This window comes from Enterobacter cloacae complex sp. SHL018 (genome assembly GCF_049237905.1).
GTDB classification, from domain to species: Bacteria; Pseudomonadota; Gammaproteobacteria; order Enterobacterales; family Enterobacteriaceae; genus Enterobacter; species Enterobacter hormaechei_C.
The window spans coordinates 454,113-681,517 of the sequence record NZ_JBMKJE010000002.1 but is presented as its reverse complement, the minus strand read 5'-3'; the positions used below and the strand labels follow the sequence as shown (position 1 = coordinate 681,517).

Annotated in this window: 213 protein-coding genes, 3 tRNA genes, 1 other RNA gene and 1 riboswitch (2 of these 218 cut by a window edge); of the genes, 104 read left to right on the top strand and 113 right to left on the bottom strand. The window is 56.1% G+C overall.

Annotated elements, in window-relative coordinates; all coding sequences use genetic code 11:
- Both yhdP and tldD read left to right on the top strand, forming a co-directional pair.
- Window positions 1-3,231 carry the 3' portion of an AsmA2 domain-containing protein YhdP gene (gene yhdP, locus ACOTY5_RS13065; protein WP_045141591.1) on the top strand. 576 nt of this gene lie to the left of the window's left edge, so only the last 3,231 of its 3,807 coding nucleotides appear in the window; its start codon lies beyond the left edge, outside the window; the stop codon is at window positions 3,229-3,231.
- 83 nt (window positions 3,232-3,314) lie between these two features.
- Window positions 3,315-4,760, top strand: coding sequence for a metalloprotease TldD (gene tldD, locus ACOTY5_RS13060; protein ID WP_045141590.1), 1,446 nt, complete (start codon window positions 3,315-3,317; stop codon window positions 4,758-4,760).
- A 45-nt stretch (window positions 4,761-4,805) separates the two neighbouring features.
- On the opposite strand, the gene ACOTY5_RS13055 is transcribed toward tldD, so the two are convergent.
- Window positions 4,806-5,420, bottom strand: coding sequence for a YagU family protein (locus ACOTY5_RS13055; protein WP_017382711.1), 615 nt, complete (start codon window positions 5,418-5,420; stop codon window positions 4,806-4,808).
- A 219-nt stretch (window positions 5,421-5,639) separates the two neighbouring features.
- On the bottom strand, window positions 5,640-6,566 hold the full coding sequence (gene aaeR / locus ACOTY5_RS13050; protein WP_045141589.1) for an HTH-type transcriptional activator AaeR: 927 nt from the start codon (window positions 6,564-6,566) through the stop codon (window positions 5,640-5,642).
- Window positions 6,567-6,745: 179 nt separating this feature from the next.
- Between aaeR and aaeX the strand changes: the two genes are divergently transcribed.
- From aaeX to ACOTY5_RS13025, 5 genes are all read left to right on the top strand, one after another.
- Complete coding sequence (gene aaeX, locus ACOTY5_RS13045; RefSeq protein WP_003860416.1) at window positions 6,746-6,949, top strand: p-hydroxybenzoic acid efflux pump operon protein AaeX; 204 nt, start codon at window positions 6,746-6,748, stop codon at window positions 6,947-6,949.
- 7 nt (window positions 6,950-6,956) lie between these two features.
- On the top strand, window positions 6,957-7,889 hold the full coding sequence (gene aaeA / locus ACOTY5_RS13040; RefSeq protein WP_017382713.1) for a p-hydroxybenzoic acid efflux pump subunit AaeA: 933 nt from the start codon (window positions 6,957-6,959) through the stop codon (window positions 7,887-7,889).
- 5 nt (window positions 7,890-7,894) lie between these two features.
- Window positions 7,895-9,862 carry a p-hydroxybenzoic acid efflux pump subunit AaeB gene (aaeB, locus tag ACOTY5_RS13035; protein ID WP_421631928.1) on the top strand — a complete coding sequence of 656 codons (1,968 nt, stop codon included), beginning with the start codon at window positions 7,895-7,897 and terminating at the stop codon, window positions 9,860-9,862.
- Between the two features lie 86 nt (window positions 9,863-9,948).
- The gene (locus ACOTY5_RS13030; protein WP_017382714.1) at window positions 9,949-11,403 is read left to right on the top strand and encodes an NAD-dependent succinate-semialdehyde dehydrogenase; all 1,455 of its coding nucleotides are present in this window, start codon (window positions 9,949-9,951) and stop codon (window positions 11,401-11,403) included.
- Window positions 11,404-11,448: 45 nt separating this feature from the next.
- Window positions 11,449-11,721, top strand: a complete 273-nt coding sequence (locus tag ACOTY5_RS13025; protein ID WP_003860424.1) for a barstar family protein — start codon at window positions 11,449-11,451, stop codon at window positions 11,719-11,721.
- Window positions 11,722-11,780: 59 nt separating this feature from the next.
- Here ACOTY5_RS13025 and yhcN read toward each other — a convergent pair whose 3' ends face one another.
- Both yhcN and argR read right to left on the bottom strand, forming a co-directional pair.
- The gene (yhcN, locus tag ACOTY5_RS13020) at window positions 11,781-12,044 is read right to left on the bottom strand and encodes a peroxide/acid stress response protein YhcN (RefSeq protein ID WP_006812160.1); all 264 of its coding nucleotides are present in this window, start codon (window positions 12,042-12,044) and stop codon (window positions 11,781-11,783) included.
- A 378-nt stretch (window positions 12,045-12,422) separates the two neighbouring features.
- Window positions 12,423-12,893: a transcriptional regulator ArgR gene (gene argR / locus ACOTY5_RS13015; RefSeq protein ID WP_003860428.1), complete on the bottom strand. Its 471-nt coding sequence runs from the start codon at window positions 12,891-12,893 to the stop codon at window positions 12,423-12,425.
- A 397-nt stretch (window positions 12,894-13,290) separates the two neighbouring features.
- Here argR and mdh point away from each other — a divergent pair, with 397 nt between their 5' ends.
- Window positions 13,291-14,229, top strand: coding sequence for a malate dehydrogenase (mdh, locus tag ACOTY5_RS13010; RefSeq protein ID WP_003860429.1), 939 nt, complete (start codon window positions 13,291-13,293; stop codon window positions 14,227-14,229).
- A gap of 51 nt (window positions 14,230-14,280) precedes the next feature.
- Here mdh and degS read toward each other — a convergent pair whose 3' ends face one another.
- From degS to zapG, 3 genes are all read right to left on the bottom strand, one after another.
- Window positions 14,281-15,348, bottom strand: a complete 1,068-nt coding sequence (gene degS / locus ACOTY5_RS13005) for an outer membrane-stress sensor serine endopeptidase DegS (protein ID WP_003860430.1) — start codon at window positions 15,346-15,348, stop codon at window positions 14,281-14,283.
- Window positions 15,349-15,440: 92 nt separating this feature from the next.
- Window positions 15,441-16,808 (bottom strand): serine endoprotease DegQ, encoded by a 1,368-nt coding sequence (gene degQ / locus ACOTY5_RS13000; protein ID WP_023295506.1) that lies wholly within the window; start codon window positions 16,806-16,808, stop codon window positions 15,441-15,443.
- 170 nt (window positions 16,809-16,978) lie between these two features.
- A complete protein-coding gene (gene zapG / locus ACOTY5_RS12995; protein ID WP_003860432.1) occupies window positions 16,979-17,377 on the bottom strand; it encodes a Z-ring associated protein ZapG in 399 nt (132 codons plus the stop codon).
- A gap of 189 nt (window positions 17,378-17,566) precedes the next feature.
- Here zapG and zapE point away from each other — a divergent pair, with 189 nt between their 5' ends.
- The 10 genes from zapE to nanQ all read left to right on the top strand — a co-directional run bounded on the left by zapE (window position 17,567) and on the right by nanQ (window position 26,148).
- Complete coding sequence (gene zapE, locus ACOTY5_RS12990) at window positions 17,567-18,691, top strand: cell division protein ZapE (protein ID WP_017693899.1); 1,125 nt, start codon at window positions 17,567-17,569, stop codon at window positions 18,689-18,691.
- Between the two features lie 289 nt (window positions 18,692-18,980).
- Window positions 18,981-19,409, top strand: coding sequence for a 50S ribosomal protein L13 (gene rplM / locus ACOTY5_RS12985; RefSeq protein WP_003860434.1), 429 nt, complete (start codon window positions 18,981-18,983; stop codon window positions 19,407-19,409).
- Window positions 19,410-19,424: 15 nt separating this feature from the next.
- Window positions 19,425-19,817, top strand: a complete 393-nt coding sequence (rpsI, locus tag ACOTY5_RS12980; protein WP_003860436.1) for a 30S ribosomal protein S9 — start codon at window positions 19,425-19,427, stop codon at window positions 19,815-19,817.
- Between the two features lie 307 nt (window positions 19,818-20,124).
- Window positions 20,125-20,763 carry a stringent starvation protein SspA gene (gene sspA, locus ACOTY5_RS12975; protein ID WP_003860438.1) on the top strand — a complete coding sequence of 213 codons (639 nt, stop codon included), beginning with the start codon at window positions 20,125-20,127 and terminating at the stop codon, window positions 20,761-20,763.
- A 5-nt stretch (window positions 20,764-20,768) separates the two neighbouring features.
- A complete protein-coding gene (sspB, locus tag ACOTY5_RS12970) occupies window positions 20,769-21,266 on the top strand; it encodes a ClpXP protease specificity-enhancing factor (RefSeq protein WP_026080566.1) in 498 nt (165 codons plus the stop codon).
- Window positions 21,267-21,368: 102 nt separating this feature from the next.
- Window positions 21,369-22,151 carry a transcriptional regulator NanR gene (gene nanR, locus ACOTY5_RS12965; protein ID WP_045141588.1) on the top strand — a complete coding sequence of 261 codons (783 nt, stop codon included), beginning with the start codon at window positions 21,369-21,371 and terminating at the stop codon, window positions 22,149-22,151.
- A gap of 122 nt (window positions 22,152-22,273) precedes the next feature.
- A complete protein-coding gene (nanA, locus tag ACOTY5_RS12960) occupies window positions 22,274-23,167 on the top strand; it encodes an N-acetylneuraminate lyase (protein ID WP_017693901.1) in 894 nt (297 codons plus the stop codon).
- 62 nt (window positions 23,168-23,229) lie between these two features.
- The gene (locus ACOTY5_RS12955; protein ID WP_015572000.1) at window positions 23,230-24,720 is read left to right on the top strand and encodes an MFS transporter; all 1,491 of its coding nucleotides are present in this window, start codon (window positions 23,230-23,232) and stop codon (window positions 24,718-24,720) included.
- An 88-nt stretch (window positions 24,721-24,808) separates the two neighbouring features.
- Window positions 24,809-25,681: an N-acetylmannosamine kinase gene (gene nanK / locus ACOTY5_RS12950; protein ID WP_026094341.1), complete on the top strand. Its 873-nt coding sequence runs from the start codon at window positions 24,809-24,811 to the stop codon at window positions 25,679-25,681.
- Window positions 25,681-26,148 carry an N-acetylneuraminate anomerase gene (gene nanQ / locus ACOTY5_RS12945; protein WP_023295505.1) on the top strand — a complete coding sequence of 156 codons (468 nt, stop codon included), beginning with the start codon at window positions 25,681-25,683 and terminating at the stop codon, window positions 26,146-26,148. The genes nanK and nanQ overlap by 1 nt, the downstream gene beginning before the upstream one ends.
- Before the next feature lie 89 nt (window positions 26,149-26,237).
- On the opposite strand, the gene ACOTY5_RS12940 is transcribed toward nanQ, so the two are convergent.
- From ACOTY5_RS12940 to gltB, 4 genes are all read right to left on the bottom strand, one after another.
- The gene (locus ACOTY5_RS12940) at window positions 26,238-27,530 is read right to left on the bottom strand and encodes a cytosine deaminase (RefSeq protein WP_017693904.1); all 1,293 of its coding nucleotides are present in this window, start codon (window positions 27,528-27,530) and stop codon (window positions 26,238-26,240) included.
- Window positions 27,520-28,770, bottom strand: coding sequence for a cytosine permease (gene codB / locus ACOTY5_RS12935; protein ID WP_017693905.1), 1,251 nt, complete (start codon window positions 28,768-28,770; stop codon window positions 27,520-27,522). The genes ACOTY5_RS12940 and codB overlap by 11 nt, the downstream gene beginning before the upstream one ends.
- A 187-nt stretch (window positions 28,771-28,957) precedes the next feature.
- Window positions 28,958-30,376, bottom strand: a complete 1,419-nt coding sequence (gene gltD, locus ACOTY5_RS12930) for a glutamate synthase subunit GltD (RefSeq protein ID WP_017382721.1) — start codon at window positions 30,374-30,376, stop codon at window positions 28,958-28,960.
- A gap of 9 nt (window positions 30,377-30,385) precedes the next feature.
- Window positions 30,386-34,846 (bottom strand): glutamate synthase large subunit, encoded by a 4,461-nt coding sequence (gene gltB / locus ACOTY5_RS12925; protein ID WP_017382722.1) that lies wholly within the window; start codon window positions 34,844-34,846, stop codon window positions 30,386-30,388.
- A 687-nt stretch (window positions 34,847-35,533) separates the two neighbouring features.
- On the opposite strand from gltB, the gene ACOTY5_RS12920 reads away from it, so the two are divergent.
- A complete protein-coding gene (locus ACOTY5_RS12920) occupies window positions 35,534-36,475 on the top strand; it encodes a TIGR01212 family radical SAM protein (protein ID WP_108720811.1) in 942 nt (313 codons plus the stop codon).
- Here ACOTY5_RS12920 and ACOTY5_RS12915 read toward each other — a convergent pair.
- The gene (locus tag ACOTY5_RS12915) at window positions 36,455-37,957 is read right to left on the bottom strand and encodes a helicase HerA-like C-terminal domain-containing protein (RefSeq protein ID WP_045141586.1); all 1,503 of its coding nucleotides are present in this window, start codon (window positions 37,955-37,957) and stop codon (window positions 36,455-36,457) included. The genes ACOTY5_RS12920 and ACOTY5_RS12915 overlap by 21 nt on opposite strands.
- A gap of 137 nt (window positions 37,958-38,094) precedes the next feature.
- On the opposite strand from ACOTY5_RS12915, the gene ACOTY5_RS12910 reads away from it, so the two are divergent.
- The gene (locus ACOTY5_RS12910) at window positions 38,095-39,741 is read left to right on the top strand and encodes a dihydroxyacetone kinase subunit DhaK (protein ID WP_032655246.1); all 1,647 of its coding nucleotides are present in this window, start codon (window positions 38,095-38,097) and stop codon (window positions 39,739-39,741) included.
- A gap of 92 nt (window positions 39,742-39,833) precedes the next feature.
- Here ACOTY5_RS12910 and ahr read toward each other — a convergent pair whose 3' ends face one another.
- Both ahr and ACOTY5_RS12900 read right to left on the bottom strand, forming a co-directional pair.
- Window positions 39,834-40,853: an NADPH-dependent aldehyde reductase Ahr gene (gene ahr, locus ACOTY5_RS12905; RefSeq protein WP_015571992.1), complete on the bottom strand. Its 1,020-nt coding sequence runs from the start codon at window positions 40,851-40,853 to the stop codon at window positions 39,834-39,836.
- An 83-nt stretch (window positions 40,854-40,936) separates the two neighbouring features.
- Window positions 40,937-41,437 carry a GNAT family N-acetyltransferase gene (locus ACOTY5_RS12900; protein WP_045141585.1) on the bottom strand — a complete coding sequence of 167 codons (501 nt, stop codon included), beginning with the start codon at window positions 41,435-41,437 and terminating at the stop codon, window positions 40,937-40,939.
- A 204-nt stretch (window positions 41,438-41,641) separates the two neighbouring features.
- Between ACOTY5_RS12900 and ACOTY5_RS12895 the strand changes: the two genes are divergently transcribed.
- Both ACOTY5_RS12895 and ACOTY5_RS12890 read left to right on the top strand, forming a co-directional pair.
- Window positions 41,642-42,496 (top strand): DUF3289 family protein, encoded by an 855-nt coding sequence (locus ACOTY5_RS12895; protein WP_045141584.1) that lies wholly within the window; start codon window positions 41,642-41,644, stop codon window positions 42,494-42,496.
- Entirely contained in the window at window positions 42,496-43,020 is a 525-nt protein-coding gene (locus ACOTY5_RS12890) for a DUF943 family protein (RefSeq protein ID WP_045141583.1), read from the top strand. The genes ACOTY5_RS12895 and ACOTY5_RS12890 overlap by 1 nt, the downstream gene beginning before the upstream one ends.
- 39 nt (window positions 43,021-43,059) lie before the next feature.
- On the opposite strand, the gene ACOTY5_RS12885 is transcribed toward ACOTY5_RS12890, so the two are convergent.
- The 3 genes from ACOTY5_RS12885 to pepA all read right to left on the bottom strand — a co-directional run bounded on the left by ACOTY5_RS12885 (window position 43,060) and on the right by pepA (window position 47,987).
- Window positions 43,060-45,915, bottom strand: a complete 2,856-nt coding sequence (locus ACOTY5_RS12885; protein WP_017382726.1) for a valine--tRNA ligase — start codon at window positions 45,913-45,915, stop codon at window positions 43,060-43,062.
- Complete coding sequence (gene holC, locus ACOTY5_RS12880; protein WP_003861884.1) at window positions 45,915-46,358, bottom strand: DNA polymerase III subunit chi; 444 nt, start codon at window positions 46,356-46,358, stop codon at window positions 45,915-45,917. The genes ACOTY5_RS12885 and holC overlap by 1 nt, the downstream gene beginning before the upstream one ends.
- A gap of 117 nt (window positions 46,359-46,475) precedes the next feature.
- A complete protein-coding gene (gene pepA / locus ACOTY5_RS12875) occupies window positions 46,476-47,987 on the bottom strand; it encodes a leucyl aminopeptidase (RefSeq protein WP_003861882.1) in 1,512 nt (503 codons plus the stop codon).
- 265 nt (window positions 47,988-48,252) lie between these two features.
- Between pepA and lptF the strand changes: the two genes are divergently transcribed.
- The 5 genes from lptF (at window position 48,253) to mtgA (ending at window position 54,514) form a co-directional block, all read left to right on the top strand.
- Complete coding sequence (gene lptF / locus ACOTY5_RS12870; protein ID WP_003861881.1) at window positions 48,253-49,353, top strand: LPS export ABC transporter permease LptF; 1,101 nt, start codon at window positions 48,253-48,255, stop codon at window positions 49,351-49,353.
- A complete protein-coding gene (gene lptG, locus ACOTY5_RS12865; RefSeq protein ID WP_001147540.1) occupies window positions 49,353-50,435 on the top strand; it encodes an LPS export ABC transporter permease LptG in 1,083 nt (360 codons plus the stop codon). The genes lptF and lptG overlap by 1 nt, the downstream gene beginning before the upstream one ends.
- Before the next feature lie 137 nt (window positions 50,436-50,572).
- A complete protein-coding gene (arcB, locus tag ACOTY5_RS12860; protein ID WP_017382727.1) occupies window positions 50,573-52,906 on the top strand; it encodes an aerobic respiration two-component sensor histidine kinase ArcB in 2,334 nt (777 codons plus the stop codon).
- A gap of 232 nt (window positions 52,907-53,138) precedes the next feature.
- Window positions 53,139-53,792 (top strand): isoprenoid biosynthesis glyoxalase ElbB, encoded by a 654-nt coding sequence (gene elbB / locus ACOTY5_RS12855; protein ID WP_045141582.1) that lies wholly within the window; start codon window positions 53,139-53,141, stop codon window positions 53,790-53,792.
- Entirely contained in the window at window positions 53,789-54,514 is a 726-nt protein-coding gene (mtgA, locus tag ACOTY5_RS12850; protein WP_045141581.1) for a monofunctional biosynthetic peptidoglycan transglycosylase, read from the top strand. Before elbB ends, mtgA begins: the two co-directional genes overlap by 4 nt.
- Before the next feature lie 39 nt (window positions 54,515-54,553).
- Here mtgA and npr read toward each other — a convergent pair whose 3' ends face one another.
- From npr to ACOTY5_RS12795, 11 genes are all read right to left on the bottom strand, one after another.
- The gene (npr, locus tag ACOTY5_RS12845) at window positions 54,554-54,826 is read right to left on the bottom strand and encodes a PTS phosphocarrier protein NPr (protein WP_003861872.1); all 273 of its coding nucleotides are present in this window, start codon (window positions 54,824-54,826) and stop codon (window positions 54,554-54,556) included.
- A complete protein-coding gene (rapZ, locus tag ACOTY5_RS12840; protein ID WP_003861870.1) occupies window positions 54,823-55,677 on the bottom strand; it encodes an RNase adapter RapZ in 855 nt (284 codons plus the stop codon). The genes npr and rapZ overlap by 4 nt, the downstream gene beginning before the upstream one ends.
- A 45-nt stretch (window positions 55,678-55,722) precedes the next feature.
- Window positions 55,723-56,214: a PTS IIA-like nitrogen regulatory protein PtsN gene (ptsN, locus tag ACOTY5_RS12835; protein ID WP_003861869.1), complete on the bottom strand. Its 492-nt coding sequence runs from the start codon at window positions 56,212-56,214 to the stop codon at window positions 55,723-55,725.
- Window positions 56,215-56,296: 82 nt separating this feature from the next.
- Window positions 56,297-56,584 (bottom strand): ribosome hibernation promoting factor, encoded by a 288-nt coding sequence (gene hpf, locus ACOTY5_RS12830; protein ID WP_003861866.1) that lies wholly within the window; start codon window positions 56,582-56,584, stop codon window positions 56,297-56,299.
- Between the two features lie 22 nt (window positions 56,585-56,606).
- On the bottom strand, window positions 56,607-58,040 hold the full coding sequence (rpoN, locus tag ACOTY5_RS12825) for an RNA polymerase factor sigma-54 (RefSeq protein ID WP_003861864.1): 1,434 nt from the start codon (window positions 58,038-58,040) through the stop codon (window positions 56,607-56,609).
- A 47-nt stretch (window positions 58,041-58,087) separates the two neighbouring features.
- The gene (gene lptB, locus ACOTY5_RS12820; RefSeq protein ID WP_003861862.1) at window positions 58,088-58,813 is read right to left on the bottom strand and encodes an LPS export ABC transporter ATP-binding protein; all 726 of its coding nucleotides are present in this window, start codon (window positions 58,811-58,813) and stop codon (window positions 58,088-58,090) included.
- A gap of 6 nt (window positions 58,814-58,819) precedes the next feature.
- On the bottom strand, window positions 58,820-59,374 hold the full coding sequence (gene lptA, locus ACOTY5_RS12815; protein WP_006812136.1) for a lipopolysaccharide ABC transporter substrate-binding protein LptA: 555 nt from the start codon (window positions 59,372-59,374) through the stop codon (window positions 58,820-58,822).
- Entirely contained in the window at window positions 59,343-59,918 is a 576-nt protein-coding gene (gene lptC, locus ACOTY5_RS12810; RefSeq protein WP_015571983.1) for an LPS export ABC transporter periplasmic protein LptC, read from the bottom strand. The genes lptA and lptC overlap by 32 nt, the downstream gene beginning before the upstream one ends.
- Entirely contained in the window at window positions 59,915-60,481 is a 567-nt protein-coding gene (kdsC, locus tag ACOTY5_RS12805) for a 3-deoxy-manno-octulosonate-8-phosphatase KdsC (RefSeq protein WP_045141580.1), read from the bottom strand. The genes lptC and kdsC overlap by 4 nt, the downstream gene beginning before the upstream one ends.
- A 14-nt stretch (window positions 60,482-60,495) precedes the next feature.
- On the bottom strand, window positions 60,496-61,482 hold the full coding sequence (kdsD, locus tag ACOTY5_RS12800; protein ID WP_045141579.1) for an arabinose-5-phosphate isomerase KdsD: 987 nt from the start codon (window positions 61,480-61,482) through the stop codon (window positions 60,496-60,498).
- A 13-nt stretch (window positions 61,483-61,495) separates the two neighbouring features.
- Complete coding sequence (locus ACOTY5_RS12795; protein WP_003861852.1) at window positions 61,496-62,473, bottom strand: calcium/sodium antiporter; 978 nt, start codon at window positions 62,471-62,473, stop codon at window positions 61,496-61,498.
- A gap of 227 nt (window positions 62,474-62,700) precedes the next feature.
- Here ACOTY5_RS12795 and mlaF point away from each other — a divergent pair, with 227 nt between their 5' ends.
- From mlaF to murA, 7 genes are all read left to right on the top strand, one after another.
- Window positions 62,701-63,513, top strand: a complete 813-nt coding sequence (gene mlaF, locus ACOTY5_RS12790; protein WP_017382730.1) for a phospholipid ABC transporter ATP-binding protein MlaF — start codon at window positions 62,701-62,703, stop codon at window positions 63,511-63,513.
- 7 nt (window positions 63,514-63,520) lie between these two features.
- A complete protein-coding gene (gene mlaE / locus ACOTY5_RS12785; RefSeq protein ID WP_003861848.1) occupies window positions 63,521-64,303 on the top strand; it encodes a lipid asymmetry maintenance ABC transporter permease subunit MlaE in 783 nt (260 codons plus the stop codon).
- 4 nt (window positions 64,304-64,307) lie between these two features.
- On the top strand, window positions 64,308-64,856 hold the full coding sequence (gene mlaD, locus ACOTY5_RS12780; RefSeq protein WP_006812131.1) for an outer membrane lipid asymmetry maintenance protein MlaD: 549 nt from the start codon (window positions 64,308-64,310) through the stop codon (window positions 64,854-64,856).
- Between the two features lie 18 nt (window positions 64,857-64,874).
- A complete protein-coding gene (gene mlaC, locus ACOTY5_RS12775; protein ID WP_006812130.1) occupies window positions 64,875-65,510 on the top strand; it encodes a phospholipid-binding protein MlaC in 636 nt (211 codons plus the stop codon).
- Entirely contained in the window at window positions 65,510-65,803 is a 294-nt protein-coding gene (gene mlaB / locus ACOTY5_RS12770) for a lipid asymmetry maintenance protein MlaB (protein WP_045141578.1), read from the top strand. Before mlaC ends, mlaB begins: the two co-directional genes overlap by 1 nt.
- A gap of 126 nt (window positions 65,804-65,929) precedes the next feature.
- Complete coding sequence (gene ibaG, locus ACOTY5_RS12765) at window positions 65,930-66,184, top strand: BolA family iron metabolism protein IbaG (protein WP_003861840.1); 255 nt, start codon at window positions 65,930-65,932, stop codon at window positions 66,182-66,184.
- A 50-nt stretch (window positions 66,185-66,234) separates the two neighbouring features.
- Window positions 66,235-67,494: a UDP-N-acetylglucosamine 1-carboxyvinyltransferase gene (murA, locus tag ACOTY5_RS12760; RefSeq protein WP_006812128.1), complete on the top strand. Its 1,260-nt coding sequence runs from the start codon at window positions 66,235-66,237 to the stop codon at window positions 67,492-67,494.
- 63 nt (window positions 67,495-67,557) lie between these two features.
- Here the strand turns inward: murA and sfsB are convergent, their stop codons facing one another.
- Both sfsB and ispB read right to left on the bottom strand, forming a co-directional pair.
- Window positions 67,558-67,845: a DNA-binding transcriptional regulator SfsB gene (gene sfsB / locus ACOTY5_RS12755; protein WP_020480545.1), complete on the bottom strand. Its 288-nt coding sequence runs from the start codon at window positions 67,843-67,845 to the stop codon at window positions 67,558-67,560.
- Window positions 67,846-68,074: 229 nt separating this feature from the next.
- Complete coding sequence (ispB, locus tag ACOTY5_RS12750; RefSeq protein ID WP_006812126.1) at window positions 68,075-69,046, bottom strand: octaprenyl diphosphate synthase; 972 nt, start codon at window positions 69,044-69,046, stop codon at window positions 68,075-68,077.
- A 257-nt stretch (window positions 69,047-69,303) separates the two neighbouring features.
- Here ispB and rplU point away from each other — a divergent pair, with 257 nt between their 5' ends.
- From rplU to cgtA, 4 genes are all read left to right on the top strand, one after another.
- Window positions 69,304-69,615: a 50S ribosomal protein L21 gene (gene rplU, locus ACOTY5_RS12745; protein ID WP_003025032.1), complete on the top strand. Its 312-nt coding sequence runs from the start codon at window positions 69,304-69,306 to the stop codon at window positions 69,613-69,615.
- Window positions 69,616-69,634: 19 nt separating this feature from the next.
- The gene (rpmA, locus tag ACOTY5_RS12740) at window positions 69,635-69,892 is read left to right on the top strand and encodes a 50S ribosomal protein L27 (protein ID WP_003861831.1); all 258 of its coding nucleotides are present in this window, start codon (window positions 69,635-69,637) and stop codon (window positions 69,890-69,892) included.
- Window positions 69,893-69,987: 95 nt separating this feature from the next.
- Window positions 69,988-70,953 carry a DMT family transporter gene (locus tag ACOTY5_RS12735; RefSeq protein ID WP_015571979.1) on the top strand — a complete coding sequence of 322 codons (966 nt, stop codon included), beginning with the start codon at window positions 69,988-69,990 and terminating at the stop codon, window positions 70,951-70,953.
- A 15-nt stretch (window positions 70,954-70,968) separates the two neighbouring features.
- Window positions 70,969-72,144 carry an Obg family GTPase CgtA gene (gene cgtA, locus ACOTY5_RS12730; protein WP_006812124.1) on the top strand — a complete coding sequence of 392 codons (1,176 nt, stop codon included), beginning with the start codon at window positions 70,969-70,971 and terminating at the stop codon, window positions 72,142-72,144.
- A gap of 33 nt (window positions 72,145-72,177) precedes the next feature.
- On the opposite strand, the gene pmrB is transcribed toward cgtA, so the two are convergent.
- The 3 genes from pmrB to dacB are packed head-to-tail and all read right to left on the bottom strand — an operon-like array spanning window position 72,178 to window position 75,316.
- Window positions 72,178-73,221, bottom strand: a complete 1,044-nt coding sequence (pmrB, locus tag ACOTY5_RS12725; protein ID WP_045141577.1) for a two-component system sensor histidine kinase PmrB — start codon at window positions 73,219-73,221, stop codon at window positions 72,178-72,180.
- Window positions 73,218-73,880 (bottom strand): two-component system response regulator PmrA, encoded by a 663-nt coding sequence (pmrA, locus tag ACOTY5_RS12720; protein ID WP_015571977.1) that lies wholly within the window; start codon window positions 73,878-73,880, stop codon window positions 73,218-73,220. Before pmrA ends, pmrB begins: the two co-directional genes overlap by 4 nt.
- 2 nt (window positions 73,881-73,882) lie before the next feature.
- A complete protein-coding gene (gene dacB, locus ACOTY5_RS12715) occupies window positions 73,883-75,316 on the bottom strand; it encodes a serine-type D-Ala-D-Ala carboxypeptidase (protein WP_015571976.1) in 1,434 nt (477 codons plus the stop codon).
- A gap of 228 nt (window positions 75,317-75,544) precedes the next feature.
- Between dacB and greA the strand changes: the two genes are divergently transcribed.
- Window positions 75,545-76,021, top strand: a complete 477-nt coding sequence (gene greA, locus ACOTY5_RS12710; RefSeq protein WP_006812122.1) for a transcription elongation factor GreA — start codon at window positions 75,545-75,547, stop codon at window positions 76,019-76,021.
- A gap of 151 nt (window positions 76,022-76,172) precedes the next feature.
- Here greA and yhbY read toward each other — a convergent pair whose 3' ends face one another.
- On the bottom strand, window positions 76,173-76,466 hold the full coding sequence (yhbY, locus tag ACOTY5_RS12705) for a ribosome assembly RNA-binding protein YhbY (RefSeq protein WP_003861814.1): 294 nt from the start codon (window positions 76,464-76,466) through the stop codon (window positions 76,173-76,175).
- A 127-nt stretch (window positions 76,467-76,593) separates the two neighbouring features.
- On the opposite strand from yhbY, the gene rlmE reads away from it, so the two are divergent.
- From rlmE to ACOTY5_RS12675, 6 genes are all read left to right on the top strand, one after another.
- Window positions 76,594-77,220, top strand: a complete 627-nt coding sequence (gene rlmE / locus ACOTY5_RS12700; protein ID WP_003861812.1) for a 23S rRNA (uridine(2552)-2'-O)-methyltransferase RlmE — start codon at window positions 76,594-76,596, stop codon at window positions 77,218-77,220.
- Between the two features lie 102 nt (window positions 77,221-77,322).
- Window positions 77,323-79,257: an ATP-dependent zinc metalloprotease FtsH gene (ftsH, locus tag ACOTY5_RS12695; RefSeq protein WP_003861810.1), complete on the top strand. Its 1,935-nt coding sequence runs from the start codon at window positions 77,323-77,325 to the stop codon at window positions 79,255-79,257.
- Between the two features lie 98 nt (window positions 79,258-79,355).
- Complete coding sequence (gene folP, locus ACOTY5_RS12690; protein WP_003861807.1) at window positions 79,356-80,204, top strand: dihydropteroate synthase; 849 nt, start codon at window positions 79,356-79,358, stop codon at window positions 80,202-80,204.
- Complete coding sequence (gene glmM / locus ACOTY5_RS12685; protein ID WP_017693917.1) at window positions 80,197-81,534, top strand: phosphoglucosamine mutase; 1,338 nt, start codon at window positions 80,197-80,199, stop codon at window positions 81,532-81,534. The genes folP and glmM overlap by 8 nt, the downstream gene beginning before the upstream one ends.
- A gap of 222 nt (window positions 81,535-81,756) precedes the next feature.
- The gene (gene secG / locus ACOTY5_RS12680; RefSeq protein WP_003861803.1) at window positions 81,757-82,089 is read left to right on the top strand and encodes a preprotein translocase subunit SecG; all 333 of its coding nucleotides are present in this window, start codon (window positions 81,757-81,759) and stop codon (window positions 82,087-82,089) included.
- A 9-nt stretch (window positions 82,090-82,098) separates the two neighbouring features.
- Window positions 82,099-82,185: transfer RNA gene (locus tag ACOTY5_RS12675), tRNA-Leu, on the top strand.
- Window positions 82,186-82,372: 187 nt separating this feature from the next.
- Here the strand turns inward: ACOTY5_RS12675 and argG are convergent.
- The gene (argG, locus tag ACOTY5_RS12670; protein ID WP_015571974.1) at window positions 82,373-83,719 is read right to left on the bottom strand and encodes an argininosuccinate synthase; all 1,347 of its coding nucleotides are present in this window, start codon (window positions 83,717-83,719) and stop codon (window positions 82,373-82,375) included.
- A 286-nt stretch (window positions 83,720-84,005) separates the two neighbouring features.
- Here argG and ACOTY5_RS12665 point away from each other — a divergent pair.
- The 12 genes from ACOTY5_RS12665 to mtr all read left to right on the top strand — a co-directional run bounded on the left by ACOTY5_RS12665 (window position 84,006) and on the right by mtr (window position 97,709).
- Window positions 84,006-84,082, top strand: a tRNA-Met gene (locus ACOTY5_RS12665).
- Between the two features lie 207 nt (window positions 84,083-84,289).
- Complete coding sequence (rimP, locus tag ACOTY5_RS12660; protein ID WP_014833432.1) at window positions 84,290-84,742, top strand: ribosome maturation factor RimP; 453 nt, start codon at window positions 84,290-84,292, stop codon at window positions 84,740-84,742.
- A 28-nt stretch (window positions 84,743-84,770) separates the two neighbouring features.
- Window positions 84,771-86,273, top strand: a complete 1,503-nt coding sequence (nusA, locus tag ACOTY5_RS12655) for a transcription termination factor NusA (RefSeq protein WP_003861798.1) — start codon at window positions 84,771-84,773, stop codon at window positions 86,271-86,273.
- A 24-nt stretch (window positions 86,274-86,297) separates the two neighbouring features.
- Window positions 86,298-88,985, top strand: coding sequence for a translation initiation factor IF-2 (gene infB, locus ACOTY5_RS12650; protein WP_006812117.1), 2,688 nt, complete (start codon window positions 86,298-86,300; stop codon window positions 88,983-88,985).
- A gap of 106 nt (window positions 88,986-89,091) precedes the next feature.
- Window positions 89,092-89,496, top strand: coding sequence for a 30S ribosome-binding factor RbfA (rbfA, locus tag ACOTY5_RS12645; protein ID WP_003861793.1), 405 nt, complete (start codon window positions 89,092-89,094; stop codon window positions 89,494-89,496).
- Complete coding sequence (gene truB / locus ACOTY5_RS12640; protein WP_017693918.1) at window positions 89,496-90,446, top strand: tRNA pseudouridine(55) synthase TruB; 951 nt, start codon at window positions 89,496-89,498, stop codon at window positions 90,444-90,446. Before rbfA ends, truB begins: the two co-directional genes overlap by 1 nt.
- 154 nt (window positions 90,447-90,600) lie before the next feature.
- A complete protein-coding gene (rpsO, locus tag ACOTY5_RS12635) occupies window positions 90,601-90,870 on the top strand; it encodes a 30S ribosomal protein S15 (RefSeq protein WP_003861789.1) in 270 nt (89 codons plus the stop codon).
- Between the two features lie 242 nt (window positions 90,871-91,112).
- Window positions 91,113-93,251 (top strand): polyribonucleotide nucleotidyltransferase, encoded by a 2,139-nt coding sequence (gene pnp / locus ACOTY5_RS12630; protein WP_045141576.1) that lies wholly within the window; start codon window positions 91,113-91,115, stop codon window positions 93,249-93,251.
- Between the two features lie 110 nt (window positions 93,252-93,361).
- Window positions 93,362-94,246, top strand: coding sequence for a lipoprotein NlpI (gene nlpI / locus ACOTY5_RS12625; protein ID WP_003861782.1), 885 nt, complete (start codon window positions 93,362-93,364; stop codon window positions 94,244-94,246).
- 107 nt (window positions 94,247-94,353) lie between these two features.
- Complete coding sequence (yrbN, locus tag ACOTY5_RS12620; protein ID WP_097397692.1) at window positions 94,354-94,434, top strand: protein YrbN; 81 nt, start codon at window positions 94,354-94,356, stop codon at window positions 94,432-94,434.
- A complete protein-coding gene (locus ACOTY5_RS12615; protein ID WP_003861780.1) occupies window positions 94,427-96,322 on the top strand; it encodes a DEAD/DEAH family ATP-dependent RNA helicase in 1,896 nt (631 codons plus the stop codon). The genes yrbN and ACOTY5_RS12615 overlap by 8 nt, the downstream gene beginning before the upstream one ends.
- 142 nt (window positions 96,323-96,464) lie before the next feature.
- Window positions 96,465-97,709 carry a tryptophan permease gene (mtr, locus tag ACOTY5_RS12610; protein WP_045141575.1) on the top strand — a complete coding sequence of 415 codons (1,245 nt, stop codon included), beginning with the start codon at window positions 96,465-96,467 and terminating at the stop codon, window positions 97,707-97,709.
- A gap of 100 nt (window positions 97,710-97,809) precedes the next feature.
- Here mtr and ACOTY5_RS12605 read toward each other — a convergent pair whose 3' ends face one another.
- The 3 genes from ACOTY5_RS12605 to ubiU all read right to left on the bottom strand — a co-directional run bounded on the left by ACOTY5_RS12605 (window position 97,810) and on the right by ubiU (window position 100,777).
- On the bottom strand, window positions 97,810-98,817 hold the full coding sequence (locus ACOTY5_RS12605; protein ID WP_045141574.1) for a luciferase-like monooxygenase: 1,008 nt from the start codon (window positions 98,815-98,817) through the stop codon (window positions 97,810-97,812).
- Window positions 98,818-98,895: 78 nt separating this feature from the next.
- A complete protein-coding gene (locus tag ACOTY5_RS12600; protein ID WP_023295495.1) occupies window positions 98,896-99,774 on the bottom strand; it encodes a U32 family peptidase in 879 nt (292 codons plus the stop codon).
- A 7-nt stretch (window positions 99,775-99,781) separates the two neighbouring features.
- Window positions 99,782-100,777: a ubiquinone anaerobic biosynthesis protein UbiU gene (gene ubiU, locus ACOTY5_RS12595; RefSeq protein WP_045141573.1), complete on the bottom strand. Its 996-nt coding sequence runs from the start codon at window positions 100,775-100,777 to the stop codon at window positions 99,782-99,784.
- Window positions 100,778-100,998: 221 nt separating this feature from the next.
- On the opposite strand from ubiU, the gene ubiT reads away from it, so the two are divergent.
- Both ubiT and ACOTY5_RS12585 read left to right on the top strand, forming a co-directional pair.
- Window positions 100,999-101,523, top strand: a complete 525-nt coding sequence (gene ubiT, locus ACOTY5_RS12590; RefSeq protein WP_003861771.1) for a ubiquinone anaerobic biosynthesis accessory factor UbiT — start codon at window positions 100,999-101,001, stop codon at window positions 101,521-101,523.
- Window positions 101,517-102,020 (top strand): GNAT family N-acetyltransferase, encoded by a 504-nt coding sequence (locus ACOTY5_RS12585; protein WP_015571968.1) that lies wholly within the window; start codon window positions 101,517-101,519, stop codon window positions 102,018-102,020. Before ubiT ends, ACOTY5_RS12585 begins: the two co-directional genes overlap by 7 nt.
- On the opposite strand, the gene ACOTY5_RS12580 is transcribed toward ACOTY5_RS12585, so the two are convergent.
- Window positions 102,007-102,336 (bottom strand): GIY-YIG nuclease family protein, encoded by a 330-nt coding sequence (locus tag ACOTY5_RS12580; RefSeq protein WP_003861768.1) that lies wholly within the window; start codon window positions 102,334-102,336, stop codon window positions 102,007-102,009. The genes ACOTY5_RS12585 and ACOTY5_RS12580 overlap by 14 nt on opposite strands.
- A 14-nt stretch (window positions 102,337-102,350) precedes the next feature.
- Between ACOTY5_RS12580 and ACOTY5_RS12575 the strand changes: the two genes are divergently transcribed.
- Window positions 102,351-102,785, top strand: a complete 435-nt coding sequence (locus ACOTY5_RS12575) for a YhbP family protein (RefSeq protein ID WP_045141572.1) — start codon at window positions 102,351-102,353, stop codon at window positions 102,783-102,785.
- Here ACOTY5_RS12575 and ACOTY5_RS12570 read toward each other — a convergent pair.
- On the bottom strand, window positions 102,765-103,283 hold the full coding sequence (locus ACOTY5_RS12570; RefSeq protein ID WP_015571965.1) for a type 1 glutamine amidotransferase domain-containing protein: 519 nt from the start codon (window positions 103,281-103,283) through the stop codon (window positions 102,765-102,767). The two genes, ACOTY5_RS12575 and ACOTY5_RS12570, sit on opposite strands and share 21 nt — an antisense overlap.
- 128 nt (window positions 103,284-103,411) lie before the next feature.
- On the opposite strand from ACOTY5_RS12570, the gene ACOTY5_RS12565 reads away from it, so the two are divergent.
- Together ACOTY5_RS12565 and ACOTY5_RS12560 are read left to right on the top strand one after the other, a co-directional pair.
- Window positions 103,412-104,056, top strand: a complete 645-nt coding sequence (locus ACOTY5_RS12565; RefSeq protein WP_023304489.1) for an NAD(P)H-binding protein — start codon at window positions 103,412-103,414, stop codon at window positions 104,054-104,056.
- A 40-nt stretch (window positions 104,057-104,096) separates the two neighbouring features.
- Entirely contained in the window at window positions 104,097-105,134 is a 1,038-nt protein-coding gene (locus ACOTY5_RS12560) for a permease (RefSeq protein WP_023295492.1), read from the top strand.
- A gap of 50 nt (window positions 105,135-105,184) precedes the next feature.
- Here the strand turns inward: ACOTY5_RS12560 and dolP are convergent, their stop codons facing one another.
- From dolP to ACOTY5_RS12540, 4 genes are read right to left on the bottom strand one after another with little or no spacing between them, the layout of a single operon-like run.
- Window positions 105,185-105,760, bottom strand: a complete 576-nt coding sequence (gene dolP, locus ACOTY5_RS12555) for a division/outer membrane stress-associated lipid-binding lipoprotein (RefSeq protein WP_006812102.1) — start codon at window positions 105,758-105,760, stop codon at window positions 105,185-105,187.
- 9 nt (window positions 105,761-105,769) lie between these two features.
- Window positions 105,770-106,360 carry a DnaA initiator-associating protein DiaA gene (gene diaA, locus ACOTY5_RS12550; RefSeq protein WP_003861754.1) on the bottom strand — a complete coding sequence of 197 codons (591 nt, stop codon included), beginning with the start codon at window positions 106,358-106,360 and terminating at the stop codon, window positions 105,770-105,772.
- A 21-nt stretch (window positions 106,361-106,381) separates the two neighbouring features.
- Window positions 106,382-106,777: a YraN family protein gene (locus ACOTY5_RS12545; protein ID WP_045141571.1), complete on the bottom strand. Its 396-nt coding sequence runs from the start codon at window positions 106,775-106,777 to the stop codon at window positions 106,382-106,384.
- Window positions 106,735-108,873 (bottom strand): penicillin-binding protein activator, encoded by a 2,139-nt coding sequence (locus tag ACOTY5_RS12540; RefSeq protein WP_421631926.1) that lies wholly within the window; start codon window positions 108,871-108,873, stop codon window positions 106,735-106,737. Before ACOTY5_RS12540 ends, ACOTY5_RS12545 begins: the two co-directional genes overlap by 43 nt.
- 61 nt (window positions 108,874-108,934) lie before the next feature.
- Here ACOTY5_RS12540 and rsmI point away from each other — a divergent pair, with 61 nt between their 5' ends.
- Both rsmI and ACOTY5_RS12530 read left to right on the top strand, forming a co-directional pair.
- Window positions 108,935-109,798, top strand: coding sequence for a 16S rRNA (cytidine(1402)-2'-O)-methyltransferase (gene rsmI / locus ACOTY5_RS12535; protein ID WP_000809144.1), 864 nt, complete (start codon window positions 108,935-108,937; stop codon window positions 109,796-109,798).
- Between the two features lie 5 nt (window positions 109,799-109,803).
- Window positions 109,804-110,784 (top strand): Fic family protein, encoded by a 981-nt coding sequence (locus ACOTY5_RS12530; RefSeq protein WP_017693927.1) that lies wholly within the window; start codon window positions 109,804-109,806, stop codon window positions 110,782-110,784.
- 19 nt (window positions 110,785-110,803) lie between these two features.
- Here the strand turns inward: ACOTY5_RS12530 and ACOTY5_RS12525 are convergent, their stop codons facing one another.
- The 11 genes from ACOTY5_RS12525 to kbaZ form a co-directional block, all read right to left on the bottom strand.
- Complete coding sequence (locus tag ACOTY5_RS12525; RefSeq protein WP_015571963.1) at window positions 110,804-112,693, bottom strand: hypothetical protein; 1,890 nt, start codon at window positions 112,691-112,693, stop codon at window positions 110,804-110,806.
- Between the two features lie 16 nt (window positions 112,694-112,709).
- Entirely contained in the window at window positions 112,710-113,882 is a 1,173-nt protein-coding gene (locus ACOTY5_RS12520) for a MalY/PatB family protein (protein ID WP_045141569.1), read from the bottom strand.
- Window positions 113,883-113,894: 12 nt separating this feature from the next.
- Window positions 113,895-115,466 carry a maltose/glucose-specific PTS transporter subunit IIBC gene (malX, locus tag ACOTY5_RS12515; RefSeq protein ID WP_017382443.1) on the bottom strand — a complete coding sequence of 524 codons (1,572 nt, stop codon included), beginning with the start codon at window positions 115,464-115,466 and terminating at the stop codon, window positions 113,895-113,897.
- Between the two features lie 117 nt (window positions 115,467-115,583).
- Entirely contained in the window at window positions 115,584-116,456 is an 873-nt protein-coding gene (gene kbaY / locus ACOTY5_RS12510; RefSeq protein ID WP_032672044.1) for a tagatose-bisphosphate aldolase subunit KbaY, read from the bottom strand.
- Between the two features lie 12 nt (window positions 116,457-116,468).
- Complete coding sequence (locus tag ACOTY5_RS12505; RefSeq protein WP_015571960.1) at window positions 116,469-117,614, bottom strand: SIS domain-containing protein; 1,146 nt, start codon at window positions 117,612-117,614, stop codon at window positions 116,469-116,471.
- A 246-nt stretch (window positions 117,615-117,860) separates the two neighbouring features.
- A complete protein-coding gene (gene nagA, locus ACOTY5_RS12500) occupies window positions 117,861-118,994 on the bottom strand; it encodes an N-acetylglucosamine-6-phosphate deacetylase (protein ID WP_045141567.1) in 1,134 nt (377 codons plus the stop codon).
- Window positions 118,991-119,425: a PTS galactosamine/N-acetylgalactosamine transporter subunit IIA gene (gene agaF, locus ACOTY5_RS12495; RefSeq protein ID WP_017382441.1), complete on the bottom strand. Its 435-nt coding sequence runs from the start codon at window positions 119,423-119,425 to the stop codon at window positions 118,991-118,993. Before agaF ends, nagA begins: the two co-directional genes overlap by 4 nt.
- 17 nt (window positions 119,426-119,442) lie before the next feature.
- On the bottom strand, window positions 119,443-120,321 hold the full coding sequence (agaE, locus tag ACOTY5_RS12490) for a PTS N-acetylgalactosamine transporter subunit IID (protein ID WP_017693933.1): 879 nt from the start codon (window positions 120,319-120,321) through the stop codon (window positions 119,443-119,445).
- The gene (gene agaW / locus ACOTY5_RS12485; RefSeq protein ID WP_045141566.1) at window positions 120,311-121,090 is read right to left on the bottom strand and encodes a PTS N-acetylgalactosamine transporter subunit IIC; all 780 of its coding nucleotides are present in this window, start codon (window positions 121,088-121,090) and stop codon (window positions 120,311-120,313) included. Before agaW ends, agaE begins: the two co-directional genes overlap by 11 nt.
- Before the next feature lie 10 nt (window positions 121,091-121,100).
- Window positions 121,101-121,574 carry a PTS N-acetylgalactosamine transporter subunit IIB gene (agaV, locus tag ACOTY5_RS12480; RefSeq protein WP_045141565.1) on the bottom strand — a complete coding sequence of 158 codons (474 nt, stop codon included), beginning with the start codon at window positions 121,572-121,574 and terminating at the stop codon, window positions 121,101-121,103.
- A 19-nt stretch (window positions 121,575-121,593) separates the two neighbouring features.
- Window positions 121,594-122,901 (bottom strand): tagatose-bisphosphate aldolase subunit KbaZ, encoded by a 1,308-nt coding sequence (kbaZ, locus tag ACOTY5_RS12475; protein ID WP_032649636.1) that lies wholly within the window; start codon window positions 122,899-122,901, stop codon window positions 121,594-121,596.
- A gap of 239 nt (window positions 122,902-123,140) precedes the next feature.
- On the opposite strand from kbaZ, the gene ACOTY5_RS12470 reads away from it, so the two are divergent.
- Window positions 123,141-123,944, top strand: coding sequence for a DeoR family transcriptional regulator (locus tag ACOTY5_RS12470; RefSeq protein ID WP_017693937.1), 804 nt, complete (start codon window positions 123,141-123,143; stop codon window positions 123,942-123,944).
- A gap of 528 nt (window positions 123,945-124,472) precedes the next feature.
- Here ACOTY5_RS12470 and garD read toward each other — a convergent pair.
- Complete coding sequence (gene garD / locus ACOTY5_RS12465; protein ID WP_015571957.1) at window positions 124,473-126,044, bottom strand: galactarate dehydratase; 1,572 nt, start codon at window positions 126,042-126,044, stop codon at window positions 124,473-124,475.
- Window positions 126,045-126,411: 367 nt separating this feature from the next.
- Between garD and garL the strand changes: the two genes are divergently transcribed.
- The 11 genes from garL to ACOTY5_RS12410 all read left to right on the top strand — a co-directional run bounded on the left by garL (window position 126,412) and on the right by ACOTY5_RS12410 (window position 140,206).
- On the top strand, window positions 126,412-127,182 hold the full coding sequence (gene garL / locus ACOTY5_RS12460; protein WP_045141564.1) for a 2-dehydro-3-deoxyglucarate aldolase: 771 nt from the start codon (window positions 126,412-126,414) through the stop codon (window positions 127,180-127,182).
- Between the two features lie 21 nt (window positions 127,183-127,203).
- Window positions 127,204-128,094 carry a 2-hydroxy-3-oxopropionate reductase gene (gene garR, locus ACOTY5_RS12455; protein WP_015571956.1) on the top strand — a complete coding sequence of 297 codons (891 nt, stop codon included), beginning with the start codon at window positions 127,204-127,206 and terminating at the stop codon, window positions 128,092-128,094.
- A 56-nt stretch (window positions 128,095-128,150) separates the two neighbouring features.
- Window positions 128,151-129,296 (top strand): glycerate 2-kinase, encoded by a 1,146-nt coding sequence (gene garK, locus ACOTY5_RS12450; RefSeq protein WP_015571955.1) that lies wholly within the window; start codon window positions 128,151-128,153, stop codon window positions 129,294-129,296.
- Between the two features lie 32 nt (window positions 129,297-129,328).
- Window positions 129,329-129,705, top strand: an RNA gene (rnpB, locus tag ACOTY5_RS12445) — RNase P RNA component class A.
- A 672-nt stretch (window positions 129,706-130,377) separates the two neighbouring features.
- Entirely contained in the window at window positions 130,378-131,298 is a 921-nt protein-coding gene (tdcA, locus tag ACOTY5_RS12440; protein WP_006812085.1) for a transcriptional regulator TdcA, read from the top strand.
- Between the two features lie 96 nt (window positions 131,299-131,394).
- Entirely contained in the window at window positions 131,395-132,384 is a 990-nt protein-coding gene (tdcB, locus tag ACOTY5_RS12435; protein ID WP_023304478.1) for a bifunctional threonine ammonia-lyase/L-serine ammonia-lyase TdcB, read from the top strand.
- Window positions 132,385-132,394: 10 nt separating this feature from the next.
- Window positions 132,395-133,726 carry a threonine/serine transporter TdcC gene (gene tdcC, locus ACOTY5_RS12430; protein WP_006812083.1) on the top strand — a complete coding sequence of 444 codons (1,332 nt, stop codon included), beginning with the start codon at window positions 132,395-132,397 and terminating at the stop codon, window positions 133,724-133,726.
- 30 nt (window positions 133,727-133,756) lie between these two features.
- Entirely contained in the window at window positions 133,757-134,965 is a 1,209-nt protein-coding gene (gene tdcD, locus ACOTY5_RS12425; RefSeq protein ID WP_045141792.1) for a propionate kinase, read from the top strand.
- A gap of 15 nt (window positions 134,966-134,980) precedes the next feature.
- Window positions 134,981-137,275 (top strand): formate C-acetyltransferase, encoded by a 2,295-nt coding sequence (gene pflB / locus ACOTY5_RS12420; RefSeq protein ID WP_017693941.1) that lies wholly within the window; start codon window positions 134,981-134,983, stop codon window positions 137,273-137,275.
- 274 nt (window positions 137,276-137,549) lie between these two features.
- Entirely contained in the window at window positions 137,550-138,881 is a 1,332-nt protein-coding gene (locus ACOTY5_RS12415; RefSeq protein ID WP_017693942.1) for an amino acid permease, read from the top strand.
- Between the two features lie 20 nt (window positions 138,882-138,901).
- Window positions 138,902-140,206 (top strand): serine dehydratase subunit alpha family protein, encoded by a 1,305-nt coding sequence (locus ACOTY5_RS12410; RefSeq protein ID WP_045141793.1) that lies wholly within the window; start codon window positions 138,902-138,904, stop codon window positions 140,204-140,206.
- 80 nt (window positions 140,207-140,286) lie between these two features.
- Here ACOTY5_RS12410 and ACOTY5_RS12405 read toward each other — a convergent pair whose 3' ends face one another.
- Entirely contained in the window at window positions 140,287-140,988 is a 702-nt protein-coding gene (locus tag ACOTY5_RS12405) for a pirin family protein (RefSeq protein ID WP_017382430.1), read from the bottom strand.
- 104 nt (window positions 140,989-141,092) lie between these two features.
- Between ACOTY5_RS12405 and yhaJ the strand changes: the two genes are divergently transcribed.
- Window positions 141,093-141,995 (top strand): DNA-binding transcriptional regulator YhaJ, encoded by a 903-nt coding sequence (yhaJ, locus tag ACOTY5_RS12400; protein ID WP_003862655.1) that lies wholly within the window; start codon window positions 141,093-141,095, stop codon window positions 141,993-141,995.
- Between the two features lie 38 nt (window positions 141,996-142,033).
- On the opposite strand, the gene ACOTY5_RS12395 is transcribed toward yhaJ, so the two are convergent.
- From ACOTY5_RS12395 to ACOTY5_RS12345, 11 genes are all read right to left on the bottom strand, one after another.
- On the bottom strand, window positions 142,034-142,399 hold the full coding sequence (locus ACOTY5_RS12395; protein WP_045141794.1) for a DUF805 domain-containing protein: 366 nt from the start codon (window positions 142,397-142,399) through the stop codon (window positions 142,034-142,036).
- A gap of 106 nt (window positions 142,400-142,505) precedes the next feature.
- Complete coding sequence (locus ACOTY5_RS12390; RefSeq protein ID WP_045141795.1) at window positions 142,506-143,492, bottom strand: glutathione S-transferase family protein; 987 nt, start codon at window positions 143,490-143,492, stop codon at window positions 142,506-142,508.
- Window positions 143,493-143,564: 72 nt separating this feature from the next.
- The gene (locus tag ACOTY5_RS12385) at window positions 143,565-143,957 is read right to left on the bottom strand and encodes a DoxX family protein (RefSeq protein ID WP_045141796.1); all 393 of its coding nucleotides are present in this window, start codon (window positions 143,955-143,957) and stop codon (window positions 143,565-143,567) included.
- Window positions 143,958-144,204: 247 nt separating this feature from the next.
- Window positions 144,205-144,501 (bottom strand): YqjK-like family protein, encoded by a 297-nt coding sequence (locus tag ACOTY5_RS12380; protein ID WP_003862649.1) that lies wholly within the window; start codon window positions 144,499-144,501, stop codon window positions 144,205-144,207.
- Entirely contained in the window at window positions 144,498-144,896 is a 399-nt protein-coding gene (locus tag ACOTY5_RS12375; RefSeq protein WP_003862647.1) for a phage holin family protein, read from the bottom strand. The genes ACOTY5_RS12380 and ACOTY5_RS12375 overlap by 4 nt, the downstream gene beginning before the upstream one ends.
- 2 nt (window positions 144,897-144,898) lie before the next feature.
- Window positions 144,899-145,204: a DUF883 family protein gene (locus tag ACOTY5_RS12370; RefSeq protein ID WP_003862645.1), complete on the bottom strand. Its 306-nt coding sequence runs from the start codon at window positions 145,202-145,204 to the stop codon at window positions 144,899-144,901.
- A 29-nt stretch (window positions 145,205-145,233) separates the two neighbouring features.
- Window positions 145,234-145,602, bottom strand: coding sequence for a DUF1090 domain-containing protein (locus tag ACOTY5_RS12365; RefSeq protein WP_017382428.1), 369 nt, complete (start codon window positions 145,600-145,602; stop codon window positions 145,234-145,236).
- 143 nt (window positions 145,603-145,745) lie between these two features.
- Window positions 145,746-146,129 (bottom strand): EnvZ/OmpR regulon moderator MzrA, encoded by a 384-nt coding sequence (gene mzrA / locus ACOTY5_RS12360; RefSeq protein ID WP_003862640.1) that lies wholly within the window; start codon window positions 146,127-146,129, stop codon window positions 145,746-145,748.
- Window positions 146,130-146,131: 2 nt separating this feature from the next.
- Window positions 146,132-146,794: a DedA family general envelope maintenance protein YqjA gene (gene yqjA / locus ACOTY5_RS12355; protein WP_003862638.1), complete on the bottom strand. Its 663-nt coding sequence runs from the start codon at window positions 146,792-146,794 to the stop codon at window positions 146,132-146,134.
- Between the two features lie 341 nt (window positions 146,795-147,135).
- Complete coding sequence (gene exuR / locus ACOTY5_RS12350; protein ID WP_045141797.1) at window positions 147,136-147,912, bottom strand: transcriptional regulator ExuR; 777 nt, start codon at window positions 147,910-147,912, stop codon at window positions 147,136-147,138.
- A gap of 188 nt (window positions 147,913-148,100) precedes the next feature.
- Complete coding sequence (locus tag ACOTY5_RS12345) at window positions 148,101-149,399, bottom strand: MFS transporter (RefSeq protein WP_015571942.1); 1,299 nt, start codon at window positions 149,397-149,399, stop codon at window positions 148,101-148,103.
- A gap of 475 nt (window positions 149,400-149,874) precedes the next feature.
- On the opposite strand from ACOTY5_RS12345, the gene uxaC reads away from it, so the two are divergent.
- Window positions 149,875-151,287: a glucuronate isomerase gene (gene uxaC / locus ACOTY5_RS12340; RefSeq protein ID WP_045141798.1), complete on the top strand. Its 1,413-nt coding sequence runs from the start codon at window positions 149,875-149,877 to the stop codon at window positions 151,285-151,287.
- Window positions 151,288-151,304: 17 nt separating this feature from the next.
- A complete protein-coding gene (locus tag ACOTY5_RS12335; protein WP_015571940.1) occupies window positions 151,305-152,792 on the top strand; it encodes a UxaA family hydrolase in 1,488 nt (495 codons plus the stop codon).
- A gap of 141 nt (window positions 152,793-152,933) precedes the next feature.
- Here ACOTY5_RS12335 and sstT read toward each other — a convergent pair whose 3' ends face one another.
- From sstT to ACOTY5_RS12315, 4 genes are all read right to left on the bottom strand, one after another.
- Window positions 152,934-154,175 carry a serine/threonine transporter SstT gene (gene sstT / locus ACOTY5_RS12330; protein WP_017382425.1) on the bottom strand — a complete coding sequence of 414 codons (1,242 nt, stop codon included), beginning with the start codon at window positions 154,173-154,175 and terminating at the stop codon, window positions 152,934-152,936.
- A gap of 274 nt (window positions 154,176-154,449) precedes the next feature.
- Complete coding sequence (locus ACOTY5_RS12325; protein ID WP_017382424.1) at window positions 154,450-155,415, bottom strand: TerC family protein; 966 nt, start codon at window positions 155,413-155,415, stop codon at window positions 154,450-154,452.
- A 251-nt stretch (window positions 155,416-155,666) separates the two neighbouring features.
- The gene (locus tag ACOTY5_RS12320; protein ID WP_003862623.1) at window positions 155,667-156,665 is read right to left on the bottom strand and encodes a Gfo/Idh/MocA family protein; all 999 of its coding nucleotides are present in this window, start codon (window positions 156,663-156,665) and stop codon (window positions 155,667-155,669) included.
- A 70-nt stretch (window positions 156,666-156,735) separates the two neighbouring features.
- Window positions 156,736-157,239: a YgjP-like metallopeptidase domain-containing protein gene (locus ACOTY5_RS12315; RefSeq protein ID WP_017694291.1), complete on the bottom strand. Its 504-nt coding sequence runs from the start codon at window positions 157,237-157,239 to the stop codon at window positions 156,736-156,738.
- A gap of 83 nt (window positions 157,240-157,322) precedes the next feature.
- Between ACOTY5_RS12315 and rlmG the strand changes: the two genes are divergently transcribed.
- Entirely contained in the window at window positions 157,323-158,459 is a 1,137-nt protein-coding gene (gene rlmG, locus ACOTY5_RS12310; protein ID WP_015571936.1) for a 23S rRNA (guanine(1835)-N(2))-methyltransferase RlmG, read from the top strand.
- Between the two features lie 139 nt (window positions 158,460-158,598).
- Here the strand turns inward: rlmG and ACOTY5_RS12305 are convergent, their stop codons facing one another.
- From ACOTY5_RS12305 to lsrR, 3 genes are all read right to left on the bottom strand, one after another.
- Window positions 158,599-160,620 carry an NADPH-dependent 2,4-dienoyl-CoA reductase gene (locus tag ACOTY5_RS12305; RefSeq protein ID WP_062934109.1) on the bottom strand — a complete coding sequence of 674 codons (2,022 nt, stop codon included), beginning with the start codon at window positions 160,618-160,620 and terminating at the stop codon, window positions 158,599-158,601.
- 184 nt (window positions 160,621-160,804) lie between these two features.
- The gene (gene lsrK, locus ACOTY5_RS12300; RefSeq protein ID WP_015571934.1) at window positions 160,805-162,385 is read right to left on the bottom strand and encodes an autoinducer-2 kinase; all 1,581 of its coding nucleotides are present in this window, start codon (window positions 162,383-162,385) and stop codon (window positions 160,805-160,807) included.
- A 32-nt stretch (window positions 162,386-162,417) separates the two neighbouring features.
- Complete coding sequence (lsrR, locus tag ACOTY5_RS12295) at window positions 162,418-163,389, bottom strand: transcriptional regulator LsrR (protein ID WP_015571933.1); 972 nt, start codon at window positions 163,387-163,389, stop codon at window positions 162,418-162,420.
- 215 nt (window positions 163,390-163,604) lie between these two features.
- Here lsrR and lsrA point away from each other — a divergent pair, with 215 nt between their 5' ends.
- Genes lsrA through lsrG form a run of 6 tightly spaced genes read left to right on the top strand, consistent with a single transcriptional unit; the run spans window position 163,605 to window position 169,290 of the window.
- Window positions 163,605-165,092, top strand: a complete 1,488-nt coding sequence (lsrA, locus tag ACOTY5_RS12290) for an autoinducer 2 ABC transporter ATP-binding protein LsrA (RefSeq protein WP_032655185.1) — start codon at window positions 163,605-163,607, stop codon at window positions 165,090-165,092.
- Window positions 165,089-166,120 carry an autoinducer 2 ABC transporter permease LsrC gene (gene lsrC / locus ACOTY5_RS12285; RefSeq protein WP_045141800.1) on the top strand — a complete coding sequence of 344 codons (1,032 nt, stop codon included), beginning with the start codon at window positions 165,089-165,091 and terminating at the stop codon, window positions 166,118-166,120. Before lsrA ends, lsrC begins: the two co-directional genes overlap by 4 nt.
- Window positions 166,121-167,098 carry an autoinducer 2 ABC transporter permease LsrD gene (gene lsrD, locus ACOTY5_RS12280; RefSeq protein ID WP_032655179.1) on the top strand — a complete coding sequence of 326 codons (978 nt, stop codon included), beginning with the start codon at window positions 166,121-166,123 and terminating at the stop codon, window positions 167,096-167,098.
- A gap of 1 nt (window position 167,099) precedes the next feature.
- Window positions 167,100-168,101 carry an autoinducer 2 ABC transporter substrate-binding protein LsrB gene (gene lsrB, locus ACOTY5_RS12275; RefSeq protein WP_015571929.1) on the top strand — a complete coding sequence of 334 codons (1,002 nt, stop codon included), beginning with the start codon at window positions 167,100-167,102 and terminating at the stop codon, window positions 168,099-168,101.
- Between the two features lie 11 nt (window positions 168,102-168,112).
- A complete protein-coding gene (gene lsrF, locus ACOTY5_RS12270; RefSeq protein WP_032660401.1) occupies window positions 168,113-169,000 on the top strand; it encodes a 3-hydroxy-5-phosphonooxypentane-2,4-dione thiolase in 888 nt (295 codons plus the stop codon).
- Window positions 168,997-169,290, top strand: coding sequence for a (4S)-4-hydroxy-5-phosphonooxypentane-2,3-dione isomerase (gene lsrG, locus ACOTY5_RS12265; protein ID WP_023295476.1), 294 nt, complete (start codon window positions 168,997-168,999; stop codon window positions 169,288-169,290). Before lsrF ends, lsrG begins: the two co-directional genes overlap by 4 nt.
- A gap of 183 nt (window positions 169,291-169,473) precedes the next feature.
- Here the strand turns inward: lsrG and ACOTY5_RS12260 are convergent, their stop codons facing one another.
- A complete protein-coding gene (locus ACOTY5_RS12260) occupies window positions 169,474-170,163 on the bottom strand; it encodes a B3/4 domain-containing protein (RefSeq protein ID WP_017382414.1) in 690 nt (229 codons plus the stop codon).
- Between the two features lie 42 nt (window positions 170,164-170,205).
- Between ACOTY5_RS12260 and ACOTY5_RS12255 the strand changes: the two genes are divergently transcribed.
- A complete protein-coding gene (locus ACOTY5_RS12255; protein ID WP_045141801.1) occupies window positions 170,206-170,808 on the top strand; it encodes a helix-turn-helix domain-containing protein in 603 nt (200 codons plus the stop codon).
- A gap of 34 nt (window positions 170,809-170,842) precedes the next feature.
- On the opposite strand, the gene ACOTY5_RS12250 is transcribed toward ACOTY5_RS12255, so the two are convergent.
- The 9 genes from ACOTY5_RS12250 to ygjG form a co-directional block, all read right to left on the bottom strand.
- The gene (locus ACOTY5_RS12250; protein ID WP_045141802.1) at window positions 170,843-171,559 is read right to left on the bottom strand and encodes a fimbria/pilus periplasmic chaperone; all 717 of its coding nucleotides are present in this window, start codon (window positions 171,557-171,559) and stop codon (window positions 170,843-170,845) included.
- Complete coding sequence (locus ACOTY5_RS12245) at window positions 171,552-172,073, bottom strand: fimbrial protein (RefSeq protein ID WP_017692635.1); 522 nt, start codon at window positions 172,071-172,073, stop codon at window positions 171,552-171,554. Before ACOTY5_RS12245 ends, ACOTY5_RS12250 begins: the two co-directional genes overlap by 8 nt.
- Window positions 172,074-172,082: 9 nt before the next feature.
- On the bottom strand, window positions 172,083-172,628 hold the full coding sequence (locus ACOTY5_RS12240) for a fimbrial protein (protein WP_015571924.1): 546 nt from the start codon (window positions 172,626-172,628) through the stop codon (window positions 172,083-172,085).
- Between the two features lie 9 nt (window positions 172,629-172,637).
- Entirely contained in the window at window positions 172,638-173,645 is a 1,008-nt protein-coding gene (locus ACOTY5_RS12235; protein ID WP_023295472.1) for a fimbrial protein, read from the bottom strand.
- Complete coding sequence (locus ACOTY5_RS12230) at window positions 173,646-176,270, bottom strand: fimbrial biogenesis usher protein (protein WP_045141803.1); 2,625 nt, start codon at window positions 176,268-176,270, stop codon at window positions 173,646-173,648.
- Window positions 176,271-176,330: 60 nt separating this feature from the next.
- The gene (locus ACOTY5_RS12225) at window positions 176,331-177,041 is read right to left on the bottom strand and encodes a fimbria/pilus periplasmic chaperone (RefSeq protein WP_023295470.1); all 711 of its coding nucleotides are present in this window, start codon (window positions 177,039-177,041) and stop codon (window positions 176,331-176,333) included.
- Window positions 177,042-177,087: 46 nt separating this feature from the next.
- Window positions 177,088-177,621 carry a fimbrial protein gene (locus ACOTY5_RS12220; RefSeq protein WP_017382406.1) on the bottom strand — a complete coding sequence of 178 codons (534 nt, stop codon included), beginning with the start codon at window positions 177,619-177,621 and terminating at the stop codon, window positions 177,088-177,090.
- Between the two features lie 71 nt (window positions 177,622-177,692).
- Window positions 177,693-178,235: a fimbrial protein BcfA gene (locus tag ACOTY5_RS12215; RefSeq protein ID WP_017382405.1), complete on the bottom strand. Its 543-nt coding sequence runs from the start codon at window positions 178,233-178,235 to the stop codon at window positions 177,693-177,695.
- A gap of 602 nt (window positions 178,236-178,837) precedes the next feature.
- Window positions 178,838-180,217 carry a putrescine aminotransferase gene (gene ygjG / locus ACOTY5_RS12210; protein WP_020480128.1) on the bottom strand — a complete coding sequence of 460 codons (1,380 nt, stop codon included), beginning with the start codon at window positions 180,215-180,217 and terminating at the stop codon, window positions 178,838-178,840.
- Window positions 180,218-180,639: 422 nt separating this feature from the next.
- On the opposite strand from ygjG, the gene ACOTY5_RS12205 reads away from it, so the two are divergent.
- The gene (locus tag ACOTY5_RS12205; RefSeq protein WP_032649597.1) at window positions 180,640-182,160 is read left to right on the top strand and encodes a methyl-accepting chemotaxis protein; all 1,521 of its coding nucleotides are present in this window, start codon (window positions 180,640-180,642) and stop codon (window positions 182,158-182,160) included.
- Between the two features lie 239 nt (window positions 182,161-182,399).
- Window positions 182,400-183,959 carry a methyl-accepting chemotaxis protein gene (locus ACOTY5_RS12200; protein WP_045141804.1) on the top strand — a complete coding sequence of 520 codons (1,560 nt, stop codon included), beginning with the start codon at window positions 182,400-182,402 and terminating at the stop codon, window positions 183,957-183,959.
- Here ACOTY5_RS12200 and ACOTY5_RS12195 read toward each other — a convergent pair.
- On the bottom strand, window positions 183,956-184,450 hold the full coding sequence (locus ACOTY5_RS12195; protein WP_015571917.1) for a PadR family transcriptional regulator: 495 nt from the start codon (window positions 184,448-184,450) through the stop codon (window positions 183,956-183,958). The two genes, ACOTY5_RS12200 and ACOTY5_RS12195, sit on opposite strands and share 4 nt — an antisense overlap.
- A 145-nt stretch (window positions 184,451-184,595) precedes the next feature.
- Between ACOTY5_RS12195 and ACOTY5_RS12190 the strand changes: the two genes are divergently transcribed.
- The gene (locus ACOTY5_RS12190) at window positions 184,596-185,360 is read left to right on the top strand and encodes a siderophore-interacting protein (RefSeq protein ID WP_045141805.1); all 765 of its coding nucleotides are present in this window, start codon (window positions 184,596-184,598) and stop codon (window positions 185,358-185,360) included.
- On the opposite strand, the gene ACOTY5_RS12185 is transcribed toward ACOTY5_RS12190, so the two are convergent.
- A complete protein-coding gene (locus ACOTY5_RS12185; RefSeq protein ID WP_015571915.1) occupies window positions 185,361-186,530 on the bottom strand; it encodes a molecular chaperone DnaJ in 1,170 nt (389 codons plus the stop codon). It lies immediately after the preceding gene.
- Between the two features lie 218 nt (window positions 186,531-186,748).
- A tRNA-Ile gene (locus ACOTY5_RS12180) sits at window positions 186,749-186,824 on the bottom strand.
- 124 nt (window positions 186,825-186,948) lie between these two features.
- On the opposite strand from ACOTY5_RS12180, the gene mug reads away from it, so the two are divergent.
- Window positions 186,949-187,455, top strand: coding sequence for a G/U mismatch-specific DNA glycosylase (gene mug, locus ACOTY5_RS12175; RefSeq protein WP_017384024.1), 507 nt, complete (start codon window positions 186,949-186,951; stop codon window positions 187,453-187,455).
- Between the two features lie 100 nt (window positions 187,456-187,555).
- Here mug and rpoD read toward each other — a convergent pair whose 3' ends face one another.
- From rpoD to rpsU, 3 genes are all read right to left on the bottom strand, one after another.
- Window positions 187,556-189,400 (bottom strand): RNA polymerase sigma factor RpoD, encoded by a 1,845-nt coding sequence (gene rpoD / locus ACOTY5_RS12170; protein WP_015571912.1) that lies wholly within the window; start codon window positions 189,398-189,400, stop codon window positions 187,556-187,558.
- A 152-nt stretch (window positions 189,401-189,552) separates the two neighbouring features.
- Window positions 189,553-191,298: a DNA primase gene (gene dnaG / locus ACOTY5_RS12165; RefSeq protein WP_003862574.1), complete on the bottom strand. Its 1,746-nt coding sequence runs from the start codon at window positions 191,296-191,298 to the stop codon at window positions 189,553-189,555.
- Between the two features lie 115 nt (window positions 191,299-191,413).
- Window positions 191,414-191,629, bottom strand: a complete 216-nt coding sequence (gene rpsU, locus ACOTY5_RS12160) for a 30S ribosomal protein S21 (RefSeq protein ID WP_001144069.1) — start codon at window positions 191,627-191,629, stop codon at window positions 191,414-191,416.
- Between the two features lie 236 nt (window positions 191,630-191,865).
- Between rpsU and tsaD the strand changes: the two genes are divergently transcribed.
- Window positions 191,866-192,879 (top strand): tRNA (adenosine(37)-N6)-threonylcarbamoyltransferase complex transferase subunit TsaD, encoded by a 1,014-nt coding sequence (gene tsaD, locus ACOTY5_RS12155; protein WP_015571911.1) that lies wholly within the window; start codon window positions 191,866-191,868, stop codon window positions 192,877-192,879.
- Window positions 192,880-192,951: 72 nt separating this feature from the next.
- On the opposite strand, the gene ureG is transcribed toward tsaD, so the two are convergent.
- From ureG to plsY, 10 genes are all read right to left on the bottom strand, one after another.
- Window positions 192,952-193,569: an urease accessory protein UreG gene (ureG, locus tag ACOTY5_RS12150; RefSeq protein ID WP_014071813.1), complete on the bottom strand. Its 618-nt coding sequence runs from the start codon at window positions 193,567-193,569 to the stop codon at window positions 192,952-192,954.
- Between the two features lie 9 nt (window positions 193,570-193,578).
- Entirely contained in the window at window positions 193,579-194,253 is a 675-nt protein-coding gene (locus ACOTY5_RS12145) for an urease accessory protein UreF (protein WP_017692647.1), read from the bottom strand.
- On the bottom strand, window positions 194,253-194,792 hold the full coding sequence (locus tag ACOTY5_RS12140; protein ID WP_023295464.1) for a HupE/UreJ family protein: 540 nt from the start codon (window positions 194,790-194,792) through the stop codon (window positions 194,253-194,255). The genes ACOTY5_RS12145 and ACOTY5_RS12140 overlap by 1 nt, the downstream gene beginning before the upstream one ends.
- 9 nt (window positions 194,793-194,801) lie before the next feature.
- Entirely contained in the window at window positions 194,802-195,266 is a 465-nt protein-coding gene (ureE, locus tag ACOTY5_RS12135) for an urease accessory protein UreE (protein ID WP_017384028.1), read from the bottom strand.
- A 9-nt stretch (window positions 195,267-195,275) separates the two neighbouring features.
- Entirely contained in the window at window positions 195,276-196,979 is a 1,704-nt protein-coding gene (gene ureC / locus ACOTY5_RS12130) for an urease subunit alpha (RefSeq protein ID WP_015571907.1), read from the bottom strand.
- Window positions 196,972-197,286 (bottom strand): urease subunit beta, encoded by a 315-nt coding sequence (locus tag ACOTY5_RS12125; protein ID WP_015571906.1) that lies wholly within the window; start codon window positions 197,284-197,286, stop codon window positions 196,972-196,974. Before ACOTY5_RS12125 ends, ureC begins: the two co-directional genes overlap by 8 nt.
- A 10-nt stretch (window positions 197,287-197,296) precedes the next feature.
- Window positions 197,297-197,599 (bottom strand): urease subunit gamma, encoded by a 303-nt coding sequence (locus ACOTY5_RS12120; RefSeq protein ID WP_003862556.1) that lies wholly within the window; start codon window positions 197,597-197,599, stop codon window positions 197,297-197,299.
- Between the two features lie 10 nt (window positions 197,600-197,609).
- Window positions 197,610-198,437 carry an urease accessory protein UreD gene (locus ACOTY5_RS12115; protein ID WP_032619000.1) on the bottom strand — a complete coding sequence of 276 codons (828 nt, stop codon included), beginning with the start codon at window positions 198,435-198,437 and terminating at the stop codon, window positions 197,610-197,612.
- A gap of 155 nt (window positions 198,438-198,592) precedes the next feature.
- Window positions 198,593-200,059 carry an MFS transporter gene (locus ACOTY5_RS12110; RefSeq protein WP_032619001.1) on the bottom strand — a complete coding sequence of 489 codons (1,467 nt, stop codon included), beginning with the start codon at window positions 200,057-200,059 and terminating at the stop codon, window positions 198,593-198,595.
- A gap of 92 nt (window positions 200,060-200,151) precedes the next feature.
- Window positions 200,152-200,766, bottom strand: a complete 615-nt coding sequence (plsY, locus tag ACOTY5_RS12105) for a glycerol-3-phosphate 1-O-acyltransferase PlsY (protein WP_017384031.1) — start codon at window positions 200,764-200,766, stop codon at window positions 200,152-200,154.
- A gap of 107 nt (window positions 200,767-200,873) precedes the next feature.
- On the opposite strand from plsY, the gene folB reads away from it, so the two are divergent.
- On the top strand, window positions 200,874-201,242 hold the full coding sequence (gene folB, locus ACOTY5_RS12100) for a bifunctional dihydroneopterin aldolase/7,8-dihydroneopterin epimerase (RefSeq protein ID WP_015571902.1): 369 nt from the start codon (window positions 200,874-200,876) through the stop codon (window positions 201,240-201,242).
- 106 nt (window positions 201,243-201,348) lie between these two features.
- Entirely contained in the window at window positions 201,349-202,170 is an 822-nt protein-coding gene (gene bacA, locus ACOTY5_RS12095; protein WP_003862545.1) for an undecaprenyl-diphosphate phosphatase, read from the top strand.
- A 13-nt stretch (window positions 202,171-202,183) separates the two neighbouring features.
- Here the strand turns inward: bacA and ACOTY5_RS12090 are convergent, their stop codons facing one another.
- Both ACOTY5_RS12090 and ACOTY5_RS12085 read right to left on the bottom strand, forming a co-directional pair.
- Window positions 202,184-203,425, bottom strand: a complete 1,242-nt coding sequence (locus ACOTY5_RS12090; RefSeq protein WP_045141807.1) for a multifunctional CCA addition/repair protein — start codon at window positions 203,423-203,425, stop codon at window positions 202,184-202,186.
- 60 nt (window positions 203,426-203,485) lie between these two features.
- Window positions 203,486-204,106, bottom strand: coding sequence for a TIGR04211 family SH3 domain-containing protein (locus ACOTY5_RS12085; protein ID WP_001303390.1), 621 nt, complete (start codon window positions 204,104-204,106; stop codon window positions 203,486-203,488).
- A gap of 237 nt (window positions 204,107-204,343) precedes the next feature.
- Here ACOTY5_RS12085 and ACOTY5_RS12080 point away from each other — a divergent pair, with 237 nt between their 5' ends.
- Genes ACOTY5_RS12080 through hldE form a run of 3 tightly spaced genes read left to right on the top strand, consistent with a single transcriptional unit; the run spans window position 204,344 to window position 209,993 of the window.
- Window positions 204,344-205,645 (top strand): inorganic triphosphatase, encoded by a 1,302-nt coding sequence (locus tag ACOTY5_RS12080; RefSeq protein ID WP_421631924.1) that lies wholly within the window; start codon window positions 204,344-204,346, stop codon window positions 205,643-205,645.
- Between the two features lie 21 nt (window positions 205,646-205,666).
- Window positions 205,667-208,522: a bifunctional [glutamate--ammonia ligase]-adenylyl-L-tyrosine phosphorylase/[glutamate--ammonia-ligase] adenylyltransferase gene (gene glnE, locus ACOTY5_RS12075; protein WP_040118126.1), complete on the top strand. Its 2,856-nt coding sequence runs from the start codon at window positions 205,667-205,669 to the stop codon at window positions 208,520-208,522.
- Window positions 208,523-208,562: 40 nt separating this feature from the next.
- Window positions 208,563-209,993, top strand: coding sequence for a bifunctional D-glycero-beta-D-manno-heptose-7-phosphate kinase/D-glycero-beta-D-manno-heptose 1-phosphate adenylyltransferase HldE (gene hldE / locus ACOTY5_RS12070; RefSeq protein ID WP_015571898.1), 1,431 nt, complete (start codon window positions 208,563-208,565; stop codon window positions 209,991-209,993).
- Window positions 209,994-210,108: 115 nt separating this feature from the next.
- Here hldE and ubiK read toward each other — a convergent pair whose 3' ends face one another.
- Window positions 210,109-210,405, bottom strand: a complete 297-nt coding sequence (ubiK, locus tag ACOTY5_RS12065) for a ubiquinone biosynthesis accessory factor UbiK (protein ID WP_000566823.1) — start codon at window positions 210,403-210,405, stop codon at window positions 210,109-210,111.
- A gap of 120 nt (window positions 210,406-210,525) precedes the next feature.
- Window positions 210,526-210,676: riboswitch (FMN riboswitch) on the top strand.
- A gap of 105 nt (window positions 210,677-210,781) precedes the next feature.
- Here ubiK and ribB point away from each other — a divergent pair.
- Window positions 210,782-211,435, top strand: coding sequence for a 3,4-dihydroxy-2-butanone-4-phosphate synthase (gene ribB, locus ACOTY5_RS12060; protein WP_015571897.1), 654 nt, complete (start codon window positions 210,782-210,784; stop codon window positions 211,433-211,435).
- 44 nt (window positions 211,436-211,479) lie between these two features.
- Here the strand turns inward: ribB and ACOTY5_RS12055 are convergent, their stop codons facing one another.
- The 5 genes from ACOTY5_RS12055 to zupT all read right to left on the bottom strand — a co-directional run bounded on the left by ACOTY5_RS12055 (window position 211,480) and on the right by zupT (window position 217,417).
- Window positions 211,480-212,541, bottom strand: coding sequence for a fimbrial protein (locus ACOTY5_RS12055; protein WP_045141809.1), 1,062 nt, complete (start codon window positions 212,539-212,541; stop codon window positions 211,480-211,482).
- Window positions 212,525-213,286, bottom strand: coding sequence for a fimbrial biogenesis chaperone (locus ACOTY5_RS12050; protein WP_045141810.1), 762 nt, complete (start codon window positions 213,284-213,286; stop codon window positions 212,525-212,527). Before ACOTY5_RS12050 ends, ACOTY5_RS12055 begins: the two co-directional genes overlap by 17 nt.
- 9 nt (window positions 213,287-213,295) lie before the next feature.
- Entirely contained in the window at window positions 213,296-215,740 is a 2,445-nt protein-coding gene (locus ACOTY5_RS12045; RefSeq protein ID WP_045141811.1) for a fimbria/pilus outer membrane usher protein, read from the bottom strand.
- A gap of 76 nt (window positions 215,741-215,816) precedes the next feature.
- Window positions 215,817-216,377 (bottom strand): fimbrial protein, encoded by a 561-nt coding sequence (locus ACOTY5_RS12040; protein ID WP_015571893.1) that lies wholly within the window; start codon window positions 216,375-216,377, stop codon window positions 215,817-215,819.
- A gap of 266 nt (window positions 216,378-216,643) precedes the next feature.
- Window positions 216,644-217,417: a zinc transporter ZupT gene (zupT, locus tag ACOTY5_RS12035; protein WP_015571892.1), complete on the bottom strand. Its 774-nt coding sequence runs from the start codon at window positions 217,415-217,417 to the stop codon at window positions 216,644-216,646.
- A gap of 130 nt (window positions 217,418-217,547) precedes the next feature.
- On the opposite strand from zupT, the gene ygiD reads away from it, so the two are divergent.
- Window positions 217,548-218,336 (top strand): 4,5-DOPA dioxygenase extradiol, encoded by a 789-nt coding sequence (ygiD, locus tag ACOTY5_RS12030; protein WP_017692656.1) that lies wholly within the window; start codon window positions 217,548-217,550, stop codon window positions 218,334-218,336.
- 82 nt (window positions 218,337-218,418) lie between these two features.
- Here the strand turns inward: ygiD and ACOTY5_RS12025 are convergent, their stop codons facing one another.
- From ACOTY5_RS12025 to tolC, 3 genes are all read right to left on the bottom strand, one after another.
- Complete coding sequence (locus ACOTY5_RS12025) at window positions 218,419-219,579, bottom strand: glutathionylspermidine synthase family protein (RefSeq protein ID WP_017384039.1); 1,161 nt, start codon at window positions 219,577-219,579, stop codon at window positions 218,419-218,421.
- A gap of 2 nt (window positions 219,580-219,581) precedes the next feature.
- The gene (locus tag ACOTY5_RS12020) at window positions 219,582-220,247 is read right to left on the bottom strand and encodes a DUF1190 family protein (protein ID WP_045141812.1); all 666 of its coding nucleotides are present in this window, start codon (window positions 220,245-220,247) and stop codon (window positions 219,582-219,584) included.
- Window positions 220,248-220,441: 194 nt separating this feature from the next.
- Window positions 220,442-221,920, bottom strand: coding sequence for an outer membrane channel protein TolC (tolC, locus tag ACOTY5_RS12015; protein WP_017384041.1), 1,479 nt, complete (start codon window positions 221,918-221,920; stop codon window positions 220,442-220,444).
- 203 nt (window positions 221,921-222,123) lie between these two features.
- On the opposite strand from tolC, the gene nudF reads away from it, so the two are divergent.
- From nudF to parE, 5 genes are read left to right on the top strand one after another with little or no spacing between them, the layout of a single operon-like run.
- The gene (gene nudF / locus ACOTY5_RS12010; RefSeq protein ID WP_045141813.1) at window positions 222,124-222,756 is read left to right on the top strand and encodes an ADP-ribose diphosphatase; all 633 of its coding nucleotides are present in this window, start codon (window positions 222,124-222,126) and stop codon (window positions 222,754-222,756) included.
- On the top strand, window positions 222,753-223,175 hold the full coding sequence (locus ACOTY5_RS12005; protein WP_003862516.1) for a DUF1249 family protein: 423 nt from the start codon (window positions 222,753-222,755) through the stop codon (window positions 223,173-223,175). Before nudF ends, ACOTY5_RS12005 begins: the two co-directional genes overlap by 4 nt.
- A 27-nt stretch (window positions 223,176-223,202) precedes the next feature.
- Window positions 223,203-224,030: a 3',5'-cyclic-AMP phosphodiesterase gene (gene cpdA, locus ACOTY5_RS12000; RefSeq protein ID WP_017384043.1), complete on the top strand. Its 828-nt coding sequence runs from the start codon at window positions 223,203-223,205 to the stop codon at window positions 224,028-224,030.
- Complete coding sequence (gene yqiA / locus ACOTY5_RS11995; protein WP_015571888.1) at window positions 224,030-224,611, top strand: esterase YqiA; 582 nt, start codon at window positions 224,030-224,032, stop codon at window positions 224,609-224,611. Before cpdA ends, yqiA begins: the two co-directional genes overlap by 1 nt.
- A gap of 28 nt (window positions 224,612-224,639) precedes the next feature.
- Window positions 224,640-226,532 (top strand): DNA topoisomerase IV subunit B, encoded by a 1,893-nt coding sequence (gene parE, locus ACOTY5_RS11990; RefSeq protein ID WP_017384044.1) that lies wholly within the window; start codon window positions 224,640-224,642, stop codon window positions 226,530-226,532.
- Between the two features lie 85 nt (window positions 226,533-226,617).
- On the opposite strand, the gene ACOTY5_RS11985 is transcribed toward parE, so the two are convergent.
- A protein-coding gene (locus tag ACOTY5_RS11985) for a TonB-dependent siderophore receptor (RefSeq protein ID WP_421631923.1) crosses the window boundary here: on the bottom strand, window positions 226,618-227,405 show its final stretch. Its footprint extends 1,342 nt past the window's final position; only the last 788 of its 2,130 coding nucleotides appear in the window; the start codon falls outside the window, past its right edge; its stop codon occupies window positions 226,618-226,620.

Below are 227,405 nucleotides of genomic sequence, written 5' to 3'. Positions count from 1 at the left end.
CAGCACGGCGTTATGCAGGTGCGGATGGATCTGCGTGACGACAATGGCCTGCTGAACAACGGCAGGGTGTGGCTACAGGCGGACGACGTGGACGTGAAGCCGTGGCTCGGTGAGTGGTTACAGCAGAACATGCAGCTGGAGACCGCGCGCTTCAGCCTGGAAGGCTGGATGACCCTGACGAACGGGACGTTCGCCAGCGGCGATATCTGGCTTAAGCAGGGGGGCGCGAGCTGGAAAGGGGAAAACCATCAGCATCAACTTTCCGTCGATAACCTCACCGCACACGTGACGCAGGATAAAGGCGGCTGGCAGTTCGCTATACCGGATACGCGCATCTCCATGGATAACAAACCCTGGCCGCGCGGCGCGCTGACGCTGGCGTGGATGCCGGAGCAGGACGTCGGCGGGATAAACGGTAAACGCAGCGACGAGCTGCGTATCCGCGCCAGTAACCTGGATCTGACGGCGATCGAAGGGCTGCGTTCAATGGCCGCAAAACTCTCCCCGGAGCTGGGCGAAATCTGGCTGGCGACGCAGCCGAGCGGGCAAATAAACCGGCTGGCGCTGGATGTTCCGCTCCAGGCTACGGAAAAGACGCGTTTTCAGGCGGTATGGAAAAATCTCGCATGGAAACAGTGGAAACTGCTGCCGGGTGCCGAGCACTTCAGCGGTAAACTGGAAGGAAGCGTGGAAAACGGCAGGCTGACGGCAGAAATGCAGGACGCGAAAATGCCGTACGAAACGGTCTTCCGTGCGCCACTGGAGATCGAAAAGGGAAATGCCATCCTCAACTGGCTGAAGAATGACAAAGGTTTTCAGCTCGATGGCCGCGATATCGATGTGAAAGCCAAAGCGGTACATGCCCGCGGTAATTTCCGTTATCTACAGCCTGAAGGCGATGAGCCGTGGTTGGGTATTCTGGCGGGCATCAGCACGGATGACGGTTCGCAGGCGTGGCGCTACTTCCCGGAAAACCTGATGGGGAAAGCGCTGGTGGACTATCTCAGCGGCGCTATTCAGGGCGGCCAGGCGGATAACGCCACGCTGGTCTACGGCGGCAACCCGCACCTGTTCCCGTATAAGCACAACGAAGGCCAGTTCCAGGTTCTGGTGCCTCTACGCAACGCCACCTATGCCTTCCAGCCGGACTGGCCGGCGCTGAAGAATCTGGATATTGAACTCAACTTCCTGAATGACGGCCTGTGGATGAAGACGGACAGCGTTGCGCTGGGCGGCGTAACGGCAAGCAACCTGACGGCAAACATCCCGGATTACTCCAAAGAGAAACTGCTGATTGATGCGGATATTAAGGGGCCAGGTAAAGCGGTTGGCCCGTACTTTGAAGATACGCCGCTGAAAGACTCCCTGGCAGCCACCCTTCAGCAGTTGCAGTTAGATGGCGATGTGAATGCTCGCTTACATCTGGATATCCCGCTGGACGGTGAAATGACCACCGCCAAAGGCGACGTTAGCCTTAATAACAACAGCCTCTATATCAAGCCGCTGGACAGCACGCTGAAAAAACTCAGCGGTCAGTTCAGCTTTGTTAACGGCACGCTGAAAAGTGAGCCGCTGAAAGCGACCTGGTTCAATCAACCCGTCAATATCGATTTCTCCACCACCGAGGGCGATAAAGCCTACAAGGTGGCGGTCAATATGGACGCGAACTGGCAGCCGTCACGCATGGATGTTCTGCCGAAGCCGATTGAAAATGCGGTGGACGGCGCGGTGTCATGGAATGGCAAGGTCGCCATCGACCTGCCTTATCATGCCGGTGCGCGCTATAACGTCGACATTACGGGCGATCTGAAAAACCTCAGCAGCCAACTTCCCGCGCCGCTGAATAAGAAAAGCGGTGAAGCATTGCCCGTCAATGTTAAGGTTGCGGGCAACCTTAACAGCTTCGATTTAACCGGAAACGCTGGTGGAACAAACCACTTCAACAGCCGCTGGCTGCTTAACCGCAAGCTGACGCTGGACAGAGCGATCTGGACGACGGACAGCCGTACCACGCCGCCGCTGCCGGAGCAGGCGGGCGTTGAACTGAATCTCCCGCCGATGGATGGCGCAGAGTGGCTGGCACTGTTCCAGAAAGGTGTCGGGCAAAACGTCGACCAAACGGCGCAGTTCCCACAGTCCATTACCTTGCGCACGCCTGCGCTGACGCTGGGCGGGCAGCAGTGGAACAACCTGAGTATTGTCTCCCGGCCGACGGTAAACGGCTCAAAGGTCGAGGCGCAGGGGCGTGAGATTAACGGTTCGTTGACCATGCGCGATCACGCGCCATGGCAGGCTGCTATCCGTTACCTCTATTACAATCCGACCTTTACGGCGTCTAAAGCAGAGTCGACAAGCGCTTCTCCTGTCAGTGGCAGTGGGAGGTCGCGCGTGGATTTCAGCGGCTGGCCCGATCTCCAGTTGCGCTGTGCGGAATGCTGGCTGTGGGGGCAAAAATATGGCCGTATCGACGGTGATTTTGCTATTCAGGGCAATACGCTGAGCCTCTCTGGTGGGCTGGTGGATACCGGCTTTGGCCGCATGACTGCCGCTGGCGAATGGGTGAACAAACCGGGTGAACAGCGCACCTCGCTGAAAGGCGATATTAAAGGCAACAAGCTGGACGCCGCAGCTAACTTCTTCGGCATTAGCACGCCGCTTCGCGGATCGTCCTTCGATGTGAATTACGATCTGCACTGGCGCGCAGCGCCATGGACACCCGATGAAGCTTCGCTTAACGGCATCCTGAAAACCCACTTCGGTAAGGGTGAGATTGCCGATGTGAGCACGGGGCGCGCCGGGCAGATCCTGCGTCTGCTGAGTTTTGACGCGTTGCTGCGCAAGCTGCGCTTCGACTTTAGCGACACCTTCAGCGAAGGTTTCTACTACGATTCCATTCGCAGCACGGCGTGGATCAAAGACGGCGTTCTGCACACCGACGACACGCTGGTGGACGGCCTGGAAGCGGATATCGCGATGAAAGGGTCAGTGGATCTCGTGCGCCGCGAGCTGGATATGGAAGCCGTGGTGGCGCCGGAGATTTCCGCAAGCGTGGGCGTTGCAGCAGCCTTTGTGGTCAATCCGATCGTCGGGGCGGCGGTGTTTGCGGCCAGTAAAGTGCTGGGACCGCTCTGGAGCAAAGTCTCGATTCTGCGCTATCGCATTACCGGGCCGGTTGATAAACCACAGATTAATGAGGTGCTGCGCCAGCCGCGCAAAGAAGCACAGCAATGATTTGACGTGGGCAGGTAATTGCCTCACTCTCAATAAATACGATCTTTATACCGCCACGGGCGGCAACGAACGAGTAGCAATAGATGAGTCTGAACCTGGTAAGTGAACATTTGCTCGCAGCGAACGGCCTGAGCCATCAGGACCTGTTCTCCATTCTTGGTCAACTGACCGAACGCCGCCTCGACTACGGCGATCTCTATTTCCAGTCGAGCTATCACGAATCCTGGGTTTTAGAAGACAGCATCATTAAAGATGGCTCTTATAACATTGACCAGGGCGTCGGCGTGCGCGCCGTCAGCGGCGAAAAAACCGGTTTTGCCTATGCAGACCAGATAAGCCTGGCCGCGCTGGAGCAGAGCGCGAAGGCGGCGCGAACCATTGTGCGCGATACAGGCGACGGACGGGTGAAAACGCTGGGTGAAGTGCAGCACGCTGCGCTCTATACCAGCATCGACCCGCTGCAAAGCATGAGCCGCGAAGAGAAGCTGGACATCCTTCGTCGCGTGGACAAAGTGGCTCGCGCGGCGGATAAACGCGTGCAGGAAGTCTCTGCCAGCCTAACCGGTGTTTATGAACTGATCCTGGTGGCGGCGACGGACGGTACCCTGGCGGCGGATGTTCGCCCGCTGGTGCGTCTCTCTATCAGCGTGCAGGTTGAAGACGACGGCAAGCGCGAGCGCGGCTCCAGCGGTGGCGGCGGTCGTTTTGGTTATGACTGGTTCCTGGGTGATGTTGACGGCGAAGCCCGCGCGGATGCATGGGCAAAAGAAGCCGTGCGCATGGCGCTGGTCAACCTGTCTGCCGTGGCTGCACCCGCCGGTACGTTGCCGGTGGTACTGGGCGCAGGCTGGCCGGGAGTGCTGCTGCACGAAGCGGTCGGTCACGGCCTGGAAGGTGATTTCAACCGTCGCGGGACGTCCGTATTCAGCGGTCAGATGGGGCAGCTTGTCTCCTCAGAGCTGTGTACCGTGGTGGATGATGGCACCATGCTCGACCGTCGCGGCTCGATTTCTATCGACGATGAAGGTACGCCGGGTCAGTACAACGTGCTGATCGAAAACGGCGTACTGAAAGGCTACATGCAGGACAAGCTTAACGCGCGCCTGATGGGCGTTGCGCCGACGGGTAACGGCCGTCGTGAATCCTACGCACATCTGCCGATGCCGCGCATGACCAATACTTACATGCTGCCGGGCCAGTCCACGCCGCAGGAGATTATCGAATCCGTTGATTACGGTATCTTCGCGCCAAACTTTGGCGGCGGTCAGGTGGATATCACCTCCGGCAAATTTGTCTTCTCTACCTCAGAGGCGTATCTGATTGAGAAGGGCAAAGTGACCAAAGCGGTGAAGGGCGCAACCCTGATTGGCTCCGGCATTGAGGCCATGCAGCAGATTTCCATGGTCGGTAACGACCTGAAACTGGATAACGGCGTGGGCGTTTGCGGCAAAGAGGGCCAGAGCCTGCCTGTGGGCGTCGGTCAGCCTACGTTGAAAGTGGATAATCTGACGGTGGGCGGCACGGCCTGATCTTAGGATGCTTAAAAAAGGCGCTACAGATGTAGCGCCTTTTTTTTAACGTAAGTTACCCAGCGGTATCTCTGGATCAGGCTCGTGAGTAATGCGGTTACGCAAGTCACGACGAATGATTTCGATCGACCAGAACCAGACCAGATGCCCCACGATCTCTGACACGTGTTCATACCACGGCAACTCAAGCAGCGGTGGCGTCAGACCCATCAGCGGGAAGGAGATCATATGCACAAAAAGCTGGGCTAACGCACCCGCCAGCAAACCCTGCCAGAGTTTAATTTTCGGAAAGACTTCCGCAACAACGCAATACCCAACAGCGAAGACGATTGAGAAAATAATATGGGTCACACCGACCCAGTTAAATATATGTCCGGCAAATGTATAAACGGCTGCGTTAGGATCAGCAACGCCCAGCCAGTCGCGTAAAAATACATAGGGAGGGTTTAAAAAATTGCGGGAGCAGTCAATCTGGCTTGCGGCTCTTATTAATTGCTCAGGTCCGCATGCGCCGGTGAATAAATCGGTGGGACTGCGTGGCGGAAGTGGCACTTCGGCTCCCCATTTGACAAAAGCGGAGACGATCCCTGCAATTAAACCGATGAACGCGGCGAGTCCATAGCGCCTGCGTGAAGGCGGTGTTTGTTCGAATATATTCATCTCTTTTCCTTGTTTAACGTCATCCTGCGAAATACATTTTATTATTCATATTGGTAACAAATATATAACAGTCTGATGTTCAGACTGCTTATAAGGTAAATGGCGGGTGGCGGGAGTGTCAATTAGCCATTCCTGAGAGGAGGGCGGAAATATTCCTGGATGAATGTGAGTGCCATCCGGGGAATATTCATGCCAGATATGATTATAGCGATTACTTTATTACTCCTTTCTTCTGCCGCGCATCCCCTGAAACAGCTCCGCCACTTCGACAAAATACTCGGTCAGATAGTTAATACACACCTGTACTTTGAGAGGCAGTTTGTCCTTCTCGGTATAGAGAGCGTAGACCGGACGTGGATCGGACTGGTAACGCGGGAAGAGGATCTCCAGTACGCCGCTGTTGATCTCATTGATCACCCACATCAGCGGTACGTAGGCGATCCCGGCTCCGGCCACCAGCCAGCGTGAGATCGTCATCGGATCGTTGGTGACGAAGCGGCCTTCAGGCAGCAGTTTAGTGGAAAGCCCTTCCGGCGCGATCAGTTCAAATTCGTTATCTGGCCGAACGCTGTATTCCAGCCACGAGTGGTTGCTCAGGTCGGCAGGTTTTTCCGGCACGCCATACTGTGCCAGATAGCTTTTCGACGCGCAGACCACCATCGGCATGCTGCCCAGTCGACGCGAGAACAGGCTCGAGTCCTGCAACGCGCCAACGCGGATCACCACGTCTAACCCATCGGCAATCAGGTCCGGGGCCGGAATGCCCGTTACCAGATTAACGGTTAAATCGGGATACTCTTTAAGCATTTCCGCCGTCATGGCAGCGAGAACATTTTGTGCCATAGTTGAAGAACAACCGATACGCAGCGTGCCGATAGGCGTGTTGTTAAAGGCATAGAGCTGCTCGTGAACATCCTGCACCTCATGCAGCATTCGACGGCAGCCCTGATAGTAAATTTTACCCGCTTCCGTCAGCCCGATGCTGCGGGTGCTGCGGTTGAGCAGCTTCACCTGGAGCTCATCTTCCAGTTTTGACACTGTCTGGCTAATGGATGAGACGCTCATTTGTAGCTGACGTGCTGCGGCGGTAAAAGAGCCTTGCTCAACCACTTTCGCAAAGACGGACATGCGTTTTAGACGTTCCATTATTCACTCTGGCTTAAAAGTGATTTAGATCACATATGATAGATAACAGCATAACAGTTACGTTAATATATTATTAATTACATAACGGCTGCGCCACTCTCGCCCGGCAATTCTTGCTCTCCTGCGGCGGCGCGAGCTTAAAAATCCAGTAACCTGCACTCTCTTTAATCAAGGTCAACATGAGTCTGTTTCCCGTTATCGTGGTGTTCGGTTTGTCGTTCCCACCGATATTTTTCGAGCTTCTTTTATCACTGGCGATCTTCTGGCTGGTGCGCAAGGTGCTGGTCCCTACCGGGATTTATGATTTCGTCTGGCATCCTGCATTGTTCAATACCGCGCTGTATTGCTGCCTGTTCTATTTAATATCGCGCATGTTTGTCTGAGGTTGATGTGAAAACGCTAACAAGAAAAATCTCCCGCACTGCCATCACTATGGCGCTGGTCATCCTGGCGTTCATCGCTATTTTTCGCGCCTGGGTTTATTACACCGAATCCCCGTGGACGCGCGATGCGCGTTTCAGCGCGGAGGTGGTCGCGATAGCGCCCGATGTCGCCGGTCTCATTACGGCGGTCAACGTCCACGATAACCAACTGGTGAAAAAAGATCAGGTGCTGTTCACCATCGACCAGCCGCGCTATCAAAAAGCGCTGGAAGAAGCGGAAGCCGACGTGGCGTATTACAACGCGCTGGCCGCTGAAAAACGCCGTGAAGCAGGTCGCCGTAACAAGCTGGGCATCCAGGCTATGTCCCGGGAAGAGATTGACCAGTCTAATAACGTGCTGCAAACCGTGCTGCATCAGCTGGCAAAAGCGCAGGCGACGCGCGATCTGGCGAAGCTCGATCTGGAACGTACCGTTATCCGCGCCCCGTCCGATGGCTGGGTGACCAACCTCAACGTCTATGCGGGTGAGTTTATCACGCGCGGCTCAACTGCCGTGGCGCTGGTGAAACAGAACTCCTTCTACGTCCTCGCCTATATGGAAGAGACCAAGCTGGAAGGCGTGCGTCCGGGCTATCGCGCCGAAATCACGCCGCTCGGCAGCAACCGGGTCCTGAAGGGAACCGTGGACAGCGTGGCCGCGGGGGTGACCAACTCCAGCAGTACCAATGATACAAAAGGGATGGCGACCGTCGATTCTAACCTCGAGTGGGTTCGCCTGGCGCAGCGCGTACCGGTACGCATTCGTCTGGATGAGCAGCAGAGCAACCTCTGGCCCGCAGGCACCACCGCGACGGTGGTGATCACGGGTGAAAAAGACCGTGATGCCAGCCAGGATTCTATCTTCCGTCAAATCGCCCATCGCCTGCGCGAGTTTGGTTGATCGCTATGGGCATTTTTTCCATCGCCAGCCAGCACATCCGCTTCGCCGTGAAGCTGGCATGCGCCATTGTGCTGGCGCTGTTTGTTGGCTTCCATTTCCAGCTTGAAACGCCGCGCTGGGCCGTTCTGACCGCCGCGATCGTCGCCGCCGGTCCTGCCTTCGCGGCGGGTGGCGAACCTTACTCCGGGGCAATTCGCTATCGCGGGATGCTGCGTATTATCGGCACCTTTATCGGCTGTATCGCCGCCCTGACCATTATCATCCTGATGATCCGCACGCCGCTGCTGATGCTGATTGTGTGCTGTATCTGGGCAGGTTTTTGCACCTGGGTCTCTTCGCTGGTGAAGGTAGAGAACTCGTACGCCTGGGGTCTGGCGGGGTATACCGCGCTGATTATTATCATCACCATTCAGAGTGAACCGCTGCTTGCTCCGCAGTTCGCCGTGGAACGTTGTAGCGAGATTGTCATTGGTATCGTCTGCGCGATTGTCGCAGATCTGCTCTTCTCTCCGCGATCCATCAAGCAGGAAGTCGATCGTGAGCTGGACGCGCTGATTGTTGCCCAGTACCAGCTCATGCAGCTGTGCATTAAGCACGGCGACAGCGAAGAGGTCGACAAGGCCTGGAGCGCGCTGGTGCGCCGCACGCAGGCGCTGGAAGGGATGCGCAGTAATCTCAACATGGAGTCTTCCCGCTGGGAGCGGGCCAATCGTCGTCTGAAAGCGATCAATACCGTCTCGTTAACGCTGATCACCCAGGCGTGTGAAACCTACCTGATTCAGAACACCCGCCCCGAAGTGGTAACGGATACTTTCCGCGAACTGTTTGATGAGCCCGTGGAGACGGTGCAGGACGTGCATCGACAGCTTAAACGCATGCGTCGTGTGATTGCCTGGACAGGAGAACGGGATACGCCAGTCACCATTTATACCTGGGTTGGCGCCGCAACGCGCTACCTGCTCCTGAAACGCGGCGTGATTAGCAACACCAAAATCAGTGCGGCGGAAGAAGAGGTATTGCAGGGCGAAGTGGTGATCAAACCGGAGTCCGCCGAACGCCACCATGCGATGGTTAATTTCTGGCGTACCACCCTGGCTTGTATACTCGGCACGCTGTTCTGGCTGTGGACCGGCTGGACGTCCGGCAGCGGCGCGATGGTGATGATTGCCGTCGTCACCGCGCTGGCGATGCGTCTGCCCAACCCGCGCATGGTTGCTATCGATTTTCTGTACGGCACCATTGCGGCGTTACCCATTGGTGCGCTCTACTTCCTGGTGATTATTCCCTCGACGCAGCAAAGCATGCTTTTGCTCTGCATCAGCCTGGCGGTGATGGCGTTCTTTATCGGGATTGAGGTACAAAAACGCCGTCTGGGATCGTTGGGTGCGCTGGCGTGCACGATTAACATCATCGTGCTGGATAACCCGATGACCTTCCATTTCAGCCAGTTCCTGGATAGCGCATTAGGTCAGCTGGTGGGCTGTTTCCTGGCGATGATGGTGATCCTGCTGGTGCGGGATAACTCTCAGGCGCGGACAGGGCGTGTGCTGCTGAATCAGTTTGTGTCGGCCGCCGTATCGTCATTGACTACCAACACCGCGCGGCGTAAGGAGAACCACCTGCCGGCGCTCTATCAGCAGCTGTTCCTGTTGTTGAATAAATTCCCGGGCGATGTCGCCCGCTTCCGCCTGGCGTTAACCATGATTATCGCGCACCAGCGTCTGCGGAACGCGCCAGTGCCGATCAACGACGATTTGTCCGCCTACCACCGCCAGCTACGGCGAACGGCGGACCATGTGATATCGGCATCCAGTGATGACAAACGTCGCCGCTACTTTAAGCAACTGCTGGAGGAACTGGATATCTACCAGGAGAAACTGCGGATCTGGGAAGCGCCGCCGCAGGTTACCGAGCCGGTAGAGCGGCTGGTGTTTATGCTGCACCGCTACCAGAATGCGCTGACAGACAGCTAATGAAGAGAAAACCGACGCCAAAAGCGTCGGTTTTTTTGTGGCTATACTTATTCTTGCAGGTTCAAACATTCAGGAAGGGAGGACACATGACAACCCAGGCTCTTCAGGACAGTATTCTTTTTCAGACCGGGTATCTGGTCAACGGTATCTGGAAAACACTCGACACCACGTTTGATGTGCTAAACCCGGCCACGGGTGAGGTGGTCGCGAAAGTGGCGAAAGCAGGGAAAGCCGAAACCGAAGAGGCCATTGCGGCCGCGACGAAGGCCTTTCCCGCATGGCGCGCAAAAACGGCAAAAGAGCGCTCCACGATCCTCTATCGCTGGTATGAACTGATTATCGAGAACAAAAGCTGGCTCGGGCGGCTGATGACTACCGAGCAGGGCAAGCCGCTGAAAGAGGCTGAAGGTGAGGTGGACTACGCTGCCAGCTTCATTCAGTGGTTTGCGGAGCAGGCTAAGCGCGCCAACGGTGAAATCATTCCTCCGGTTAAACCCGGCTCCCGTATTCTGGCCACTCGTGAACCTGTCGGGGTGGTTGCTGCTATCACGCCATGGAATTTCCCGATGGCCATGCTCACCCGTAAGCTCGGCCCGGCGCTGGCAGCAGGATGTACCGGCGTCATCAAGCCTGCAAACAACACGCCGCTGAGCGCCTTTGCGCTGCTGACGCTGGCGAAGCAGGCCGGTGTGCCGGATGGTGTGCTGAATGCGGTCGCGGGGAGCACCTCAGAAATTAGTGACGCCATTATGGCCAGCCATGACGTGCGCAAAATCTCGTTTACCGGATCAACCGCCGTCGGGAAAACACTGGTTCGCAATTCCGCAGAGACCATGAAAAAGGTATCGATGGAGCTGGGCGGTAATGCGCCATATATCGTTTTCGAGGACGCGGATATTGAGGCCGCCGTCAAAGGCGCCATTGCCAATAAGTTCCGTAACGCCGGGCAGGTCTGCGTCAGCGTAAACCGTTTCTATATTCAGGAGACGGTCTATGACAAGTTTGTCAATCAACTTGCCGATGCGGTGAAGGCGCTGAAGGTGGGTAACGGTCTGGACGAGGGCGTCGTTGTCGGCCCGCTGATTGAGCCTTCGGCTGTCGAAAAAGTCCGTGAGCACGTCGAAGATGCGGTAGCGAAGGGCGCCACGGTGCTGGCTGGGGGTAAACCGCACGAACTTGGCGGCAACTTCTGGATGCCAACCGTACTCGGTGACTGCCATGAAGGCATGAAGCTGGCAGAAGAGGAGACCTTTGGTCCCGTTGCCGCTTGCTTCCGCTTCACGTCGGAAGACGAAGTGGTTATGCGCGCTAACAATACGCCTTACGGGCTGGCAGCCTACTTTTATACCCAGAATCTCTCGCGCGTGTTCCGCGTCTCGCAGGCCATTGAGAGCGGCATGATCGGAATTAATGAATGTGCGGTCTCGACCGAGCTGGGTCCGTTTGGGGGCGTAAAAGAGTCCGGGCTGGGCCGCGAAGGGTCCGTGCTGGGGCTGGAGGAGTTTCTGGAAGTCAAAACCCTGCATATCGGGGGATTATAATAGACAGGGCGGCATTTGCCGCCCGCCTGTACCGGGTGGCTGGCAATGAAAATTTATACCTTTGATTTTGACGAAATTGAGAGTCAGGAAGACTTCTATCGCGAGTTTATTCGGGCGTTCGACCTGGAGCGGGGCAGCGTAAGCAATCTTGATATGCTGTGGGATGTGGTTACCGGCGATCGTCTGCCGTTACCGCTGGAAATCGAATTTACCCATCTGCCTGAAAAACTACGCAGACGCTTTGGTGCATTGATTTTATTGTTTGATGAAGCGGAGGAGGAGCTGGAAGGGCAACTGCGTTTCAACGTGCGCCAGTGATAAAAAAGCCCCTGACCGGGAGGTCAGGGGCAAGTCGTATGATGAGATACGACGAGGGTTTATTTGTACAGTTCTGCGGTAGCGTGCCAGTGGTCGCCACTGCGCGCTTCGATGATGCGATAGGATGACGCACCCTGTTCTTCCGCTTTTTTGTTCAGCATTTCGTGCATGTCCATCGGAGACGTACCGATGGCGCCAACAGAAACAGTCCCGATAGCCTGACGGGATTGTGCCTGTTCAGCATTGATGGTGTCGGCTGCAAACGCACCGAATGACAGGACTGACAGTACGCTCAGGGCAGCTACAGTGGTTTTAATTTTCATGATTATTTACCTCGTCAATTATTTTACTGGGGTCTTTGTTCTGTGACCCTCATCACAAAATCAAGTATACACTAATCACGCAAAAAATTAATACCAGACTAATGGTTTCGTCTGTTATTACGCGTTAAAAAATTCATTTTTTATAACGAGAATGCATAAAAAAGGGCGTCACAATGCGAGGTTTGTGGTTTTTTCTTATGTAAATCAAAGGGATAGGACAATTTGATTTTTAGTGCGATTTTGCGGCATATCATTCACTGAATGAATGTTAACAGGCGGTAAAAAGCACTATTTGCAAAAGTAGCAGGCAGAGAAAAGCAGGGTAAAACGAGGCAAGAGCAGAATGATCCCCGCAGCCAGGCGCTACGGGGCAGACAATTACAGCTCCTGTTCGAACAGGACCAGAATCGCTTCGTAGAGGTCTTTCACCGAGAAACCATTTGCCGGGGTGGTAAAAATGGTGTCATCGCCAGCGATAGTTCCGAGGATCCCCTCTGCTTTACCCAGCGAGTCCAGCAGGCGGGCAATCAGCTGGGCTGCGCCCGGGCTGGTGTGGATCACGACCACGGCATCGTTGTAGTCGATGTCCAGAACCAGGTTTTTCAGCGGGCTGGAGGTCGTTGGCACGCCAAGTTCAGCAGGCAGGCAATAAACCATTTCCATTTTGGCGTTGCGCGTACGCACCGCTCCAAACTTGGTTAACATGCGAGAGACCTTCGACTGGTTGATGTTGTCGAAGCCTTGTTCCTGCAACGCCTGAACAATTTCTCCCTGAGAACTGAATTTCTCTTCTTTGAGTAGCGCTTTAAACGCCTTCACTAATTCTTCTTGCTTAGACGAGCTTCGCATAAGTCACCCGGAATATGACGATAGAAACAACATTATTATGCATGTGGATGAATTTTTATGCAAATTATCTACCTGGCACCAGGCTGAAATAATGTTATGAAAGGGAGAGATTTTATCAGATTTCGTTATCGGAAAACATGCCTGGGTCACGCCGCGCAAATAAGCTTAAAAGTAAATTAAATGTTATCAAAATGATGTTGTTTTGGTGGCGTGGCAGGGTGTATTGTAACCCCCTCTTAATTCGTTGTTGCCTACATCCCGATAGTATTCAGGTGAAGGCGAAAGACGTGCGACCTCAAATTCTTTAGCGATGAAAATTGTAATTAATGACGTGCTGAATTATGGTCGCCGCAACGGAGTTACAGATACTTAAGTTAACCATAATAAGGAGTTTAGGATGAAAGTCGCAGTCCTCGGCGCTGCTGGTGGTATCGGCCAGGCGCTTGCCCTACTACTGAAAACCCAACTGCCTTCAGGCTCAGAACTCTCCCTGTACGATATTGCTCCGGTAACCCCAGGTGTGGCGGTTGACCTGAGCCACATCCCGACAGCTGTGAAAATCAAAGGCTTCTCCGGTGAAGATGCGCGTCCTGCGTTGCAGGGTGCCGACGTGGTGCTGATCTCCGCGGGTGTTGCGCGTAAACCGGGTATGGATCGTTCAGACCTGTTCAACGTCAACGCGGGCATCGTGAAAAACCTGGTTCAGCAGATTGCTGAAACCTGCCCGAAAGCGTGCATCGGGATCATCACCAACCCGGTGAACACCACCGTTGCTATCGCAGCAGAAGTGCTGAAGAAAGCGGGCGTTTACGACAAGAACAAACTGTTCGGCGTAACTACGCTGGATATCATCCGCTCCAATACCTTCGTGGCTGAGCTGAAAGGCAAGCAGCCAACGGAAGTGGAAGTGCCGGTTATCGGCGGTCACTCTGGCGTGACCATCCTGCCTCTGCTGTCGCAGATCCCGGGCGTGAGTTTCACCGAGCAGGAAGTGGCTGATCTGACCAAACGTATTCAGAACGCAGGCACCGAAGTGGTGGAAGCGAAGGCGGGTGGCGGTTCTGCAACCCTGTCTATGGGCCAGGCGGCGGCACGTTTCGGCCTGTCTCTGGTTCGCGCGTTGCAGGGCGAAAAAGGCGTTGTTGAATGCGCCTATGTTGAAGGCGACGGTGAACACGCGCGCTTCTTCTCTCAGCCGCTGCTGCTGGGTAAAAACGGTGTTGAAGAGCGTAAGTCTATCGGCACGCTGAGCGCGTTTGAGCAAAACGCGATGGAAGGCATGCTGGATACGCTGAAGAAAGACATTACGCTGGGCGAAGAATTCGTTAACAAGTGATCTTATCCCGGTAAAAAAAACGGAGCGTTAAGCTCCGTTTTTTTATGCCCGTCAGTTAGTGGCCGGGTATTCCTGGATGGTGACCTGAATCGTCAGCTTCTTGTCATTACGCATGACTTCAACAGGGATGATGGAGCCCGGGCGAATCTCAGCCACCTGGTCCATGGTTTCCAGCGCAGAGACCGCTGGCGTACCGTTGACGGAAAGGATAACGTCGTTCACCTGGATACCTGCGTTGGCCGCCGGGCCGCCAGGCGCCACTTCGTTGACCACAATCCCCTGGATCTGATCGATACCACCGCCCTGCGTATGCATCGGCGCGATTTCACGCCCGCCAATACCGATGTAGCCACGGATCACGCGGCCATCGCGGATCAGCTTGTCCATGATCTTGGTCGCCAGCTGGAACGGAATAGCAAAGCCAATCCCTTCCGGCGTTTCGCCGTCGTTGCTCTTGTCGAATGAGAGGGTGTTAATGCCCATCAGTTCGCCGAGAGAGTTCACCAGCGCACCGCCGGAGTTACCGTGGTTGATCGAGGCATCGGTTTGCAGGAAGTTCTGTCGCCCTGACGGGTTCAGGCCGATTCGACCGGTCGCGCTGATGATCCCCTGAGTGATGGTCTGGCCCAGGTTGTACGGGTTACCGATCGCCAGCACCACATCGCCGATGTGCGGGGTGCGTTTGCGATTAATCGGGATTGTCGGCAGACCGCCCGTGGCGTTGATCTTCAGCACCGCCAGGTCGGTAAGGCTGTCCGACCCCACCAGCAGGGCTTCAAACACGCGGCCATCCTGTAAGGCGACGATAATCTGGTCGGCATCGTTAATGACGTGTTTATTGGTGATGATGTAGCCCCGGTCATCCATGATCACACCGGAACCGAGCGTGCGGATCTCCAGCTGGTTATGAGCGGAACTGTTAAGCCCGCGGTTATAGACGTTAACCACGGCGGGGGCAGCACGGCGTACCGCCTGATTGTACGTTGCAGGCGTTTCATCCGTGCTGTCGAACTGAGGAGCCGACAGTTTGTTGAACTGGCGTAAAGATGGCATAGCCACCAGCAGCAGACCGGCAACGATCAAACCAATGACAATTGAACGAAAGAGCTTTAAAAGCATGATGCGTGTGTCGTTAAAAAAGGAACGGTTTGCAGCATAACATGAGTTATCCGGACATCACACGCAGCGGCGATGTCCGGAGTCGCAAATGGTTAACGCAGTAAAATGTAGAGGGTGTCGTTGCCACGGATAATTTGCAGGGCAATGACCGCCGGTTTACTCTCCAGCACCTTACGCATTTCGGCAATAGACTGCACGCGAGTGCGGTTCACGCCCACGATCACGTCGTCCTGATGTAAACCTGCCTGCGCGGCCGGGCTGCTCTTCTCAACGGTAGTGACAGAAATGCCTTTCGTGCCGTTTTTAAGCTGACCGTCGCTCAGCGTAGCGCCCTGTAGAGCCGGGGAGATCTGTTCTGCGCTGGCGGAAGAGGAGGTGCTCTTGTCCAGCGTCACTTCCACGGTCAGCGGTTTGCCCTCGCGGATCAGGCCCAGCTTCACTTTAGCGCCCGGCTCCGTGGTGGCAATACGTGACCGTAATTCAGCGAAGCTGCTCAGCGGTTTATCGTTCAGGCTGACAATAATGTCGCCGGATTTCACGCCCGCTTTCGCAGAGCCTGAGTTGGGCAGCACTTCGCTGACAAACGCCCCGCGCTGGACGTTGAGCTTAAAGGCTTTGGCGATATCGGCGCTCATCTCCATGCCTTTGATGCCCAGCAGACCGCGCTTAACCTCGCCAAACTGAATCAGCTGTTGAGACAGGGTTTTCGCCATGTTACTCGGAATGGCAAAACCAATCCCGATGCTACCGCCGCCTGGCGCGAGGATAGCGGTGTTGATGCCGATCAGCTCACCGTTCAGATTAAGCAGCGCACCGCCGGAGTTGCCCCGGTTGATGGAGGCATCGGTCTGGATGAAGTTTTCCAGCCCTTCGAGATTCAGGCCGCTGCGCCCCAGGGCGGAGACAATCCCGGAGGTGGCGGTCTGGCCTAAACCGAACGGGTTACCGACCGCGACGGCAAAATCACCGACGCGCAGCTTATCGGAATCTGCAATGGCGATCTGGGTCAGGTTGCTGGGGTTTTGCACCTGTAGCAGGGCGATATCACTCTGATCGTCACCGCCGATCAGTTTGGCGTCAAACTCCCGACCATCGTTCAGCTGAACGCTGATTTTATCGGCCTGGCTGATCACGTGGTTATTGGTCAGGATATAGCCCTTAGCCGCGTCGATAATCACCCCTGAGCCCAGGCCTTCAAACGGCTGAGCCTGCTGATCCGGCGCATCTTCGCCAAAATATTTCTTCAGCTCTTCAGGAATACGCTGGCTTTGGCGTGCCGTCCCTTCCACCTGAACGCTGACTACCGCAGGCAGGACTTTTTCAAGCATCGGCGCAAGGCTGGGAATGGCTTCTTGTCCAGGCACCTGCGAAGGCAGTGCCGCACTGGCGGGGAAGGACGCCGAGAGAGATAACCCGACACTTAACGCTAAGGCGCTCAACAGCTGGTTTTTTTTCTTCATTGATGCTGACTCTCGTATCCTGGAATGAAAAAGAACGGCCCCAAAAACATCTTGATGTTATTGAATTTTCAACCGCTGAACAATGAGGTGTTTGACTAAATAATAGCTGGGGACGGGAAGAAAGGACGGGCGCATAAGGTGCGCCCGTAAAATTTATTCAGGTTGTGCGATTAATCGCGTTTTACGCCACCGCGCAGCAGGCCGGACGCGCCGTCTGAATAGTCGCGTGGCATCTGAACCGGAGCCTGATCGTTACCGGCTTCAGAATCAGCCAGACGATTGCGGAAGGGGTTGGTCTCCGCGGTCATTTCCGGCAGCAGGCTGCTGGAGCTTTTCGCCATGTGCTGGTAGAGCTGGCGATAATCTGTCGCCATGTTGTCCAGCAGCTCAGCGCTACGGGCAAAGTGGCTGACCAGCTCTTCGCGATATTCTTCCAGTTCGGCTTTGTTCTTTTCCAGTTCGTATTGCAGTGACTGCTGCTGACGCAATTTGCGGTTACCGAAACGCATGGCCACAGCACCAATGATGATGCCGACGACTAAACCGATTAGCGCATATTCCCAGGTCATGAACTTCTCCCGTTGTCTTGTTGTTCCGTAGGGTGTTGGCTCGGCTCCTGCCTGTGCCTGATTATGCCACTATAACCGCTATTTCCGCAGAAGTGGAATCCTGACGTATCATCGCGTAGTGTAGAACGGCCTTTTTTTCATCAGCCACGCGCGCTGGTGAGGTTTAACTAAAGGAATAACAACAACATCATGCAAAACCTGTCCCCTTCATCGCGTTACCAACTGGCCCTGAGCGAGGGCACACACCAGCCGGATGATGTCCAGCGTGAAGCGGTTAACCGCCTGGACACGATTTATCAGGAACTTCTGGCGAAACCCGCCGATGCGGTGCAGAGCAGTGGGCTGAAGGCGGCATTCGGCCGTTTACTGGGCAAAAAAGAGCCCACGGTAAACGCACCGGTTCGTGGCTTATATATGTGGGGCGGCGTTGGGCGGGGTAAGACCTGGCTAATGGACATGTTCTACCAGAGCCTGCCCGGCACGCGTAAGCAGCGCCTGCACTTTCACCGTTTTATGCTGCGGGTCCATGAAGAGCTGACGGCGCTCCAGGGCGAAACCGACCCGCTGGACATTGTGGCCGATCGCTTTAAGGCGGAAACGGACGTGCTCTGCTTCGACGAGTTCTTTGTTTCCGATATTACGGATGCCATGCTGTTGGGGGGCCTCATGAAAGCGCTGTTTGCGCGTGGGATCACTCTGGTGGCGACCTCCAATATCCCGCCGGATGAGCTTTATCGCAATGGTCTCCAGCGGGCGCGTTTCCTGCCGGCCATTGATGCTATCAAACAGCACTGCGACATCATGAACGTCGATGCCGGCGTCGATTATCGACTGCGCACATTAACGCAGGCACACCTGTGGCTTTCGCCGTTGAACGCCGACACAGCCCGCGAGATGGATAAACTGTGGCTGGCGCTGGCGGGAGCGCCGCGGGATAACGCGCCAGCGCTGGAGATTAATCATCGTCCGTTGCCGACGCTTGGCGTAGAAAACCAGACGCTGGCCGTCTCGTTTGCAACGCTCTGCGTGGACGCCCGCAGCCAGCATGACTACATTGCACTTTCGCGTCTGTTCCATACCGTTATGTTGTGGGATGTGCCCGTTATGACCCCACTCATGGAGAGCGAAGCGCGCCGCTTCATCGCGCTGGTAGATGAGTTTTACGAGCGCCACGTTAAGCTGGTGGTCAGCGCCGAGGTGCCTTTATATGAGGTTTATCAGGGCGAGCGCCTGAAGTTTGAGTTCCAGCGCTGCCTGTCGCGCCTGCAAGAGATGCAGAGCGAAGAGTACCTCAAGCGCGAGCATATGCCATAAATGCTCCCCTCTCCCCGTGGGAGAGGGGCTGGGGGTGAGGGCACCAGACCGCACAATACCTGACCCCGAAAAACCCATTCCAAATCACATTTAAGGGTCGATCTTTGACCTCAACTTCTCTATAATCTTGCGACCCCACGTTACGAGAAGGTTTTTTTCCCGAAACTTTCTATGTGTCGGCATGTGCTATTCGAAGGGGTAGGTTTGCCGGACTTTGTCGTGTGAACCTCAACTGACTAAACGTTTGGGTGTTCACCAACGTGTAACTTATTATTTGGGTAAGCTTTTAATGAAAACTTTTACAGCTAAACCAGAAACCGTACAGCGCGACTGGTATGTTGTTGACGCGACCGGTAAAACTCTGGGCCGTCTGGCTACTGAACTGGCTCGTCGCCTGCGCGGTAAGCATAAAGCGGAATACACTCCGCACGTTGATACCGGTGATTACATCATCGTTCTGAACGCTGACAAAGTTGCTGTTACCGGCAACAAGCGTACTGACAAAATGTACTACCACCACACCGGCCACATCGGTGGTATCAAAGAAGCGACCTTTGAAGAGATGATTGCCCGCCGTCCTGAGCGTGTGATTGAAATCGCGGTTAAAGGCATGCTGCCAAAAGGCCCGCTGGGTCGTGCTATGTTCCGTAAACTGAAAGTTTACGCAGGCAACGAGCACAACCACGCGGCACAGCAACCGCAAGTTCTTGACATCTAATCGGGATTATAGGCAATGGCTGAAAATCAATACTACGGCACTGGTCGCCGCAAAAGTTCCGCAGCTCGCGTTTTCATCAAACCGGGCAGTGGTAAAATCGTAATCAACCAGCGTTCTCTGGAACAATACTTCGGTCGCGAAACTGCCCGCATGGTAGTTCGCCAGCCGCTGGAACTGGTTGATATGGTAGAAAAACTGGATCTGTACATCACCGTTAAAGGTGGTGGTATCTCCGGTCAGGCAGGTGCGATCCGTCACGGTATCACCCGCGCGCTGATGGAGTACGATGAATCCCTGCGTTCTGAACTGCGTAAAGCTGGCTTCGTTACTCGTGACGCTCGTCAGGTTGAACGTAAGAAAGTGGGTCTGCGTAAAGCACGTCGTCGTCCACAGTTCTCCAAACGTTAATCCATTCTGCTTACGCAGAACGATTGGCGAAAAACCCGCTTCGGCGGGTTTTTTTATGGATAATGCGCAGGTTATCCACAGTAACATTTCATATATCTTCTCTTTTTCCACATTTCCGGAATCCCCTCACCACAAAGCCATCAAAATCTGGTAAACTATCATCCAATTTTCTGCCCAAATATCGGTGAATACTCGATTTTTGTTCGATTCTTGAACAATGTGTCTTCTCTGGGATGGGCGATACATCATCTGGCTGGCCCCGTTGGGCTGGTAGCAGTAAAAATTCTGAATATACCTGGAGGTTTTCATGGCTGTCGCTGCCAACAAACGTTCGGTAATGACGCTGTTTTCTGGTCCTACTGACATTTATAGCCATCAGGTTCGTATCGTGCTGGCCGAGAAGGGTGTCAGTTTTGAGATCGAGCATGTGGAAAAGGATAACCCGCCTCAGGATCTGATCGATCTCAACCCGAGCCAAAGCGTACCGACGCTGGTGGATCGCGAGCTGACCCTGTGGGAATCCCGTATCATTATGGAATACCTGGATGAGCGTTTCCCGCATCCGCCGCTGATGCCTGTTTATCCTGTTGCGCGTGGTGAAAGCCGCCTGTACATGCAGCGTATCGAGAAAGACTGGTACTCGCTGATGAACGTTATCGTCAACGGTTCCTCTTCTGAAGCGGATGCTGCACGTAAACAGCTGCGTGAAGAGCTGCTGGCAATCGCGCCAGTCTTTGGTCAAAAGCCTTTCTTCCTGAGCGACGAGTTCAGCCTGGTGGATTGCTACCTGGCTCCGTTGCTGTGGCGTCTGCCAACCCTGGGCGTAGAGTTCAGCGGCCCTGGCGCGAAAGAGCTGAAAGGCTATATGACTCGCGTCTTTGAACGCGACTCTTTCCTGGCATCTTTAACTGAACCGGAACGTGAAATGCGTCTCGGCCGAGGCTAATGACTGTGGAAATGTCACAACTTTCACCACGCCGTCCGTATCTGCTGCGCGCCTTCTATGAATGGCTGCTGGATAACCAGCTCACGCCGCACCTGGTTGTGGATGTGACGTTGCCGGGCGTGCTGGTTCCAATGGAATACGCGCGCGACGGACAGATTGTACTGAATATTGCGCCACGCGCAGTGGGTAACCTGGAGCTGGCGAACGACGAAGTGCGCTTTAATGCGCGCTTCGGCGGCGTGCCGCGTCAGGTTTCCGTGCCGCTGGCAGCTGTGCTGGCTATCTACGCCCGTGAAAACGGTGCGGGCACCATGTTTGAGCCGGAAGCGGCTTATGATGAAGAGGTTGCCAGCCTGAATGATGATGAGGCATCCGATGAACGCGAAAGCGACACGGTAATGTCTGTCATCGATGGCGATAAACCCGATCATAATGACGACACCGATCCGGATGACGAGCCACCACCACGCGGTGGTCGTCCCGCACTGCGCGTTGTGAAATAAACAAACAGGCCCGACGGGCCTGTTTTGCTTTCGGTCCCTTTTCGCCCCCTCTAATTTCCTGTGTTATGATGAACTGTTTTCCTTCAATGGCACCGGACTGCAATGAAACCGACTGATCTTAAAGCTGAAAACTCTGATGAAACCATTGGTCGCAGCCTGCGCCGTCGGCCGCTGGCGCGCAAAAAACTGTCTGATATGGTGGAAGAAGAGCTGGAGCAGATGATCCGTCGGAAGGAATTTGCCCAGGGAGAGCAGTTACCCTCCGAGCGCGAACTGATGGAGTTCTTCAACGTGGGTCGCCCCTCGGTGCGCGAAGCGCTGGCGGCGCTAAAGCGTAAAGGGCTGGTGCAGATTAACAACGGTGAACGTGCCCGCGTAACCATGCCGTCTGCCGATACCATCATCAATGAATTGTCGGGAATGGCGAAAGACTTTCTGACCCAGCCCGGCGGTATTGCCCATTTCGAGCAGCTTCGCCTGTTCTTTGAATCCAGCCTTGTTCGTTATGCCGCAGAATATGCCACTGACGATCAGATTGCGCAGCTCACGAAAGCCCTGGAGATCAACAGCCAGTCCCTGGATGACAACACGCTATTTATTCGTTCCGATGTCGATTTTCACCGCGTGCTGGCGGAGATCCCCGGCAATCCGATCTTCAATGCGATCCACGTTGCGCTGCTTGACTGGTTAATTGCGGCGCGTCCTAAAGTGCCGGACGCAGAGCTTTATCAGCATAATGAAGTCAGCTATCGCCAGCATATCGCAATTGTGGATGCGATCCGCCGCCGCGATCCCGATGAAGCGGATCGGGCGTTGCAAACTCACCTTAACAGCGTCTCCGCCACCTGGCACGCTTTCGGCCAGCATTCAAAAGCCAAAAAATAACGATCCTTTAGTGAAGCAGATCGCAATATAAGCGTTCTGTATTCTACTGCTGCTTAATTGATCTGGTATAACAGGTATAAAGGTATGTCGTTATAACAAACACACGATCGATTGAGGTAACTATGGCAACGCAATTACGCGGCGTAATGGCCGCACTCCTGACCCCGTTTAACTCTGAGCAGATGCTGGATAAAGAAAGCCTGCGCCGTCTGGTGCGGTTCAATATTGAACAGGGTATCGATGGGCTGTACGTCGGCGGTTCAACGGGGGAGGCCTTTGTACAGAGCCTTTCGGAACGAGAGCAGGTGATGGAGATTGTGGCGGAAGAGGCGAAGGGGAAAATCACGCTCATCGCCCATGTTGGCTGCGTCAGCACGGCGGAAAGCCAGCAGTTAGCCATGGCCGCCGCCCGCGTCGGTTTTGACGCTGTGTCCGCCGTCACACCGTTTTACTATCCCTTTAGCTTTGAAGAACATTGCGATCATTACCGTGCAATTATTGACTCCGCGGAGGGGTTGCCGATGGTGGTTTATAACATCCCTGCGCTAAGCGGCGTTAAGTTAACGCTGGATCAGATCAACACGCTGGTAACGCTGCCCGGCGTCGGCGCGCTGAAGCAAACCTCCGGCGATCTCTTCCAGATGGAGCAGATCCGTCGTGAACATCCGGATCTGGTGCTCTACAACGGTTATGACGAGATCTTCGCCTCCGGCCTGCTGGCCGGCGCGGACGGGGGGATCGGCAGCACCTACAACATTATGGGCTGGCGCTACCAGGCGATCGCTAAAGCGGTTCGTGAAGGGGATAACGCCACCGCACAGCGCCTGCAAAGCGAATGCAACACGGTGATCGATCTGCTGATTAAAGCCGGGGTGTTCCGTGGTCTGAAAACGGTTCTGCACTATATGGACGTGGTATCCGTGCCGCTGTGCCGTAAGCCGTTTGCCCCTGTGGATGAAAAATTCGTGCCAGCGCTGAAAGCGCTGGCGGAGCAGTTAATGGCGGAAAAACGCTAACACAGCGCCGGGGGCGCAGCCGCCATCCGGCAAAACGACAGAGAAATCGTCGGGAGAGTGAAATGAGTAAGTCTACCCAAAGCATCCCGTGGTACCGCCATCTTACCCGTCCTCAGTGGCGCGCCTTCTCCGCCGCCTGGCTGGGATATCTGCTTGATGGCTTCGATTTTGTATTGATAGCCTTAGTCCTGACAGAAATAAAAAGCGAGTTTGCCCTGACGACAGTGGAAGCGGCGAGCCTGATTTCGGCGGCCTTTATATCGCGCTGGTTCGGCGGCCTGCTGCTGGGCGCCATGGGCGACCGCTATGGCCGCAAGCTGGCGATGATCACCAGCATCGTGCTCTTTTCCTGCGGTACGCTGGCCTGCGGTTTTGCGCCGGGTTACGTCACCCTGTTTATCGCCCGCATGGTGATAGGCATGGGGATGGCGGGGGAATATGGCTCCAGCGCAACCTATGTGATTGAAAGCTGGCCAAAGCACCTGCGCAACAAGGCGAGTGGTTTTCTGATTTCCGGTTTCTCCGTCGGCGCCGTGGTTGCGGCCCAGGTCTACAGCCTTGTCGTGCCCGTCTGGGGCTGGCGGGCGCTGTTCTTTATCGGCATTCTGCCCATCGTCTTTGCCCTGTGGCTGCGGAAAAATATTCCGGAAGCTGAGGACTGGAAAGCGAAGCACGAAGGCAAAGCCCCGGTGCGCACCATGGTTGATATTCTGTATCGCGGCAAATACCGCGTCATCAATATGGCGATGACGCTGTTTGCCGGTACGGCGCTGTGGTTCTGTTTTGCAGGCGAACTCAACAACGCGGGGCTGGTCGTTATTCTCGGCCTGCTGTGCGCCATCGTCTTTATCAGCTTTATGGTGCAAAGCAGCGGTAAACGCTGGCCGACGGGCGTCACGTTGATGGTTGTCGTGCTCTTCGCCTTTCTCTACTCCTGGCCGATTCAGGCGCTATTACCCACTTATCTGAAAACCGACCTGGCCTATGATCCCTCAACGGTGGCGAAGGTGCTGTTCTTTAGCGGCTTCGGCGCGGCAGTAGGCTGCTGCGTGGGTGGTTTTCTCGGTGACTGGCTTGGCACCCGCAAGGCCTATGTCTGTAGCCTGTTGGCCTCACAGCTCCTGATTGTTCCCGTCTTTGCGATCGGCGGCGCCAATGTCTGGGTGTTGGGCTTGTTACTCTTTTTCCAGCAGATGCTGGGGCAGGGGATCTCCGGGATCTTACCCAAACTCATCGGTGGCTATTTCGATACCGACCAGCGTGCGGCGGGTCTGGGCTTTACCTACAACGTTGGCGCGTTGGGCGGCGCGATTGCCCCGGTGATTGGCGCGCTGCTGTCGCAGGATATGGCGCTGGGCACGGCCCTGGGATCGCTCTCTTTTGGCCTGACGTTTGTGGTGATCTTGCTTATTGGTCTGGATATGCCCTCCCGCGTTCAGCGCTGGATCAGGCCAGAAGCCCTGCGTACGCATGACGCTATTGACGGTAAACCTTTCAGCGGAGCCGTCCCGTTTGGCGGCGATAAAAGCGCTTTAGCGAAAAGCAAAAGTTAATCCGCTTGCCCGGACCTGTACCGGGCACATTCGTAAGGGATGAGGTATGTCACAACGGGATAAAAACATTTCCGAGCGGGGCGGTGCTATGACGACACTGGCGATAGACATAGGTGGAACTAAACTTGCCGCCGCCCTGGTGGATGACGGTTTACAGATCCACGCGCGACGCGAATGCCCTACGCCCGCCAGTAAGACGCCTGACGCGCTGCGTGAGGCGCTGGCTGAGCTGGTCAAGCCGTTACAGACCCAGGCAACGCGTGCGGCCATTGCCTCAACCGGAATCATTCAGGACGGCAATCTGCTGGCGATTAACCCGCAAAATCTCGGAGGATTGCACCATTTTCCGCTGGTGCAGACGCTCGAAGACATTGCTGGTTTGCCGACCCTGGCGATCAATGATGCTCAGGCTGCGGCATGGGCGGAATATCACGTTAGTGCGAAGGAAATTAAAGACATGGTATTCCTGACTGTTTCAACGGGCGTGGGGGGCGGCGTAGTCAGTAACGGGAAACTCGTGACCGGAAGCGGCGGACTGGCAGGGCATCTTGGGCATACGCTCGCCGATCCAAACGGCCCGCAATGCGGCTGTGGTCGCGTGGGGTGCGTGGAAGCCATCGCGTCTGGTCGCGGTATTGCCGCCGCAGCCAGGGGAGAGCTTGCAGGATGCGATGCAAAAACGATTTTTGCGCGCGCGGCAGAGGGAAATAAACAGGCGGCGGAACTGGTCCAACGTTCTGCACAGGTAATGGCGCGGCTTATTGCCGACACGAAAGCGGTGATGGACTGCCAGCGCGTGGTGATTGGCGGCAGCATCGGGCTGGCAGGAGGGTATCTGGCGCGGGTCCGCGCGTATCTTGAGGAGCATCCTTCTGTTTATCACGTTGAATTAACCGCCGCGCACTATCGACACGATGCGGGCTTACTGGGCGCGGCGCTGTTAGCTCAGGGAGAAAGATGATGTTTTTTGGTGAGATTCGGACGCTTCCCTCCACGGGGTTGCATCCCGTTCTTCTGGAGGCGCTAACCCTCGCGCTGGCTGCCCGTCCGCTGGAAAAAGCGGCAGGACGTTATGAGCTTCGCGGTGAGGATATCTTCATGAACGTGATGACGTTTGCCACGCAGTTTCCAGACCAGAAGAAAGCGGAACTGCATGAGCAATATATTGATATCCAGGTGTTATTGACGGGAGAAGAGCGCATCCTCTTTGGCGTGACGGGCTCGGCACGCCAGCGTGAAGATTTTCATCCTGAAGAAGATTATCAGTTGTGCAGTGAGATTGCAGGTGAACAGTGTGTCACCCTCCGGCCGGGGATGTGCGCCGTATTTATGCCGGGAGAGCCACATAAGCCAGGATGCGCAATCCTTGAGCCAGGCGAGATAAAGAAAGTCGTGGTGAAGGTACGCGCCCGCTTGCTGGATACGTAGTTTATAGGCCTGATGGCGCTTCGCTTATCAGGCCTGCGGGCATAACGTAATTTGCAGGCCGGATAAGGCGCAGCCGCCATCCGGCAATGTTATTCGATATTCTGGCGCTTAAACGTCACCGCTTCCGGCTGCGTCAGGTGCAAGGTTGTCTGGCTGGGCACCGTCTCGGCAATCACCTTGCCGTGGCGAACAGAGTATCGTGCCGGCGTCTGGCGACGAACTGCATCAAACCCATTCTCTGCCGGGAGAATCACCAGGTTTGCTGTATTCCCAACGAGCACGCCATAGTCCTGCAAATCGAGCGTTTTCGCGCTGTGGGTAGTGATCAGGTTAAGCCCATCATTTATTTGCCCGTAACCCATCAGTTGGCAAACGTGCAGCCCCATATGCAGAACCTGAAGCATATTCGCGGTTCCCAGCGGATACCACGGATCGAAAACGTCGTCATGACCAAAGCAGACGTTGATCTCCGCTTCCAGCATTTCTTTGACGCGTGTGATGCCTCGGCGTTTGGGATAGGTATCGAAACGGCCCTGCAAATGCGTGTTAACCAGCGGGTTTGCCACGAAGTTAATGCCTGACATTTTTAACAGGCGGAACAGTCGGGACGTATACGCGCCATTATAGGAGTGCATCGCCGTGGTATGGCTGGCGGTCACGCGTGAACCCATTCCGTCACGATGTGCCAGTGCGGCAACGGTTTCAACGAAGCGCGATTGTTCATCATCAATTTCATCACAGTGGACATCGATCAGTCGGTCGTACTTTCTGGCCAGGGAAAACGTTTTATGCAGCGACTCAACGCCATATTCACGCGTAAATTCAAAGTGGGGGATTGCGCCGATGACATCCGCCCCTAAACGCACGGCTTCCTCAAGCAGTTCTTCACCGTTCGGATAAGAAAGAATGCCTTCCTGCGGGAATGCCACAATTTGCATATCGACCCACGGGGCGACTTCCTGCTTCACCTCCAGCATGGCTTTCAGTGCCGTAAGGGTGGGGTCCGAGACGTCAACGTGTGTACGTACGTACTGAATGCCGTTGGCGATTTGCCACTTCAGGGTCTGCATCGCGCGAGTTTTAACGTCTTCGTGGGTAAGCATCGCCTTGCGTTCGGCCCAGCGCTCGATTCCCTCGAAAAGCGTGCCGGACTGGTTCCAGTTCGGTTCACCCGCCGTTTGCGTTGTATCCAGATGGATATGCGGCTCGATGAAAGGAGGGATAACCAGCCCGCATTCGGCGTCCAGCACCTGACCGACTGGCGCAGAGGCGGTTTCCTGAGGATCGATACGGCTGAAGCGTCCGTCCTCAATCGTGATTTGCCATAAACCCTCTTGCCCCTGCAAACGGGCCTGACGGATAGTGAGGGAATTATTCTGCATGGGAAACCTCCGAAGGATTAGCAAGGGTACGTTTGGCGAATGGGTTTAACACCAAATAGCTGAAGACGCCACCCAATACTGCGTTAACGGGGACAATTCCCGGAATGTAGTGCCCGGCAGCAACACCCAGGGCGACCGAGAAAATGGCAATCCAGTTAACGGACACAAATTTTGCGTGGTCGAAGCTGGCATAGCGGCGGCGATTAATCAGGTAGTCGGCGATAATCACCCCGCCAACCGGCGGAATCGCTGCCGACAAAAAGGTCAGCCAGCCAACGAAGTTGTTGTATAGCCACAGCGCGCACAGCGTACCGATAATGCCATTAACCACCGACAGCGTACGGCTGGAAAGGCCAGTAATATTGGCGAAACCCAAACCAGAGGCGTACAACGCGTTGTCATTGGTGGTCCAGATATTCAGGCCAAGAACGACAATGGCCGGCAGCAGCAGTCCCTGGGCGATCATCACGTCAGAAATATCGGCCTGTCCTACGGCGGCAGCGCCTGCCGCACCGAAGATAAACATCAGCGAGTTGCCAAGGAAAAATGCCACCATCGCCACCAGAACGGCACCTTTGGCATTGCGGCCAAAGCGGACGAAGTCGGCGGTCAGCGTGCCTGCGCTGATAAACGAGCCTACAACCAGCGCCAGCGCGCTGGAAAAGTTGAGCGGCGTCTGCGGCACAATGGATTTGAGGTGGTCCAATCCTCCCACGCCGTCCACCGCCAGCCAGACGGAGTAGCTACCCAGGATGACGATAGCGGGTACGGCGATGATGGATAAAATCGTCAGTGCAGAGATGCCAAAAAAAATGGTTAACGTCATCAACAGGCCGGAAACCGCAATCAGGATGTTCACGTCGATGCCCGTGGCTTTACTCACCGGGATGGCAAACATCGCTACGCCGACGCCAAACCATCCTACCTGCGTACCGCCTAAAAGCATGGAGGGAAGCCAGGAACCTTTTATACCGAACGAGTAACGCGCAAGAAGATGGGTTGAGAGGCCGGTTTTTGCGCCAATGTAGCCAAGAAAAGCAGTGTAAATACCGAGGAGGAGATTGCCGAAGAGAACTGCGAGGAAGAAATCATTATAGGAAAGACCGGTACCGAGCGTGCCTCCGGTCCACATACTGGCGGAAAAAAACGTTAACCCTAACATCACAAAAGTGAGTGGAACCACGCCTTTCCGCGCCGCCAGAGGGACGGGGCCCTGGCTATAATTGTTATCTTGCGACACAATGCCTCCTTGAATTTTGGCCAAAAAATCCGCCGCATAATATACATTTTTTTCACGAAAGCAAACGTTTACGTCGGGATTTACGCTGCTTTTTTGCTTAAAAAGGCACCATTAACTTAAGGGTAGGCTACTGAAAACAGGCTCCCCAGCGTTCCGCTTTATGCTTCTGCCGGGGAGTCAGAGGGGCTTACACTTCCAGGAAGTTCATGATCCCGTCAGCCGCTTTACGGCCTTCGGCAATCGCCGTGACCACCAGGTCAGAGCCGCGAACGATGTCGCCACCGGCGAAGATTTTCGGGTTGCTGGTCTGGAACGCGTTATCGCTGCCTTCTGGCGCAATGATGCGGCCCTGAGAGTCCAGCTCTACGCTGTGCTTCGCCAGCCACTCCATGCTGTGAGGACGGAAACCAAACGCCATCACCACGGCGTCAGCCGGGATCACGTGTTCAGAACCGGCCACGATCTCCGCGCGACGACGGCCTTTCGCATCTGGCGCACCCATCTCCGTGCGCGCCATCTTCACGCCGCTCACTTTACCGTTGGCATTCACTTCAATACCCAGAGGCTGGATGTTGAACTGGAACTCGACGCCCTCTTCACGTGCGTTTTTCACTTCGCGCTTAGAGCCCGGCATGTTCTCTTCGTCACGGCGGTAGGCACAGATGACATGCGCCGCATTCTGGCGAATGGAGGTACGCACGCAGTCCATTGCGGTATCACCGCCGCCCAGCACCACCACGCGTTTGCCTTCCATGCTGACGAACGGCTCATCGGCGGTCTCGCCGTAGCCCATTAGCTGTTTGGTATTCGCAATCAGGAACGGCAGCGCGTCGTACACGCCTGGCGCATCTTCGTTCTCCAGACCACCGCGCATGGACTGATAAGTGCCTACGCCCAGGAACACGGCGTCGTAATCTTTCAGCAGGTCGTCGAGCTGCACGTCGCGGCCCACTTCGGTGTTGAGTTTGAACTCAATGCCCATGCCGGTGAAGATTTCGCGGCGGCGGGTCATCACCTCTTTCTCCAGCTTGAAGGCCGGGATACCGAAGGTCAGCAGGCCGCCAATCTCCGGGTGGCGATCAAAGACCACCGCCTTCACGCCGTTACGGGTCAGCACGTCCGCACAGGCCAGGCCTGCCGGGCCCGCGCCGATAATCGCTACGCGCTTGTCGGTTTGACGCACACCGGTCATATCCGGGCGCCAGCCCATCTCGAACGCTTTATCGTTGATATAGCGTTCGATGTTGCCGATGGTTACCGCGCCAAACTCGTCGTTCAGCGTACAGGAGCCTTCACACAGACGATCCTGAGGGCACACGCGGCCGCACACTTCCGGCAGGGTGTTGGTCTGATGAGACAGCTCGGCGGCTTCAAAAATACGCCCTTCGTTGGCCAGCTTCAGCCAGTTCGGGATGTAGTTATGGACCGGACACTTCCATTCGCAGTAAGGGTTACCGCAGGACAGGCAGCGGTCTGCCTGTGCTTTGGCCTGGCCTTCTGAAAACGGCTCATAGATTTCAACAAATTCAATTTTACGGATCTTCAGCGGTTTCTTTGGCGGATCAACACGCTGAAGGTCGATAAACTGGTAAACGTTCTGGCTCATCTGAATTCCTTACTGCGCCTGCACGCGCAGCTCTGCTGCGCTACGACTACGGTGACCCAACAGGGCTTTAACATCGCTGGACTTCGGCTTCACCAGCGCGAATTTCGCAGAGAACGCCGGCCAGTTGGCCAGGATCTCTTCGCCGCGCGAAGAACCGGTATGCTGCACGTGTTCGGTAATTAAACCGCGCAGGTGTTCTTCGTGGATGGCCAGCGTATCAACGTCCAGCACTTCCACCAGCTCCGGGTTCACGCGTTTGCGGAACTCACCGTCTTCATCCAGGACGTAGGCAAAACCGCCCGTCATGCCCGCGCCAAAGTTCACGCCGGTTTTACCCAGGACGCACACAATTCCGCCCGTCATGTATTCACAGCCGTTATCGCCGATGCCTTCCACCACGGTGATGGCGCCGGAGTTACGCACCGCAAAACGTTCGCCCGCACGGCCCGCGGCAAACAGACGACCGCCGGTTGCGCCGTACAGACAGGTATTGCCGATGATGCTCGCTTCATGGCTGCGGAAGGCTGAACCAACCGGAGGACGCACCGCCAGCAGACCGCCCGCCATGCCTTTTCCGACGTAGTCGTTGGCATCGCCGGTCAGGTATAACTCAACTCCGCCTGCGTTCCACACGCCGAAGCTCTGACCCGCGGTACCGCTGAAGTGCGCGGTAATCGGATCCGACGCCAGACCCTGGTCACCGTGCGTTTGCGCGATGTAACCGGAGAGGGACGCACCCACGGAACGGTCGGTGTTGCGGATATCAAACCAGAACGTTTTGCTCTGCTTCTCATCCACATACGGCTTCGCCTGTTGCAGCAGCTGTGCGTTCAGAACGCCGTTGTCGAACGGCGGGTTGTTCTCGGTACAGTAAACCGCTTTGCCAGGATGCGGCTGAGCGGTTTCCAGCAGCTTAGACAGCTCCAGCTTCTGCTGCTTGGCCGTGAAGCCCTCAAGCTCTTTCAACAGGTCGGTACGGCCAATCAGGTCTACCAGACGCTTCACGCCCAGCTGCGCCATCAGCTCGCGGGTTTCACGGGCGATGAAGTCAAAGTAGTTGGTCACTTTGAACGGCAGGCCGTGGTAGTGATTTTTACGCAGCTTTTCGTCCTGGGTAGCAACGCCCGTTGCACAGTTGTTCAGGTGGCAAATACGCAGGTATTTACAGCCGAGCGCAACCATTGGGCCGGTACCAAAGCCGAAGCTTTCCGCTCCCAGAATCGCCGCTTTGATGATGTCGAGGCCGGTTTTCAGTCCGCCGTCCACCTGCAAACGGATCTTGTGACGCAGGCCGTTAGCGACCAGCGCCTGCTGGGTTTCCACCAGGCCAAGCTCCCACGGACAACCCGCGTATTTCACGGAGGAGAGCGGGCTTGCGCCGGTGCCGCCGTCGTAACCGGCGATGGTGATCAGATCCGCATAGGCTTTCGCCACGCCGGTGGCAATGGTGCCAACGCCCGGTTCGGAAACCAGCTTCACGGAGATCATCGCTTTCGGGTTGACCTGTTTCAGGTCGAAAATCAGCTGCGCCAGATCCTCGATAGAGTAGATATCGTGGTGCGGCGGCGGGGAGATCAGCGTCACGCCCGGCACTGAATAGCGAAGCTTAGCGATGTATGGGGTGACTTTATCACCCGGCAGCTGACCGCCTTCACCCGGTTTCGCACCCTGCGCGACTTTAATCTGAATCACGTCGGCGTTAACCAGGTACGCAGGCGTTACGCCAAAGCGACCAGACGCCACCTGCTTAATACGGGACACTTTATTGGTGCCATAGCGGGCCGGATCTTCACCGCCTTCGCCGGAGTTGGAGTTGCCGCCGATGCTGTTCATGGCTTCCGCCAGCGCTTCGTGGGCTTCCGGGCTCAGCGCGCCGATAGACATCGCCGCGGTGTCGAAACGTTTGAACAGCTCAGACGCGGGTTCAACCTCGTCAATGCTGACCGCTTCATCACCTGGATTGAGGGCAATGAGATCGCGCAGCGTCGCTGCCGGACGGTTATTCACCAGCTCTGCATACTGCTGATAATCGCTGTACTCGCCGCTCTGCACCGCCTGTTGCAGCGTGCGCACCACGTCCGGGTTATAAGCGTGATACTCACCCCCGTGGACATATTTCAGCAGGCCGCCCTGTTCCAGCGGCTTACGTGCCAGCCAGGCGCGTTTCGATAGGTTCACCAGATCCTGCTGGAAGTCAGCAAAACCGGCGCCGCCGATACGGCTGATCACGCCCTGGAAGCAGAGGTTGGCGACGTCGTCATGCAGGCCGACCGCTTCAAACAGCTTCGAGCAGCGGTAAGAGGCGATGGTCGAGATGCCCATTTTGGACATGATTTTGTACAGACCTTTGTTGATGCCGTTACGGTAGTTCAGCATCACAGCGCGGTAGTCTTTGTCGATCGCGCGGGTATCTACCAGGCGGGCCAGCGTTTCGTAGGCCAGATACGGGTAGATTGCCGTGGCGCCAAAGCCTAACAGCACCGCAAAGTGGTGCGGGTCGCGCGCGCTCGCGGTTTCAACGATGATGTTGGCATCGCAGCGCAGGCTCTTGTCCACCAGACGCGTCTGGATAGCCCCCACCGCCATGGGTGCAGGCACCGGCAGACGGTTTTTCGCGATGTTGCGGTCAGACAGCACCAGCAGAACGGTGCCGTTACGCACCATCTGCTCGGCTTTATCGCACAGCGCGTTCACCGTCTCTTCGAGGCTCGTTTCGGTCACGTCGAAGGTGATATCGAGCGTGTCGGCGCGATAGTGCTCCTCGGTCATGGTGGTGAGCTGTTTGAAATCGGAGTACAGCAGGATCGGTGATTTAAAGGTCAGACGGTGCGCCTGGCCTTCAGCTTCACAGAAGACGTTCATCTCACGGCCGATGCTGGTGGCCAGCGACATGACGTGGGCTTCGCGCAGCGGATCGATTGGCGGGTTAGTGACCTGCGCAAACTGCTGACGGAAGTAGTCATAAATAATGCGTGGCTGGCTGGAGAGCACGGCAAACGGGGTATCGTCACCCATTGAGCCGACCGCTTCCTGGCCGTTTTCACCGAGCACGCGGATAACCGAGTCCAGCTCTTCCGCGCTGTAGTTAAACTGCTTCTGGAAGCTCGCGAGGGTGTCATCGTCCAGCTCGCGGCTGCCCACTTCTTCGTCCGACAGATCTTCAAACGGCACCAGACGACGCACGTTTTTCTCCATCCACTCTTTGTACGGATGGCGGCTCTTCAGATCGTTGTCGGTTTCGGCGGAATGCAGAATACGCCCACCGCGGGTGTCGATCACCATCAGCTCGCCCGGTCCGACGCGGCCTTTCTCGACCACTTCGTCTGGCTGGTAATCCCAGATCCCGACTTCAGAGGCACAGGTGATGAGCTTGTCTTTGGTAATAACGTAGCGCGCCGGACGCAGACCATTACGGTCCAGGTTACAGGCGGCAAAACGACCGTCGGACATAACGATGCCCGCCGGGCCGTCCCACGGCTCCATGTGCATGGAGTTAAAGTCGAAGAACGCGCGCAGCTCAGGGTCCATATCCGGGTTGTTCTGCCAGGCCGGTGGCACGAGCAGACGCATGGCGCGCACGATGTCCATCCCGCCCGCCAGCAGCAGTTCCAGCATGTTATCCATGGAGCTGGAGTCCGAGCCGGTTTCGTTCACGAACGGCGCGGCATCGTGCAGGTCCGGGATCAGCGGCGTCTGGAATTTATAGGTACGGGCGCGGGCCCACTGGCGGTTGCCGGTGATGGTGTTGATCTCGCCGTTATGCGCCAGGTAGCGGAACGGCTGCGCCAGCGGCCAGCGTGGAACGGTGTTGGTGGAGAAGCGCTGGTGGAACAGGCAAATGGCCGATTCCAGACGCAGGTCCGCCAGGTCCAGGTAGAAGCGCGGCAGGTCAGCCGGCATACACAGACCTTTATAGATGTTCACAAGGTTAGAGAGGCTACAGACGTAGAACTCTTTATCATCCTGAAGACGTTTTTCAATGCGGCGGCGGGCGATAAACAGACGGCGTTCCATATCACGCGGACGCCAGCCCGCAGGCGCATTGACAAAAATCTGTTCAATACGAGGCAGCGAGGAGAGGGCGATTTCACCGAGCACCCCTTCGTTGGTTGGCACATCGCGCCAGCCGACGATCGACAGGGTTTCACGCTGAAGTTCTTCTTCAACGATGCGGCGTGAGGCGGCAGCTTTTTCAGGATCCTGATTCAGGAACAGCATACCGACAGCGTAGTTTTTGGCTAAACGCCAGCCGCGCTCTTCCGCTACGATACGGAAGAAACGATCCGGTTTTTGCAGCAGCAGGCCGCAACCGTCGCCGGTTTTACCATCGGCAAGGATGGCGCCACGGTGCTGCATACGGGCCAGTGCGTGAATAGCAGTACGCACTACCTTGTGGCTTGGTTCGCCTTCTATGTGGGCGATCAGGCCGAAACCACAGTTATCCTTCTCAAGGGATTTATCGTACAACATATCAGTGAACCTCCCCAGGCTCGTCGGGCTTCCCACTGAACTTTACCGTGGCGCACAGGCGCAGAAAGAGCATGGCGACGGGGTTAGCGTTTCATACGCGGACCTCGCATTCGCCCTCTTTTTCATCCTTTCGCGCAGGTAAACAAGTTTGAGGACTTGCTTCAGAGGGAATCTCAATTACTGCATAAATATGATGAGCAGGCCGCTCATCCAGAAAGCTTCCAGCGGATTTCCAACTTATCGGGAATTGGTACACAGGTCAAATGGCAATCTTATTTATACAAAAATGTGCTAAAGCGTAGTTATCTTTTTGTTTTTAATATGTATTTAACTATTTTTACAACCACTTAAAGCACCGGGGAGGTGCAGGGGAGTGTGATCTGACTCACTATATGAAAGCGGTATTATCGATGCAGCGTGCTGAAATGCAGATTTATAGCAGAATATTAATCTGGTGTTGCATTCAAACCCGCATAAAATCACTGTTTTTCAGTCCTGGCGCTATAAATGAAAAAAACCATCAGAACATAAGGAAAAGTAATTACGTACAGGGTGAATGAAATCTCGGTAATCGTGATTATTTATTCAAAAAGATAAAGGCCGTCCAGGGCGATTGATCCAGGTCATCGCCGACAGAGGCTAAAAATGGCAGGCTTGTCCCCTTTCTTCGGGACGGTCTATCAGATTATGCAGTTACAGAAATTAGTCAATATGTTTGGTGGGGATCTTTTGCAGCGCTATGGGCAAAAGGTTCACAAACTGACGCTGCACGGCGGCTTTAGCTGCCCGAATCGCGATGGCACCATCGGGCGTGGTGGCTGCACTTTCTGTAACGTGGCCTCGTTTGCTGACGAGGCCCAGCAGCATAAATCTATCGCTGAACAGCTCGCCCATCAGGCGAGTCTGGTGAATCGCGCGAAGCAGTATCTGGCCTATTTCCAGGCCTACACCAGCACGTGGGCTGAGGTGCAGGTACTGCGCTCGATGTATCAGCAGGCGGTTGCTCAAGCGAACATTGTCGGGCTGTGCGTGGGGACGCGTCCGGACTGCGTGCCGGAGGCCGTGCTGGATTTACTTAGTGAGTACAAAGAGAAGGGCTACGAGATCTGGCTGGAGCTGGGCTTGCAGACCGCGCATGACAAAACCCTGCACCGTATCAATCGCGGGCATGATTTCGCCTGCTACCAGCGCACCACGCGTCTCGCCCGTGAGCGTGGATTAAAAGTCTGCTCGCATCTGATTGTCGGCTTGCCAGGAGAAGGGCAGCAGCACGGGCTGGAAACGCTGGAAAAAGTCGTCGAGACCGGCGTGGATGGCATTAAGCTGCATCCGCTGCATATCGTGAAGGGCAGCATAATGGCGAAAGCCTGGGAAGCGGGGCGGTTAAGTGGTATCGAACTCGACGACTATACGGTGACGGCGGGGGAGATGATTCGCCACACGCCTCCGGAGATTGTTTACCACCGCATCTCGGCCAGCGCCCGCCGTCCAACGCTTCTGGCACCGCTCTGGTGTGAGAACCGCTGGACGGGAATGGTGGAAATTGACCGTTATCTTCAGGAGCACGGCGTACAGGGTTCGGCGCTGGGCCGCCCGTGGGTTACCCCGCTATCGGCGACGGCCGCCTAGCAGACTCCCTAACATGCCGCGCACTATCTGGTTGGTAATCTGACGCGTCGCGCTTTTTGCCATGGTCTGCACCACGCCATCTCGTTTGCCGCCGCGTGGCCCGGTGCTGCCGAACAGAATATCTTTCAGCCCGCCGAGAATACCGTCATCCACGGCAACAGATTGCCCTTTGGCGGCAGGCGCATCCTGCGATTCAGCAGTCGCCTGCACCCCTTTTTGCAGCATCTCGAACGCGGATTCGCGATCCACCTCGTCTTCATACTTCCCGTACACCGGGGAGTGGTTGATCAGGCCGTTGCGTTCATCGTCCGTTACCGGCCCCATGCGCGAGCAGGGCGCAATCACCATCGCACGCTCGACAACTGTCGGGCTGCCTTTTGCATCGAGGAACGAAATCAGCGCTTCACCGGTGCCCAGCGCCTGAATGGCGGTTTCGGTATCAAAGGCCGGATTGGCGCGCATGGTTTGCGCCGCGGCTTTCACCGCTTTCTGACCTCTCGGCGTAAAGGCGCGCAGGGCGTGCTGCACGCGGTTACCCAGCTGCCCCAGTACGTTGTCCGGAATATCCGACGGGTTTTGCGACACAAACCAGACCCCGACACCCTTGGAGCGGATCAGGCGGATAACCTGTTCAATTTTATCCAGCAGCACCTGCGGCGCGTCGTTAAACAACAGGTGCGCTTCGTCAAAGAAGAACACCAGTTTGGGTTTTTCCAGATCGCCTGCTTCCGGCAGTTGTTCGTACAGTTCAGAGAGCATCCACAGCAGGCTGGCGGCGTAAAGCTTCGGCATCTGGTAGAGCTTCTCTGCGCTCAGAATGTTGATGATGCCTTTGCCGCTGCTGTCGGTACGCATCCAGTCTTTGATATCCAGCATTGGCTCGCCGAAGAAGTGTTCGGCACCCTGTTGCTCCAGCGTCAGGAGCCCGCGCTGAATGGCGCCCACCGAGGCGCTGCTGATATTGCCGTACTGATTCTGGAAGGATTTGGCGTTATCGCCAATGTACTGGGTGATGGCGCGCAGATCTTTGAAGTCGAGCAGCAGTAGCCCCTGATCGTCGGCGATACGGAAGATAATGTTCAGTACCCCGGACTGCACGTCGTTGAGGTTAAGCAGACGGGCCAGCAGCAGCGGGCCGAGGTCGGAGACGGTGGCGCGCACCGGATGGCCTTTTTCGCCGAAGATATCCCAGGCCACCACCGGATTACCGTGCGGCGTCCAGTCGGTGATGCCGATATTTTTCAGGCGCTCGAGGAGTTTTTCTGACGCTGCACCTTCCTGAGCCACCCCGGTTAAATCGCCCTTCACGTCAGCCATAAAAACCGGCACGCCAGTCTCTGACAACGACTCAGCCAGCTTTTGCAGGGTGACGGTTTTTCCCGTCCCGGTCGCGCCGGTGATCAGGCCATGACGGTTCGCCATCGCGGGCAGTAAAAACAGCTCTTTTTCCAGCGTCCTGGCGATTAACAATGGTGTACTCATGATGCACGTCCTCTCGTAGTCCTGGGTGGAATATAGGCAACCTGACGGCAAAATGTCTGCGTAAATTCCTCACTTTGCGGCGCATTATCCAGTGCGGACTATGCTTTTGCATACGGTAAACAAAATTTTGGGAAACTATGTCCAGATTCTTTTTTAACGACCGCAAACAGCTTGTCAACGATGCCATTGAAGGCATACTTCTCTCCGCGCCGCACGGTAATCTCGTCAAACTGGATATCGATCCGGCCATCCGCGTGGTGGCACGCGGCGACTGGGATAAAAGCCGCGTGGCGGTGATCTCCGGTGGCGGCTCCGGCCATGAACCGGCACATGCCGGGTTCGTCGGTAAAGGCATGCTTACCGCAGCGGTGTGTGGCGATCTGTTCGCTTCCCCAAGCGTCGATGCGGTCCTCAATGCCATTGTGGCGGTGACGGGCGATCGTGGCTGCCTGCTGATTGTGAAAAACTACACCGGTGACCGGCTTAACTTTGGCCTGGCGGCGGAAAAAGCCAAACGCTACGGCCTGAAGGTCGAGATGGTTATCGTGGCGGATGATATCGCCCTACCGGATAACAAGCAGCCGCGTGGTATCGCGGGAACGGCGCTGGTGCATAAGATTGCGGGATATGCGGCAGAACAGGGGAAATCGCTAAACGACGTGCGGGATATTGCGCAACAGGCCTGCGATAACCTCTGGAGCCTGGGGGTTGCGATGCAAACCTGTAACCTGCCGGGTAGCGATGATGAAGAAGGACGCATCAGGCAAGGCCACGTGGAGCTGGGGCTGGGGATTCACGGCGAGCCGGGGGCATCGGTGGTGGATACGCAGAACAGCAGGGCGATTATCGATACGCTGGTGACGCCGCTAAAAGCCCAGGCGGGTGACGGGCGCTTTGCGGTGCTGATCAACAACCTCGGCGGCGTGTCAGCGCTGGAGATGGCTCTGCTCACCAAAGAGCTGGCGCATTCGGCGTTGAAAGAGAACATTGCGTATCTGATTGGCCCGGCGCCGCTGGTGAGTGCGCTGGATATGAAAGGCTTTTCGCTAACGCTGTTAAAGCTCAACGATTTCTTCGAGAAGGCGATTCACGCCGAGGTCGAGACGCTGGGCTGGCAGAAGCCCGTCGCGTTCGCGCCCCTGCGTACCGTCCCCCATAGCGCCCTTCATGATCGCGTGGAATATACCCCGTCGGACAATCCGCAGGTGAGCGAGGCCGTCGCCTCGGTAACGAAAACATTGATCCAGCTGGAAAATCGCCTTAACGCGCTGGATGCCAAAGTAGGCGATGGCGATACGGGCTCCACCTTTGCGCAAGGGGCGCGGGATATTGCGCAGCGACTTGAGGAGAACAACCTGCCCCTTAACGACGTGCCGACATTCCTCCTGCTGGTTGGCGAGCGGCTGGCAACGGTGATGGGCGGATCGAGTGGGGTGTTGATGTCGATCTTCTTCACTGCGGCAGGACAAAAGCTTCACGATGGACAGCCGCTACCTGAAGCATTGCTGAGCGGACTGGCGCAGATGAAGCAGTATGGCGGTGCAGATCTCGGCGATCGTACGCTGATCGATGCCCTGCAACCGGCGCTGGAGGCGTTACAGAAAGGCAATATTCAGGCGGCAGCGCAGGCCGCGCAGCAAGGGGCTGAAGCAACGGCGAAAATGGCGAAAGCCGGCGCGGGACGCTCGTCGTACGTGAATAAAGAGAATCTGGACGGGGTGATGGATCCGGGAGCGGTCGCGGTGGCGGAAGTGTTTAAGACCATGGTAGATGCAAAACGGTAACAACCGTTACCGTTTTTAGTGTTTGCGCCCTCTCCCTGTGGGAGAGGGTTGGGGTGAGGGCATCAGGCCGCACATTCCCCGGCAATCTCACATCAGAAATCCGCTTTCAACACCACGCGGTAGCGGGCTTTGCCGTCGCGCACGTGCTGGATCGCTTCGTTGATTTTTGACATCGGGTACAGCTCGGTGGTGGGTGCCACTTTTGTGCGTCCGGCAAACTTCATCAGCTTGCGTAACTCATATGGTGTGCCGGTAGCAGAGCCGGATATGCTGCGATCGCCGCCGATCAGGGTAAACGCCGGAACCGGCAGCGGCTTCATCACCGCACCCACGGTGTGGAAGTTACCGCCGTAGGCCAGGGCTTCAAAGTACGGCTGCCAGTCGAGATCGACGTTCACGGTGTTAATGATCAGGTCAAACTGGCCTGCCAGAGCGGTGAGCGCCTGGGGATCGCGACTGTTCACCACTTTATCCGCACCCATCGCCAGCACTTCCTGCTCTTTCGCCGGGTTAGAGCTGAACGCCGTCACTTCACAGCCCATCGCGTGCAGCAGCTTGATGGCGATATGGCCCAGACCGCCAATCCCGATCACGCCCACGCGGCTGGTGGCGGTGACGTGATGCATCAGCAGCGGTTTAAAGACGGTGATACCGCCACACAGCAGCGGACCTGCGGATTCAATATCAATGCTGTCCGGCAGCGGGATAACCCATTGCCAGTCGGCGCGCAGCTTATCGGCGAAACCGCCCTTGTTCAGGATGGTCGGCGTTGCGCCCTCAAGGCAGTTGATCTGATTGCCGCTGATACAGGCGTCGCAGTGGCCGCAGCTGCGTGCCGTCCAGCCGATACCCACGCGCTGGCCCACTTTCAGCCCTTTGTCCTGCGCGGCGCTGCCGAGCGCCACGACGCGGCCAATGACTTCGTGCCCGGCCACCAGCGGATAGCTGGAGAAGCCCCATTCATTGTCGATCATCGAGAGATCTGAGTGGCAGATCCCGCAGTAATCAACCTGTACTTCGACGTCTTCCGCTTTTAGTTCGCCCGCATCGTACTCGTACAGCTCAAGTTCTGCACCCGCCTGCGGTGCGGCGTAGCTTTTTATCTTCGACATCGCATTTCCCCTGTTTTGGTGTGAACTGTGAGTGTAGAGCATTCAGTTTACAGACGCTTAACAGAAGACGGCAGGAACAAAACTTACAGATTTTTCAGCATCCTGACTTCGCAGTCCACGTGGCCCGTGCAGCCCAGTGGCGCATCGATATGCTCAAAGCCGAGATGTTCATACAGGCCAATGGCCTCTTTAAGGAAAGCGGTGGTTTCAAGGTAGCAACGTTTAAAGCCCTGTGAGCGTGCATGTTCCAGGGCGACCAGCGCCAGCTTTTTCGCCAGGCCTTGTCCGCGTATCGTTGGCAGGAAATACATTTTCTGGAGTTCACAGATATCCGGCTCGCTGCAAAGCAGTGGGGCAATGCCGCCGCCGCCCACGACCTGGCCGTCCTGCTCGATGACCCAGTAGGCATGACCCGGCTGGCTGTACAGCTGAAAAAGTTCGTCCAGATTTGGGTCGGCCACGGTGTAGCCTTTGTCGGCGGTCAGGCCATATTCGGCAGAAACCGTGCGGATAACGGCGGCGATAGCCGGGTTGTCGCTGGCGGATATCCGGCGGAGTGTAGGGAGGGACTGCGTGGAGCTCATTTTGTTACTCAATCAATAAAAATTCATCATAGTGATATTTGATACCACCCTCTTTACAATCATGCAAGGCAGAGATAATGACAGGGAAGAATTTTCATCATCCACATGGTGTTTATACCATTTCGCTCATGTTCTCTTTTTCAAAGTTATATTATTTTCTGTTGTTGTGAAGTGCGCTGTTATTATTTATCAGGATGATGAATTATGAATATAGATACGCTTTTATCAATGTCTTTGCCGTGTGAAGTTTTTTCCACGTTCCACCGTTTTGAAAACTATTATGTAGATGATATGCAGTGTGGAGATTTAGTCGATAGGGATTTCCAGTTATTAGGACTTGAGGACATTTCTGCGCGGGTAGACCCGTTCAGGTGTTTGCAATTCAATGCGAATAATTTCTATAGTCCTCGGGTGGCGGACTTCGGCCTACGGAAACCGCAGGGTGTGTCACTTAGCCGTCAGCGCTGCGCTGAGATTATGTTTGATGAGATGATAGAACTCTCGACACAATTTGCTCACGGGCCATACGCCCCGCTTATAGGTGAGTTGATTAATCATTTTCATTACGGTAATGGAGGATCATGGCACAGTGAGCGTCTGAGTAGAGCATATGCAGAAGTGATTAGAGGTACAGAAACAAATCATTTGTTGCATTGCATTCAGACGGAGATAAATGAACGTTTCTATCTGAAACAGCAGATAGGGATTGATTTTAATTTTCTTACGGCTTTAAGCGGACACATCACTAGAAACGTCAGGCTGCCAAAATTTAACCGTTTCATCGATAGGTTTAATGGGTTGGGAATAAGCGTACATGATATTTATGCCCAGAAGGTCAGCCTGGAAAGTTTCCATCGCAATGCTGTATCCTGGGAGGGGGTGCTGTTATTTACCGGACAGGATCATTTTGGTCTTGGGACGGAAGATATTACAAATGACTTCTATAAGAACTTTCGCTTCTTCCGCATTTGGTTTTTTTTGCAACGACATCGCGATTATGCATTTAAACCCTTCATGACAAATTTTAGAGCTTATATTCATATAAACGGTGGCGTTTGATGCTGAATCATCGGAAACGTAAAGCGGCTTTTCTTAGCCTGGTGCTGTTGATAACCTGCTATTTACTCTGGACTCAACGACCAGTGACTATCATCCGCGCCGGTAGCCATGCTGAGTATGATCCCGGATTTGTCCTCAAGGAGTTTGCCAGCAAAGACAGAAAATTTGAGGCCTATGGAATCCTGGTAGACCATCTGGCTTTAACGGAGTGGGGACGTATTCATTGGTATCTGGATCATAAAGAAGAACTGAAAAACCTTTATCACATACCATCATCCGATGGCTATAACATTACCTTTTGGGATATCGGTGATGGCTTTACTGATTTTGCAAGCTCAGGGGATGGCGATATGTATTGCCTGCCTCCGATAAAGGAAACAGAAAAACATTGTGTTGAGAAAAATATGCTTATGAGCGTGGATTATGAGCAAGGTTACTATGAAAAATTCTCCTTCAGCAAGAGTGAGTATTACTGGATAACCATGCCGGACGGGAAGTTGGTGCGAATAAAAAATGCGTTATAAAAGAAAACACCGGAGAGAGTCTCCGGTGTTTTCATGATATTACAGCGCCGCGATAACCGCCTGCTGCTCGATCAGTTTGGTCTTCGCATCGGCGAAGGCAACCAGACGCTCACGCTCTTTGGCGATGACCGCTTCCGGCGCGCGGGCCACAAAGCCCTCGTTCGCCAGTTTGCTTTCGATTTTGCCAATTTCCACGTCGACTTTCGCCACTTCTTTCGCCAGACGCGCCAGCTCCGCATCTTTGTCGATCAGGCCCGCCATCGGGATCAGCAGCTCCGCGCCGTCGATGATTTTGGTCACGGAAACCGGACCTTTGTCATCGGCAGGCAGCACGGTGATGCTTTCCAGACGCGCCATGGTTTTCAGGAAGGTGTTGTTCTCGGTGACGCGACGAACGGCAGCTTCGCTGCAACCGCGCAGCAGCAGCTCCAGTGGTTTACCCGGAGCGATGTTCATTTCCGCGCGGATGTTACGTACCGCAACGATCGCCTGCTTCAGCCACTCGGTATCCGCAGACGCGGCTTCATCCACTTTCGCGGCGTCGAATGCCGGGAACGGCTGGAGCATGATGGTATCGGCATTAATACCGGCAATCACCTTCACGCGCTGCCAGATGGTTTCGGTGATGAATGGAATGATCGGGTGCGCAAGGCGCAGCAGACCTTCCAGAACGGTAATCAGCGTATTACGCGTGCCGCGCAGTTCCGCTTCAGAACCGCCGTTCATGACCGGCTTCGCCAGCTCCAGATACCAGTCACAGAACTGGTTCCAGGTGAATTCGTACAGGATGCCTGCCGCGATGTCGAAGCGGTAGCTGTCCAGCGCGTCGCGGAACGCTTTCACCGTCTGGTTAAATTCCGCCAGGATCCAGCGGTCTGCCAGAGACAGGGTCATTTCGCCGCCGTTAAAGCCGCAATCCTGATCTTCGGTGTTCATCAGCACGAAGCGGCTGGCGTTCCACAGCTTGTTACAGAAGTTACGGTAACCTTCCAGACGCTTCATATCCCAGTTGATGTCACGACCGGTGGAGGCCAGCGCCGCCAGGGTGAAGCGCAGGGCGTCGGTACCGTGAGATTCGATCCCGTTCGGGAACTGCTTCTCGGTACGCTTGCGGATTTTCTCCGCCAGCTGCGGCTGCATCATGTTGCCGGTACGTTTTTCCAGCAGCTCTTCCAGAGAGATACCGTCCACCATATCCAGCGGGTCGATAACGTTACCCTTGGATTTGGACATCTTCTGGCCTTCGTCGTCGCGGATCAGGCCGGTCATGTAGACGGTATGGAACGGAACCTGCGGCTTGCCGTCTTCGTCTTTGATGAAGTGCATGGTCATCATGATCATGCGGGCGATCCAGAAGAAGATGATGTCGAAGCCGGATACCATCACGCTGGTTGGATGGAACTGACGCAGCGCGTCGGTGTTTTCCGGCCAGCCGAGGGTAGAGAAGGTCCACAGTGCGGAGGAGAACCAGGTATCCAGCACGTCTTCGTCCTGGCGCAGGGCAACGTCAGCGCCCAGGTTGTTTTCCTGACGCACTTCCTCTTCGGTGCGGCCAACGTAGACATTGCCTTCGTTGTCGTACCACGCCGGGATACGGTGACCCCACCACAGCTGACGGGAAATACACCAGTCCTGAATATCGCGCATCCAGGAGAAGTACATGTTTTCGTACTGCTTCGGCACGAACTGGATGCTGCCGTTCTCAACCGCTTCAACAGCCGGTTTCGCCAGCACGTCGGCACGCACGTACCACTGGTCGGTCAGCATTGGCTCGATAACCACGCCGCCACGGTCGCCGTACGGCACGGTCAGATCGTGAGGTTTAATCTCTTCCAGCAGGCCGAGTGCGTCAACGGCGGCTACGATGGCTTTACGCGCGGCAAAGCGCTCCAGCTTCTGGAACTCAGCCGGGATGTCGCTGGAATAAACGTCGGATTCGTTGCCTTTGGTGTCATACACTTCTGCGCTTTCGCGGATATCGCCGTCGAAGGTCAGAATGTTGATCATCGGAAGTTGATGACGACGACCGACTTCATAGTCGTTGAAGTCATGCGCCGGGGTGATTTTCACGCAGCCGGTGCCTTTTTCCATGTCGGCGTGTTCGTCGCCCACAATCGGAATACGGCGGTTCACCAGCGGCAGCACCACGAATTTGCCGATCAGATCTTTATAACGCGGATCTTCCGGGTTAACGGCCACGCCGGTATCGCCCAGCAGGGTTTCCGGACGGGTGGTCGCCACCACCAGGTAATCTTTACCGTCGGCGGTTTTTGCGCCGTCGGCCAGCGGATAGCGGATGTGCCACATGGAGCCTTTAGACTCGCGGTTTTCCACTTCCAGGTCAGAGATGGCGGTGCGCAGTTTCGGGTCCCAGTTGACCAGGCGCTTGCCACGATAAATCAGGTCTTCTTTGTACAGGCGCACAAAGACTTCTTTCACGGCGTTGGACAGGCCTTCATCCATGGTGAAGCGCTCGCGCTCCCAGTCTACGGAGTTGCCGAGACGGCGCATCTGACGGGTAATGGTGCCGCCGGATTCTGCCTTCCACTGCCAGATTTTGTCGATGAACGCGTCGCGACCGTAGTCGTGGCGGGTTTTACCCTCTTCAGCGGCAATTTTACGCTCAACCACCATCTGGGTCGCGATACCCGCGTGGTCAGTCCCCGCCTGCCACAGGGTATTTTTGCCCTGCATGCGCTGGTAGCGGATCATGGTATCCATGATGGTCTGCTGGAAAGCATGCCCCATATGCAAACTGCCGGTGACGTTCGGCGGCGGGATCATGATGCAGAAGGACTCTTTGCTTTCGTCGCCGTTAGGCTTGAAATAGCCCTGCTGTTCCCAGTGCTCGTAAAGCGGCTGTTCGATATCGCGTGGGTTATATGTCTTTTCCATTATTTCCAGGTTGCCGTATTCAGGTTAAAACCGGCCAGGCGGTACGCTTTGTAGCGTTCGCGCGCCAGTTGTTTCAAAGATTCTTCGTAAGGGACAAAGTCTACCACTTCTGTGAAAGCGGTGGCAAAATCTGCAAAGTCTGTCCGCAGGCTAATGAGAATGTCGCGCGCGCTGCTGTTGCGTTTTTGCGGCCAGGCAATCTCCACCGGTGCCCCGCCGCGTGGACCTTCGCCCGACAGGTTATGCGGAACAAAACTCTCCGGCGGGCGCGCCCATAGCGCTTCATCCAGGCGAATCGCCTGCTGCTCATCTTCACAGGCAATCAGGACGCGTTTACCTGCGCGCCAACGTTCTGCGGCAATTTCACACACCAGCTGTTCAACGGCGCTGAGGCCATCCTGATGGGTGTCATTGTCCAGAAGGTAGAACGTTGCATTCTTCATATATGGGGCTTCTTGTCGTGGATTTAAATGCAAAGCCGGGTGGCGCTTCGCTTACCCGGCCTACGGTTGAGTGGCGTGTAGGCCGGGTAAGGCGTAGCCGCCACCCGGCGTTTTACATCACTCGTCGCCGTTAAAACCCGCACGATTGAGCAGGAACTGCGACAGCAGCGCCACCGGACGTCCGGTCGCGCCTTTGGCTTTACCGGAGCGCCATGCGGTCCCCGCGATGTCCAGGTGCGCCCAGTTGTACTTGCGGGTAAAGCGCGCCAGGAAGCAGCCCGCGGTAATAGCTCCGCCAGGACGACCGCCGATGTTCGCCATGTCTGCGAAGTTAGACTCCAGCTGTTCCTGGAACTCGTCCCCCAGCGGCAGACGCCACGCGCGGTCGCCGGCCTGCTCGGACGCGCCGATCAGCTCATGCGCCAGCGGGTTGTGGTTCGACATCAGGCCGGTGATGTGATGGCCCAGCGCAATCACGCAGGCGCCGGTCAGCGTAGCCACGTCGATCACCGCTTCAGGTTCGAAGCGCTCAACGTAGGTCAGCACGTCGCACAGCACCAGACGGCCTTCGGCGTCGGTGTTCAGCACCTCAACGGTCTGGCCGGACATGGTGGTCAGCACATCACCCGGACGATAAGCGCGGCCGCCAGGCATGTTTTCGCAGCCCGCCAGCACGCCGATCACGTTGATGGGCAACTGAAGTTCCGCGACCATGCGCATGACGCCGTAAACCGCCGCCGCGCCGCACATGTCGTACTTCATCTCATCCATGCCTTCTGAAGGCTTGATGGAGATACCGCCGGAGTCGAAGGTCAGCCCTTTACCGACGAGCACGATGGGACGCGCATCTTCAGACGGATTACCCTTGTACTCAATGACCGACATCAGGGATTCGTTCTGGGAACCGTTACCGACCGCCAGATAAGAGTGCATCCCCAGCTCTTTCATCTGCTGTTCGCCGATAACGCGGGTGATGACGTTCTTGCTGTACGCGTCAGCCAGCTGGCGCGCCTGAGACGCCAGGTACGCGGCGTTACAGATGTTTGGCGGCATATTGCCAAGATCTTTTGCCGCTTTAATACCGGCGGCAATGGCCAGACCGTGCTGAATGGCGCGCTCGCCGCTGGTCAGCTCGCGACGGGTTGGCACGTTAAAGACCATTTTACGCAGCGGGCGACGCGGCTCGCTTTTGGTGGTTTTCAGCTGATCAAAGCTGTAGAGGCTCTCTTTTGCGGTTTCGACGGCCTGGCGCACTTTCCAGTACGTGTTGCGGCCCTTAACGTGCAGCTCCGTCAGGAAGCAGACGGCTTCCATCGAACCAGTATCATTCAGTGTATTAATGGTTTTCTGAATAACCTGCTTGTACTGGCGCTCATCAAGCTCACGTTCTTTACCACAGCCAATCAGCAGAATACGCTCGGACAGGACGTTCGGAACATGGTGCAGCAACAGGGTCTGCCCTGGTTTGCCTTCCAGTTCGCCACGGCGCAGCAGGGCGCTGATATAGCCGTCGCTGATTTTATCGAGTTGCTCGGCGATCGGGGAGAGTCGGCGTGGTTCAAAGACGCCCACAACGATGCAGGCACTCCGCTGTTTCTCCGGGCTACCGCTTTTTACACTGAACTCCATGCACTACGCTCCTGAATCTTAAAGACAACGGCGGCGGCTACGGATAGAATTGAAACCTTTCGTAACTCATGTCCGCCGTTGTGGTGACTTCGTGTTAATCTTACGTTACTACGGTTTCGACACGTCAATAAATGTCATGAAGCGCGAATCCGCCGGGTTTTTTAATCTTAGCGATGATTTCGACGACTCAAGAGAATAAATGACGTTTAAGCCATGAAACAAGCTAAATTCCTGCATAAGACGAGTTTTAACGGGCGTATTTAAAGTGATAATCATAAGATATCTGGTTCGGGAGACGCTGAAGAGCCAACTGGCGATCCTCTTTATCCTCCTTCTGATCTTTTTCTGTCAGAAGCTGGTCAGGATCCTCGGCGCGGCGGTTGATGGCGAAATCCCAACGAATCTGGTGCTTTCCCTGCTCGGGCTTGGCGTGCCGGAAATGGCGCAGCTTATCCTGCCGTTAAGCCTGTTCCTTGGTCTGCTGATGACCCTGGGTAAGCTCTATACCGAAAGTGAAATCACCGTGATGCATGCCTGCGGCCTCAGTAAAGCCGTACTGGTAAAAGCAGCCATGGTGCTGGCGCTGTTTACGGGCATTGTTGCCGCGGTTAACGTCATGTGGGCGGGGCCGACCTCCTCTCGTCATCAGGATGAGGTGCTGGCGGAAGCAAAAGCTAACCCGGGGCTGGCGGCGCTGGCGCAGGGGCAGTTCCAGCAGGCGACCGACGGTAACTCCGTGCTGTTTATCGAAAGCGTCGATGGCAACCGCTTCAATGACGTGTTTCTTGCTCAACTGCGCCCGAAAGGTAACGCCCGGCCTTCTGTGGTGGTGGCGGACTCCGGTCAGCTGTCTCAGCGTAAAGACGGCTCTCAGGTTGTCACGCTGAACAAAGGAACGCGTTTCGAAGGCACGGCTATGCTGCGCGACTTCCGTATTACCGATTTTCAGAACTACCAGGCCATCATTGGCCATCAGGCCGTCGCGCTCGATCCCACGGATACTGAGCAGATGGATATGCGCACCTTAATGAATACCGATACCGATCGTGCGCGTGCTGAACTGCACTGGCGTATCACGCTGGTATTCACCGTATTTATGATGGCGCTGATGGTGGTTCCGCTGAGCGTGGTAAACCCGCGCCAGGGCCGCGTGCTGTCGATGCTGCCAGCGATGCTGCTGTATCTGGTGTTCTTCCTGCTGCAAACCTCAATCAAGTCTAACGGCGGGAAAGGAAAAATTGACCCGATGATCTGGACCTGGGTCGTGAATGGTTTGTATCTGCTGCTGGCAGTCGGACTCAACTTGTGGGACACGGTGCCTGTGCGTCGTCTTCGTGCCCGGTTTACGCGTAAAGGAGCCATCTAATGCAGGCGTTTGGCGTACTTGACCGCTATATCGGTAAAACGATTTTCACCACCATCATGATGACCCTGTTCATGCTGGTGTCGCTCTCGGGCATTATCAAATTTGTCGACCAGCTGAAAAAAGCCGGGCAGGGGAGTTACGACGCGTTGGGCGCCGGGATGTATACCCTGCTCAGCGTACCAAAAGATGTGCAGATCTTCTTCCCGATGGCGGCCCTGTTGGGGGCGCTGCTGGGTCTGGGGATGCTGGCTCAGCGTAGCGAGCTGGTGGTGATGCAGGCATCGGGTTTTACCCGTATGCAGGTTGCGCTGTCGGTGATGAAAACCGCGATCCCGCTGGTGCTGTTGACCATGGCGATTGGCGAATGGGTCGCGCCGCAGGGCGAACAGATGGCGCGTAACTACCGTGCTCAGGCTATGTACGGCGGTTCACTGCTCTCCACGCAGCAGGGATTATGGGCGAAAGATGGTCAGAACTTTGTCTATATCGAACGCGTGAAAGGGGACGATGAACTGGGCGGCGTGAGTATCTATGCCTTCAATAACGATCGTCGTTTACAGTCGGTGCGTTATGCCGCCTCCGCTAAATTTGATGCGAACAACAAGCTTTGGCGGTTATCCCAGGTTGATGAATCTGACCTGACGAACCCGAAACAGATCACCGGTTCGCAGACCGTTAGCGGTACCTGGAAAACCAACCTGACGCCGGACAAGCTTGGGGTGGTAGCGCTCGATCCCGATGCGCTCTCCATCAGCGGTCTGCATAATTACGTGAAGTATCTGAAATCGAGCGGACAGGATGCGGGGCGTTACCAGCTCAACATGTGGAGCAAAATCTTCCAGCCGCTGTCCGTGGCCGTGATGATGCTGATGGCGCTATCGTTCATCTTTGGACCGCTGCGTAGCGTGCCGATGGGGGTTCGCGTGGTAACCGGTATCAGCTTTGGTTTTGTGTTCTACGTCCTCGATCAGATTTTCGGTCCGCTGACGCTGGTGTATGGCATTCCGCCAATTATCGGCGCACTGTTGCCGAGCGCCAGTTTCTTCCTGATCAGCCTCTGGATGCTGCTAAAACGCTCCTGATAAACCTTCTTCCTCGCTCCCGGTTGCCCGGGGGCGAGGCTAATCTCCTGTTTCACCCCGCACTTTTTCTCACAACCTTCAACGCCTCGCCGTGAATTTGAGTATTATTGAGCGATAAAGTCGTGAAGGGATCCTCTATGAAGCAAATTCGAATGCTGGCCCAGTACTACGTCGACCTGATGATGAAGCTCGGGCTGGTGCGTTTTTCCATGCTGCTGGCGCTGGCGCTGGTCGTTCTGGCCATCGTCGTGCAAATGGCCGTGACCATGGTTCTGCATGGTCAGGTCGAGAGCATCGACGTGATCCGCTCTATTTTCTTTGGCCTGCTGATTACCCCATGGGCGGTCTATTTTCTCTCCGTGGTGGTTGAGCAGCTGGAGGAGTCCCGACAGCGTTTATCGAAACTGGTGGATAAGCTGGAAGAGATGCGCGAGCGCGATCTCAAACTCAACGTCCAGCTCAAGGACAACATTGCCCAGCTGAATCAGGAAATTTCAGACCGTGAGAAGGCGGAAGCCGAGCGTCAGACCACGCTTGAGCAGCTAAAAGTTGAGATGAAAGAGCGTGAAGTGACGCAGATCCAGCTTGAACAGCAATCCTCTTTCCTGCGCTCGTTCCTCGATGCGTCGCCGGATCTGGTGTTCTACCGTAATGAAGATAAAGAGTTCTCCGGCTGTAACCGGGCCATGGAACTGTTGACCGGGAAAAGCGAAAAGCAGCTGATCCACCTGAAACCTCAGGATGTCTATTCCGAAGAGGCGGCAGCAAAAGTGATGGAGACGGATGAAAAGGTCTTCCGCCATAACGTTTCGCTGACCTATGAGCAGTGGCTGGACTATCCTGACGGGCGCAAAGCCTGCTTTGAGATCCGCAAAGTGCCTTATTACGACCGGGTGGGGAAACGTCATGGTCTGATGGGCTTTGGCCGCGATATCACCGAGCGTAAGCGCTATCAGGATGCGCTGGAGCGCGCCAGCCGGGATAAAACCACCTTCATCTCCACCATCAGCCATGAACTGCGCACCCCGCTGAATGGCATTGTGGGGCTGAGCCGCATTCTGCTGGATACCGAGCTGACCAGCGAGCAGGAAAAATACCTGAAAACGATCCACGTCTCGGCGGTCACGCTGGGCAATATCTTCAATGATATTATCGACATGGATAAGATGGAACGCCGTAAAGTTCAGCTCGACAACCAGCCGGTTGATTTTACCGGTTTCCTCGCGGACCTGGAAAACCTGTCAGGTTTACAGGCTCAGCAAAAAGGGTTGAGCTTTGTGATGGAGCCAACGCTGCCATTGCCGCATAAAGTGGTGACGGACGGCACACGTCTGCGGCAGATCCTGTGGAACCTCATCAGCAACGCCGTGAAGTTTACCCAGAAGGGGCAGGTTGCGGTGCGCATTCGCTATGACGAAGGCGACATGCTGCACTTTGAAGTTGAGGACTCGGGTATCGGCATTCCTCAGGAGGAGCAGGATAAGATCTTCGCCATGTATTATCAGGTTAAAGACAGCCACGGCGGTAAACCGGCGACCGGTACGGGCATTGGACTGGCGGTGTCGAAACGTCTGGCGAAAAGTATGGGCGGGGATATCACCGTTGCCAGCCAGCCGGGTAAAGGCTCCACCTTTACGCTTACCGTCCACGCGCCTGCCGTGGCGGAAGAGGTGGAAGATACGTTTGAGAACGACGATATGCCGCTGCCAGCCCTGCACGTCCTGCTGGTGGAAGATATTGAGCTGAACGTCATTGTCGCCCGGTCGGTACTGGAAAAACTCGGTAACAGCGTGGATGTGGCGATGACCGGCAAAGCCGCGCTGGAGATGTTCACGCCGGGCGAGTATGACCTGGTGCTGCTCGATATTCAGCTACCGGACATGACCGGGCTGGATATCTCCCGCGAGCTGACGCGCAAATATGCTCCTGACGAGCTGCCGCCGCTGGTGGCGTTGACCGCAAACGTGTTGAAAGATAAAAAAGAGTATCTCGAGGCCGGTATGGACGATGTGCTCAGCAAGCCGCTGGCGGTACCCGCCCTGACGGCGATGATCAAGAAGTTCTGGGATACCTGTGATGAAGAGGAGAGCACCATGACGTCTGTTGATAGCGCTAAAGCCCAAACGATACTGGATACCGCCATGCTGGAGCAGTATATCGATCTGGTGGGACCAAAACTGATCACCGATGGCCTCGCCGTGTTCGAAAAAATGATGCCGGGCTATCTGAACGTGCTCGAATCCAACCTGACGGCGCGTGACCAGAAGGGCATCGTCGAAGAGGGACATAAAATCAAAGGCGCGGCAGGATCTGTCGGGTTACGCCATCTCCAGCAGCTGGGCCAACAGATTCAGTCGCCTGATTTACCAGCCTGGGAAGATAACGTAGGTGATTGGGTCGAAGAGATGAAACAAGAGTGGCAAAACGATGTGGCAGTGCTGAAAGCGTGGGTGGATGCCAGAAAAAAATGACCCCGGCTATACCGGGGTGCGCGAATACTGCGCCAACACCAGGGAAATCGTGGCTGCGCCTGATTTTTGTGGGTTGTTTTCGCATGGACGCCGCCTGAAAATTGAGGCCGCACGCAGATAAGATAGCAAATCTTAAACAGTTTGTTACATGAATCAGTGAAATGTGTGAAGCATAGCGTTTTAATCAGAATTTTTAATGTGCTTCAGCGAGTTGCATAGAAGGATCGTCAGAATGAAAAAGATTGGTGTCGTGCTGAGCGGATGTGGTGTTTACGATGGTTCAGAGATACATGAAACCGTATTAACGCTGCTGGCATTATCGCGCCAGGGGGCAGACATTATCTGCTTCGCCCCGGATAAAACCCAGGCAGACGTGATTAATCATCTCACCGGCGAGCCAATGGCGGAAAGCCGTAACGTGCTGATTGAAGCGGCGCGTATTGTGCGCGGCGATATTCACCCGCTGGCACAGGCCGATGCCACTGAGCTTGATGCGCTCATCGTGCCGGGCGGTTTTGGCGCGGCGAAAAACCTGAGCACGTTTGCAACGGAAGGCGCGGCGTGTCATGTCGATCCCGATTTGAAAGCGCTATCGCTGGCGATGCATGCGGCAGGTAAGCCGCAGGGCTTTATCTGCATTGCGCCGGCCATGCTGCCGAAAATTTTTGATTTCCCGCTGCGGCTCACGATCGGAACCGACATTGATACCGCTGAGATTGTCGAGGATATGGGCGGCGAACACGTGCTATGTCCGGTAGACGACATTGTGGTGGATGAGGACAACAAGATCATCACCACGCCAGCGTATATGCTGGCGCAGAACATCGCCGAGGCTGCCGCAGGCATTGAAAAGCTGGTGGACAGAGTGCTGGTCCTGACCGAATGAGTCGTAAATTCTCCCCCGGCGGGTGGTTAAAACGGATCCTGCTGCGTATTGTGCTGGTCCTGGCCGTGTTCTGGGGCGGCGGTATTGCGCTGTTCAGCATCCTGCCCGTCCCGTTCTCGGCCGTGATGGCAGAGCGGCAGATTAGCGCCTGGCTCTCTGGGGATTTTGGCTATGTTGCCCATTCTGACTGGGTCAGCATGGATGCAATCTCGCCGTGGATGGGGCTGGCGGTCATTGCGGCAGAAGATCAGAAATTCCCGGAGCACTGGGGTTTTGACGTGGCGGCTATCGAGAAGGCGCTGGATCATAATGAACGTCATGAAAACCGCGTCCGCGGCGCATCGACGCTTTCTCAGCAGACGGTAAAAAACCTGTTCTTATGGGACGGTCGCAGCTGGGTGAGAAAAGGGCTGGAGGCCGGGCTGACGCTGGGCGTCGAGACGGTGTGGAGCAAAAAACGCATTTTAAACGTCTACCTGAATATCGCGGAATTTGGTGACGGCGTATTTGGTGTCGAAGCGGCATCGCAGCGCTATTTTGGCAAGCCCGCCAGCAGGCTGACTATGTCCGAAGCGGCACTGCTTGCCGCCGTGCTGCCGAACCCGCTGCGTTTTAAGGCCAGCGCCCCGTCAGGCTATGTGCGAAGCCGCCAGGCGTGGATTATGCGCCAGATGCGCCAGCTGGGTGGGGAAGGGTTTATGGAGCGAAATAATCTTAGGTAGGGCGGGTAAGCGCAGCGCTACCCGCCGACATGGCGAACGTTAGTCTTCGTCAAACCCGGCGTTGAACAGGGCAATCACTGCCGCCAGCGCTTCTTCTTCCTGCGGGCCGGTGGCTTCAACTTCAATCTGACGGCCTTTGGCAGAATCCAGCATCAGTAGCGCAATCACGCTGTTGGCTTCTGCCTCGGTTCCCTCGTCGTTGCGCAGCAGCACCTCAGCATCAAAACCCTGCATCAGTTCAAACAGCTTCATCGCCGGGCGCGCATGCATGCCCAGCTTGTTGGTGATTTCGACGGTCTGTTTTACGGTCATGTTTTGCGTTTTTCCAGCGTGCGATGACGGGACTGAACGTTCTTCCCGCGTGAGCGGAAGTAATCGGCCAGCTGTTCGGCAATGTAGACCGAACGATGTTTACCGCCGGTACAGCCAATCGCCACCGTCAGGTAGCTGCGATTATTTGTTTCCAGCATAGGTAACCATAGCTCAAGGTAGCTTCGCGTCTGGTAGATAAAATTGTGTACTTCTGTGTGTCGATCGAGGAACGCTGCCACCGGCTTATCCAGACCGGTCATCGGACGCAGTTTCGGATCCCAGTGTGGGTTCGGCAGGAAACGCACATCAAAAACGTAATCCGCATCGATAGGTATGCCGTGCTTAAAGCCGAAGGATTCAAACACCATCGTCAGTTCGCGCTCGCGCTTGCCGAGTAAGCGCGTACGCAGCATTTCCGCCAGCTCGTGGACGGACATTTCGGAAGTGTCGACAATCAGGTCGGCCCGGGAACGCAGTGGCTCAAGCAGATCGCTCTCTTTATCGATGGCGCTTTCCAGCGAAAGATTTTTACTGGAGAGCGGATGCAAACGACGTGTATCGCTGTAGCGACGGATCAGCGTGTTGCGGTCAGCGTCCAGGAACAAGAGCTGAGGCGAGAAGCATTCCGGCAGGCTGTTCATTGCCTGCTCGAAGATTTCCGGCGATTCCGGCATGTTACGCACGTCAATACTGACGGCGGCAGAGATTTGCCTGTCCGCCAGCGTCCGCGCCAGATCGGGTAACAACACTACCGGCAGGTTATCTACACAGTAAAATCCCATGTCTTCCAGCGCGCGCAGGGCCACGGACTTCCCGGACCCCGAACGACCGCTGACGATCATCAGCACCATGTTCCGTTTCTCCTCAGGGCAGCCGTTCTGAAGGCCCTTTCCCGATTATGCCTCATCCTGATTGCCTTCTGCTTCAGTGATAATTTGATAAAGCTCTTCATCACTTTGGGCTGAGCGCAGTCGACGACAAATGGTTTTATCCGCCAGACGTTTGGCAACCAGCGACAGCGTGTGCAGGTGGGTTTTGGTCTGATCGGCAGGAACCAGCAGCGCGAAAAGCAGATCCACAGGCTGGTTATCGATGGCGTCAAAAGCGATAGGCGTTTCCAGTTGCACAAACACCCCCACGGCACGCAGCGTATCTTCTTCCAGCTTGCCATGCGGGATCGCAATGCCATTGCCGATGCCAGTACTGCCCATTTTTTCACGGGTCAGAATGGCTTCAAACACGATCTGCGGCGGCAGACCCAGCTGTTTTGCGGCCAGCTCACTGATGATTTCCAGCGCACGTTTTTTGCTCTGGCAGTGAACGCCACTGCGGGTACAATCCTGGTTAAGGACATTGCTCAGTTGAAGAGCGGAATCGTTGTTTATCATAATTTCACCTAAGCGCTAACTGTACAAATGGCCTGTTGTGTTTCACAACAGGCCGTCCTGCACCCGTTAACTGCCCGGACAATTAGTGTTGTTTCAGTTTATCTTTATGTTTATTGAGCTGTCTCGCAAGCTTATCAATCAAGCCGTCGATAGCCGCGTACATGTCTTGCCCTTCCGCACTGGCATGGAGTTCCCCTCCGTTGACGTGCAGGGTCGCATCCGAGATATGCGTCACTTTCTCCACTTTCAACACAACATAGACCTGGTTGATCCTCTCGAAATACTGCTCGAGTTTCGCAAACTTAGTGTTTACAAAATCGCGTAAAGCCTCAGTAATCTCGACGTTATGTCCGGTGATATTGAGCTGCATAGTGTCTTCCTTATCGGTTGTGTCAAACCAGTTGTTTACGCTGGTTAGACGGCGGAATGGATAAAGACTCTCGATACTTCGCGACAGTACGACGTGCCACCATAATACCCTGATCGGACAGCATGGTGGTTAACTTACTGTCACTGAGTGGCTTCGCGGGGTTCTCCGCGGCGATCAACTTCTTCACCAGTGCGCGAATAGCCGTTGACGAGGCTTCGCCGCCGCCTTCGGTGTTCACGTGGCTGGAGAAGAAATACTTAAGCTCAAAAATACCGCGGGGGCTGTGCAGATATTTCTGCGTGGTCACGCGGGAAATGGTTGATTCATGCATCTCGACGGCCTGGGCGATGTCCGCCAGCACCATCGGTTTCATAAACTCTTCGCCCTGCTCAAAGAACGCCTGCTGCTGTTCGACAATACAGCGGCTGACGCGCAGCAGCGTGTCATTACGGCTCTCCAGGCTCTTGATCAACCAGCGTGCTTCCTGAAGGTTGCTGCGAATGTATTGATTATCAGCGTCGTTACGGGCGCTGGTGCACATGGAGGCGTATTGCTGGTTGATTTGCAGGCGAGGAATGCTGTCGGCGTTCAGTTCAACGACCCACCGGCCATTGTGTTTTCTCACCAGCACATCGGGGATGACATATTCCGGTTCGCTGGTCTGGATCGACTGCCCCGGACGCGGATCGAGCGACTGGATCAGATTCACCGCTTCCTTCAGCACCTCTTCTTTCAGGCGTGTGACGCGCATCAGGGTGCGGAAGTCGTGATTCGCCAGCAGATCCAGATGATCGCTGATGATGAGCCGGGCTTCGTCAATCCACGGTGTCTCTTTGGCAAACTGCGAAAGCTGGATCAGAAGACAGTCGCGCAGATCTTTCGCGGCGACGCCAATCGGGTCGAAACGCTGAACGCGTTTCAGAACGGCTTCGATCTCTTCCAGTTCAATCTCGTCATCGCCGATGCTTTCAAGAATCTCGTCCAGCGTCACGGTCAAATAGCCCGTGTCGTCAACGGCATCGACAATCGAGGTGGCAATGGCGCGATCGGTATCGGAGAAAGGGGTCAGCTCTACCTGCCACATCAGGTAGTCCTGAAGCGACTGGGTGGTTTCGCCCTGGTAGACCGGGAGTTCATCGTCCTGGTAGTCTGCACGTGTCCCGGAAGGGGTACCCGCGGTGTAAATTTCATCCCAGCTGGCATCCAGCGGCAGTTCGTCCGGCATCTCTTTCTGTTCGAGCGCATCTACGGAATCGAGCGTTTCTGTGTCCTGCGTCTGCTGGGCGTCTACCTCGTCATGAAGATCGGTTTGCTCCAGCAGCGGATTGCTGTCCAGCGCCTGCTGGAGCTCCTGCTGGAGTTCTAACGTGGACAGCTGCAACAGACGGATTGCCTGCTGTAGCTGCGGCGTCATGGCCAGTTGCTGGCTGAGCCGTAATTGCAAACCTTGCTTCATGTTCAGAGCGTTTTTCTCCGGTTCGGCGTGACTTAACCTCTACCCTATCAGAGTCTGAAGTCTTCCCCAAGGTACACGCGCTTAACATGCTCATCTTCGAGGATTTGCTGCGGCGTACCGTGGGCAATCAGATGGCCCTGGCTCACTATGTAGGCGCGCTCACACACGGCCAGCGTTTCACGAACGTTGTGGTCCGTGATCAGTACGCCAAGCCCGCTGTCGCGCAGGTGCTCAATGATACGTTTGATATCGATAACGGAGATGGGGTCAACGCCCGCAAACGGTTCATCCAGCAGGATGAATTTTGGGTTTGCTGCCAGCGCGCGCGCAATCTCAACGCGGCGGCGTTCACCACCGGACAGCGCCTGGCCGAGGCTGTCACGCAGATGTTCGATATGAAACTCTTCCATCAGCTCGTTCGCACGGTCAGTGCGCTGCTCGCTGGTCAGATCGTCACGGATCTGGAGCACGGCCATCAGGTTGTCGAACACGCTTAAGCGGCGGAAAATAGACGCTTCCTGCGGCAAATAGCCGATGCCACGACGCGCGCGGGCATGAAGCGGCAGCAGGCTGATATCTTCATCATCGATGATGATGTTGCCGGCGTCACGCGGGACGATGCCCACCACCATGTAGAAGGTCGTGGTTTTACCCGCCCCGTTAGGGCCAAGCAAACCCACGATTTCGCCGGAGTTGACGGTCAGACTGACATCTTCGACGACGCGGCGGCCCTTATACGCTTTCGCGAGGTTTTTTGCAGTTAAAGTTGCCATTACGAATTAGTTACTCTTTTTCTGTGCCGGAGCCTGACCGTTGTTCTTGTCCTGCAACTGCGAAGGCACAAGCACGGTCGTGACGCGTTTGCCTTTTTCGCTGGAGGCCTGCATTTTCTGCTCTTTCACCAGATAGGTGATCTTGTCGCCTTTGATATTGCTGTCCAGCTGTTCCAGGTAAGCATTACCGGTCAGGATGACCAGATCCTTCGCCAGTTCATAGTGCATATGCGAGGCATGGCCTTTCACCGGCTTGCCGTTGTCCTGCATCTGGTAGAAGGTGGCCGGGTTGCCATAACCATCGATAATCTCTTTGCCCTGCTCGCCGCCCGGACGGGTAACGACCACTTTGTCGGCGTTGATTTTAATGGTGCCCTGGGTCATGACGACGTTGCCGGTAAAGGTGACGACGTTACCCTGCATATCCAGAGACTGGGTATCGGATTCAATATGAATCGGCTGTTCGGTGTCGCCAGTCACAGCAAGCGCGGGAAGACTGGCCGCCAGCAGCGCGCTGGCGATAACAACTTTAAGGCTGAGTTTGTTTGTTTTGAATTTCATAGGAGGTTCTAACCTTTTCAATCAGCTCGGCGTTTTTGCTGCGTAAGTTCCCGCGCATTCTTAAACCGCTGGAATTAAATGTTGTGCCATACAGGGTGACTAAATCCTGCGACGTGACATCCTGGGTGACCAGGTTGATCTGGGCGTTATCCGTCGTAATTTTTCGCAGTTGCGCGTCAGCGGTCAGGGCGTTGACTTCAACGTGACCATACAGGTAAAGCATACGGTCATTTGTCAGTTTTGCCCGGTCAGACTTGATAGACCACGTCGGCACTTTGTCCGTATCAAAGGTGGTCATGACCGGTTGGGTAAACCACGAGGTACCGTCATCTGAAAAATATTCTACATGCTGAGCAACGAGGCGATAGTTCAGCGCGCCTTCCGGGCTATAGACCACGGTGTCGCTGTGATCGCTTTTATAGGTCGGGTCGCTCGTGTTAACCACTTCCGCTTGCGTATCATCGCGGTCAGCGAGGTTGACGCCAATCAGTACCAGGGCGACAAGCGCAAGCAGAATGATAACCCAACGTCTGGTTTTACTCATATCGATTGCCCTTTCGCCTCATCAAGCTTGCCCTGCGACAGCAGAAGCAGATCGCAGACTTCACGGACGGCGCCGCGGCCACCGTGAATATGGGTAACGTAATCAGCACGCGGGATCAGCAGCGGGTGCGCGTCAGCCACGGCGATGCTCAGACCCACCTCCGCCATCACTGGCCAGTCGATCAAATCATCCCCGACGTATGCCACATTCTCTGGTGCAATGGCCAGTTTTCCCAGCAGATCCCGGAAAGCTACCATCTTATCAGACTGCCCCTGATAGAGATGGGTAATGCCCAGCGTTTCACACCGATCTTCTACCAGTTTAGCTTTCCGCCCGGTGATGATTGCAACTTCAATTCCGGACGTGAGCGCACAGCGGATACCGTAACCGTCGCGAACGTTAAAGGCTTTCAGCTCTTCGCCGTTATTGCCCATATAAATCAGACCGTCGGAGAGCACACCATCCACATCGATGATCAACAGGCGGATATTTTCCGCCTTTGCCATCATGTGGGCGCTCACCGGGCCATAACAGGTTGCAAGGGATGCACCCGCATTACTCATTGTCTTATCCTTCATTACACTACGCCAGCGCGCAGCAGATCATGCATATGTACCACACCCAGCAGTTGGTCGCCATCGGCAACCATCACTGAGGTAATATGACGGGACTGCATCAGGTTCAGCACATCTACCGCCAGCGTGCCCGGACGGACGCGGATCCCGCCTGGCGTCATCACATCAGCAATGCCCAGCGTTCGGACATCCACACCCATATCGAATACCCGGCGCAGGTCGCCGTCGGTGAAAATGCCCTGAATCTTCATCAGATCGTCGCAGATAACCGTCATGCCCAGGTTTTTACGGGTGATCTCCAGTAACGCGTCGCGCAAAGACGCCTCTTTGCTCACGTGCGGGATCTCATCTCCGGTGTGCATAATATCGTTAACCCGCAGCAGCAGTTTGCGCCCGAGCGCGCCGCCGGGATGAGACAGGGCAAAATCTTCAGGCGTAAAACCGCGGGCTTCCAGCAGCGCAACGGCAAGGGCATCGCCCATCACCAGCGCGGCGGTTGTGCTGGAGGTCGGCGCCAGCCCCAGCGGACAGGCTTCTTTAGGCACTTTCACGCACAGGTGAATATCCGCCGCACGCGCCATGCTGCTTTCCGGTCGGCTGGTCATGCAAATCAGCGGTACGTGCAGACGCTTCAGCACCGGGATCAACGCCAGGATTTCATTCGATTCCCCGGAGTTGGACAGCGCAATAACCACGTCCTGCGGCGTAACCATGCCGAGGTCACCGTGCGCGGCTTCACCGGGATGAACGAAGAATGACGACGTGCCGGTACTGGCAAAGGTCGCCGCCATTTTGCGTCCGATATGGCCGGATTTGCCCATCCCCATCACCACGACTTTGCCGGCACAGTAGAACATCTTCTCACAGGCCAGACTAAAATCCTGATTAATGTACTGATCTAACTGCGCCAGACCTTCACGTTCAATCTCCAGAACGTCTTTGCCTGCTTTCTGAAAGTCAACACCCGGCTGCAATTCTATTTGCGACATAATGCGTTTCCGTTTACCCAGAGAGAAGAGGCGAAAGCCAGTACAGCATCGCCAGCCATACGATAAATCCACCCGTCAGCAGCGCGCCTGCGCCTTTGCCGATCTGCTCTTTTCGCCGCCAGCAGAGCAGGGCGAAAATCACGCTGACCAGCAGCATCACACCGTAATCGCGCGTGAAAACCATAGGGTTAAACGGCCCCGGCGAGATTAGCGCCGGCAGCCCTGTCACGATTGCGATATTGAAAATATTCGAGCCAATGATATTGCCGATGGCGATATCATCTTCCCCTTTACGCGCCCCGGCGATGGCGGTGGCCAGCTCTGGCAGGCTGGTGCCGATGGCGATTACCGTCAGACCGATTGTCAGTTCGCTCATCGCAAACGCGTTCGCCAGCACCGTCGCGTTATCGACCACCATCCGCGTGGCCATTGGCATGATGATCAGCGCGACGCCCAGCCACAGCAGGGCGACGGGTAAGGTCCCTTCCCGGGGCAGCTCGGCGAGATGCTCACGCGTAAGGCTATCGTTACCCTGTTTTTCCGCCAGACGTGCGATCTTCACGCTGTAAAGCAACCAGATCACGGCCAGGGCGAGCAGGAATATACCGTCACCGACGCTCAGCACCCCGTCATAAAGTACGTAGCCTGCCAGCAGACTGACGACTAACATTAACGGCAATTCCCGGCGCAAAACATCAGAATGCACGCGAAATGGATGCAGTAATGCGGCTAAGCCTAAAATCAGTAAGATATTGACGATGTTAGAGCCAATCGCGGTGCCGATAGCGAGGTCGACTTGCCCATGCAGCGAGGCTGAAACAGAAACGATGATTTCAGGAAGCGATGTGCCTACACTGACCACCGTCATGCCGATAATGATGGGCGGCATGCCAATGAGTCGACAGAGAATGGATGCGGCAAAGACCAAACGGTCAGCACTGTAGACCACCAACAGTAAACCAATTATTAACAGTGCTGTTGCTAAAAGCATCAAAAGTCCTTTCTTCAGGTATACTCGCTGGTCCACTGCGCACGAATGTTGGCGCCAGATGAAGTCTGAGACGTAACGAATTCCTAATTTTGACTTTATGCGCCGGAAAAGTAAAACAAATGCCAGCTTTCGCTAACCCCAATAGTGAATATTCTGTAAAAATGCGGGGTTTAGGGCTGATTTACGCTTCATGCCAGCCGTGAAGCAAGGTAAGTAAGGAACCATAAATGAGCCAAACGATGGCGAATATAGTCGATGTCCGGGGCGTCAGTTTTTCTCGCGGCAACCGGTTAATATTTGATGATATTTCGCTGACCGTGCCGCGCGGTAAAATCACCGCCATCATGGGGCCGTCAGGGATCGGTAAAACCACGTTGCTGCGTCTTATCGGCGGGCAAATCCCCCCTGACAGCGGCGAAATTCTCTTCGACGGCGAAAATGTCCCGGCGATGTCTCGCTCGCGCCTCTACACGGTTCGCAAACGGATGAGCATGCTCTTTCAGTCGGGCGCGCTGTTCACGGATATGAACGTTTTTGACAACGTGGCCTATCCGTTGCGTGAGCACACCCATCTTCCTCCTGAGCTGTTGCACAGTACGGTGATGATGAAGCTTGAAGCCGTGGGGCTGCGGGGGGCTGCGAAACTCATGCCGTCCGAACTCTCGGGTGGGATGGCGCGCCGCGCCGCGCTGGCGCGTGCTATTGCCCTGGAACCCGATTTAATCATGTTCGATGAACCGTTCGTCGGGCAGGACCCCATCACCATGGGCGTGCTGGTGAAGTTAATTTCGGAGCTGAACAGCGCCCTTGGCGTCACCTGCGTGGTGGTTTCCCACGACGTGCCGGAAGTGCTGAGTATCGCTGATTACGCCTATATTGTGGCTGACAAAAAGATCGTCGCCCACGGCAGCGCGCAGGCGTTGCAGGAGAATGGCGATCCGCGCGTGCGGCAGTTCCTGGACGGTATCGCAGATGGGCCGGTGCCTTTCCGCTATCCGGCGGGCGACTATCATGACGATTTACTCGGAATAGGGAGTTAAGCCACTCATGCTGTTAAATGCGTTGGCGGGTCTTGGACACCGTGGCCTAAAAACCATCAGTACGTTCGGGCGTGCCGGATTAATGTTGTTCAACGCGCTGGTCGGCAAACCGGAGTTCCGCAAGCATGCGCCGTTACTGGTAAGGCAGCTTTATAACGTCGGCGTGCTGTCGATGCTTATCATCATCGTGTCGGGTCTGTTTATTGGCATGGTGCTGGGGTTGCAGGGGTATCTGGTGCTGACAACCTACAGCGCGGAAACCAGCCTTGGCATGCTGGTGGCGCTCTCGCTGCTGCGTGAACTCGGGCCGGTGGTTGCCGCGCTGCTGTTCGCCGGGCGTGCCGGGTCAGCGTTGACGGCGGAAATTGGCCTGATGCGCGCCACCGAGCAGCTCTCCAGTATGGAGATGATGGCAGTCGATCCGCTGCGCCGGGTAATCTCGCCGCGCTTCTGGGCCGGGGTTATCTCCTTGCCGTTACTGACTATCCTCTTTGTGGCGGTAGGTATCTGGGGAGGCGCGCTGGTTGGCGTTAACTGGAAAGGCATTGATGCCGGATTCTTCTGGTCTGCCATGCAGGACGCCATCGATCTGCGGATGGATCTGGTGAACTGTCTGATCAAGAGCGTGGTTTTCGCTGTGACGGTTACCTGGATTGCGTTGTTTAATGGTTACGATGCCATTCCGACGTCGGCGGGCATTAGCCGTGCAACGACGCGTACTGTCGTACATTCGTCGCTGGCCGTTTTAGGTCTGGATTTTGTGCTCACCGCACTGATGTTTGGGAATTGAGTTCATGCAAACGAGAAAAAATGAAATTTGGGTTGGCGTGTTTCTGCTTCTGGCGCTGCTGGCCGCGCTGTTCATCTGCCTGCGAGCGGCGGACATCACCTCTGTTCGCGCCGAGCCGACGTATCGTGTCTACGCGACTTTCGATAACATCGGCGGCCTGAAAGCGCGCTCACCGGTGCGTATTGGTGGCGTCGTTATCGGACGTGTCGCTGACATTACGCTTGATGAGAAAACCTATCTGCCGCGCGTCGCGATGGATATCGAAGAGCGCTATAACCACATTCCGGACACCAGCTCGCTTTCTATCCGCACCTCTGGCCTGCTGGGGGAGCAATATCTGGCCCTTAACGTTGGTTTTGAAGATCCTGAGCTGGGAACGACTATCCTTAAAGACGGTAGCGTAATCCAGGATACCAAGTCAGCGATGGTGCTGGAAGATATGATTGGTCAGTTCCTTTACAACAGTAAAGGGGATGATAAAAAGTCTGACGATGCCCCTGCGCAGAGTGAAGACCACACCAACGTCGAACCGACGCCAGGCGCGACGAATTAATTTCAGGAGAAGTCATTCATGTTTAAACGACTGTTAATGGTTGCCATGCTGGTCATTGCCCCTCTTACCGCGGCGCACGCTGCGGATCAGAGTAACCCGTACAAACTGATGGATGAGGCCGCGAAGAAAACCTTCGACCGTCTTAAAAACGAACAGCCAAAAATCCGTTCTAACCCTGATTATCTGCGTGATGTGGTGGATCAGGAACTGCTGCCGTATGTGCAGATCAAGTATGCGGGCGCACTGGTGCTGGGCCGTTACTACAAAGACGCGACCCCTGCACAGCGCGAGGCTTACTTTGCGGCGTTCCGTGAATACCTGAAACAGGCTTACGGCCAGGCGCTGGCGATGTACCACGGGCAGACCTATCAGATTGCCCCTGAACAGCCGCTGGGCGATGCCACTATCATTCCTATTCGCGTGACGATTATCGATCCAAACGGTCGTCCACCGGTTCGTCTGGACTTCCAGTGGCGTAAAAACAGCCAGACCGGAAACTGGCAGGCGTACGACATGATCGCTGAAGGCGTCAGCATGATCACCACTAAACAGAACGAGTGGAGCGATCTGCTGCGCACTAAAGGCATCGATGGCCTGACGGCTCAGCTTCAGTCCATCTCTCGTCAGAAAATTACCCTGGACGAGAAGAAGTAATGTCACAGCAGCTTAGCTGGGCGCGTGACGGCGAGACGTTGACGCTGACGGGAGAGCTGGATCAGGATCTGCTTAACCCGCTGTGGGACGCTCGCCATAAAGCGATGCAGGGCGTGACGCTGATTGATCTCCATGGCGTTACGCGGGTAGATACCGCCGGTATCGCCCTGCTGGCGCACCTGGTGGCCACGGGCAAAAAGCAGGGGAGCAGCGTTACCCTGACGGGGGTAAGCGATAACGTGATTACCCTTGCACAGCTTTACAATTTGCCCGAAGACGTATTACCTCGCTAATTTTTTCAGTACGTTACTTCTGAAAGCCCCGACAGTTTACGCGTCGGGGCTTTTTGCTTGTTTAAGACCGCGCCACTTTGCTCTAAGATGTTGAGCTTGTTTTCACTATCAGATGATGTAGACCCCATGGAAAATAATGAAATCCAGACTGTGCTGATGAATGCACTCTCCCTTCAGGAAGCCCACGTCTCTGGCGATGGCAGTCACTTCCAGGTTATTGCTGTGGGTGAGATGTTCGACGGAATGAGTCGCGTGAAGAAACAGCAGGCTGTGTACGCGCCGCTGATGGAATACATTGCGGATAACCGCATCCACGCCCTGTCGATTAAAGCGTTCACCCCACAGGAGTGGGCACGCGATCGCAAACTAAACGGTTTTTGAGCTGAGGGCGAAACGCCCGCAGCACGGTTGAATTTATAAGAGAGCAAACGATGGATAAATTTCGTGTACAGGGACCCACGCGTCTCCAGGGCGAAGTCACAATTTCTGGCGCTAAAAACGCCGCGCTGCCCATTCTTTTCGCTGCGCTGCTCGCAGAAGAGCCGGTAGAGATCCAGAACGTACCGAAGCTGAAAGATATCGACACGACCATGAAGTTGCTCGGCCAGTTGGGCACCAAAGTGGAGCGTAACGGTTCCGTCTGGATCGATGCCAGCAACGTGAACAACTTCTCAGCGCCGTATGAGCTGGTGAAAACCATGCGTGCTTCCATCTGGGCGCTTGGTCCGCTGGTGGCGCGTTTCGGTCAGGGACAGGTTTCACTGCCGGGCGGATGCGCTATCGGCGCGCGTCCCGTTGACCTGCATATCTTCGGCCTGGAAAAACTCGGCGCAGAGATCAAGCTGGAAGAGGGTTACGTTAAAGCGTCCGTCAATGGTCGTCTGAAAGGCGCGCACATTGTCATGGACAAAGTGAGCGTGGGCGCAACGGTCACCATCATGTCGGCTGCTACGCTGGCAGAAGGCACTACCATCATCGAAAACGCCGCCCGTGAGCCGGAGATCGTGGATACCGCGAACTTCCTGGTCGCGCTGGGGGCGAAGATCAGCGGGCAGGGCACAGACCGTATCACCATCGAAGGCGTTGAACGTCTGGGTGGTGGTGTGTATCGCGTACTGCCAGATCGTATCGAAACCGGTACTTTCCTGGTGGCCGCGGCCATTTCTGGCGGTAAGATTGTCTGCCGTAACGCCCAGCCAGATACCCTGGATGCGGTGCTGGCGAAACTGCGCGATGCGGGTGCGGATATCGAAATCGGTGAAGACTGGATCAGCCTCGATATGCACGGGCAGCGTCCTAAAGCCGTTAACGTGCGTACTGCGCCACATCCGGCATTCCCGACGGATATGCAGGCACAGTTCACGCTGTTGAACCTGGTGGCCGAAGGCACGGGCTTCATCACGGAAACTATCTTCGAAAACCGTTTCATGCACGTACCGGAACTGATCCGTATGGGTGCGCATGCTGAGATTGAAAGCAACACGGTAATTTGCCACGGCGTTGAAAAACTGTCCGGTGCGCAGGTGATGGCGACCGATCTGCGCGCGTCTGCGAGCCTCGTATTGGCAGGTTGTATTGCGGAAGGGACTACCGTTGTCGATCGTATCTACCACATCGATCGTGGATACGAGCGTATTGAGGACAAACTGCGCGCGCTGGGTGCAAATATCGAGCGTGTGAAGGGCGAGTAATCGTTCCGGCACCCCCCTGCCATAACAGGCCGGGGGATTGCTGTTCCTGTCAATCCTGGTGCATCAGTCCTGATGTGCTTTCTTCGTTTTGCCCTGGCGCATCATGCGCGTTCTGTCGATAAATTCATGGGTAATAGGATCGTGGTAGCGTGACGGCCATATCACCCACGGATGCGTATCCAGCGCCGTCGCGATAATCAGTTCCCCCTTCGGCCATGGGCGGGTCAGGGCGTTTGCCAGCGTCGACGAGCTTAGCCCATGACGACGTGATTCGGCAGCCAGCGATGTTCCTTTTTTACGCAGTGCCGCAATAATGTCAGCAGAATGCCAGTCGATGAATTTTGTATCCATAATGCTGTCCTTGTGTTCGTTATCGTCCACGTCGTTTCGTGTGAAAAGACAGCATTACTATACTCACTTCGAACATGTGTTCTAAAAAGTTCATGTTACGAGAAGCAATATTCAGAATAAGGCACGGCTTTATACATGCGGCCTGTAACCCGATGGGCTTACGCGGAAATGTAATTTATTGGTGTGTACTGGAATCTCCCTGCGTGGGCGCAGGGAGATGAGGAGGGGATTATCGGTCGCGCTGGACGGCGATGTGCGCGAGGCCGATTAGCGCATCACGCCATGGGCTGTCGGGAATGACCTGAATGGCGGCGATGGCTTTGTCCGCTTCTTCTTCAGCGCGCTGACGCGTCCATTCCAGGGAGCCGCAGATAGCCATTGTTTCCAGTACCGGTTCCAGAAGATGGCGTCCATTTCCCTGCTCGATAGCCTCCCGGATCATTTTCGCCTGCTCTGGTGTGCCATTGCGCATCGCGTGGAGCAGCGGCAGCGTTGGCTTGCCTTCGTTCAGGTCATCGCCGACATTTTTACCGAGCGTTTCGCCATCCGCGCTGTAGTCCAGCAAATCATCAATCAGCTGGAACGCGGTGCCGAGGTAACGGCCATAGTCCTGAAGGCCCTTTTCCTGAGCTTCGCTACAGCCTGCCAGAATGCCGGAGCATTGCGCGGCGGCTTCGAACAGACGTGCGGTCTTGCTGTAAATCACCCGCATATAGTTTTCTTCGGTGATGTCCGGGTCGTTGACGTTCATCAGCTGTAGGACTTCACCTTCAGCGATAACGTTCACGGCTTCTGACATCACTTCCAGCACCTTCAGCGAGCCAAGGCTGGTCATCATCTGGAAGGCGCGGGTATAGATAAAATCGCCTACCAGAACGCTTGCCGCATTACCAAACGCGGCGTTGGCGGTGGCTTTTCCACGACGCATGTCTGATTCATCCACAACATCGTCGTGAAGCAGGGTGGCGGTGTGGATAAATTCGATCAGCGCCGCGATCGTGACGTGGGCATTTCCCTGATAGCCAACCGCGCGTGCGGCCAGAATGGCAATCATCGGACGAATACGTTTACCGCCGCCGCTGACGATGTAATAGCCCAACTGATTGATCAGCTGAACGTCAGAGTTGAGTTGCTCCAGGATTGCTGCATTCACACCCGCCATATCTTGCGCGGTTAACTCATTGATTTTTTCTAAATTCATCGCAAAAGCCGGGCTTTTTATCCTGTTTATCCCACACGAGATGGGTACACAAAGGGTTTCGGTTTATAAATAGTATTGCTGATTGTACTGAAAAAACGGCTCAGATAAACGTTACCGTACGTGTTGTGTTTTTTTTCTTCATGTATTGATGGTAGCACTTGTCAAAGGCTCGCGTTTTGCGTAATATTCGCGCCCTATTGTGAATATTTATAGCGCACTCTGAATCATACGAGGATGTGCGCGGAAGCGGAGTTTATATGTACGCGGTTTTCCAAAGTGGTGGTAAACAACACCGAGTAAGCGAAGGTCAGACCGTTCGCCTGGAAAAGCTGGACATCGCAACTGGCGAATCTGTTGAGTTCGCTGAAGTTCTGATGATCGCAAACGGTGAAGAAGTCAAAATCGGCGTTCCTTTCGTTGATGGCGGCGTTATCAAAGCTGAAGTTGTTGCTCACGGTCGTGGCGAGAAAGTTAAAATCGTTAAGTTTCGTCGTCGTAAACACTATCGTAAGCAGCAGGGCCACCGTCAGTGGTTCACTGATGTGAAAATTACTGGCATCAGCGCCTAAGACCTGAGGAGAGATTTAAATGGCACATAAAAAGGCTGGCGGCTCCACACGTAACGGTCGCGATTCAGAAGCTAAACGCCTGGGCGTTAAGCGTTTCGGTGGCGAATCCGTTCTGGCGGGTAGCATCATCGTTCGTCAGCGTGGCACCAAGTTCCACGCGGGTACCAACGTAGGTTGCGGTCGTGACCACACTCTGTTTGCTAAAGCAGACGGTAAAGTGAAATTTGAAGTTAAAGGCCCGAACAACCGTAAATACATCAGCATCGTTGCTGAGTAAGGTTTTCTCGGTCCGGTAACGGATTAAAGCCCCGCAACGTGTTGCGGGGCTTTTTACATTGGAAACCCGGAAAATTTTCTGTAGGGAAAACGGGCATGAAGCAGCAGGCCGGCATGGGTATTCTTTTGGCGCTCACTACCGCAATGTGCTGGGGTGCGCTGCCAATTGCAATGAAGCAGGTACTGGAAGTCATGGAGCCACCGACGGTGGTGTTTTATCGCTTCCTGATGGCAAGCATAGGCCTGGGCGCCATTCTGGCCGTCAAAGGTAAGCTGCCACCGCTGCGCATCTTCCGAAAACCGCGTTGGCTGGTGTTACTGGCTATCGCGACGGGCGGTCTGTTCGGTAACTTCATTCTGTTCAGCTCTTCCCTGCAATATCTTAGCCCTACAGCGTCGCAGGTGATTGGTCAGCTTTCACCGGTCGGCATGATGGTCGCCAGCGTATTCATCCTCAAGGAGAAGATGCGCGGCACGCAGATCATCGGGGCAAGCATGCTGCTTTGCGGGCTGGTGATGTTCTTTAACACCAGCCTGATTGAGATTTTTACCCGCCTGACGGATTACACCTGGGGTGTCATTTTTGGGGTGGGTGCAGCAACGGTCTGGGTGAGTTATGGCGTCGCGCAAAAGGTGTTATTGCGCCGTCTTGCCTCACAGCAGATCCTCTTTTTGCTGTACACTTTGTGTACACTGGCATTATTGCCTTTAGCGAAGCCGGGTGTAATTACCCAGCTCAGCGACTGGCAACTGGCGTGCCTCATTTTTTGTGGGCTGAATACGCTGGTCGGTTATGGCGCTCTGGCTGAAGCCATGGCGCGCTGGCAGGCAGCACAGGTGAGCGCCTTAATCACGCTTACCCCGCTGTTTACGCTGTTATTTTCAGATTTGTTATCAATGGCCTGGCCCGATGTCTTCGTCAAGCCGATGCTCAACCTGTTGGGTTATCTCGGTGCGTTTGTCGTGGTTGCGGGCGCGATGTATTCCGCCATTGGTCATCGTCTCTGGGGGCGTTGGCGCAAAAATGAAGCGGTTGTAATAGTCCCCCGCTCAGGCGAATGAGTTACGGAGAGTAAAATGAAGTTTGTTGATGAAGCGACGATTTTGGTCGTGGCAGGTGATGGCGGTAACGGTTGTGTAAGCTTCCGCCGTGAAAAATATATTCCTCGTGGCGGTCCTGACGGCGGTGACGGTGGGGACGGTGGCGACGTGTGGCTGGAGGCGGATGAAAACCTCAACACGCTGATCGACTACCGTTTCGAAAAATCTTTCCGCGCCGAGCGTGGCCAGAACGGCCAGAGCCGCGACTGTACCGGTAAACGCGGTAAAGACGTGACGATCAAAGTGCCGGTGGGTACGCGTGTCATCGATCAGGGCACGGGCGAAACCATGGGTGATATGACCAAACACGGTCAGCGCCTGATGGTGGCGAAAGGCGGCTGGCATGGTCTGGGTAACAGCCGTTTCAAATCTTCCGTTAACCGTACCCCGCGTCAGAAAACCATGGGTACCCCGGGTGATAAGCGCGACCTGCAACTGGAACTGATGCTGCTGGCGGATGTGGGGATGCTGGGTATGCCAAACGCCGGTAAATCGACGTTTATCCGTGCGGTCTCTGCGGCGAAACCCAAAGTAGCGGATTATCCGTTTACGACGCTGGTGCCGAGCCTGGGCGTTGTCCGTATGGATAACGAGAAGAGCTTTGTGGTCGCTGACATCCCGGGTCTGATTGAAGGGGCAGCAGAAGGCGCCGGTCTGGGTATTCGCTTCCTGAAGCACCTTGAGCGTTGTCGCGTACTGTTGCACCTCATCGACATCGATCCAATCGACGGTTCCGATCCGGTTGAAAACGCCCGTATTATTATCGGCGAGCTGGAGAAATACAGTGAAAAACTGGCGCAAAAACCGCGCTGGCTGGTATTTAACAAGATCGACCTGATGGATAAAGCGGAAGCTGAAGCGAAAGCTAAAGCGATTGCCGACGCGATGGGTTGGGAAGATAAGTACTATCTGATCTCTGCCGCCAGCCAGGTTGGCGTGAAAGATCTCTGCTGGGATGTGATGACCTTTATCATCGAGAATCCGGTTGTTCAGGCAGAAGAGGCGAAACAGCCTGAAAAAGTCGAATTCATGTGGGATGACTACCACCGCCAGCAGCTCGAAGAGCTGGAAGCGGAAGAAGATGATGAAGACTGGGACGATGACTGGGATGAAGACGACGAAGAAGGCGTCGAGTTCATCTACAAGCATTAACCCCTGTATAAAGCCCCTTAACGGGGCTTTTTTTTATCCTATTTTCGCCGGTAACCAACAGCTGGCGATGAGGCCACCCTCAGCGCCGTTCTCCAGCGTTAAATGGCCATGATGGAGCTGTACGATACGCTGTACGATGCTCAGCCCAAGGCCGCTGCCGCCGTAGCGCTGGTCGAGACGTCGGAAAGGTTCGGTGATCGACTGGCGGTGCGCCTCATCAATACCCGGCCCCTGATCGGTAACGCTCACCCGGGTACCGCCCTCCGTCGCTGTTAATGCCACTTCAATGGTTGTACCTGCCGGGCTGTAGCGGGCGGCATTCTCCAGAAGGTTCCTTAGCATCAGACGTAACAGGACGGCGTCCCCCTGTACCGTCAGCGCGCTGTGGGCCGGCCATATTACCGTATGCTCTTTGGCTTCATGCTCCAGGCTGAGCGGAGCAATGATCGTCTCTGTCCAGTTCACGGTATCGTAATGGCCGCTGGCCATCGCCTGTCCGGCACGCGCCAGCATCAGCAGCTGTTCCACTGTGTGCATCAGCTGATCGATCCGGCTTATCAGTGGCGTGGCCTGCGGGGAACCGGACTGAGCCATCAGTTCCAGATGGAGCCTGATCCCCGCAAGCGGCGTACGTAACTCGTGTGCCGCATCGGCGGTAAACAGGCGTTCCTGTTGAATAGTGTGGTCCAGCCGGGCGAGGAGTTGATTGAGCGACGCGGTCACAGCGCCTATCTCTTCCATATCGGAATACATCGGCAGGGGAGTCAGATTATCCGCCGAGCGGTTCGCAAGGCTGGCGCGAAGTTTGTTGAGTGGTCGGGTGATCCAGGTGACTGCCCAGAATGAGAAGAGCAAGGTAAAACCGACCATCACCAGAGAAGGGACCAGCAGGGAGGCAATGGCTTCGCGGATCTCTTTTTCGACATGGTTGTTGCGCGCTTTGGCGGACAACGTTTCGTTCACCAGAAAACCGATCTGCTCGCGGCTCTCATGCCACAGCCAGACAACGCTAATGAGTTGAAAAAATAGCAGAATAACCGCCAGCAACACCATTAATCGCCGGCGCATACTGTTCATTTCTGGCTCTCCAGACGGTAACCCACGCCGCGTACGGTTTTGATGCGATCTTTACCGAGCTTGCGCCGCAGATTATGAATGTGAACTTCAAGCGTGTTTGATCCTGGATCGTCCTGCCAGGAGTAGATGTCCTGTTGCAGCGTTTCACGGTGCACGGTCTGCCCGCTGCGCATGATCAGGCGCGTCAGCAGAGCGAACTCTTTTGGCGTCACTTCCACAGGCTGAGACTGGCGCAGCACCTGCTGAGTTTGCAGATTGAGGGTGATATCTCCGTCCGTCAGCAGGTTGTCGCTGTGGCCCTGATAGCGGCGGATCAACGCCCGTACGCGAGCCTGTAGCTCGGCAAGGGCGAAGGGTTTTACCAGATAATCGTCAGCGCCAGAATCCAGCCCGTTAATTCTGTCTTCAATGGCATCGCGGGCGGTGAGAATCAAGACGGGATTCTCAACCCCGCGACGACGCCACTGGCAGAGCAGCGTCGCGCCGTCTTTATCCGGCAGCCCTAAATCCAGGATCACGAGGCTGTATTCACCGCTCTGGATCAGGGCATCTGCTTCAGCGGCCGTGGTGGCACAATCCAGGGCGTAGCCTTCATTCCCCAGCGCCAGCGCTAACCCTTCCTGCAATAACAGATCGTCTTCAACTATCAGTAGTTTCATCGCTAGTTATTCTGGTAGATGTCCTTATAGAGCCTGCTTTCGAAACGCACCAGTGGAATACGGCGATTGCGCTGGTCAGCCGGTTCGACGGCATAGCCGGAAAGATACTGCACAAATGCCATGCGTTGTCCGCTGGCGGTAGTGATAAAACCGGCAAGGTTGTAAACGCCTTGCAGGGAACCCGTTTTGGCTGACACTTTGCCATCCACGCCCGCAGCGTGAAGGCCCGCGCGGTACTGAAGAGAGCCGTCGTGTCCGGCAAGCGGCAGCATCGTAATAAAGTTTAGCTCAGCGTCATGCTGAGCAATGTACTGCAACACCTGCATCATGGTGGCCGGCGAGATCAGGTTATGACGCGATAAACCGGAACCATCAACGGCGATCGTATTGCCCAGATCGATACCCGCCTGCTGGCGCAGGATCTGACGTACGGCATCAGAACCGGCCCGCCAGGTGCCCGGCACACCAAATCGCGCGTGCCCAATCATGCGGAACACCGTGTCGGCAATCATGTTATCCGACTTTTTCAGCATAATCTTAAGCAAATCATGCAGTGGCGCGGACTGTTTGCTGGCGATCACCGTGCCTGGCTCATTCACCTGCGTCTGGCGCAGCAGCGTTCCGGTGTAGGTTATGCCCGCCTGCTTCAGTTCATCTTTAAAAATGGCACCGGCATAGCCCGCGCCATCCTGAATGGCGAAGGCCAGCGGGAGGGGATCGGACCGCTGGGTCAGGCAGCCGGTGAGCGTATAGCGATTGAGATCGCCCGGTACCACGTCCAGCTCGCAATACTGCGCCTCCGGGGAGCCTTTCGCCAGCGTCCGCACCTGGCTGAACATCGTGACCGGGTAGTATGAGGCCACGCGGATAAAAGCTAAGTCATTTGGTTTTGGCGCGCTGTAAAGCGATACGGAGAAGCAGTTACGGTCAACGATGGCGGCGGCTGGCGGGGCGCTAAAGCACTGCGTCATGTCGTTCCACGGCCAGCCAGGCGCTTTATCGTGGCTGGCGAAAATGGAGGTGTCGATCAGCACGTTGCCATCAATTTTTGTTACGCCGGATTTTTTCAGTACCGCCACCATATTGCGGACATCCTGGCGCTTAAAGGTGGGATCGCCACCAAAACGGGCGATAAGATCGCCTTTCAGTTCGCCACCCTCAACGTTACCTCTGGTTTCAAGGGTGGTAGTAAAACGGAAGTCAGGCCCGAGCTGGAGCAGGGCGGCGAGGGCAGTGATCACCTTCTGGGTACTGGCAGGCAGCGCCATCTGTTGACTGTGATAGTCAATCTCGGGAGCCTGCGCGCCAACCTTCTGCACCATCAGGGCAAGGTTCGCGCCGGCGGGCAGTTGATTAATGTACTCATCAACATTCGCGGCCTGAACGGTGAACGTTATACTGGTAGTCAATCCGATGATAAAACTGGAAAATCGCATAATCTCGCGCTAACAACCCGAAAACAAACCGTCATACTACGGTGCATGGCACTGTAAAGTAAACGATGACCCATAGTGAACTTCGCGGTAAAATGCGTATCAAATTGAAAAATTGCTGCTGACCTGGGGCGTTGCTCCCGGGTCGGTTTTCTTTTTGCTTCTGGCCTGTTCAGGTGGGCTGGAGCAGGGAACACTGCTCCCAACAGGAATGTTTAAGAGGTATAACAAATGCAAGCTATTCCGATGACCTTACGTGGTGCCGAAAAACTGCGCGAAGAGCTGGATTTTCTCAAATCCGTGCGTCGCCCTGAAATCATCGCCGCTATCGCGGAAGCGCGTGAGCATGGCGACCTGAAAGAGAATGCTGAATACCACGCGGCGCGTGAGCAGCAGGGTTTCTGTGAGGGGCGCATTAAAGATATCGAGGCGAAACTGTCTAACGCGCAGGTTATCGATATCACCAAAATGCCAAATAATGGCCGTGTGATCTTCGGTTCTACCGTCAGCGTCCTGAATCTGGACAACGACGAAGAGCAGACCTATCGCATCGTGGGTGATGATGAAGCGGACTTCAAACAGAACCTGATTTCGGTGAACTCGCCGATTGCTCGTGGCCTGATTGGCAAAGAGCAGGACGATGTGGTCACCATCCGCACCCCTGGTGGTGAAGTGGAATACGAAATTATTAAGGTTGAATACCTGTAATTCGCTTCTCTACTAAGATGTTGATACATTGTAAAGAAAAGAAAAAGGCCGCATAGCGGCCTTTTATCAACTCAAGGAGCATGGCATTTTGCTCGCCTGCTGAAAGAAATCCCTCGTTTCACACAGAAAATGTGTTTGATTCAGGATATCCTTAACGTGGCAGCGAGATTTTGCGCTCTTTAGATGGGCGATAGAGCACCAGCGTTTTACCGATGACCTGTACATTACAGGCGCCGGTTTCGCGCACGATGGCTTCCACGATCAGGTTTTTAGTGTCTCTGTCTTCAGAGGCGATTTTCACCTTGATCAGCTCGTGGTGTTCCAGCGCTTGTTCAATCTCGGCAAGCACCCCTTCGGTCAAACCATTGTTGCCAAGCATCACTACAGGCTTGAGCGGATGTGCCAGACCTTTAAGGTGCTGTTTTTGTTTAGTACTCAGATTCATCGTATATTTTTGCTTACGTTGGGATTGAAAACGGTTCATTCTACCGCCATCTCCCTAATATCGCCAAATAGCTGCGTAGAAATTTACGTCACAGGCAAGCAACGATGAACCAGGACGGAAATGTTAAATGACAGGTAAAAAGCGTTCTGCCAGCTCCAGCCGCTGGCTTCAGGAACACTTTAGCGATAAATATGTTCAACAGGCGCAGAAAAAGGGGTTGCGTTCCCGCGCCTGGTTTAAACTTGATGAAATACAGCAAAGTGACAAACTTTTTAAACCGGGAATGACGGTGGTCGACCTCGGTGCGGCACCTGGCGGATGGTCCCAGTATGCGGTTACGCAGATCGGCGGAACGGGTCGAATCATCGCATGCGATCTTTTACCAATGGATCCCATCGTCGGTGTCGACTTCCTTCAGGGCGACTTTCGTGATGAATTAGTGCTTAAAGCACTACTTGATCGTGTAGGTGACAGTAAGGTCCAGGTTGTCATGTCGGATATGGCGCCAAATATGTGTGGAACACCGGCGGTGGATATTCCCCGCGCCATGTATCTGGTGGAACTAGCGTTAGAAATGTGTCGTGATGTACTAGCGCCTGGTGGTAGTTTTGTTGTGAAGGTGTTTCAGGGCGAAGGTTTCGAGGAGTATCTTAAGGAAATTCGCTCCCTGTTTGCGAAGGTCAAAGTTCGTAAGCCGGACTCTTCCCGGGCCCGTTCCCGTGAAGTGTATATTGTAGCGACCGGGCGAAAATGATAACCGGTAGATTTCAGGCGAAAGTTTGAATGAAACTGGATATAGAGTATCCTGACGCTGTTTTTAACACAGTTGTAATATGAGGTTAATCCCTTGAGTGACATGGCGAAAAACCTAATACTCTGGCTGGTCATTGCCGTTGTGCTGATGTCAGTATTCCAGAGCTTTGGGCCCAGCGAGTCGAATGGCCGCAAGGTGGATTATTCTACCTTCCTGCAAGAGGTCAATCAGGACCAGGTTCGCGAAGCGCGTATCAACGGACGTGAGATCAACGTTACCAAGAAAGATAGTAACCGTTACACGACTTACATCCCGGTGAACGATCCTAAGCTGCTTGATAACCTTCTGACCAAAAACGTCAAAGTGGTAGGCGAGCCGCCGGAAGAACCAAGCCTGCTGGCTTCTATCTTCATTTCCTGGTTCCCGATGCTGCTTCTTATCGGCGTCTGGATCTTCTTTATGCGCCAGATGCAGGGCGGTGGTGGCAAAGGTGCCATGTCGTTCGGTAAGAGCAAGGCGCGTATGCTGACGGAAGACCAGATCAAGACCACGTTTGCTGACGTAGCAGGTTGTGACGAAGCAAAAGAAGAGGTGGGTGAACTGGTTGAATACCTGCGCGAGCCGAGCCGTTTCCAGAAACTGGGCGGTAAGATCCCGAAAGGCGTCCTGATGGTCGGCCCTCCGGGTACCGGTAAAACCCTGCTGGCAAAAGCCATCGCGGGTGAAGCGAAGGTGCCGTTCTTTACTATTTCAGGTTCTGACTTCGTTGAAATGTTCGTGGGTGTCGGTGCATCTCGTGTGCGTGACATGTTCGAGCAGGCTAAGAAGGCAGCACCGTGCATCATCTTCATCGATGAAATCGACGCCGTAGGCCGCCAGCGTGGCGCAGGCCTGGGTGGTGGTCACGATGAACGTGAGCAGACGCTGAACCAGATGCTGGTTGAGATGGACGGCTTCGAAGGTAACGAAGGTATCATCGTTATCGCGGCAACTAACCGTCCGGACGTACTCGACCCTGCGCTGCTGCGTCCAGGCCGTTTTGACCGTCAGGTTGTGGTCGGTCTGCCGGATGTTCGCGGTCGTGAACAGATTCTGAAAGTGCATATGCGACGCGTACCGCTGGCGCCAGATATTGACGCGGCAATCATTGCGCGTGGTACTCCAGGCTTCTCCGGTGCGGATCTGGCTAACCTGGTCAACGAAGCAGCACTGTTTGCCGCTCGCGGTAACAAGCGCGTGGTGTCCATGGTGGAATTCGAGAAAGCGAAAGACAAAATCATGATGGGGGCGGAACGTCGCTCCATGGTGATGACGGAAGCGCAGAAAGAGTCCACGGCATATCACGAAGCGGGCCACGCGATTATCGGTCGTCTGGTGCCGGAACACGATCCCGTACACAAGGTGACGATTATTCCGCGCGGTCGTGCGCTGGGTGTGACCTTCTTCCTGCCTGAAGGCGACGCGATCAGCGCCAGCCGTCAGAAGCTGGAAAGCCAGATTTCAACCCTGTACGGCGGTCGTCTGGCTGAAGAGATTATCTACGGTGCGGAACATGTTTCCACCGGTGCGTCGAACGATATTAAAGTGGCGACAAACCTGGCGCGTAACATGGTGACTCAGTGGGGCTTCTCCGACAAACTCGGTCCGCTGCTGTATGCAGAGGAAGAGGGCGAAGTATTCCTGGGCCGCTCTGTGGCAAAAGCGAAACATATGTCCGATGAAACGGCACGTATCATCGACCAGGAAGTGAAAGCGCTGATTGAACGTAACTACGCTCGCGCCCGTCAGATCCTGAACGACAATATGGACATCCTGCATTCGATGAAAGATGCGCTCATGAAATATGAGACCATCGATGCACCGCAGATTGACGACCTGATGGCGCGCCGCGAAGTGCGTCCGCCGGCAGGCTGGGAAGACCCAGGCGCGTCTAACAATTCTGACAACAATGGCACCCCGCGTGCGCCGCGTCCGGTCGATGAACCGCGTACGCCAAACCCGGGCAACACCATGTCAGAGCAGTTGGGCGACAAGTAAGTCACTGCTGTTGAAGCGTTTGTCTGTATCTCAAACCCTGGAGCTTGCTCCGGGGTTTTTCTTATCTGTTTAACCACATTAATCCCAGGGACTTCACCATGAAACTATTCGCCCAGGACTCGCATCTCGACCTTTCACATCCCCATGTGATGGGGATCCTGAATGTCACGCCTGATTCCTTCTCTGACGGCGGCACGCATAATTCGCTTATCGACGCGGTTAAACACGCGAATTTAATGATTAACGCGGGTGCCACCATCATTGACGTTGGAGGGGAGTCAACGCGGCCTGGCGCGGCGGAGGTTTCGGTGGAAGAAGAGCTGGCGCGCGTGGTGCCGGTGGTGGAGGCTATCGCCCGGCGCTTTGAAGTGTGGATCTCCGTTGATACCTCCAAACCCGAAGTGATCCGTGAAGTGGCGAGAGTGGGCGCTCACATTATCAATGATATCCGCTCGCTGACCGAGCCGGGCGCGATTGAAGCCGCCGCAGAAACCGGGCTACCGGTGTGTCTGATGCATATGCAGGGTCAGCCTAAGACAATGCAGGAGGCGCCAAAATATGAAGATGTGTTTGCCGACGTCACCCGCTTCTTTATTGAGCATATCGAACGCTGTGAACGTGCGGGTATCGCAAAAGAGAAATTGCTGCTCGACCCGGGCTTCGGTTTCGGTAAAAATCTCTCACACAATTACGCGTTGCTTGCGCGCTTATCAGAGTTTCATCAGTTCGGCCTGCCACTGCTGGTGGGAATGTCGAGAAAATCGATGATTGGTCAGTTGTTGAATGTCGGGCCGAGCGAACGTCTGAGCGGCAGTCTGGCCTGCGCGGTGATTGCCGCGATGCAAGGTGCACACATCATTCGCGTCCATGACGTAAAAGAAACAGTAGAAGCCATGCGTGTGGTGGAAGCCACACTGGCAGCGAAGGAAAACAAACGCTATGAGTAATCGTAAATATTTTGGTACCGATGGCATCCGTGGGCGCGTAGGCGATGCGCCAATTACCCCTGACTTTGTCCTGAAGCTGGGCTGGGCAGCGGGGAAAGTGCTGGCGCGTCATGGCTCCCGTAAGATCATTATTGGGAAAGATACCCGTATTTCGGGTTATATGCTGGAGTCCGCGCTGGAAGCCGGGCTGGCGGCGGCGGGGCTTTCAGCTTCCTTTACGGGGCCAATGCCGACCCCTGCTGTTGCCTATCTGACCCGCACCTTCCGTGCGGAAGCGGGCATCGTCATTTCAGCTTCCCATAATCCGTTCTATGACAACGGTATCAAATTCTTCTCCATCGACGGCACCAAACTGCCGGATGACGTGGAAGAGGCGATTGAAGCGGAAATGGAAAAAGAGATCACCTGTGTTGACTCCGCTGAGCTGGGTAAAGCAAACCGTATTGTCGATGCCGCAGGCCGCTACATTGAATTCTGCAAAGGCACTTTCCCGAATGAGCTGAGCCTGGCACACCTCAAAATTGTGGTGGACTGTGCCAACGGTGCGACTTACCACATTGCGCCGAATGTGTTCCGCGAGCTGGGTGCCAAAGTGATCACTATCGGCTGCGAGCCGGATGGTCTGAACATCAACGAAGAAGTCGGCGCGACAGACGTGCGTGCCTTGCAGGCGCGTGTGCTGGCTGAAAAGGCCGATCTGGGTATTGCCCTGGATGGCGATGGTGACCGTGTGATCATGGTTGACCACGAAGGTAACAAGGTCGATGGCGATCAGATCCTCTACATCATTGCCCGTGAAGGCCTGCGTCAGGGGCAGCTGCGCGGTGGCGCGGTCGGTACGCTTATGAGCAACATGGGACTCGAACTGGCGCTGAAACAGCTGGGCATCCCGTTTGTCCGTGCGAAAGTGGGTGACCGCTACGTGCTGGAAAAACTTCAGGAGAAAGGCTGGCGTATTGGCGCGGAAAACTCCGGCCACGTGATCCTGCTTGATAAAACCACCACCGGTGACGGTATTGTGGCGGCGCTTCAGGTTGTTGCCGCGATGGCGCGTAACCATATGAGCCTGCACGATCTGTGCAGCGGCATGAAAATGTTCCCGCAGATTCTGGTTAATGTGCGTTTCACCGCGGGTAAAGGCGACCCGCTGGAAAATGATAACGTGAAAGCGGTGATGGCAGACGTGGAAGCGACTCTTGGCAGCCGTGGGCGCGTCCTGCTGCGTAAGTCGGGTACCGAGCCGCTGATCCGCGTGATGGTGGAAGGCGAAGACGAAGCGCAGGTAACCGAATTTGCGCACCGCATTGCGGATGCAGTCAAAGCTGCATAATCTTTCAGAATAAGTGTTTAAAAAGGCGGCGTTTGCCGCCTTTGTTTTAAGCAATGAATGGCTTTTTGCTGTTTTTTTCCGCAGTTGATACAATGCCTCGAAAATGCCCTTGCGAAGGTGATTCGCTTTGGTTAGTATTCACACCCGCTTCAGTGGGAAACAAAATCCTGCTAATTGGTCGAAGCATTGGTATGCGGCAAATCCGCAAGGAACAGGTTGATTATGTACGAAGCTCTTTTAGTTATTTTCCTTATTGTAGCCATCGCTCTCGTAGCGCTGATTATGCTACAGCAAGGTAAAGGCGCTGATATGGGAGCCTCCTTCGGAGCAGGCGCTTCCGGTACGCTGTTCGGTTCAAGTGGTTCTGCGAACTTCATGACCCGTACGACGGCGATTCTGGCTACGCTGTTCTTCATCATCAGTCTGGTGCTGGGCAATATCAACAGCAACAAGACCAGTAAAGGAAGCGAGTGGGAAAATCTGAGCGCGCCAGCAAAAACTGAGCAAACTCAGCCAGCTGCACCGGCTAAGCCAACCAGCGATATCCCGCAGTAAGTATTCCGTACCGAGGTGGTGGAATTGGTAGACACGCTACCTTGAGGTGGTAGTGCCCTAACGGGCTTGTGGGTTCGAGTCCCATCCTCGGTACCAATATTCCAGAAGAAAGACGTCGCAAGACGTCTTTTTTTTCGTCTGTACATTCTGTGTATCCGATCTTTTGTAGGGCGGGTAAGCGCAGCGCCACCCGCCGTTTTGCCCGGTGGCGCTGCGCTTACCGGGCCTACGAAGACCACAAAAAAGGCGCCCAATGGGCGCCTTTTGCATGACTTGCTGTCGATTATTTCTTATCGCTGTGTTCCAGGTTCTCAACCTGAGGGAGGCCATTACCGGAACTGGCGGAGAGCAGGCCATTCTCAACATAGTTGAACAGCTTCTCACGGGTATCGGTGATGTCCAGGTTACGCATGGTCAGCTGGCCAATACGATCGTCCGGAGAGAACACTGACTCACCTTTCTCCATGGTCAGACGCTCTGCTTTATAGGTCAGGTTGTCAGACACGGTATTGAGGATGGAGTAATCATTGCCGCGACGCAGTTCCAGGGTCACTTCGCCGGTGATTGCGCTTGCCACCCAACGTTGCAGGGCGTCACGCAGCATCAGCGCCTGTGGATCAAACCAGCGACCCTGATACAGCAGTTTGCCCAGCTGACGGCCATGAGAGTGATACTGCTCGATGGTGTCTTCGTTGTGAATACCGGTCAGCAGACGCTCGTAAGCGATGTGTAGCAGCGCCATCCCCGGCGCTTCGTAAATGCCACGGCTTTTCGCTTCGATGATACGGTTTTCGATCTGATCGCTCATACCCAGACCGTGACGACCGCCGATGCGGTTTGCTTCCAGCATCAGTTCAACATCGTCGGAGAAGGTTTTACCGTTCAGGGCAACCGGATGACCACGTTCGAAACGCACGGTCACTTCTTCCGCCGGGATCTTCACGTTCTCATCCCAGAACTTCACGCCCATGATCGGGTTAACAATTTTTACGCTGGAGTTCAGGAATTCCAGGTCTTTCGCTTCGTGCGTCGCACCCAGCATGTTGGAGTCGGTTGAGTAGGCTTTCTCAACGGACATCTTGTAGTCAAAGCCGCAGGCAATCATAAACTCAGACATTTCATGACGGCCACCCAGCTCGTCGATGAAGTCGGTATCCAGCCACGGTTTGTAGATCTGCAACTCGGCGTTGGTCAGCAGGCCATAACGATAGAAACGTTCAATATCGTTGCCTTTATAGGTGCTACCGTCCCCCCAGATGTTCACGCCATCTTCTTTCATGGCGGCGACCAGCATAGTGCCGGTGACGGCACGACCCAGCGGGGTGGTATTGAAATAGGTCAGGCCGCCGGTCGTATTATGGAAAGCACCGCACTGGATCGCGGCAATCCCTTCGGCAACCAGCTGCTTACGGCAGTCGATCAGACGTGCGTTCTCTGCGCCATATTCCATGGCACGACGAGGGATCGCGTCATAATCTTCCTCGTCCGGCTGACCCAGGTTCGCAGTATATGCATAAGGAACCGCTCCCTTCTGGCGCATCCACAGCAGTGCAGCGCTGGTATCCAGGCCGCCAGAAAAAGCGATGCCAATACGTTGTCCTACCGGGAGATGCTTGAGAATCGTCGTCATATAATAAAACCCTGCTTGATTGACTGATTAGAGACCGCTTTCGCTCTCGATGCATTTTTATGCAAAATAAGTGAGTATTCATTTAATCATCTTTTATCGACGACCGAAAGAGACGTGTGCGTTTTTTGTAAAAATTTCCCTTTTATTGCCCTGGCTGAAGTTGGGTTGACAGGTGGGGTCAACTATCAATATACTGAACGCCGATTTTACGTCCCGTCTTCGGTACCAAATCCCAGCATTATTTGCAAATTCTGTCCAAAACGCGTAGAATTTGCCACGTTTCAGGCGCGGGGTGGAGCAGCCTGGTAGCTCGTCGGGCTCATAACCCGAAGGTCGTCGGTTCAAATCCGGCCCCCGCAACCACTTTCCTATAAAGTTCTTTTTCAAATATACTGTGAAGACTTAGAGCCTTCGTAGCTGGATTTGAAAAAATGCTTTCGGAGAGTGCTCCAGGCCACAGTTGTGGCTATAGGGTTCAGTTATCTAAAGCCCCGATTTATCGGGGTTTTTTGTTATCTGACTACAGAATAACTGGGCTTTACGCCCTTTTTTTATGTCTTGGGGGTGGGCTTGTCCACATTAGAGCAAAAATTAACAGAGATGATTACTGCGCCGGTCGAAGCACTGGGCTACGAACTGGTCGGCATCGAATTCGTTCGCGGCCGTACATCCACACTGCGCATCTATATTGATAGTGAAGATGGCATCAATGTTGATGATTGTGCTGATGTCAGCCACCAGGTGAGTGCGGTTCTTGATGTTGAAGATCCGATTACCGTTGCGTACAACCTGGAAGTTTCCTCACCTGGCCTCGATCGTCCGATGTTCACGGCCGAGCACTACGTGCGCTTTACCGGTGAAGAAGTGGCTCTCGTTCTGCGTATGGCCGTACAGAACCGCCGTAAATGGCAGGGAATTATCAAAGCCGTTGATGGTGAAATGATCACGGTGACAGTCGAAGGCAAAGATGAAGTGTTCGCGCTGAGTAATATCCAGAAGGCGAACCTGGTTCCCCACTTTTAACAGTCTGGATTGAGGTGAAAAGCCCGCGATGAACAAAGAAATTTTGGCTGTTGTTGAAGCCGTCTCCAACGAGAAATCACTGCCGCGTGAGAAGATTTTCGAAGCGCTGGAAAGTGCACTGGCTACAGCAACCAAGAAAAAATACGAACAAGAGATCGATGTTCGCGTAGAAATCGATCGTAAAAGCGGTGACTTCGATACATTCCGTCGTTGGGTAATCGTTGAAGAAGTGACCCAACCGACCAAAGAGATCACGCTGGAAGCGGCACGTTTTGAAGACGAAAGTCTGAACGTGGGTGACTACGTTGAAGATCAGATTGAATCTGTTACCTTCGACCGTATCACCACCCAGACCGCGAAGCAGGTTATTGTGCAGAAAGTGCGCGAAGCCGAGCGCGCGCTGGTTGTCGATCAGTTCCGCGATCAGGAAGGCGAAATCATCACTGGCGTGGTGAAGAAAGTGAACCGCGACAACATCTCTCTGGAGATCAAATCCGAAGGGCTGCCGGGTAACGCTGAAGCCGTGATCCTGCGTGAAGACATGCTGCCGCGTGAAAACTTCCGCCCAGGCGACCGTATTCGTGGTGTGCTGTATGCCGTACGTCCTGAAGCGCGTGGTGCACAGCTGTTCGTGACGCGTTCTAAACCAGAAATGCTGGTTGAACTGTTCCGTATCGAAGTGCCGGAAATCGGCGAAGAAGTTATCGAAATCAAAGCGGCGGCCCGCGATCCGGGTTCCCGTGCGAAAATTGCGGTGAAAACCAACGACAAGCGTATCGACCCGGTCGGTGCTTGCGTCGGTATGCGTGGCGCACGTGTTCAGGCGGTTTCTACCGAACTGGGCGGCGAGCGCATTGATATCGTTCTGTGGGACGATAACCCGGCGCAGTTCGTGATCAACGCAATGGCACCGGCTGATGTGGCGTCTATCGTTGTTGACGAAGACAAACACACCATGGATATCGCTGTAGAAGCGGGCAACCTGGCGCAGGCGATTGGCCGTAACGGTCAGAACGTACGTCTGGCGTCACAGCTGAGCGGCTGGGAACTCAACGTGATGACCGTTGATGACCTTCAGGCCAAGCATCAGGCTGAAGCCCACGCGGCGATCGATACCTTCACCAAATACCTGGACATTGACGAAGACTTCGCCACTGTGCTGGTTGAAGAAGGTTTCTCTACGCTGGAAGAACTGGCCTACGTGCCAATGAAAGAGCTGCTGGAAATTGACGGTCTGGATGAACCAACCGTTGAAGCCCTGCGTGAACGCGCTAAAAACGCACTGACCACCCTGGCGCTGGCTCAGGAAGAAAGCCTTGGCGATAAGAAGCCGGCTGATGACCTGCTGAATCTGGAAGGTCTTGATCGTGCGATTGCGTTCAAGCTGGCTGCCCGTGGTGTTTGTACGCTGGAAGATCTCGCTGAGCAAGGCGTTGATGACCTGGCCGATATCGAAGGTTTAACCGACGAGAAAGCCGGCGAACTCATCATGGCCGCACGTAATATTTGCTGGTTCGGCGACGAAGCGTAATAAACTGTAGCAGGAAGGAACAGCATGACTGATGTAACTGTAAAATCGCTGGCTGCTGAGATTCAGACCTCCGTGGACCGCCTGGTACAGCAATTTGCTGATGCAGGGATCCCGAAGTCCGCTGATGACTCGGTGACCGCGCAAGAAAAACAAACCTTGTTAGCGCACCTGAACCGTGAACACGGCTCTACGCCTGACAAGTTAACGCTACAGCGTAAAACGCGTAGCACGTTGAACATCCCTGGTACCGGTGGCAAAAGCAAGTCGGTACAAATTGAAGTCCGCAAGACGCGCACCTTTGTAAAACGTGATCCGCAAGAGGCAGAACGCCTTGCCGCGGAAGAGCAGGCACAGCGTGAAGCGGAAGAACAAGCTCAGCGTGAGGCAGAAGCCACTGCCAAACGTGAAGCAGAATTAAAAGCTGAACGTGAGGCCGCAGAAAAAGCGAAACGCGACGCCGGTGAAAAAGCGAAGCGTGACGCTGCGGAAAAAGACAAAGTGAGCAATCAACAGACCGACGAAATGACCAAAACTGCCCAGGCTGAAAAAGCCCGCCGTGAAAATGAAGCTGCCGAGCTGAAGCGTAAAGCGGAAGAAGAAGCCCGCCGCAAGCTTGAAGAAGAAGCTCGCCGCGTCGCCGAAGAAGCGCGTCGCATGGCAGAAGAAAACGAGAAGAACGGTGTGAATACCGCTGAACCAACTGAAGATACCAGCGATTATCACGTCACCACGTCTCAGCATGCGCGTCAGGCAGAAGACGACAACGACCGCGAAGTTGAAGGTGGTCGTGGCCGTACTCGCAGTGCAAAAGCTGCGCGTCCTGCGAAAAAAGGTAACAAACACGCTGAATCAAAAGCTGACCGTGAAGAAGCGCGTGCAGCGGTTCGCGGCGGTAAAGGCGGCAAGCGTAAAGGTTCCGCTCTCCAGCAGGGCTTCCAGAAGCCTGCTCAGGCCGTTAACCGTGACGTTGTGATCGGCGAAACCATCACCGTTGGCGAACTGGCTAACAAGATGGCGGTGAAAGGCTCTCAGGTCATCAAAGCGATGATGAAACTGGGCGCAATGGCCACCATCAACCAGGTCATCGACCAGGAAACCGCACAGCTGGTTGCCGAAGAGATGGGTCACAAAGTTATCCTGCGTCGTGAAAACGAGCTGGAAGAAGCAGTAATGAGCGACCGTGATACGGGCGCAGCGGCTGAACCGCGCGCACCGGTCGTGACCATCATGGGTCACGTTGACCACGGTAAAACCTCTCTGCTTGACTACATTCGTTCTACTAAGGTTGCCTCCGGCGAAGCGGGTGGTATTACCCAGCACATCGGTGCTTACCACGTAGAAACCGAAAACGGCATGATCACCTTCCTGGATACCCCAGGCCACGCAGCGTTTACCTCAATGCGTGCTCGTGGTGCTCAGGCAACGGATATCGTTGTTCTGGTTGTTGCTGCCGACGATGGCGTGATGCCACAGACCATTGAAGCTATCCAGCACGCGAAAGCGGCGCAGGTGCCTCTGGTTGTCGCAGTTAACAAAATCGATAAGCCAGAAGCCGATATGGATCGCGTGAAGAACGAACTGTCCCAGTACGGCGTTATGCCGGAAGAGTGGGGCGGTGAAGCGCAGTTCATCCCTGTATCAGCAAAAGCAGGTACCGGTATCGACGACCTGCTGAACGCTATCCTGCTTCAGGCTGAAGTTCTGGAGCTGAAAGCGGTTCGTAAAGGTATGGCGAGCGGCGCGGTAATCGAATCCTTCCTGGATAAAGGTCGTGGTCCGGTTGCAACCGTTCTGGTTCGCGAAGGTACTCTGCACAAGGGCGACATCGTTCTGTGTGGTTTCGAATACGGTCGCGTTCGTGCGATGCGTAACGAACTGGGTCAGGAAGTGCTGGAAGCGGGTCCGTCCATTCCAGTGGAAATTCTCGGCCTGTCCGGTGTTCCGGCTGCCGGTGACGAAGTCACCGTGGTACGTGACGAGAAGAAAGCGCGTGAAGTCGCTCTGTATCGTCAGGGTAAATTCCGTGAAGTGAAGCTGGCTCGTCAGCAGAAATCTAAACTCGAGAACATGTTCGCCAACATGACCGAAGGCGAAGTTCACGAAGTGAACATTGTTCTGAAAGCGGACGTTCAGGGTTCTGTGGAAGCGATCTCCGACTCCTTGCTGAAACTGTCTACCGACGAAGTGAAAGTGAAGATCATCGGTTCTGGCGTAGGTGGTATCACCGAAACCGACGCAACCCTGGCAGCAGCGTCCAACGCGATCCTTGTTGGCTTCAACGTTCGTGCTGACGCATCTGCGCGTAAAGTGATTGATGCTGAAAGCCTGGATCTGCGTTACTACTCCGTCATCTATAACCTGATTGACGAAGTGAAAGCAGCGATGAGCGGCATGCTGTCTCCTGAGCTGAAACAGCAGATCATCGGTCTGGCTGAAGTACGTGACGTGTTCAAATCACCGAAATTCGGTGCGATCGCGGGCTGTATGGTTACCGAAGGGACCATCAAGCGTCACAACCCAATCCGCGTACTGCGTGACAACGTGGTTATCTACGAAGGTGAGCTGGAATCCCTGCGCCGCTTCAAAGATGACGTTAACGAAGTCCGTAACGGCATGGAATGTGGTATCGGCGTGAAGAACTACAACGACGTTCGCGTTGGCGATATGATCGAAGTGTTCGAGATCATCGAAATTCAGCGTACCATCGCGTAATCTTCGTCAACTGAAGATTAATTAGCGTAGGCCGGGTAAGCGAAGCGCCACCCGGCAGTAATTTTAAAAAGGGGCTTAAGCCCCTTTTTTGTCTGGAGAATTTATTATGGCGAAAGAATTTGGTCGCCCACAGCGCGTCGCGCAGGAGATGCAGAAAGAGATCGCTCTCATTCTGCAACGTGAAATCAAAGATCCACGCGTGGGTATGATGACCACCGTGTCGGGCGTGGAAATGTCCCGCGACCTGGCGTACGCCAAAGTGTTTGTTACTTTCCTGAATGACCAGGATGAAGACGCCGTGAAGAACGGCATTAAAGCGTTGCAGGAAGCCTCTGGTTTCATCCGCTCTCTGCTTGGCAAAGCAATGCGCCTGCGTATCGTGCCAGAGCTGACCTTCTTCTACGACAACTCGCTGGTTGAAGGTATGCGTATGTCCAACCTGGTGACCAGCGTGGTGAAACATGACGATGAGCGTCGTGTTAACCCGGCGGACGACAGCAAGGAGGACTGATGAGTCGTCCTCGTCGTCGCGGTCGTGACGTGCATGGCGTGCTGTTGCTGGATAAACCACAGGGCGCATCCAGCAACGACGTGCTGCAAAAAGTGAAGCGTATTTATAACGCCAACCGTGCAGGGCACACTGGCGCGCTGGATCCGCTGGCAACCGGCATGCTGCCGATCTGCCTGGGGGAAGCGACAAAGTTTTCCCAGTACCTGCTGGATTCGGATAAGCGCTACCGCGTGATTGCCAAACTGGGCCAGCGCACGGATACCTCTGATGCAGATGGCCTGGTGGTGGAAGAGCGCCCGGTGACCTTCAGCGCGGAGCAACTTGATGCGGCGCTGGACAGCTTCCGTGGTGATACGCTACAGGTGCCGTCGATGTATTCGGCGCTGAAATATCAGGGCAAAAAGCTCTACGAATATGCGCGTCAGGGCATTGAGGTTCCGCGTGAAGCTCGTCCGATTACCGTGTATGAGTTGCTGTTCATTCGCCACGAAGGTGATGAACTCGAGCTGGAAGTACACTGTTCGAAAGGGACCTATATCCGCACCATCATTGATGACCTCGGTGAAAAGCTGGGCTGCGGCGCGCATGTGATTTATCTGCGTCGTCTGGCGGTCAGCAAATATCCGGTCGAACGCATGGTGACGCTTGAGCATCTGCACGCCCTGGTTGAACAGGCGCAAGCGCAGGGCGTTGCGCCAGCCGATCTGCTGGACCCGCTGCTGATGCCAATGGACAGTCCGGCAGTGGACTTCCCGGTTGTTAATCTTCCTTTAACATCGTCCGTTTACTTTAAGAACGGAAACCCGGTTCGCACATCGGGGGCGCCGCTTGAGGGCCTGGTACGCGTGACGGAAGGTGACGAAGGGAAATTCATCGGTATGGGCGAAATGGATGGCGAAGGGCGTGTGGCGCCGCGTCGTCTGGTCGTCGAATATCCGGTCGAAGCGTGACGGTGATAACGCCTCACCTTGCGATAAGCAGGGGAGACGAGTAGAATATCGCCGCTTAACGCCTGGTAAATTGTTTAACAATCTGCGGGGCGTACATGGGATAGCTGAATTAGAGATCGGCATCCTTACATTCTTTATACTTTGGAGTTTGAAAATGTCTCTAAGCGTTGAAGCTAAAGCTAAAATCGTTTCTGAGTTTGGTCGTGGTACTAACGACAGCGGTTCTACCGAAGTTCAGGTTGCACTGCTGACTGCACAGATTAACCACCTGCAAGGTCACTTTGCAGAGCACAAAAAAGATCACCACAGCCGTCGTGGTCTGCTGCGTATGGTTTCTCAGCGTCGTAAACTGCTCGACTACCTGAAGCGTAAAGATGTTGCACGCTACACCGCGCTGATCGAGCGTCTGGGCCTGCGTCGCTAATTCTTGCGAGTTTCAGAAAAGGGGGCCTGATGGCCCCTTTTTTCAACCAGACGGCAGCAATTCAATGGAAACTATTGTATTGTTGCTATAAATGATCTTCATTGCAGAGGTTCGCGCGGCTAATGAGAGGCTTCACCCATGGGGGTGTCGGTTGTCATTAGTCGCGAGGATGCGAAGAAGGTCGGGTTAAATCGTCAGCACACCTGAGGTGTGCTTTCAAACATTTAAGAAAGGACAGAATTTTGCTGAATCCGATCGTTCGTAAATTCCAGTATGGTCAGCATACCGTCACGCTGGAAACCGGCATGATGGCGCGTCAGGCTACTGCTGCCGTTATGGTAAGCATGGATGACACCGCTGTATTCGTTACCGTAGTTGGCCAGAAAAAAGCTAAACCAGGTCAGGACTTCTTCCCACTGACCGTTAACTACCAGGAGCGTACCTACGCTGCCGGTAAAATCCCGGGTGGCTTCTTCCGTCGTGAAGGCCGTCCAAGCGAAGGCGAAACCCTGATCGCGCGTCTGATTGACCGCCCGGTTCGTCCGCTGTTCCCGGAAGGCTTCGTAAACGAAGTTCAGGTTATTGCGACCGTTGTTTCCGTTAACCCACAGGTTAACCCGGACATCGTTGCTATGATCGGCGCATCTGCGGCCCTGTCACTGTCTGGTATTCCATTCAATGGCCCAATCGGTTCCGCGCGCGTTGGCTACATCAATGACCAGTACGTACTGAACCCAACTCAGGAAGAGCTGAAAGAGAGTAAGCTGGACCTGGTTGTTGCCGGTACTGAAGCAGCGGTTCTGATGGTTGAATCCGAAGCTGAACTGCTGAGCGAAGATCAGATGCTGGGCGCTGTGGTATTTGGCCACGAGCAGCAGCAGATCGTTATTCAGAACATCAACGACCTGGTGAAAGAAGCCGGTAAACCACGTTGGGACTGGCAGCCAGAAGCGGTGAACGAGGCGCTGAACGCACGCGTTGCTGCACTGGCAGAATCTCGTCTGAGCGACGCATACCGCATCACCGACAAACAGGAGCGCTATGCTCAGGTTGATGTGATCAAATCTGAAGTGACCGCGACCCTGGTTGCCGAAGACGAAACGCTGGACGCTAACGAGATTGGCGAAATCCTGCACGCCATCGAGAAAAACGTTGTTCGTAGCCGCGTCCTGGCAGGCGAGCCGCGTATCGATGGCCGTGAAAAAGACATGATCCGTGGTCTGGACGTGCGTACTGGCGTACTGCCACGTACTCACGGTTCTGCGCTGTTCACCCGTGGTGAAACGCAGGCGCTGGTAACCGCGACCCTGGGTACCGCACGTGACGCACAGATCATCGACGAACTGATGGGCGAGCGTACTGACAGCTTCCTGTTCCACTACAACTTCCCTCCGTACTCTGTGGGCGAAACCGGTATGGTTGGCTCACCGAAGCGTCGTGAAATTGGTCACGGTCGTCTGGCGAAGCGCGGCGTGCTGGCAGTGATGCCAGAAGCAGACAAATTCCCGTACACCGTACGTGTGGTGTCTGAAATCACCGAATCCAACGGTTCCTCTTCTATGGCTTCCGTGTGTGGTGCCTCTCTGGCGCTGATGGATGCAGGCGTGCCAATTAAAGCCGCCGTTGCGGGTATCGCAATGGGTCTGGTGAAAGAGGGCGACAACTACGTTGTTCTGTCTGACATTCTGGGCGACGAAGACCACCTGGGCGATATGGACTTCAAAGTGGCGGGTTCCCGCGACGGTATCTCTGCCTTGCAGATGGATATCAAAATTGAAGGTATCACCAAAGAGATCATGCAGGTTGCTCTGAACCAGGCTAAAGGTGCGCGTCTGCACATCCTGGGCGTGATGGAACAGGCTATCAACGCGCCACGCGGTGATATCTCTGAATTCGCTCCGCGTATTCACACCATCAAGATCAATCCAGACAAGATCAAAGATGTTATCGGTAAGGGCGGTTCTGTTATCCGTGCACTGACCGAAGAAACGGGCACCACCATCGAAATCGAAGATGACGGTACTGTGAAGATCGCAGCAACCGACGGCGAGAAAGCGAAATACGCTATCCGTCGTATCGAAGAGATCACGGCAGAAATCGAAGTGGGCCGTATCTACAATGGTAAAGTGACCCGTATCGTTGACTTTGGCGCATTCGTTGCCATCGGTGGCGGTAAAGAAGGTCTGGTACACATCTCTCAGATCGCTGACAAGCGCGTTGAGAAAGTGACCGATTACCTGCAAATGGGTCAGGAAGTACCGGTGAAAGTTCTGGAAGTTGACCGCCAGGGCCGTATCCGTCTGAGCATTAAAGAAGCAACCGAGCAGTCTCAGCCTGCTGCGGCGCCGGAAGCTCCGGCTGCTGAACAGCAAGGCGAGTAAGGTTGCCATTTGCCCTCCGCGCAGGCGGAGGGCTTATTATCAGGCAGGACGCCTTGTTAAGCCGCCGGGGGACAGGACGTTCATCCAATAGTTGTCTTCGGGAGTGGGAAATGAAGCCTTTTTTGCGCTGGTGTTTCGTTGCGACAGCTTTAACGCTGGCAGGATGCAGCAACTCTGCCTGGCGTAAGAGCGAAGTCCTCGCAGTGCCATTGCAACCGACTTTGCAGCAGGAAGTCATTCTGGCACGCATGGAACAAATACTTGCCAGTCGGGCTTTAACCGATGACGAACGCGCACAGCTTTTATATGAGCGCGGAGTGTTGTATGATAGTCTCGGTCTGAGGGCACTGGCGCGAAATGATTTTTCACAAGCGCTGGCGATTCGACCTGATATGCCTGAAGTATTCAATTACTTAGGCATTTATTTAACGCAGGCAGGCAATTTTGATGCTGCCTATGAAGCGTTTGATTCTGTACTTGAGCTTGATCCAACTTACAACTACGCGCACTTGAATCGCGGTATCGCATTGTATTACGGCGGTCGTGATAAGTTAGCGCAAGATGATCTGCTGGCGTTTTATCAAGACGATCCTAATGATCCTTTCCGCAGCCTGTGGCTTTACATCGTTGAGCAGAAGCTCGATGAGAAGCAGGCCAAAGAAGCACTGAAACAGCGCTTCGAGAAATCGGACAAGGAACAGTGGGGATGGAACATTGTCGAGTTCTACCTGGGCAACATTAGCGAAGCAACGCTGATGGAACGCCTCAAGGCGGACGCAACGGATAACACCTCGCTCGCTGAGCATCTCAGTGAAACCAACTTCTATTTAGGTAAGTACTACCTAAGTCTGGGGGATATGGACAGCGCTACGGCACTGTTCAAATTAGCGGTTGCTAACAACGTACATAACTTCGTTGAGCACCGTTATGCATTGTTGGAATTATCGCTCTTGGGCCAGGAGCAAGACGACCTGGCAGAATCGGACCAGCAATAGCTGACGACATAAACATCAGCCCGTAATCTTTTGATTGCCATCACCTTCACTGGTGAGGGCGTTGTTGTTCGTCAATACACCTAATTTGAGCCGGTTCACACTTTTCAATGAAAATTGCTAATCATTTTCACGATGAGCTAAGTAGACTGGCCGCCATTAATATCGAGGCACTTGTACTACATGGCTGAATTCGAAACCACTTTTGCAGATCTGGGCCTGAAGGCTCCTATCCTTGAAGCCCTTAACGATCTGGGTTACGAAAAACCATCTCCGATCCAGGCTGAGTGTATCCCACACCTGCTTTCTGGTCGTGACGTGCTGGGCATGGCCCAGACTGGTAGCGGTAAAACCGCAGCATTCTCGCTGCCGCTGCTGAACAACATTGATCCGGACCTGCGCGCGCCGCAGATCCTCGTCCTGGCTCCAACCCGTGAACTGGCTGTTCAGGTTGCTGAAGCTATGACGGAATTCTCTAAACATATGCGCGGCGTAAACGTGGTAGCCCTGTACGGCGGCCAGCGTTATGACGTGCAGTTACGCGCCCTGCGCCAGGGTCCACAGATTGTTGTCGGTACGCCGGGTCGTCTGCTGGATCACCTGAAGCGCGGTACCCTGGACCTCTCTAAACTGAGCGGTCTGGTACTGGACGAAGCCGATGAAATGCTGCGTATGGGCTTCATCGAAGACGTAGAAACCATCATGGCGCAGATCCCGGAAGGTCATCAGACCGCTCTGTTCTCTGCAACCATGCCAGAAGCGATCCGTCGCATTACCCGCCGCTTCATGAAAGAGCCGCAGGAAGTGCGTATTCAGTCCAGCGTGACCACTCGCCCGGACATCAGCCAGAGCTACTGGTCTGTATACGGCATGCGCAAAAACGAAGCGCTGGTACGTTTCCTGGAAGCGGAAGATTTTGATGCGGCGATTATTTTCGTTCGTACCAAAAACGCGACCCTGGAAGTGGCTGAAGCCCTGGAGCGTAGCGGCTACAACAGCGCAGCGCTGAACGGCGACATGAACCAGGCCCTGCGTGAGCAGACTCTGGAGCGTCTGAAAGACGGTCGTCTGGATATCCTGATTGCAACCGACGTGGCAGCACGTGGCCTGGACGTTGAGCGTATCAGCCTGGTTGTAAACTACGATATCCCAATGGACTCCGAGTCTTACGTTCACCGTATCGGCCGTACCGGTCGTGCGGGTCGTGCAGGCCGTGCGCTGCTGTTCGTTGAGAACCGCGAGCGTCGTCTGCTGCGTAACATTGAACGCACCATGAAGCTGACCATTCCAGAAGCCGAGCTGCCAAACGCAGAACTGCTGGGCAAACGCCGTCTGGAAAAATTCGCCGCGAAAGTACAGCAGCAGCTGGAAAGCAGCGATCTGGATCAGTACCGTGCGCTGCTGTCCCAGATCCAGCCTGTCGCTGAAGGCGAAGAGCTGGACATGGAAACCCTGGCCGCAGCACTGCTGAAAATGGCGCAGGGCGAACGTAGCCTGATCGTGCCACCTGATGCGCCGATGCGTCCTAAGCGTGAGTTCCGTGACCGTGACGATCGTTTCGAACGTCGTGGCGACCGTAACGACCGTGGTCCACGCGGTGACCGTCCAGAGCGTGGTGGTGAAGACCGTCCACGTCGCGAGCGTCGTGACGCTGGCGAAATGGAACTGTATCGCATTGAAGTGGGCCGTGATGATGGTGTTGAAGTTCGTCACATCGTTGGCGCGATCGCTAACGAAGGCGACATCAGCAGCCGTTACATCGGTAACATCAAGCTGTTCGGTTCCCACTCCACCATCGAGCTGCCAAAAGGCATGCCGGGCGAAGTACTGCAACACTTTACTCGCACCCGTATCCTGAACAAGCCGATGAACATGCAGCTGCTGGGCGATGCACAGCCACGTCCTGACCGTGGCGGCGAACGTCGTGGCGGTGGTCGCGGTTTCGGTGGCGAGCGTCGTGAAGGCGGTCGCAGCGAAGGTCGCGGTGGTGAAGGCCGTCGTTTCTCCGGTGAGCGCCGCGAAAACCGTGGTCCACGCCGTGAAGAAGGCGCCAGCCGTCGTCGTTTCGGTGACGCGTAAGCCTTTCGCTTCTGACGTAAAGTAAAATATACAGCCCCGATAGTTGCTATCGGGGCTTTTTTTATTCCTTTTGTACTCTTGTACTGGTACAGTGCAACACACTAAAATGCAGAACCACATTTTTCACTGGAGATAAGGCCGCATGGCAACACTAACCACCACCCAAACTTCACCTTCGCTGCTTGGCGGCGTGGTGATCATCGGCGGAACCATCATTGGTGCCGGGATGTTTTCCCTGCCTGTGGTCATGTCCGGTGCGTGGTTCTTCTGGTCGCTGGCGGCGCTGGTTTTCACCTGGTTCTGCATGCTCCATTCCGGGCTGATGATCCTTGAAGCAAACCTGAACTACCGCATTGGCTCCAGCTTCGACACCATCACCCGAGATCTGTTGGGCAAAGGCTGGAACCTGGTGAACGGGCTGTCCATCGCGTTTGTACTCTATATCCTGACCTACGCGTACATTTCAGCGAGCGGGTCGATTCTGCATCACACCTTCTCAGAGATGTCGCTGAACGTTCCGGCGCGTCTGGCGGGTCTCTGCTTCGCGCTGGGCGTGGCGTTTATCGTCTGGATGAGCACCAAAGCGGTCAGCCGCATGACGGCGATCGTGCTGGGCGCAAAGGTCATCACCTTCTTTCTGACCTTCGGCAGCCTGCTGGGGCACGTCACGCCGGCCACGCTGTTTAACGTTGCGGAAGTGAACACCTCCTACACGCCGTACCTGCTGATGACGCTGCCATTCTGTCTGGCGTCGTTCGGCTACCACGGCAACGTACCGAGCCTGATGAAGTACTACGGCAAGGATCCGCGCACCATCGTGAAATGCCTGGTTTACGGCACGTTGCTGGCGCTGGGGCTGTATGTGATCTGGCTGCTGGGGACGATGGGTAACATCCCGCGTCCGGAATTTATCGGCATTGCGCAGAAGGGCGGTAACATTGATGTGCTGGTACAGGCGCTGAGCGGCGTGCTGAACAGCCGCAGTCTGGATCTGCTTCTGGTGGTCTTCTCGAACTTTGCGGTGGCGAGCTCATTCCTCGGCGTGACGCTGGGCCTGTTTGACTACCTGGCGGATCTGTTTGGTTTTGATGACTCTGCGATGGGGCGCTTCAAAACGGCGCTGTTGACCTTCCTGCCACCGATTGTGGGCGGCCTGCTGTGGCCGAACGGTTTCCTGTACGCCATCGGCTATGCAGGACTGGCGGCCACCATCTGGGCGGCGATTGTACCGGCGCTGCTGGCGCGCAAATCACGTAAGCGCTTCGGCAGCCAGAAATTCCGCGTCTGGGGCGGAAAACCGATGATTGCGCTGATTCTGGTATTTGGTATCGGCAACGCGGTGGTCCACGTGCTGTCGAGTTTTAATCTGTTGCCTGTGTATCAGTAAAACGTGCGGTCTGAACCCCTCACCCCGGCCCTCTCCCCATGGGAGAGGGAGAAAAGAATGTAGGCCCGGTAAGCGAAGCGCCACCGGGCAAAGCAAAAAACTACCCCACCAACTCCTCTTTCACCTGCATCGCCAAATCAAACGAATGCAGACGCGCCTGGTGATCGAAAATCTGGCCGTTAACCATAATCTCATCCGCCTGGGTTTCACGCAGCACCGCCTCCAGCCCGTGACGCACTTTCGCCTTATCACCCACCAGCGACATACTCAGAGCCTGCTGCACGCCATACTGCTCGGAGGCCGACCACAGCTGATGCATATTCTCTACCGGCGGCGGCAGCTGGCCCGTCTCGCCGCGACGCAGCTTCACAAACGCCTGCTGCATAGAGGTAAACAGGAATTCCGCGTCGCGGTTGCTGTCGGCGGCAATGATATTGATACACACCATCGCATACGGCTTCTCCAGACGTTCAGACGGTTTGAAGTGCGTACGATAAAGATGCAGTGCCTGAAGCAGCATATCCGGTGCGAAGTGGGAAGCGAACGCGAACGGCAGCCCCAGCTGAGCGGCGAGCTGTGCGCTGTACAGGCTTGAGCCTAACAGCCATACCGGGATCTTTTCCCCGTACCCCGGCACAGGTCGCACGTGTGGGTTCGGATCCCGCGCGTCAAACCAGTCCACCAGCTCGGCCACATCGCGCGGGAAGTTATCGATATCGCCGCTCATATGGCGACGCAGGGCGCGCATGGTCGGCTGGTCGCTGCCCGGCGCGCGGCCAAGCCCTAGATCAATACGGCCCGGATAAAGGGTATTCAGCGTCCCGAACTGCTCGGCAATCACCAGCGGGGCGTGGTTCGGCAGCATCACACCGCCGGAGCCCAGGTGCAGAGTGGTGGTATTCGCCGCCAGATAGCCAATCAGCACCGAGGTGGCGGCGCTGGCGATGCCCACCATATTGTGGTGCTCCGCCAGCCAGTAGCGGTGATAGCCGCGCTTTTCGGCAAGCTGAGCAAGATCGAGAGAGTGCGTGAAGGCTTCTCTGGCCGAGGAGCCTTGTGGAATCGGCGCCAGATCCAGCACCGAAAACGGAATGGTTTTGTCAGTCATAACAGCTCACTTTGTCGACGGTCAATCTTTAATACTGCATTAAAAAATGATAACCGTTGTTAACAAAGTGAGCCTTTTTTACGCCTGCAATTCCAGCCCGGCGAGACGTCGCCAGTAACCGTTGCAGTCGCTGTTTGCCGTCAACGGCAGCGGTGAGGCGCCGTTTTCGTTGGCGCGGAAGGCGTCCAGCATCGCGAAAACGCCGGTATCAAGCGGCGAAAGACGCACCATATCCACCAGCCCGTGCATTGACGCCAGTTCGTTGCCGAGGTTATAGACGTAACCGCTCATGGTCTGAATGCCGTTGAGGACAAACACCTGCTGGTTCTCCTGCGACAGCATACTGCGGCCGTTCGGGTACTTAATGCAGCAGGTTTCGCACTCGTCTTTCGGGCGATCTTCGGAACGTGCGGTGAAGCAGCGGGCAGAGTAGGCCAGCGGCAGATGCCCATAGCTCAGGACTTCCACTTCAAACTTGTTGCGAATGCCCAGCTCTTCGCACTGTGTGAGCAGGTTGGCCAGCCAGTCGCGGGAGAGCTCTACTGGCATGCACCAGCGGGTCATCCCCTGTTTGAGCAACAGGCGCAGGGTCACCGCGTTATAGCAGTTCAGCGCATGTCCGGCGACAAACGGCAGCTTACGCTCGGCACACAGGTTTACCACGCCCAGGTCGCTCGCCTCCAGCAGGAACTCACCGTTTTCGACGTAGCGCTTCAGCTCGCCCAGTTCAGAGGACGCCTGCACCAGCGCCAGCGTCGAGAGCACCACCTGCTTGCCGCTGCCGGCCAGGTTTTTCGCCATATCCAGCCAGTCGCCCACTTTGGTGGCGCGGCGCTTGCTGCACACCGCTTCGCCGAGGTAAATCACATCGGCGCTGCTGTTAGCCGCCTGCTGGTAAAAATCTTCCAGCGTCTCTTTTGGCCAGTAGTAAAGCACCGGCCCTAATGAATATTTCATGATTATCTCACTGCCATTTACGGTGGTACGCGCCGAGCGTAGTTTGGGTGCCTTCAGACATCGCGCCGAGCGTCTCCATCCAGGCCGCTTGCGGGGCGTAGTTTTGCGGGTCCGCCATGCAGCGGTCGATGGCCTGACGCCACACCTTCGCCACCTGGCTCACGTAGGCCGGGCTGCGCTGGCGGCCTTCGATTTTCACCGAGGCAATGTTGGCGGCCAGCAGTTCCGGCAGCAATTCCAGCGTGTTGAGGCTTGTGGGCTCCTCCAGCGCGTGGTAGCGCTCGCCGTCCACCAGATAGCGGCCCTTACACAGTGTCGGATACCCCGCGTTTTCACCGTCCTGATAGCGGTCAATTAACACGTCATTCAGGCGCGACTCCAGTCCCTGCGGCGTTTGCTGCCAGCGAACGAAGCGGGCAGGCGAGCAGGCGCCGACGGTATTTGGCGATTCCCCGGTGAGATAGGAAGAAAGATAGCAGCGGCCTTCGGCCATGATGCACAGGCTGCCGAAGGCAAAAACCTCCAGCGGCACTGGCGTGACGCGCGCCAGTTGCTTAACCTGATGAATAGAAAGCACGCGCGGCAGCACCACGCGGGCTACGTCAAAGTGTCGATGATAAAAACGCACGGCCTCTTCATTGGTGGCCGATGCCTGAACAGAGACGTGGCGCTCAATATGCGGATAACGTTCTGCCGCATACTCAAGCATGGCGAGGTCAGCCAGGATCAGCGCATCTGCGCCCAGCTGGGCCGCCATATCCACGGCGCGCTGCCAGCGGGCATAGCCATCAGGATGGGCAAAGGTATTGATGGCGATGTGCAGTTTGCGCCGGTGCTGGTGAACGAAGTTAACGGCTTCCTGAATCTTTTTCTCCGTAAAGTTAAGACCCGCAAAATGGCGGGCGTTGGTATCATCTTTCAGCCCGATATAGACCGCATCGGCCCCATTTTCGATGGCCGCCTTAAGCGCCGGAAGGTTTCCGGCAGGGCAGAGCAGCTCCATAATTTATCCCGATGTTGTCGATCGCAGGGATCGTAAAAAATGTTAACGAGCTGGGATTTTAATTAACCCATACGCGACAATTTTTGATTTAAGGCAGCTAATGGCGTATTGATGGCACCAATAATGAGGTATACCGGACAACGGTTTGTTGATTTACGCCGCTATCTTCTTGTCGGGATATGGCAAAATAGCAGGACTATAGCTATCAGGGAGTAAAGCTCGTGCTGGATAAACTGCGTTCACGTCTCGTACAATTTGGTCCATCAATGCTGAGCGTGCCGGTAAAACTGGCGCCGTTCGCGCTTAAACGCCAGGTGCTGGAACAGGTACTGAGCTGGCAGTTCCGCCAGGCGCTACAGGACGGTGAGCTGGAGTTTCTGGAAGGCCGCTGGTTAAAGATTGAAGTGCGCGATATCGGGTTGCGCTGGTTTACTTCCGTTGAGAACGATCGGCTGATCGTCCGTGAAACCGCCGAGGCGGATGTCAGCTTTAGCGCGGATGCCAGCGATCTGCTGATGATCGCCGCGCGCAAACAGGATCCGGACACCCTCTTCTTCCAGCGTCGTCTGGTGATTGAAGGCGACACGGAGCTCGGTCTGTACGTCAAAAATTTAATGGATGCCATTGAGCTGGAGCAGATGCCGAAAGCGCTGCGTATGATGTTGATGCAAATGGCAGATTTCGTTGAGGCCGGGCTAAAAACCCCGCCGGACAGTAAACACACTTCAGTAGGTGAGCCATGCTGATTCGAGTCGAAATTGGGATTGATGCGCCGGGTATCGATGCGTTGTTACGCCGCTCTTTTGCAGGCGACGCCGAAGCCCAACTGGTTCACGATCTTCGCGAAGATGGCCTGATTACGCTGGGCCTGGTTGCCACCGACGATGAAGGGCAGGTGGTCGGCTACGTGGCCTTCAGCCCGGTGATTGTGCAGGGTGAAGAGTTACAGTGGGTCGGCATGGCGCCGCTGGCGGTGGATGAAAACTACCGTGGACAGGGCCTGGCGCGCCAGCTGGTCTATGAAGGGCTGGATTCACTGAATGAATTTGGCTATGCCGCTGTCGTCGTTCTGGGCGATCCGGCGTTCTACGAACGTTTAGGTTTTAAGCCAGCGTCCAGATACGATCTGCGCTGCCACTGGCCGGGCACGGAAACATCTTTCCTGGTGCATCCTCTGGCGGATGATGCGCTCGACGGCGTTACCGGTCTGGTGGAGTACCACGATCATTTCAATCGTTTTTAAGCAGGCTTTCGCGTAGCGCCTCGAAAGAGCCGTCCCCGTTGACGAGACGCTCTTTCTGGCGCTTCGTCAGCTGCTTGATGCGGTATTCCAGCCTGAGCGCCAGGGATCTGTCGCCCACGGCGGCTGAAAACGCTAACTGAAGTTCACCTTTCCCCCGCAGCGCCTTCGCCCCTTTCCCCGTTTGATGTTGTAAAAAACGCCGTGCCACATCGGTAGTGATCCCGGTGTAGAGTGCGTTATCAGCGGTTCGGACAAGATAGAGAAACCAGCACACGGTAAACAGATTCAGTATGTTAAGGTGAACGCACCATAGCATGAGAGAGAGCGAAAATGGAAACACTGGCCGCCATTAACCGCTGGCTGGCAAAGCAGCATGTCGTGACCTGGTGCGTCTGTAAAGACGAGGAGATGTGGTGCGCAAATGCCTTTTATTACTACGATCCCGAGCGCGTGGCCTTTTACGTGATGAGCGAAGATAAAACGCGGCATGCGCAGATGACGGGGCAGCGGGCAAAAGTGGCGGGCACGGTAAACGGTCAGCCTAAAACCGTTGCGCTGATCCGCGGGGTCCAGTTTAAAGGCGAAATTCGTCGCCTGGAAGGTGAGGAGAGCGACGCGCAACGTAAACGCTATACGCGCCGCTTCCCGGTGGCCGCGGCGCTAAAAGCCCCGGTGTGGGAAATCCGCCTTGATGAGCTGAAATTTACCGACAACACCCTGGGCTTTGGCAAGAAGCTGCACTGGTTACGCGCCGAGCAGACGTAGCGCTTCACGGTTAAACGCTGGCAGATCGTCCGGTGTACGGCTGGTGATCAGCTGATCGTTATCGTTCACCACTTCCTGATCGTAGAACTCGGCTCCCGCGTTTTTCAGATCGATAACGATCGGCTTCACCGCGGTGAGCTTACGCCCGCGTACCACCTCGGCGCTGATCAGCAGCTGCGGACCGTGGCAAATGGCAAATACCGGTTTACCGGTGCCGACGAAGTCACGGGTAAAGGTGACGAAACGCTCGTCTCCGCGCAGGGAATCCGGTGAATGACCGCCCGGTAACAGCAGGGCGTCGAAATCCGACGGGCTGACGTTATCAATGGATTCGTCAATGGTCACGCTGGCTTCGCCCTTATGGCCCTTCACGGTTTTACCCGCTTCTTTCTCGATGGTGACCACCTCGTGGCCCGCCTTGCGGAATGCCTCTGCTGGCGACGTAAATTCTGAATCTTCAAACTCGTCGGTAATCAAGACTGCGATTTTTTTACCCATGCTTCCTCCGTTGTTTTCGCTTCAGACTGTTTTTTTCCCGTTTGTGGTAAATACTTACCGGTAACAGACTTTTAAGTGTGGTAGAGCAGGCCCAGAACGCAAACGGACAATTCTGTAAAGGGGATAAGATGAGTCAGGTACTGATTACCGGCGCAACCGGGCTGGTGGGTGGACATCTGCTGCGGCTGCTGATCCAGGATCGGCATATCAATTATATCGCCGCCCCGACGCGTCGCCCGCTGTTGGATATCACCGGCGTCTATAACCCGCACGATCCACAGCTCACCGACGCGCTGGCGCAGGTGCAGGATCCCATTGATATCGCCTTTTGCTGCCTTGGCACCACCCGACGGGAAGCGGGCAGTAAAGAAGCTTTTGTCCATGCGGATTACACACTGGTGGTGGATACCGCCCTGACGGCGAAAAAGCTGGGCGCAAAACATTTCCTGGTGGTCAGTGCGCACGGCGCGAACGCAGGCTCGCCGTTTTTTTACAACCAGGTGAAGGGCAAAATGGAAGAGGCGTTAATCGCGCAGAAATGGGAGCGCCTGACCATCGCGCGGCCTTCCATGCTGATGGGGCACCGTGACGAACGTCGTTTTAACGAGTCTTTTTTCGCTCCGCTGTTTCGCATTCTGCCGGGTAACTGGAAGTCCATCGAGGCGCGGGATGTCGCGCTGGCGATGCTAAAAGAGGCGCTGGCTCCGTCGCAGGAGGGGGTTAATATTATCCCTTCGGCAAAACTGCGTGAAATCGCGCAGGGCGAGGCGTAAACTTCCCCGGCTTATTAAATAACACCTTCCGGGGAATGGTATGACTGGTCAGTCTTCATCTCAGGCGGCAACACCTGTTCAGTGGTGGAAGCCCGCACTCTTCTTTCTCGTGGTCATCATTGGCCTCTGGTATGTGAAATGGCAGCCGTACTACGGTAAAGCCTTCACCGCCGCCGACACCCACAGCATCGGTAAATCGATTCTCGCGCAGGCCGATTCCAGCCCGCTACGCGCGGCGTGGGATTACGCCATGGTCTATTTTCTTGCCGTCTGGAAAGCGGCGGTATTGGGCGTATTGCTGGGCTCGCTGATTCAGGTACTTATCCCGCGTAACTGGCTGGTGAAAACCCTGGGACAGCCGCGCTTGCAGGGCACGCTGCTGGGGACGATTTTCTCCCTGCCGGGCATGATGTGCTCCTGCTGCGCCGCACCGGTGGCGGCGGGTATGCGCCGACAGCGCGTGTCGATGGGCGGCGCGCTTGCCTTCTGGATGGGTAACCCCCTGCTGAACCCGGCAACGCTGGTGTTTATGGGCTTCGTTCTCGGCTGGCATTTCGCGTTTATCCGTCTGGCGGCTGGCCTGCTGACGGTGGTGCTTGTCGCTACGCTGGTGCAGCACCTGGTGAAAGACAACGAGGCCGGGCCTGCCTCCGTTGAGCTGGACGTCAGCGAGCCGCAGGGCAGTTTCTTTGCTCGCTGGGGCAAAGCGCTGTGGCAGCTTTTCTGGAGCACCATTCCGGTCTATATCCTGGCCGTACTGGTGCTGGGGGCGGCGCGCGTCTGGCTGTTCCCGCATGCGGATGGCGCTATCGACAACACGCTGATGTGGGTGATTGCGATGGCGGTGGCCGGGTGCCTGTTCGTGATCCCAACCGCGGCGGAGATCCCGATTATTCAGACCATGATGATGGCTGGTATGGGGACCGCACCGGCGCTGGCGCTGCTCATCACGCTGCCGGCGGTGAGCCTGCCGTCGCTTATCATGCTGCGTAAGTCATTCCCGGCGAAAGCGCTGTGGCTGACTGCGGGGCTGGTGGCGTTGAGCGGAGTGATTGTGGGGAGTATGGCGCTTGTGTGAAAAAAAGCCCGGTGGCGCTAGCGCTTACCGGGCCTGTAGCCAGGTGGGAATTACTTAATGTAAGTAAAGGCGGTGGTGACGTGTTTCACGCCGCTCACCCGGCTGGCGATATCCGCCGCCGCTTTCCCTTCACGTTCCGTCACCAGACCCAGCAGGAATACTTCGCCGTTCTCCGTGGTCACTTTCACGTTTGAGGATTTCACCTGGTCGGTACCCAGCAGCTGGGAACGCACTTTGGTGGTGATCCAGGTATCAGATGACGCGGTGCCGAGACCAATCGGCTGGCCCTGGCGGATCTCGTTGAACACTTCCGCCGTGCCTTCCACACCCATCGCGATCTGTTTGGCGCGCGAGGCGAGTTCAGGATTTGGCGCCTGGCCTGCCAGCAGCACTTTGCCCTGATAAGCCGTCACGTTGATGCGTGCTTCCTTCTTGATCTGCTCGTCTTTCGACAGCGCACTGTTTACGCGCAGCTCAAGCGTACCGTCATCCACCTGCGTCCCAACGGTACGCGGATCGGTCGCTGCTTTGGTGCCGACCGCTGCGGTGCCGACTACAGCGGCAGCGATGCATCCCTGAAGCAGTAATGCAGACATCACGACTGCAAGGGCCGATAAAACCTTCATGAGAACTCCTTAATCATCCTGGTGAGGGAAAAGCGTGTTATCGATCAGATCGCATAAGCAGTTCACCGTGAGCATATGCATCTCCTGGATGCGGGCGCTACGGTGCGAAGGAATGCGGATCTCCACATCCTGCGGCCCCAGCAGGCCAGCCAGCTCACCGCCGTCGTAACCGGTCAGGGCGACAATCGTCATATCCCGGGTCACTGCCGCTTCAACCGCTTTAACGATATCCCGGCTGTTACCGCGCGTGGAGATCGCCAGCAGCACGTCTCCGGCATGGCCTAAGGCGCGCACCTGCTTGGCGTAGATTTCGTCATGCAGACGATCGTTGGCAATCGCAGTTAAGACCACGTTATCGGTGTTTAGTGCAATGGCAGGTAAACTCGGGCGCTCGGTTTCGAAGCGATTGATCATGCTGGCAGCAAAATGCTGTGCGTTAGCAGCGGACGTGCCATTGCCACAACAGAGGATTTTGTTGCCGTTGAGCAGCGACTGAACCAGCGTCATCGCTGCACGCGAGATCGCGTCCGGAAGGGCTTCCGCCGCGGCAATCTGCGTTTGAATGCTTTCTGTGAAGCACACTTTAATTCGTTCGAGCACGGTATCCCTTTAAAATCTTATTTATGCGTCTTCGCCAAACGCGTTTTTAAGCCAGTCGGTCGCATTTCCGGTGAAGGCTACCACATCGAAACGGCAATCCACAGTATCAAAACTCCCATTATGGCGGGCAAGCCACAAGTGGGCAGTCTGTAATAATTTTTGTTGTTTGGCGAGCGTCACGCTGGCGGCAGCACCGCCAAAACGGGACGACTGTCGGTAGCGAACTTCAACAAACACGATGGTCTGACCGTCTTTCATGATCAGGTCAATCTCGCCGCCGCGCCCGCGAACGTTGGCGGCGACAAAGCGCAGTCCTTTGCCTTCAAGCCAGCGACGCGCCTTTAACTCCCACGCGTCGCCGGTCTGTTTACGGCTTAACTGGCCGGGACAATCTGCCCCTGCTGGTATTTGAGCCATGATAACTTCCTGTTAATCACACAATCCTGATCGGCGGTCAGATCGCCGGTATTCCCGTTAAGCTCGAAGCCCGGTACCTGACGCATCTGGGTGAAGTGGTTTGCCAGCGCCCAGGCATCGACGCCCATCGCGTACAGACGCGCCAGGGAATAGTCATTGCGCACCGCGCCCAGCGCCTGCTGCATCAACTGCGGGTTGCTGCCTGCCAGCATGGGGATCTCGCTGTATTGCAGTCCTTCCATTTCCAGACGGAAATCCGGGCCTGCGGTACCCTGTGCGCTGCGTGAGCTGGCGTAGAGCGTTGCACCGCTCTGGCTGCCGTTACGCATGGCGATCATCGGTTTGATAAAGGCGATCTCTTCCGGCGTAGCGACGATGTACGCCGAATCCACTTTACCGCCGCCGCTGATTTGCGCGTCGGTAGGTGGCGCCGGGATCGTCAGACCGCCGATGGTGACGCTCTGCTGCTGCGGCAGGCTGGCGGATACCGGGCTACCGTTGAGGGCAATACCTGCCCCGCCGTTCACGCCCGCTCTCAGTTCGGAAGCTGAGCCAAATTTCTGCTGCAACACCACGCCACCGCCAAGGGTCTGCCACTCTTGCGCAAACGCGTTGGCAACGCGATCGCCCAGCGTGCTGCGTGGGATCAGCAGCAGCGGCGCCTGCTTGCCCTGCTCGTGAATATGGCGGGCCGCATCGCGGGCTTCATCCTCCGGAGAGAGGGCGAAGTAACAGATATTGGCGCGGTTCTGAACCTGCTCAGGCTGGTTAAGCGCCAGCACGTTCAGCGTGGTGTTGCTCTTCATCAGCGCTTCCACGTTGTTTTTCAACAGCGGGCCGACAACGATGCTGGCCCCGTCCTGCTGAACCTGCGCCAGCACCTGGTCAAGCGGCTGGGCGCTGGTGTCGTAGATTTTCAACTCTGCACCAGGGTTAGCGCTGGTGGTGGCCACAGCCTGCGGCTGGGCTGCTGGCTGCTTATCCGGCTGCGCGGTTTGCGGCTGAGGTTGTTCTGCCGTCGCGGGCGCCGGTGTTTCAGCCGGGGCCTGTGTTGCCGCAGGCGCTGGGGTAGCAGGCTGCGTCGTTGGGGCGGTAACCGGATTCTGCATGGTGCCCTGCGCAGGGGTTTGCGCGGTGGTCAGGTCGCTGGTTTCGGCGGCGGACGGGCTGACAACGTCATTCATATTCGCCGCCTGTGCAGCCTGCGCCGGAACCGCGCTGCCGCTGACGGCGGTGGTGCCGTTTTTCGCGGCTTCAAAACCTTGCTGAATGGCGCGACCAAACACCGCAGCCTGACCGTTTAACGGCAGCAGCAGAGCAATTTTGCTGGTGGAGGCGGGCTTAAAGTTTTGCACGTTCACCAGCTGCGTTGGCAGCATTTTCGCTCCCGGGTTTTGCGGGTAACGCTTTTGCCAGTCGGTAATGCCGGCTTTCAGCATGTTCGGATCGCTGCGGTTGTTGAACCACATCTGTTGCAGATCCAGCCAGCCTTGCAGGACATTTTCATCGGCGTTGATTACCAGCGCCTTGGCCTGATCCTGGGTCATGGAGGCGAGCGCCTGCCAGGTTGCGTCAATATTTTTTTGCTTGTCCGCACCCGCGAGCAGAGGCTCCTGGGCAATCAGCGCGCGGAGTAGCGTCAGGGAAGGGCGACCCTGCTCAGCGGTGATACCGGCCTGCCAGAAACGGGCCTGCTGGTTTTTATCCAGCGTGTTCAGATCGATGGTGCCGAGGATCTTCTTCGCGCCGTCGTAATCTTTTTGCGCGACCTTCAGTTCTGCCGACAGCAAGGTCTGCTCATGGCGCTGAGTGTCGTTAAGATCCTGCGGTAGCTGGCTGAACAGCTCGGCGGCCTGCTGGGTTTTCCCTTCTTTCAGCAGTGCACGAATGGCGAGTAATTGCCAGTTGATCCTGGTATCATTTGTACTCTGCGACATTTGTTGCAGATAAAAGCCAGAATCAGCCTGAGCGGATCCCTGCATATGAGCAGTGCTCTGGTCAGGTGCCTGGGTGCCGCAGCCGGTAAAGATCAGGGCTGCCAGCAGGAGGGGCACGCTGTGCGCGGCTTTTTTTCGAAGAAACGTTAACGGTACCATACTGTATCCAGTGATTTTTTTACGCAATGCTCAATATTAAATCGGCAATACGGACGAAACAATGAAACAACACGAAACGGCAGATAATTCTCAAGGCCAGCTTTATATTGTACCTACTCCTATCGGGAATTTGTCTGATATTACCCAACGTGCGCTCACCGTATTGCAAGCTGTTGATTTAATTGCGGCTGAAGACACCCGTCATACCGGTTTACTGCTACAACACTTTGCCATCAACGCCCGTTTGTTTGCCCTGCACGATCACAATGAGCAACAAAAAGCCGAAACGCTGGTGGCGAAGCTTAAAGAAGGGCAGAACATCGCGCTGGTCTCCGATGCGGGAACGCCGCTGATCAACGATCCGGGCTACCATCTGGTACGCACCTGCCGGGAAGCTGGCATCCGCGTTGTGCCGCTGCCGGGGCCGTGCGCGGCGATTGCGGCGTTAAGCGCTGCGGGTCTGCCGTCCGATCGTTTCTGCTACGAAGGTTTCCTGCCAGCTAAATCCAAAGGTCGCCGCGATGTATTAAAGGATCTGGAAGCCGAACCGCGTACGTTGATCTTCTACGAATCCACTCACCGTCTGCTGGAAAGCCTGGAGGATATGGTGACCGTCTGGGGCGAAGGGCGCTACGTGGTGCTGGCGCGCGAGCTGACCAAAACGTGGGAAACCATTCACGGTGCGCCGGTCGGCGAACTGCTGGCGTGGGTGAAAGAAGACGAAAACCGCCGCAAGGGCGAAATGGTGCTGATTGTTGAAGGCCACAAAGCGCAGGAAGACGCTCTGCCTGCCGATGCGCTGCGTACGCTGGCTTTGCTACAGGCTGAACTCCCCCTGAAAAAAGCAGCGGCGCTGGCGGCGGAGATCCACGGCGTGAAGAAAAATGCGCTGTATAAATATGCGCTGGAGCAGCAGGGGGAGTAAGCCAAATGAGCCGCTATCAGCCTCCCTTCACCATCACACCCTTTATCCTCAATCAGGTGGTTGAGATTGGTGAACTATTGGGGCATTGGGCGGCACATTCAGGCAGAACTTCGCCACTCCTGCGTAAAGAGAACCGTATTCGAACTATTCAGGCATCGCTAGCCATTGAGCACAACTCGCTGACGACAGGGCAAGTGACGGCAATTATGGATGGCAAACGCGTGCTTGCACCTGAAAAAGATATTCAGGAAGTACGCAATGCTATCCTGGCATATGAGAAACTGCCCGAATGGAAGCCCTGGAAGCTCAACGACTTACTCAGTGCACACCGATTATTAATGATGGGTCTGGTCGATCATCCCGGAAAACTCAGAAATGGGGACGTAGGGGTGTACCGTGGAAACCAGTTAGTCCACATGGCTCCGCCAGCCTCACAGATGAACCGCCTTATCGACGATCTTCTTTCCTGGCTTAAGCAAACCGATCTTCACCCGCTGATTGCCAGTTCGGTATTTCACTACGAGTTTGAATTTATTCATCCCTTTTCGGATGGAAATGGCCGAATGGGGCGGCTGTGGCAAACGTTGATCTTAAGCCAGTGGCGTGCAGAACTTGCATGGCTGCCCGTTGAAACACTCATTCACTTCCAGCAAGCGCGCTATTATCAGATTTTAGGACAATGCGATCGGGCCAGTGACTGCACGGCATTCGTGGCGTTTATGTTGCAAAATTTGGCCGAAGCTTTGCGGGAAGGCATCGATATGACATCCGCCATGTCGGAAAAAATGTCGGAAGAATTGTCGGAAAAGGAACACACTATCCTTGAGCTGCTTACCGTTCAACCGCAAATGACTGCGGTGATGTTGGCCTCTGTATTGGGCGTGACTTCCCGCACCGCGGAACGTTATCTCCGTTCTTTGCAAACAAAAGGTAAATTAAAACGCCTGGGGGCAAGGAAAGGGGGAAGCTGGCAGGTCATGGCTTAACCTGCCAGCTGAACATTTTTTATTTCTCCGGCATCGCCTCAAACACCAGCGTTTCCAGCGGTTGCAGCGTAATCACCACAGCGTTTTTATACTCCTCTGGTACGGTCGAATTACTGCCGTACACGGCTTTCAGGGTAAACTGCGAACGCTCTCCTGCCGGGATCTCAAAATCTTTGGTTAAATCCAGGAAGTAACGTTGCGGCTTATCCGATGGGTTGCGTAAGCCAAAAATCGCTTTGTCTTTACTCCATGAGGCCCAGCCGTAAACCTCAAGCGAAGTTGGGTCACCGCCAATCCAGTGAGTATCCACCAGCACGCTGGCATTCTCACGCGACCATTTCGCCGCCTGCGCCAGGGTATCCCACTTCGCCTTATTCAGCATGGACGGCGTAATGTACAGCTCCTGAAGCTGAGTTCCGGTTGCGAAGTAGCTCCAGACCTGATCGGCAAAATCGCTGTCTGTTTGCACTTTCTCGAGTCCATAGTAAGCGTTCTCTGCGCTGACGATCCCGTGGTACATCAGTGAGTTCAGCGGGAACAGCGGACCTTTACGCACGATGGATCGCCAGGTTTCGGCATCGCGGTAGGTCATCCACTGCTGCACTGGCGTGCCGGGGCCGTACAGGTTGATATCATCGCCCTGACGCCAGATTGAATCAGCATAGAACAGCCAGGACGGGCTGGCGTCGGTGCCGGTGGTCAGGTTGATAAACAGGTTCGGATTTGCGCTGCGCATGTTGTGCAGCAGGGCAATGGACGCGTCAAAATCCGATGCAAATGGGCTGCCCTTGATATGCGAATTGGCGTTACCCATTCCGTCGAGCTTGAACGAGGTAATATGCTCGTTTTTGATCAGCTTGATGATCTGATCGTTAAAGTTTTTAAAATAGTTCGGCCCCGACAGCGCCAGCTTGCCGTCTACGGTTTCGAAACCATACTCTTTTGCATGCGAGACGCGAATATCGCGCGGCTTGTTGTATCCGCCCCACGGAGAAAGCCACAGCCCAACCGAGCTATGCAGGCTGTCGGCTTTTTCCCTGACTTTGCCAAAACCGTTGCTGAATGCCGGGCCAAACAGCCAGCGTCCGGTGCGATCGTCCCAGCCATCGTCCAGCAGGAACGCGTCCAGCGCCACCCCGCGTCCGGCAATAAATTCTTTATTCCATTCGTCCATCCGCCCAATGACATCCTGCTCGGAGTAAGGGGTAAAGAAGCCGATGTCCATCCAGCTGTTGTAGTGCAGGTAAGGCTTATAAGGCCGCGGACGCACGGCATCGATAAACTGGTTTACGCTGCGGCGCAGCTGATTAGTTTCCGGGAAAGTGCCGAACCAGGTGGTAAAACTAACCGGTGTCTCAGGCAGAATTGGCGTTTTCAGCTCCACGTTGAGGTTCGTGGTGGCTTCATAAGCGTAAGTATTCACAATCGGTTTGTCTGGCAGGATGAAGAACGAGTCGGCCACGATTGGCGAGCTGTTAATCGCCCCGTCAACGTAAGGTGCCTGAGACTGCTTCTTCGTCGGGAAGAAGGTAATTTTCGCTACGTCCCGCGGCTGCCCGACGGCGGCGATGGTGTAGCCAATGCTGGCGTATTTTCCCTTCACCAGGTTCAGTTTCACCGTTACGATAAAATCCGGATGCGTAAAGTCGATGACTATCGCATTGTCCTGCTTTTCGACGTGCTTGATTTTGAAATCAGCGGTGTGGATTTTTGTTTCATCCGGTAGCGTCAGAAAGAACAACTCCTGGGGCGTGAGCGGATGGTTAGCTTTGCTGTCCGTTACCACTACCGTTGCGTTTGCATCATCAAACGAAAGGGCAATATTGTCGTTACTGAGCGCGTAGTTTGCTGCCGCCGCACCATGAGAAACACAGAGAGTCAGCAGCGAGAGAGTGAGCATTTTTTTCATCGGGGTAAGATCCTTATCAGTAATGCTTCAGCATTCGGTTGATGGACTGTTCCAGCCAGTAGCGCTGGGTGCCGAAGTTAATACGCAGGTAGTTTTCGCCGTTTTGTACGTAGTGGCTGCCATCTTCAATGACCACGCCAGCCTGTTTTGCGAAATGTTGAGTTAGCGCCGTCGCACTGCGATCGTCCGCACTGACGTCTATCCAGGCGAGATACGACGACTCCGGGTTCATCATCTTCCATGCAGGGAAATGGGTCTGAATGGCATCCGCAAGGTAGCGGGCATTGCCGCGCAGATAACCATTCAGCGCGTCGAGCCATGGCAGACCTTGCTGATAAGCCAGAATAATTCCCCACACGCCGAAGATATTGGGCGAGGTAATGGAGTTCTTCTCCAGCTGCTGGCGGAAACGCTGGCGCAGCGAATCGTCTGGAATCATTGAGTAGGATGTTTTTAGCCCGCCAAGGTTGAAGGCTTTATTGGGGGAGGTCAGCACAATCAGGTTGTCCTGGGCGGCACAGCCCGAAGTCAGACAACTGACGAATGTACCGTCCAGAATGTGCTCGGCGTGAACCTCATCAACCACCAGAATCGTGCCGTAGCGCTTACAGAGATCGGACACCTGACGTATCTCATCCGCGCGCCAGATTCGGCCCGAGGGGTTATGCGGCGAGCAGAAGAACCACAGTTTTGGACGGTGAGTTTTGAGCTGAACTTCAATCAGATTAAAATCCAGCTGATAGCGGTTTTCCTTCACGCTCAGCGGATTTGCAAGCACCCGCACGCCCTGTCGCTGTGTCGCCATCGCAAACGGGTCATACACCGGGGTGTTCATCATCACGCAGTCGCCGGGTTTGCAGAACGCCTGAACCGTATAGTGCAGCGTGGAAACGGTGCCGTAGGTCAGGGTGATCCATGACTTATGCACCTCAACCTGATGACGGGTGCGCTGGAAGGCGATGACCGCATCGTAGAATTCGTCGAAGCACCAGGTGTAACCGAAGGTGCCATGCTCCACGATGCGCTGGAAGCCTTCAATCACAGCGGGTGGCGAGGTGAAATCCATGTCTGCTATCCACAGCGGGATAAATCCCTCCGGGACATCACCGAAACGCGAGCACACATACGTATGATCCCATTTACGGCATTTATCGCTTTTACGCTCAATGATTCTGTCGAAATCAAACACAACGACCCCCTGTTAAATTAAGGCTTCAATGCCGGATTTGACGCTCTGCACCTGCGGACCGATGATCACCTGAACGCTGTGGGCATCAAGCACCACTACTGACAAGGCGCCCGCGGCCTTCAGCGCCTGCTGGTCGATAAGCCCCATATCTTTTACCACCAGACGTAAGCGGGTAATGCAGTTGTCGAGCGACTCAATATTCTCTTTACCGCCAAGCGCGCGAAGAATAAGCCCATGATCGTATTTCGATTTTCCACGTGCCCGGGTATTGGCTTCCACCGCCTGGAGCGCACCCTGCGCGTCAACCTCACGGCCCGGCGTTTTAATATCGTGCCTGAGGATGTACCAGCGGAAGACGAAGAAGTAGATAGCAAACCAGGCAATACCCACCGGGAACAGCAGATACCATTTGGTCGACATCCCCTGCATGACGCCGAAGATCAGCAGATCCAGAATGCCGCCGTCGGTGTTGCCGATGGTGACGCCGAGCAGCGCCATCACCATCAGCGCCAGGCCAGACATAACGATATGAAACGCGTAAAGCACAGGGGCAATAAACAGGAACAGGAACTCAATCGGCTCTGAAATACCCGTGACAACTGAAACCAGCACGCCTGAAAGCAGCAGCCCTTTAATCACCGGACGGTTTTCCGGGCGCGCGGTGCGGTAGATAGCGTAAGCCACGGCAGGCAGGCCGAAGATAAAGGTCGGCATAAACCCTTGCGATAAAAATGCCGTAACGTGCGGACTAAACGGCAGGCCAGCTTTCAGCTCGGCGTAGAAAATGTTCAGCGCACCGGCCACTTCCTGGCCGTTAACCATCTCAATGCCGCCCGCCGGGGTGAAGCGCACCATCGCCAGCAGGATGTGGTGCAGGCCAAAAGGTTTGAGCAGCAGTACGCCTACGCCATACAGGAATGGCCCAAAGACGCTGGTGCTCTGGATGATATGACCAATCCCGGCAATGCCCATTGCCACATATTCCCACAGCAGGGGGATAAACAAGCCGACCAGCGACAGGGTGAGGGCGGTAATGATGGGCACAAAACGAATGCCGCTAAAGAAGGCAAACGCGTCGTGCAGCACCGTGTCCTGGAAACGTTCGTGCAGGAAGTAGGTGATCACCCCTACCACAATGCCGCCGAGCACGCCCATCTCCAGCGTTTGAATGCCAAGCACAATGGATTGTCCCACCTGTCTCATGGTGGCGGCATCCGCAAGCTGGTGGGTGGCGGTCAGGTAGTAGTTGATGCTCATGTTCATCAGCATGTAGCCAACGAATCCGGCAAAAGCGCCCACCGCTTTATTACGTCTGGCAAGGCCCATCGGGATCGCCATGGCAAACATCAGCGGCAGATAGGTAAAAGCAAAGCCGCCGACCATGGCGATAAAACCAAAGGTGAGCTGCGTTAACTCGCCGCCCAGAAAGGGAAAACTTTTGATGGTGGAAGGGCTGGTGACAGAACTACCGATACCTAACAACAACCCCATAAAGGCCAACAGTGAGACCGGGAACATAAACGTCTTTCCCAGGCTCTGGAAAAACTCCCACGCTTTCGATTTAAACGACTTTTCCTGTGTCATGTAGGGACTCCTCGGATTTTTAGGATAATGGAAGGCGCTGTCCGGCTTAAGGACGCGCCTTCATATTTGCGAGGCTTATAGTTATTTTTTTAGGTACTAACGTTATGCGCGATGGGTTCAGGCTTCAGTCGCAAGCAGCAGCCGGTTCGCCGAGCCGCAAACGGTGATTTTGCTTCTGACCACCTCTTTCATGGCATCCATGCCGACGCGCATGTAGAAGCGCGGATCGTTGCCCTGTGGGTTCTCGGCAAACCAGGCTTTGACTGCGTCAGAGAAGGCGATTTTCAGCTCTGTTGCGACGTTAACTTTGCAGACGCCCAGCTCAATGGTGCGGCGCACATCCTCATCCGGCACATCACTCGCACCGTGCAGCACCAGCGGCACTGTCACTACCTCGCGGATCTCGGCCAGCCGCTGGAAGTCGATTTTTGGGCGTTTGGTATAAAGACCGTGCGCGGTACCGATGGCAACGGCGAGGCTGTCCACGCCTGTTAGTTCGACAAAGCGTTTTGCTTCCTGCGGGTCGGTCAGGAACGCGCTTTCGGCGTCGACGCTCATGTCATCTTCCACTCCGCCCAGTCGGCCCAGTTCGGCCTCGACGCTACAGTCGTTGAGGTGGCAGAAATCGACGACCGATTTCACCAGCTTGACGTTTTGTTCGAAGGGGTAATGGCTACCGTCGATCATTGCGCTACGTACGCCGGCATGGACTTTGCGGCGAATGTCGTCCAGCGATTCGTGGTGATCGAGGTGTAGCGCCAGCGGCATGTCATAAGTCAGAGAATATGCGCTGCACAAGGCGTAGATCTCTTCCAGCGCAATATGTTTAAACGTCCCCGGCGTACCCGCGAGGATCACCGGCGATCGCATTTCGCTACAGACTTCGAGGATCGCCTGGATCGTCTCGGCGTTATGGATGTTAAAGGCCGGAACGGCATAGCCCTTCGCCTGTGCGTCCTGCAAAAGATATTTGGTAGAAATAATACTCATGAGCCTGTCCTCTTAAGCCTGCCACGGATGAATAACGACGCCCTGGACCACACGGTTAACCGTACCGCTGGCGGATGGCGTATCCGGCGTATTGCCAACGTGCAGAGACTGGGTCAGTGCGAAGACCTGGGCGTACATCAGGAAGCAGAACGCCTGCTCCATATCGTTAAATGAACGGGAAGGCGGCAGCAGGATATGCGGGCCAGCTTCAATGACCGGATCCGTTTCGGCTGCAATGGCTACCACGCGCATGGCCTGACGATCGCGTCGCAGTTCGGCGAGCAGATCCCGATCGTACTGACGCGTATACGGATGGCTGGAGACAAACACGACGACCAGCGTTTCGTTGTCCACCAGCGACTTAGGCCCGTGACGGAAACCCGTTGGCGAATCGTAGAATGCCGCCAGCTTGCCGGCGGTCAGCTCCAGCACCTTCAGCGCAGACTCCCGTGCGGCGCCCTGTAATCCACCGCTGCCCAGATAAACAATGCGTTTCCACGGTTCGTTACCAAAGACGCCGGGACTGAAATCGCCAAGCGATGTGAGGATCGCCTGACAGCGATCGGACACGTCGCGGAACGTTTTGCTGTTGATCGTTTCCGGTGCGAATACCGCCAGGCAGCTCGCCATCATGGTGGTGATGCTGCTTGTCATCGCGAACCCGCGATCGTGCGTTTCGGCTGGCATGAGCAGAGCGCAGGCGTTATCGCTGTCGACGGCATTCTGGTACAGGCTGCCTGCTTCATTACAGGTGATCGACAGGTGGTAGCACTCCGGTACAAACTGATTCGCCAGCTCAACGGCGGCGACGCTCTCCGGGCTATTGCCTGAACGGGCGAAAGAGACCAGCAGCAGCGGGTGCGAAGGGCTGAAATAATCCATCGGGTTGGTGACCAGATCGGTCGTAGGTATCGCGGTGATGTTTTTCCCCGTGTGGCTGGCAAGCCATGGCGCAATGATGTCGCCGATAAAAGCAGACGTACCCGCGCCGGTCAGAACGATCCGCAGATCGGGCTTGCGCAACAGTGGCGTCAGAAAACTGTCGATCGACGCGCGCAGATTATCAATATTGTTGAGCGAGCGAAGCCAGCTGGCTGGCTGCTGGCGGATCTCTTTTTCGGTCCAGGTGCCGGTGGTGGCGATAGTGGTTTGTGGCATAACTCAGTCCTTAGTCGTGTGAATTCCACATCAGACGCTGGCAAATGTGTCGCTATCTTTCGTTTCGTTTCACTTGTTCACTTTAGCAGTTGAAGAAAATCTATAGAAAAGAAATCGAAAGTTCAATGGCGAAAAAGAAATAAAACGAAAAGTGTGATCGCGAAAGGAAAGGCGAAAATCAAGGAAAGGAAAAGAAAGGCCTTACGATCGTCTTCCGTAAGGCCAACAGGGCACACTGTGAAGGGGCTACAGGGAAAGAGCCTGACCCTGGATCCAGATCTGCCGGAGGTGTAAACCCGCATCCAGCGCAAGAACATTGGCGCGTTTGCCTGGCGCTAACGTTCCCAGCAGGTGATCCATACCGAGCAGACGAGCAGGATGCAGCGAGGCCATATGGATTGCGTTTTCTGGGGCGATCCCCGTATGCTCCACCATATTTCGCACGGCGGCATCCAGCGCGAGCGTGCTGCCCGCCAGCCCGCCTGAGGCCGTGCGGACAACGCCGCCCTGCATCTCGACATTTTCACCACACAACGTATAGCGCCCATCAGGCATACCCGCCGCCTGCATGGCATCGGTAATCAGCACCGTACGATCCTTCGCGCAGCAACAACATAGCCGCATGGCTCCAGGATGAACGTGATGCCCGTCGGCAATAAGCTCCAGCCACGCGCGTGGGTCCGTAAGCCCGGCGCCAACCATGCCGGGCTCCCGGTGGTGTAACCCCGTCATGCCGTTGTAGCAGTGCACCAGCCCGGCTGCGCCTGCATCAAATGCGGCCAGGGTTTGCGCGTATGTAGCGGCGCTGTGGCCCAGCATGACGCGTATCCCTTTTTGCTTGAGGTGATGGATCGCCTTCAGGGCATCCACTTTTTCCGGAGCAAGCGCCACCACCCGCAGCGTGTTCTGCGAAACCGCAATCAGCTCATCAAGTTCCGCGAGATCCAGTTCGCGAAACAGTTCTGGCGGGTGCGCCCCTTTGTTCTGCGGTGTAAAGTACGGGCCTTCCAGATAGCTGCCCAGGATCTGCGCGCCGGGGCCACCGGCATGACAGCGCCGGGCAATGCGCCGTAACGCGCCATAGATCGCCTCCAGCGGAGCGGTGACGGTGGTAGGCAGAAACGCCCCCACGCCTTCACGCGCTTTGTGCATGGCTAACCGGTCCAGCACGTCGGGCGCATCATCCATCACATCCACACCCGCGCCGCCGTGGACGTGGATATCAATGTATGCCGGGCAAAGCAGGTCTGCCTCGCGGGTATTAACCCCTGCTGGAATCGGCTCGATGGCGGTGATGACGCCTCTATCCATACGCAGCTGATGGTCATCCAGCCAGCCCTGCCCGGTAAGCAGACGACGCGCGCGCAGCAGTTGCCTCATATCCCTTCCTCGGCGGGCGCTTCCTCGCGACAGCGTGCAAGTTCATCCACCAGGCTGGTCAGGCCGCGATGGCCGCACTCCAGCGCCTGCAAACGAAAGGCTTCACTGCTTAATCCGTCGCGCTCCAGAACCATCTCCAGCAAAAGCTGGAGATTGGTGCCGGTGATCACTTCGCTGCCGGGGCGCTGCATCGCGAGGGTAGAGGCCACACGAAACGGCGTACCGCCGAGAAGATCGGTAAGAAACACGATATCGTGCTCTGCATCCAGTTCATTCACTGCCTGCTCAAGCTGCGCGGTCAGCCGCGCAGTGGTGGAGCTTTCCGGAAAATCGATGGCGATAAACTGCGGCTGTTCGCCGAGGATTTGCTTCATCGCCTGTTCCAGCCCGCTGGCAAAACCGCCGTGACCCGTCAAAATAATGCCTAACATCGCAACCTCTTTGCTTATTACAGGAAGTGACAGAATTTACCGACAACGCCCAGCACCACGGTGATACCAATCAGGCGCAGCGGGCTCCAGCCACGGCGTACCAGCCAGAACATGGTCAGGGTATAGACCAGTGGCAGAAAGGCGGGCATCAGTTTGTCGATCACATCGGTTTGCAGTTTGACGACCGCATCCCCGGCTTTAATCTCGAGTGTGGTATTCAGGCGCACATAGGTTGCCACCAGCGCACCAATCACTGTCATCCCGACAATGGACGCAGCATGACCAACCTTTTTGGTGTTGGCCTTGATCAGCGGGATCGCGGCGACACCCATTCGGTAGGCATAGTGCGCCAGACCAAAACGCAGGCCGAGATGCACCACGTTAAACAGCACGATAAAGACCACCGCGCCAAGAATGGATCCCTGTAGCGCCAGGCTGGCGCCAATCCCCCCGCAGATGGGCAGCAGGGTCAGCCAGAACATGGCGTCACCAATGCCACCGAGCGGTGCGCCGACGGCAATTTTAGTGCTCTGGATGCTGTTCACATCCTGCTTGGAACGCTCCATTGCCAGAATAATGCCGATGACGAAGGTCACCAGGAACGGGTGGGTGTTAAAGAAACCCATATGGCCTTTCATGGCGCGCGCCAGGTCCCGCTTATTGGTGTGGATCTTTTTCAGCGCGGGCAGTAGCCCATACAGCCAGCCGGAGGCCTGCATACGCTCGTAGTTAAACGAGGCCTGTAGCAGCATGGAACGCCAGGCGACACGGTTAATATCCTTTTTCGTTAGCTCAGCGCCAATACTCTGGTCTTCGTAGACGTTTTCATTCACGCCGGTCAGCAGTGTCTCTTCACTTTCAGACACGCCCGGCAGGGTGGTGTGATTAGATGCCATCTTCAAATTCCTCTTTCTGGGCCGCAGGCGCCGTGGGTTCAGGCGATTTGCGCAGCAGGTCGATCAGCGCCATCGCCAGCGCAGCCGCGGCAATCGCCAGCACCGGGAGTTTCAGCCAGGCCGCGGCGACAAAGCCGATAATGAAGTAAGGGATGTAAACGTTTTTCATCATGATCTTCAGCAGCACGGCGAAGCCGATCGCTGGCATGATGCCGCCCGCGACGCCGAGACCGTCGATCAGACGTTCCGGCAGCACGTCAATGGCGGTTTTCGCATGTTCAGCCCCGAAGTAGATGGGCAGAAACGCGCACAGGAAGTAGAAGACGCCGAGCGCCAGCAGTGCCAGATAGTTGACCCGTTCAATACCACGGGTGTCTGCGTTAGCCGCCATGCGATCGCAACGGGACATCACGCCGGACATCACCGAGAAGAGGAAAGTGATCCCCATCTGAACCGCCACGGCAAACGGCATGGCGACCCCAACGGCGACATCCGGCTTCACGCCTGTAGTAATGGCAAATGTGGTGCCAACGATGGTGCCGATAATCACGTTTGGCGGCTGCGCGCCCGCCAGCGGCGCGAGTCCCATCCAGACCAGTTCTAACGTACCGCCGGTCAGAATTCCGGTGTGCAAATCGCCCAGAATCAGGCCAACCAGTGGCCCGAGCACCACTGGACGGTGCATGTGTGTTAAGCCGTTAAACATATCCAGGCCCGCTATAAAGGCGAGAAGCCCCAGCGCGAAAGCCTGCAACAGACTGATTTCCATTGTGAATCCCTCAGAGCAGTTTAAAGAGATCCAAAGCAGTCTCTGTTGGAACGCCCTGAACGAAGCATTCCACTCCGGCCGCCTTCAGGCCGTTAAACGCGGCGATATCGTTCGCGTCTACAGATACCGTTTTGGCAATTTGCTGTTTGCCACTGGCGTAATGCATATTTCCGACGTTAATACGGGTGATGGGCACGCCGCCCTCGACCAGCGTTAAAAAATCAGCCGGTATTTTACAGACCAGCAGAATTTTCTGCCGGTCGGCGGCGCGATGAATGTTGTCGATCACTTTTTGCAGGGACCAGAAACGCACGGCGATGCCTTCCGCAAGCACCATCTCCATCAGGTTTTGCTGAACCGGATCGTCTGCAACCTCGTCATTTGCCACCAGCACCAGGTTCGCCCCCGCAAACCCCACCCACTGTACGCCCACCTGACCGTGGATCAGGCGTTCATCAATGCGGCATAAGACAATGTTTGGCATAGCGTTTTCCTCTTTTTAATTATGCGTGTTGAGTCGTTACGCCTTCGCAGGCGGCATGGTACTGCTGGAGTATGTCCTGAATGTGGTCGAGGATGAGTTCCCGTGGTGTGGACCTGAGAGCGCCATCGCGAACTTTGCTGTACTGCAACGGCAGATACTGGCTGATCAGCGGCAGCGGGATCGGTTCATCCGCCAGGTTGCGTACCAGCCGCTCAAAGGCGTCGTCAATCTGGCTGTCTGGCCAGTAATAGCGCACGCGGTCGGAATAGCTGTAACCGCGCGCCAGGCGACGGGCATTGCCGTCGCCGTGATAGTGGCTTTGCCAGTATTCCGGGCGATCGAGCATCACGTTTTCCAGGACGTGACGCAGCCCTGAGCAGGCTTTTGCCGGCAGCAGCTCTTCTTCAATTGCTGCCAGTGAGAACAGCGCTTCGCGCAGCGCGAAGGTTAGCGCAGGGCCGACTTTCAGAATGGCGAAGTGATCTTTCACCAACTGGCGCAGCGCCTGCGGCGTCTGGTAATCGGTAGAGTGTGCTTCAAATACAAGCGTGTCGTAGGCTTCAACCATCTCGCTCAGCGCGACGGCTTTATGCGGTTGATAGTCACAAACCTGCGCATGGTCGAACTCAACGCCAGGCTGAACCACCAGGCCAATAATGCGCGGCCAGATGTCGCTTAACCCTTCCTTCTCGAATGCGTGGCGGTGTGCCTCAAGCGTGGCGCGTGCCGCCTCTGGCGTGGTGACCTCAAGCTCGGTCAGCGTCTCGTGTGCCCCACCGGGAACCGGAACTTCCGTGCCGATAACGTAGACCAGATCGGCTACGCCAAATTGCTCGAGACAGGTGGTTTCGGCAATTTTAGCCAGCCGAGCGGCACGCCCGGCAACGATTGCATCGGTTAACGGAACCGGGTCGTCTTCGCAGGACATGCTGCAATCGAGGTGAATTTTTTTAAATCCGGCCGCCACGTAGCTTCTGATCAGATCGTCGGCGTTCGCCATCGCCTGCGAAGCCGGCAGGTTTTGCCAGCGGTTTGGACCTAAATGATCGCCGCCAAGGATCAGCTGCGAGGTGGGGAAACCAAGAGATCCCGCCAGCTTGCAGACAAACCCATAAAAATCGGCGGGCGTCATACCGGTATAACCGCCAAACTGATCCACCTGGTTTGAGGTGGCTTCTATCAGCAGGGGCGTCTGTTGTGAATGGGCGTAACGTAGTGCAGCTTCAAGTACCAGTGGATGTGCGGAACAGACGGCATAAATCCCGTTTGTATTCCCCCGTTTATGTTGTTCCACCATTTCTGTCAGATGTTTCACTTTCCTCTCCATTTCGGATGGTGTTGGTATTCATCTTTCGTTTTGTTTCATTTGATACTGCATTATGGTGAGGTAAAAATAAAACGAAAGATAATAGTTTTCCGATCTGTTTCACAAAAGAAACATAATGAAAGGTTTCAGCGGCGATTAAGCTTGCGTCCGCACACCATACAGGGCTTGCATTCCCTCAAAAGAAAGGCGTTAATAAGCAAAACGAAATGAAACGAAAGTGTATTTACTAAGGAGCTCGTATGAGCAGCACCGATTCGTCCGCAGAGAAGCGCATCACCGGCACCAGTGAAAGGCGAGAGCAGATCATTCAGCGGTTGCGGGCGCAGGGAAGCGTGCAGGTTAACGATCTTTCTCTTTTATTCGGCGTGTCGACGGTGACGATCCGTAACGATCTGGCCTTTCTGGAAAAGCAGGGGATTGCCGTTCGCGCTTACGGCGGCGCGCTGATTTGCGAAGGCAATGCCCCCGGCGTGGAGCCGTCCGTTGAGGACAAAAGTTCCCTTAATACGGCAGTGAAGCGCAGCATCGCGCAGGCGGCGGCTGAACTGGTGAAGCCGGGTCACCGCATTATTCTGGACTCCGGCACCACAACCTTTGAAATTGCCCGCATGCTGCGCCAGCACACCGATGTCATTGCCATGACCAACGGGATGAACGTGGCAAACGCGCTGCTGGAAGCGGAGGGCGTAGAGCTGCTGATGACCGGCGGGCACTTGCGCCGTCAGTCGCAGTCCTTCTACGGCGACCAGGCGGAGCAGTCCTTACAGAATTACCATTTTGACCTGCTGTTCCTGGGTGTCGATGCCATCGATCTCGACCGGGGGGTGAGTACGCATAACGAGGATGAAGCCCGTCTGAACCGCAAAATGTGCGAGGTGGCGGAGCGTATTATCGTTGTCACGGACTCCAGCAAGTTTAATCGTTCAAGCCTGCATAAAATTATTGATACCCAGCGGATCGACATGATTATCGTTGATGAAGGCATTCCGGCGGAAAGCCTTGAAGGATTACGCAAAAGCGGGATCGATGTGGTGCTGGTCTAAAGGGGCTTTTCCCCTCTCCCCATAGGGAGAGGGTCCCCCAGTAATTTGAAAGCAAACGCTATAACGTTGCCTCAGAATAACTGAGGGCTTTCAGCGATGCCTCGGTCCGGCTGTAAATCGCTGAGGCGTTTCCTGTAGGCCGGGGCGAGGCGCAGGGATGCGCCGAGAGGGCGGGCTTTACAGGGATGTTACCTCCGCCCGTCCCCGATAAGCCGGAAGGAATAAGCCGAAGGCACCGCGAAGCGGCGATTTACCGCTGGAAGCCCGGGTCGCCAGGGTGGTGGCGACTGAGCCACCCTGGCACGTTCACCGGTCATGTCGTGACAGAGTAGCAAGGAACATAAAGTGAACGGAATGACCACCAGAGCCGTATGTTCCCCCTCACCCCAGCCCTCTCCCTCAAGGGAGAGGGGGCCGTCTGTGCAGGCATTATTTTGTGGGGAACCCTCAGCTCCATAGGGGAGAGGGGACTGCCCGGTGCGGTTTTTTACCCTCTCCCCGGTGGGGAGAGGGCAGGGTGAGGGGCCATCAGGTCACCGGAGCCGGGTTAAACACCGCCAGCGAGTTATGCAATCCCCATTGATCGGAGAAGGTTTTCTTCCGCCCGCTTGCCACATCCAGAATGAAGTGGAACAGCTTCCAGCCCACTTCTTCAATACTCTCTTCCCCGGTGGCGATGGTGCCCGCGTTGATATCCATTAAGTCATACCAGCGGTTTGCCAGCTCGGTGCGGGTCGCCATTTTGATCACCGGTACCGCCATCAGGCCGTACGGCGTGCCGCGCCCGGTGGTAAAGACCTGTACCGTAATGCCGGACGCCACCTGCTGGGTACCGCACACGAAATCACTGGCAGGCGTTGCCGCGTAGATCAGACCGCGTTTGGTTGGTCGCTGGCCAGGGGAGAGCACTTCCACAATCGCGCTCTGGCCGGATTTGGCAATCGACCCGAGGGCCTTTTCCACCACGTTGGCCAGACCGCCTTTCTTGTTACCCGGAGACGGGTTGGCGCTGCGGTCGGTTTTGCCCATGTCGAGATAGTTATCGTACCAGGCCATCTCCTCCAGCAGGCGTTTGCCCACCTCTTCGTTGACGGCGCGCGGCGTGAGCAGGTGGATAGCATCACGTACTTCGGTGACTTCGGAGAACATCACCGTGGCGCCGCAGCGCACGAACAGATCGGAGGCATAACCGACTGCCGGGTTGGCGGTGACGCCGGAAAACGCATCGCTGCCGCCACACTGTGTCCCAACGACCAGTTCAGAGGCCGGGCAGGTTTCACGCTGGCGTTTGTTCAGCTTCTCCAGATGGTGCTCTGCCACCTGTAAAATGTCGTCGACCATCGATCTGAAGCCGACATGGTGTTCATCCTGAAGTCGCACAACACTGGCATCGTCAACCGGAATGGCTTTCACATCCTCAGTACCCTGCAACAGGCGTTCTGGCTGCAATTTTTCACAGCCGAGACCAATCACCATGACCTCACCGCCAAAGTTTGGGTTAAGGGCGATATTGTGAATCGTGCGGATCGGCACGACCGCTGCGGGCGCGTTGATCGCCACGCCGCAGCCGTACAGGTGGTTAAGACCCACCACGCCGTCAACGTTGGGGTATTTCGGCAACAGATCGCGCTCAATAATTTTCACCACATAATCCACTACGCCCGCCACGCAATGCACGCTGGTGGTGATGCCAAGCAGGTTTTTGGTTCCCACGCTGCCATCCGCGTTGCGGTAACCCTCGAAGGTATAACCCTCCAGCGGAGGCAACGGCTCAGGGACGCGGGTAGCCAGCGGCAACGACTCCAGCGGCGGGGCGGTGGGCAGCTCAACCAGCGACTCCTCAATCCAGCTACCCTGCGGGATAGCGCGCACCGCATAGCCGATGACTTCGCCGTAGCGCACGATTTCGCCCTGCGCCGGGATATCGACCAGTGCGACTTTATGCCCCTGCGGAATGTGCTCAATCAGCTCCAGGCCATCCGGAAAGCGGGTGCCAGCTTTTAAGCCATTGTCGTTGACAATAATCGCCACGTTATCGGTATCGTGCACTTTTATATAGAACGCCGTCGGCGACGCCTGTCGAATTTCAATATCGGCCATTGTTCACTCTTCTCCAGCAAAATATCTGATACTAAATATAGCCAGATGGTTAATTGTTTCTTATTGAGGAAATAAAGAATGCCAGGAGAGGAAAGGTGAGAATGTGATCGCGATCGCTCCCGAACCACTAATCGTTGATTCTGTGCATCAGCGCCCACTGTGTTGGGCATATGCTCAAAATAGCGTGCCACTCCCGTTGGATAATTGAGCATTGATACAATGTGCTGCCGGGTGGTGACGATTATACTGAATGACGATTTTATAACGCCAAAATTCAGTCAGGAAAATAAATATAACGCTGACGCTGAGTCGGAATAAATAAGAAAAGCTACTGGCTAAAACTGCGGAATTAAAAAAGGTATAAGTAATGAGTAACGACATCTTCCCGAATAAATTTAAAGCGGCCCTCGCGGCGCACCAGATTCAGATTGGCTGCTGGTCTGCGCTGGCCAACCCCATCAGCACCGAAGTGCTGGGCCTGGCCGGGTTCGACTGGCTGGTGCTGGACGGCGAACATGCGCCAAACGATATCAACACGTTTATTCCGCAGCTGATGGCGCTGAAAGGCAGCCACAGCGCGCCGGTGGTGCGTGTGCCCACCAACGAGCCGGTGATCATCAAGCGTCTGCTGGATGTCGGCTTCTACAACTTCCTGATCCCGTTTGTTGAAACGGAAGAAGAAGCGGTGCTGGCCGTGGCGGCGACCCGCTATCCACCGGAAGGGATCCGCGGCGTGTCCGTCTCGCACCGCGCCAACATGTTTGGCACCGTGCCGGACTATTTCGCTCAGTCCAACAAGAACATCACCATTCTGGTTCAGATCGAGAGCCAGCAGGGGGTCGATAACGTCGACGCTATTGCCGCGACGGAGGGGGTAGACGGCATTTTCGTCGGCCCGAGCGATCTGGCGGCCGCCTTTGGTCATCTGGGCAACGCCAGCCATCCGGACGTGCAGCGCGCAATTCAGCACATTTTTGCCCGTGCCAAAGCGCACGGTAAACCGTGCGGCATTCTGGCGCCAGTGGAAGCCGATGCCCGCCGCTACCTGGAGTGGGGCGCAACGTTTGTCGCCGTCGGCAGCGATCTCGGCGTATTCCGCGCCGCCACGCAGAAATTAGCGGACGCTTTTAAAAAATAACCATCATTGAGGAAACAGATTATGACGCTGAAAGTGGGTTTTATTGGCCTGGGTATCATGGGCAAACCAATGAGCAAAAACCTCATCAAAGCAGGTTACTCACTGGTGGTTTTAGATCGTAATTCAGACGCGGTGGCAGAGGTGATTGCGGCTGGCGCAGAAACGGCGACAACCGCAAAAGCGATTGCTGAGCAGTGCGACGTGATTATCACCATGCTGCCAAACTCCCCGCACGTGAAAGAGGTGGCGCTGGGTGAGAACGGCATTATCGACGGCGCGAAGCCGGGTCTGGTGGTGATCGACATGAGTTCTATCGCACCGCTGGCAAGCCGCGAAATCAGCGAGGCGCTGAAAGTGAAAGGCGTGGAAATGCTGGATGCGCCGGTCAGCGGCGGCGAACCGAAAGCCATCGACGGCACCCTGTCGGTGATGGTGGGGGGCGATAAAGCTGTGTTCGACAAATACTACGACCTGATGAAAGCCATGGCTGGCTCCGTGGTGCACACCGGTGAAATTGGTGCAGGCAACGTCACCAAGCTGGCAAACCAGGTGATTGTGGCGTTGAACATCGCGGCCATGTCCGAAGCGCTGACGCTGGCCACCAAAGCGGGCGTTAATCCGGATCTGGTCTATCAGGCCATTCGCGGTGGTCTGGCGGGCAGCACCGTGCTGGATGCCAAGGCGCCGATGGTGATGGATCGTAACTTCAGGCCGGGTTTCCGCATCGATCTGCACATTAAGGATCTGGCGAATGCGCTGGATACCTCCCACGGCGTGGGCGCGCAGCTGCCGCTGACTGCCGCCGTCATGGAGATGATGCAGGCGCTGCGTGCGGACGGTCTGGGCACCGCCGATCACAGCGCGTTAGCGTGCTATTACGAAAAACTGGCGAAGGTTGAAATTGCTCGCTAATGACGTCCCGCCCGGTGGCGTTACGCTTACCGGGCCTACGGCTCAGGCATACAACTATGAAAATCGTAATCGCGCCAGACTCTTATAAAGAAAGCCTGTCTGCCACCGAGGTGGCGCAGGCGATAGAAAAAGGATTTCGGGAAATTTTCCCCGATGCTCATTACGTGTCTGTTCCCGTTGCTGACGGCGGAGAAGGTACGGTTGAAGCGATGATCGCTGCGACGCAGGGCACCTGGCAGCAGGCTGTCGTCACCGGCCCGTTAGGGGAAAAGGTGAAGGCCAGTTGGGGGATCTCGGGCGACGGTACCACCGCGTTTATCGAGATGGCCGCCGCCAGCGGCCTGGTGCTTGTTCCTCCCGCGCAGCGTAACCCGCTGGTCACGACGTCGCGCGGGACGGGGGAGCTGATCCTCAGCGCGCTGGATAAAGGCGCGCGCAACATCATTATCGGTATCGGCGGGAGCGCAACCAACGATGGGGGCGCGGGTATGATGCAGGCGCTGGGCGCGAAGTTTACGGATGCGAACGGGACGGAGATCGGCTACGGCGGCGGCAGCCTGATGGCGCTTAACCGGATTGATATTTCCGATCTCGATCCGCGTCTTCAGGGATGCGCAATCCGCGTCGCCTGTGACGTGACGAATCCGCTGGTCGGTGAAAGCGGCGCGTCGCGTATCTTTGGCCCGCAAAAAGGCGCCACGGAGGAGATGATCCTCGAACTCGACGCCAATCTTAGCCACTACGCCGGGGTGATCAAAAAATCGCTGCGCATTGACGTCAACCGGGTTCCGGGGGCTGGCGCCGCGGGCGGCATGGGCGCAGCGCTGATGGCCTTCCTGGGCGCTGAGCTGAAAAGCGGCATCGAGATTGTCACTCAGGCGCTCAATCTTGAAGAACATATTCACGACTGCACGTGGGTGCTGACCGGGGAAGGGCGCATCGACAGCCAGAGCATTAATGGCAAAGTGCCCGTCGGTGTGGCGAGCGTCGCCAAAAAATACCATAAGCCGGTGATCGGGATTGCCGGAAGTCTGACGCAGGATGTGGGTGTGGTGCATCAGTACGGCATCGACGCGGTGTTCAGCGTACTGACCCGCATCGGTTCACTGGAAGAGGCGTTCCAGGGAGCGTATGACAACATTTACCGCGCCTCGCGGAATATCGCGGCCACATTGCAGGTAGGCATGCGTAGCCAGGGGTGACAGCGGCGCGCAAACCCTCTATACTGCGCGCCGAAGCTGACCAGACAGTCGCCGCTTCGTCGTCGTCCCTTTCGGGGGAGACGGGCGGAGGGGAGGAAAGTCCGGGCTCCACAGGGCAGGGTGCCAGGTAACGCCTGGGGGGGAAACCCACGACCAGTGCAACAGAGAGCAAACCGCCGATGGCCCGCGCAAGCGGGATCAGGTAAGGGTGAAAGGGTGCGGTAAGAGCGCACCGCGCGGCTGGTAACAGTCCGTGGCACGGTAAACTCCACCCGGAGCAAGGCCAAATAGGGGTTCACATGGTACGGCCCGTACTGAACCCGGGTAGGCTGCTTGAGCCAGTGAGCGATTGCTGGCCTAGATGAATGACTGTCCACGACAGAACCCGGCTTATCGGTCAGCTTCAACTTCTTACGAAACCCCGCTTCGGCGGGGTTTTTGCTTTCAGAAGGTTGCAGGCCGGGTAAGCGAAGCGCCAAACGACATCAATTCTCAATTTTGCGATGCTAAGCACATTTCACTATTTGCCTGACTGTGTGTTCCTCTCATCTGCTGCGCATGATCGTAATCACAAAATTTAACGCTATAAAATTAGAAAATTTTAGTGTTGATAAGATGTTGTAAATGTTTAGTCAGTGATGCCGAATGTTATTCATTTGATAATTTAATATTGAATCTAAAAACATTCTTCTGGTGAATGTGTGATATATCCCACTCTTTAACCGGAAAGTGAATAAATATTCCTGGTAAAGTTGATAAACCACAAAAATGTTTTAAAGGAATAATGGTGTTTTATTAACCTTTAATTGCCTGAAAGATAGCCTTTATTAATATTTTTAAGGCAAAAAAATTCACGCTGGTTATTGCCATAAAATAAATTTATTACCGCGTTTTTTATTGATCAATATCAGCGTAAATGCGTATTTTTATTGTGATAAGTATTTGATTTATAAAGACATAAATAGATTTCTGGTGCGATTGAAAACAGAGCGTCCTGGCAAATTGTGAGTAACAGCACATACCCCCTGAAACAATATTGGGTAGAATCCGCTGCGTCATAGGGAAATAAGCGCAGAATATTATGAATACTATTATTCTACCGAAAACACAGCACCTCGTGGTATTTCAGGAAGTCATCAAAAGTGGCTCCATAGGTTCTGCTGCAAGACAACTGGGGCTGACGCAACCTGCCGTCAGCAAAATCATCAGCGACATCGAATCCTACTTTGGGGTGGAAGTGATGGTGCGTAAGAACACCGGCGTAAAACTCACTGCCGCCGGTCAGGTGCTGCTGTCCTACGCTGAGTCGATCACCCGCGAAATGAAAAACATGGTGAGCGAGATTAACAGCCTCAGTTTCAGTACCGTCATGGACGTCTCTTTTGGCTATCCGTCGCTGATTGGCTTCACCTTCCTGTCCGGGATGATCAAAAAATTCAAGGAAGTGTTCCCGAAAGCGCGCGTCTCAATGTATGAAGCGCAGCTCTCTTCATTCCTGCCCGCCATTCGCGATGGCCGGCTGGATTTCGCCATCGGCACGCTGAGCGACGGGATGCAGCTTCAGGATCTTCACGTTGAGCCACTGTTTGAATCCGAGTTTGTGCTGGTGGCGAGTAAATCACGAACGTGCACCGGCCCGACCAGACTGGCATCGCTCACGCACGAGCAGTGGGTGATGCCGCAAACCGATATGGGCTACTACAACGAACTCCTGACCACCCTGCAAGACAACCACATAAGCATTGAAAACATCGTCCAGACCGATTCCGTCGTCACCATCTATAACCTTGTCCTCAATGCCGATTACCTGACGGTGATCCCCCGTGACATGATTGCGCCATTCGGCTCGGACCAGTTTATTGTTCTGCCGGTGGAAGATGAATTACCCGTGGCGCGTTATGCCGCCGTGTGGTCAAAAAATTACAGTATTAAAAAATCGGCGTCAGTATTAGTTGAACTGGCAAAACAATATTCGTCGATGAATATCGAAAAACGACGATAGAAATAATGATGATTTAAAACACCCGGAGCGACGCTTTTTAACGCTCTGATACCCTGACTTTGCCTGAAAACAATGAATTATTATAACGAGGATATTATGCACATTACTTATGATCTCCCGGTGACCATTGAAGATATTCAGGACGCCAGAAAAAGACTGGCGGGAAAGATCTATAAAACCGGTATGCCGCGCTCGAATTATCTGAGCGAACGGTGTAAGGGTGAGATATTCCTGAAATTTGAAAATATGCAGCGTACCGGTTCGTTTAAAATACGTGGGGCATTTAATAAATTAAGCTCGCTGACTGATGCGGAAAAACGCAAGGGCGTGGTGGCCTGTTCCGCAGGGAACCACGCGCAGGGGGTCTCTCTCTCCTGCGCCATGCTCGGCATCGACGGCAAAGTGGTCATGCCGATGGGCGCGCCGAAATCCAAGGTTGCCGCCACGCGCGACTACTCCGCCGAAGTGGTGCTGCACGGCGAAAACTTTAACGACACCATCGCCAAAGTGAGCGAAATCGTCGAGATGGAAGGGCGCATTTTTATCCCGCCTTACGACGATCCGAAAGTCATTGCCGGCCAGGGCACCATCGGCCTGGAAATCCTCGAAGATTTATATGACGTGGATAACGTGATTGTCCCCATCGGCGGCGGCGGTTTAATTGCCGGTATTGCGACAGCAATTAAATCCATCAACCCAACTATCAATATTATCGGCGTGCAGTCTGAAAATGTGCACGGAATGGCCGCATCGTATCAGGCCGGAGAAATAACCAGTCATCGTGTTACCGGCACATTAGCTGACGGCTGCGACGTGTCTCGCCCAGGTAATTTAACCTTCGAAATTGTTCGTGAATTAGTCGATGACATTGTGCTGGTCAGTGAAGACGAGATTCGCAACAGCATGATCGCGCTTATTCAGCGAAATAAGGTGGTCACGGAAGGTGCCGGTGCGCTGGCGTGCGCGGCGTTATTAAGCGGCAAGCTGGACCACTATATTCAGGGCCGAAAAACCGTCTGCATTATTTCCGGCGGCAATATCGATCTCTCCCGTGTTTCCCAAATTACCGGCTTCGTTGACGCATAAAGGATGACTTATGAGCAACACAGAAAGCATTATCGTTGGCCAGACTAAAACGTCCACCTGGCGTAAATCGGATACTACCTGGACGCTCGGCCTGTTTGGTACAGCCATTGGCGCAGGCGTGCTGTTCTTCCCTATCCGTGCAGGCTTTGGCGGCCTGATCCCTATCCTGCTGATGCTGGTACTCGCGTTTCCGATTGCGTTTTACTGCCACCGCGCGCTGGCGCGTCTGTGTTTGTCCGGCAGTAACGTCTCCGGCAACATCACCGAAACGGTGGAGGAACATTTTGGTAAGACCGGCGGGGTGGTGATCACCTTCCTCTACTTCTTTGCCATTTGCCCGCTGCTGTGGATTTACGGCGTCACCATTACCAACACCTTTATGACCTTCTGGGAAAACCAGCTCCAGATGCCCGCCCTGAACCGCGGCGTGGTGGCGCTGTTCCTGCTGCTGCTGATGGCTTTTGTTATCTGGTTCGGTAAAGACCTGATGGTGAAAGTGATGAGCTACCTTGTGTTCCCGTTCATCGCCAGCCTGGTGTTGATTTCTCTCTCGCTGATCCCGTACTGGAACTCGGCGGTGATCGACCAGGTTAACCTGAGCGATATCGCCTTCACCGGTCATGACGGCATTCTGGTCACGGTATGGCTGGGGATCTCCATCATGGTCTTCTCCTTCAACTTCTCGCCTATCGTCTCCTCGTTTGTGGTCTCCAAACGCGAAGAGTACGAACCGGAGTTCGGGAAAGAGTTTACCGAGCAGAAATGTTCCAAAATCATTGGTCGCGCCAGCCTGCTGATGGTGGCGGTGGTGATGTTCTTCGCCTTTAGCTGCCTGTTTACGCTCTCTCCGCAGAACATGGCGGACGCCAAAGCGCAGAACATTCCGGTGCTCTCTTACCTGGCGAACCACTTCGCGTCGATGTCAGGCAGTAAATCCACGTTCGCCACGGTGCTGGAATACGGCGCCTCCATCATCGCGCTGGTCGCTATCTTTAAATCCTTCTTCGGCCACTATCTGGGCACGCTGGAGGGGCTGAACGGTCTGATCCTCAAGTTCGGTTACAAGGGCGACAAGAAGAAAGTCTCCGTGGGCAAGCTGAACACCATCAGCATGGTCTTCATCATGGGCTCCACCTGGATTGTGGCCTACGCCAACCCGAACATCCTGGACCTTATTGAAGCCATGGGTGCGCCAATTATCGCCTCTCTGCTGTGCCTGCTGCCGATGTACGCCATCCGCAAGGCGCCTGCGCTGGCGAAATACAAAGGCCGGACCGAGAACATCTTCGTAACCGTGGTCGGACTGCTGACCATTCTGAACATCGTGTACAAACTGTTTTAAACCAAAGCTCAGGAAGAGCGGAGCCATACCATGATTGAGTTTCCGGTAGTACTGGTCATTAACTGCGGATCGTCCTCTGTTAAGTTCTCGGTGCTGGACGCCGCAGGCTGCGATGCCCTGATGACGGGCATTGCGGACGGCATCAACACAGAAAAAGCCTTTATTTCCGTGAATGGGGGTGAGCCGGTCAGACTGGCTCACCAGGACTACGAAGGGGCGCTGGCCGCCATCGCCCTGGAGCTGGAGAAACGCAACCTGATGGTCAGCGTGGCCTTGATTGGCCATCGCATTGCCCACGGCGGCGACCTCTTCAGCGAGTCGACCCTGATCACGGAAGAGGTGATGGCGCAGATCCGCGAGGTCTCCCCGCTGGCGCCGCTGCATAACTACGCCAACCTGAGCGGCGTGGAAGCCGCCGGGCGCCTGTTCCCCGGCGTGCAGCAGGTGGCGGTATTTGATACCAGCTTCCACCAGACCATGGCGCCGCAGGCGTATCTGTACGGCTTGCCGTACCGCTATTTTGAAGAGCTGGGCGTGCGCCGCTACGGTTTCCACGGCACCTCTCACCGCTACGTGTCGGCGCAGGCGCACGCGCTTCTCGGGCTCTCTCCCGATGACAGCGGCCTGGTGATTGCCCATCTCGGCAACGGGGCGTCCATCTGCGCGGTGCGTAACGGCGTAAGCGTGGACACGTCCATGGGGATGACGCCGCTTGAAGGACTGGTGATGGGCACGCGCTGCGGCGACGTGGATTTTGGCGCGATGGCGTGGATTGCCCGGCAGACCGGCCAGTCGTTCGAGGATCTGGAGCGCGTGGTCAACAAAGAGTCCGGGCTGCTGGGGATCTCTGGCATCTCCTCCGATTTGCGCGCGCTGGAGAAAGCCTGGCATGACGGCAACGAGCGGGCGCGGCTGGCAATAAAGACCTTTGTCCACCGGATTGCGCGACATATCGCCGGTCATGCCGCGTCCCTGCACCGTCTGGATGGCGTGGTGTTTACCGGCGGGATCGGTGAGAACTCCGTGCTTATCCGCGCGCTGGTGGTGGACCACCTGAAGGTGTTTGGCATCATCCTCGACGAGTCCAAAAATGCCCTGCCGGGCAGCGCGGGCGAGCGCGTGATCTCCACCGAGTCGTCCCGCGCGGCCTGCGCGGTGATCCCTACCAATGAAGAAAAAATGATCGCACTGGACGCCCTCCGTCTTGGGAAGGTTACTCCGGCTGCGGCTTACGGCTGATAAAGCGAGAGTCTGATGAAAGTAACAATCGATACGGGCGTCGCGCCTTACAGCGACGCATGGGCCGGGTTTCGCGGTGAAGAATGGAAAAACGCCATTAACGTGCGCGATTTTATTCAGCATAACTACACCCCTTATGAAGGCGATGAAGCTTTCCTCGCGCAGGCGACGCCAGCAACGACGGCGCTGTGGCAGAAGGTGATGGTCGGCATTCGTCAGGAGAATGCTACTCACGCCCCGGTGGATTTTGACACCAACATCGCCACTACTATTACCGCGCACGGGCCGGGCTATATTGATCAGGAGCTGGAGACGATCGTTGGCCTGCAAACCGACAAGCCGCTCAAGCGCGCCCTGCATCCGTACGGCGGGATCAACATGATCCGCAGCTCGTTCGAAGCCTACGGTCGCGAGATGGATCCGCAGTTTGAATATCTCTTCACAGACCTGCGCAAAACCCACAACCAGGGCGTGTTTGACGTTTACTCCCCGGAGATGATGCGCTGCCGCAAATCGGGGGTGCTGACCGGTCTGCCGGACGGCTACGGGCGCGGACGCATCATCGGCGACTACCGTCGCGTGGCGCTGTACGGCATCAGCTATCTGGTGCGCGAGCGTGAACTTCAGTTCGCCGATCTCCAGGGGAAACTGGAGCGCGGAGAAGATCTGGAGGCCACGATCCGCCTGCGCGAGGAGCTGGCGGAGCATAAACGTGCGTTGCTCCAGATCCAGCAGATGGCGGCGAACTATGGCTTTGATATTTCACGTCCGGCGATGAATGCGCAGGAAGCGGTGCAGTGGGTCTACTTTGCCTACCTTGCCGCAGTGAAATCCCAGAACGGCGGGGCGATGTCGCTGGGGCGCACGGCCTCGTTCCTCGATATCTACATTGAACGCGACATGCAGGCAGGAAGGCTGAATGAGGTGCAGGCCCAGGAGCTGATCGACCACTTCATCATGAAGATCCGCATGGTGCGCTTCCTGCGCACGCCGGAGTTCGACACGCTCTTCTCCGGCGATCCGATCTGGGCCACGGAAGTGATTGGCGGCATGGGGCTGGATGGCCGTACGCTGGTGACCAAAAACAGCTTCCGCTACCTGCATACCCTGCACACCATGGGGCCTGCGCCGGAGCCAAACCTGACGATCCTCTGGTCCGAACAACTGCCGATCGCGTTCAAGAAATACGCCGCGCAGGTGTCGATCGTCACCTCCTCGCTGCAATACGAGAACGACGATCTGATGCGCGCCGACTTCAACAGCGACGACTACGCCATTGCCTGCTGCGTCAGCCCGATGGTGATCGGCAAGCAGATGCAGTTCTTCGGCGCACGCGCCAACCTGGCGAAAACGCTGCTGTATGCAATCAACGGCGGGGTGGATGAGAAGCTGAAGATCCAGGTGGGGCCGAAAACCGAGCCGCTGCTGGATGAGGTACTGGATTACGACACCGTAATGGCGAGCCTCGATCACTTCATGGACTGGCTGGCGGTGCAGTACATCAGCGCGCTGAATCTCATTCACTATATGCATGATAAATACAGCTACGAAGCCTCGCTGATGGCGCTGCACGACCGGGACGTCTACCGCACCATGGCCTGCGGCATTGCCGGGCTGTCGGTGGCGGCGGATTCCCTGTCGGCCATCAAATACGCCACGGTAAAACCGGTGCGCGACCACACTGGTCTGGCGGTCGATTTCGTCATCGAAGGCGACTATCCGCAGTACGGCAACAACGACGATCGCGTGGACAGTATCGCCTGCGATCTGGTTGAGCGCTTTATGAAGAAAATCCAGGCGCTGCCGACGTACCGCAACGCGGTACCGACGCAGTCGATCCTTACCATCACCTCCAACGTGGTTTACGGGCAGAAGACCGGCAACACGCCGGACGGACGTCGCGGCGGCACGCCGTTTGCGCCTGGCGCCAACCCGATGCACGGGCGCGACAGAAAAGGGGCGGTGGCGTCGTTAACCTCGGTCGCCAAGCTGCCGTTCACCTACGCCAAAGACGGGATCTCCTACACCTTCTCCATCGTGCCGCAGGCACTGGGCAAGGACGAGCCGGTGCGCAAAACCAACCTTGTCGGGCTGCTGGACGGATACTTCCACCACGAAGCGACCATTGAGGGCGGGCAACACCTGAACGTCAACGTGATGAACCGGGAGATGCTGCTGGATGCCGTCGCCCATCCGGAGAACTATCCGAACCTGACGATCCGCGTTTCAGGTTATGCGGTGCGGTTTAACGCCCTGACGCGCGAGCAGCAGCAGGACGTGATTTCGAGGACGTTTACGCAGGCGATGTAATACAGGCTTCATCTTCAGCCTCCTCAAATGGGGAGGCTTTTAATTTTGTGAACGTCGTCAATTTTAGAAAACTTACTCTCCTTTTTGCTATCCCGAAGTAATATTATTCTCTCGCTTTAGAAAATCCCTATAAAAGTTGTGACTTTTTTCTCCCGCGCTCCGGATATGATCTTCCCATATCAATAACTCACACCTGCACTCTCTGACTCGCAATCGCTGGCGATCGGAACCTTATAAAAACAACCAGTTACCCTACAAAATAAGCGAGTGCCCAATGAATATGGCAACAAACAGCAGTGTGATTGTGAGTGATTCCCCTGCGGCAAGGCGGGCGGGAATGAGCGAAAGCGAATGGCGAGAGGCGATCAAATTCGACAGCACCGATACGGGCTGGGTCATCATGAGTATCGGGATGGCTATCGGCGCGGGCATCGTTTTTCTTCCTGTGCAGGTCGGGTTAATGGGGCTGTGGGTGTTTTTACTCTCGTCGATAATTGGTTATCCGGCTATGTACCTGTTCCAGCGCCTGTTTATTAATACGCTGGCGGAATCACCGGAATGCAAAGATTACCCGAGCGTCATTAGCGGTTATTTAGGTAAAAACTGGGGCATCTTATTGGGTGCGCTTTATTTCGTGATGCTGGTGATCTGGATGTTTGTCTATTCCACGGCTATCACCAACGACAGCGCATCCTACCTACACACCTTCGGCGTAACCGACGGTTTGCTGTCGGAAAATCCGTTCTACGGCTTATTCCTGATCTGCATTCTGGTCGCCATTTCGTCGCGCGGTGAAAAATTGCTGTTTAAAGTCTCCAGCCTGATGGTGCTGACCAAATTATTTGTGGTGGCGGCGCTGGGGCTTTCGATGATTGGCCTCTGGCATTTAGCCAACGTCGGTATGCTGCCGCCGATGGGCCTGCTGATTAAAAACGCCATTATTACGCTGCCTTTCACCTTAACCTCCATTCTGTTTATTCAGACATTAAGCCCGATGGTGATTTCCTATCGTTCACGGGAAAAATCCGTTGAGGTGGCGCGTCATAAAGCGCTGCGGGCAATGAATATCGCCTTTGGCGTGCTGTTTGTGACGGTCTTTTTCTACGCGGTCTCCTTTACGCTGGCGATGGGGCACGACGAGGCGGTAAAAGCCTACGAGCAGAATATTTCCGCCCTGGCAATCGCAGCACAGTTCATCAGCGGTGACGGTGCGGGCTGGGTCAAAATCGTCAGCGTGATCCTCAACATTTTTGCCGTGATGACCGCGTTCTTTGGCGTCTATCTCGGCTTTCGTGAGGCGACGCAGGGCATCGTGATGAACATCCTGCGCCGCAAAATGCCGGCGGAGAAAATCAATGAAAGCACCGTCCAGCGCGGGATTATGCTGTTCGCTATCCTGCTGGCCTGGAGCGCGATTGTGTTAAACGCGCCGGTGCTGAGCTTCACCTCCATCTGTAGCCCTATTTTCGGGATGGTGGGCTGCTTAATTCCGGCGTGGCTGGTCTACAAAGTGCCCGCACTTCATAAATATAAAGGCGTATCGCTGGTGATTATTGTGATTACCGGGCTGCTGCTTTGTGTTTCTCCTTTCCTCGCCTTCTCATGAGGTTAAATAAGGTCGTAACGATGTCTGAGCAAATTAATCCTTTATGGAACCATTTTATTCGCGCTGTGCAGGAAGAGGTAAAGCCTGCGCTGGGCTGTACCGAACCCGTCTCGCTGGCGCTGGCGTGCGCGATGGCTGCCGGACAGCTTTCCGGTGAGGTAACGCGTATCGAGGCGTGGGTATCGCCGAACCTGATGAAAAACGGGCTTGGCGTAACGGTGCCCGGCACCGGTATGGTCGGTTTACCCATCGCAGCCGCGCTGGGGGCGACAGGCGGTAATGCACACGCCGGGCTGGAGGTGTTGAAAGACGCGTCGGCCGAGGCGCTAACGCGCGCCAAAGCACTGCTGAACGCGGGTCTGGTGCAGGTGAAATTGCAGGAGCCGTGCGAGGAGATCCTCTATTCACGCGCCTGCGTTTACGCCGGTGAGTCCTCGGCGATGGTGACCATCGCTGGCGAGCACACTCGCGTGGTGGAGGTGGTTTGTCAGGGCGAAACGCGCTTCAGGCTTGACGATCGTCAGAGCCATAACAACGACGATCCGCTGGCGGTGCTCTCGACCACCACGCTGTCGCAGATCCTTGAGTTTGTAGAGCAGGTGCCGTTTGATGCGATCCGCTTTATCCTCGATGCGGGGCGGCTGAACGATGCGCTCTCCCGCGAAGGTTTGCGTGGCAACTGGGGGCTACATATTGGCGCGACGCTCAATAAACAGCGCGCACGCGGCTGGATGGCGCAGGATCTGGGTTCAGACATTATTATCCGCACCAGCGCAGCCTCGGATGCCCGCATGGGAGGCGCGACGCTGCCGGCGATGAGCAACTCGGGTTCCGGGAATCAGGGCATCACCGCCACCATGCCGGTAGTGGTGGTGGCTGAGCACGTTCAGGCCGATGACGAACGGCTGGCGCGGGCGCTGATGCTCTCGCATCTGTCGGCTATCTATATCCACTACCAGCTTCCGCGCTTGTCCGCGTTGTGCGCAGCGACAACGGCCGGAATGGGGGCTGCGGCGGGGATGGCGTGGCTGATGGGCGGATCTTACCAGACCATTGCCATGGCGATCGGCAGTATGATCGGCGACGTGAGCGGGATGATCTGCGATGGGGCCTCTAACAGCTGCGCAATGAAGGTCTCGACCAGCGTCACCAGCGCCTGGAAAGCCGTGATGATGGCGCTGGATGATACTGCGGTGACGGGTAACGAGGGGATTGTGGCGCACGACGTGGAACAGTCTATCTCTAACCTGTGCGCTCTGGCGTGCCGCTCAATGCAGGCGACGGACCGGCAGATCATTGAGATTATGGCGAGTAAGATGTTGTGATTTAATCCAACCCGTTACCCCTGACCCTAACCCTCTCCCATAGGGAGAGGGAACCGATCGAGCGAGGGGGCGTGTTGATCTTAAACCGGCAAATCAATCAGCAGCGCGCGCAGCGGCGTATCGGCAACCAGGGTGATATTCGCTTCGTCACGAATAAACGCCCCGTCACCGCAGGTGAGCGCTTCTTTCTCTTCCGTATGCGTGACCGCATGCACCGTTCCGTGAATGGACTGCAAATAGGCACGCGGGCCATGAAGCTGGAAGCTCGCCTGTTCACCTTTTTTCAGTTCGATATGGTGCAACCACACCTGCTGGCGCAACTGCAAGCTGCCTTTGCTGCCGTCTGGCGAGGCAATCAGCTGCTGTTTACCGCCCTTCAGATCGATTTTTTGCACCAGCGGATTTTCCCGCTCCGGACAGGCATCCAGCCACAGCTGCATGCGGGTCAGCGTTTTATCTTTGCTGAGGTTATGCTCGCTGTAGCTAATACCTGGCTGCGTGGAAATTAACAGCGCCTCGCCAGCCTTCGCCTGGACATGATTGCCCTCGCTATCGCGGTATTCTGCCTCGCCTTCCAGGATCAGGTTCAGGATATCGACTTTAGGGTACGTGCGCGGCTGGAAGGACGCGCCCGGGGCGAGCACTTCCTGATTCAATACGCGCAGTGAAGCGTAACCGAGGAGTTTAGGGTCAAAGTAGTGTCCAAAGGAAAAGGTGTAGCGGGCCTGCAACCAACCGAAATCGGCTTGTCCGCACTGTTTCGCTGTTCTTGTCGTAATCATAAACTTGACCTCTCTTTACACTAAATCAATGGTAAAGGTATGGACGCTGCATTGTTAGCCAGATATTCTGCCTGGTATGTTCAAATTTACTGAATGAGAACGAGATGGCTAAAGAGAGAGCATTGACGCTTGAGGCGCTTCGCGTCATGGACGCGATTGACAGGCGCGGCAGTTTTGCCGCGGCGGCAGATGAACTGGGGCGCGTTCCGTCTGCCCTGAGCTATACCATGCAAAAGCTGGAAGAGGAGCTGGATGTTGTGCTCTTTGACCGTTCCGGTCATCGAACAAAATTCACCAACGTTGGGCGGATGCTGCTGGAGCGCGGCCGCGTATTGCTGGAAGCGGCGGATAAGCTGACGACGGATGCCGAAGCGCTGGCCCGCGGCTGGGAAACCCATCTGACGCTGGTGACCGAAGCGCTGGTGCCCACCGAGGCGCTGTTCCCGCTGGTGGACAGACTCGCCGCGAAAGCCAATACCCAGCTGTCGATCATCACTGAGGTGCTGGCCGGGGCGTGGGAGCGTCTTGAGACGGGCAGGGCGGATATCGTGATTGCGCCGGACATGCATTTCCGCTCATCGTCAGAAATCAATTCGCGCAAACTGTACAGCGTGATGAACGTCTACGTCGCCGCCCCGGATCACCCGATCCATCAGGAGCCGGAGCCGCTCTCTGAGGTCACGCGCGTGAAATACCGCGGTGTGGCGGTCGCGGATACCGCCCGAGAGCGCCCGGTGTTAACGGTACAGTTGCTGGATAAACAGCCGCGACTGACGGTAACGTCGCTGGAAGATAAGCGACAGGCGCTCCTGGCGGGGCTGGGCGTGGCGACTATGCCGTATCCGTTTGTCGAAAAGGACATTGCAGAAGGGCGGCTGCGCGTCGTCAGCCCGGAATACACCAGCGAAGTGGATATCATTATGGCGTGGCGTCGCGACAGCATGGGCGAAGCCAAATCGTGGTGTTTGCGTGAAATTCCCAAGCTCTTTGCCCACCACAACAAATAAGCGTAGGCCCGGTAAGCGTATGCGCCACCGGGCAGAATTTACGCGCTTGCTTTAGGATCCGGACCAAAGCGGTTTTCGCCCGGCGTTCCGCTCTGACAGTTGAAAATCAAAATCACGATCCAGCCGATAAGCGGGATCAACAGCAACAGCAGCCACCACGCCGAACGATCTGTGTCGTGGAGACGACGAAACAGTACGGCCCATGAAGGCAGCAGAACTAACACACCATAAATGGTGGTGAGAATGCCTTCACCCCCCTCGCGTTCCCAGCCGAGGATGTTGTCCACAATGCCCAGCACCATAATCAGGACGAAGTTCACCAGAACGAACATCCAGTACTCTTTACGGCGGGCACGGCCACCAAATCCAACGTAGTTGCGCAGTACCTTTAAATACCAGTCCATTTTTCCTTGCCTCTTAATCAGTCAATCACTTGTTTTCTAAGCGATCGAGGTAAGGATAGATGTATGCTGTGAATTAAAAAAGGGAATCAATTGATTCCCTAAATAATTATCCGAAACGCACGTCGCGCCCGTGCGGTTCATCCAGGTCCTGCCACGGGCCAATGGAGATAATGCCCGTTGGGTTGATGGTCTTATGACTGCGGAAATAGTGGGTGCGAATATGGTCAAAATTGACCGTCTCCGCAATCCCCGGCATCTGATAGATGTCGCGCAGGAAACCGTGTAGGTTCAGGTAATCACTGATGCGATGCTTGTCGCACTTGAAGTGGGTGACATATACCGGATCAAAGCGGATCAGCGTCGTCCACAGGCGGATGTCTGCTTCGGTGAGGCGATCGCCCGTTAAATAACGATGCTGGCCGAGGATCTGCTCCAGGCGCTCCAGGGATCCAAACACGTTGCCGACCGCTTCGTCGTACGCTTCCTGACTGGTGGCAAAGCCCGCTTTGTAGACGCCGTTGTTAACGTTGTCGTAGATCCAGCCGTTCAGCTCGTCAATTTTCTCGCGCAGCTCAACCGGGTAGTAATCCCCGGCGCGTGCACCGTGAGCGTCAAACGCGGTATTGAACATGCGAATGATTTCAGCGGATTCATTGCTGACGATCGTCTGGTTTTTCTTGTCCCACAGCACAGGCACCGTTACGCGTCCGGTGTAGTGCGGATCGGCGCGCAGATAGAGCTGATACAGGAAATCGTGATGATAAAGCTCATCACCCGTCGCGGTCGGGAAGCCACTGTCGAACGTCCAGCCGTTTTCCAGCATCAGCGGGTTGACCACCGAAACCGGAATTAACGATTCGAGACCTTTAAGTTTGCGCACAATCAGCGTGCGGTGCGCCCACGGACAGGCGAGAGAAACATACAGATGATAACGATCTTTTTCCGCCGCAAAGCCCCCTTCGCCACTCGGGCCGGGTGCGCCGTCGGCGGTCAGCCAGTTACGGAAGGCCGAAACAGAGCGCTTAAAGCGTCCACCGGTGGATTTGGTGTCATACCAGACATCCTGCCAGACGCCGTCTACGAGTTGTCCCATTTTTTACTCCTCCGTCAGATAGCAAAAGCGAGGAGATTTCTCCTCGCTTTGAATGTAATCAGTATAGCCTGCTTACCACTTCTTATTCAGAAGACGGTCGATGCTGTAGGCGCCCGGACCCATGATAGCCAGCAGCAGGAAGCCGCCCGCGATGGTCAGGTTTTTCATGAACATCAGGGAGTTCACGCCTTCCGCAAAGTTGCTGTGGAAGATGAACGCGGTCAGCAGGGTAAAGCCTGCGGTGAACAGCGCCGTGGTGCGGGTCAGGAAACCGAACAGCACTGCCAGGCCGCCGCCGAACTCAAGCAGAATGGTCAGTGGCAGCAGGAACCCCGGCACGCCCATCGCTTCCATATACTGCTGAGTGCCCGCATAGCCGGTAATTTTGCCCCAGCCTGCGGTGATGAACAGAACAGGCATCAGAATACGCGCTACCAGTACACCAACATCTTCTAATTTTTTCATTTTACTCTCCAGGAAACCACATCAGCGGCTAAACGTTATTTGCGTGCAAATTCGGGTAGATACCGCGTCTTTGCTGTCGATGGAGAGGAGTGTAAACGGGGCGGATGGCAAATGTTAGCAAGGAAAACTGTTAATCTTCTTCAAAGATATTGAGTAAGGGAGGGGGTTTTGCCGGGTGGCGGCTACGCCTTACCCGGCCTACACGCAATCGTAGGCCGGGTAAGCGCAGCGTCACCCGGCAAGAAGGCTAGCGCAACTGCTGCTGTCGCAGCGTGGTTTTCACCAGACGCCAGGCGCTCCAGGCGCCAAAGCCGCGGCGTGCCCAGCGGATCAGCATGTTAGGATGCCGAACCGACCAGATCGCCATCACGCTGCTGCCGACCAGCGCCCATGAGCGCAGGCTCAGGACCGTGTTCCAGCCGCGGTCAAACCGATGCGTGGCTTCAACCCAGTCTCGACGGCTGGCAGACAAATCCAGCCGCTGCTGCTGGATTTGGCTCAACAGATACGCTTTCCGCTTTTGACGTTCGGCTTTGTCGCTCACGACTTATCATCCTCCAGCAGGGCGCGGTCGTTGGCCAGCTCCTGGCGCGTATGGCGCAGGAAGGTCGACGTGCGCGCTTTATGCAGGGTCCAGATACCGCCTATCAGCGCCGCCACCAGCAGAACCACGGTAGTCGCAATCATCGCGTTCAGACGATACTGTGGATCGATAGCCCAGATGATTAACACCATCAGGCTCATCAGACCAAACGCGGCAAAGAGCATCGTAAGCCCAAGCATGAGCAGCATCTGGAAGAGGTTGGCTTTCTCCTCTTCCAGCTCCACTACCGCAAGCCGGACGCGCGTTTCGGCAATCCCGACCAGCGTCGTAAGAATACGCTGGCCGATGCCGAGGACGTTTTTAGCAGGCCCTTGTGCGTGACGTGGATCTTCCATAATCAACGACGCGTCAGCAGGACACCCAGCACCACACCCACTGCGGCGCCAATACCTACACCCGTCCATGGATTATCACGTACATATTCGTCTGCGCGCGCTGCCGCTTCGCGGGTCTGTTTCGCCAGCGCATCACCGGTTTCGCCCAGACGGTAACGGCTCTCTTTCAGTGCCTGCTCCGCTTTGCTGCGCAGTTTACTTACTTCTTCTTTCGATTTATCCGCAGAAGAGTTCAGCACCTCTTCCAGGGTGTCCGCCAGGGATTTCAGTTCAGCGCGCAGATTTTCTGAAGTTGTATCTTTTGACATGATTCTCTCCTGTTGAGATTTCCGTTAACTCAATAATCGCGAGCTTCCAGCGCTTTCAGTTCGTCCTGCGCCTCTTGCAACTTCCTCTCGCGCTTGGCAATTTTTTCCGCATCACCTTTCTCTTTCGCTTCCTGTAGGTCTTGACGGCGCTCGGCTATCTCGTCCTTCTGTTCAGCGATTTTTTCCTGATGATCGGCACGCAGCTTGCTGTCCGTACAGTTGTCTTTCACTTCGCTCAACGCTTTTTTCAGCCCGTCGATCCGGTGCTGATTGTTATGCTTTTCGGCATAACTGATTTCGCGTTGGATATCCTGTTCTTTCTCCTGACAAAGAGACATAGCGAAGGAAGCTGTGCTTAAAGAAAAAAGGGCCAGAGCCAGAGTGATGCGGTATTTCATTATAGAAACCTTCCATTGTGTTACGGCGTAAGCCGTGTTCCAGAACTATGCGGAGAACATCTGAGGGGTGCTCCGCGTACTTAAGCATAGTAAGTAAACGGGAGTTTCACCAAAGTAGGTGAAAATATTCGGAATCTTAGTCGTTAACCAAATCGATGCGACGTGTCGCGTAACCGTGACATCCAGGATGCTACGTGGCTGTCATCATCCTGTTGCGCAATGATGTAACCCTGCGGCAGCGTGCGGTCCAGCACGGCTTTCGCCGCGGCGCTTTGCGCACTGGAGTCAAATTTTATCAGCAGCACATCGTCTTGCGGCGTGATGCTCTTAAAGCGGATCCCGTTTGCGTCCAGATGATGCCAGATGGAAAAACCATCCGGCACGCTGGTTCCCTGGCTCACAGGACGGATAGCCAGCGTCGACTCCTGATGCTGTAGCGCAGACCACAGCAGGATAAGAGCGCTGAACATCATCAGCGCGACGATAGCGTAAGAGAAGCGGCGCAGCGCGAGCGGGGAGATAACCATCGTTAACCCCTGGCTCCGTATTTCTTCTTCCACAGTACGACCAGGGACCCGACCAGGCCAAACACCAGCAAAACGACGGGCAGCAGCATCAGGCAAGACATCAGCTGGTCTTCATATTTCATAAAGACCGGCGTTTTGCCCAGCGCGTAGCCGAGCGTGGTCAGGATCAGAACCCACAGCAAGCCGCTCATCCAGTTAAAGAACTGGAAGCGCGTGCTGCTCAGGCCGGACAGGCCCGCAATGGTGGGCAGCAGGGTGCGTACGAATGCGATAAAGCGGCCGATCAGTAAGGCGGAAAGTCCATGCTTATGGAAAAGGTGGTGCGCTCGCTGGTGGTAATGGGCCGGAAGGTGCGAAAGCCAGTTCTGAACGATTCGCGTGTTACCCAGCCATCGCCCCTGAATGTAACTCACCCAGCAGCCCAGGCTGGCGGCAATGGTCAAAAGCAGGACCGTTTGCGGGAAAGCCATCGCCCCTTTTGCACAGAGCACCCCGACCAGCACCAGCAGGCTGTCGCCGGGTAAAAAGGCAGCAGGCAGCAGACCGTTCTCAAGGAACAGGATCATAAATAACACAAAGTAGAGCATGCCAATCATGGACGGGTTGGCCAGCGTTTCGAAATCCTGAGCCCAGAGGGCGTTCAGTAGTTGGGTCAAAAGTTCCATTCAGTGTTCCTGGAAATCGGTTAACGTCACGCCTGTCATTCGGGAAAACAGCACGGCGACATTGTTATGATTTCATTATGGTCGCTCGCGGACACATTGATGTGTGGCCAACACTGTTCCCTGTTAATTGGCTGGTTAGCAAGCACTAACTTACAAAATAACGAAGTGAATCCAATTGTAACAAAGCCCGACGTTCTGCGTCACAGAATTTGAGGGGAAACACGATTTTGGCGTAAGCCACGGAGGGGAGCGAGAAATTTTACAAAGGCTGACACTATAGAGGTTTTCTTACCCTGTCTGGCCGGAAGGCGCGGCGGTGCGCCTGCCAGCAGTTCGGGGAGTTATTTTGCGGGATTAGTCGCGGTATCGAGGTGAACGACCGGATTATCGGCAAAAAGATAGCGGTCAGCGTTAAATTCAAAGTCATCACTTGTTTCATTAAACAGCATCTGTTTGGTGTTCTCCAGGTGCTGCCACATTGCCAGTTTCGCCGCATGCGGATCTTTACGAATCAGAGCCTTAAGAATCTGGTCGTGGTCGTCACACCAGTTGTCTACCGTGCGGGAATCAATGTGATCGTGTAATTTCTTCCAGTACGGGTTGTGAACGCGCTGAGTCCACATTTTTTCAACGATTGCCGCCAGCGCCGTATTCTGAGTCGCAAGGGCGACCTGGACGTGGAATTGCAGGTCCCATTCGGAATCGCGGAAACATTTTTCTTTACGCGCATGATCCTGGATTTCCATCAGCTTCATGATGTCCTGCTTGGTCACCTGCGTCGCAGCAAATTCCGCAATGTTGCTTTCAATCAGCTGGCGAGCCTGGAGAAGCTCAAACGGACCGTAGCTAGCAAACTCCAGACTTTCGTCCGGGGTGGGGGAGTGTTTCGCCTGGCTGGAAATCACATGAATGCCGGAACCTTTGCGTACCTCAACATACCCTTCCACTTCCAGCATGATGATGGCTTCGCGGACCACCGTGCGGCTGACGCTTTTTTCATCCGCAATGAAACGCTCTGCGGGAAGTTTATCACCGACAAGATAGACCCCTTGCTCGATGCGATCTTTCAGCTCGGCGGCAAGTTGTTGATATAAACGACGTGATTCGGTGATTTCCATATGCGCTCCAGGCAGGGTACGGCGAATGATTTGTTATACCACTTTTGCGTGCCACTCTCCAGATTTCACCATGAAAAAAGCCGCCCGTAGGCGGCTTTTGAGAAGATTTTGCCGGGTGCGCTTCGCTTGCGCGGGCCTATGGGTTTTGTAGGCCGGGTAAGGCGTAGCCGCCACCCGGCACAACAACGCTAACTCTGCGTCGCCGGTCCCCCAAGGGACTCTTTCGCTAGTTCATCGGCGGATTTGCTCTTCAGCACCGTCCAGATAACCACCGCACCCATCAGGTCGAAGATAGCCAGTACCGCGAACAGCGGGCTGAAACCAATGGTATCTGCCAGCGCGCCGACCACCAGCGCAAACAGGGTACTTGCGGTCCAGGCGGCCATCCCGGTCAGGCCGTTGGCGGTAGCGACTTCGTTACGACCAAACACGTCGGACGAGAGCGTAATCAGCGCACCGGACAGAGACTGGTGAGCAAAGCCCCCGATACACAGCAGGGCGATAGCCACGTAAGGGCTGGTGAACAGGCCGATCATGCCCGGGCCGATCATCAGCAGGGCGCCCATGGTGACCACCATCTTACGGGACACAATCAGGTTCACGCCAAACCAGCGCTGGAACAGCGGTGGCAGGTAGCCGCCGACGATACAGCCCAGGTCTGCAAACAGCATTGGCATCCAGGCGAACATCGCGATCTCTTTCAGGTTAAAGCCGTAAACTTTAAACATGAACAGCGGGATCCAGGCGTTAAATGTCCCCCAGGCCGGTTCTGCCAGGAAGCGTGGCAGAGCGATACCCCAGAACTGACGGGTGCCCAGGATCTGCCAGACGGACATCTTTTTGCCGTTGTCGGTCTGATGCTGAGATTCCTGACCATTGATAATGTAGTCACGTTCTTCGTCAGACAGCTTTTTCTGATCGCGTGGGTGTTTATAGAAGATCAGCCACGCCATGGCCCAGGCAAAGCTCAGCACACCGGAGATGATGAACGCCATCTGCCAGCTGTGCATCACAATCGCCCACACCACCAGTGGCGGAGCAATCATCGCCCCGATGGAGGAGCCCACGTTGAAGTAACCGACAGCGATAGAACGCTCTTTTGCCGGGAACCATTCAGAGCTGGCTTTCAGACCCGCGGGGATCATCGCTGCTTCGGCAGCACCTACCGCACCACGCGCCAGCGCCAGTCCGCCCCAACTGCCGGCCAGCGCGGTCGCCCCACAGAAGACGGCCCAGGCTACAGCGAAGAAGGCATAACCAATTTTTGTACCCAGAATATCAAGAACATAACCTGCTACAGGCTGCATTACGGTGTAAGCGGCAGAGTAAGCCGCAATGATGTAAGAGTATTGCTGCGTGGAGATATGTAACTCTTCCATCAACGTTGGCGCCGCTGCTGCCACGGTGTTACGTGTCAGGTAGCCCAGCACGGTGCCGAGCGTCACCAGTGCGATCATGTACCAACGTAACCCTTTAATTTTACGCATGTAAAACCTCATCGTTATGTTATTTCCGTGTCGGGACACGGCAACAACTCAACCGTTGCCGGGAGTTGTTCTGTAACGGGAGGGGCGTAACCGGGAACCTGTCCCGGAACGGCCCGAACCTTGCCATAAGTAATCGTGCTAAGTCGGCTTCCGTACCGTTAAATCCGATGTATCAAACACCGGTAATGCATTCCGTCGGCTTATAGTTTGCGACGGCGAAAAGATAACTTGTCATACAACTTTAAAAGGTGAGTGACATCACAAAAGTGTGAATCTTTGTAGGGACATTATGCGGCGTGCGCAAAGCCAGAACTGGCGCGGTCTGCGAGAGGGTTTACCCCTTTGAGGGTAATTTATTTGTCGACGTTTATTGATCTAACTCACGAAAAAAACGTCGGACTCTGGAAATTGGTGTGATAACTTTGCAGCATCTGAACATAAGCTTTCTGACGCTCCCGTAATGAGGAAGACGATAATGACACCGTTTATGACCGACGATTTTCTGCTAGATACCGAATTTGCTCGCCGCCTGTACCACGACTACGCAAAAGACCAGCCAATTTTCGACTACCACTGCCATTTACCGCCGCAGCAGGTTGCCGAAAATTACCGTTTCAAAAACCTGTATGATATCTGGCTGAAGGGTGACCACTATAAGTGGCGCGCAATGCGCACCAACGGCGTGGCCGAGCGCCTGTGTACCGGCGACGCGACCGATCGCGAGAAGTTTGACGCCTGGGCCGCTACCGTTCCTCACACCATCGGTAACCCGTTATACCACTGGACGCACCTCGAACTGCGTCGTCCGTTTGGTATCACCGGCAAGCTGCTCTCTCCCGCCACGGCGGATGAAATCTGGGATCAGTGCAACGAACTGCTGGCGCAGGATAGCTTCTCGGCGCGCGGCATCATGCAGCAGATGAACGTGAAGATGGTGGGCACCACCGACGATCCGGTCGACTCTCTGGAACATCACGCGGTTGTCGCGAAGGACAGCACGTTTGACATCAAAGTGCTGCCAAGCTGGCGCCCGGATAAAGCCTTCAACATCGAGCTGCCGACCTTTAACGACTACATGGCGAAGCTGGCGGAAGTTTCGGATACCGACATTCGTCGCTTTGACGATCTGCAAACCGCGCTGACCAAACGTCTGGATCACTTTGCCGCACACGGCTGTAAAGTGTCTGACCACGCGCTGGACGTAGTGCTGTTCGCGGAATCCAGTGAAGCTGAGCTGGACAGTATTCTGGCGCGTCGTCTCTCCGGCGAAGCCCTGAGCGAGCACGAAGTGGCGCAGTTTAAAACCGCGGTGCTGGTGTTCCTCGGTGCGGAATATGCCCGTCGCGGCTGGGTTCAGCAGTATCACATCGGCGCGCTGCGTAATAACAACCAGCGTCAGTTCAAACTGCTGGGCGCGGACGTAGGCTTTGACTCCATCAACGACCGTCCGCTGGCGGAAGAGCTGTCAAAACTGCTGAGCAAACAGAACGAGCAAAACCTGCTGCCAAAAACCATTCTGTACTGCCTGAACCCGCGCGATAACGAAGTGCTGGGCACTATGATCGGCAACTTCCAGGGCGAAGGGATGCCGGGCAAGATGCAGTTCGGTTCCGGCTGGTGGTTTAACGATCAGAAAGACGGCATGGAGCGTCAGATGACGCAGCTGGCGCAGCTCGGCCTGCTGAGCCGCTTCGTTGGCATGCTGACCGACAGCCGCAGTTTCCTCTCCTATACCCGCCATGAATATTTCCGCCGCATTCTGTGCCAGATGATTGGCCGCTGGGTGCACGCGGGCGAAGCGCCAGCGGATATCCAGCTGCTGGGCGAAATGGTGAGAAACATCTGCTTTAACAATGCGCGTGACTACTTCGCCATTGAACTGAACTAAGGCCGTTTGAGGTTGATATGCAATACATCAAAATCCATTCGCTGGATAACGTTGCCGTCGCGCTGGCCGATTTAGCCGAAGGGACGGAAGTGACCTTCGACAACCAGTCGGTGACGTTACGCCAGGCCATTGGACGTGGACATAAGTTTGCCCTGATCCCCATCGCGAAAGGGGAGAACGTGGTGAAGTACGGTTTGCCCATCGGTCATGCGCTGGCGGATATTGCGCCGGGTGAATACATTCATTCCCACAATACCCGCACCAATCTCAGCGATCTGGACGAGTACAGCTATCAACCTGACTTCCAGGCAGAAGAAGGACAGGCGGCCGATCGTGAGGTGCAGATCTACCGCCGCGCCAGCGGGGAGGTGGGGATCCGCAATGAACTGTGGATCCTCCCGACCGTCGGCTGCGTGAACGGGATCGCGCGTCAAATTCAGACGCGTTTCCTGAAAGAGACCAACAATGCTGAAGGCACCGACGGCGTGCATCTGTTCAGCCATACCTACGGTTGTTCCCAGCTGGGCGACGACCACATCAATACCCGCACCATGCTGCAAAATATGGTGCGTCACCCGAACGCGGGGGCGGTGCTGGTGATTGGCCTCGGCTGTGAAAACAATCAGGTCGACGCCTTCCGCGACACGCTGGGCGAGTTCGATCCTGAGCGCGTGCACTTTATGGTGTGTCAGCACCAGGACGACGAAGTGGAAGCGGGCGTTGAACAGCTGCACCAGCTGTATGAGGTGATGCGTCACGACAAGCGCGAGCCGGGCAAGCTGAGTGAACTGAAGTTTGGCCTGGAGTGCGGCGGATCTGACGGGCTTTCCGGCATTACCGCTAACCCGATGCTGGGCCGCTTCTCAGATTACGTGATTGCCAACGGTGGCACCACGGTGCTGACCGAAGTGCCGGAGATGTTCGGCGCAGAGCGCATTCTGATGAGCCACTGCCGCGACGAAGAGACCTTTGAGAAGACCGTCACCATGGTCAACGATTTCAAACAGTACTTCATCGCCCATAACCAGCCGATTTATGAGAACCCGTCGCCGGGTAACAAGGCGGGTGGGATCACCACGCTGGAAGAGAAATCCCTGGGCTGCACCCAGAAAGCGGGCGCCAGCCAGGTAGTGGACGTGCTGCGCTACGGTGAACGGCTGAAAACGCACGGTCTGAACCTGCTGAGCGCACCGGGCAACGATGCGGTCGCCACCAGTGCGCTGGCGGGAGCGGGCTGTCACATGGTGCTGTTCAGTACCGGGCGCGGCACGCCGTACGGCGGATTTGTGCCAACGGTGAAAATCGCCACTAACAGCGAGCTGGCGGCGAAGAAAAAACACTGGATCGACTTTGATGCCGGCCAGCTGATTCACGGCAAAGCGATGCCGCAGCTGCTGAGCGAATTCGTGGACACGATTGTGGAATTTGCCAGCGGCAGGCAGACCTGCAACGAGAAGAACGACTTCCGCGAGCTGGCGATCTTTAAGAGTGGTGTGACGCTATAAGTCGGGTGCGGGCTGGTGCCCTCACCCCGGCCCTCTCCCACAGGGAGAGGGTGCAAACACTAAAAACGGCAACCTCAGGGTTGCCGTTTTGCATTTACCCTGTAGGCCCGGTAAGGCGTAGCCGCCACCGGGCTTTTCTTTTTAACTGCGCAGGGCGTTCTTCGCTAAACGCGCGTCTTCCGCCTGACAGGCCGCTGCGGTAAACAGCACGTCGGTAGAGGAGTTCAGCGCGGTTTCGCAGGAATCCTGCAATACGCCGATAATGAAGCCGACCGCGACAACCTGCATGGCAATCTCGTTCGGAATACCGAACATGTTACAGGCCAGCGGGATCAGCAGCAGCGAGCCGCCCGCCACGCCGGATGCGCCACAGGCACACAGTGATGCAACGACGCTCAGCAGCAGCGCGGTTGGCAGATCCACCGGAATGCCCAGCGTATGCACCGCCGCCAGCGTCAGCACGGTGATGGTGATCGCCGCACCTGCCATGTTCACGGTTGCACCCAGAGGAATCGACACCGAATAGGTATCGCGATCCAGATTCAGCTTCTCCGCCAGCGCCATGTTGACCGGAATGTTTGCCGCCGAGCTGCGGGTGAAGAAGGCATACACGCCGCTTTCACGCAAGCAGGTCAGCACCAGCGGATACGGGTTGCGGCGGATCTGCCAGAACACCAGCAGCGGGTTGATCACCAGCGCCACCAGCAGCATACAGCCGACCAGGACGACCAGCAGCTGCGCGTAGCCCCACAGTGCATCGAAACCGGTGGTGGCCAGCGTCGAAGAAACCAGACCAAAGATCCCGACTGGCGCAAAGCGAATCACCAGCTTCACCATAAAGGTGACAGCGTTGGACATATCGTTCACCAGGTTTTTCGTGGTCTCGTTACCATGACGCAGCGCGAAGCCCAGACCGATCGCCCAGACCAGGATGCCGATGTAGTTCGCGTTCATCAGCGCGGTGACGGGGTTAGAGACCATGCTCATCAGCAGACCGCGAAGCACTTCCACAATCCCGGACGGCGGGGTGATATCACCGGCCGCGCTGGTCAGGTGCAGCGTGGACGGGAACAGGAAGCTAAACACCACGGCCGTTAAGGCAGCAGAGAAGGTTCCCAGCAGATACAGGAACAGAATAGGGCGAATGTTGGTTTTTTGTCCGTGCTGGTGGTTGGCAATCGACGCCATCACCAGCATCAGCACCAGTACCGGGGCGACGGCCTTCAGTGCGCCAACGAAAAGGGTGCCGAGCAGCCCCGTCGCTTCCGCGGCAGGTTTTGACACCATCGCCAGCAGAATACCCAGTACCAACCCGACCAGAATTTGTTTTACAAGACTGCCCTGCGCCAGGCGCGCGAACAGACCGCGTGATTGTGTGCTCATACGTTATTCCTGAGTGAAATTGCGTTCCATCCTGATGTGCTCTAAGTCACATTTGTGTCCGGATGTAAGTATTTGTTTGCCTGGTTGAGTATCAGGGAAAGCAGCGAAAGGCGGAAGCGTAAAATGCTGGATTTTACGTGTTGCGTCATGTTTTTTAACTATTGGTTAACGAAAGTGCCGGGTGGCGCTACGCTTACCCGGCCTACATTGCATTTCCCCCTCTCCCTGTGGGAGAGGGTTGGGGTGAGGGCATCAGCCCGCACCGAACGTTGCACTAAGCCTGCTGCTTCTTATCGTGCTGGCGGTTAACCCAGGTATTGATAATCAGCGTCACCAGCAGAATGCCAAACACCACGCCGAGCGAAATGGCGATAGGAATATGGTAGAAATCGACGATCAGCATCTTGATACCGATAAACACCAGAATCACCGACAGACCGTACTTCAGCATTGAGAAGCGCTCTGCCGCACCCGCCAGCAGGAAGTACATCGCACGCAGGCCGAGGATGGCGAACAGGTTAGAGGTCAGCACGATGAACGGGTCGGTAGTGACCGCAAAGATAGCCGGGATACTGTCCACCGCGAAAATCACGTCGCTCAGTTCGACCAGAATCAGCACCAGCAGCAGCGGGGTGGCGAACAGCAGGCCGTTCTTACGCACGAAGAAATGCTCGCTCTCGATCTTGTCCGTCATGCGCAGATGACCCCGGATCCACTTCACCAGCGGCTTATCACCGATACCGGTATCGTCTTCTTTCGCCAGCGCCATTTTTACCCCGGTGAACAGCAGGAACGCGCCAAACACATACAGCAGCCATTCGAACTGGGTAATCAGCCAGCTACCGGCGAAGATCATGATGGTACGCAGGACAATAGCGCCCAGCACGCCGTACACCAGCACGCGACGTTGCAGAGCCGCAGGTACGGCGAAGTAGCTGAACAGCATCAGCCAGACGAAGACGTTATCAACCGCCAGCGCTTTTTCAATCAGATAGCCGGTGAGGAAGGCGAGTGCCTGAGGATCGGCCACCGCGCGGCCTTCGGTTGAGGCCAGATACCACCAGAAGGCGGCGCAGAAGAGGAGTGAGAGGGTAACCCATACCAGCGACCAGACGGCGGCTTGCTTGACGCTCATGCCGTGCTCGCCGCGACGGCCCTGCAAAAAGAGGTCGATTGCCAGCATGATGAGCACGACAACCGCGAATCCGCCCCACAGCATTGGAGTGCCGACAGAATGCATACTATTTTCCTTACACATAAAAAACAAAAACGGCCATGGTCAGAAGACGATAGCCGTTAGCTTTTTATGCATAGACCTCGCCTTCCGGCAAGGTCTCACTTACAACCACGAAGGTTGCCCGGCGACCGGATGCGGTTTTGCACGCATCGTAATGACGATCCACCGGCGAAGAAGTTACTCCCCTTTGCAGGTAACAAATTATGTCAGACCATCGGTTTCGTCAATGGTCTGCACGATTTCATTACACAGTTTTACGCGACGGCTTCCACATTCACGCCGTCTGCGGGGAAGATCACGCCAGTCTGTCGGCGGATCTCCGTTTGCAGCTTCGCCGTGGTGCGGCTGATCGCCAGCCCCGGGTGGTTCACTTCGTTGTCTTCTACCAGACGGGCGAAGACCTCTGCCTCATAGAGCATAGTGTTAATATGCTGAGGCTGCGTCAGCTCCTGCGCTTTGCCGCCGCGGGGAACGATGCTTAGCTTCTGGCATTCGGAGATTTTTTCGATCACCAGCGAGCCGTCTTCGCCCTGAATTTCGCTTGGCAGTACGGAGTCACTGACCTTCGAGTGCTGCAACGTCACGCTAAAATCACCGTAATCCAGCACCACAACGCCGTGTGCATCCACGCCGCTTTCCAGCAGGCTGGCGGTGGCGGTTACGCCGTGCGGTTCACCCCACAGGGCGACCGCAGAGGCCAGGCAGTAAAAACCGATATCCATAATCGAGCCATTCGAGAATGCCGGGTTAAAGGTGTTCGGGTTTTCGCCGTCCAGGTAGCGCTGGTAGCGCGAGGAATACTGGCAGTAGTTGATAAAGGCTTTACGCACTTTGCCAATTTTCGGCAGCGATTGCTGCAACAGCAGGAAGTTCGGCAGGCTGGCGGTTTTGAACGCTTCAAACAGCACCACCTGGTTTTCGCGGGCAAGCGCAATGGCGGCTTCCACTTCCTCAATATTCGAGGCGAGCGGCTTCTCGCAGATCACATGCTTTTTGTGGCTGAGGAACAGCTTCGTTTGCGGGAAGTGCAGAGAATTCGGGCTGGCGATATAGACCGCGTCAATGGCGTCGCTTTGCGCCATCTCATCGAGCGAGGTGAACAGATGTTCAACCAGGTAGTCATTCGCAAAACTCTGCGCCTGCTCAAGGCTGCGGGAATAGACTGCGGTGAGCTTATATTTGCCGGTTTCGTGGGCGGCGTCGACGAACTGGCGCGTGATCCAGTTCGTACCGATGACTGCGAAACGTATCATAAACGTTTACGTACTCCGTAGCAGGGAACCTAAAGCCACTGTAGCACGTCATCATGACATTTCGCGTGCGCTACTGCGCATTACTCTTTAACGATAAATGCGTCAGCCACAAACGGGTATCAAACTCCAGCTGGTGGTACTGCGGCTCCATATGGCAGCACAGTGAGTAGAACGCTTTGTCGTGCTCTTTCTCTTTCAGGTGCGCCAGCTCGTGCACCACGATCATCCGCAGAAAGGCTTCCGGCGCATTGCGAAAGGCGGTCGCGACGCGGATCTCCGCTTTGGCCTTCAGCTTGCCGCCCTGTACGCGGGAGATGGCGGTATGCAGGCCGAGCGCGTTTTTCAGCACGTGGATCTTATTGTCGTACATCACCTTGTTGATCGGCGGGGCGCTCTTAAGATACTGGTTTTTCAGATCCTGCGTATACTGCCAGAGGGCTTTGTCAGTCGCGAAATCATGCGTGCCCGGGTAGCGTTTTTCCAGCACCGCGCCGAGCTTTCCCGCGGCAATCAGGTCACGAACCTGGGAAAGTAAATGCTCCGGATAGCCCTGGAGATAAGTCAGCTGGTTCATCAAAACCCCAAAATAGTGTGAAAACGGGTATACTCACGCACCCTTTTCAGGGATACGCCAAATTTTACCATTCAGGAGGGCCGATGAGCCACTTAGACAACGGTTTCCGTTCACTCAACCTTAAACGTTTCCCGGAAACGGACGACGTTAACCCGCTTCAGGCGTGGGAAGCGGCGGATGAATATCTGCTGCAACAGTTGGATGGGACTGAAATCAGCGGCCCGGTTCTGATCCTGAATGACGCGTTTGGCGCGCTGGCCTGCGCGCTGGCGGAACATGCGCCTTACAGTATCGGCGATTCTTACTTAAGCGAGCTGGCGACGCGTGAAAACCTGCGTCACAACGATATCGAAGAATCCAGCGTGAAGTTCCTCGACAGCACCGCGGACTACCCGCAGGCGCCGGGCGTGGTGCTGATTAAAGTGCCCAAAACCATGGCGCTGCTGGAGCAGCAGCTTCGCGCGCTGCGTAAGGTCGTGACGCCGGATACGCGTATTATCGCGGGTGCCAAAGCGCGCGATATTCACACCTCGACGCTGGAATTGTTCGAGAAAGTGCTCGGCCCGACCACCACTACGCTTGCCTGGAAAAAAGCGCGCCTGATCAACTGTACCTTCAGCGCACCGGCGCTGGCCGACGCGCCGGAGACGCTGAGCTGGAAGCTGGAAGGCACCGACTGGACCATCCACAACCACGCGAACGTTTTCTCCCGTACCGGTCTGGATATCGGCGCACGCTTCTTTATGGAACATCTGCCGGAAAACCTGGAAGGGGAAATCGTTGATCTCGGCTGCGGTAATGGCGTGATTGGCCTGACGCTGCTGGCGAAGAACCCGGAGGCCAGCGTGGTGTTCAGCGACGAATCGCCAATGGCGGTGGCCTCCAGCCGTCTGAACGTGGAAACCAACCTGCCGGAGGCACTGGATCGCTGCGAGTTTATGATCAATAACGCGCTGTCGGGCGTAGAGCCTTTCCGCTTCAACGCGGTATTCTGTAACCCGCCATTCCACCAGAAGCACGCCCTGACGGATAACGTCGCGTGGGAGATGTTCCACCACGCGCGCCGCTGCCTGAAAATCAACGGCGAGCTGTATATCGTGGCGAACCGCCACCTGGACTACTTCCACAAGCTGAAGAAGATTTTCGGCAACTGTGTCACCATTGCCACCAATAACAAATTCGTGGTGCTGAAATCGGTGAAGCTGGGGCGTCGTCGGTAAGATCGCTTTGCCTGGCGGCGCTTCGCTTGCACAGGCCTACGTAGTGTGCGGTCTGATGCCCGGTGGCGCTTCGCTTACCGGGCCTACAATGGCCTCGGACTCGTAGGCCCGGTAAGCGAAGCGCCACCGGGCGATGCAGTTAAATACTCAGCGCCAACTTCGTCCCCTGCGCAATTGCCCGCCGCGCATCCAGCTCCATCGCCACATCGCACCCGCCGATCAAATGCACCGTTTTCCCCGCCTCACGCAGCGGATCCGCCAGATCCCGCTTCGGCTCCTGCCCGGCGCACAAAATCACATGATCCACGCGCAGCAGTTGCGGTTCGCCGCCGATCAGCACGTGCAGCCCGTCGTCGTCAATCTTCTGGTAGCTCACCCCCGGGATCATCTTCACCCCGCGCGAGAGCAGGGTGGCGCGGTGGATCCAGCCCGTGGTTTTTCCCAGACCTTCACCCGGCTTGCTGGCTTTACGCTGGAGCATCACCATCTGACGCGGGCTTTTCGGCAGCTGCGGACCTTCCGGGCGTAAACCACCGGACTGACTGAGGCTGGTATCAATGCCCCATTCCACGCAGAACTCAGCGATGTTCTGGCTGGTGGCTTCGCCCGGCTGGCTTAAATACATCGCAGTATCAAAACCGATCCCGCCGCAGCCGATGATCGCCACCTTCTCGCCAACCGGCGCTTTGTCCCTTAATACATCCAGATAGCTCAATACCTTCGGATGATCGATGCCTTCGATCGCAGGCGTGCGCGGGGCAATCCCACTCGCCAGGATCACCTCGTCGAAACCGATCAGATCCGCCGCGCTGACAAGCTGGTTAAGCCGTAAATCAACACCCGTCAGGTCGATCATCCGGCGGTAATAGCGCAGGGTTTCATAGAACTCCTCTTTGCCGGGGATCTGTCTGGCGATAGTAAACTGCCCGCCGATCTCGCCTGCGGCATCAAACAGCGTCACGCTGTGCCCGCGCGAGGCGGCATTGACCGCAAACGCCAGGCCCGCCGGGCCTGCGCCCACCACGGCCAGGCGTTTTTTATTGACCGCAGGAACGATCGGCATTTTGGTTTCATGGCAGGCGCGGGGGTTCACCAGGCATGAGGTGACCTTGCCGACGAAGATCTGATCCAGACACGCCTGGTTACAGCCGATGCAGGTGTTGATCTCATCCGCACGGCCACTTTGCGCTTTGGAGAGCAGTTCGGCATCCGCGAGGAACGGGCGTGCCATCGATACCATATCGGCATCGCCGCGGGAGATCACATCGTCCGCCACCTGCGGATCGTTAATGCGGTTGGTGGTCACCAGTGGAACGGAGACTTTCCCTTTCAGCTTGCGCGTTACCCAGCTGAACGCCGCGCGCGGCACCGGCGTGGCGATGGTCGGGATGCGCGCTTCGTGCCAGCCAATACCGGTGTTGATGATGGTGGCGCCAGCGGCTTCAATCGCCTGCGCCAGCTGCACGGTTTCGTCGAAGGTGCCGCCGCCTTCCACCAGGTCGAGCATCGACAGGCGGAAGATGATAATAAAATCCGTACCCGCACGTTCACGCACCGCGCGCACCACCTCCACGGCAAAACGCATCCGGCGGGCATAGTCGCCACCCCATTCGTCGTCGCGCTGGTTGGTGCGGGCGGCGAGGAATTCGTTGATCAGATACCCTTCCGAGCCCATCACCTCAACGCCGTCGTAGCCCGCTTCCCGCGCCAGCGCCGCGCAGCGGGCAAAATCGTCTATCAGCGCCAGGATCTCGTCGTGGCTGAGGGCATGGGGAGTAAAGCGGTTAATCGGCGCCTGAATAGCCGAGGGTGCAACCAGGTTCGGCTGATAGCTGTAGCGTCCGGTATGCAGAATTTGCAGGGCGATTTTGCCGCCCTCGCTATGGACCGCGTCGGTCACAATGCGGTGATGCGGCAGCTGTGACGCATCGTTCAACACTGCGCCGCCCTCCATCGTCACCCCGGAAGGGGCAGGGGCTACGCCGCCGGTGACAATCAGCGCCACCCCGTGGCGCGCGCGCTCGGCATAGAAGGCTGCCAGACGTTCAGCCCCGTCCGGACGCTCCTCCAGCCCGGTGTGCATCGAGCCCATCAGCACGCGGTTTTTGAGGGTGGTGAACCCCAGATCGAGAGGGGCGAATAACGACGGGTAGCGGCTCATAGTTTCTTCCAGTGTAAAATTATTGTTATGTGGTCGGATGAGTTACTAATTTAGCCAGCGGCAGCGGAAAGGTAAAAGCGGGATCGAATGATTGTGATAGATCTCAAAGAACTTCCCCGGTTGCGCTGCGCTTACCGGGGCTACAAACCGTAGGCCGGATAAGCGCAGCGCCATCCGGCGTATTTTACGGCGCCGCTGCCCGCACCAGCCCCGGCGCCTGCCACATCGACGTGGTCAGCCCGCTGTCCACCAGCCCGAGCTGGTCGGCATACACCGCCTGCCATTTCTGCATCATGCCGTCGTACAGCTCGCGGTGCTGCGGGTTCGGCGTGAACTCGCGGCTCCACTTCACCAGCCGCTCGCCCGTCGAAGCCATATCCGCAAACAACCCCGCGCCAGCACCTGCCGCAATCGCGCAACCCAGCGCCGTTGCCTCTTTGACTTCCGGCACGCGCACCGGCAGCCCGGTAACGTCGCTTAAAATCTGGCTCCACAGGGCGCCTTTGGCCCCGCCGCCCGCAAACACCAGGCTCTCAAACGTCACGCCGGAGAAGTGGGAAATCTGCGCCAGGTTGCAGGCCGAGACGATGGCCGCGTTCTCTTCCAGCGCGCGGAACAGCGTCGCTTTGTTGCACTTTTCCGGGTCGATGGAGAGGTTAATAAACGACGGCGCTGCGTGATACCACTGCTTAAAATGCATCGCGTCGGAGAAGATCGGCATTACGCCGTGGGAGCCCGCCGGGACGCGGCTCGCCATCTCTTCGAGCAGGGAGTAGGTGTCCATTCCCATTCGTTCGGCAATCAGCTTCTCTTCGGCGCAGAAGGCGTCGCGGAACCAGCGCATGGTTAGCCCGGTAAAGAAGCTGATCGACTCCGCCTGCGCCATGCCGGGAATGACGTGCGGGTTTACGCGGATGTTCATCTCAGGGTCGGTGCGCACCTGCGGCAGATTCACCACCTGCTGCCAGAAGGTGCCGCCGAGAACCGCCGTTTGTCCGGCGCGGACCACGCCCAGCCCCAGACAGCCCAGCTGCACGTCGCCGCCGCCCATCACCACCGGTGTGCCTTCGCGCAGGCCGCTCTGCTGCGCGGCCTCTTTGGTGACAGCGCCCAGCACGGTGCCGGTCTCTTTCACCGGGGAGAGGATATCGGCGCGCAGCCCGGCCATGTCGAGCAGCGCCGGACGCCAGTCGCGGGAGAAGAGATCCAGCATGCCGGTGGTGCCCGCATTGGACGGATCGACCGCCAGCTCACCGGAGAGCTTCGCCGCCAGCCAGTCGCTGATCATGGTGATGGTGGCGGCTTTACGATAAATATCCGGACGATGGTGCGCCAGCCACAGCAGGCGCGGCATGGCGCTGAGGGCAAGCGTCTGGCCGGAAACATCATACACTTCGGATTCAAACCGGTAGTCGTGGATCTCTTTGAGTTCAGCCACCTCGCGGCTGGCGCGGGCGTCGACGTTGGCGCAGGCCCAGATAGCCTCGCCGTTGCGGTCGTACAGCACAATCCCTTCGCGCATCGAGCAGCAGGCGACGGACTGAATATCCGCCGCGCTCAGGCGTGCGCGCTCCAGCGCCTGATGAATACACCGGCAGGCCAGCCGCCAGTTGGTGTCGAGGTCGAACTCCATCGAGCCCGGCACGTTCTCCACGCTCAGGTGCTTCCACTCGGCCTGGCCAACGGCAATCTGGTTGCCCTGTAAATCAAAAATCACGGCGCGAACGCTGCCTGTCCCTGCATCTAACGCTAAAAGGTAACTCATGAGCTTGCCTCGTGTCAGGCGCAGGGCTGCTCTTATCCGGCCAGAGCCAGCACCGCGCGGGCTGTCGTCTCTTCCGTCACCAGGCCATTAATACGGCGACCTTTCAGTGCGGCATAAATCGCATCGGCTTTCTCTTCCCCTCCGGCCACGCCTACGATGGTGGGCAGCTGCGCCAGTTCATCGAGCGTGACGCCCAGTAATTCTTTGTGGATCTCCAGCTCCTCAACGCATTCCCCTTCGGCATTGAGGAAATAGCCAAGGATATCGCCCACCGCGCCTTTACGGGCGTACATCAGCTGTTCACCTTCGCTGATATAGCCGGAGCGCAGTATCGTCGCGTCACGGCGCTGGTTTACCGAGCCAATCCCGACCACCGCCACGTCAGCCGCGGTGGCGGCGAGGATCACGTCCCGCACGCTGGTTTCGCGCTTTAAGATCCCGGCGACTTCAGCGGATGACACGCGAAGCGGGGCGGGGATCATGCTGACGCTACAGGCTGCATCCAGCTGGCCGATACCGGTCATATACGGCCCGACGCCGCCGGAGAGCGTCACCAGGCGGATCTGCTGCGAGCTGATAAAGCCGCTTAAGTGTTGCAGACTGCTCATGGTGGTTTCACCGAAGCCCACCGCTAACAGCTGGCCGGGTTGCAGTACGCCCATCAGCGACTGTGCCGCGCCAATGCCCAGCCGCACGTTCATCGGCGGCGTATTCAGGGCGGGCATCACGCGCACCAGCTTCAGGCCAAATCGTTGTTGCAGCTCGGTTTCCAGCGCCAGGCAGCCCTCGTAGCGGGAGTTGATCTGCACGCGGATCACCCCGGACTGACGGCCTTTCTCCAGCAGGCGGGAGATCTTCAGACGCGGCAGCCCGAGCCGTTCGCCGATGTCGTTCTGGGTCAGCCCGTCGTGGTAGTAGCACCAGGCCACGCGCGCCACCAGCTCCTCTTCCGCCAGTGCCAGCCCGGCAAACCGTCCTTCTTCCGCAGTGCGTTTATCGCTCATAATTGAACTCTTATAAAAATTTAGATCATATGTTCGTGATGGTGCGACGTGAAAATGTGAGCCACGCGACAAAACGGATCTTTTCGATCGTTTCCGCTTTATCTGAATCTCAATCGATAAAACTGTGATCCCTGCACGGTTGTAAATATAGTTCACCGTCTACGCTTTTGAACATTATTAAATCTAAAAATCATTTGTTCAATAGCGGAGCGATGATGACACCACTTCTCGACGCGCGTGATATCAGCAAGCAGTTTTCAGGCGTACCGGTCTTAAAAGGCATTGATTTCACGCTGCTTGCGGGGCAGGTGCATGCGCTGATGGGCGGTAACGGCGCGGGAAAATCGACGCTGATGAAGATCATCGCCGGGGTAGAAACCCCGGATAGCGGTGAACTTTCGGTGGCGGGTGAGTCTTTTGCACGGCTTACCCCGGCGCAGGCGCACAGGTTAGGCATTTATCTGGTGCCGCAGGAGCCGCTGCTATTTCCCAACCTGACGGTGCGGGAAAACATCCTGTTTCGTCTGCCGCGAGAGCGCGATCGGGAAAAACGCCTGGCGGAAAAACTCCGGCAGCTGCAATGCCAACTTAACCTCGACGCTACCGCCAGCACCCTCGAGGTGGCGGACCAGCAGATGGTGGAGATCCTGCGCGGGCTGATGCGCAACGCCAGAATTCTGATCCTTGATGAACCCACGGCCTCGCTGACGCCCGGTGAAACCGAACGGCTGTTTCGCCAGATCCGCGCCTTGCAGGATCTTGGCGTCGGGATTGTTTTTATCTCGCATAAGCTGCCGGAGATTCGACAGCTGGCGAGTCACGTCTCAGTGATGCGCGACGGCGCGGTGGTGCTCAGCGGCGAAACTGCGCATTTTGACGATAACGCCCTGATCGCCGCCATGACGCCTGTAAGCCGGGAAGCATCCCTGAGCGATACGCAAAAGCTGTGGCTGGCGCTGCCGGGCAACCGCCGCACCCAGGCGCAGGATTTTCCCGTGCTGCGCGTGGAAGCGCTCACCGGGGAGGGCTTTATCGATCTCAGCCTTGAGATTTACGCCGGGGAGATTGTCGGTCTGGCCGGGCTGGTGGGGTCCGGGCGCACCGAGTTTGCCGAAACGCTCTACGGCCTGCGTCCGGTTCGCGGCGGGCGGGTGTGGCTGGAGAGCCAGGAGATCACCGCCGATCCGGTCAGTTCACGCCTGCAAAAAGGGCTGGTCTATCTGCCGGAAGACAGGCAGGTGTCCGGCCTGTTTCTCGACGCGCCGATCCGTTGGAACACCGTGGCGCTGAACGAGCCGTCGCTCTGGCAGCAGCGAAAGCGGGAGTCTGCGGTAGTGGAACGCTATCACCGGGCGCTGGGGATCAAGCTCAACCATGCGGATCAAACCGTGCGCACGCTCTCCGGTGGTAATCAGCAGAAGGTGCTGCTGGCGCGCTGTCTTGAGGCCAATCCGCTGCTGCTGATCGTCGATGAACCGACGCGCGGCGTGGACGTATCGGCGCGCGCTGATATTTATCAGCTGCTGAAAAGCGTGGCGGCGCAGAACGTGGCGGTGCTGATGATCTCAAGCGATCTCGATGAGTTTCCCGGCCTCGCGGATCGGGTGCTGGTAATGCACCAGGGCGTACTCAGCGGCGAGCTGCCGCGCCAGGCCGTCAGCCTCGACCGGATGATGGCGCTGGCGTTTGGAGGGCAATCATGAAGATCTTACTGAAAAACCGCGAGCTGAGCGCATTTCTCGCCATTCTGGCGCTCTTTGCCGTGCTGGTGGCGCTGAACCCGTCCTACCTGAGCTTACAGACGCTGGGGATGATATTCGCCAGCTCGCAGATCTTGATCCTGCTGGCTATCGGCGCGGCGCTGGTGATGCTGACCCGCAATATTGACGTCTCCGTCGGCTCCACCGTCGGGCTTTCCGCTATTGCCGTCGGCGTGGCGCTGAACGGCGGCTACAGCCTGCCCGTTTCCATTCTCTTCGCGCTGTCGCTCGGCGCGCTGGCGGGGGCGTTCAACGGTTTTCTGGTGGTGGGCCTGCGCATTCCGGCGATTGTCGCCACCCTCGGCACGCTGGGGCTGTATCGTGGGGCGATGCTGCTGTGGACCGGCGGGAAGTGGATAGAAGGGCTGCTGCCGGGGCTGAAATCTCTCTCTGAGCCCGCCGCCGTCGGCATTTCGCCGCTCGGCATACTGGTGTTGATTATCGCGGCCATCGGCGCGTGGACGCTGTCGCGCACCGCCTTTGGACGTGATTTTTACGCCGTGGGGGATAACCTCGCCGCCGCGCGCCAGCTGGGCGTGGCGGTGAACCGCACCCGCATGATCGCCTTTACCCTCAACGGCATGCTGGCGGCCTGCGCCGGGATTGTGTTTGCCTCACAGATTGGCTTCGTGCCCAACCAGACCGGCAGCGGGCTGGAGATGAAAGCCATCGCCGCCTGCGTGCTCGGTGGCATCTCGCTGCTGGGCGGCACCGGCACGCTGGTCGGCGCCTTACTCGGCGCGTTCTTCCTCACCCAAATCGATACCGTGCTGGTGCTGTTCAGGCTCCCGGCGTGGTGGAACGACTTTATCGCCGGGCTGGTGCTGCTGGGTGTGCTGGTGCTCGACGGGCGGCTGCGTCAGGCGCTCTCACGGCATCAGCGGGCGCTGAAATACAGCCGTTTCCAGCCGGGTAACAAAGGGGGAAAGCACGTTACCCCGTTTCCGAAACGCAAAAAAGAGGTGGCGTAAATGAGGCTTAACTGGGAAAGCGCGCTGCTGATTTTACTGGTGCTGGAGATCCTGCTCTTCGGCGCCATCAACCCGCGCATGCTTGATATCAACATGCTGCTGTTCAGCACCAGCGACTTTATCTGCATTGGCATTGTGGCGCTGCCGCTTACGCTGGTGATTATCAGCGGCGGGATCGATATTTCCCTCGGCTCAACCATCGGCCTGTGCGCCATCGCGCTGGGGGTGATGATGCAGGCAGGGTGGCCGATGGCGGTTGCCATCCCTCTGACGCTGCTGCTCGGCCTGCTGTGCGGGCTGGTGAATGCGGCGCTGATCCACTACACCGGCATCAGCCCGTTGGTCATTACCCTCGGCACGCTCTACCTCTACGGCGGCGGGGCGCTGCTGCTCTCCGGCATGGCGGGGGCGACGGGCTACGAGGGGATCGGCGGCTTCCCGGATGGCTTCACGGCGTTCGCTAACCTCACGGTGGTGGGCCTGCCGATCCCGCTGGTGCTGTTCGCGGTGATTACCGCTTTCTTCTGGCTGATTACCCACCGCGGGCGCTTTGGTCGGCATCTGTTTTTGATTGGGCAGAACCCGCGCGCGGCGCGCTATGCGGCGCTGTCGGTGAACGGCATGCCGTATGCGCTGTACGGCCTGGTGGGGGTAGCCTCGGCGGTTGCCGCCCTGGTGATGGTTTCCTATTTCGGTTCCGCGCGCTCGGATCTGGGGCGCGATTTACTCATGCCCGCGCTCACCGCCGCCGTACTCGGCGGGGCCAATATCTACGGCGGGTCAGGTTCGGTTGTCGGTACGGCGCTGGCGGCGTTGCTGGTGGGGTACCTGCAACAGGGTTTACAGATGGTCGGCATCCCCAACCAGGTGTCGAGCGCGCTGTCAGGGGCGCTGCTGGTTGTGGTGGTGATGGGACGTTCGCTGAGTCTGCACCGCGAATGGGTGCGTTCTCTCTTCAGAAAACTATCCGGAGCGTAAGATGAAAACAAAACTATTCGTCCTGGCAATGGCCCTCAGCTTCGCTTCGGCGCAGGCGGCGGACCGCATTGCCTTTATCCCGAAACTGGTAGGCGTGGGATTCTTCACCAGCGGCGGCAACGGCGCGAAAGAGGCGGGGAAAGATCTTGGCGTGGACGTCACCTACGACGGCCCGACCGAGCCGAGCGTCTCCGGCCAGGTGCAGCTCATCAATAACTTCGTCAACCAGGGTTATAACGCCATCATCGTCTCTGCCGTGTCGCCGGACGGTCTCTGCCCGGCGCTGAAGCGCGCGATGCAGCGTGGCGTGAAGGTCCTGACCTGGGACTCCGACACCAAACCGGAATGCCGCAGCATCTATATCAACCAGGGCACGCCGGAACAGCTCGGCGGCCTGCTGGTGGAGATGGCAGGCAAGCAGGTCACCAAACCGAACGCGAAAGTGGCGTTCTTCTACTCCAGCCCGACAGTCACCGACCAGAACCAGTGGGTGAAAGAGGCGAAGGCAAAAATCGAGAAAGATCATCCCCAATGGCAGATCGTCACCACCCAGTTTGGTTATAACGACGCCACCAAATCCCTGCAAACCGCCGAGGGGATCTTAAAAGCGTATCCGGATCTGGATGCGATTATCGCCCCGGACGCCAACGCCCTGCCAGCCGCGGCACAGGCGGCGGAAAACCTGAAGCGGGAAGGGGTGGCGATTGTCGGCTTCAGCACGCCGAACGTGATGCGTCCATATGTTGAGCGCGGCACGGTGAAAGCCTTCGGCCTGTGGGACGTGGTGCAACAGGGCAAAATTGCGGTCAATGTCGCCGATCGTTTACTGAAAAAAGGCGATCTTAACCCTGGCGACAGCGTCGACGTGAAAGATATCGGAACGCTGAAGGTCGAGCCGAACAGCGTGCAGGGCTACCAGTATGAGGCGAAGGGCAATGGCATTGTGCTGCTGCCGGAGCGGGTGGTGTTCACCAAAGAGAACATCAACAAATACGATTTCTGACGGGGGAGCAAATGGCTGATTTAGACGACATCAAAGACGGCAAGGATTTTGGCATCGGCACGCCGCAGCAAAATGTGCCGTACACCCTGAAGGGCTGCGGCTCGCTGGACTGGGGAATGCAGTCGAGGCTTTCGCGCATCTTCAATCCGCAGAGCAACCGCACGGTGATGCTGGCCTTTGACCACGGCTACTTTCAGGGGCCGACCACCGGTCTTGAGCGTATCGACCTCTCCATCGCGCCGCTGTTTGGTGAGACCGACGTGCTGATGTGTACCCGCGGCATCCTCAGGAGCCAGGTACCTGCCGCGACGAACAAACCGGTGGTGCTGCGCGCCTCCGGCGGTAACTCGATTCTGGGCGAGCTGTCCAACGAGTGCGTGGCGGTGGCGATGGAGGACGCCCTGCGCCTGAACGTCTGCGCGGTGGCGGCGCAGGTGTATATCGGCAGCGAATTTGAACATCAGTCGATCAACAACATCATCAAGCTGGTGGACGCGGGGGCGCGCTACGGCATGCCGACGCTGGCGGTGACGGGCGTCGGCAAGGAGATGGCGCGCGACGCGCGCTATTTCTCGCTGGCCAGCCGCATCGCGGCCGAAATGGGGGCGCAGTTCGTCAAAACCTACTACGTGGACGAGGGCTTTGAAAAAGTGACCGCCAGCTGCCCGGTGCCGATTGTGATCGCCGGGGGCAAAAAGCTGCCCGAGCACGAGGCGCTGGAGATGTGCTGGCGGGCGATTGACCAGGGGGCGTCCGGCGTGGACATGGGGCGGAATATCTTCCAGTCCAGCGCGCCACTCGCCATGCTGAAAGCGGTGAAGAAAGTGGTTCACGAGAACATGAGCGCCCGGGAGGCGTTTCAGTTCTGGCAGGAAGAGAAACAGGGAGAAGCAAAATGAACGTGACGTTAGTGGAGATCAACATCAAGCCCGAGCGGGTGGACGAGTTTCTGGAGGTATTTCGCGCCAACCACGAGGGGGCGATCAAGGAGCCGGGCAACCTGCGCTTTGATGTCTTGCAGGACCCGCGGGTGAAAACCCGCTTCTTTATCTACGAAGCCTATAAAGACGAAGCGGCGGTGCTGGCGCATAAGCAAACGCCACACTATCTGGCGTGCGTGGATAAGCTTGAAGAGCTGATGTCAGAGCCGCGCAAAAAACGCTGTTTTGTGGGGTTGTTGCCGGAGTAGCGGCTTTGCCCGGTGGCGCTGCGCTTACCGGGCCTACGGGGGATGGTGCGGTGTTTGCCCGGTGGCGCTGCGCTTACCGGGCCTACGGGGGATGGTGCGATGTTTGCCCGGTGGCGCTGCGCTTACCGGGCCTACATATGCAGTATTTGTAGGCCGGGTAAGCGAAGCGCCACCCGGCGTTGTTCACGCCAGCTCCAGCAACTGAATACGCGCCGTCGCGCCCGGCATCAGCTTTTGCAGATTGCTCACCAGCTCATCGCCAGCTTCCTGTAATGCCGCCAGCGGCATCGACGGCAGGCTTTCGAGAATAAACCACATGGACTGCGCCTGACTGTCCAGACGCGTGCGTACCCCCTGTCGCCAGTTCCAGCGGCGGCAGGTGACGCCGAGATCGTCACGCCAGATAACTTCGCCTGGCTCCGGATTTTCTACAACCGGCTCACCTTCTTTAAAGGTATCAAACGGCTCGCTGCCGTCGGCCAGCGTCAGGCGCGGCGCTCCCGAGTAAGCCGCCAGATTTTCTCCCCCTACCGGAATAGCGTAGCGGATACTGATGGCATTATAGACATCCACCACCGGGTCGAGCGGCGGCAGCGAACCGTCTCTCATCACGCGCTTGCGCAGGGCCGAGGCCGAGCAGGGCGTACGTTTGGGTTTTGCACCAAAGGCTTTAAACACCTCATCCCAGGCGGCGAGATGATTTTCTGCCCAGGGCACATCATCATTGAGCATCTGCTGGCAGGCCTGCGCCAGCGCAGCGGGCGCAACCTCCGGTTGGGTAATCGGGGCAGCTTCAACCAGAATGCTCAGTGCCCGAAAGCCGGGCGCGATCCCGACAAGTCGCGAATCTATTGACGGTGTTAGAAGAGACATAAATAATCCTGTATTGACTGTTTTATACCATGGTAGTGACCAATGACTGATAAAGTCAATATAATGACCGATGCGGGCGCCGATGTTGCCCAGGTAAGCCTGGCCGTGGCGAACCGTATCCGCAGCTGGCGGAAAGAGAAAAAGCTGTCGCTGGACGAGCTTTCCCGCCGCGCCAGCGTCAGCAAAGGCATGCTGGTGGAGATCGAAAAAGGGGCTGCCAACCCCAGCATTGCCATTCTGTGCAAACTGGCCGCCGCGCTTGGCGTCTCGGTGGCAGACATCGTTAACGTCTCCAGCGAGCCGCAGGTACACATTATTCAGGAAGAGGCGATCCCGGTTCTGTGGCAGGGCGCACAGGGCGGTTATGCCAGATTGCTGGCAGGCACCGCAGGCCCGGATATGATTGAGCTGTGGCAGTGGGAGATGCATCCTGGAGAGACTTTCACCTCTCCGGGACATCCGGCGGGAACGTTTGAACTGCTGCACGTGAACGAAGGCGTATTAACCCTGACGGTGGACGAGACGGTGGTACAGGTTAATGCTGGCGCGTCGGCGGTAGCGAAAACGGAAGCGGCGCACGGCTATGCCAATGAGGGAGAAAAAGTGCTGCGCTTTACCATGACGGTAGCGGAGTTTCACCGCTAGTGTCGGTCCGCTGCCAGGATACCCCCGCGAGCAATTATTTCACCGTGCGGGCGATCGAGGGCAATATCCGCCCCTCGTCGCTCAGCGACTGCCAGGTGAGCTGGCACCTGGCAGTCCCTTTACACCAGTCCGTTCGTCGCTGGCTCAGAGGGGCGACAACGCCGGCGTTATCCACCCGCGTTCCGTTAACGGAAAGCTGATACAGCGTAACGTAATAAGGCGACGGGTTTTCAACCGTCAGCCCGTCGGCGGTCAGCTGCCAGCGTAGCTGACGATAGGCCAGCGCCGGTTCGCCCTGAAGCCCCTCCGGGCGATAGATAAACTTCATGCTGGAACGTACCGCCATCTGAACGTTATCGCTGTGACGCTGGCTGGCCGGAATGGAGGCAATGCTTAGCGTGAAAAGCGTTTCGCGATCGGCAGGAAGCGGCGCATCGGCGCGAAACAGACGGATCTTATTCTCACGTCCGGGCTGGAGTGCAAAAAGTGGCGGCGTCGCGGTAAACCACGCGGTGGCCGCTTCGGGGGGCTGCTGCGCCCCCGGCCATCGGCCGCCGCGATAAATTTTTGTGCCAATCAGATACGGCAGCGAGGACTTATTGCGCACGGTGACGCTGATAGCGCGCTGATCCTGAGGATAAACAAACCGCGTGCCGCCAATCACCACCCCGGCCTGAGTGGGCAAGAGCCAGAAAGACGCGGCGGTCAGCAGGGCTATCTCCGCTTTTTTCAGCAGGCTGGCCTCACGCATAGGTCAGCACAAAGGTGGCGGCAGCGTTAGCCACCCCCGGCGTAACGGCGTTCGTCACGGCGAGGTAGCGGGCGTAAAAATGCAGCGCCAGGGTGGTCTGGTCATTGCTTAGCGCGAACGGCAGGCTTTCATCCCCCATGGCGATCAGCGATTTATCAGGATTATAGAGGCCGATAGCCACGCCGGTTGCATAGTCCGGCCCGCCGGTCAGGGCCAGCAGATCGCTATTGTTACCGTCCGGCGTGCCTTCAAAATGGGTGCTGACGGCGGATAACCCGGCGCCGCAGGCTTCAAGGTTAATAGTGAACGGCTCATAGGGCGTTTCGTTTTTTTGCCCGGCCAGCTGGCGGGCCGCCACATCATGCATCTCCACTACCAGCTGTTCCGAGCCGGGGGAGACAATACAGGTTTTGCCTTTCACCACGCCGGTAATATAGACCGTGCCGTCATGGGCGAGCGTCTTGCCTGACAACAGCAGCGCGCAACAGATAAATAACCTGTTCAGGATCGTCATTCTGTCTCCTTACTGGTAAAGCAGATCGAAATACATCACGGCGGTGGCGTTGCCGGTGGTGACCGTCGGCAGCGTAGATTTATAGCGCAGGAAGAAGGTCAGCGTGTTATCGCCCGGCAGCAGGGGATATAGCGGCGACTCGGTATTATTGATCGGGACAGACGCCCGCGCGCTGTCGAGCAGCTCGACTGCCAGTCCGGTCGCCATCATGTGCTGCGTCCCTTTTCCCGTATCTGATAAGGCAAGCAGCGTGGGATCGTTGGCGTCCGCGTCGCCGGTAAACCAGACGGTCGTGCCGCCGATTGCGCGGGTGCAGTTTTTGAGCGTGATGGCAAACTGCTTTTCCGGTGTCGTGGCGCCCACGCGCGGAAATTCCTCTGTCGTAAATTCACCCAGGTCGATCGTTTGCTCTGCGCTGTTAGTATCGACGTTACAGGATTCCCCAACGATGGTGCCGATAAACTGCACGTTAAAGCTTGTGTCGTCAGCCTTCACCAGCGGCGGGTTTAACAGGGCCACGCTCAGCCATACGGTGTTTTTCCATGAAATGGTCATTACGCTTCCTCAGGCGAAATCAATGCGTAACAGCGCCAGCGCCCTGAAGACGCCCAGCTCTGGCGACTGCCCGGTGGTGCTGATGGGGTAGGCTTGCAGCGTCACGTCCGCGCGTCCTGACATATCCGTGGTAAAGGGGACGCTGCTTGAGAACACGTTTGGCCGCAGGATCTCGCCCTGCGGGCTGGTCACGACGACGGCCACGTCCGGGTTATCCGTCGCCAGCGCGTTGGCGAAACGAGCGTCTGCCGTCCCCTGTACCCGTAGGGTGAGCTGCGCCGGTGAGTTGACATCAGCGTTGCATTCGATCGGCACGGTAAAGGTTTTTGGCGCTACGCTGTCGGGTCGCTGTCCGGCCTGGGTGAAATCGCCGTGGTAGAGTGCCCCAAAATCGACGGTGACGGTTTGCCCGGCGTTAATCACGCAGTTTTGCGGGACGGTTATTACGCCGCTGTAGGTGATCTGATAAACGATTACGGTGGGCCGGTCATTTTCCGTCGTGGTGACATAGACGTTAAACATCAGTTTCGGCGGGATCACGACCGAGCCGATGAACGGCCTGACAATCTGTATTTTGAAGGTCAGATTGCTGTCGTTCACCGGGAAGACGCCGCCCGTATCCACCTCTTCGTGCCCCCCCATGTGGACATACTCCACCGGCGGATAAAAATCGCCGATGGTGGCATCATGGATTTTCATCGCACCGATAATATAATCCGGATCAAGCTGTAAATATTTCCACTCGCCTTCCGTTTTGACCACGGGGAAAGGTGAGATATAGGTACGATAGGTGCGCTTCTCCCAGTTGCCTGGGGGACAGGTGGCGTTGACGTGGATATCCTGGGTTCGGTTCAGCTCTGTACCGTTGCCCTTGATGTTTTGATCCGTGGTGAGCGTGGTGGTCAGATCGTAATTCACCATGGAAATTCCGCCGTTAGCGTTTTTGCACGTTGCGGCCAGGCTGCTCAGCGAAAAAAGTAGCCCAGCGGCAGAGAGAAGCATCATCCTTAATTTCATTTATGAACACTCCATGGTGATCCGCAGCAGCGGCTGTTTGCTTTCAGGTAAGTGGTAGTTGGCCGTACAGCGCTTATCCGCCCCTTCTCCCCATTGCGCCTTCAACACTCCCTTTTGGCTCAGGCCGGAGAGGTAGGTTTCGCCTTCTTCGCCTACGATGGTGTCGCTGCCGTTATCGTCGCGGGAAACCATGGCGCCAAACGGCACCGGCTTGCCGTGGTAGCGCAGCGTTACCAGCGCGCGTGCGCCCAGACGGGCGTTAAACGTGGCGCGCACGATGGCGCCGTGGGTCGGCACCACGCTGGTGACGGCATCATCGATATCCATGGCGTCTGAGAGGGAGTTAATGTCCAGCGCCATCCTGTTCAGATGGTAGGCCGAGGCGTAAGGCACCACCGCATAGCCGCGTCCGTCGGTATGGATACCGGGTTCATTCTCGACGCTGACGTCCGCTGCGCCCGGTACGGCAATCAGCACGTTGGTATCACCCAGTGGCTGGCTTAAGGTGATGCCGTTGCGGTGGGCTACCACGCCTCCGCTCAGGCCGTAGGTCACTTCCCGATAATCGCCGTTATCGCTGTAGTTGTAGCCCAGGCTGGCGTTGCCGTAGGCGGCATCGTATTCCAGACTGGCGGAACCTTGCGAGCCAGCCCCCTGGCTGGCATAACCTTCCTGCACGCTGTAGTTAAGGTTGTTCTCCGCCAGCAGCGTGCCGTTAATCCCCGCGTTCTGAGATGTTTCTCCATGTTTATTGGCGCTCATGCCGTAGGTGGCATAGGCGTAGTTCCGCTTCTGGCTGACGTCATTGGCAGGTGAAAGCCACTGGCTAAGCGGGAAGGAAAGGTTAATCGCATAAATCTCATCGCTATCCGACATGCCCGGCGATTTGTTGTAGTTGTAGGTCAGGCTGTATGAGATCCCGGCCCAGGTACCGCTGTATCCCACCTGGACGAGCGTGTTTTTGTCGTCCGTGTGCCAGTAGCTCTGCTGGCTTCCGGTCACGAACAGCGAGCCGAGCCCGCCTAGCTGCTGCGAAATATTGAATTGAAGCTTGCCGCGTTTAGTCCAGTTGAGGTTGTAGTAGTCCAGCCAGTTCGTGGCCTCATTCGCGTCATCCTGCTCCGCATCGCCCGTATAGCCCTGCATATGGGTGTAGGTTGTCTCATCCAGGTTATAGAACCCGGACGTGGAGTAGCGGTAGCCCAGCAGCTGGAAGTTCGTACCCATCTTGTTGAGGGATTTGGCATACAGGAAACGAAGAGACTGCCCCGTATGGCTGGTGTCGTCGGCCAGCGTACTGCGCGCGTGGGTAACGTCGAGAGAGACGGCGCCAAAGTTGCCCATATTGAGGCCAGCGCCAAGAGCCAGCGCGTGATAATCGCCGGAAAGCTGTGAGCCGCCATAGACGGTTACGCCCTGCGGTAGCCCCCAAATCAGCGTGCCCTGGGCAAAATTCACCTCGTCCTGCTGACCGTTATTGCTGCGGTACTGTGCCGCCGTCAGGGCATACTTCACCCGCCCTTCGCGCTGGAGGAGCGGTACGGCGGAGTAAGGAACGGAATAGCGGGAGATACTGCCGTCCGTCTCCTTCACTTCTACCGTGAGGTCGCCGCTGGAGGAGGTTGGGAAGAGATCGTTAATGGCGAAGGCGCCGGGCGGAACGTAGCTCTGGTAAAGACTATAGCCGTTCTGCTTGATGGTGACCTGCGCGTTGCTTTTGGCAATTCCGCGAATTGTGGGCGCAAAGCCTTTCATGCTGTCTGGCAGCATGTTGTCGTCCGAGGCGATCTGCGCGCCGCGAAAGGGAAGGCTGTCGAAAATTTCCGACGAGGTATAGCTATCGCCCACCGTCAGTCTGCCCTTTAGCGGAATCACCGTCCGCTCAAGATAGGTGTTGATATGTTCCCATTCGCTATGGCGGTTCTCGTCGCTGTTATAGTAGTTCCACGTCGAGTAGTCCCGCAGACGCCACGCACCAAGATTCACCCCGCTGTTCAGGCCGAGGAAATAGCTTTTGTGGGTTGTGCCGTTTTCGCTGCGATCGCGGCTGTATGAGCCGCTAAAGTTATAGTTCAGCAGCAGAGCGTTAATACCTTCATCCCACTGCTCTGGCGGGATATAGCCGCGCGCGTTGTTGCGTAATGCGGCCTGCGGAATGCTGATTTCCAGACGCTGCTGTTCGAAATTAAAGAGAGTGGCAGCGGCCGGAATAATGGCGGCAATGTCCACGCAGCTGTCGGCTTTCGCGGCGGCCAGCGCCGGGAATGCCTGAACGTTGACGCCCAGGTTTTCATACGCTTTGGGCGTCAGGCAGGCCATTAGCCCCGTGTCGTCGCCCTGTACGGCTCCGTCCGTTACGGCTCTGGCGATAAAGTTGATATCGCGGGTGGTGACAAATGTTCCATTCAGCCAGAGATCCACGCGATAGACGCCCGGCGCCTGGCCATTTGTTGAAAAACGGGAGAGATCCGCCACGGCGGAAGGATCGCTCGACAAAAATGCCGGGTTAAAAAAATACTCCGCGCGCACGGTGATGGACGAAAGGAGTCCCGCAATCGTCAACGCCAGCGGCGTTAGCGACGCTCTGACGAGCGCGTTAAATCTTCGTGGCTGAACACGCTTCATGTCTTCCCTTACCTGCGAGGCTTTTAATGACAAAACGTCATACGTAACGCCGTATACGACTTATTTCGCGCATGACTGAACGGGCGTGTTGGCACCAAAGTCATTAACGGTCTGAAACCTCACGCTGCCAGTGCCGCCACCGGGGATCTCCACCACCAGGTTATTTTTGGGCGCTACCATGTTATTTGCCAGTTGCGTGCTGCCGACGAAAAACTGAACCAACGAAACGTAATAAGGCGATGGATTGGTAATAGTGACTTTTCCATTGGTGACTGAGCAGGTTAATGTTTTGGGCGCATCAATAGAGAGCGACGGCAATTTTTTCGGCCGGATAAAAAGTTTAATAACGCTCTGGGTGGCAATTTGTAGCGTATTACCGGAAAGCTTATTTTTCTCGACGGAAGGAATGGCTTTGCTGTTCAGATAAAAAACGCTTTCACGATCGACAGGCAGATCGGGGCCCACGTACATAATACGCAGGGTATTCTCTTTTTTAGGATGGATAACAAACAGCGGCGGCGTAATGACAAAATCCGCTGATTTTGCCCCTTCGGCGTTGGACACCCAGCTCTGAATTAAAAAAGTGGTATTCGTTGAAGAGTTAATAATGGCTAATGAAGCCTGCTTATCACCCTGGGGATAAATCACCCGGGTTCCCCCGAGCGCGATACCGCCTGCGCTGGCAGAACCGGCCATCCCCATCGCGAACAGAGCCGTTAGTGCGCCAGCTATCAGACGAGTCAGTTTACAGCGTGATGTAATGATACGCATTGTTCCCTCAGTTTCTCATGTGTCAGGCTTCTTGCCTGTGAGTCAGTTATTGGTAAAAAACGATGAACCAGACCTGCGCGTTCGCGGTACCAGCGTTGACGCTATCTTCGGTGGCGCGATACCTGGCGATATAGCTCAGCCGGTTTTCACCGTCCTGCAAAGGTCTGTACCAGGGGGGTGCGGTGTCTGGCTTTACCAGGTTCCCCATCGCATCGAATAGACCGATACCAATCCCGGTGGCGGCGCCAGGCCCATAGCCCGCGCGAAAAACCTGGGGATCGTTGCCGTCAGACTCGCCGCTAAACAGCACCCCGGCGCGCTGGCTTACGCTGGTGTCGCATGCTTCCAGCGTGATGAAGAAGGGTACCGGTTTGGCCCAGTCACCGGCGGCGATGAACTGGCTATTGCGTACCTGTCCCATATGCACGATTTGATCCTGGGAATCCATGCTGACGGAACAGGCCGCATTGACGACCTGACCCTGAAAGGTCACGCTTCCATCGTCCTTTGCCGCGGCTGGCAATACGGCAAAAAGCGCAGTGCCGGCTATCAGCAGCGCCCGATTTATGGATTGCTGCATTGCGAACTCTCTAACGCTTGCCGGACAACGCTTCTCCGCCCGCAGGCGAAGAAGCGAGATCGGCTAACGAATCAGGAATAAACCATCTGGAACGTTGCGACGGAGGAGACGTTGCCCGGCTCGGCCGCGCCTGTGGCCACGTAATCCACGCTCAGCGGGATGATGTTTTCGCCGTTGATCAGCTTAACGTTGGAGGAGGTATCGCCAATGTTCAGCGCCTGGCCGTCCGGCCCGAACAGTTGCAGCGCAACGTTTTTGGCCGAGCCTGCGCCAGCGGTGTTCGCCAGGCTGCCTTCTACAGCAGGGTCCTGCTGGCCGTTAAAGATCACGGCGGCATTCTGGCTAACGGTGGCGTCGCAATCTTCCAGAACGATTTTAAAATCTTCTTTCTGGTTGGCCTGCATGCCGACCGTTGTCAGCTTGACGGTACGCACCTGGCTCAGGGTAACGGTCTGGTCTACGGAGTCAGCCGCGACGGAACAGGCGGCGTTTACCACCTGGCCGACAAAGTTGACGGTCCCGCCGGAAACGGTAACGGTATCGGCCTGCGCATTAATTGCCATGCCACCAGCCAGCGCGCCGGCAACAGCCATTGCTATAACTTGCTTTTTCATACAAATCCTTTTTAGATAAACATCATGCTGTCAATTGAAATAATATATTCACAATGTCACGTGAATCTTTTTTCGAGGCAGTGGTATAGGATATGTTTTTAGATTAATATATTATTTTTACCCAGGGCGTTGTTACTGGTTTTATATCATCCGCCACTGCGCTGATGAATGAGGGGATTCTACGGATTAAATAATATTATATCAATGTGATAATGGGTTGATGTTTTATTAGTTTTACTAAATATAAAATTAACTCATAATTTATTTGTTTGAATGATATTGCACGCCGTCAGAACCGCATTTCTATTCGCTGGTCGGTTTTATTAATGTCTGCGATGAATGTCATCGTGGTTTTGTTAATAATGCAAGACGTTACGGCTGTCATTATTCGGACATGCGTTGGGAATGCGGTGGTGTTATTATCCGGCTGCTTTTACAATCTGATATTACATAAAGAAATATTTTAAATTTATATGATGAACCGTGTTTGCACTTATGCACATTATTCCTCAGTCTGACTGCATAAAGAAATCCCTGGCGTATCCCAGGGATTTCTTTGCATATCGCCCTGATACTGCTAAAAGGGCAGGAAAAATAAATGTTCAGGCGGATGTTACGGCAATACGTAATGCCGCCAGCGCTTTACGCGCCGCCTTCAGCACTTGCTCACACTGCTCAATGGTAAGCGTCAACGGTGGCTCAATGCGGATGGTTTTCGAGTTGTTAAGCGTTCCCGCCACCAGTACCCGCTGGCGGAACATCTCGCTTGCGAAGCTATAACCGGTTTCGTTATCAACGAACTCAATCGCCATCAGCATCCCTTTCCCGCGCGCATCCTGTACCAGATCCGGATATTCCCGGCCCAACTGACGGAAGCCGTCCAGCAGCATGTCGCCTTTCTGCTCCGCTTGCGCGGGCAGGTTTTGCTCCAGCAGCACGTTGATGGTGGCCAGCGCCGCCGCACAGGCCAGCGGGTTACCGCCAAAGGTGGTGGTATGTAAGAACGGGTTATCGAACAGCACCGAGAAGACCTCCTCAGTGGCGACCGTTGCGCCAATCGGCATCACGCCGCCACCGAGCGCTTTCGCCAGGCACAGAATGTCCGGCTGAACGTTCTCGTGCTCGCAGGCGAACATCTTGCCGGTGCGCCCCATCCCGGTCTGCACTTCGTCGAAGATCAGCAGCGCGCCAAACTCATCGCACAGCTGACGCACGGCGGGCAGATAGCCCTGCGGCGGGAGGATCACGCCGCCTTCACCCTGAATCGGCTCCAGGATCACCGCCGCCACGTCGTCGCCGGTTTTACGGCATTCACTCAGCACGATGCGCATGGCGTTGATGTCGCCAAACGGCACGTGGCGGAAGCCCGGCAGCAGCGGCATAAACGGCTTGCGGAAGGTAGATTTAGCGGTCGCCGACAGAGCGCCCAGGGATTTCCCGTGGAACGCGCCGCTGGTGGCGATAAAGGTAAATTTCCCGCGCGGCGACTGGTACGCTTTGGCGAGTTTAATCGCCGCTTCGACCGATTCGGTGCCGCTGTTGCTGAAGAAGCTGTATTTCAGCTTACCGGGCGTTAAGGCTGCCAGCGTTTTCGCGAGCATGGCGCGAAGCGGATCGAGCAGTTCCTGGCTATGGAGAGGTTGTTTCGCAAGTTGATTCTGTACGGCGGAAACCACAACTGGATTACGGTGCCCCACGTTGAAAATACCAAAACCCCCCAGGCAATCGATAAACTCCTGTCCCTGGGTGTCGACAAGCGTATTCAGACTGCCCGCTTGCCACTCTACGGCTCCGTAATCCCCGCCGGCGGTAACAGATTTGCGATACTCCAGAAAACCTGGATTCACATGCTCCTTAAAGTAATCAATGACCTCACGGTTAAGTTGTTTCATCTCCTCATGATCAAGCGTTCGCTTCTCAATGAGATTCAGTGCGTGCGCGGTACAGGCAAGAGCCGAGGCGCTGGAAGGTAACCTGTTCAAAATATGCTCCCGGGGATCGCGTATCACATGATACTGAGTTAAGTATTGCAGGGATTACGCCACCTCAGATGCCTTAACAAAAATCGGGATAAACGCCAGGTGAAATCAAAGTTGCACAATATTTAATCATGCCATCGCGCGCCGCACGGGATAAGGGATAACGAGCCGGGGATGGGGTGTCGTCAATTGCACTGCTCCAGGGCAGGGAATGCGCCTTAAGTGTGCACCGGGGTATCATGCTTTGTAGGTAGTTTCATGCCGAAAGTATTTTAAATCAATTAATTAGAAAAACGCACGAAAAGTGCGGTTTAACCGAGATTTGCGATCTCAATCATATTTAACAACTAAAGATAAATTTTTTATCGCCGAAAAAACATAAGCCACAAAATTAACATTCAAATAACCTGCAAGGGATGCTCACTATGTCCTCTCCTGACTATGTCACCCAGAATGAATATCCGCTGGACGATGACACCACGCTTATGTCGACCACCGACCTCCACAGCTACATGACCCACACTAACGACACCTTTGTGCAAGTGAGCGGCTTTACGCTCCAGGAGCTGCTCGGGCAACCGCACAACATTGTGCGCCACCCGGATATGCCGAAAGCGGCTTTTGCCGACATGTGGTACACGCTGCAAAAGGGCGAACCCTGGAGCGGGATTGTCAAAAACCGACGTAAAAATGGCGATCACTATTGGGTACGTGCCAATGCGGTACCAATGGTGCGTAACGGCCAGATGACGGGCTATATGTCCATTCGTACCCGCGCCACGCAGGACGAGGTCGCCGCGGTGGAGCCGCTTTATAAGGCGCTCAACGAAGGACGCTGCAAAAAACGCATTCATAAAGGGCTGGTGGTGCGCAAAGGCTGGCTCGGCAAATTACCGGCGATGCCGCTGCGCTGGCGCGTGCGTAGCGTAATGGCGGTACTTTTCGCGGTGATGGCCGCAACGCTGGTTGCCAGTGCCGCGGGCTGGGCTTCGCTGGCGGCGGCAGCCGTGGTGATGCTGCTTGGCACCCTGGTGTTTGAGCAACAGATTGTCCGCCCGGTGGAAAACGTCGCACGGCAGGCGCTCAGGGTCGCTACCGGAGAGCGTAACAGCGTGCAGCATCTTAACCGCAGCGATGAACTGGGGCTGACGCTGCGGGCCGTCGGACAGCTGGGGCTGATGTGCCGCTGGCTGATCAACGACGTCTCCAGCCAGGTGGTGAGCGTGCGCGACGGTAGCGACAGGCTGGCGCAGGGCAATGAAGATCTCAACGACCGCACGCGCCAGACCGTGGCTAACGTGCAGCAGACCGTGGCAACAATGAATCAGATGGCGGCGTCGGTGCAGAGTAACTCTGAGACCGCAGCCGAAGTCGACAAGCTATCGATGGCCGCCAGCAGCGCGGCCACGCAGGGGGGCACCGTGATGCAGACCGTGGTGAAAACCATGGATGACATTGCCGACAGTACCCAGCGCATTGGCTCTATTACCTCGCTTATCAATGACATCGCCTTCCAGACCAATATTCTGGCGCTGAACGCCGCGGTTGAGGCGGCACGCGCAGGCGAGCAGGGTAAAGGCTTTGCGGTGGTGGCGGGCGAAGTGCGTCATCTTGCCAGCCGCAGCGCGAACGCGGCTAACGATATTCGCAAGCTGATCGACGCCAGCGCCAGCAAAGTGCAGTCGGGCGCCGAGCAGGTCCACGCCGCGGGACGTACTATGGATGATATTGTCGAGCAGGTGAAAAACGTCACGCAGCTCATCGCGCAGATCAGTCACGCCACCTCAGAGCAGGCGACAGGCCTGACAGAGCTGACCCGTGCCGTGGCAGAGCTGGACAGCATTACGCAGAAAAATGCTGACCTGGTCGAAGAGAGCGCGCAGATTTCCGCGATGGTTAAGCACCGGGCCGGACGCCTTGAAGATGCGGTTACCGTGCTGCATTAAGAAATGCATGCTTCGATAAAGCCGTTTATTCCTCCTGGGTAAACGGCTTTTTTGTTTTTCAGAATAAGTTATGTTGTTAATGAAATATTAAGTAACTAAAAAAAGCGCCCGGTTTTTAATTGTTACGATCCAGATTCATTGAGAGTGAAAAATAAAAAAACGATCAAAGTCATAAAGTTAGCGTGTTTCCTGTCGATAACAGCGATCGTCTGAGAAATAATCACATCGATGGGGTAAATATGTTCATACATGACGTAAAGATCGGCACGAAATTATTTCTGGCGTTTGGATTATTTATTGTCCTGATGGTCGTCAGCGCAAGCTTGTCTCTGATGAGCCTGAATCGGGCAAACAATGGAATGCAAACCATCCTTACCAGCGACTATCCAACGACGGTAAAAGCGAACCAGTTAATCGACAACTTCCAGGAATTTATAAGCACGCAGCAGCTCATGCTGCTGGACGAACAGGGGACGTACACGGCGCAATCAGAGCAGCGTCTGAAGGCGATCAGCGAGCACATCTCCGCAATCCTGAGCGAGCTGGACAACGCTCTCAAGGATAAAAAATCCCAACAGGTGCTGGCCGATATCCACGGCGTACGCCAGCAATATCTTGACTCGCGCTACCGCATTTTGCAGGCCGTGCAGAATAACGACCGTGCGGGCGCGATAAACGAAATGATGACCAACACCCTGAATCTGCAACAGTCCTACAAAGCGAAAGTGCAGGCGCTGATTGCGATCCAGGACCATGAAATGCAGAGTGCGGGCGAGCAGGTGGAAGGCGATTTCCGCACCAATCGTCTCCTGCTGGTCCTGATTACGCTTTTCAGCGTCGCGGCAGCCAGCCTGACTGGCTGGTTCATTGTGCGATCCATTACCCGACCGCTGAACGACGCGGTGAATTTTGCGGAGGCCATTGCCGATGGCGATCTCACCGGCAGCATTACCTCGCACGGTAAAGATGAAACCGGACTGCTACTCACCGCACTGATGGAGATGAAAACGCGCCTGCTGGAGATTGTGCAGCAGGTGCAAACCGGATCGGAAAACATCTCCAGCGCCGCCGCGCAAATTGTCGCGGGCAACCAGGATCTGGCTGCCCGCACGGAGGAGCAGGCCAGTTCCGTTGAACAAACAGCTGCGTCGATGGAGCAGATCACCGCTACGGTGAAGAACACCGCGTCCCACACCGGAGAAGCGACGAACCTGTCTGCCGATGCGGCTGCCGTGGTCAAAAACAACGGCGAGATGATGAAGCAGGTCACCAGCAAGATGCGCCTGATTAACGAAACATCGAACAGGATGTCCGACATTATCGACCTGATCGACGCCATTGCCTTCCAGACTAATATTCTGGCGCTGAATGCGGCGGTCGAAGCGGCGCGCGCGGGTGAGCATGGTCGTGGCTTTGCGGTGGTGGCGGGCGAGGTACGCCAGCTCGCGCAGAAAAGTGCAACATCTGCGAGTGAGATCCGCCAGCTGATTGAAAGCTCCACAAGCCAGACGCAGGACGGCATGAACCTTGTGGAGAAGGCCAGCGGGCTTATCAACGGCATGGTCGGCAACGTAGAGGAGATGGACGTAATCCTGCGTGAGATTCGCCAGGCCAGCCACGAACAGACGGAAGGCATCTCGCAGATCAACAGCGCGATTGGCCTGATAGACGCCACCACCCAGCAGAACTCCGCGCTGGTGGAGGAGTCCGTTGCGGCGGCGGCATCCCTTAACGAACAGGCCATGCACCTGAAAGAGCTGGTCCGCGTGTTCCGCGTGAGCGACGGCGTGCTGGCTTAATCCAGCTGGGAGATCTCCAGCGCCGCGCGGTCAATCACGCCGATAATCTGTTTCAACTGCGCGTCGCTGAGCTCTCCCTGATTAACCTTCAGATCCAGTACCGCTTTGAAGTTATCCAGCGCCCGCTTCATCTGCGGGTTTTTGCGCAGCTGGAAACCGACGGAGCGCGCCTTGATACGCGTCTGGATCTGCTCCAGCTGTTCCCGGTTGTCATCCAGCCACTGTTCTCCGGCGGCGTTAATCGCAATCCGCTTACGGCCGTTCTCTTCTTCGGTAATGGTGATAAGCGCCTGATCCTGCAAGTAATCCAGCGTCGGATAGATCACGCCAGGGCTTGGCGTGTAATGTCCCTGCGTCAGGTTTTCGATCTCTTTGATCAGTTCGTAACCATGGCTCGCGTTGCGGGTCAGGATATCCAGGATCACCAGCCGCAAATCGCCATGACCAAAAAATCGTGGCCGGCGTCCGCCGCCGTCGTGTTCGTGTCGCATGTTTTTCCCTCAATTTGATATATCTAAACTATATCTAAGATATATTCAGATGCAATCTAAAAAATCTTGATTTCTTAGTTAATAGCAATCATTATCATTAAGAATTCATTCCGATATATCGTATTCACCTGAGAAGGGCATCAACATGGCATCTACCCGTTACCCTCAACGTGTCCGCAATGACCTGCGTTTTCGTGAGCTGAACGTGCTGCGCACTGAGCGAGTCAGCGCAGGATTTCAGCGCATTGTGCTAGGCGGCGAGGCGCTGGAGGGCTTTAGCTCTCGCGGCTTTGACGACCATACCAAAGTCTTTTTCCCGGCACCGGGCACCACTTTCGTGCCGCCTGTGGTGACCGATGAAGGCATCGACTGGGGCGACGGCGTGCGTCCGCAGGCGCGTGACTATACCCCGCTGTACGATGACGAAAAACATGAGCTGGCGCTCGATTTCTTCGTTCATGATGGCGGCATTGCCAGCAACTGGGCGGTGGAGGCTAAGGTGGGCGACAAGCTGACCATCGGCGGGCCGCGCGGTTCGCTGGTGGTGCCGGAAGATTACGCCTGGCAGCTGTACGTGTGCGACGAGTCGGGGATGCCCGCGCTGCGCCGCCGTTTAGAAGGCATCGCAAAACTGCCTGTTCGCCCGGCGATCCACGCCATTGTCACCGTGGGCGATGCGGCGTATGAGGACTATCTGGCGCACCTGAGCGGGTTCAACATCACCTGGGTTATCGGCCACAACGAGCAGGCGGTGGCCGACCATCTTGCCGCGCTGGCTGTGCCGGAAGAGGATTACTTTATCTGGCTGACCGGGGAGGGGAAGGTGGTGAAACGCCTGAGCCGTCAGTTTGAAAACGACGCAATTGACCCGCAGCTGGTGCGTGCCAGCGCGTACTGGCACGCCAAATAATCAGGCAGCGGGATCCAGCTGCGCTTCGCTCACCTGATGTTCGAGCGAGGCGCATACCTCTTTCAGCGCTTTCTCCTGCTGGGCAAAGTAGGCTTCCATATTGCTGAGCGACGAGACGAGCAGCCAGGACTCTTCCTTCTCCAGCTCTGCCAGCTCGTTCACCAGGGTGTCGATTTGCTCACGCACCTGCGCCATCTTTTTACGAATACGTTCCAGGTCGTTCAGCCTGTCGCTTGCCATCATCGGTTCGAATCCTTGTTGCAGACGGGCGACCAGCGAGCGAATGGCCTTCACGTCGCCGCGTTGTTTGGCCTGGTTGAGTTGCACCATCATCCTGTTGGCTTCCTCTTTTAAATCATCGGCAACCAGATCCGGGTGGCATAGCTTGCTCGCCTGACGCCAGAGCCGCTTCAGCTCGTTCCGATCCTCTTCAGAGAGATCCTTGCCTTTACGCAGGCGAACTTCGGCATCATGATGCTGTTCGCGATACTTCTTGTACTCTTCGTTGGCCTCATCGCGCGCCTGACGTGCCGGCTCTTCTTCACGCGTTAAACCGGTCTCCAGCTCCATTGCTTCGGCCAGCAGGTTGGCAATCAGATTGCTTTGCTGCTGAAGATGTTTGCGCGCCTCTGCCGCCTGAACGGAATCCGCAGGCAGATCTCGCCAGCGCCGGGTGAGCGTTGTCAGAACCTCTACGGCCTGCGCCATATAGTCCTGGCAGCGGCGGTAATCCTCTTCCCGACGACGCGTCTCCGCCTGCTGACGACGCAGGTTAAGCTCCGCCAGCGTTTTACGCAGGGCGAGGATCTGCTGCATCAACGGCCCGAGGCGGGAGAAATAGAGATCGTTGAACTCATCTAGCTGCTGTACCCGGGCGTTACGGCGATCAATCAGATCGCGCAGACGCTCTTCCAGGGCTTTCAGCTCCAGCTTGCTGGCCGCCAGCTGTGGGTCACGCCACGGGGTAACGGCGCGCTGGCTTTGCAGCCAGGCGGTGATAGCGCGAAGGGCTGCGGTATAATTTTTCTGCTCAAGCGCCGCGACGATGGACAGGAGTTCATCGTCAAAGGCTTCCTCTTTGAGACGTTTCAGCTGGCTCCGGATGATGTCGTCATCTTCCAGCTCAATGGCATTTTTAATGATTTCTAGCCGTTTGATCGGTGTGCTCATGATGCCTTTCGCTCTGGAGCTTAAGTATTTGAGTTAAGGTTAGTTGTTGTAAAAGCTACAGGAAATAATACACACGGATGATGATCGGCGCGATGGGGGATTTCTTTAGTTTTTAGGGTTTGTGAGGGGAAGCGGCAGGCCGGGCTACGTGTGGTGGATTACTTACAAAAAAGCCACTCAATCGAGTGGCTTAACTGGATGATTATAAAGCTAAAATTTGGTGGCCCCTGCTGGACTTGAACCAGCGACCAAGCGATTATGAGTCGCCTGCTCTAACCACTGAGCTAAGGGGCCGTGGCGGTGAATTATAAAGTAACTCCCCTCAGCAATCCAGCCATTCACACCTGCCTGCTGTTTTTATAAACAACGCATAATCAATCCTTTATACTTATCTTAAGATGCATAGACAGGAGTAGAGATGATCAACGATATTCTGGCCCCTGGCCTGCGGGTGGTGTTCTGCGGTATCAATCCGGGTAAGTCATCGGCGCACACCGGTTTTCACTTTGCTCATCCGGGAAATCGCTTCTGGAAGGTGATCCACCAGGCCGGATTTACCGACAAACAGCTTAAGCCGGAAGAAGAGCAGCAGCTGCTGGATACGCGCTGTGGCATCACCATGCTGGTCGAGCGACCCACGGTGCAGGCGAGCGAAGTGAATCTGCATGAGCTGCGCGCTGGCGGACGTGAGCTGATCGCGAAAATTGAAGACTATCAGCCCGCGGCGCTGGCGATCCTCGGCAAGCAGGCCTACGAGCAGGCGTTCAGCCAGCGCGGCGCCAGCTGGGGTAAGCAGAACATTACCATTGGCGTAACGCAGGTGTGGGTGCTGCCGAACCCGAGTGGGCTGAACAGGGCGACGCTGGACAAGCTGGTGGAGGCGTATCGGGAACTGGATGAGGCGCTGGTGGTGAGGGGGCTTTAGCTCCTCTGCGGTTTGATGCCCTCATCCTGACCCTCTCCCACAGGTAGAGGGAATAAACAAAAAAAGCTCCCGATTGGGAGCTTTTTCATTTCAGGACCGATTAATCGTCCAGGAAGCTACGCAGCACTTCAGAGCGGCTCGGATGGCGCAGCTTACGCAGCGCCTTCGCTTCGATCTGACGGATACGTTCGCGGGTAACGTCAAACTGTTTACCCACTTCTTCCAGCGTGTGGTCGGTGTTCATGTCGATACCGAAACGCATACGCAGCACTTTGGCTTCACGGGCGGTCAGGCCAGCCAGCACGTCGTGCGTAGCGGCACGCAGGCTCTCGGTGGTGGCAGAGTCCAGCGGCAGCTCGAGGGTGGTATCCTCGATGAAATCACCCAGATGCGAATCTTCATCATCACCGATTGGCGTTTCCATGGAGATTGGCTCTTTAGCGATTTTCAGCACTTTACGGATCTTGTCTTCCGGCATCAACATGCGTTCAGCCAGCTCTTCCGGCGTCGGCTCGCGGCCCATCTCCTGCAACATCTGGCGAGAGATACGGTTGAGTTTGTTGATGGTCTCAATCATATGCACCGGAATACGGATGGTGCGCGCCTGGTCTGCGATAGAGCGGGTGATCGCCTGACGGATCCACCAGGTAGCATAGGTGGAGAACTTGTAACCACGACGGTATTCAAACTTATCTACCGCTTTCATTAGACCGATGTTGCCTTCCTGAATCAGATCCAGGAATTGCAGGCCACGATTGGTGTATTTCTTGGCGATAGAGATAACCAGACGTAAGTTCGCTTCAACCATCTCTTTCTTAGCACGGCGGGCTTTCGCTTCACCGATGGACATACGACGGTTGATGTCTTTCACCTGCTCGATGGTCAGGCCGGTCTCTTCTTCAATCTGATGCAGTTTTTGCAGGCCGCGCTGTACGTCTTCTTTCACGTCGTGCAGCTTTTCAGACCACGGCTTGTTCATCGCGATAGCGGCGTTGAACCAGGTTTCGCTGGTTTCATTGCCGGTGAAGAGGGTAATGAAGTTCTTCTTCGGCATTTTGCACTGTTCAACGCACAGCTTCATGATGATACGTTCCTGGGTACGTACGCGATCCATCATCACGCGCATGCTGTTCACCAGGTAGTCGAACTGTTTTGGCACCAGGCGGAACTGTTTGAACACTTCAGACAGCTTCAGGATCTCTTCCTGAGCGGCGGCATGGCTGCGGCCTTTCGCTTTGATGGTGTCACGCGTCACTTCGTACTGGGTACGCAGCTCGGCAAACTTCTCACGCGCCAGTTCAGGGTCGATGCTGTTGTCATCGTCGCTGCTGTCGTCCTCTTCTTCTTCATCTTCGTCTTCGTCGTCATCCATCTCTTCCTGAGACAGCTCAGAACCGACGTGAGTGGCGGTTGGCGCCATATCTTCTTCAGCGTTCGGGTCGACAAAGCCAGTGATCAGATCGGACAGACGCGCTTCTTCCGCTTCGACGCGATCGTACTGCTCCAGCAGATAGGTAATCGCTTCCGGGTATTCGGCAACAGAGCACTGAACCTGGTTGATCCCGTCTTCGATGCGTTTTGCGATGTCAATTTCGCCTTCGCGGGTCAACAGTTCAACGGTACCCATTTCGCGCATGTACATGCGGACCGGGTCAGTGGTACGCCCGATTTCAGATTCCACGCTGGACAGGACCTGTGCAGCAGCTTCTTCCGCATCTTCGTCAGTGTTGTTGGAGGTTTCAGCCAGCAACAGATCATCGGCATCCGGTGCTTCTTCCATCACCTGAATGCCCATGTCATTGATCATTTGGATGATATCTTCGATCTGATCTGAATCGACGATATCTTCCGGCAGATGGTCATTGACCTCGGCATAGGTCAGATAGCCTTGCTCCTTACCGCGTTGGACAAGAAGTTTCAGCTGTGACTGCGGGTTTTGCTCCATAAGACGGTATCCACACTTAATTCGTTTGATTGGTGTCGGCGATGGGCTGCCAACCTTTAAAGCGAGGGCGTACTTATATTTTTGCCGCTGCCTCTCAGTGCGGCTGCCGGGGGCTTCCCGATCGATATTCGGCACTTAAGCCGTTAAATTTTTTATTTCTTCGCCAGTTCCTGGTTAATCATCCAGAGCTCCCGGCGTTCTTCGCTGCTCAGGCCATGGGTGCGCTCGCGAGCTATCAACTCTTCCTGGCGCAACTCAAGCATCGAATCAAACATATGGTTGAGCGAGTCGGTGAACGTTTTTTCTGCGATATCCTTATCTGCTATATCGTCCCACATCGACAGTTTTTCAAGGGTAGCGGCCTCTTTTGTGCCGCGATAATGCTCTAAAAGTTGTCCGGTGGTCAGACCTGGCTGAGACAAACAAGTGTTGACCAATTCTGAAAATAAGCCAAGCCCGGGCAATTTTTCGTGGTTCAAACCCGCCAGCGACGGCACTTGCGGAGCAAGTTCGGGGTTTTGCACCAGCAACCCTATCAGTATACGCATGGTTGTGCGTTTTAGCTGAGGCGCGGGGCGTACCGTGCCGTTTTCAGCCTGTTTCGGCATTAAACGTTCAAGCTGGCTGTCATCCAGAATGCCGAGCTTGTTGCCTAACTCCTGACGCAGATAGATGCGCAGCGTTTCGCCGGGCACCTGGCTGATTAACGGCAGCGCCAGCGTGCTGAGTTGCGCGCGCCCGTCAGGGGTACTCAAATCAACCTGCGGCATCAGGCTGTTAAACAGAAACGTGGAGAGCGGCTGTGCCTGCTCCATCCGCGCTTCAAACGCCGCTTTACCCTCTTTACGCACCAGCGTATCCGGGTCTTCACCGTCGGGCAGGAACATAAAGCGTAGCTGACGCCCGTCGGTCATATACGGCAACGCGGTTTCCAGCGCTCGCCAGGCGGCGTCGCGTCCTGCGCGGTCACCGTCGTAACAGCAAATCACGTTGTTGGTGACGCGGAACAGCAGCTGGATATGGTCCGCCGTGGTGGACGTTCCCAGCGACGCAACGGCATAATTAATGTCGTACTGCGCCAGCGCAACAACATCCATATAGCCTTCGACGACCAGAAGACGCGGAGGTTCCGCATTATCCTGCTGTGCCTCATAAAGACCGTAAAGCTGGCGGCCCTTATGGAAAATATCGGTTTCCGGGGAGTTAAGGTATTTCGGCAGGGCATCACCCAGCACGCGACCACCAAAACCTATCACCCGGCCACGCTTGTCGCGGATCGGGAACATCACCCGTTCACGGAAGCGGTCGTAGCTTCGTCCCTGGTCGTTGGTGACCAGCATGCCTGCGTCGATGAGGGATTTACGATCTTCGCTATTGCCGCCAAAACGCTTTAACACGTTGTCCCAGCCGGGCGGGGCGTAACCAATAGCGAAACGCGCAATCACATCGTCACTCAGTCCGCGCTTGTTCAGATACTGACGCGCAGGCTCAGCCGCAGAGTGCTTAAGAGACTGTTGGTAAAACGAATTCAGGCCATCCATCAGTTGGTACAGCGTTTGCCGCTGATGGCGCTCGATCTGACTTGGCCCACTGCCTGCTTCATACGGCACTTCAAGGTTATGCATCGCCGCCAGCTCTTCGACGGTTTCAACGAACTCGAGCTTGTCGTAGTTCATCAAAAAATCGACGGCATTACCGTGTGCGCCACAGCCGAAGCAATGGTAGAACTGTTTTTCACCGTTTACGGTGAAAGAGGGGGTTTTTTCGTTATGGAACGGACAGCACGCATGGTAGTTCTTGCCCTGCTTTTTTAGCTTCACCCGCGCGTCGATGAGATCGACGATGTCGGTTCTGGCAAGCAGGTCATTGATGAAAACGCGTGGGATTCTTCCGGCCATATGCCCCAAAAATTTAAGCGACTTATAAACGAAAACAAGCCGCGCATTCCTTCCGGAAGCACGGCCTTACGACTACAACTCTGTCTGTCAATTGAGGGCTGTGGCCCTCAACAGATTAGTACAGACGAGTACGGCGTGCGTTTTCGCGAGCCAGTTTCTTCGCGTGACGTTTCACAGCGGAAGCTTTAGCGCGCTTACGTTCGGTCGTTGGTTTTTCATAAAACTCACGACGACGAACTTCAGCCAGAACACCTGCTTTCTCGCATGAACGTTTGAAGCGACGCAGTGCTACGTCGAACGGCTCGTTTTCACGTACTTTAATTACCGGCATGTAACTCTCACCTTTAATAAATTCGGTTTGCCGCTGGCATCAACGCCAGCTTATTTCAAAATGGTGCGGAATTTTACTGCAAATGCTGCTGCTTTGTAAAGCACCGATGCGATTTTGAAAGGGACTTTAATAAGGGTGAGGAGTATACACGAGGCTTCTTCCTGGGGCGAACAAAGTTTTACAACAATCCGCCCAGGCTCTACACTGCGCGGTATTGAAACGAGGTAAAACAAGTCATGCGTGTACTGGGTATTGAAACATCCTGCGATGAAACCGGCATCGCGATTTACGACGACGAAAAAGGGCTTCTGGCCAACCAGCTGTATAGTCAGGTGAAATTGCACGCTGATTACGGCGGCGTCGTGCCTGAACTGGCCTCTCGTGACCACGTGCGTAAAACGGTTCCCCTGATTCAGGCGGCGCTTAAAGAGGCCGGGTTGAGTGCAAAAGATATTGATGCCGTGGCCTATACCGCAGGGCCGGGCCTGGTCGGCGCGCTGCTGGTCGGCGCAACGGTAGGGCGTTCGCTGGCCTTCGCGTGGGATGTTCCGGCCATTCCGGTTCACCATATGGAAGGGCATCTTCTGGCGCCGATGCTGGAAGACAATCCGCCAGAGTTCCCGTTTGTGGCGCTCCTGGTTTCCGGTGGGCATACCCAGCTGATTAGCGTAACGGGCATTGGCAAGTACGCGCTGCTGGGCGAGTCGATCGACGATGCTGCCGGTGAAGCCTTCGACAAAACCGCCAAGCTGCTGGGGCTGGATTACCCGGGCGGCCCGATGCTGTCGAAAATGGCGTCGCAGGGAACGGAAGGGCGCTTTGTCTTCCCGCGCCCGATGACCGACCGTCCGGGGCTGGATTTCAGCTTCTCTGGCCTGAAAACTTTCGCGGCCAATACTATCCGCAATAATGACGACAGTGAGCAGACCCGTGCCGATATCGCCCGTGCGTTCGAAGACGCGGTGGTGGATACGCTGATGATCAAGTGCAAGCGCGCGCTGGATCAGACCGGCTTTAAGCGTCTGGTGATGGCCGGTGGCGTCAGCGCTAACCGCACGCTGCGCGCGAAGCTTGCCGAAATGATGCAAAAGCGTCGCGGGGAAGTGTTCTACGCGCGTCCTGAATTTTGCACCGATAACGGGGCGATGATCGCCTACGCCGGGATGGTGCGTCTGAACGCCGGCGCAACGGCTGACCTGAGCGTGTCTGTGCGTCCGCGCTGGCCGCTGGCGGAACTGCCTGAGGCGTGAGTTTCTTTGCCCGGTGGCGCTGCGCTTACCGGGCCTACAAGATCCACGTGTGCTAACGTGCAATAAACCACCCTACACCCGCAACATTCCTTTCTCTTCCAGAAACGCAATAATCGTCGCTAAACCGTCACCCGCTTTCAGGTTGGTAAACGTCCACGGACGCTCGCCGCGCATGCGATTAGTGTCGCGTTCCATTACCTCCAGCGACGCACCGACGTACGGCGCAAGGTCGGTTTTGTTGATCACCAGAAAATCGGATTTGGTGATCCCCGGCCCGCCCTTGCGCGGGATTTTTTCCCCTTCGGCCACGTCGATGACGTAGATGGTGAGGTCCGCCAGCTCCGGGCTGAAGGTCGCGCTCAGGTTATCCCCGCCGCTTTCCACGAAGATCAGATCCAGGTTGCCGAACTTCTCGCTCAACGCTTCCACCGCCGCCAGGTTCATTGAGGCATCTTCGCGGATGGCGGTATGCGGGCAGCCGCCCGTTTCCACGCCCACGATGCGCTCTGGCTCCAGCGCACCCGCCTCGGTCAGGATGCGCTGATCCTCTTTGGTGTAGATATCGTTGGTCACCACCGCCAGGTGATAGGTGTCGCGCATCGCCTTGCAGAGCGCTTCCAGCAGGGCGGTTTTGCCCGACCCTACCGGGCCGCCCACGCCCACGCGCAGGGGATGTTTGTAATCAGCCATGTTGACTCCTCAGGAACGGAATAGTCGTGAATATTGGGTTTCATGGCGCGCGGAGGCGATGGCCGACAGCGGCGTAGCGGCCCCCAGCGCGTCGTCGCCACGTAAAAATGCCTGTTCAAACCCGGCGGCAAAATGGTCGCTCAGGTCGATAATCAGCTGTTGTGCTGCCTGCTGCCCAAACGGCACCAGCTTGACGCCCGCCATCACCGCGCTCTCAATCCAGCTGTAGCCGAGGCTCAGCGCCAGCTCGCGCGCGCTAATGCCCCAGCGCACGCCGAGCCACGCCATGCCGCCGAGCTGGCTTCGCATCAACAGCGGCAGCCATTCTGGCGGGCAGGCGGGTTCCCAGCTTTTAATCAGGCGCGTAAAGGCCGCCCCACGGTTGCGTTCTTCATCGCGCAGCTCGCGCGTTTCCCGACAGGCGAGCAGGTATGCCGTCCAGCGTTTTGCTGTCGCGACGTCCTGCTTCTCGCAGGCACGATACAGGCGGATAAACAGCGGCAGGTCGACACAGAAAAAGCTCTGCTCCATCTGCTGGATCTGCCAGCGCCTGAAGGCCTCAGCGTCCGTGACCCACCCGGCCTCAACGGCCCACTCCAGCCCCTGCGACCAGGTAAACGATCCGACCGGCAGGCTACTGCTGGAGAGCTGCATCAGGCGCAGCCGCTGGCGGGCGTGCTCCATCAGCTCATCAGCGCCAGCAGGGCGGAGACGATCAGCCCGCCGCCGAAGGTTTTACGCAGGCCGTCGTGACGGCGCAGCAGCAGCCCTGCCGCGAAGCTGGCACACAGCACCGTGGCGCTGGCTAACATAAACCCGCTGGTGAAGAGCCAGAAGCTGTGGCCGGACATCTCCACGCCGTGCGCCCAGCCGTGGAACATCGCCAGGGCTGGTACCGCCAGCAGCAGGCGATTTTCGGTCTTAAACATCATCACGCCGCAGAGCGCCAGCGAGGCGATAATCAGCATCTCCATGCCGCTAAAGCCGCCGAGCAGGCTGCCCGCAACGGCACCAGCAAGCATCATGCCGAGCGTCGCTAACGGCAACAGCAGCTTGCGGCCGCTCAGGGCGGAGAGCACGCCAGCCCCCGTCAGCATCAGCAGGTGATCCAGCCCGGTCAGCGGATGGAGAAATCCTGCCTGGAAGCTGTCGGTCCCGTGGCCGGGATGGGCAAGCGCCGGAACGGAAAAAGCCAGCAGTAACAGCGGTAAGTACTTGCGCATGATGAGTCCTTAATGTGAATGAGCGTGAGAGTGGCTATGGCTGTGGGCATCGCTGGTGTAAGCGCCCGCTTCCGGTTCAAATGGCAGGCTGGCGAAGGTCACCTCCAGCCCGAACTGACGCAGCATATCGTCGAGGACGTGGTCGTGGTGGTAGCGCAGTTCGCCAGGCATTATTTGCAGCGGTACGTGACGATTGCCCAGGTGATAACAGGCGCGGGCGAGCAGGAACGGGTCGGCGCAGCGCACCACGGAAACCGACTCCGGGGCGGCGATCACTTCGATCACCTCGCTGCCATCGTCGGTAGTCAGCAGGTCGCCCCCGCGCAGCAGCAGGCCGCGCGGCAGCATTAGCCCGGCTTCGCGGCCGTCGTTCAGCGCCACGCGGGCGCGGCTTTTTACCCTCACATCAATCGGTAGCGTGACGCTGGCGGTAATCGGATGCGCATGGTCCAGGCGTTGGGTTAAATAGATCATCATGACTCCTCAAAACAGAAAATAGCGTTGCGCCATCGGCAAAACCTCTGCCGGTTCGCTGGTGATCAATTCGCCGTCGACGCGTACCTCATAGGTTTGCGCGTCAACGGTGATATTCGGCTGTAAATCGTTGTGGATCATGTCGGCCTTTTTCACCGACCGGCAGCCTCTCACCACCGCGGTGGCGCTTTGCAGTCCGAGCCGTTGCGGAATGCCGCTGGCATCAGCAGCCTGAGAGACAAACGTCAGCCGCGTGGCGTGGCGTGCGGCACCAAGGGCACCAAACATCGGGCGGTAATGTACCGGCTGCGGCGTGGGGATCGAGGCGTTGATGTCGCCCATCGGCGCGCAGGCGATCATCCCGCCTTTGACGATGGTGGCGGGTTTGACGCCAAAGAAGGCGGGGGACCAGACCACCAGATCCGCCAGCTTGCCCGCCTCAATAGAACCGACCTCATGGGCGATGCCGTGGGTCAGCGCCGGGTTGATGGTGTATTTGGCGACATAGCGCTTCACGCGGAAGTTATCGTTATCGCCGGTCTCTTCCGGCAGTGCGCCGCGCTGCACCTTCATGCGGTGCGCCACCTGCCAGGTGCGGATAATCACTTCCCCCACGCGGCCCATTGCCTGTGAATCTGACGAGGTGAGCGAGAACGCGCCGATATCGTGCAGCACGTCTTCGGCGGCGATGGTCTCCCGGCGAATGCGGGATTCGGCAAACGCCACGTCCTCGGCGATATCCGGGTCGAGGTGATGGCAAACCATCAGCATGTCCAGGTGCTCGTCGATGGTGTTGACCGTGTAGGGCAGCGTCGGGTTGGTGGAGGAGGGCAGAATATTCGGGTGCGCGCAGGCGGTGATGATATCCGGCGCATGGCCGCCGCCCGCCCCTTCGGTGTGGAAGGTGTGGATGGTGCGCCCGGCGATGGCGGCCAGCGTGTCTTCGACAAAACCGGACTCGTTCAGCGTGTCGCTGTGCAGCGCCACCTGAATATCCATCTCTTCAGCGACCTCCAGCGAACAGTTGATGGCCGCAGGCGTCGCGCCCCAGTCTTCGTGGATCTTAAGCCCGATGGCACCTGCCGCGATCTGCTCGCGCAGCGCGTCCGGGTTGGAGCCGTTCCCTTTACCCAGCAGGCCAATATTCACCGGTAGCGTATCGGCTGCCTGCAACATGCGGGCGATATACCACGGCCCCGGTGTGCAGGTGGTGGCGTTTGTGCCTGCCGCAGGCCCGGTGCCGCCGCCGATCATGGTGGTGACGCCAGACACCAGCGCCTCTTCCGCCTGCTGCGGACAGATCCAGTGGATGTGGGTGTCGATCCCGCCGGCGGTGACAATCCTCCCTTCGGCGGCGATCACCTCCGTTGCCGCGCCAATCGGGATCGTCACGCCGGGCTGAATGTCCGGGTTTCCGGCTTTGCCGATGGCGAAGATCCGCCCATCTTTTACGCCGATATCCGCTTTCACGATCCCCCAGTGATCGACGATTAGCGCGTTGGTGAGCACCAGATCCACGCAGTCGTCGGCGGTCATCTGCCCCTGTCCCATACCGTCGCGGATCACTTTTCCGCCGCCGAATTTAACCTCTTCGCCGTAGATCGTGAGATCGTCTTCCACTTCGATCCACAGCTCGCTGTCGGCCAGCCGCACTTTATCCCCGGTAGTGGGGCCGAACATATCGGCATACGCCTGGCGTGAAATCTCAGCCATGTTTCACCTCGCCCATGACCTCGCCGCGAAAGCCGAAAATGCGCTGTGCGCCCGTCACCTGCACCAGCGTCACTTCCCGCTTCTGGCCGGGCTCGAAGCGCACGGCAGTGCCGGCCGGGATGTTCAGCCGGTAACCTCGGGTGGCTTCGCGATCGAACTTCAGCGCCGGGTTGACCTCGTAAAAGTGGTAGTGCGATCCGACCTGGATCGGCCTGTCGCCGTGGTTTTCCACGATCACACTTCGGGTTTCGCGCCCGACGTTGAGAGCAATGTTTCCGGACTGGATCCGGTATTCGCCTGGGATCATCACGCGCTCCTTACACGATCGGGTTGTGGACGGTGACGAGCTTGGATCCGTCCGGAAAGGTGGCTTCCACCTGGATATCCGGGATCATCTCCGGCACGCCTTCCATCACCTGATCGCGCGTCAGGACGTGGCGGCCGGCTTCCATCAGCGAGGCGACGGTTTCGCCATCGCGCGCGCCTTCCATAATAAAGGCGCTGATCAGCGCGACCGATTCCGGGTAGTTGAGCTTTACCCCGCGCGCGAGGCGGCGTTCGGCAACCAGCGCGGCGGTGAACAGCAACAGCTTGTCTTTTTCTCTGGGAGTCAGTTCCATAGCGTTTCTCTTATGTCTGCCAGATGCGCGGCGAACAGGCGGTTTTGGGAGTTAAAAGCGGGCGAAGCGACTGCCAGATATCGCGCATCACCCGCTGACAAATCAGGTTGTCGTGGGAGAGAAAACGCACCGACAGCAGATCGTCGGTGAGCGTCGCCCCGCCAACGTTTTCCAGCGGGGCGAGAAGCGCACGCACCGCGTCGAGAAGTGCTTCCCGGGCCGGATAGAACAGCAGCGTGCCGACCCACGGATGGTCCGCGACGGGCGTCAGATCGCCACCGCTGAGATGCAGTCGCTCAATCAGACGCGGCTCGCCATCCACCCACACCTCAAGGCGGTTCTCCAGCGTGCCGTGGCTGAAGGTTTCGTTTATCACCGGACGGCCCAGACAGTACAGCTCCCACGCCAGCAGCGTGCTGGTGGCGTGCAGGTGAAAGACGGAACGCAGCGCGGCGTTAGCGCCGGGGAAAATAATGGTGTCCTGCGGCAGCCACTCCAGCGTGGCCTCTTCGTCGAGGTAAAAATGCTGACTGAGGCAGGCCAGCGGGCCGTTGCTGCGATAGAACTTACTGGCGCCGGGCATGGTGATGAGGGCATGGCTTTTGGCGTCGAGCCGCACGGAAATATCCAGCGTATCTCCGCCCACAATTCCGCCTGGCGGGTGCAGCAGGTAAAGGTGGCAGGTTTCCCCTTCGGGATAAAACGGACGCTGAACGGTGAGCGGCCCGCTGTGACGCGCGGAATGGAGGAGGGTTTTCTCAGGGGTATGACAAAACTGGAGGGCAAGCGAGGCCTGCCAGCCTTTGTATGAATTATCAGTGACCTGAGTTGCTAACATGGTGCTTCCATTTCCACACTATCGGGGTACGTTTCAGTATGCCCTGGCGGAAATGAAGGCTGTCATATGAGTCGCTTATGGATAAAAAAACGGCTCATGTGAGCCGGTTTCAGTAATGTAGGCCGGGTAAGCGCAGCGCCACCCGGCAAGAAAGGCTACCGATAATCCTCTGCATCCACATCATACCCCGACGGCTCCCAGCGGATCGCCAGCAGCGACGCCAGACCGATAAACGGCGCCAGCGCAATCACCCAGAACACGGCGGTATCCAGCGAGGCGACCAGCAGCGGGAACAGAAACAGTGACAGCGTTGAACTGCTGCGCATCAGCGTCTGGTTAAGCCCCACGCCCACGCCGCGCAGCGAGGTCGGGTAGCTCAGGGAGGCAAACGTCATGGTATGCGCACCTGGACCAAAACCCTGACCAAACAGGAACAGCGCCAGCATCGCGACGGCGAACACGCCTTCCGTGGCCCCGTCAGGCCGGCCAATCAACGCCAGGCCGAGCAGTGCCGCAAGCTGGCACGCATAACCCGCCAGAGACATCCGCCATGCGCCGAAGCGCGGAACATAGCGCACCGCCAGCAGCCCGCCGACAAAGGCGAACAGCAGGTTAAGCGCCAGCGAGATCAGAATGGTGGTCAGCATCGACTGCACAAAGAAGCTGGAGATGATCACCGGCAGGCCAAAGGCTACGGCGTTATAGGCGAACGAGGAGACCACTGACAGCAGCGTGGCGAGCGTGGTACGCCGCAGATAGATACCGCGGAACAGGTTCAGGTAGTTCGACCATTTTGCCTTGTTCACGACAGGCGCGGGCTGGTCGAGCGCATCCTGCGGTACGTGGGCATTAATATTGTAAGACTGCCGCAGGATGGACGCCGCCTCCTTCAGATTGCCCTGATTCGCCGCCCAGACCGGGGATTCGCTCATATAGCGGCTGCGGATGGCGATAATCACCAGCGCGGGCACCGCGCCAAAGCCAAGGATCAGACGCCAGAGCCAGTCGCTGTGGCTTTCCGGCAGCACGGCGTAAAAGAAGAGCACCAGAAGATAAGAGATGCTGATGGCCGCGTACCAGGTGGGGCACCACATTGCGACGCTGGAGGCTTTATTCCCCGGGCCTTTCAGCCTGGCGAACTCGCTGAGAAACGCCATCGCGACGGGAAGGTCGATCCCAACGCCAAGACCCATCACAAAGCGCGCGCCCGCAAGCACATATTCGTTCGGGGCCAGCGCACAGGCGATAGCGGCAACGACAAAGAACACCATGTCGGCCATAAAGACGCGGTAGCGCCCGATTTTATCCGTAAGATAGCCGCCGAGCAGCGCCCCGACAATCGCGCCAAAGGTAATCGCCGAGGCCACCATGCCGGTACCGGCGGGCGTCAGGTTAAATTCGCGGGTGATGTCTTTGATGCCGAATGCCAGCGCGCCGAGATCGTAGGCATCGAGGAAAATTCCCCCGAGCGCGATACCGACCACGATGCGGGCATTGGCCCGGCCCTGAGAGCCGTCATTAACGAGACGTGAAACGTCCGATGCGCTACGTACCCACTTGATGTCGCCATCCGGGGTATTTCCTGCCGTTGGAAGGGGAGTTGAATCTGTGATTTCTGCCATTTTCTTTTTGTGTGGTTGTGTTGTGTCTCTAACAGTTACCACAGGCAGAAGGTGACAAAAATCACATTTGGTTATAAGGCATAACGAACGGTTTACTGAGCGTCTTTCTTTTTACGCCTGAGCTTCGTCCAGATCTTCGTTTCCTTACGCCGCCACAGGCGCTGAATGTTGTCGTGGTGGCGCAACAGGATCAGACACGAGAGCATCGACACCGGGAAGGTAAACTGCGGTTTAAACCACCAGACATAAAACGGGGCGATCAGTGCGCTGACGATGGCGCCCAGCGACGAATAACCGCTCAGCAGGATGGTCAGCAGCCAGGTGCCCGCCATCACGCCGGTGAGATCCCAGCCGATCGGCGCAATCGCGCCAAACGCGGTGGCAACGCCTTTACCGCCTTTAAAACCAAAGAAAACGGGCCAGATGTGGCCGACGCAGGCGGCGATGGCAATCAGCCCCAGCCAGAAGGGTGTGACGCCGAGCGCATACGCGCCCCAGACGGGAAGCATTCCTTTCAGAACATCAAAAATCAAAACCGCTACGGCTGCTCCCTTGCCGCCAATTCGTAGTACATTGGTCGCCCCCGGATTCCCGGAACCACTTTCACGCGGGTCAGGCAACCCGGCGATGCGGCAGACCAGAATGGCGCTGGAGATTGAGCCGCAAAGGTAGGCGAGGATAATCATTCCAGGCGCGATTGCACTCATAACGCTGTTCCGTTTTGAAAATGTATCTGTATTCTCAGCATCTGTGGATAATACGCATAATTCGCCGGAAGTGGTATCCGGTTTAGCCAAAAAGCAGGCAGGTCGTGATGGATATTGTATTTATAGAGCAACTTTCGGTAATCACCACAATTGGTGTTTACGACTGGGAACAGACCATCGAGCAGAAACTGGTGTTCGATATCGAAATGGGCTGGGACAACCGCAAGTCAGCAAAAAGCGATGATGTGAATGACTGTCTGAGCTACGCCGACATCAGTGAAACGGTCATCGCCCATGTTGAAGGGCAACGTTTTGCGCTGGTAGAACGCGTGGCGGAAGAGGTAGCAGACCTGCTGCTGAGCAAATTTAACTCCCCATGGGTGCGCATTAAGCTAAGCAAGCCGGGAGCGGTGGCGCGCGCCGCCAATGTGGGCGTGATTATCGAGCGTGGCACAAATCTGAAAGGAAAGATTTAACGTCATAATAGCTAAACCATTTTAGGTTATATCGGTCTTAAAGCTGTATCTTTCACGGTTGTCCGCGTGGGACACCGTTTTTTTATATCTTTTTAGGGGTTTATAGATGAGCGATATGCACTCGCTGCTGGTGGCGGCAATACTGGGTGTGGTCGAAGGATTGACGGAGTTTTTGCCGGTGTCCAGTACGGGCCATATGATTATCGTTGGCCATCTCCTGGGCTTTGAAGGCGATACCGCAAAGACGTTTGAGGTGGTGATCCAGCTGGGCTCTATCCTGGCGGTGGTCGTGATGTTCTGGCGTCGTCTGTTTGGTCTGATCGGTATCCACTTCGGGCGTTTGCCGCAGCGTGAAGGAGAGGGCAAAGGGCGCCTGACGCTGATTCATATTCTGCTCGGGATGATCCCGGCGGTGGTGCTGGGGCTGGTGTTCCACGACACCATTAAATCGCTCTTCAACCCGATTAACGTGATGTACGCGCTGGTTGTCGGCGGCTTCCTGCTGATTGCCGCCGAAGTGCTGAAGCCAAAAACCCCGCGTGCGGAAGGTCTGGACGATATGACGTATCGCCAGGCGTTTATGATTGGCTGCTTCCAGTGTCTGGCGCTGTGGCCGGGCTTCTCCCGTTCAGGGGCAACCATTTCCGGCGGGATGCTGATGGGCGTGAGCCGTTACGCGGCGTCTGAGTTCTCGTTCCTGCTGGCGGTGCCGATGATGATGGGCGCCACCGCGCTGGATCTCTACAAAAGCATCGGCTTCCTGACCGTGGGCGACATTCCGATGTTCGCCGTGGGCTTTATCACCGCCTTTATTGTGGCGTTGATCGCCATCAAAACCTTCCTGCAACTGATTAAGCGTATTTCGTTTATTCCGTTCGCGATCTACCGCTTTATCGTCGCGGCTGCCGTGTACGTGGTCTTCTTCTGATGACCGACCGCCCTCAGTCTTTCGGCTGAGGGCAACGTTTTTCCTTCCACGCTGCAACCGCATCAATCCGCCGCTTCGTCAGCTCTTCGCGGATCGCCGGGCCTTTAAATCCTGCCTCCACCACCTCTTTCGTTGGCACCGCTTTCGCCACGTCCCACGCCTCACGCAGCAAACGTCCCTGCGGATAATCGGACGCTTCAAACCCGGTGCGGCCGCGCACGTCGGCTTCGCTGGTCAGCGCAATTTGCTCCACGCGCTGCGGTTTGCGCCAGGCGTCGATGTTATCAAACAGCCTGACGATGGTGGCGGGTTTCAGGATCGGGAAGGTGTGGATCAGGTCGTGAAACTCGGCGACCAGTTTTGCCAGATCGCGAATGTCATTCGGCACGCGCAGGCGCTGACAAAGCCCTTCAACCAGCTTCACGCCAGCCGGACCGTGCCCGTGATGGCGTGGCCACAACGCCTTTGGCGTTAACCCCTTGCCGAGGTCATGGCAGAGGGTAGAAAAGCGCACGTCCACCTCCGGGCTGAGCATGGCGGCCATGCTCAGCGTCATCAGGGTGTGAATGCCGGTATCAATTTCCGGGTGCCATTTCGCCGGGGCGGGCACGCCAAACAGCGCATCTATTTCCGGGAACAGCACTTTCAGCGCCCCGCAGTCGCGCAGAACCTGGAAAAAGACCTGCGGATTACGGGTAGTCAGGGCGTTTTCGGTCTCTTTCCAGACGCGTTCTGGCGTCAGGTGTTCCAGCTCGCCCGCGTCGGTCATGGCCGTCATCAGCGCCATCGTCTCGTCGGCGATGCGGAAGCTGAGATGGGCATAACGGGCGGCAAAACGCGCCACGCGCAGTACGCGTAATGGATCTTCAGAAAAGGCGGGGGAGATATGGCGTAAAAGACGGTCACGCAGATCGTTCTGGCCGCCGTAGACATCGATAATATGGCCGTTTTCGTCCTGCGCCAGGGCATTAATGGTGAGATCGCGGCGCAGTAAGTCCTGCTCCAGCGTCACATCCGGCGCGGCATAGCAGGTGAAGCCGGTATAACCGGAACCGGATTTCCGTTCGGTACGCGCCAGGGCGTACTCTTCCCGGCTTTTCGGATGGAGGAACACAGGAAAATCGCGGCCTACCTGCTGGTAGCCCGCGTCAATCATCGCTTCGGGCGTGGCACCGACCACGACCCAGTCTTTATCTTTGACCGGCAGACCTAATAACGCATCACGTACCGCACCACCGACCAGATAACTCTTCACGCCAACACTCCCGTTTTCTCTTTTCGCAAGATGATACGTAAGTGTGGCAGAGAAGACGAGTTAGTTCATCCAGCGGTCTTTACGTTTACGGCTTGGGATAAGGTGAGGAAGCACCAGACCCAGCACCAGACCGACGCCCAGCACCCCGCCGCCATACATAAACCACTGCATGATGATGGTGCGTTGTTTGTCATCCAGCTGTAGATTCGCGGCGTTCACTTTCTTCTGCGCGACGATGAGCTCATTTTTCAGCTTCTGATTTTCGTCTTTCAGACCGGCGATCACGCTGTCGCTTTGCGCCACTTTCTGCTGCATCTCTGCGGTGCGCTGGTTCCAGGTGCCGTCAATGTTGTTCAGCTTATCGGTCAGGGTTTTCACCTGATTTTCCAGATCCGGCACGCGGGTGCGCAGGCTTGGCACCGTGCTCAGCTCTTTCAGCGGGATCCATGAGGTGCGGCCAGAGCTGTCACGAACCTGACCGTAATTGGTGTCTGCATTGGTTTGCAGCAGAGTCACTTCCTCGCCGGCATTTACCGTACCCACGAGGCGATAATTGTCTCCAGGGCCGCTGCGTACCCAGGTATTCAGTTCATCAGAAACGTAACGTTTCTCTTCAGCGTGGACCGCGGTTGCGGCGCTAAAAGCGAGTAAAGTAAGTCCAATCAGGCGTAATTTAAGCATATCAGTCGTTATTTTCATAAAAAGTGGAACGATAGTAGTGGTATCAGTGTCGCTACGCAAAGGATTCATCATCAATCGGAATCATCTGTGTCATGATTTCCACCGCTTTAAACTTTTACGCCCGTCAAATTGCTCATTGCGTGGCAATTTGGCGCAAAATACTATGTACTGACAAACAAATGGCGAGGAAGTTCGCCTTCATCGACGCGTCTGTGACGCACGCAAAAGTACAAGGCTATGGCACAAGAGATCGAATTAAAGTTTATCGTCGAAAAAGACAGCGCTGACGCGCTCCGCCAGCATCTGAATACGCTGTCCGGCGAGCACCATGAACCCGTACAGCTGCTCAACATCTATTACGAAACGCCGGACAACTGGCTGCGCAACCACGATATGGGCCTGCGCATCCGGGGTGCGAATGGGCGCTACGAGATGACGATGAAAATCGGCGGTCGCGTGGTGGGCGGTTTGCACCAGCGTCCGGAATACAATATCGACATCAGTAAGCCAGAACTTGAGCTGGATCGTTTTCCGGCGGAAGTGTGGCCGGAAGGGACGCTGCCCGCAACGCTGTCGGCAGAGGCGCAACCGCTGTTCAGCACCGATTTCTGGCGCGAAAAATGGCTGGTGACGGAAGGCAAGAGCCGCATTGAGATCGCGTTTGATCGGGGTGAAATTAAGGCGGGTGAAGAGCAGGAGCCGATCTGCGAATTGGAACTCGAACTGCTGGAAGGCGAGGCGAGCGACGTGCTGAAGCTGGCGCACAAGCTGGTGAACCAGCCTGGCCTGCGTCAGGGCAGCCTGAGTAAAGCGGCACGCGGCTATCACCTGGCCGCCGGGAATGCGCCGCGCGTGCTGCGAGAAACCCCGATTCTGCGCGTTGTGCCGAAAGCCTCCGTTGAGCAGGGCATGGAAGCGGCGCTGGAGCTGGCGCTCTCTCAGTGGCAGTACCACGAGGAGCTGTGGGCGCGTAACGTGAAAAATGCCAAAAAACAGGTGCTGGCCGCTATGGGGCTGGTGCGTCATACCCTGACGCTCTTTGGCGGCATTGTACCGCGTAAAGCCAGCACTCACTTACGTGATTTGCTCACTCAAACCGAAACGCTGATGCTTTCCGACGTGTCGGCACAAACGGTGATCTACAGCCCGCAAAACGCCGGCGCGAAACTGGCGCTGACCGAGTTTCTGGTGACGCGCGGCTGGCGCACGTTCCTCGATGCGAAAGGGCAGACCAAAATTGCGGAAAACTTCAAACGTTTTGCGGATATCCACCTCTCCCGTCACGCGGCCGAGCTGAGAACCACCTTTGCGCATCCGCTGGGCGACCAGTATGGCGATCAGCTTCCCCGCCTGGCGCGTAACATCGACAGCATGTTGCTGCTGTCAGGTGCGTATGAGGGCGTGAAGGCGCAGGCCTGGCTGGAGAACTGGCAGGGGCTGAAGCATGCCATCGAGACCCGTCAGCAGATCGAGATCGAGCATTTCCGCAACGAGGCCATTTCGCAGGATCCGTACTGGCTGCACAGCGGAAAACGTTAATTCTGGCAAGGAACCCCTGATATGCCGCTTTCTTCGCAGTTACAGCAGCACTGGCAGACCGTTTGCGAACGCCTGCCTGAGTCGTTACCCGCGTCATCGTTAAGCGAGCAGGCGAAAAGCGTGCTCACGTTCAGTGATTTTGTGCAGGAGAGCGTCAGCGCCAACCCGGACTGGCTGGCAGAGCTGGAAAGCGCGCCGCCGCAGGCTGACGAGTGGCGGCATTATGCTGGCTGGCTGCAAACCGCGCTGGCAGAGGTGGCAGACGAAGCCACGCTGATGCGCGTACTGCGTCAGTTCCGCCGCCGGGTGATGGTACGCATTGCCTGGGCGCAGGCGCTGGAGCTGGTGAGCGAAGAGAGTACCTTGCAGCAGTTGAGCGAGCTGGCGCAGACGTTGATTGTCGCCGCGCGGGACTGGCTCTACGCCGCCTGCTGTAAAGAGTGGGGCACGCCGTGCAGCGAAGACGGGGTTCCGCAACCGCTGTTGATTCTGGGGATGGGCAAGCTGGGCGGCTGCGAGCTCAATTTCTCCTCAGACATCGATCTGATTTTTGCCTGGCCGGAGAACGGCTCCACGCGCGGCGGTCGTCGCGAGCTGGACAACGCCCAGTTCTTTACTCGCCTGGGGCAGCGGCTGATTAAGGCACTGGATCAGCCCACCCAGGATGGTTTTGTCTACCGCGTGGACATGCGTTTGCGTCCGTTTGGCGACAGCGGTCCGCTGGTGCTGAGCTTTGCCGCGCTGGAAGATTATTACCAGGAGCAGGGGCGCGACTGGGAGCGTTACGCGATGGTCAAAGCTCGGATCATGGGTGACAGCGACGATGCCTGGGCCAACGAGCTGCGCGCCATGCTGCGCCCGTTTGTGTTCCGCCGCTACATCGACTTCAGCGTGATCCAGTCCCTGCGAAATATGAAAGGGATGATTGCCCGCGAGGTGCGTCGCCGTGGCCTGAAAGACAACATCAAGCTCGGCGCGGGCGGTATTCGTGAGATCGAATTTATCGTCCAGGTCTTCCAGCTGATACGCGGCGGGCGTGAACCTTCTCTGCAATCCCGCTCGCTGCTGCCGACCCTGAGCGCTATCGAACAGCTGCATCTGCTGCCGGAAGGCGATGCGCAAACGCTGCGTGACTCTTACCTCTTCCTGCGTCGTCTGGAAAATTTGCTGCAAAGTATCAACGACGAACAGACCCAGACGTTACCGGGCGACGAGCTGAACCGGGCGCGTCTGGCCTGGGGGATGCGGGTGGATGACTGGGCGGCGCTGACGCAACGGCTGGAAGCGCATATGGCGGGCGTGCGCCGCATCTTTAACGATCTGATCGGCGACGACGAAAGCGAATCGCAGGACGATGCGCTCTCCGAGCACTGGCGCGAGCTGTGGCAGGACGCGCTCCAGGAAGATGACACCACGCCGGTGCTGGCGCACTTAAGCGACGATGCCCGCCATCGCGTGGTGGCGCTGATTGCCGATTTCCGCTTCGAACTGAACAAACGCGCCATTGGCCCACGTGGTCGTCAGGTGCTGGATCATCTGATGCCGCATCTGCTGAGCGATGTCTGCTCCCGCGAGGATGCGCCGGTGCCGCTGTCGCGCATGATGCCGCTGCTGAGCGGGATCGTCACGCGTACCACTTACCTTGAACTGTTAAGCGAGTTTCCCGGCGCGCTGAAGCACCTGATTTCTCTCTGCGCCGCCTCGCCGATGGTGGCGAACAAGCTGGCGCGTTATCCGCTGCTGCTGGACGAACTGCTCGACCCGAATACGCTGTATCAGCCGACGGCGACGGATGCCTACCGCGACGAGCTGCGTCAGTATCTGCTGCGCGTACCGGAAGAGGACGAAGAGCAACAGCTTGAGGCGCTTCGTCAGTTTAAGCAGGCGCAGATGCTGCGCGTGGCGGCGGCAGATATCGCCGGCACCCTGCCGGTAATGAAAGTGAGCGATCACTTAACCTGGCTGGCGGAAGCGATCATCGACGCGGTTGTCCATCAGGCGTGGGTGCAGATGGTGGCCCGCTACGGGCAGCCGAAACACCTTGCAGAGCGCGAAGGCCGCGGTTTTGCGGTGGTGGGTTACGGCAAGCTGGGCGGCTGGGAGCTGGGCTACAGCTCCGATCTGGATCTGATTTTCCTCCACGACTGTCCGGCAGACGTCATGACCGACGGCGAACGTGAGATTGACGGGCGGCAGTTCTACCTGCGTCTGGCCCAGCGCATTATGCACCTGTTCAGCACCCGCACCTCATCCGGCATTCTGTATGAAGTGGATGCGCGTCTGCGCCCGTCCGGCGCGGCAGGCATGCTGGTCACCTCGACGGAGGCTTTCGCCGACTATCAGAAGAACGAAGCCTGGACGTGGGAGCATCAGGCGCTGGTGCGCGCCCGCGTGGTATACGGCGATCCGCAGCTCAAAACGCAGTTCGATGCGATCCGCAAGGCGGTCATGACGACCCCGCGCGAGGGCAGTACGCTGCAAACCGAAGTGCGGGAAATGCGGGAGAAGATGCGCGCGCACCTTGGCAACAAACATCGCGATCGCTTTGATATTAAAGCCGATGAAGGCGGCATTACCGATATCGAGTTTATCACTCAGTACCTGGTGCTGCTGCACGCGCACGATAAGCCGAAGCTGACCCGCTGGTCGGATAACGTGCGCATACTGGAACTGCTGGCGCAGAACGACATTATGGATGAGCAGGAGGCGCAGGCATTAACCCGCGCCTACACCACGCTGCGTGATGAGTTGCACCATCTGGCCTTACAGGAACAGCCGGGCCATGTGGCGCTGGACTGTTTCGCCGATGAACGCGCGCAGGTGACCACAAGCTGGCAGAAGTGGCTGGTGGAACCGTGCGTAACAAAACAAGTGTGATATTATCGCGCGCAAATTGTGAATCTTTCTGGAGTCAGGAATGAAAGTAACACTGCCAGAGTTTGAACGTGCTGGAGTTATGGTTGTCGGTGATGTGATGCTGGATCGCTACTGGTATGGGCCGACCAGCCGTATCTCTCCGGAAGCGCCGGTGCCGGTAGTTAAGGTCGACACCATTGAAGAGCGTCCAGGCGGCGCGGCAAACGTGGCGATGAACATAGCCTCGCTGGGCGCGCATTCGCGTCTGGTGGGCCTGACCGGCATTGACGATGCGGCGCGTGCCCTGAGTCAGTCGCTGGCGGACGTGAACGTGAAGTGCGACTTCGTTTCTGTTCCGACCCACCCAACCATCACCAAGCTGCGCGTCCTGTCGCGTAACCAGCAGCTGATCCGCCTCGATTTCGAAGAAGGATTCGAAGGCGTTGATCCTGAGCCGCTGCACGAGCGTATTAGCCAGGCGCTGGGCAATATCGGCGCGCTGGTGCTGTCTGATTATGCCAAAGGCGCGCTGGCGAGCGTGCAGACCATGATCCAGCTGGCGCGTAAAGCCAGCGTACCGGTGCTGATCGATCCGAAAGGCACCGATTTTGAGCGCTATCGCGGCGCAACCCTGCTGACGCCAAACCTCTCTGAATTCGAAGCGGTGGCGGGCAAGTGCAAAACTGAAGAAGAGCTGGTTGAGCGCGGCATGAAAATCATCGCTGATTTCGAGCTGTCTGCGCTGCTGGTGACCCGTTCCGAGCAGGGCATGACGCTGCTGCAACCGGGCAAGGCGCCGCTGCATATGCCAACCCAGGCGCAGGAAGTGTACGACGTGACCGGTGCCGGTGATACGGTGATTGGCGTGCTGGCGGCGACGCTGGCGGCGGGTAACTCCCTGGAAGAAGCATGCTACTTCGCGAACGCCGCGGCGGGCGTGGTCGTTGGTAAACTCGGGACCTCCACCGTTTCGCCAATCGAGCTGGAAAACGCGGTGCGTGGGCGTGCGGATACCGGCTTTGGCGTCATGACCGAAGACGAGCTGAAAGTGGCCGTTGCTGCCGCGCGCAAACGCGGTGAAAAAGTGGTGATGACCAACGGCGTGTTCGACATCCTGCACGCGGGTCATGTGTCGTATCTGGCGAACGCGCGTAAGCTGGGCGATCGCCTGATTGTGGCGGTCAACAGCGATGCCTCAACCAAACGTCTGAAGGGTGAAACGCGTCCGGTGAACCCGCTGGAGCAGCGCATGATAGTGCTCGGCGCGCTGGAAGCGGTGGACTGGGTGGTCTCATTTGAAGAAGACACCCCGCAGCGCCTGATTGCCGGGATCCTGCCTGACCTGCTGGTGAAGGGCGGCGATTACAAACCAGAGCAAATCGCAGGTAGCGAAGAGGTCTGGGCGAATGGCGGTGAAGTGATGGTGCTCAACTTTGAGGACGGGTGTTCAACCACCAACATCATTAAGAAGATCCAGAAAGACAGTCAGTAAAAAACGGGCCAACAGGCCCGTTTTTTTATGTCGGGTGGCGGCTGCGCCTTACCCGACCTACGCGTTCATCCAGGCCCGGTAAGGCGTAGCCGCCACCGGGCACAACAGGCCGCACTTATGCCTGGTCATCCACCGGTGGAATAGCTGGCGCTGGCTTCACTTCTTCCGGCGCATTGCGGCTCTCCAGCTCGCTCAGACGCTGTTCCAGCAGCGCCAGCTTCTCGCGGGTGCGCAGCAGCACCTGCGTCTGCACGTCAAACTCTTCGCGACTGACTAAATCAAGGCGAACCAACTGTGCCTGCAACGTCTGGCGGATTTTCTTCTCAACGTCATCACCAAACTCACGAATACCTTTCGGCATGGACTCATGAACCTGACGCGCGATCTGCTCAATTTTCTTTGGGTCAATCATTGTCGTTTCCCTTGATGAAAAGGTGTTAGTGCCTATTGTAGCGCGTCATGCCGTGGGTTAAACAAAATTGTTTGAAGCTTATGCATTGCCCAGGGTAATCAATAGCGTTATAGTTATCTCGCTTATTCTCAGGGCGGGGCGAAATTCCCCACCGGCGGTAAATCAGCTTAACGCTGAAAGCCCGCGAGCGCTTTGGGTGAATTCTCAAAGGTCAGCAGATCCGGTGTAATTCCGGGGCCGACGGTTAGAGTCCGGATGGGAGAGAGTAACGATCCAGTCGGGCATGGCCCGCTCACGTTATTTTTTTGCCGCTAGTACGGCGCTCCTAAGACTGCCCTGATTCTGGTAACCATAAAGTTAATGAGGTTTTTTTACCATGAATCAGACGCTACTTTCCTCTTTTGGCACTTCAACTCAACGTGTTGAACATGCACTGGATGCACTGCGCGAAGGCCGCGGTGTGATGGTGCTTGACGATGAAAACCGTGAAAACGAAGGCGACATGATTTTTGCCGCCGAGAACATGACCGTTGAGCAGATGGCGCTGACCATCCGTCACGGTAGCGGCATCGTATGCCTGTGCATCACCGAAGACCGTCGCAAGCAGCTTGATCTGCCGATGATGGTTGAAAACAACACCAGCGCCTTTGGTACCGGCTTCACCGTGACCATTGAAGCAGCGCATGGCGTAACCACCGGTGTGTCGGCGGCTGACCGCCTGACTACCGTGCGTGCAGCGATTGCTGATGGTGCGAAACCATCCGATCTGCACCGCCCTGGTCACGTCTTCCCGCTGCGCGCGCAGCCGGGCGGCGTGCTGACCCGTGGTGGTCATACCGAAGCGACCATCGATCTGGTGACGCTGGCTGGCTTCAAACCCGCAGGCGTGCTGTGCGAACTGACCAACGATGATGGCACCATGGCGCGCGCGCCGGAGTGCATCACCTTTGCGCGACTGCACAATATGCCAGTGGTGACGATTGAAGATCTGGTTGAGTACCGCCGGGCGCACGAGCGCAAAGCCAGCTAAACATGCTGATGTGAAAAAGCCGGGGAAACCCGGCTTTTTTGTTTCTAGTGGTAGTTAATTTTGAACAGTACCACGGTTTCAAACGGCCCGGACTGAATCGCTTTCCCTTCTTCCCGTGAAAGCTCAGCCGTGTAGTTTTGCTCAACATTCATCGTATCGCCTGTAAAATCGGCGTACTCCTTGTACTGGTTGAAGGTGTAAGGCTCCGTTCCGTTAAGAATACGCAGCTTTAACCCATTCCCTATCAGTACCGCGGTGTCGTCTGCGCTAAGCGTTTCGGTTGTGTAAAACGACGAGTCCATCTTAAATCCGTCCGAGCACTGGGCATCCTGCACTTTGGTGGTTCGTATTGAAAACGTGCGCATACGCGTCTGCTGATTCACAATGTCGCGCGCGCTGAAGGCGCCGAAGTCGATCTCCTGATTTTCAGGGAAAATGCTAAACGTCGCTCCACAATCAAGCACCGTAATGTTTTGCAGTCCGTTGATGTGATACTTGAGGTTCTTCGCGTCGGCCATCTGATTAACGCCACCCTTACCGTCAAACTGCACAACGATGTAATCGCTGAGCGAACTGATATAACCATGTGGCGGCATAGCCTTAATTCGCACGAAAAGTCGTAATCGGGCGACGAACGTGCGTGAAATATGGATATCATCCGGATTGCCGGAGCAGATGCGATTCTCCCAACCCATCTGGCGGATTTGATCCGCGGTGTAAATGGTGATGTTATCGTTGTCCAGGCACTGGCGGGTATCCACGCCGTTGGGCTGGCCCGTGGCATCGTAATCTATGCCTTCATAGGTGACGCCCAGTTCATAATAGGGATCGGTTGCGGCAGGATAAGGGTTCACCCATGCAAAGACATCTTCCAGCTCAAAATTGCTCGTGACGTTGTTATCACACGTCACCGGAATTTTAATGTCATCAGACTCCCATATTTTTTGACCAACCTGAGCGTTGCTGGGTATCGCAAAAGGGGTGATCGTTTTTGTCTCCTCGACGGGGCCGCCAGATCCACCCAGATAGCAGTTAAGCGCCAGCGCATCTTTCAAAGGCAGCGCTGAAAGCAGCAGTATAAACAGGAAACTAGCGAGCTTTTGCATCTTTATCGATTTTCCGTTCGGTAAGTTTACATAGCGCCGTTCCGGTGCACTGCAAGTCGACTTTTTTTAGGGCGCCGTAATCGTCGATATAGCCGATGCTGTAATAACTACCGTGGTAATCGCCGGTAGAGGCGGTTGCCGTGGCGAAAGGCGCAATCATCAGACTGTCAAAACCCGGCAGCATGGTTTTGGCATTTTTGCTCAGCCACGCCAGCGTGATGTAGTACGGCGTAGGGTTGTGGATCGTGAGTCCTTTCGCGCTGGCGGTAATTTCCATGCGCATTTCAGTCAGTTCGCCAGGTTTTTTGCGAATCGCTTCCGGACGCCAGAACAGCTTGATTCGGCTCTGCATGGCAACCTGCATCACGCTGCGCTCCTCGCTGGTGCTGGTGCTTTTTGGCGGTACTTCACGCAGGTTGAAATAAAACAGCGATTCCCTGTCTTTTGGCAGCTGGCGGGTAGCGGCTTGTTTAACAATTCTTACCTGCGACGAGGCGCCTGCTTCGATACGTTGAATAGGGGGAAGCGCCATAAAGTGCATATCTTCTTTTTGCCCCTTTTCATCTTCAATCCAGGAGAGCGCCAGATAAGGCAGCGCCTTGCTCTGGTTGTCCACTTTCAGGCTGCTGGCCTTGTCGCTTTCTGGAAAAACAATGCGCGTGCGGTCCAGGTTAATGGCCGCATGGGTGGTAAATGCTGTGCTGATTAGCATCAGGCACAGGCTTTTAATCGGCGTTAATTTCATGATGATTTCTTACTGACACGGCAGTATCAACTGCATACTGTTTTCTAAGTGAGAAGGTAACGAGAAGCGACACTGTTGGTTGTCGCCCCATGTCACGCGAAACTGCTGTTCTGGCTCAACGGCGCCCAGCCAGACGTGGCCTTCATCGGCCACCATCCCAACCTGCAAATCGTTTGCTTCCAGGCGAACAATCGCCCCGAGCGGTGGCGTTCCTGATGACATCCGCAGAACGCCTGCCACGTCCTGACCTGCACGCGTGGCAATCTGACGAAAACCAATGGCCCCCTCAGTCCAGGTTGAGGTCACGACGCGGTTGTCCACGTCCACGCCATCCGGAAGGTTGTTCATATTGATCTGCACGCTGGAGGGGGAATAGCTGGAGAATGACGGTAAAACGCCGATGCCAAAACGGTTGGTCTCATCTCGCGACATGTTCAGCAGGATATTGCCTACCCCGTCGGTGCTGACCATTACGCGGGGTTCATTACCGTAGCTGCGCCGGTGCAGCGCGGCGCCTTTCACCGTTGAGGTGAAGGAACCGCTCCAGCTCGCGCTAAGGGAGTTATATTCGTCAGCTTTATAGCTGCCGGAGAGATTAAGATCGCCGTACGCAGAATAATGCTGATAATTCCCGCTGAACTGCGCCCCGGAATCTGGCTTCCCGCTCTCCGCGCCCGCGGAAACGCCCCAGGTGTTATTGCGATCCGACGTGTCGTACCACGACACGTTATGGGTCAGCGTGTCGCGGTTACGCAGGTCATAGTTAAGTCGATGATCGGGATCGAGCGGTACGCTGAGCGAGAGATAGAACTGAGTATCGTCACTTTCGTCTTTCTCATCGTAATGCGTTTTACTCCAGGACAGGGTTACGCCAAGGTTCTTCCAGTGGCCCATATCAAAGTTGTAGCCCGCCGTGATACTGCCGGTCGTGGAGGGTGAATTATTCCACCATGTCTGACGCAGCATATTGACGTACAGGTTCAGGGATAACGCCGAAATGTACTGGCTTGCCGTCACGCTCAGGGTTTGTTTTTCCGACTGGCGGTCACCGTCGTCATAATCAAGGTAGCGGGCGTAGCTCAAAAACTGTGGATCTGAGTAGCGGTAGCTGGCGAGCGTAAGCTGACTGCCGGTGGTATCGAAACGCTTGCTGTAGTTAATGCGATAGCTGTATCCCGTCTGGCTGCGCTGGTGTGGCAGTTGGCTGGTGGCCTGCGTGACGTCAAAAGAGAGCGCCCCCAGCCAGGCCATATTCTGGCCGATTCCGGCAGCGACGGAACGATAGCGGTCGCCATCGGCCAGCGTACCGCCATACAGGGAGGTGTGCGACAGCATGCCCCAGGAAAATTCGCCGCTCATGAAGGCGTTATCTTCAACGTCATGGGAGGCACCCTGGCGCGCTTTACCCGCCGCGAGCTTGTAGCGCACCTGACCCTTGCGCGTTAAAAATGGTACGGATTCGGCCGAGACCTGGAAGGTGCTGTCGCGTCCATCCTCTTCCGTGACTTTGACGTCCAGCGTGCCCTGAACCGACTGGTTAAGATCCTGAATAACAAAAGGACCTGGCGGCACTTTACTCTGGTAAATCACGCGATCGGCAAGGCTTACGGTTACCGTGGCGTTGGTTTGCGCTATCCCGGTAATCTGCGGGGCATAGCCGCGCAGCGACCATGGCAGCATACGTTCATCGCTGATTAGCGATGCGCCGGTGTAGGTAAAGGCGTCAAAAATTGCGGACTGGAAATCCGTTTCACCCAACGTCAGTTTCGCACCGATCGAGGGCAGAGGGCGGAACATATACACGCGTGAAAAACGTCCATTATGCTCCGAGCCTGCGTCAGTATGGCTTTGCGTGTACTGGTAATCGCTGCGTAGCCGCCACGCGCCCATGTTCGCACCGGCGGTGCCATAGGTATTGGCGTTGTCATTGTTGCTGCCGCTATTGGGCTGATAATGGCTGGCAAAAAGATTGTAATCCAGCAGTACGCCCGGCACGCCGATGTCCCAGGTGGATGGCGGCATCCAGTCAACCGCACGGTATTGCAGCCACGCCTGGGGGATGGTCACTTTCAGGGTCTGGCTGCCTTGCTCAAAAGTAAATTTGATGTCTGGTCTGGCGGCGAAATCAACGCATCCCTCTTTCTCAGGCAAAGCGTGGCGAACGTCATCCTGCAACGCAAAGGTATCGACCAGCTCGGGGGGAATACAGACCTGAACGGCGTTATTTATTTCTCGCCAGCGAAGCTGCCAGCCATTTGCCAGCGGAATATCATTGACGGCAACCGTAACGAAATAGCTTCCCGGCGTAACCGATATTTGATCTTTAAACAGTGATAAATCGACGCTGCCGCGCTGATCTTTATCGATGGCGTTTATATTAAACTCGGTGGCAGAGGCAACTTTCGTCATTAACAGGGACGCAATGATGATTATCCATTGTAATTTGTATGTCATCATCCTGTTACTCGAGTAAATAGAGAGTGCCGACCGGTATGAATTACCAGTCGGCTGGTGCCGTGACGTAACAGAATTATTTGTACATCAGGACGTAGTTAGCCGTGGCTTCAACCTGGCCTGCCGTCGCAGTTTTACCTGTAGGGACTTCCATAACCGCTTTGAAATGCAGCGTCTGGGTGGTTGAACCCGCCAGCAACTCAACCTCGTTGGCTTCTCCCAGTGTGATAGCAGACTCCGCGTTATCCAGCAGACGCACCCCCACGTTCTGCGCACCGCTTGCATAGGTGTTGCTCATCAGGCTGGTATCCGCCGCGTCTGTCGCTGCGCTGGTAAAGGTCACATCCACTTTGGTAATTGGCGTGTCGGTCTCGTCTGCCGGATCGTCAAGCTGGCAGTTTTCCAGATTGATATCGACCGGAACCGGCGTGGATTTTTTGTTGGCGTTGATAACAGCCGTGGTCACCTCACCCAGATCGACTTCTTTATCAACGCTGTCTGGTGCGATACTGCACGGTGCGTCAATAACAATACCTTTGAATGTGATTTTTCCTGAGCCTTGATCATCTGCAAAAGCAGCACCCGATACAATGACTGCCATAGCCGTCGCTAACAGTAGTTTTTTACCCATATACATGAAAATATCCTTTTTCAGAGTGATTCATAATGTGAATATTAATTTCAGAATACTCGCGAAGTATACGAATTGGGGTGGGGAGACGCGATTAACATGACTTAAATATATTTTTAGATGGTTTTAATTAATATTTGCAGGCTATCTTAAGAGGCGTGGTTTTTCGGGATTTTAACAGGTCTATATTTTTCAGGTTATTATAGGTGAAATATATAGGATTGTTTTTTTGAATAATATATAGCCTCCGTATAAAACGGAGGCATAAATTCTTAGCCAATACCGGCCGTTTGCAGCAGTACCAGACTCATCCCCATCACTGACATTCCACACAGTACGCCGTAGCTGGGGTTATTGTTGGGATCGATCTCTTTCGCCAGCGGCATCAGCTCATCGACAGAGAGCGCGACCATAATCCCGGCCACGGCAGCCATAATTGCAGCCATCACAATCGGGGAGACGAGACTACCGAGGATCAGCCACGCCAGCACGCCGCCGAGAATTTCAGCCATCCCGGAGATACCCGCCCAAAAGACCGCCGTACGTTTTGAACCCGTGGCGGCATAAACGGGCCCGGCAACGGCAAGTCCTTCAGGAATATTGTGCAAAGCCACGGCCAGCGCCACACCAAAACCCATTTCCAGGTTGCTGCTGGCCGTGACATAGGTGGCGATACCTTCCGGAAAGTTATGCAGGCTGATACCCAGCGTCAGCAGAATGGCCGTGCGTTTGATATTGCCCGGGATGGGGGTAACGCTTTTTTGCATTAAATCCTGCGGGTGCGCGTGAGGAAGAATACGGTCGAGCGCAAAATAACCCAGCAGTCCAATGATAAACATGCCATAGCCCAGAACAGGCGACATACCTTCGGTGTGAAGCGCGGCGGGCAGCATCTCCATCAGCGAGATAAGCAGCATGATCCCGGCGGCGAAACCCAGCGAGAAGGCCAGAAGGCGATTAGAGGGTTTTTGCCCGAGTACCCCGAGGAACGCACCGATAAAGGTTGCGGCGCCCGCGAGTAAGGTCAAAATCAACGGTACTGACATGCATTCTCCTTAAGCGATATCTGACATTCAAATTTCCTGATGATGATCTTCACGGTTATCTGCGTTCATCTTCACCTGAATGCGCGTAATGTAGGCCCATCACATTGACACCTCCTCTAAGGATATCACCATGTCTTCTTCTCGTATGCCAGCACTGTTTTTAGGCCATGGCAGCCCAATGAACGTCCTGGAAGATAACGTCTATACCCGTGCCTGGCGTCAGCTGGGTGAGACGTTACCGCGTCCGAAGGCAATTGTGGTGGTCTCTGCGCACTGGTTTACCCGGGGTACCGGTGTGACGGCCATGGAAGCGCCAAAAACGATTCATGATTTTGGCGGCTTTCCGCAGGCGCTGTATGACACGCATTATCCTGCTCCGGGCTCCCCCGAGCTGGCGCAGCGGCTGGTTGATCTGCTCGCCCCTGTTCCGGTTGCGCTGGACAAAGAAGCCTGGGGCTTTGACCACGGCTCATGGGGGGTGTTGATCAAAATGTATCCGGATGCCGATATCCCGATGGTGCAACTGAGTATCGACAGCACCAAACCGGCTGCCTGGCACATGGAGATGGGGCGTAAGCTGGCTTCGCTTCGTGATGAGGGCATCATGCTGATTGCCAGTGGCAACGTGGTACACAATCTGCGTACGGTACGCTGGCACGGTGAAAATACGCCGTACCCCTGGGCAACAGCCTTTAATGACTATGTAAAAGACAACCTGACCTGGCAAGGGCCGGCCGAACGACACCCTTTGGTGAACTATCTGGATCACGACGGCGGTTCGCTCTCTAACCCGACGCCGGAACACTTCTTGCCATTGCTGTATGTATTAGGCGCGTGGGATGGTCAGGAGGTTATTACAATCCCGGTCGACGGTATTGAGATGGGAAGTTTGAGTATGCTGTCGGTGCAGGTGGGGTAAACACATGTCGGGTGGCGGCTTCGCCTTACCCGACCTACATATTGAGCGTAGGCCCGGTAAGCGTAGCGCCACCGGGCAAGTCTTACTCGACGAAAATATGCGGGTAGAAACGCGACAGATCCTGCGTAATCAGCGCGCGATCTTCGCGAATGCCAATCCCGGCAGGCTGATCGTTAATAAGCCAGCTGCCGATCAACGTATAGCTGTCGCCAAACTTCGGCAGTTGATAAAACGCCTGGACGATCATCCCTTCTTCACCGTACGGCCCTTCAACCGCTTCCAGCGTTTTACCGTTTTCGATAATCGAGACGTTTGCCCCTTCTCGGGAGAAGATTGGCTTAACGACGTATTTCTCCATCGGTGGGAAATCATCTTCAGCAAAGTAAGCAGGCAGCAGGTTCGGGTGATTCGGGAACATCTCCCACAGCATCGGCAGCAGGGCTTTATTGGAGATAATGCTCTTCCAGGCCGGTTCCAGCCAGCGCACGCCGGCGTCTTCCAGTTTGGTAGAGAACATTTCCCGCAGCATGTATTCCCACGGATAGAGCTTGAACAGGTTGCTGATGACCTGATCCTGCATGTCCGTAAACTGACCTTTTTCACCTAAACCGATATCTTCGATATAGAGGAATTCCGTCGCCACTTCCGCTTCGGCTGCGCAGTCCTGCAAATACTGAACCGTACCGCGATCTTCTTCGGTATCGCGGCAGCAGGCGAGGTGCAACAGGTTGAAACCGTGCTGTTCACGCAGTTCGACGAAACGCTCAATCAGCTTTTCCTGAAGGCTGTTGAACTGGTCGCTGCCTTCGGGCAAGTTTCCGGCATTCGCCTGATCTTCCAGCCAGATCCACTGGAAGAACGCGGCTTCGTACAGAGAGGTTGGTGTATCCGCGTTGTTTTCTAAAAGCTTCGGTTCACCCACGCCATCCCATGCCAGATCGAGGCGAGAGTAGAGCGAAGGCTGGTTCGTTTTCCAGGACTGACGAACAAAACTCCAGGTGTGCTTCGGAATGCGGAATTTGGTCATCAGCTCATCGCTGTCGATGACTTTTTCTACTACCTTCAGGCACATCTGGTGCAGCTCTGCGGTTACCTCTTCAAGCTTTTCGACCTGAGCGAGCGTGAGCTTATAGTAAGCATCTTCACACCAGTACGGCTCGCCGTACATGGTGTGAAAGTTGAAACCGTATTCGGTGGCTTTTTCGCGCCAGTCCGGACGCTCAACAATACTGACTCGTTCCATGATCAGCCGCCCATTGAGCGAGTTGAGGAGCCGGTCGCACTACGCTGCATGGTGGTTTGTTTGGCAACAGACTCACCAAAGCCGCCACGGGTAATGGTGCTGGTGGTGGCTGGTTTCGGCGCCATTGCGGTTTTCGGTACGGTCATCGTACGGCCTGGCGTTGCAGCACCGTAACCCTTGCCGGTGGCATCGGTGTATTTACCGTAGGCCGGGCTGTTCGGGTTTTTGGAGCTAAACAGCGGCTGCTGCTGGTAGCCCGCACCGCCGCTCATCAAACGGCCCATCATATAACCCGCCATCAGCGGCATCCAGAAGCTGCCGCTGGACTGTGCCTGCGCCTGGTTTTCCGGTGCCATACCCGCCTGAGCAGGTGCCTGCTGGCACTGGCCTTCACCGAATTCGGCTACACAGTCTTCGCGAGAGGCATATTTCGGCGCGGTACGTTCCGCTTCTTTGAGGGCGTTGTTATAGGCCGTCGTACACTCAGCGGCTTTACCGGTTGCGTTCGCGCAGTCGTCGGCGTTTTGATACAGCGAAACCGTTTCGTCGTTTTGCTCACAGCCTGCCAGCATAAAGACGGCGGTGACCGCCAGCGCGACAGGTGTCAGGTGGCGTGCGTTCCAGCTTTTGCGGAACGACGCGTGGTTCATCGTTTTTGTCCGTTTCATATTTGTCTTCCAGGACCCAGTGGTAATAACGCTCAGGATAGAGGATGAGTGGTTGAAAATGAAGCGAAGAGGGGCGAAATGCGGGGGATCTTTACGTTGGCTTACGTTCAGGTGTGATTTTGCGCCGGGTGGCGCTGTGCTTACCCGGCCTACGGTTAAGTAGGCCCGATAAGCTCAGCGCCATCGGGCAAGGCTTAATGACGGAACGGATTCGTACCGCTGCTGGCAGGTGCGGTGCTACGCGCTGCCGCTGGCTGCGCAAGCGGGGCGCTGCTGTTAGGGGTGAAATTATCAACGGCGGCATCCTGCTGTGGATTTTCCGGCGCGACGCTGTCAGGCGACGTAGGGACCGGTTTGCCTAGCGTGCTGTTCAGCATTTGCAGATCCTGCTCGTTCAGCGTCCCCAGCGCCTGCTTGATGTTCAGCTGGTTAATCAGATACTGATAACGTGCGCTGGAGAGCTGCTGTTTCGCGTTATACAGCGTGGTCGTTGCGTCTAACACGTCCACGATGGTACGCGTACCTACGGAGTAACCCGCTTCGTTCGCATCCAGTGAGCTCTGGGCAGAGACGACGGCCTGTTTATAGGCGTTGATGCTGCTGATAGAGGCATTTACGTTGTTGTAGGAAGAACGCACGGTCTGCACCACGTTGCGGTGTGCACTTTCCAGCTGCTCACTGGCGCCCACAAAGTTGTACTGCGCCTGTTTCACCTGAGAGTTAACCATCCCGCCCTGGTACAGCGGCAGAGAGAAGCTGAGACCCACTTTGTTCTGGCCAACGTTGCTGTCGTCATAGGCCTGAGAGGTCGTTTTAGACCCGCTGTAGCTGGTGTCCGATACGCCGGTAGAGGCGCTCAGGCTCAGAGTTGGCAGGTGACCATCCTGTGCAAGACGGATCTGCTCGCGCGCCAGATCCTGGCTCAGGCGTGCCTGCAACAAGGTCAGGTTGCGGTTTTCCGCTTCTTTCAGCAGGGCGTTAACCGCCTGCGGTTTGTCCGTTTTGAAACTGTCCACGTTCAGAGAGGCCAGCTCAGGATAGTAGTTACCGGTGACCTGACGCAGTGCTTCCAGGGCGTTGTCGAGGTTGTTACGTGCGGTCACTTCGTTAGCCAGTACGGTATCGTACTGTGAACGGGCGTTCTGCACGTCAGTAATGGCGACCAGGCCCACGTTAAAACGCTGGGTGGTTTGATCTAACTGACGGTAAACCGCCTGTTTCTGCGCTTCGGTGTAGGAGAGGGCGTCAATCGCGCTCAGAACCTGGAAATAGGCGGTCGCGGTATTCAGGATCAGCGTCTGCTGATCGGTTTGATAGGTGACATCCTGAATGCCGGCGCTCTTTTCCTGCAAGCTCAGTTCACGCCATTTGGACATGTCGAACAGGGTTTGTGTAAGCTGTAAAGAGGCGCTGGTGGCATTCGAATCGATGCCATTGTTATCGCGAAAACCGTTAGTGTAGGTATAATCTGCACCTAAGCCTAACTGCGGCAGCAGTGGACTACGTGCTTCGTTAATCTTTTCAAACGCAGCATCACGATCGGCCGCTGATTTACGTAAATCAGGGTTGCCCAGACGTGCCTGCTGGTAGACCTGTAACAGGTTTTCTGCCTGGCTCATTGCACTGAAGCCCGTCAGGCTCAGGCCGATAAGGATGGGGAGCAATTTCTTCATTTGCATTCCTTGTTGTGAAGCAGTATTAGCGCTGATCTAATTAAAAATAATTGCCGATTCTAACAGAATCATCCACACCAAAAGGTTGGCGTAACGTGCCATCTGGCGGTAATTTGCTCCAATCTACCATATAGCCATACAAACGGCAGCCAAACAGCCTTAAAATTCACAATTTCATCACCATTGCTACCAGGACTCGACCGATGCAAAAACCAGAAAACGTGCCTGTCACCTTCGCCAAAAACGATGTAGAAATTATTGCACGAGAAACGCTTTATAGCGGTTTTTTTTCAATGGAACTTTACCGTTTCAGGCATCGTCTGTTTAACGGTGAGATGAGCGGTGAAATCAAACGCGAAATTTTTGAGCGCGGGCATGCGGCTGTGTTGCTACCCTATGACCCAGTGCGTGATGAAGTGGTGCTGGTCGAACAGGTGCGTATTGCGGCTTATGATACCAGCGATACGCCGTGGTTGCTGGAGATGGTGGCCGGGATGATCGAAGAAGGTGAGTCGGTTGAAGACGTCGCTCGCCGCGAGGCGCTGGAAGAGGCGGGCCTGGCGATCGGCCGGACGAAACCGGTGTTGAGCTACCTGGCAAGCCCGGGTGGGACAACGGAACGTTCATCTATTATGGTGGGCGAAGTGGACGCCAGGACAGCGGAAGGGATCCACGGTCTGGCAGATGAAAACGAAGATATTCGGGTTCATGTGGTGAGTCGGGAGCAGGCTTACCAGTGGGTAGAAGAGGGGAAAATCGACAACGCAGCGTCTGTCATCGCCCTGCAATGGCTACAGCTGCATTATCAGACATTACGACACGAGTGGAAAAAATGAAGCGTTATACACCTGACTTCCCAGAAATGATGCGCCTGTGCGAAACCAATTTCGCCCAGCTGCGCCGCCTGCTGCCGCGAAACGACGCGCCCGGCGAAACGGTGAGCTATCAGGTGAGCAACGCGCAGTATCGGTTAACGATAACAGAATCAACGCGCTACACTACGCTGGTGGAGATTGAGCAAACGGCGCCGAGCATCAGCTACTGGAGCCTGCCGTCGATGACGGTACGTCTTTATCATGACGCGATGGTCGCTGAAGTGTGTTCAAGCCAGCAGATCTTTCGCTTTAAAGCGCGGTATGATTACCCGAATAAAAAGTTGCATCAACGCGACGAAAAGCATCAAATTAACCAGTTTTTAGCCGACTGGCTAAGATATTGTTTAGCACATGGAGCAATGGCGATTCCGGTTTGTTAGCGTCATAAACCTACCTAAGGACACCATTTGGAAAGCCTGTTGAACCTGACTGTTGCTGGTGGGGCGCCAGTCAGGATATTACAAATCACCGACACCCACCTTTTTGCCGAAAAGCATGAGACGCTTCTGGGCGTGAACACCTGGGAGAGTTATCAGGCGGTTCTTGACGCGATCCATGCTGAAAAGCGGCCATGCGATCTGATCGTCGCGACGGGCGATCTGGCGCAGGATCAATCCTCCGCAGCCTATCAGCATTTTGCTGAAGGGATTGCGAGCTTTAGCGTGCCTTGCGTCTGGCTACCGGGCAATCACGATTTTCAACCCGCTATGTACAGTTCGCTTCAGGATGCGGGGATTTCACCGGCAAAATGTGTCTTTGCGGGGGACCAGTGGCAAATTCTGCTCCTCGACAGTCAGGTGTTTGGCGTTCCGCACGGTGAGTTGAGCGACTATCAGCTTGACTGGCTGGAGACAAAACTGGCCGCCGAACCGAATCGCAATACGCTGCTGTTGCTGCATCATCACCCGCTGCCGGCGGGCTGTAGCTGGCTCGATCAGCACAGCTTACGCAACTCTGCGGCGCTGGACGGCGTACTGGCGAAATTTCCGCGCGTGAAAAATTTGCTGTGCGGGCACATTCACCAGGAACAGGATCTCGACTGGAATGGTCGCCGCCTGCTCGCGACGCCCTCTACCTGCGTGCAGTTTAAGCCGCACTGCGCCAACTTTACGCTGGATACCATCGCACCGGGCTGGCGCTGGCTGGAGCTGCATGCCGATGGCTCGCTGACCACCGAAGTTTGCCGTCTGACCGGGGCTCAATTCCGCCCGGATACCGCTTCGGAAGGCTATTGATGTCGACGCTTCTCTATCTGCATGGGTTTAACAGCTCACCACGATCGGCGAAAGCGACGCAGCTTCGCCAGTGGCTGAGCGCGAATCATCCCCACGTGGAGATGATTATTCCGCAGTTGCCCCCTTATCCGGCGGATGCGGCAGAGATGCTGGAATCGATCGTGCTTGAACACGGCGGCGAATCGTTTGGCGTTGTCGGGTCGTCGCTCGGCGGCTACTACGCCACCTGGCTGTCGCAGTGCTTTATGTTACCCGCTGTCGTCGTCAACCCGGCGGTCCGGCCATTTGAGCTGTTAAGGGACTTTCTTGGCGAAAACGAGAACCCCTACACCGGCCAACAATATGTGCTAGAGTCACGCCATATTTACGATCTCAAAGTTATGCAGGTCGACCCGCTTGAAGCGCCCGATCTTATCTGGCTGCTGCAACAGACGGGAGATGAAGTGCTGGATTACCGCCAGGCAGTGGCGTATTACGCATCCTGCCGCCAGACTGTAGAAGAGGGCGGTAACCATGCTTTCACGGGCTTTGAAGATCATTTCACCCAGATTGTCGATTTTCTTGGACTGCACAGCCACTGACAATCAATGCGAATTGCTAGCTTAAATCATGACGCAAACCTATAACGCTGATGCCATTGAGGTACTCACCGGGCTTGAGCCGGTTCGCCGCCGCCCGGGGATGTACACCGATACGACGCGCCCAAACCACCTGGGCCAGGAAGTAATTGATAACAGTGTGGACGAAGCGCTGGCAGGCCATGCCAGACGCGTGGACGTTATCCTGCACGCCGATCAGTCGCTGGAAGTTATCGACGACGGCCGCGGCATGCCGGTAGATATCCACCCGGAAGAGGGTGTTCCCGCCGTTGAGCTGATCCTCTGTCGTCTGCACGCGGGCGGTAAGTTCTCCAACAAAAACTACCAGTTCTCCGGCGGCTTGCACGGCGTGGGGATCTCCGTGGTTAACGCCCTGTCAAAGCGCGTGGAAGTGAACGTTCGTCGCGATGGCCAGGTGTATAACATCGCGTTTGAAAACGGCGAAAAAGTGCAGGATTTGCAGGTCGTCGGGACGTGCGGTAAACGCAACACCGGCACCAGCGTCCATTTCTGGCCTGACGAAAGCTTCTTCGACAGCCCACGCTTTTCCGTTTCTCGCCTGACGCACCTGCTGAAAGCCAAAGCGGTGCTGTGCCCGGGCGTGGAAATCACCTTTAAAGATCACGTAAACAACACCGAACAGAGCTGGCGCTACGAAAAGGGTCTGAACGACTACCTGTGCGAAGCGGTTAACGGCCTGCCGACCCTGCCGGAAAAACCGTTCGTCGGGAATTTCGAAGGTGACACCGAAGCGGTGGACTGGGCGCTGCTGTGGCTGCCGGAAGGCGGTGAGCTGCTGACGGAAAGCTACGTCAACCTGATCCCAACGCTGCTCGGCGGGACGCACGTCAACGGCCTGCGTCAGGGGCTGCTGGATGCGATGCGCGAGTTCTGCGAATACCGCAACATTCTGCCGCGCGGCGTGAAGCTTTCCGCAGAAGATATCTGGGACCGCTGCGCCTACGTGCTCTCCGTGAAGATGCAGGATCCGCAGTTTGCCGGTCAGACTAAAGAGCGCCTGTCGTCACGCCAGTGTGCGGCGTTCGTCTCCGGCGTGGTGAAAGATGCGTTTACCCTGTGGCTGAACCAGAACGTTCAGGCCGCAGAAATGCTGGCTGAAATGGCCATCTCCAGCGCCCAGCGTCGCCTGCGCGCGGCGAAGAAAGTGGTGCGTAAAAAGCTGACCAGCGGCCCCGCGCTGCCGGGCAAGCTGGCGGACTGTACCGCCCAGGATCTCAACCGCACCGAGCTGTTCCTGGTGGAAGGGGACTCGGCAGGCGGATCGGCCAAGCAGGCGCGCGATCGTGAATATCAGGCGATCATGCCGCTCAAGGGTAAGATCCTCAACACCTGGGAGGTCTCGTCTGATGAAGTGCTGGCCTCGCAGGAAGTACACGACATCTCCGTGGCGATCGGCATCGATCCGGACAGCGACGATCTGAGCCAGCTGCGCTACGGCAAGATCTGTATCCTCGCGGATGCGGACTCCGATGGTCTGCACATCGCCACGCTGCTCTGTGCGCTGTTCGTGAAGCACTTCCGCACGCTGGTGAAAAACGGTCACGTCCACGTGGCGCTGCCGCCGCTGTACCGTATCGACCTTGGCAAAGAAGTCTACTATGCGCTGACGGAAGAAGAGAAAGCGGGCGTGCTGGAGCAGCTCAAACGCAAGAAGGGCAAACCGAACGTTCAGCGCTTTAAAGGGCTGGGCGAGATGAACCCGATGCAGCTGCGTGAAACCACGCTGGATCCGAACACCCGCCGTCTGGTGCAGCTGACCATCAGCGATGAAGACGAACAACAAACCAACGCCGTGATGGATATGCTGCTGGCCAAGAAACGTTCTGAAGACCGACGTAACTGGCTCCAGGAGAAAGGCGATATGGCGGATATTGAGGCCTGATGTCCCCTCACCCTAACCCTCTCCCACAGGGAGGGGGTTAGGATCGTAGGCCCGGTAAGCGTTAGCGCCACCGGGCTTTTTTACGTCAAAACTCCATCTTCACCGTAAACTGCACTTCACGCGGGTCGCCAATCTGGTTGCCCAGGTTGTTGGTCGCAATCGACGACGTGTAGTAGGTCTTATCGAACAGATTCTTCACGTTCACCTGTAGCGTCACCGGATATTGCAGCTTCATTTTGTACGCCGCAAATGCATCCGCCACGAAATAGCCCGGCAGATAATAATCCGCACCGTTAGTCGCTGAGCGGCGGCTTACGCCGTGCCCGCCGCCGCCAATTGTCAGCGTATTCCCGGCAGACGCATTGTGAATATCGTACGTCAGGAACAGGGAGCCGGTATGGCGCGGTACGTTCGGCAGCGGTTTGCCCGCGTAGTCCGGGTCTTCCAGCACCTTCGCATCGGTATAGCCGTAGCTGGCGATAATGTTGGTGTTCTCGGTCAGCGATCCGGCGAGATCCACTTCGACACCCTGCGAGCGCACGCGGCCCGCGGTTTTGGCGACGGTTTCATCACCGACGCTCTCGGTGTACAGCACGTTGCGCTTGTGGATATCAAACAGCGCGATGTTGGCGGTAATGCCGTCGAACAGGTCGAACTTAGCGCCTATTTCATACGCGTTCGACGTTTCCGGCGGCAGGTCGCCGATGTAGCTCGCAATGGACGACTGCGGCATAAACGTCTGGGAATAGTTGGCAAACAGGGAGACTGCCGGCGTGAGCTTGTATACCAGGCCCAGCTTCGGCGTCCACTGGTCGTCGCGGCTGTCGGTGTTGACGTTAAACGGACGGCCTTTGCCCGCGTACTGGGTGTAAT

Excerpts from the sequence above, each read along its gene's own strand:
- tldD (WP_045141590.1), top strand. The coding sequence starts at position 3,315 with ATGAGTCTGAACCTGGTAAGTGAACATTTGCTCGCAGCGAACGGCCTG.
- ACOTY5_RS13055 (WP_017382711.1), bottom strand. The coding sequence starts at position 5,420 with ATGAATATATTCGAACAAACACCGCCTTCACGCAGGCGCTATGGACTC.
- aaeR (WP_045141589.1), bottom strand. The coding sequence starts at position 6,566 with ATGGAACGTCTAAAACGCATGTCCGTCTTTGCGAAAGTGGTTGAGCAA.
- aaeX (WP_003860416.1), top strand. The coding sequence starts at position 6,746 with ATGAGTCTGTTTCCCGTTATCGTGGTGTTCGGTTTGTCGTTCCCACCG.
- aaeB (WP_421631928.1), top strand. The coding sequence starts at position 7,895 with ATGGGCATTTTTTCCATCGCCAGCCAGCACATCCGCTTCGCCGTGAAG.
- ACOTY5_RS13030 (WP_017382714.1), top strand. The coding sequence starts at position 9,949 with ATGACAACCCAGGCTCTTCAGGACAGTATTCTTTTTCAGACCGGGTAT.
- ACOTY5_RS13025 (WP_003860424.1), top strand. The coding sequence starts at position 11,449 with ATGAAAATTTATACCTTTGATTTTGACGAAATTGAGAGTCAGGAAGAC.
- yhcN (WP_006812160.1), bottom strand. The coding sequence starts at position 12,044 with ATGAAAATTAAAACCACTGTAGCTGCCCTGAGCGTACTGTCAGTCCTG.
- argR (WP_003860428.1), bottom strand. The coding sequence starts at position 12,893 with ATGCGAAGCTCGTCTAAGCAAGAAGAATTAGTGAAGGCGTTTAAAGCG.
- mdh (WP_003860429.1), top strand. The coding sequence starts at position 13,291 with ATGAAAGTCGCAGTCCTCGGCGCTGCTGGTGGTATCGGCCAGGCGCTT.
- degS (WP_003860430.1), bottom strand. The coding sequence starts at position 15,348 with ATGCTTTTAAAGCTCTTTCGTTCAATTGTCATTGGTTTGATCGTTGCC.
- degQ (WP_023295506.1), bottom strand. The coding sequence starts at position 16,808 with ATGAAGAAAAAAAACCAGCTGTTGAGCGCCTTAGCGTTAAGTGTCGGG.
- zapG (WP_003860432.1), bottom strand. The coding sequence starts at position 17,377 with ATGACCTGGGAATATGCGCTAATCGGTTTAGTCGTCGGCATCATCATT.
- zapE (WP_017693899.1), top strand. The coding sequence starts at position 17,567 with ATGCAAAACCTGTCCCCTTCATCGCGTTACCAACTGGCCCTGAGCGAG.
- rplM (WP_003860434.1), top strand. The coding sequence starts at position 18,981 with ATGAAAACTTTTACAGCTAAACCAGAAACCGTACAGCGCGACTGGTAT.
- rpsI (WP_003860436.1), top strand. The coding sequence starts at position 19,425 with ATGGCTGAAAATCAATACTACGGCACTGGTCGCCGCAAAAGTTCCGCA.
- sspA (WP_003860438.1), top strand. The coding sequence starts at position 20,125 with ATGGCTGTCGCTGCCAACAAACGTTCGGTAATGACGCTGTTTTCTGGT.
- nanR (WP_045141588.1), top strand. The coding sequence starts at position 21,369 with ATGAAACCGACTGATCTTAAAGCTGAAAACTCTGATGAAACCATTGGT.
- nanA (WP_017693901.1), top strand. The coding sequence starts at position 22,274 with ATGGCAACGCAATTACGCGGCGTAATGGCCGCACTCCTGACCCCGTTT.
- ACOTY5_RS12955 (WP_015572000.1), top strand. The coding sequence starts at position 23,230 with ATGAGTAAGTCTACCCAAAGCATCCCGTGGTACCGCCATCTTACCCGT.
- nanK (WP_026094341.1), top strand. The coding sequence starts at position 24,809 with ATGACGACACTGGCGATAGACATAGGTGGAACTAAACTTGCCGCCGCC.
- nanQ (WP_023295505.1), top strand. The coding sequence starts at position 25,681 with ATGTTTTTTGGTGAGATTCGGACGCTTCCCTCCACGGGGTTGCATCCC.
- ACOTY5_RS12940 (WP_017693904.1), bottom strand. The coding sequence starts at position 27,530 with ATGCAGAATAATTCCCTCACTATCCGTCAGGCCCGTTTGCAGGGGCAA.
- gltD (WP_017382721.1), bottom strand. The coding sequence starts at position 30,376 with ATGAGCCAGAACGTTTACCAGTTTATCGACCTTCAGCGTGTTGATCCG.
- gltB (WP_017382722.1), bottom strand. The coding sequence starts at position 34,846 with ATGTTGTACGATAAATCCCTTGAGAAGGATAACTGTGGTTTCGGCCTG.
- ACOTY5_RS12920 (WP_108720811.1), top strand. The coding sequence starts at position 35,534 with ATGCAGTTACAGAAATTAGTCAATATGTTTGGTGGGGATCTTTTGCAG.
- ACOTY5_RS12915 (WP_045141586.1), bottom strand. The coding sequence starts at position 37,957 with ATGAGTACACCATTGTTAATCGCCAGGACGCTGGAAAAAGAGCTGTTT.
- ACOTY5_RS12910 (WP_032655246.1), top strand. The coding sequence starts at position 38,095 with ATGTCCAGATTCTTTTTTAACGACCGCAAACAGCTTGTCAACGATGCC.
- ahr (WP_015571992.1), bottom strand. The coding sequence starts at position 40,853 with ATGTCGAAGATAAAAAGCTACGCCGCACCGCAGGCGGGTGCAGAACTT.
- ACOTY5_RS12900 (WP_045141585.1), bottom strand. The coding sequence starts at position 41,437 with ATGAGCTCCACGCAGTCCCTCCCTACACTCCGCCGGATATCCGCCAGC.
- ACOTY5_RS12895 (WP_045141584.1), top strand. The coding sequence starts at position 41,642 with ATGAATATAGATACGCTTTTATCAATGTCTTTGCCGTGTGAAGTTTTT.
- ACOTY5_RS12890 (WP_045141583.1), top strand. The coding sequence starts at position 42,496 with ATGCTGAATCATCGGAAACGTAAAGCGGCTTTTCTTAGCCTGGTGCTG.
- ACOTY5_RS12885 (WP_017382726.1), bottom strand. The coding sequence starts at position 45,915 with ATGGAAAAGACATATAACCCACGCGATATCGAACAGCCGCTTTACGAG.
- holC (WP_003861884.1), bottom strand. The coding sequence starts at position 46,358 with ATGAAGAATGCAACGTTCTACCTTCTGGACAATGACACCCATCAGGAT.
- pepA (WP_003861882.1), bottom strand. The coding sequence starts at position 47,987 with ATGGAGTTCAGTGTAAAAAGCGGTAGCCCGGAGAAACAGCGGAGTGCC.
- lptG (WP_001147540.1), top strand. The coding sequence starts at position 49,353 with ATGCAGGCGTTTGGCGTACTTGACCGCTATATCGGTAAAACGATTTTC.
- arcB (WP_017382727.1), top strand. The coding sequence starts at position 50,573 with ATGAAGCAAATTCGAATGCTGGCCCAGTACTACGTCGACCTGATGATG.
- elbB (WP_045141582.1), top strand. The coding sequence starts at position 53,139 with ATGAAAAAGATTGGTGTCGTGCTGAGCGGATGTGGTGTTTACGATGGT.
- mtgA (WP_045141581.1), top strand. The coding sequence starts at position 53,789 with ATGAGTCGTAAATTCTCCCCCGGCGGGTGGTTAAAACGGATCCTGCTG.
- npr (WP_003861872.1), bottom strand. The coding sequence starts at position 54,826 with ATGACCGTAAAACAGACCGTCGAAATCACCAACAAGCTGGGCATGCAT.
- rapZ (WP_003861870.1), bottom strand. The coding sequence starts at position 55,677 with ATGGTGCTGATGATCGTCAGCGGTCGTTCGGGGTCCGGGAAGTCCGTG.
- ptsN (WP_003861869.1), bottom strand. The coding sequence starts at position 56,214 with ATGATAAACAACGATTCCGCTCTTCAACTGAGCAATGTCCTTAACCAG.
- hpf (WP_003861866.1), bottom strand. The coding sequence starts at position 56,584 with ATGCAGCTCAATATCACCGGACATAACGTCGAGATTACTGAGGCTTTA.
- rpoN (WP_003861864.1), bottom strand. The coding sequence starts at position 58,040 with ATGAAGCAAGGTTTGCAATTACGGCTCAGCCAGCAACTGGCCATGACG.
- lptB (WP_003861862.1), bottom strand. The coding sequence starts at position 58,813 with ATGGCAACTTTAACTGCAAAAAACCTCGCGAAAGCGTATAAGGGCCGC.
- lptA (WP_006812136.1), bottom strand. The coding sequence starts at position 59,374 with ATGAAATTCAAAACAAACAAACTCAGCCTTAAAGTTGTTATCGCCAGC.
- lptC (WP_015571983.1), bottom strand. The coding sequence starts at position 59,918 with ATGAGTAAAACCAGACGTTGGGTTATCATTCTGCTTGCGCTTGTCGCC.
- kdsC (WP_045141580.1), bottom strand. The coding sequence starts at position 60,481 with ATGAGTAATGCGGGTGCATCCCTTGCAACCTGTTATGGCCCGGTGAGC.
- kdsD (WP_045141579.1), bottom strand. The coding sequence starts at position 61,482 with ATGTCGCAAATAGAATTGCAGCCGGGTGTTGACTTTCAGAAAGCAGGC.
- ACOTY5_RS12795 (WP_003861852.1), bottom strand. The coding sequence starts at position 62,473 with ATGCTTTTAGCAACAGCACTGTTAATAATTGGTTTACTGTTGGTGGTC.
- mlaF (WP_017382730.1), top strand. The coding sequence starts at position 62,701 with ATGAGCCAAACGATGGCGAATATAGTCGATGTCCGGGGCGTCAGTTTT.
- mlaE (WP_003861848.1), top strand. The coding sequence starts at position 63,521 with ATGCTGTTAAATGCGTTGGCGGGTCTTGGACACCGTGGCCTAAAAACC.
- mlaD (WP_006812131.1), top strand. The coding sequence starts at position 64,308 with ATGCAAACGAGAAAAAATGAAATTTGGGTTGGCGTGTTTCTGCTTCTG.
- mlaC (WP_006812130.1), top strand. The coding sequence starts at position 64,875 with ATGTTTAAACGACTGTTAATGGTTGCCATGCTGGTCATTGCCCCTCTT.
- mlaB (WP_045141578.1), top strand. The coding sequence starts at position 65,510 with ATGTCACAGCAGCTTAGCTGGGCGCGTGACGGCGAGACGTTGACGCTG.
- ibaG (WP_003861840.1), top strand. The coding sequence starts at position 65,930 with ATGGAAAATAATGAAATCCAGACTGTGCTGATGAATGCACTCTCCCTT.
- murA (WP_006812128.1), top strand. The coding sequence starts at position 66,235 with ATGGATAAATTTCGTGTACAGGGACCCACGCGTCTCCAGGGCGAAGTC.
- sfsB (WP_020480545.1), bottom strand. The coding sequence starts at position 67,845 with ATGGATACAAAATTCATCGACTGGCATTCTGCTGACATTATTGCGGCA.
- ispB (WP_006812126.1), bottom strand. The coding sequence starts at position 69,046 with ATGAATTTAGAAAAAATCAATGAGTTAACCGCGCAAGATATGGCGGGT.
- rplU (WP_003025032.1), top strand. The coding sequence starts at position 69,304 with ATGTACGCGGTTTTCCAAAGTGGTGGTAAACAACACCGAGTAAGCGAA.
- rpmA (WP_003861831.1), top strand. The coding sequence starts at position 69,635 with ATGGCACATAAAAAGGCTGGCGGCTCCACACGTAACGGTCGCGATTCA.
- ACOTY5_RS12735 (WP_015571979.1), top strand. The coding sequence starts at position 69,988 with ATGAAGCAGCAGGCCGGCATGGGTATTCTTTTGGCGCTCACTACCGCA.
- cgtA (WP_006812124.1), top strand. The coding sequence starts at position 70,969 with ATGAAGTTTGTTGATGAAGCGACGATTTTGGTCGTGGCAGGTGATGGC.
- pmrB (WP_045141577.1), bottom strand. The coding sequence starts at position 73,221 with ATGAACAGTATGCGCCGGCGATTAATGGTGTTGCTGGCGGTTATTCTG.
- pmrA (WP_015571977.1), bottom strand. The coding sequence starts at position 73,880 with ATGAAACTACTGATAGTTGAAGACGATCTGTTATTGCAGGAAGGGTTA.
- dacB (WP_015571976.1), bottom strand. The coding sequence starts at position 75,316 with ATGCGATTTTCCAGTTTTATCATCGGATTGACTACCAGTATAACGTTC.
- greA (WP_006812122.1), top strand. The coding sequence starts at position 75,545 with ATGCAAGCTATTCCGATGACCTTACGTGGTGCCGAAAAACTGCGCGAA.
- yhbY (WP_003861814.1), bottom strand. The coding sequence starts at position 76,466 with ATGAATCTGAGTACTAAACAAAAACAGCACCTTAAAGGTCTGGCACAT.
- rlmE (WP_003861812.1), top strand. The coding sequence starts at position 76,594 with ATGACAGGTAAAAAGCGTTCTGCCAGCTCCAGCCGCTGGCTTCAGGAA.
- ftsH (WP_003861810.1), top strand. The coding sequence starts at position 77,323 with ATGGCGAAAAACCTAATACTCTGGCTGGTCATTGCCGTTGTGCTGATG.
- folP (WP_003861807.1), top strand. The coding sequence starts at position 79,356 with ATGAAACTATTCGCCCAGGACTCGCATCTCGACCTTTCACATCCCCAT.
- glmM (WP_017693917.1), top strand. The coding sequence starts at position 80,197 with ATGAGTAATCGTAAATATTTTGGTACCGATGGCATCCGTGGGCGCGTA.
- secG (WP_003861803.1), top strand. The coding sequence starts at position 81,757 with ATGTACGAAGCTCTTTTAGTTATTTTCCTTATTGTAGCCATCGCTCTC.
- argG (WP_015571974.1), bottom strand. The coding sequence starts at position 83,719 with ATGACGACGATTCTCAAGCATCTCCCGGTAGGACAACGTATTGGCATC.
- nusA (WP_003861798.1), top strand. The coding sequence starts at position 84,771 with ATGAACAAAGAAATTTTGGCTGTTGTTGAAGCCGTCTCCAACGAGAAA.
- infB (WP_006812117.1), top strand. The coding sequence starts at position 86,298 with ATGACTGATGTAACTGTAAAATCGCTGGCTGCTGAGATTCAGACCTCC.
- rbfA (WP_003861793.1), top strand. The coding sequence starts at position 89,092 with ATGGCGAAAGAATTTGGTCGCCCACAGCGCGTCGCGCAGGAGATGCAG.
- truB (WP_017693918.1), top strand. The coding sequence starts at position 89,496 with ATGAGTCGTCCTCGTCGTCGCGGTCGTGACGTGCATGGCGTGCTGTTG.
- rpsO (WP_003861789.1), top strand. The coding sequence starts at position 90,601 with ATGTCTCTAAGCGTTGAAGCTAAAGCTAAAATCGTTTCTGAGTTTGGT.
- nlpI (WP_003861782.1), top strand. The coding sequence starts at position 93,362 with ATGAAGCCTTTTTTGCGCTGGTGTTTCGTTGCGACAGCTTTAACGCTG.
- yrbN (WP_097397692.1), top strand. The coding sequence starts at position 94,354 with ATGAAAATTGCTAATCATTTTCACGATGAGCTAAGTAGACTGGCCGCC.
- ACOTY5_RS12615 (WP_003861780.1), top strand. The coding sequence starts at position 94,427 with ATGGCTGAATTCGAAACCACTTTTGCAGATCTGGGCCTGAAGGCTCCT.
- mtr (WP_045141575.1), top strand. The coding sequence starts at position 96,465 with ATGGCAACACTAACCACCACCCAAACTTCACCTTCGCTGCTTGGCGGC.
- ACOTY5_RS12605 (WP_045141574.1), bottom strand. The coding sequence starts at position 98,817 with ATGACTGACAAAACCATTCCGTTTTCGGTGCTGGATCTGGCGCCGATT.
- ACOTY5_RS12600 (WP_023295495.1), bottom strand. The coding sequence starts at position 99,774 with ATGAAATATTCATTAGGGCCGGTGCTTTACTACTGGCCAAAAGAGACG.
- ubiU (WP_045141573.1), bottom strand. The coding sequence starts at position 100,777 with ATGGAGCTGCTCTGCCCTGCCGGAAACCTTCCGGCGCTTAAGGCGGCC.
- ACOTY5_RS12585 (WP_015571968.1), top strand. The coding sequence starts at position 101,517 with ATGCTGATTCGAGTCGAAATTGGGATTGATGCGCCGGGTATCGATGCG.
- ACOTY5_RS12580 (WP_003861768.1), bottom strand. The coding sequence starts at position 102,336 with ATGCTATGGTGCGTTCACCTTAACATACTGAATCTGTTTACCGTGTGC.
- ACOTY5_RS12575 (WP_045141572.1), top strand. The coding sequence starts at position 102,351 with ATGGAAACACTGGCCGCCATTAACCGCTGGCTGGCAAAGCAGCATGTC.
- ACOTY5_RS12570 (WP_015571965.1), bottom strand. The coding sequence starts at position 103,283 with ATGGGTAAAAAAATCGCAGTCTTGATTACCGACGAGTTTGAAGATTCA.
- ACOTY5_RS12565 (WP_023304489.1), top strand. The coding sequence starts at position 103,412 with ATGAGTCAGGTACTGATTACCGGCGCAACCGGGCTGGTGGGTGGACAT.
- ACOTY5_RS12560 (WP_023295492.1), top strand. The coding sequence starts at position 104,097 with ATGACTGGTCAGTCTTCATCTCAGGCGGCAACACCTGTTCAGTGGTGG.
- dolP (WP_006812102.1), bottom strand. The coding sequence starts at position 105,760 with ATGAAGGTTTTATCGGCCCTTGCAGTCGTGATGTCTGCATTACTGCTT.
- ACOTY5_RS12545 (WP_045141571.1), bottom strand. The coding sequence starts at position 106,777 with ATGGCTCAAATACCAGCAGGGGCAGATTGTCCCGGCCAGTTAAGCCGT.
- ACOTY5_RS12540 (WP_421631926.1), bottom strand. The coding sequence starts at position 108,873 with ATGGTACCGTTAACGTTTCTTCGAAAAAAAGCCGCGCACAGCGTGCCC.
- rsmI (WP_000809144.1), top strand. The coding sequence starts at position 108,935 with ATGAAACAACACGAAACGGCAGATAATTCTCAAGGCCAGCTTTATATT.
- ACOTY5_RS12530 (WP_017693927.1), top strand. The coding sequence starts at position 109,804 with ATGAGCCGCTATCAGCCTCCCTTCACCATCACACCCTTTATCCTCAAT.
- ACOTY5_RS12525 (WP_015571963.1), bottom strand. The coding sequence starts at position 112,693 with ATGAAAAAAATGCTCACTCTCTCGCTGCTGACTCTCTGTGTTTCTCAT.
- malX (WP_017382443.1), bottom strand. The coding sequence starts at position 115,466 with ATGACACAGGAAAAGTCGTTTAAATCGAAAGCGTGGGAGTTTTTCCAG.
- kbaY (WP_032672044.1), bottom strand. The coding sequence starts at position 116,456 with ATGAGTATTATTTCTACCAAATATCTTTTGCAGGACGCACAGGCGAAG.
- ACOTY5_RS12505 (WP_015571960.1), bottom strand. The coding sequence starts at position 117,614 with ATGCCACAAACCACTATCGCCACCACCGGCACCTGGACCGAAAAAGAG.
- nagA (WP_045141567.1), bottom strand. The coding sequence starts at position 118,994 with ATGAGGCAACTGCTGCGCGCGCGTCGTCTGCTTACCGGGCAGGGCTGG.
- agaF (WP_017382441.1), bottom strand. The coding sequence starts at position 119,425 with ATGTTAGGCATTATTTTGACGGGTCACGGCGGTTTTGCCAGCGGGCTG.
- agaE (WP_017693933.1), bottom strand. The coding sequence starts at position 120,321 with ATGGCATCTAATCACACCACCCTGCCGGGCGTGTCTGAAAGTGAAGAG.
- agaW (WP_045141566.1), bottom strand. The coding sequence starts at position 121,090 with ATGGAAATCAGTCTGTTGCAGGCTTTCGCGCTGGGGCTTCTCGCCTTT.
- agaV (WP_045141565.1), bottom strand. The coding sequence starts at position 121,574 with ATGCCAAACATTGTCTTATGCCGCATTGATGAACGCCTGATCCACGGT.
- kbaZ (WP_032649636.1), bottom strand. The coding sequence starts at position 122,901 with ATGGAGAGGAAAGTGAAACATCTGACAGAAATGGTGGAACAACATAAA.
- ACOTY5_RS12470 (WP_017693937.1), top strand. The coding sequence starts at position 123,141 with ATGAGCAGCACCGATTCGTCCGCAGAGAAGCGCATCACCGGCACCAGT.
- garD (WP_015571957.1), bottom strand. The coding sequence starts at position 126,044 with ATGGCCGATATTGAAATTCGACAGGCGTCGCCGACGGCGTTCTATATA.
- garL (WP_045141564.1), top strand. The coding sequence starts at position 126,412 with ATGAGTAACGACATCTTCCCGAATAAATTTAAAGCGGCCCTCGCGGCG.
- garR (WP_015571956.1), top strand. The coding sequence starts at position 127,204 with ATGACGCTGAAAGTGGGTTTTATTGGCCTGGGTATCATGGGCAAACCA.
- garK (WP_015571955.1), top strand. The coding sequence starts at position 128,151 with ATGAAAATCGTAATCGCGCCAGACTCTTATAAAGAAAGCCTGTCTGCC.
- tdcA (WP_006812085.1), top strand. The coding sequence starts at position 130,378 with ATGAATACTATTATTCTACCGAAAACACAGCACCTCGTGGTATTTCAG.
- tdcB (WP_023304478.1), top strand. The coding sequence starts at position 131,395 with ATGCACATTACTTATGATCTCCCGGTGACCATTGAAGATATTCAGGAC.
- tdcC (WP_006812083.1), top strand. The coding sequence starts at position 132,395 with ATGAGCAACACAGAAAGCATTATCGTTGGCCAGACTAAAACGTCCACC.
- tdcD (WP_045141792.1), top strand. The coding sequence starts at position 133,757 with ATGATTGAGTTTCCGGTAGTACTGGTCATTAACTGCGGATCGTCCTCT.
- pflB (WP_017693941.1), top strand. The coding sequence starts at position 134,981 with ATGAAAGTAACAATCGATACGGGCGTCGCGCCTTACAGCGACGCATGG.
- ACOTY5_RS12415 (WP_017693942.1), top strand. The coding sequence starts at position 137,550 with ATGAATATGGCAACAAACAGCAGTGTGATTGTGAGTGATTCCCCTGCG.
- ACOTY5_RS12410 (WP_045141793.1), top strand. The coding sequence starts at position 138,902 with ATGTCTGAGCAAATTAATCCTTTATGGAACCATTTTATTCGCGCTGTG.
- ACOTY5_RS12405 (WP_017382430.1), bottom strand. The coding sequence starts at position 140,988 with ATGATTACGACAAGAACAGCGAAACAGTGCGGACAAGCCGATTTCGGT.
- yhaJ (WP_003862655.1), top strand. The coding sequence starts at position 141,093 with ATGGCTAAAGAGAGAGCATTGACGCTTGAGGCGCTTCGCGTCATGGAC.
- ACOTY5_RS12395 (WP_045141794.1), bottom strand. The coding sequence starts at position 142,399 with ATGGACTGGTATTTAAAGGTACTGCGCAACTACGTTGGATTTGGTGGC.
- ACOTY5_RS12390 (WP_045141795.1), bottom strand. The coding sequence starts at position 143,492 with ATGGGACAACTCGTAGACGGCGTCTGGCAGGATGTCTGGTATGACACC.
- ACOTY5_RS12385 (WP_045141796.1), bottom strand. The coding sequence starts at position 143,957 with ATGAAAAAATTAGAAGATGTTGGTGTACTGGTAGCGCGTATTCTGATG.
- ACOTY5_RS12375 (WP_003862647.1), bottom strand. The coding sequence starts at position 144,896 with ATGGAAGATCCACGTCACGCACAAGGGCCTGCTAAAAACGTCCTCGGC.
- ACOTY5_RS12370 (WP_003862645.1), bottom strand. The coding sequence starts at position 145,204 with ATGTCAAAAGATACAACTTCAGAAAATCTGCGCGCTGAACTGAAATCC.
- ACOTY5_RS12365 (WP_017382428.1), bottom strand. The coding sequence starts at position 145,602 with ATGAAATACCGCATCACTCTGGCTCTGGCCCTTTTTTCTTTAAGCACA.
- mzrA (WP_003862640.1), bottom strand. The coding sequence starts at position 146,129 with ATGGTTATCTCCCCGCTCGCGCTGCGCCGCTTCTCTTACGCTATCGTC.
- yqjA (WP_003862638.1), bottom strand. The coding sequence starts at position 146,794 with ATGGAACTTTTGACCCAACTACTGAACGCCCTCTGGGCTCAGGATTTC.
- exuR (WP_045141797.1), bottom strand. The coding sequence starts at position 147,912 with ATGGAAATCACCGAATCACGTCGTTTATATCAACAACTTGCCGCCGAG.
- ACOTY5_RS12345 (WP_015571942.1), bottom strand. The coding sequence starts at position 149,399 with ATGCGTAAAATTAAAGGGTTACGTTGGTACATGATCGCACTGGTGACG.
- uxaC (WP_045141798.1), top strand. The coding sequence starts at position 149,875 with ATGACACCGTTTATGACCGACGATTTTCTGCTAGATACCGAATTTGCT.
- ACOTY5_RS12335 (WP_015571940.1), top strand. The coding sequence starts at position 151,305 with ATGCAATACATCAAAATCCATTCGCTGGATAACGTTGCCGTCGCGCTG.
- sstT (WP_017382425.1), bottom strand. The coding sequence starts at position 154,175 with ATGAGCACACAATCACGCGGTCTGTTCGCGCGCCTGGCGCAGGGCAGT.
- ACOTY5_RS12325 (WP_017382424.1), bottom strand. The coding sequence starts at position 155,415 with ATGCATTCTGTCGGCACTCCAATGCTGTGGGGCGGATTCGCGGTTGTC.
- ACOTY5_RS12320 (WP_003862623.1), bottom strand. The coding sequence starts at position 156,665 with ATGATACGTTTCGCAGTCATCGGTACGAACTGGATCACGCGCCAGTTC.
- ACOTY5_RS12315 (WP_017694291.1), bottom strand. The coding sequence starts at position 157,239 with ATGAACCAGCTGACTTATCTCCAGGGCTATCCGGAGCATTTACTTTCC.
- rlmG (WP_015571936.1), top strand. The coding sequence starts at position 157,323 with ATGAGCCACTTAGACAACGGTTTCCGTTCACTCAACCTTAAACGTTTC.
- ACOTY5_RS12305 (WP_062934109.1), bottom strand. The coding sequence starts at position 160,620 with ATGAGCCGCTACCCGTCGTTATTCGCCCCTCTCGATCTGGGGTTCACC.
- lsrK (WP_015571934.1), bottom strand. The coding sequence starts at position 162,385 with ATGAGTTACCTTTTAGCGTTAGATGCAGGGACAGGCAGCGTTCGCGCC.
- lsrR (WP_015571933.1), bottom strand. The coding sequence starts at position 163,389 with ATGAGCGATAAACGCACTGCGGAAGAAGGACGGTTTGCCGGGCTGGCA.
- lsrA (WP_032655185.1), top strand. The coding sequence starts at position 163,605 with ATGACACCACTTCTCGACGCGCGTGATATCAGCAAGCAGTTTTCAGGC.
- lsrC (WP_045141800.1), top strand. The coding sequence starts at position 165,089 with ATGAAGATCTTACTGAAAAACCGCGAGCTGAGCGCATTTCTCGCCATT.
- lsrD (WP_032655179.1), top strand. The coding sequence starts at position 166,121 with ATGAGGCTTAACTGGGAAAGCGCGCTGCTGATTTTACTGGTGCTGGAG.
- lsrB (WP_015571929.1), top strand. The coding sequence starts at position 167,100 with ATGAAAACAAAACTATTCGTCCTGGCAATGGCCCTCAGCTTCGCTTCG.
- lsrF (WP_032660401.1), top strand. The coding sequence starts at position 168,113 with ATGGCTGATTTAGACGACATCAAAGACGGCAAGGATTTTGGCATCGGC.
- lsrG (WP_023295476.1), top strand. The coding sequence starts at position 168,997 with ATGAACGTGACGTTAGTGGAGATCAACATCAAGCCCGAGCGGGTGGAC.
- ACOTY5_RS12260 (WP_017382414.1), bottom strand. The coding sequence starts at position 170,163 with ATGTCTCTTCTAACACCGTCAATAGATTCGCGACTTGTCGGGATCGCG.
- ACOTY5_RS12255 (WP_045141801.1), top strand. The coding sequence starts at position 170,206 with ATGACTGATAAAGTCAATATAATGACCGATGCGGGCGCCGATGTTGCC.
- ACOTY5_RS12250 (WP_045141802.1), bottom strand. The coding sequence starts at position 171,559 with ATGCGTGAGGCCAGCCTGCTGAAAAAAGCGGAGATAGCCCTGCTGACC.
- ACOTY5_RS12245 (WP_017692635.1), bottom strand. The coding sequence starts at position 172,073 with ATGACGATCCTGAACAGGTTATTTATCTGTTGCGCGCTGCTGTTGTCA.
- ACOTY5_RS12240 (WP_015571924.1), bottom strand. The coding sequence starts at position 172,628 with ATGACCATTTCATGGAAAAACACCGTATGGCTGAGCGTGGCCCTGTTA.
- ACOTY5_RS12235 (WP_023295472.1), bottom strand. The coding sequence starts at position 173,645 with ATGAAATTAAGGATGATGCTTCTCTCTGCCGCTGGGCTACTTTTTTCG.
- ACOTY5_RS12230 (WP_045141803.1), bottom strand. The coding sequence starts at position 176,270 with ATGAAGCGTGTTCAGCCACGAAGATTTAACGCGCTCGTCAGAGCGTCG.
- ACOTY5_RS12225 (WP_023295470.1), bottom strand. The coding sequence starts at position 177,041 with ATGCGTATCATTACATCACGCTGTAAACTGACTCGTCTGATAGCTGGC.
- ACOTY5_RS12220 (WP_017382406.1), bottom strand. The coding sequence starts at position 177,621 with ATGCAGCAATCCATAAATCGGGCGCTGCTGATAGCCGGCACTGCGCTT.
- ACOTY5_RS12215 (WP_017382405.1), bottom strand. The coding sequence starts at position 178,235 with ATGAAAAAGCAAGTTATAGCAATGGCTGTTGCCGGCGCGCTGGCTGGT.
- ACOTY5_RS12205 (WP_032649597.1), top strand. The coding sequence starts at position 180,640 with ATGTCCTCTCCTGACTATGTCACCCAGAATGAATATCCGCTGGACGAT.
- ACOTY5_RS12200 (WP_045141804.1), top strand. The coding sequence starts at position 182,400 with ATGTTCATACATGACGTAAAGATCGGCACGAAATTATTTCTGGCGTTT.
- ACOTY5_RS12195 (WP_015571917.1), bottom strand. The coding sequence starts at position 184,450 with ATGCGACACGAACACGACGGCGGCGGACGCCGGCCACGATTTTTTGGT.
- ACOTY5_RS12190 (WP_045141805.1), top strand. The coding sequence starts at position 184,596 with ATGGCATCTACCCGTTACCCTCAACGTGTCCGCAATGACCTGCGTTTT.
- ACOTY5_RS12185 (WP_015571915.1), bottom strand. The coding sequence starts at position 186,530 with ATGAGCACACCGATCAAACGGCTAGAAATCATTAAAAATGCCATTGAG.
- mug (WP_017384024.1), top strand. The coding sequence starts at position 186,949 with ATGATCAACGATATTCTGGCCCCTGGCCTGCGGGTGGTGTTCTGCGGT.
- rpoD (WP_015571912.1), bottom strand. The coding sequence starts at position 189,400 with ATGGAGCAAAACCCGCAGTCACAGCTGAAACTTCTTGTCCAACGCGGT.
- dnaG (WP_003862574.1), bottom strand. The coding sequence starts at position 191,298 with ATGGCCGGAAGAATCCCACGCGTTTTCATCAATGACCTGCTTGCCAGA.
- rpsU (WP_001144069.1), bottom strand. The coding sequence starts at position 191,629 with ATGCCGGTAATTAAAGTACGTGAAAACGAGCCGTTCGACGTAGCACTG.
- tsaD (WP_015571911.1), top strand. The coding sequence starts at position 191,866 with ATGCGTGTACTGGGTATTGAAACATCCTGCGATGAAACCGGCATCGCG.
- ureG (WP_014071813.1), bottom strand. The coding sequence starts at position 193,569 with ATGGCTGATTACAAACATCCCCTGCGCGTGGGCGTGGGCGGCCCGGTA.
- ACOTY5_RS12145 (WP_017692647.1), bottom strand. The coding sequence starts at position 194,253 with ATGGAGCACGCCCGCCAGCGGCTGCGCCTGATGCAGCTCTCCAGCAGT.
- ACOTY5_RS12140 (WP_023295464.1), bottom strand. The coding sequence starts at position 194,792 with ATGCGCAAGTACTTACCGCTGTTACTGCTGGCTTTTTCCGTTCCGGCG.
- ureE (WP_017384028.1), bottom strand. The coding sequence starts at position 195,266 with ATGATCTATTTAACCCAACGCCTGGACCATGCGCATCCGATTACCGCC.
- ureC (WP_015571907.1), bottom strand. The coding sequence starts at position 196,979 with ATGGCTGAGATTTCACGCCAGGCGTATGCCGATATGTTCGGCCCCACT.
- ACOTY5_RS12125 (WP_015571906.1), bottom strand. The coding sequence starts at position 197,286 with ATGATCCCAGGCGAATACCGGATCCAGTCCGGAAACATTGCTCTCAAC.
- ACOTY5_RS12120 (WP_003862556.1), bottom strand. The coding sequence starts at position 197,599 with ATGGAACTGACTCCCAGAGAAAAAGACAAGCTGTTGCTGTTCACCGCC.
- ACOTY5_RS12115 (WP_032619000.1), bottom strand. The coding sequence starts at position 198,437 with ATGTTAGCAACTCAGGTCACTGATAATTCATACAAAGGCTGGCAGGCC.
- ACOTY5_RS12110 (WP_032619001.1), bottom strand. The coding sequence starts at position 200,059 with ATGGCAGAAATCACAGATTCAACTCCCCTTCCAACGGCAGGAAATACC.
- plsY (WP_017384031.1), bottom strand. The coding sequence starts at position 200,766 with ATGAGTGCAATCGCGCCTGGAATGATTATCCTCGCCTACCTTTGCGGC.
- folB (WP_015571902.1), top strand. The coding sequence starts at position 200,874 with ATGGATATTGTATTTATAGAGCAACTTTCGGTAATCACCACAATTGGT.
- bacA (WP_003862545.1), top strand. The coding sequence starts at position 201,349 with ATGAGCGATATGCACTCGCTGCTGGTGGCGGCAATACTGGGTGTGGTC.
- ACOTY5_RS12085 (WP_001303390.1), bottom strand. The coding sequence starts at position 204,106 with ATGCTTAAATTACGCCTGATTGGACTTACTTTACTCGCTTTTAGCGCC.
- ACOTY5_RS12080 (WP_421631924.1), top strand. The coding sequence starts at position 204,344 with ATGGCACAAGAGATCGAATTAAAGTTTATCGTCGAAAAAGACAGCGCT.
- glnE (WP_040118126.1), top strand. The coding sequence starts at position 205,667 with ATGCCGCTTTCTTCGCAGTTACAGCAGCACTGGCAGACCGTTTGCGAA.
- hldE (WP_015571898.1), top strand. The coding sequence starts at position 208,563 with ATGAAAGTAACACTGCCAGAGTTTGAACGTGCTGGAGTTATGGTTGTC.
- ubiK (WP_000566823.1), bottom strand. The coding sequence starts at position 210,405 with ATGATTGACCCAAAGAAAATTGAGCAGATCGCGCGTCAGGTTCATGAG.
- ribB (WP_015571897.1), top strand. The coding sequence starts at position 210,782 with ATGAATCAGACGCTACTTTCCTCTTTTGGCACTTCAACTCAACGTGTT.
- ACOTY5_RS12055 (WP_045141809.1), bottom strand. The coding sequence starts at position 212,541 with ATGCAAAAGCTCGCTAGTTTCCTGTTTATACTGCTGCTTTCAGCGCTG.
- ACOTY5_RS12050 (WP_045141810.1), bottom strand. The coding sequence starts at position 213,286 with ATGAAATTAACGCCGATTAAAAGCCTGTGCCTGATGCTAATCAGCACA.
- ACOTY5_RS12045 (WP_045141811.1), bottom strand. The coding sequence starts at position 215,740 with ATGACATACAAATTACAATGGATAATCATCATTGCGTCCCTGTTAATG.
- ACOTY5_RS12040 (WP_015571893.1), bottom strand. The coding sequence starts at position 216,377 with ATGTATATGGGTAAAAAACTACTGTTAGCGACGGCTATGGCAGTCATT.
- zupT (WP_015571892.1), bottom strand. The coding sequence starts at position 217,417 with ATGTCAGTACCGTTGATTTTGACCTTACTCGCGGGCGCCGCAACCTTT.
- ygiD (WP_017692656.1), top strand. The coding sequence starts at position 217,548 with ATGTCTTCTTCTCGTATGCCAGCACTGTTTTTAGGCCATGGCAGCCCA.
- ACOTY5_RS12025 (WP_017384039.1), bottom strand. The coding sequence starts at position 219,579 with ATGGAACGAGTCAGTATTGTTGAGCGTCCGGACTGGCGCGAAAAAGCC.
- ACOTY5_RS12020 (WP_045141812.1), bottom strand. The coding sequence starts at position 220,247 with ATGAAACGGACAAAAACGATGAACCACGCGTCGTTCCGCAAAAGCTGG.
- tolC (WP_017384041.1), bottom strand. The coding sequence starts at position 221,920 with ATGAAGAAATTGCTCCCCATCCTTATCGGCCTGAGCCTGACGGGCTTC.
- nudF (WP_045141813.1), top strand. The coding sequence starts at position 222,124 with ATGCAAAAACCAGAAAACGTGCCTGTCACCTTCGCCAAAAACGATGTA.
- ACOTY5_RS12005 (WP_003862516.1), top strand. The coding sequence starts at position 222,753 with ATGAAGCGTTATACACCTGACTTCCCAGAAATGATGCGCCTGTGCGAA.
- yqiA (WP_015571888.1), top strand. The coding sequence starts at position 224,030 with ATGTCGACGCTTCTCTATCTGCATGGGTTTAACAGCTCACCACGATCG.
- parE (WP_017384044.1), top strand. The coding sequence starts at position 224,640 with ATGACGCAAACCTATAACGCTGATGCCATTGAGGTACTCACCGGGCTT.